Source organism: Neobacillus rhizophilus, from assembly GCF_018343535.1.
In the GTDB taxonomy this organism is placed as follows: Bacteria; Bacillota; Bacilli; order Bacillales; family Cytobacillaceae; genus Neobacillus; species Neobacillus rhizophilus.
The window spans coordinates 1,038,086-1,268,771 of sequence record NZ_JAGYPF010000001.1 but is presented as its reverse complement, the minus strand read 5'-3'; the positions used below and the strand labels follow the sequence as shown (position 1 = coordinate 1,268,771).

Annotated in this window: 221 protein-coding genes, 3 pseudogenes and 1 other annotated feature (1 of these 225 only partly in view); of the genes and pseudogenes, 207 read left to right on the top strand and 17 right to left on the bottom strand. The window is 41.3% G+C overall.

Annotation, left to right across the window (positions count from 1 at the left end; translation table 11 throughout):
* The 3 genes in view from typA to KHA99_RS05905 are tightly spaced (at most 19 nt apart) and all read left to right on the top strand, a layout consistent with a single transcriptional unit that may run on beyond the window.
* A protein-coding gene (typA, locus tag KHA99_RS05915) for a translational GTPase TypA (protein ID WP_213116470.1) crosses the window boundary here: on the top strand, nucleotides 1–1,738 show its 3' portion. The gene continues 101 nt to the left of window position 1, outside the view; the window shows 1,738 of its 1,839 coding nt (coding positions 102–1,839); its start codon lies off the left edge, out of view; it ends in the stop codon at nucleotides 1,736–1,738.
* A 19-nt stretch (nucleotides 1,739–1,757) separates the two neighbouring features.
* A complete protein-coding gene (locus KHA99_RS05910) occupies nucleotides 1,758–2,063 on the top strand; it encodes a YlaH-like family protein (protein ID WP_213116469.1) in 306 nt (101 codons plus the stop codon).
* A 12-nt stretch (nucleotides 2,064–2,075) separates the two neighbouring features.
* Complete coding sequence (locus KHA99_RS05905; RefSeq protein ID WP_213116468.1) at nucleotides 2,076–2,369, top strand: hypothetical protein; 294 nt, start codon at nucleotides 2,076–2,078, stop codon at nucleotides 2,367–2,369.
* 31 nt (nucleotides 2,370–2,400) lie between these two features.
* Here KHA99_RS05905 and KHA99_RS05900 read toward each other — a convergent pair whose 3' ends face one another.
* Entirely contained in the window at nucleotides 2,401–2,601 is a 201-nt protein-coding gene (locus KHA99_RS05900) for a YlaI family protein (protein ID WP_213116467.1), read from the bottom strand.
* A 158-nt stretch (nucleotides 2,602–2,759) separates the two neighbouring features.
* Between KHA99_RS05900 and KHA99_RS05895 the strand changes: the two genes are divergently transcribed.
* Nucleotides 2,760–3,215 (top strand): pyridoxamine 5'-phosphate oxidase family protein, encoded by a 456-nt coding sequence (locus tag KHA99_RS05895; protein ID WP_213116466.1) that lies wholly within the window; start codon nucleotides 2,760–2,762, stop codon nucleotides 3,213–3,215.
* 20 nt (nucleotides 3,216–3,235) lie between these two features.
* Here KHA99_RS05895 and KHA99_RS05890 read toward each other — a convergent pair whose 3' ends face one another.
* The gene (locus KHA99_RS05890) at nucleotides 3,236–3,826 is read right to left on the bottom strand and encodes a YhcN/YlaJ family sporulation lipoprotein (RefSeq protein WP_213116465.1); all 591 of its coding nucleotides are present in this window, start codon (nucleotides 3,824–3,826) and stop codon (nucleotides 3,236–3,238) included.
* Between the two features lie 208 nt (nucleotides 3,827–4,034).
* Here KHA99_RS05890 and KHA99_RS05885 point away from each other — a divergent pair, with 208 nt between their 5' ends.
* Entirely contained in the window at nucleotides 4,035–5,363 is a 1,329-nt protein-coding gene (locus KHA99_RS05885) for a PhoH family protein (RefSeq protein ID WP_213116464.1), read from the top strand.
* A 25-nt stretch (nucleotides 5,364–5,388) separates the two neighbouring features.
* Here KHA99_RS05885 and KHA99_RS05880 read toward each other — a convergent pair whose 3' ends face one another.
* Entirely contained in the window at nucleotides 5,389–5,886 is a 498-nt protein-coding gene (locus KHA99_RS05880) for a peptidyl-prolyl cis-trans isomerase (RefSeq protein WP_213116463.1), read from the bottom strand.
* A gap of 277 nt (nucleotides 5,887–6,163) precedes the next feature.
* On the opposite strand from KHA99_RS05880, the gene KHA99_RS05875 reads away from it, so the two are divergent.
* The 3 genes from KHA99_RS05875 to pyc all read left to right on the top strand — a co-directional run bounded on the left by KHA99_RS05875 (nucleotide 6,164) and on the right by pyc (nucleotide 11,347).
* Nucleotides 6,164–6,445, top strand: coding sequence for an Fpa/YlaN family protein (locus KHA99_RS05875; RefSeq protein WP_213116462.1), 282 nt, complete (start codon nucleotides 6,164–6,166; stop codon nucleotides 6,443–6,445).
* A gap of 192 nt (nucleotides 6,446–6,637) precedes the next feature.
* Nucleotides 6,638–7,840, top strand: a complete 1,203-nt coding sequence (ftsW, locus tag KHA99_RS05870) for a putative lipid II flippase FtsW (RefSeq protein WP_213116461.1) — start codon at nucleotides 6,638–6,640, stop codon at nucleotides 7,838–7,840.
* Nucleotides 7,841–7,903: 63 nt separating this feature from the next.
* Nucleotides 7,904–11,347, top strand: a complete 3,444-nt coding sequence (pyc, locus tag KHA99_RS05865) for a pyruvate carboxylase (RefSeq protein ID WP_213116460.1) — start codon at nucleotides 7,904–7,906, stop codon at nucleotides 11,345–11,347.
* Between the two features lie 34 nt (nucleotides 11,348–11,381).
* Here the strand turns inward: pyc and KHA99_RS05860 are convergent, their stop codons facing one another.
* The gene (locus KHA99_RS05860) at nucleotides 11,382–12,290 is read right to left on the bottom strand and encodes a COX15/CtaA family protein (protein WP_213116459.1); all 909 of its coding nucleotides are present in this window, start codon (nucleotides 12,288–12,290) and stop codon (nucleotides 11,382–11,384) included.
* A gap of 678 nt (nucleotides 12,291–12,968) precedes the next feature.
* On the opposite strand from KHA99_RS05860, the gene cyoE reads away from it, so the two are divergent.
* From cyoE to KHA99_RS05825, 7 genes are all read left to right on the top strand, one after another.
* Nucleotides 12,969–13,895 carry a heme o synthase gene (cyoE, locus tag KHA99_RS05855; protein WP_213116458.1) on the top strand — a complete coding sequence of 309 codons (927 nt, stop codon included), beginning with the start codon at nucleotides 12,969–12,971 and terminating at the stop codon, nucleotides 13,893–13,895.
* A gap of 113 nt (nucleotides 13,896–14,008) precedes the next feature.
* On the top strand, nucleotides 14,009–15,067 hold the full coding sequence (coxB, locus tag KHA99_RS05850; protein WP_213116457.1) for a cytochrome c oxidase subunit II: 1,059 nt from the start codon (nucleotides 14,009–14,011) through the stop codon (nucleotides 15,065–15,067).
* A gap of 31 nt (nucleotides 15,068–15,098) precedes the next feature.
* Nucleotides 15,099–16,973, top strand: coding sequence for a cytochrome c oxidase subunit I (ctaD, locus tag KHA99_RS05845; protein ID WP_213116456.1), 1,875 nt, complete (start codon nucleotides 15,099–15,101; stop codon nucleotides 16,971–16,973).
* On the top strand, nucleotides 16,973–17,599 hold the full coding sequence (locus KHA99_RS05840) for a cytochrome (ubi)quinol oxidase subunit III (RefSeq protein ID WP_213116455.1): 627 nt from the start codon (nucleotides 16,973–16,975) through the stop codon (nucleotides 17,597–17,599). The genes ctaD and KHA99_RS05840 overlap by 1 nt, the downstream gene beginning before the upstream one ends.
* 4 nt (nucleotides 17,600–17,603) lie before the next feature.
* A complete protein-coding gene (gene ctaF, locus KHA99_RS05835; RefSeq protein WP_213116454.1) occupies nucleotides 17,604–17,939 on the top strand; it encodes a cytochrome c oxidase subunit IVB in 336 nt (111 codons plus the stop codon).
* A gap of 144 nt (nucleotides 17,940–18,083) precedes the next feature.
* Complete coding sequence (gene ctaG, locus KHA99_RS05830) at nucleotides 18,084–18,989, top strand: cytochrome c oxidase assembly factor CtaG (RefSeq protein WP_213116453.1); 906 nt, start codon at nucleotides 18,084–18,086, stop codon at nucleotides 18,987–18,989.
* A gap of 97 nt (nucleotides 18,990–19,086) precedes the next feature.
* Nucleotides 19,087–19,551 (top strand): DUF420 domain-containing protein, encoded by a 465-nt coding sequence (locus KHA99_RS05825; protein WP_213116452.1) that lies wholly within the window; start codon nucleotides 19,087–19,089, stop codon nucleotides 19,549–19,551.
* Nucleotides 19,552–19,596: 45 nt separating this feature from the next.
* On the opposite strand, the gene KHA99_RS05820 is transcribed toward KHA99_RS05825, so the two are convergent.
* Nucleotides 19,597–19,956, bottom strand: coding sequence for a YugN family protein (locus tag KHA99_RS05820; RefSeq protein WP_213116451.1), 360 nt, complete (start codon nucleotides 19,954–19,956; stop codon nucleotides 19,597–19,599).
* Between the two features lie 179 nt (nucleotides 19,957–20,135).
* Here KHA99_RS05820 and KHA99_RS05815 point away from each other — a divergent pair, with 179 nt between their 5' ends.
* From KHA99_RS05815 to ltrA, 3 genes are all read left to right on the top strand, one after another.
* On the top strand, nucleotides 20,136–20,570 hold the full coding sequence (locus tag KHA99_RS05815; protein WP_213116450.1) for a CBS domain-containing protein: 435 nt from the start codon (nucleotides 20,136–20,138) through the stop codon (nucleotides 20,568–20,570).
* 200 nt (nucleotides 20,571–20,770) lie between these two features.
* A complete protein-coding gene (locus KHA99_RS05810; protein WP_307851988.1) occupies nucleotides 20,771–21,817 on the top strand; it encodes a CAP domain-containing protein in 1,047 nt (348 codons plus the stop codon).
* 577 nt (nucleotides 21,818–22,394) lie between these two features.
* A complete protein-coding gene (gene ltrA, locus KHA99_RS05805) occupies nucleotides 22,395–23,696 on the top strand; it encodes a group II intron reverse transcriptase/maturase (protein WP_213116059.1) in 1,302 nt (433 codons plus the stop codon).
* Between the two features lie 138 nt (nucleotides 23,697–23,834).
* Here the strand turns inward: ltrA and KHA99_RS05800 are convergent, their stop codons facing one another.
* Nucleotides 23,835–24,209 (bottom strand): hypothetical protein, encoded by a 375-nt coding sequence (locus tag KHA99_RS05800; protein WP_249366433.1) that lies wholly within the window; start codon nucleotides 24,207–24,209, stop codon nucleotides 23,835–23,837.
* Nucleotides 24,210–24,220: 11 nt separating this feature from the next.
* Nucleotides 24,221–24,703, bottom strand: coding sequence for a PaaI family thioesterase (locus tag KHA99_RS05795; protein WP_213116449.1), 483 nt, complete (start codon nucleotides 24,701–24,703; stop codon nucleotides 24,221–24,223).
* A 257-nt stretch (nucleotides 24,704–24,960) separates the two neighbouring features.
* Between KHA99_RS05795 and KHA99_RS05790 the strand changes: the two genes are divergently transcribed.
* From KHA99_RS05790 to coaD, 7 genes are all read left to right on the top strand, one after another.
* Complete coding sequence (locus tag KHA99_RS05790; protein WP_213116448.1) at nucleotides 24,961–25,368, top strand: YlbD family protein; 408 nt, start codon at nucleotides 24,961–24,963, stop codon at nucleotides 25,366–25,368.
* 16 nt (nucleotides 25,369–25,384) lie between these two features.
* Nucleotides 25,385–25,624, top strand: coding sequence for a YlbE-like family protein (locus KHA99_RS05785; RefSeq protein WP_213116447.1), 240 nt, complete (start codon nucleotides 25,385–25,387; stop codon nucleotides 25,622–25,624).
* Between the two features lie 94 nt (nucleotides 25,625–25,718).
* Nucleotides 25,719–26,081 (top strand): hypothetical protein, encoded by a 363-nt coding sequence (locus KHA99_RS05780; protein ID WP_213116446.1) that lies wholly within the window; start codon nucleotides 25,719–25,721, stop codon nucleotides 26,079–26,081.
* Nucleotides 26,082–26,144: 63 nt separating this feature from the next.
* Nucleotides 26,145–26,582: a YlbF/YmcA family competence regulator gene (locus KHA99_RS05775; protein WP_213116445.1), complete on the top strand. Its 438-nt coding sequence runs from the start codon at nucleotides 26,145–26,147 to the stop codon at nucleotides 26,580–26,582.
* Between the two features lie 99 nt (nucleotides 26,583–26,681).
* Nucleotides 26,682–26,957 carry a YlbG family protein gene (locus tag KHA99_RS05770; RefSeq protein ID WP_213116444.1) on the top strand — a complete coding sequence of 92 codons (276 nt, stop codon included), beginning with the start codon at nucleotides 26,682–26,684 and terminating at the stop codon, nucleotides 26,955–26,957.
* 367 nt (nucleotides 26,958–27,324) lie between these two features.
* A complete protein-coding gene (gene rsmD / locus KHA99_RS05765) occupies nucleotides 27,325–27,885 on the top strand; it encodes a 16S rRNA (guanine(966)-N(2))-methyltransferase RsmD (RefSeq protein ID WP_213116443.1) in 561 nt (186 codons plus the stop codon).
* 12 nt (nucleotides 27,886–27,897) lie between these two features.
* Nucleotides 27,898–28,377 (top strand): pantetheine-phosphate adenylyltransferase, encoded by a 480-nt coding sequence (coaD, locus tag KHA99_RS05760; RefSeq protein ID WP_213116442.1) that lies wholly within the window; start codon nucleotides 27,898–27,900, stop codon nucleotides 28,375–28,377.
* A 15-nt stretch (nucleotides 28,378–28,392) separates the two neighbouring features.
* On the opposite strand, the gene spoVV is transcribed toward coaD, so the two are convergent.
* Nucleotides 28,393–29,613 carry a dipicolinic acid transporter SpoVV gene (gene spoVV, locus KHA99_RS05755; protein ID WP_213116918.1) on the bottom strand — a complete coding sequence of 407 codons (1,221 nt, stop codon included), beginning with the start codon at nucleotides 29,611–29,613 and terminating at the stop codon, nucleotides 28,393–28,395.
* Nucleotides 29,614–29,947: 334 nt separating this feature from the next.
* On the opposite strand from spoVV, the gene KHA99_RS05750 reads away from it, so the two are divergent.
* Both KHA99_RS05750 and KHA99_RS05745 read left to right on the top strand, forming a co-directional pair.
* Nucleotides 29,948–30,727, top strand: a complete 780-nt coding sequence (locus tag KHA99_RS05750; RefSeq protein ID WP_213116441.1) for a patatin-like phospholipase family protein — start codon at nucleotides 29,948–29,950, stop codon at nucleotides 30,725–30,727.
* Between the two features lie 7 nt (nucleotides 30,728–30,734).
* On the top strand, nucleotides 30,735–31,757 hold the full coding sequence (locus KHA99_RS05745; protein WP_284037526.1) for a SepM family pheromone-processing serine protease: 1,023 nt from the start codon (nucleotides 30,735–30,737) through the stop codon (nucleotides 31,755–31,757).
* 23 nt (nucleotides 31,758–31,780) lie between these two features.
* Here the strand turns inward: KHA99_RS05745 and KHA99_RS05740 are convergent, their stop codons facing one another.
* Nucleotides 31,781–32,995, bottom strand: a complete 1,215-nt coding sequence (locus KHA99_RS05740; protein WP_213116440.1) for a nucleotidyltransferase — start codon at nucleotides 32,993–32,995, stop codon at nucleotides 31,781–31,783.
* A gap of 225 nt (nucleotides 32,996–33,220) precedes the next feature.
* Between KHA99_RS05740 and KHA99_RS05735 the strand changes: the two genes are divergently transcribed.
* The 4 genes from KHA99_RS05735 (at nucleotide 33,221) to KHA99_RS05720 (ending at nucleotide 35,531) form a co-directional block, all read left to right on the top strand.
* On the top strand, nucleotides 33,221–33,745 hold the full coding sequence (locus KHA99_RS05735) for a YceD family protein (protein ID WP_213116439.1): 525 nt from the start codon (nucleotides 33,221–33,223) through the stop codon (nucleotides 33,743–33,745).
* Between the two features lie 56 nt (nucleotides 33,746–33,801).
* Nucleotides 33,802–33,975: a 50S ribosomal protein L32 gene (gene rpmF, locus KHA99_RS05730; protein WP_213116438.1), complete on the top strand. Its 174-nt coding sequence runs from the start codon at nucleotides 33,802–33,804 to the stop codon at nucleotides 33,973–33,975.
* Nucleotides 33,976–34,070: 95 nt separating this feature from the next.
* Nucleotides 34,071–34,832, top strand: coding sequence for an enoyl-CoA hydratase/isomerase family protein (locus KHA99_RS05725; protein ID WP_213116437.1), 762 nt, complete (start codon nucleotides 34,071–34,073; stop codon nucleotides 34,830–34,832).
* An 81-nt stretch (nucleotides 34,833–34,913) separates the two neighbouring features.
* Nucleotides 34,914–35,531, top strand: a complete 618-nt coding sequence (locus KHA99_RS05720; RefSeq protein WP_213116436.1) for an RsfA family transcriptional regulator — start codon at nucleotides 34,914–34,916, stop codon at nucleotides 35,529–35,531.
* 151 nt (nucleotides 35,532–35,682) lie between these two features.
* Here the strand turns inward: KHA99_RS05720 and KHA99_RS05715 are convergent, their stop codons facing one another.
* Entirely contained in the window at nucleotides 35,683–36,150 is a 468-nt protein-coding gene (locus tag KHA99_RS05715) for an N-acetyltransferase (RefSeq protein ID WP_213116435.1), read from the bottom strand.
* A gap of 233 nt (nucleotides 36,151–36,383) precedes the next feature.
* On the opposite strand from KHA99_RS05715, the gene KHA99_RS05710 reads away from it, so the two are divergent.
* The 48 genes from KHA99_RS05710 to pyrE all read left to right on the top strand — a co-directional run bounded on the left by KHA99_RS05710 (nucleotide 36,384) and on the right by pyrE (nucleotide 86,678).
* Nucleotides 36,384–37,721: an acetyl-CoA carboxylase biotin carboxylase subunit gene (locus KHA99_RS05710; RefSeq protein WP_213116434.1), complete on the top strand. Its 1,338-nt coding sequence runs from the start codon at nucleotides 36,384–36,386 to the stop codon at nucleotides 37,719–37,721.
* A 14-nt stretch (nucleotides 37,722–37,735) separates the two neighbouring features.
* Nucleotides 37,736–37,948 (top strand): biotin/lipoyl-containing protein, encoded by a 213-nt coding sequence (locus KHA99_RS05705; protein ID WP_213116433.1) that lies wholly within the window; start codon nucleotides 37,736–37,738, stop codon nucleotides 37,946–37,948.
* Nucleotides 37,949–37,958: 10 nt separating this feature from the next.
* Nucleotides 37,959–39,500 (top strand): acyl-CoA carboxylase subunit beta, encoded by a 1,542-nt coding sequence (locus KHA99_RS05700; protein WP_213116432.1) that lies wholly within the window; start codon nucleotides 37,959–37,961, stop codon nucleotides 39,498–39,500.
* Between the two features lie 106 nt (nucleotides 39,501–39,606).
* A complete protein-coding gene (locus KHA99_RS05695) occupies nucleotides 39,607–40,506 on the top strand; it encodes a 2-dehydropantoate 2-reductase (RefSeq protein WP_213116431.1) in 900 nt (299 codons plus the stop codon).
* The gene (locus KHA99_RS05690; protein WP_213116429.1) at nucleotides 40,503–40,898 is read left to right on the top strand and encodes a DUF3397 domain-containing protein; all 396 of its coding nucleotides are present in this window, start codon (nucleotides 40,503–40,505) and stop codon (nucleotides 40,896–40,898) included. The genes KHA99_RS05695 and KHA99_RS05690 overlap by 4 nt, the downstream gene beginning before the upstream one ends.
* Nucleotides 40,899–40,988: 90 nt before the next feature.
* Nucleotides 40,989–42,623 (top strand): bacillithiol biosynthesis cysteine-adding enzyme BshC, encoded by a 1,635-nt coding sequence (gene bshC / locus KHA99_RS05685; protein WP_213116428.1) that lies wholly within the window; start codon nucleotides 40,989–40,991, stop codon nucleotides 42,621–42,623.
* A gap of 383 nt (nucleotides 42,624–43,006) precedes the next feature.
* The gene (gene mraZ, locus KHA99_RS05680) at nucleotides 43,007–43,438 is read left to right on the top strand and encodes a division/cell wall cluster transcriptional repressor MraZ (RefSeq protein ID WP_213116427.1); all 432 of its coding nucleotides are present in this window, start codon (nucleotides 43,007–43,009) and stop codon (nucleotides 43,436–43,438) included.
* 70 nt (nucleotides 43,439–43,508) lie between these two features.
* Entirely contained in the window at nucleotides 43,509–44,441 is a 933-nt protein-coding gene (gene rsmH / locus KHA99_RS05675; RefSeq protein WP_213116425.1) for a 16S rRNA (cytosine(1402)-N(4))-methyltransferase RsmH, read from the top strand.
* Between the two features lie 32 nt (nucleotides 44,442–44,473).
* Nucleotides 44,474–44,833 (top strand): cell division protein FtsL, encoded by a 360-nt coding sequence (ftsL, locus tag KHA99_RS05670; protein WP_213116424.1) that lies wholly within the window; start codon nucleotides 44,474–44,476, stop codon nucleotides 44,831–44,833.
* Entirely contained in the window at nucleotides 44,830–47,067 is a 2,238-nt protein-coding gene (locus KHA99_RS05665; RefSeq protein WP_213116423.1) for a penicillin-binding protein, read from the top strand. Before ftsL ends, KHA99_RS05665 begins: the two co-directional genes overlap by 4 nt.
* A 128-nt stretch (nucleotides 47,068–47,195) precedes the next feature.
* Nucleotides 47,196–49,115 (top strand): stage V sporulation protein D, encoded by a 1,920-nt coding sequence (locus KHA99_RS05660; RefSeq protein WP_213116422.1) that lies wholly within the window; start codon nucleotides 47,196–47,198, stop codon nucleotides 49,113–49,115.
* 169 nt (nucleotides 49,116–49,284) lie between these two features.
* Nucleotides 49,285–50,754, top strand: coding sequence for a UDP-N-acetylmuramoyl-L-alanyl-D-glutamate--2,6-diaminopimelate ligase (locus KHA99_RS05655; RefSeq protein WP_213116916.1), 1,470 nt, complete (start codon nucleotides 49,285–49,287; stop codon nucleotides 50,752–50,754).
* A complete protein-coding gene (locus tag KHA99_RS05650) occupies nucleotides 50,754–51,203 on the top strand; it encodes a hypothetical protein (protein WP_213116421.1) in 450 nt (149 codons plus the stop codon). Before KHA99_RS05655 ends, KHA99_RS05650 begins: the two co-directional genes overlap by 1 nt.
* 1 nt (nucleotide 51,204) lies before the next feature.
* On the top strand, nucleotides 51,205–52,179 hold the full coding sequence (gene mraY / locus KHA99_RS05645) for a phospho-N-acetylmuramoyl-pentapeptide-transferase (protein WP_213116420.1): 975 nt from the start codon (nucleotides 51,205–51,207) through the stop codon (nucleotides 52,177–52,179).
* Nucleotides 52,180–53,532, top strand: a complete 1,353-nt coding sequence (gene murD, locus KHA99_RS05640; protein ID WP_213116419.1) for a UDP-N-acetylmuramoyl-L-alanine--D-glutamate ligase — start codon at nucleotides 52,180–52,182, stop codon at nucleotides 53,530–53,532.
* A gap of 108 nt (nucleotides 53,533–53,640) precedes the next feature.
* Complete coding sequence (spoVE, locus tag KHA99_RS05635; protein WP_249366536.1) at nucleotides 53,641–54,705, top strand: stage V sporulation protein E; 1,065 nt, start codon at nucleotides 53,641–53,643, stop codon at nucleotides 54,703–54,705.
* A gap of 146 nt (nucleotides 54,706–54,851) precedes the next feature.
* Nucleotides 54,852–55,943, top strand: coding sequence for an undecaprenyldiphospho-muramoylpentapeptide beta-N-acetylglucosaminyltransferase (gene murG, locus KHA99_RS05630; protein ID WP_213116417.1), 1,092 nt, complete (start codon nucleotides 54,852–54,854; stop codon nucleotides 55,941–55,943).
* A gap of 80 nt (nucleotides 55,944–56,023) precedes the next feature.
* Nucleotides 56,024–56,932, top strand: coding sequence for a UDP-N-acetylmuramate dehydrogenase (gene murB / locus KHA99_RS05625; RefSeq protein WP_213116416.1), 909 nt, complete (start codon nucleotides 56,024–56,026; stop codon nucleotides 56,930–56,932).
* A gap of 251 nt (nucleotides 56,933–57,183) precedes the next feature.
* A complete protein-coding gene (locus tag KHA99_RS05620) occupies nucleotides 57,184–57,975 on the top strand; it encodes a cell division protein FtsQ/DivIB (protein ID WP_213116415.1) in 792 nt (263 codons plus the stop codon).
* Nucleotides 57,959–58,660 (top strand): DUF881 domain-containing protein, encoded by a 702-nt coding sequence (locus tag KHA99_RS05615; RefSeq protein WP_213116915.1) that lies wholly within the window; start codon nucleotides 57,959–57,961, stop codon nucleotides 58,658–58,660. Before KHA99_RS05620 ends, KHA99_RS05615 begins: the two co-directional genes overlap by 17 nt.
* Before the next feature lie 42 nt (nucleotides 58,661–58,702).
* Nucleotides 58,703–59,434 (top strand): DUF881 domain-containing protein, encoded by a 732-nt coding sequence (locus KHA99_RS05610; protein ID WP_213116414.1) that lies wholly within the window; start codon nucleotides 58,703–58,705, stop codon nucleotides 59,432–59,434.
* Nucleotides 59,434–59,796, top strand: a complete 363-nt coding sequence (locus KHA99_RS05605) for a small basic family protein (protein ID WP_213116413.1) — start codon at nucleotides 59,434–59,436, stop codon at nucleotides 59,794–59,796. The genes KHA99_RS05610 and KHA99_RS05605 overlap by 1 nt, the downstream gene beginning before the upstream one ends.
* 121 nt (nucleotides 59,797–59,917) lie before the next feature.
* The gene (ftsA, locus tag KHA99_RS05600; protein WP_213116411.1) at nucleotides 59,918–61,213 is read left to right on the top strand and encodes a cell division protein FtsA; all 1,296 of its coding nucleotides are present in this window, start codon (nucleotides 59,918–59,920) and stop codon (nucleotides 61,211–61,213) included.
* Between the two features lie 41 nt (nucleotides 61,214–61,254).
* Nucleotides 61,255–62,409, top strand: a complete 1,155-nt coding sequence (gene ftsZ / locus KHA99_RS05595) for a cell division protein FtsZ (protein ID WP_213116410.1) — start codon at nucleotides 61,255–61,257, stop codon at nucleotides 62,407–62,409.
* Between the two features lie 436 nt (nucleotides 62,410–62,845).
* Complete coding sequence (spoIIGA, locus tag KHA99_RS05590) at nucleotides 62,846–63,784, top strand: sigma-E processing peptidase SpoIIGA (protein ID WP_213116409.1); 939 nt, start codon at nucleotides 62,846–62,848, stop codon at nucleotides 63,782–63,784.
* Between the two features lie 45 nt (nucleotides 63,785–63,829).
* Nucleotides 63,830–64,549 (top strand): RNA polymerase sporulation sigma factor SigE, encoded by a 720-nt coding sequence (gene sigE, locus KHA99_RS05585; RefSeq protein ID WP_213116408.1) that lies wholly within the window; start codon nucleotides 63,830–63,832, stop codon nucleotides 64,547–64,549.
* 169 nt (nucleotides 64,550–64,718) lie between these two features.
* On the top strand, nucleotides 64,719–65,498 hold the full coding sequence (gene sigG / locus KHA99_RS05580) for an RNA polymerase sporulation sigma factor SigG (RefSeq protein ID WP_149869517.1): 780 nt from the start codon (nucleotides 64,719–64,721) through the stop codon (nucleotides 65,496–65,498).
* 243 nt (nucleotides 65,499–65,741) lie between these two features.
* The gene (locus KHA99_RS05575) at nucleotides 65,742–66,005 is read left to right on the top strand and encodes a YlmC/YmxH family sporulation protein (RefSeq protein WP_213116407.1); all 264 of its coding nucleotides are present in this window, start codon (nucleotides 65,742–65,744) and stop codon (nucleotides 66,003–66,005) included.
* An 81-nt stretch (nucleotides 66,006–66,086) separates the two neighbouring features.
* Nucleotides 66,087–66,905: a peptidoglycan editing factor PgeF gene (pgeF, locus tag KHA99_RS05570; protein ID WP_213116406.1), complete on the top strand. Its 819-nt coding sequence runs from the start codon at nucleotides 66,087–66,089 to the stop codon at nucleotides 66,903–66,905.
* Nucleotides 66,906–66,913: 8 nt separating this feature from the next.
* Nucleotides 66,914–67,591 (top strand): YggS family pyridoxal phosphate-dependent enzyme, encoded by a 678-nt coding sequence (locus KHA99_RS05565; protein ID WP_213116405.1) that lies wholly within the window; start codon nucleotides 66,914–66,916, stop codon nucleotides 67,589–67,591.
* Between the two features lie 10 nt (nucleotides 67,592–67,601).
* On the top strand, nucleotides 67,602–68,054 hold the full coding sequence (locus KHA99_RS05560; protein ID WP_213116402.1) for a cell division protein SepF: 453 nt from the start codon (nucleotides 67,602–67,604) through the stop codon (nucleotides 68,052–68,054).
* Between the two features lie 4 nt (nucleotides 68,055–68,058).
* On the top strand, nucleotides 68,059–68,322 hold the full coding sequence (locus KHA99_RS05555; RefSeq protein WP_213116401.1) for a YggT family protein: 264 nt from the start codon (nucleotides 68,059–68,061) through the stop codon (nucleotides 68,320–68,322).
* A 27-nt stretch (nucleotides 68,323–68,349) separates the two neighbouring features.
* Complete coding sequence (locus tag KHA99_RS05550; protein ID WP_213116400.1) at nucleotides 68,350–69,123, top strand: YlmH family RNA-binding protein; 774 nt, start codon at nucleotides 68,350–68,352, stop codon at nucleotides 69,121–69,123.
* Nucleotides 69,124–69,204: 81 nt separating this feature from the next.
* On the top strand, nucleotides 69,205–69,720 hold the full coding sequence (locus tag KHA99_RS05545; protein ID WP_213116399.1) for a DivIVA domain-containing protein: 516 nt from the start codon (nucleotides 69,205–69,207) through the stop codon (nucleotides 69,718–69,720).
* Nucleotides 69,721–69,768: 48 nt separating this feature from the next.
* Nucleotides 69,769–70,007: a binding site (T-box leader), on the top strand.
* 72 nt (nucleotides 70,008–70,079) lie between these two features.
* A complete protein-coding gene (ileS, locus tag KHA99_RS05540) occupies nucleotides 70,080–72,851 on the top strand; it encodes an isoleucine--tRNA ligase (RefSeq protein ID WP_213116398.1) in 2,772 nt (923 codons plus the stop codon).
* Between the two features lie 219 nt (nucleotides 72,852–73,070).
* Nucleotides 73,071–73,364, top strand: a complete 294-nt coding sequence (locus tag KHA99_RS05535; protein WP_213116397.1) for a hypothetical protein — start codon at nucleotides 73,071–73,073, stop codon at nucleotides 73,362–73,364.
* A 79-nt stretch (nucleotides 73,365–73,443) separates the two neighbouring features.
* Nucleotides 73,444–73,935: a signal peptidase II gene (gene lspA / locus KHA99_RS05530; protein ID WP_213116396.1), complete on the top strand. Its 492-nt coding sequence runs from the start codon at nucleotides 73,444–73,446 to the stop codon at nucleotides 73,933–73,935.
* The gene (locus KHA99_RS05525; RefSeq protein ID WP_213116395.1) at nucleotides 73,907–74,818 is read left to right on the top strand and encodes an RluA family pseudouridine synthase; all 912 of its coding nucleotides are present in this window, start codon (nucleotides 73,907–73,909) and stop codon (nucleotides 74,816–74,818) included. Before lspA ends, KHA99_RS05525 begins: the two co-directional genes overlap by 29 nt.
* Nucleotides 74,819–74,987: 169 nt before the next feature.
* Nucleotides 74,988–75,530 carry a bifunctional pyr operon transcriptional regulator/uracil phosphoribosyltransferase PyrR gene (gene pyrR / locus KHA99_RS05520; RefSeq protein WP_213116394.1) on the top strand — a complete coding sequence of 181 codons (543 nt, stop codon included), beginning with the start codon at nucleotides 74,988–74,990 and terminating at the stop codon, nucleotides 75,528–75,530.
* A 177-nt stretch (nucleotides 75,531–75,707) separates the two neighbouring features.
* The gene (locus KHA99_RS05515) at nucleotides 75,708–77,015 is read left to right on the top strand and encodes a solute carrier family 23 protein (RefSeq protein ID WP_213116393.1); all 1,308 of its coding nucleotides are present in this window, start codon (nucleotides 75,708–75,710) and stop codon (nucleotides 77,013–77,015) included.
* Between the two features lie 160 nt (nucleotides 77,016–77,175).
* Nucleotides 77,176–78,120, top strand: a complete 945-nt coding sequence (locus tag KHA99_RS05510) for an aspartate carbamoyltransferase catalytic subunit (RefSeq protein WP_213116392.1) — start codon at nucleotides 77,176–77,178, stop codon at nucleotides 78,118–78,120.
* Entirely contained in the window at nucleotides 78,080–79,366 is a 1,287-nt protein-coding gene (gene pyrC / locus KHA99_RS05505) for a dihydroorotase (RefSeq protein WP_213116391.1), read from the top strand. The genes KHA99_RS05510 and pyrC overlap by 41 nt, the downstream gene beginning before the upstream one ends.
* Nucleotides 79,363–80,454, top strand: a complete 1,092-nt coding sequence (locus KHA99_RS05500) for a carbamoyl phosphate synthase small subunit (RefSeq protein WP_213116390.1) — start codon at nucleotides 79,363–79,365, stop codon at nucleotides 80,452–80,454. Before pyrC ends, KHA99_RS05500 begins: the two co-directional genes overlap by 4 nt.
* Nucleotides 80,447–83,653, top strand: a complete 3,207-nt coding sequence (carB, locus tag KHA99_RS05495; protein ID WP_213116389.1) for a carbamoyl-phosphate synthase large subunit — start codon at nucleotides 80,447–80,449, stop codon at nucleotides 83,651–83,653. The genes KHA99_RS05500 and carB overlap by 8 nt, the downstream gene beginning before the upstream one ends.
* Nucleotides 83,650–84,423: a dihydroorotate dehydrogenase electron transfer subunit gene (locus KHA99_RS05490; RefSeq protein WP_213116388.1), complete on the top strand. Its 774-nt coding sequence runs from the start codon at nucleotides 83,650–83,652 to the stop codon at nucleotides 84,421–84,423. The genes carB and KHA99_RS05490 overlap by 4 nt, the downstream gene beginning before the upstream one ends.
* Complete coding sequence (locus KHA99_RS05485) at nucleotides 84,420–85,331, top strand: dihydroorotate dehydrogenase (protein WP_213116387.1); 912 nt, start codon at nucleotides 84,420–84,422, stop codon at nucleotides 85,329–85,331. Before KHA99_RS05490 ends, KHA99_RS05485 begins: the two co-directional genes overlap by 4 nt.
* Before the next feature lies 1 nt (nucleotide 85,332).
* Entirely contained in the window at nucleotides 85,333–86,049 is a 717-nt protein-coding gene (gene pyrF, locus KHA99_RS05480; protein WP_213116386.1) for an orotidine-5'-phosphate decarboxylase, read from the top strand.
* Nucleotides 86,046–86,678: an orotate phosphoribosyltransferase gene (gene pyrE, locus KHA99_RS05475; RefSeq protein ID WP_213116385.1), complete on the top strand. Its 633-nt coding sequence runs from the start codon at nucleotides 86,046–86,048 to the stop codon at nucleotides 86,676–86,678. The genes pyrF and pyrE overlap by 4 nt, the downstream gene beginning before the upstream one ends.
* A gap of 205 nt (nucleotides 86,679–86,883) precedes the next feature.
* On the opposite strand, the gene KHA99_RS05470 is transcribed toward pyrE, so the two are convergent.
* Nucleotides 86,884–88,593: an Rqc2 family fibronectin-binding protein gene (locus KHA99_RS05470; RefSeq protein ID WP_213116384.1), complete on the bottom strand. Its 1,710-nt coding sequence runs from the start codon at nucleotides 88,591–88,593 to the stop codon at nucleotides 86,884–86,886.
* A gap of 217 nt (nucleotides 88,594–88,810) precedes the next feature.
* Between KHA99_RS05470 and KHA99_RS05465 the strand changes: the two genes are divergently transcribed.
* The 17 genes from KHA99_RS05465 to spoVM all read left to right on the top strand — a co-directional run bounded on the left by KHA99_RS05465 (nucleotide 88,811) and on the right by spoVM (nucleotide 106,828).
* A complete protein-coding gene (locus KHA99_RS05465) occupies nucleotides 88,811–91,489 on the top strand; it encodes a calcium-translocating P-type ATPase, SERCA-type (RefSeq protein ID WP_213116383.1) in 2,679 nt (892 codons plus the stop codon).
* 95 nt (nucleotides 91,490–91,584) lie between these two features.
* Complete coding sequence (locus tag KHA99_RS05460) at nucleotides 91,585–92,460, top strand: YicC/YloC family endoribonuclease (RefSeq protein ID WP_213116382.1); 876 nt, start codon at nucleotides 91,585–91,587, stop codon at nucleotides 92,458–92,460.
* 60 nt (nucleotides 92,461–92,520) lie between these two features.
* Entirely contained in the window at nucleotides 92,521–92,784 is a 264-nt protein-coding gene (gene remA / locus KHA99_RS05455; protein ID WP_213116381.1) for an extracellular matrix/biofilm regulator RemA, read from the top strand.
* A 12-nt stretch (nucleotides 92,785–92,796) separates the two neighbouring features.
* Nucleotides 92,797–93,411: a guanylate kinase gene (gene gmk, locus KHA99_RS05450; protein ID WP_213116380.1), complete on the top strand. Its 615-nt coding sequence runs from the start codon at nucleotides 92,797–92,799 to the stop codon at nucleotides 93,409–93,411.
* Between the two features lies 1 nt (nucleotide 93,412).
* On the top strand, nucleotides 93,413–93,631 hold the full coding sequence (gene rpoZ / locus KHA99_RS05445; RefSeq protein WP_213116379.1) for a DNA-directed RNA polymerase subunit omega: 219 nt from the start codon (nucleotides 93,413–93,415) through the stop codon (nucleotides 93,629–93,631).
* A 376-nt stretch (nucleotides 93,632–94,007) separates the two neighbouring features.
* Nucleotides 94,008–95,222 carry a bifunctional phosphopantothenoylcysteine decarboxylase/phosphopantothenate--cysteine ligase CoaBC gene (coaBC, locus tag KHA99_RS05440; RefSeq protein ID WP_213116378.1) on the top strand — a complete coding sequence of 405 codons (1,215 nt, stop codon included), beginning with the start codon at nucleotides 94,008–94,010 and terminating at the stop codon, nucleotides 95,220–95,222.
* Complete coding sequence (gene priA / locus KHA99_RS05435; protein ID WP_213116377.1) at nucleotides 95,219–97,630, top strand: primosomal protein N'; 2,412 nt, start codon at nucleotides 95,219–95,221, stop codon at nucleotides 97,628–97,630. The genes coaBC and priA overlap by 4 nt, the downstream gene beginning before the upstream one ends.
* 51 nt (nucleotides 97,631–97,681) lie before the next feature.
* Nucleotides 97,682–98,167: a peptide deformylase gene (def, locus tag KHA99_RS05430; RefSeq protein WP_213116376.1), complete on the top strand. Its 486-nt coding sequence runs from the start codon at nucleotides 97,682–97,684 to the stop codon at nucleotides 98,165–98,167.
* Nucleotides 98,164–99,108 (top strand): methionyl-tRNA formyltransferase, encoded by a 945-nt coding sequence (gene fmt / locus KHA99_RS05425; protein WP_213116375.1) that lies wholly within the window; start codon nucleotides 98,164–98,166, stop codon nucleotides 99,106–99,108. The genes def and fmt overlap by 4 nt, the downstream gene beginning before the upstream one ends.
* Nucleotide 99,109: 1 nt before the next feature.
* Nucleotides 99,110–100,462 (top strand): 16S rRNA (cytosine(967)-C(5))-methyltransferase RsmB, encoded by a 1,353-nt coding sequence (gene rsmB, locus KHA99_RS05420; RefSeq protein WP_213116374.1) that lies wholly within the window; start codon nucleotides 99,110–99,112, stop codon nucleotides 100,460–100,462.
* Between the two features lie 3 nt (nucleotides 100,463–100,465).
* Nucleotides 100,466–101,554, top strand: a complete 1,089-nt coding sequence (gene rlmN / locus KHA99_RS05415) for a dual-specificity RNA methyltransferase RlmN (protein ID WP_213116373.1) — start codon at nucleotides 100,466–100,468, stop codon at nucleotides 101,552–101,554.
* A gap of 4 nt (nucleotides 101,555–101,558) precedes the next feature.
* A complete protein-coding gene (locus tag KHA99_RS05410; protein WP_213116372.1) occupies nucleotides 101,559–102,311 on the top strand; it encodes a Stp1/IreP family PP2C-type Ser/Thr phosphatase in 753 nt (250 codons plus the stop codon).
* A complete protein-coding gene (pknB, locus tag KHA99_RS05405; RefSeq protein WP_213116371.1) occupies nucleotides 102,311–104,293 on the top strand; it encodes a Stk1 family PASTA domain-containing Ser/Thr kinase in 1,983 nt (660 codons plus the stop codon). Before KHA99_RS05410 ends, pknB begins: the two co-directional genes overlap by 1 nt.
* A gap of 37 nt (nucleotides 104,294–104,330) precedes the next feature.
* Entirely contained in the window at nucleotides 104,331–105,212 is an 882-nt protein-coding gene (rsgA, locus tag KHA99_RS05400) for a ribosome small subunit-dependent GTPase A (RefSeq protein ID WP_213116370.1), read from the top strand.
* 2 nt (nucleotides 105,213–105,214) lie between these two features.
* The gene (gene rpe, locus KHA99_RS05395; protein WP_213116369.1) at nucleotides 105,215–105,859 is read left to right on the top strand and encodes a ribulose-phosphate 3-epimerase; all 645 of its coding nucleotides are present in this window, start codon (nucleotides 105,215–105,217) and stop codon (nucleotides 105,857–105,859) included.
* Between the two features lie 123 nt (nucleotides 105,860–105,982).
* Nucleotides 105,983–106,633, top strand: coding sequence for a thiamine diphosphokinase (locus tag KHA99_RS05390; protein ID WP_213116368.1), 651 nt, complete (start codon nucleotides 105,983–105,985; stop codon nucleotides 106,631–106,633).
* Nucleotides 106,634–106,744: 111 nt separating this feature from the next.
* Nucleotides 106,745–106,828 (top strand): stage V sporulation protein SpoVM, encoded by an 84-nt coding sequence (spoVM, locus tag KHA99_RS05385; protein WP_042356285.1) that lies wholly within the window; start codon nucleotides 106,745–106,747, stop codon nucleotides 106,826–106,828.
* Between the two features lie 145 nt (nucleotides 106,829–106,973).
* Here spoVM and rpmB read toward each other — a convergent pair whose 3' ends face one another.
* On the bottom strand, nucleotides 106,974–107,162 hold the full coding sequence (gene rpmB, locus KHA99_RS05380; protein ID WP_007087786.1) for a 50S ribosomal protein L28: 189 nt from the start codon (nucleotides 107,160–107,162) through the stop codon (nucleotides 106,974–106,976).
* Nucleotides 107,163–107,448: 286 nt separating this feature from the next.
* Between rpmB and KHA99_RS05375 the strand changes: the two genes are divergently transcribed.
* The 40 genes from KHA99_RS05375 to rseP all read left to right on the top strand — a co-directional run bounded on the left by KHA99_RS05375 (nucleotide 107,449) and on the right by rseP (nucleotide 147,957).
* Complete coding sequence (locus tag KHA99_RS05375) at nucleotides 107,449–107,811, top strand: Asp23/Gls24 family envelope stress response protein (protein ID WP_213116367.1); 363 nt, start codon at nucleotides 107,449–107,451, stop codon at nucleotides 107,809–107,811.
* A gap of 15 nt (nucleotides 107,812–107,826) precedes the next feature.
* Nucleotides 107,827–109,509: a DAK2 domain-containing protein gene (locus KHA99_RS05370; protein WP_213116366.1), complete on the top strand. Its 1,683-nt coding sequence runs from the start codon at nucleotides 107,827–107,829 to the stop codon at nucleotides 109,507–109,509.
* A 114-nt stretch (nucleotides 109,510–109,623) separates the two neighbouring features.
* Nucleotides 109,624–110,286 carry an L-serine ammonia-lyase, iron-sulfur-dependent subunit beta gene (sdaAB, locus tag KHA99_RS05365; protein ID WP_213116365.1) on the top strand — a complete coding sequence of 221 codons (663 nt, stop codon included), beginning with the start codon at nucleotides 109,624–109,626 and terminating at the stop codon, nucleotides 110,284–110,286.
* Between the two features lie 27 nt (nucleotides 110,287–110,313).
* Entirely contained in the window at nucleotides 110,314–111,198 is an 885-nt protein-coding gene (sdaAA, locus tag KHA99_RS05360; protein WP_213116364.1) for an L-serine ammonia-lyase, iron-sulfur-dependent, subunit alpha, read from the top strand.
* The gene (recG, locus tag KHA99_RS05355; protein WP_213116363.1) at nucleotides 111,195–113,243 is read left to right on the top strand and encodes an ATP-dependent DNA helicase RecG; all 2,049 of its coding nucleotides are present in this window, start codon (nucleotides 111,195–111,197) and stop codon (nucleotides 113,241–113,243) included. Before sdaAA ends, recG begins: the two co-directional genes overlap by 4 nt.
* Nucleotides 113,244–113,568: 325 nt before the next feature.
* Nucleotides 113,569–114,135: a transcription factor FapR gene (fapR, locus tag KHA99_RS05350; RefSeq protein WP_213116362.1), complete on the top strand. Its 567-nt coding sequence runs from the start codon at nucleotides 113,569–113,571 to the stop codon at nucleotides 114,133–114,135.
* Between the two features lie 12 nt (nucleotides 114,136–114,147).
* Entirely contained in the window at nucleotides 114,148–115,149 is a 1,002-nt protein-coding gene (plsX, locus tag KHA99_RS05345; protein WP_213116361.1) for a phosphate acyltransferase PlsX, read from the top strand.
* Nucleotides 115,150–115,162: 13 nt separating this feature from the next.
* Entirely contained in the window at nucleotides 115,163–116,110 is a 948-nt protein-coding gene (gene fabD, locus KHA99_RS05340) for an ACP S-malonyltransferase (protein ID WP_213116360.1), read from the top strand.
* Nucleotides 116,107–116,850 (top strand): 3-oxoacyl-[acyl-carrier-protein] reductase, encoded by a 744-nt coding sequence (gene fabG, locus KHA99_RS05335; protein WP_213116359.1) that lies wholly within the window; start codon nucleotides 116,107–116,109, stop codon nucleotides 116,848–116,850. The genes fabD and fabG overlap by 4 nt, the downstream gene beginning before the upstream one ends.
* A 97-nt stretch (nucleotides 116,851–116,947) precedes the next feature.
* The gene (gene acpP / locus KHA99_RS05330) at nucleotides 116,948–117,181 is read left to right on the top strand and encodes an acyl carrier protein (protein ID WP_213116358.1); all 234 of its coding nucleotides are present in this window, start codon (nucleotides 116,948–116,950) and stop codon (nucleotides 117,179–117,181) included.
* Between the two features lie 152 nt (nucleotides 117,182–117,333).
* Nucleotides 117,334–118,080 carry a ribonuclease III gene (rnc, locus tag KHA99_RS05325; protein WP_213116357.1) on the top strand — a complete coding sequence of 249 codons (747 nt, stop codon included), beginning with the start codon at nucleotides 117,334–117,336 and terminating at the stop codon, nucleotides 118,078–118,080.
* Between the two features lie 51 nt (nucleotides 118,081–118,131).
* Nucleotides 118,132–121,698: a chromosome segregation protein SMC gene (gene smc, locus KHA99_RS05320; protein ID WP_213116356.1), complete on the top strand. Its 3,567-nt coding sequence runs from the start codon at nucleotides 118,132–118,134 to the stop codon at nucleotides 121,696–121,698.
* Nucleotides 121,699–121,715: 17 nt separating this feature from the next.
* Nucleotides 121,716–122,702, top strand: coding sequence for a signal recognition particle-docking protein FtsY (ftsY, locus tag KHA99_RS05315; protein WP_213116355.1), 987 nt, complete (start codon nucleotides 121,716–121,718; stop codon nucleotides 122,700–122,702).
* Nucleotides 122,703–122,838: 136 nt separating this feature from the next.
* Nucleotides 122,839–123,171 (top strand): putative DNA-binding protein, encoded by a 333-nt coding sequence (locus KHA99_RS05310; protein WP_213116354.1) that lies wholly within the window; start codon nucleotides 122,839–122,841, stop codon nucleotides 123,169–123,171.
* Between the two features lie 12 nt (nucleotides 123,172–123,183).
* On the top strand, nucleotides 123,184–124,536 hold the full coding sequence (gene ffh, locus KHA99_RS05305) for a signal recognition particle protein (RefSeq protein WP_213116353.1): 1,353 nt from the start codon (nucleotides 123,184–123,186) through the stop codon (nucleotides 124,534–124,536).
* 244 nt (nucleotides 124,537–124,780) lie between these two features.
* On the top strand, nucleotides 124,781–125,053 hold the full coding sequence (rpsP, locus tag KHA99_RS05300) for a 30S ribosomal protein S16 (protein ID WP_213116352.1): 273 nt from the start codon (nucleotides 124,781–124,783) through the stop codon (nucleotides 125,051–125,053).
* 13 nt (nucleotides 125,054–125,066) lie between these two features.
* Nucleotides 125,067–125,297: a KH domain-containing protein gene (locus KHA99_RS05295; RefSeq protein ID WP_213116351.1), complete on the top strand. Its 231-nt coding sequence runs from the start codon at nucleotides 125,067–125,069 to the stop codon at nucleotides 125,295–125,297.
* Between the two features lie 82 nt (nucleotides 125,298–125,379).
* Complete coding sequence (locus KHA99_RS05290; protein WP_213116350.1) at nucleotides 125,380–125,769, top strand: YlqD family protein; 390 nt, start codon at nucleotides 125,380–125,382, stop codon at nucleotides 125,767–125,769.
* A 6-nt stretch (nucleotides 125,770–125,775) separates the two neighbouring features.
* Entirely contained in the window at nucleotides 125,776–126,294 is a 519-nt protein-coding gene (gene rimM, locus KHA99_RS05285) for a ribosome maturation factor RimM (protein WP_213116349.1), read from the top strand.
* Entirely contained in the window at nucleotides 126,294–127,034 is a 741-nt protein-coding gene (gene trmD / locus KHA99_RS05280) for a tRNA (guanosine(37)-N1)-methyltransferase TrmD (RefSeq protein WP_213116914.1), read from the top strand. Before rimM ends, trmD begins: the two co-directional genes overlap by 1 nt.
* A 142-nt stretch (nucleotides 127,035–127,176) precedes the next feature.
* Nucleotides 127,177–127,521 carry a 50S ribosomal protein L19 gene (gene rplS / locus KHA99_RS05275; protein WP_213116348.1) on the top strand — a complete coding sequence of 115 codons (345 nt, stop codon included), beginning with the start codon at nucleotides 127,177–127,179 and terminating at the stop codon, nucleotides 127,519–127,521.
* Nucleotides 127,522–127,677: 156 nt separating this feature from the next.
* Nucleotides 127,678–128,238: a signal peptidase I gene (lepB, locus tag KHA99_RS05270; protein WP_213116347.1), complete on the top strand. Its 561-nt coding sequence runs from the start codon at nucleotides 127,678–127,680 to the stop codon at nucleotides 128,236–128,238.
* A gap of 42 nt (nucleotides 128,239–128,280) precedes the next feature.
* Entirely contained in the window at nucleotides 128,281–129,150 is an 870-nt protein-coding gene (ylqF, locus tag KHA99_RS05265; protein ID WP_213116346.1) for a ribosome biogenesis GTPase YlqF, read from the top strand.
* Nucleotides 129,151–129,206: 56 nt separating this feature from the next.
* The gene (gene rnhB, locus KHA99_RS05260; protein WP_213116345.1) at nucleotides 129,207–130,004 is read left to right on the top strand and encodes a ribonuclease HII; all 798 of its coding nucleotides are present in this window, start codon (nucleotides 129,207–129,209) and stop codon (nucleotides 130,002–130,004) included.
* Between the two features lie 208 nt (nucleotides 130,005–130,212).
* Complete coding sequence (gene sucC / locus KHA99_RS05255) at nucleotides 130,213–131,373, top strand: ADP-forming succinate--CoA ligase subunit beta (RefSeq protein ID WP_213116344.1); 1,161 nt, start codon at nucleotides 130,213–130,215, stop codon at nucleotides 131,371–131,373.
* 23 nt (nucleotides 131,374–131,396) lie between these two features.
* Nucleotides 131,397–132,299: a succinate--CoA ligase subunit alpha gene (gene sucD / locus KHA99_RS05250; protein WP_213116343.1), complete on the top strand. Its 903-nt coding sequence runs from the start codon at nucleotides 131,397–131,399 to the stop codon at nucleotides 132,297–132,299.
* An 82-nt stretch (nucleotides 132,300–132,381) separates the two neighbouring features.
* Nucleotides 132,382–133,260: a DNA-processing protein DprA gene (gene dprA / locus KHA99_RS05245; protein ID WP_213116342.1), complete on the top strand. Its 879-nt coding sequence runs from the start codon at nucleotides 132,382–132,384 to the stop codon at nucleotides 133,258–133,260.
* A 317-nt stretch (nucleotides 133,261–133,577) separates the two neighbouring features.
* Nucleotides 133,578–135,656 carry a type I DNA topoisomerase gene (gene topA, locus KHA99_RS05240; RefSeq protein WP_213116341.1) on the top strand — a complete coding sequence of 693 codons (2,079 nt, stop codon included), beginning with the start codon at nucleotides 133,578–133,580 and terminating at the stop codon, nucleotides 135,654–135,656.
* Nucleotides 135,657–135,807: 151 nt separating this feature from the next.
* Nucleotides 135,808–137,112, top strand: coding sequence for an FADH(2)-oxidizing methylenetetrahydrofolate--tRNA-(uracil(54)-C(5))-methyltransferase TrmFO (gene trmFO, locus KHA99_RS05235; RefSeq protein WP_213116340.1), 1,305 nt, complete (start codon nucleotides 135,808–135,810; stop codon nucleotides 137,110–137,112).
* Nucleotides 137,113–137,438: 326 nt separating this feature from the next.
* Nucleotides 137,439–137,981 carry an ATP-dependent protease subunit HslV gene (hslV, locus tag KHA99_RS05230; protein ID WP_213116339.1) on the top strand — a complete coding sequence of 181 codons (543 nt, stop codon included), beginning with the start codon at nucleotides 137,439–137,441 and terminating at the stop codon, nucleotides 137,979–137,981.
* A 19-nt stretch (nucleotides 137,982–138,000) separates the two neighbouring features.
* The gene (gene hslU, locus KHA99_RS05225; RefSeq protein ID WP_213116338.1) at nucleotides 138,001–139,404 is read left to right on the top strand and encodes an ATP-dependent protease ATPase subunit HslU; all 1,404 of its coding nucleotides are present in this window, start codon (nucleotides 138,001–138,003) and stop codon (nucleotides 139,402–139,404) included.
* A gap of 89 nt (nucleotides 139,405–139,493) precedes the next feature.
* Nucleotides 139,494–140,273 (top strand): GTP-sensing pleiotropic transcriptional regulator CodY, encoded by a 780-nt coding sequence (codY, locus tag KHA99_RS05220; protein WP_213116337.1) that lies wholly within the window; start codon nucleotides 139,494–139,496, stop codon nucleotides 140,271–140,273.
* Nucleotides 140,274–140,465: 192 nt separating this feature from the next.
* Complete coding sequence (gene rpsB, locus KHA99_RS05215; RefSeq protein WP_213116336.1) at nucleotides 140,466–141,170, top strand: 30S ribosomal protein S2; 705 nt, start codon at nucleotides 140,466–140,468, stop codon at nucleotides 141,168–141,170.
* 132 nt (nucleotides 141,171–141,302) lie between these two features.
* A complete protein-coding gene (gene tsf, locus KHA99_RS05210; protein ID WP_213116335.1) occupies nucleotides 141,303–142,187 on the top strand; it encodes a translation elongation factor Ts in 885 nt (294 codons plus the stop codon).
* A 118-nt stretch (nucleotides 142,188–142,305) separates the two neighbouring features.
* Nucleotides 142,306–143,031: a UMP kinase gene (gene pyrH, locus KHA99_RS05205; protein ID WP_213116334.1), complete on the top strand. Its 726-nt coding sequence runs from the start codon at nucleotides 142,306–142,308 to the stop codon at nucleotides 143,029–143,031.
* Nucleotides 143,031–143,588 carry a ribosome recycling factor gene (gene frr / locus KHA99_RS05200; protein ID WP_213116333.1) on the top strand — a complete coding sequence of 186 codons (558 nt, stop codon included), beginning with the start codon at nucleotides 143,031–143,033 and terminating at the stop codon, nucleotides 143,586–143,588. The genes pyrH and frr overlap by 1 nt, the downstream gene beginning before the upstream one ends.
* Before the next feature lie 248 nt (nucleotides 143,589–143,836).
* Nucleotides 143,837–144,613, top strand: coding sequence for an undecaprenyl pyrophosphate synthase (uppS, locus tag KHA99_RS05195; protein ID WP_213116332.1), 777 nt, complete (start codon nucleotides 143,837–143,839; stop codon nucleotides 144,611–144,613).
* A gap of 32 nt (nucleotides 144,614–144,645) precedes the next feature.
* Nucleotides 144,646–145,434: a phosphatidate cytidylyltransferase gene (locus KHA99_RS05190; protein ID WP_213116331.1), complete on the top strand. Its 789-nt coding sequence runs from the start codon at nucleotides 144,646–144,648 to the stop codon at nucleotides 145,432–145,434.
* A 30-nt stretch (nucleotides 145,435–145,464) separates the two neighbouring features.
* Nucleotides 145,465–146,607 (top strand): 1-deoxy-D-xylulose-5-phosphate reductoisomerase, encoded by a 1,143-nt coding sequence (dxr, locus tag KHA99_RS05185; protein WP_213116330.1) that lies wholly within the window; start codon nucleotides 145,465–145,467, stop codon nucleotides 146,605–146,607.
* 87 nt (nucleotides 146,608–146,694) lie between these two features.
* A complete protein-coding gene (gene rseP, locus KHA99_RS05180; protein ID WP_213116329.1) occupies nucleotides 146,695–147,957 on the top strand; it encodes an RIP metalloprotease RseP in 1,263 nt (420 codons plus the stop codon).
* A 286-nt stretch (nucleotides 147,958–148,243) separates the two neighbouring features.
* Here rseP and KHA99_RS05175 read toward each other — a convergent pair.
* Nucleotides 148,244–148,453: pseudogene (locus KHA99_RS05175) on the bottom strand (transposase); the annotation flags it as partial.
* Between the two features lie 400 nt (nucleotides 148,454–148,853).
* Here KHA99_RS05175 and KHA99_RS05170 point away from each other — a divergent pair.
* From KHA99_RS05170 to KHA99_RS04925, 50 genes and pseudogenes are all read left to right on the top strand, one after another.
* Nucleotides 148,854–153,179: a PolC-type DNA polymerase III gene (locus KHA99_RS05170; RefSeq protein ID WP_213116328.1), complete on the top strand. Its 4,326-nt coding sequence runs from the start codon at nucleotides 148,854–148,856 to the stop codon at nucleotides 153,177–153,179.
* Between the two features lie 314 nt (nucleotides 153,180–153,493).
* A complete protein-coding gene (gene rimP / locus KHA99_RS05165) occupies nucleotides 153,494–153,964 on the top strand; it encodes a ribosome maturation factor RimP (RefSeq protein WP_213116327.1) in 471 nt (156 codons plus the stop codon).
* A gap of 38 nt (nucleotides 153,965–154,002) precedes the next feature.
* On the top strand, nucleotides 154,003–155,130 hold the full coding sequence (gene nusA / locus KHA99_RS05160; protein WP_213116326.1) for a transcription termination factor NusA: 1,128 nt from the start codon (nucleotides 154,003–154,005) through the stop codon (nucleotides 155,128–155,130).
* A 17-nt stretch (nucleotides 155,131–155,147) separates the two neighbouring features.
* Nucleotides 155,148–155,432, top strand: a complete 285-nt coding sequence (gene rnpM / locus KHA99_RS05155; protein ID WP_213116325.1) for an RNase P modulator RnpM — start codon at nucleotides 155,148–155,150, stop codon at nucleotides 155,430–155,432.
* The gene (locus KHA99_RS05150; protein ID WP_213116324.1) at nucleotides 155,429–155,731 is read left to right on the top strand and encodes a YlxQ family RNA-binding protein; all 303 of its coding nucleotides are present in this window, start codon (nucleotides 155,429–155,431) and stop codon (nucleotides 155,729–155,731) included. The genes rnpM and KHA99_RS05150 overlap by 4 nt, the downstream gene beginning before the upstream one ends.
* Nucleotides 155,732–155,751: 20 nt before the next feature.
* On the top strand, nucleotides 155,752–158,058 hold the full coding sequence (infB, locus tag KHA99_RS05145; RefSeq protein ID WP_213116323.1) for a translation initiation factor IF-2: 2,307 nt from the start codon (nucleotides 155,752–155,754) through the stop codon (nucleotides 158,056–158,058).
* The gene (locus KHA99_RS05140; protein WP_213116913.1) at nucleotides 158,058–158,336 is read left to right on the top strand and encodes a DUF503 domain-containing protein; all 279 of its coding nucleotides are present in this window, start codon (nucleotides 158,058–158,060) and stop codon (nucleotides 158,334–158,336) included. The genes infB and KHA99_RS05140 overlap by 1 nt, the downstream gene beginning before the upstream one ends.
* Nucleotides 158,337–158,353: 17 nt before the next feature.
* Nucleotides 158,354–158,725, top strand: a complete 372-nt coding sequence (rbfA, locus tag KHA99_RS05135; RefSeq protein ID WP_213116322.1) for a 30S ribosome-binding factor RbfA — start codon at nucleotides 158,354–158,356, stop codon at nucleotides 158,723–158,725.
* A 106-nt stretch (nucleotides 158,726–158,831) separates the two neighbouring features.
* Entirely contained in the window at nucleotides 158,832–159,752 is a 921-nt protein-coding gene (gene truB / locus KHA99_RS05130; RefSeq protein WP_213116321.1) for a tRNA pseudouridine(55) synthase TruB, read from the top strand.
* A gap of 30 nt (nucleotides 159,753–159,782) precedes the next feature.
* Nucleotides 159,783–160,745, top strand: coding sequence for a bifunctional riboflavin kinase/FAD synthetase (ribF, locus tag KHA99_RS05125; RefSeq protein WP_213116320.1), 963 nt, complete (start codon nucleotides 159,783–159,785; stop codon nucleotides 160,743–160,745).
* 159 nt (nucleotides 160,746–160,904) lie between these two features.
* Nucleotides 160,905–161,174: a 30S ribosomal protein S15 gene (gene rpsO / locus KHA99_RS05120; RefSeq protein WP_213116319.1), complete on the top strand. Its 270-nt coding sequence runs from the start codon at nucleotides 160,905–160,907 to the stop codon at nucleotides 161,172–161,174.
* A gap of 220 nt (nucleotides 161,175–161,394) precedes the next feature.
* Entirely contained in the window at nucleotides 161,395–163,512 is a 2,118-nt protein-coding gene (gene pnp / locus KHA99_RS05115) for a polyribonucleotide nucleotidyltransferase (protein ID WP_213116318.1), read from the top strand.
* 116 nt (nucleotides 163,513–163,628) lie between these two features.
* A complete protein-coding gene (locus KHA99_RS05110; RefSeq protein WP_213116317.1) occupies nucleotides 163,629–164,576 on the top strand; it encodes a polysaccharide deacetylase family protein in 948 nt (315 codons plus the stop codon).
* Between the two features lie 100 nt (nucleotides 164,577–164,676).
* Nucleotides 164,677–165,915, top strand: a complete 1,239-nt coding sequence (locus tag KHA99_RS05105) for a M16 family metallopeptidase (protein WP_213116316.1) — start codon at nucleotides 164,677–164,679, stop codon at nucleotides 165,913–165,915.
* A 105-nt stretch (nucleotides 165,916–166,020) separates the two neighbouring features.
* Nucleotides 166,021–166,263: a YlmC/YmxH family sporulation protein gene (locus tag KHA99_RS05100; RefSeq protein ID WP_213116315.1), complete on the top strand. Its 243-nt coding sequence runs from the start codon at nucleotides 166,021–166,023 to the stop codon at nucleotides 166,261–166,263.
* A gap of 726 nt (nucleotides 166,264–166,989) precedes the next feature.
* Nucleotides 166,990–167,892, top strand: a complete 903-nt coding sequence (gene dpaA, locus KHA99_RS05095; RefSeq protein WP_213116314.1) for a dipicolinic acid synthetase subunit A — start codon at nucleotides 166,990–166,992, stop codon at nucleotides 167,890–167,892.
* Nucleotides 167,889–168,488, top strand: coding sequence for a dipicolinate synthase subunit B (dpaB, locus tag KHA99_RS05090; protein WP_213116313.1), 600 nt, complete (start codon nucleotides 167,889–167,891; stop codon nucleotides 168,486–168,488). Before dpaA ends, dpaB begins: the two co-directional genes overlap by 4 nt.
* Before the next feature lie 186 nt (nucleotides 168,489–168,674).
* The gene (asd, locus tag KHA99_RS05085; protein ID WP_213116312.1) at nucleotides 168,675–169,724 is read left to right on the top strand and encodes an aspartate-semialdehyde dehydrogenase; all 1,050 of its coding nucleotides are present in this window, start codon (nucleotides 168,675–168,677) and stop codon (nucleotides 169,722–169,724) included.
* A gap of 24 nt (nucleotides 169,725–169,748) precedes the next feature.
* A complete protein-coding gene (dapG, locus tag KHA99_RS05080) occupies nucleotides 169,749–170,993 on the top strand; it encodes an aspartate kinase (RefSeq protein ID WP_213116912.1) in 1,245 nt (414 codons plus the stop codon).
* 69 nt (nucleotides 170,994–171,062) lie between these two features.
* Nucleotides 171,063–171,935: a 4-hydroxy-tetrahydrodipicolinate synthase gene (gene dapA / locus KHA99_RS05075; RefSeq protein WP_213116311.1), complete on the top strand. Its 873-nt coding sequence runs from the start codon at nucleotides 171,063–171,065 to the stop codon at nucleotides 171,933–171,935.
* A 132-nt stretch (nucleotides 171,936–172,067) separates the two neighbouring features.
* On the top strand, nucleotides 172,068–173,735 hold the full coding sequence (locus tag KHA99_RS05070; protein WP_249366430.1) for a ribonuclease J: 1,668 nt from the start codon (nucleotides 172,068–172,070) through the stop codon (nucleotides 173,733–173,735).
* 134 nt (nucleotides 173,736–173,869) lie between these two features.
* Nucleotides 173,870–174,625 (top strand): ClpP family protease, encoded by a 756-nt coding sequence (locus tag KHA99_RS05065; RefSeq protein WP_213116310.1) that lies wholly within the window; start codon nucleotides 173,870–173,872, stop codon nucleotides 174,623–174,625.
* Nucleotides 174,622–174,840 carry a YlzJ-like family protein gene (locus KHA99_RS05060; protein WP_213116309.1) on the top strand — a complete coding sequence of 73 codons (219 nt, stop codon included), beginning with the start codon at nucleotides 174,622–174,624 and terminating at the stop codon, nucleotides 174,838–174,840. The genes KHA99_RS05065 and KHA99_RS05060 overlap by 4 nt, the downstream gene beginning before the upstream one ends.
* 141 nt (nucleotides 174,841–174,981) lie before the next feature.
* Nucleotides 174,982–177,330, top strand: coding sequence for an FtsK/SpoIIIE family DNA translocase (locus KHA99_RS05055; protein ID WP_213116308.1), 2,349 nt, complete (start codon nucleotides 174,982–174,984; stop codon nucleotides 177,328–177,330).
* 212 nt (nucleotides 177,331–177,542) lie between these two features.
* Entirely contained in the window at nucleotides 177,543–178,268 is a 726-nt protein-coding gene (locus KHA99_RS05050; RefSeq protein ID WP_213116307.1) for a GntR family transcriptional regulator, read from the top strand.
* Nucleotides 178,269–178,352: 84 nt separating this feature from the next.
* The gene (locus tag KHA99_RS05045) at nucleotides 178,353–179,438 is read left to right on the top strand and encodes a BMP family lipoprotein (RefSeq protein WP_213116306.1); all 1,086 of its coding nucleotides are present in this window, start codon (nucleotides 178,353–178,355) and stop codon (nucleotides 179,436–179,438) included.
* 210 nt (nucleotides 179,439–179,648) lie between these two features.
* Nucleotides 179,649–181,178 carry an ABC transporter ATP-binding protein gene (locus KHA99_RS05040; protein WP_213116305.1) on the top strand — a complete coding sequence of 510 codons (1,530 nt, stop codon included), beginning with the start codon at nucleotides 179,649–179,651 and terminating at the stop codon, nucleotides 181,176–181,178.
* Nucleotides 181,171–182,220, top strand: coding sequence for an ABC transporter permease (locus KHA99_RS05035; protein WP_213116304.1), 1,050 nt, complete (start codon nucleotides 181,171–181,173; stop codon nucleotides 182,218–182,220). The genes KHA99_RS05040 and KHA99_RS05035 overlap by 8 nt, the downstream gene beginning before the upstream one ends.
* A complete protein-coding gene (locus KHA99_RS05030; protein ID WP_213116303.1) occupies nucleotides 182,221–183,180 on the top strand; it encodes an ABC transporter permease in 960 nt (319 codons plus the stop codon).
* A gap of 155 nt (nucleotides 183,181–183,335) precedes the next feature.
* The gene (yfmF, locus tag KHA99_RS05025) at nucleotides 183,336–184,616 is read left to right on the top strand and encodes an EF-P 5-aminopentanol modification-associated protein YfmF (protein ID WP_213116302.1); all 1,281 of its coding nucleotides are present in this window, start codon (nucleotides 183,336–183,338) and stop codon (nucleotides 184,614–184,616) included.
* The gene (gene yfmH / locus KHA99_RS05020; RefSeq protein ID WP_213116301.1) at nucleotides 184,616–185,911 is read left to right on the top strand and encodes an EF-P 5-aminopentanol modification-associated protein YfmH; all 1,296 of its coding nucleotides are present in this window, start codon (nucleotides 184,616–184,618) and stop codon (nucleotides 185,909–185,911) included. The genes yfmF and yfmH overlap by 1 nt, the downstream gene beginning before the upstream one ends.
* Before the next feature lie 60 nt (nucleotides 185,912–185,971).
* Entirely contained in the window at nucleotides 185,972–186,694 is a 723-nt protein-coding gene (gene ymfI, locus KHA99_RS05015) for an elongation factor P 5-aminopentanone reductase (protein ID WP_213116300.1), read from the top strand.
* Between the two features lie 80 nt (nucleotides 186,695–186,774).
* The gene (locus KHA99_RS05010; protein WP_213116299.1) at nucleotides 186,775–187,020 is read left to right on the top strand and encodes a DUF3243 domain-containing protein; all 246 of its coding nucleotides are present in this window, start codon (nucleotides 186,775–186,777) and stop codon (nucleotides 187,018–187,020) included.
* Nucleotides 187,021–187,175: 155 nt separating this feature from the next.
* Entirely contained in the window at nucleotides 187,176–187,964 is a 789-nt protein-coding gene (locus KHA99_RS05005) for a DUF3388 domain-containing protein (protein ID WP_213116298.1), read from the top strand.
* 20 nt (nucleotides 187,965–187,984) lie between these two features.
* Entirely contained in the window at nucleotides 187,985–188,896 is a 912-nt protein-coding gene (locus tag KHA99_RS05000) for a helix-turn-helix domain-containing protein (RefSeq protein ID WP_213116297.1), read from the top strand.
* Nucleotides 188,897–188,974: 78 nt separating this feature from the next.
* A complete protein-coding gene (gene pgsA / locus KHA99_RS04995; protein ID WP_213116296.1) occupies nucleotides 188,975–189,553 on the top strand; it encodes a CDP-diacylglycerol--glycerol-3-phosphate 3-phosphatidyltransferase in 579 nt (192 codons plus the stop codon).
* Nucleotides 189,554–189,579: 26 nt separating this feature from the next.
* A complete protein-coding gene (locus KHA99_RS04990) occupies nucleotides 189,580–190,836 on the top strand; it encodes a competence/damage-inducible protein A (RefSeq protein ID WP_213116295.1) in 1,257 nt (418 codons plus the stop codon).
* A gap of 829 nt (nucleotides 190,837–191,665) precedes the next feature.
* Nucleotides 191,666–191,857, top strand: a pseudogene (locus KHA99_RS04985) (recombinase RecA); the annotation flags it as partial.
* A gap of 59 nt (nucleotides 191,858–191,916) precedes the next feature.
* Nucleotides 191,917–193,005 carry a PDDEXK family nuclease gene (locus KHA99_RS04980; protein WP_213116294.1) on the top strand — a complete coding sequence of 363 codons (1,089 nt, stop codon included), beginning with the start codon at nucleotides 191,917–191,919 and terminating at the stop codon, nucleotides 193,003–193,005.
* 290 nt (nucleotides 193,006–193,295) lie between these two features.
* Nucleotides 193,296–193,712 (top strand): annotated as a pseudogene (locus KHA99_RS04975) (recombinase RecA family protein); the annotation flags it as partial.
* 331 nt (nucleotides 193,713–194,043) lie between these two features.
* Entirely contained in the window at nucleotides 194,044–194,478 is a 435-nt protein-coding gene (locus KHA99_RS04970; RefSeq protein ID WP_372447569.1) for a recombinase RecA family protein, read from the top strand.
* A gap of 327 nt (nucleotides 194,479–194,805) precedes the next feature.
* Nucleotides 194,806–196,365, top strand: a complete 1,560-nt coding sequence (gene rny / locus KHA99_RS04965) for a ribonuclease Y (protein ID WP_213116293.1) — start codon at nucleotides 194,806–194,808, stop codon at nucleotides 196,363–196,365.
* An 89-nt stretch (nucleotides 196,366–196,454) separates the two neighbouring features.
* A complete protein-coding gene (locus tag KHA99_RS04960) occupies nucleotides 196,455–197,252 on the top strand; it encodes a TIGR00282 family metallophosphoesterase (protein ID WP_213116292.1) in 798 nt (265 codons plus the stop codon).
* Nucleotides 197,253–197,412: 160 nt separating this feature from the next.
* Entirely contained in the window at nucleotides 197,413–197,673 is a 261-nt protein-coding gene (gene spoVS / locus KHA99_RS04955; RefSeq protein WP_038541258.1) for a stage V sporulation protein SpoVS, read from the top strand.
* 486 nt (nucleotides 197,674–198,159) lie between these two features.
* Nucleotides 198,160–199,896, top strand: coding sequence for a 2-oxoacid:acceptor oxidoreductase subunit alpha (locus KHA99_RS04950; RefSeq protein ID WP_213116291.1), 1,737 nt, complete (start codon nucleotides 198,160–198,162; stop codon nucleotides 199,894–199,896).
* Nucleotides 199,897–200,763 (top strand): 2-oxoacid:ferredoxin oxidoreductase subunit beta, encoded by an 867-nt coding sequence (locus KHA99_RS04945; RefSeq protein WP_213116290.1) that lies wholly within the window; start codon nucleotides 199,897–199,899, stop codon nucleotides 200,761–200,763.
* A gap of 207 nt (nucleotides 200,764–200,970) precedes the next feature.
* Complete coding sequence (miaB, locus tag KHA99_RS04940) at nucleotides 200,971–202,515, top strand: tRNA (N6-isopentenyl adenosine(37)-C2)-methylthiotransferase MiaB (RefSeq protein WP_213116289.1); 1,545 nt, start codon at nucleotides 200,971–200,973, stop codon at nucleotides 202,513–202,515.
* A gap of 1 nt (nucleotide 202,516) precedes the next feature.
* A complete protein-coding gene (locus tag KHA99_RS04935; protein ID WP_213116288.1) occupies nucleotides 202,517–202,972 on the top strand; it encodes a YlbF/YmcA family competence regulator in 456 nt (151 codons plus the stop codon).
* A 212-nt stretch (nucleotides 202,973–203,184) separates the two neighbouring features.
* Nucleotides 203,185–203,730, top strand: a complete 546-nt coding sequence (locus KHA99_RS04930) for an outer spore coat protein CotE (RefSeq protein ID WP_213116287.1) — start codon at nucleotides 203,185–203,187, stop codon at nucleotides 203,728–203,730.
* 109 nt (nucleotides 203,731–203,839) lie between these two features.
* Nucleotides 203,840–204,040: a hypothetical protein gene (locus KHA99_RS04925; RefSeq protein WP_213116940.1), complete on the top strand. Its 201-nt coding sequence runs from the start codon at nucleotides 203,840–203,842 to the stop codon at nucleotides 204,038–204,040.
* A gap of 11 nt (nucleotides 204,041–204,051) precedes the next feature.
* On the opposite strand, the gene KHA99_RS04920 is transcribed toward KHA99_RS04925, so the two are convergent.
* A complete protein-coding gene (locus KHA99_RS04920; protein ID WP_213116286.1) occupies nucleotides 204,052–204,609 on the bottom strand; it encodes a GNAT family N-acetyltransferase in 558 nt (185 codons plus the stop codon).
* A gap of 186 nt (nucleotides 204,610–204,795) precedes the next feature.
* Here KHA99_RS04920 and KHA99_RS04915 point away from each other — a divergent pair, with 186 nt between their 5' ends.
* The 5 genes from KHA99_RS04915 (at nucleotide 204,796) to KHA99_RS04895 (ending at nucleotide 208,529) form a co-directional block, all read left to right on the top strand.
* Nucleotides 204,796–205,539 carry a prolipoprotein diacylglyceryl transferase gene (locus KHA99_RS04915; protein ID WP_213116285.1) on the top strand — a complete coding sequence of 248 codons (744 nt, stop codon included), beginning with the start codon at nucleotides 204,796–204,798 and terminating at the stop codon, nucleotides 205,537–205,539.
* Nucleotides 205,532–206,947, top strand: coding sequence for a radical SAM protein (locus tag KHA99_RS04910; protein WP_213116284.1), 1,416 nt, complete (start codon nucleotides 205,532–205,534; stop codon nucleotides 206,945–206,947). The genes KHA99_RS04915 and KHA99_RS04910 overlap by 8 nt, the downstream gene beginning before the upstream one ends.
* Nucleotides 206,948–206,976: 29 nt before the next feature.
* Nucleotides 206,977–207,270, top strand: a complete 294-nt coding sequence (locus KHA99_RS04905; protein WP_213116283.1) for a hypothetical protein — start codon at nucleotides 206,977–206,979, stop codon at nucleotides 207,268–207,270.
* Nucleotides 207,271–207,374: 104 nt separating this feature from the next.
* On the top strand, nucleotides 207,375–207,842 hold the full coding sequence (locus tag KHA99_RS04900) for a flavin reductase family protein (RefSeq protein ID WP_213116282.1): 468 nt from the start codon (nucleotides 207,375–207,377) through the stop codon (nucleotides 207,840–207,842).
* Nucleotides 207,843–207,998: 156 nt separating this feature from the next.
* Complete coding sequence (locus tag KHA99_RS04895; protein ID WP_213116281.1) at nucleotides 207,999–208,529, top strand: HXXEE domain-containing protein; 531 nt, start codon at nucleotides 207,999–208,001, stop codon at nucleotides 208,527–208,529.
* Nucleotides 208,530–208,705: 176 nt separating this feature from the next.
* Here the strand turns inward: KHA99_RS04895 and adhE are convergent, their stop codons facing one another.
* Nucleotides 208,706–211,306 carry a bifunctional acetaldehyde-CoA/alcohol dehydrogenase gene (gene adhE, locus KHA99_RS04890; RefSeq protein WP_213116280.1) on the bottom strand — a complete coding sequence of 867 codons (2,601 nt, stop codon included), beginning with the start codon at nucleotides 211,304–211,306 and terminating at the stop codon, nucleotides 208,706–208,708.
* A 277-nt stretch (nucleotides 211,307–211,583) separates the two neighbouring features.
* Here adhE and KHA99_RS04885 point away from each other — a divergent pair, with 277 nt between their 5' ends.
* Nucleotides 211,584–212,381 carry an ABC transporter ATP-binding protein gene (locus tag KHA99_RS04885; RefSeq protein WP_213116279.1) on the top strand — a complete coding sequence of 266 codons (798 nt, stop codon included), beginning with the start codon at nucleotides 211,584–211,586 and terminating at the stop codon, nucleotides 212,379–212,381.
* A 31-nt stretch (nucleotides 212,382–212,412) separates the two neighbouring features.
* Here KHA99_RS04885 and hpaB read toward each other — a convergent pair whose 3' ends face one another.
* Entirely contained in the window at nucleotides 212,413–213,855 is a 1,443-nt protein-coding gene (gene hpaB, locus KHA99_RS04880) for a 4-hydroxyphenylacetate 3-monooxygenase, oxygenase component (RefSeq protein ID WP_213116278.1), read from the bottom strand.
* 254 nt (nucleotides 213,856–214,109) lie between these two features.
* Here hpaB and KHA99_RS04875 point away from each other — a divergent pair, with 254 nt between their 5' ends.
* The 11 genes from KHA99_RS04875 to KHA99_RS04825 all read left to right on the top strand — a co-directional run bounded on the left by KHA99_RS04875 (nucleotide 214,110) and on the right by KHA99_RS04825 (nucleotide 226,128).
* On the top strand, nucleotides 214,110–215,453 hold the full coding sequence (locus tag KHA99_RS04875) for a S8 family peptidase (RefSeq protein WP_213116277.1): 1,344 nt from the start codon (nucleotides 214,110–214,112) through the stop codon (nucleotides 215,451–215,453).
* 218 nt (nucleotides 215,454–215,671) lie between these two features.
* The gene (locus KHA99_RS04870) at nucleotides 215,672–215,806 is read left to right on the top strand and encodes a BA3454 family stress response protein (protein WP_213116276.1); all 135 of its coding nucleotides are present in this window, start codon (nucleotides 215,672–215,674) and stop codon (nucleotides 215,804–215,806) included.
* Between the two features lie 183 nt (nucleotides 215,807–215,989).
* On the top strand, nucleotides 215,990–217,492 hold the full coding sequence (gene zwf, locus KHA99_RS04865) for a glucose-6-phosphate dehydrogenase (protein ID WP_213116275.1): 1,503 nt from the start codon (nucleotides 215,990–215,992) through the stop codon (nucleotides 217,490–217,492).
* A 25-nt stretch (nucleotides 217,493–217,517) separates the two neighbouring features.
* Complete coding sequence (tkt, locus tag KHA99_RS04860) at nucleotides 217,518–219,515, top strand: transketolase (RefSeq protein WP_213116910.1); 1,998 nt, start codon at nucleotides 217,518–217,520, stop codon at nucleotides 219,513–219,515.
* A 53-nt stretch (nucleotides 219,516–219,568) separates the two neighbouring features.
* Entirely contained in the window at nucleotides 219,569–220,462 is an 894-nt protein-coding gene (gene gnd, locus KHA99_RS04855) for a phosphogluconate dehydrogenase (NAD(+)-dependent, decarboxylating) (RefSeq protein ID WP_213116274.1), read from the top strand.
* Between the two features lie 35 nt (nucleotides 220,463–220,497).
* Nucleotides 220,498–221,157 (top strand): fructose-6-phosphate aldolase, encoded by a 660-nt coding sequence (fsa, locus tag KHA99_RS04850; protein ID WP_213116273.1) that lies wholly within the window; start codon nucleotides 220,498–220,500, stop codon nucleotides 221,155–221,157.
* A 77-nt stretch (nucleotides 221,158–221,234) separates the two neighbouring features.
* Nucleotides 221,235–222,572, top strand: coding sequence for a glucose-6-phosphate isomerase (locus KHA99_RS04845; protein WP_213116272.1), 1,338 nt, complete (start codon nucleotides 221,235–221,237; stop codon nucleotides 222,570–222,572).
* A 243-nt stretch (nucleotides 222,573–222,815) separates the two neighbouring features.
* Nucleotides 222,816–223,451, top strand: coding sequence for a sporulation-specific diadenylate cyclase CdaS (gene cdaS, locus KHA99_RS04840; RefSeq protein ID WP_213116271.1), 636 nt, complete (start codon nucleotides 222,816–222,818; stop codon nucleotides 223,449–223,451).
* A gap of 29 nt (nucleotides 223,452–223,480) precedes the next feature.
* Nucleotides 223,481–224,806, top strand: a complete 1,326-nt coding sequence (locus KHA99_RS04835) for a glycoside hydrolase family 18 protein (protein WP_307851980.1) — start codon at nucleotides 223,481–223,483, stop codon at nucleotides 224,804–224,806.
* 34 nt (nucleotides 224,807–224,840) lie between these two features.
* On the top strand, nucleotides 224,841–225,164 hold the full coding sequence (locus KHA99_RS04830; protein ID WP_213116270.1) for a 2Fe-2S iron-sulfur cluster-binding protein: 324 nt from the start codon (nucleotides 224,841–224,843) through the stop codon (nucleotides 225,162–225,164).
* 556 nt (nucleotides 225,165–225,720) lie between these two features.
* Nucleotides 225,721–226,128: a CBO0543 family protein gene (locus KHA99_RS04825; RefSeq protein WP_302053479.1), complete on the top strand. Its 408-nt coding sequence runs from the start codon at nucleotides 225,721–225,723 to the stop codon at nucleotides 226,126–226,128.
* A 114-nt stretch (nucleotides 226,129–226,242) separates the two neighbouring features.
* On the opposite strand, the gene KHA99_RS04820 is transcribed toward KHA99_RS04825, so the two are convergent.
* Nucleotides 226,243–226,737 carry a hypothetical protein gene (locus KHA99_RS04820; RefSeq protein WP_213116268.1) on the bottom strand — a complete coding sequence of 165 codons (495 nt, stop codon included), beginning with the start codon at nucleotides 226,735–226,737 and terminating at the stop codon, nucleotides 226,243–226,245.
* Between the two features lie 286 nt (nucleotides 226,738–227,023).
* Here KHA99_RS04820 and spxA point away from each other — a divergent pair, with 286 nt between their 5' ends.
* The 4 genes from spxA to KHA99_RS04800 all read left to right on the top strand — a co-directional run bounded on the left by spxA (nucleotide 227,024) and on the right by KHA99_RS04800 (nucleotide 230,620).
* The gene (spxA, locus tag KHA99_RS04815) at nucleotides 227,024–227,452 is read left to right on the top strand and encodes a transcriptional regulator SpxA (protein ID WP_213116267.1); all 429 of its coding nucleotides are present in this window, start codon (nucleotides 227,024–227,026) and stop codon (nucleotides 227,450–227,452) included.
* Between the two features lie 95 nt (nucleotides 227,453–227,547).
* On the top strand, nucleotides 227,548–228,504 hold the full coding sequence (locus KHA99_RS04810; protein ID WP_213116266.1) for a ring-cleaving dioxygenase: 957 nt from the start codon (nucleotides 227,548–227,550) through the stop codon (nucleotides 228,502–228,504).
* Nucleotides 228,505–228,563: 59 nt separating this feature from the next.
* Nucleotides 228,564–229,229: an NAD(P)H:quinone oxidoreductase gene (gene wrbA, locus KHA99_RS04805; protein WP_213116265.1), complete on the top strand. Its 666-nt coding sequence runs from the start codon at nucleotides 228,564–228,566 to the stop codon at nucleotides 229,227–229,229.
* A gap of 116 nt (nucleotides 229,230–229,345) precedes the next feature.
* Nucleotides 229,346–230,620 (top strand): diguanylate cyclase domain-containing protein, encoded by a 1,275-nt coding sequence (locus KHA99_RS04800; protein ID WP_213116264.1) that lies wholly within the window; start codon nucleotides 229,346–229,348, stop codon nucleotides 230,618–230,620.
* The last annotated feature ends 66 nt before the right edge of the window (nucleotides 230,621–230,686 follow it).

Sequence of the window (230,686 nt, the reverse complement as noted above, 5' to 3'; positions counted from 1 at the left end):
CCGTTCAAATGAGCATGTTGAGGAACGAGCTATGGATTCCAATGATTTGGAAAGAGAGCGCGGCATTACAATCCTTGCCAAAAATACTGCTATTCAATATAAAGATACGAGAATTAACATCCTGGATACTCCCGGACACGCTGACTTCGGCGGGGAAGTAGAGCGGATTATGAGAATGGTCGATGGTGTTCTGCTCGTGGTGGACGCCTATGAAGGCACTATGCCGCAAACAAGATTTGTGTTAAAAAAGGCGTTGGAACAAAATCTGACTCCAATCGTTGTCGTGAATAAAATCGACCGTGACTTTGCTCGACCAGCCGAGGTTGTAGATGAAGTTATTGACTTGTTCATCGAATTGGATGCCAATGAGGAGCAATTAGAATTCCCTGTCATTTATGCATCAGGCATCAATGGAACAGCAAGTTTGACTCCAGACAAACAGGATGAAAACATGCAGTCATTATATGAAGCCATTATTGAACACATTCCTGCTCCAATCGATAACAAGGATGAACCCCTGCAATTTCAGGTAGCCCTTCTAGATTACAGTGACTATGTTGGAAGAATTGGGATTGGCCGGGTCTTCCGCGGAACGATGAAGGTTGGACAACAGGTTGCTTTAATGAAGCTTGATGGCTCAGTCAAACAGTTCAGAGTAACGAAAATTTTTGGTTTCTTTGGATTAAAGCGCGAGGAAGTTCAAGAAGCGGTTGCCGGTGACTTAGTGGCTGTTTCTGGTATGGAAGATATTAATGTCGGGGAAACCGTCTGTCCAGTAGAAAATCAAGAAGCCCTGCCGGTGCTAAGGATTGATGAACCGACCCTGCAGATGACCTTTGCAGTCAATAACAGCCCATTTGCCGGCCGTGAAGGCAAATATTTAACATCCAGAAAGATTGAGGAAAGACTTCAAGCTCAATTGCAAACAGACGTCAGCTTACGTGTTGAAAATACGGATTCACCGGATGCCTGGATTGTTTCCGGACGCGGAGAACTGCATTTGTCCATCTTAATTGAAAACATGCGCCGTGAAGGATATGAGCTTCAAGTATCCAAACCAGAAGTTATTGTTAAGGAAATTGATGGAGTACGCTGTGAGCCAATCGAGAGGGTACAAATTGATGTTCCTGAGGAGCATACAGGTTCTGTCATGGAATCTCTTGGAGCTCGCAAAGGTGAAATGCTTGATATGATTAATAATGGAACAGGTCAGGTTCGGCTAATATTTAATGTTCCTGCCCGCGGCTTAATTGGCTACACAACAGAATTTTTGACGCTGACTAGAGGGTACGGAATCATCAATCATACATTTGACAGCTACCAGCCAATGGCTACGGGTCAGGTTGGCGGAAGAAGACAAGGTGTTCTTGTCTCAATGGAGTCTGGTAAAGCATCGACTTATGGTATAATGCAAGTGGAAGACCGCGGAACCATTTTTGTTGAGCCGGGAACGGAAATTTACGAAGGAATGATCGTAGGGGAACATACCCGAGAAAATGACCTTACAGTTAATATTACGAAGGTTAAGCAGGCAACAAACGTTCGTTCTGCTAATAAAGATCAGACTTCTGTTATTAAAAAACCTCGTCTCTTGACCTTGGAGGAATCATTGGAGTATTTAAACGATGATGAATTTTGTGAAGTCACTCCACAATCAATCCGCTTGCGGAAGAAAATTTTAGATAAAAACGAACGGGAACGTTTGGCTAAAAAGAAAAAATATGCTGAAATGAGTTAATAAAAGGAGTGCAATTTAAATGGAAGGATTCTCCCCCACTCTAAGATTTTTCATGCAGCTTACAGATGTTAAAACGGCTGTTTGGCTACAGTTTATATATATCGTGATTTTAGCTGTCGTTGTTTATAAATTAGGATATGCGAAGAAGCTGCCTCTTTTAAAAAACGTGGTCATTTATACCTGTCTCGTAATTGGATGCTTAGTTTTGCTGATCCTTTCTTATGCATTGCCAGTAGCCGAAGCGTTAGCTGTATCTGCGCTAATCTTAATAATATATAAAATCCGCCTGCATCAATCGAAAAAGCAGCAGTCAGAAGCAAAGTAATGGGGGGATACGATGAATTCCGTTCAGGATGTTTTATATAATTGGCTTACCATAAAAGTAGTTAGTGATGCCCGTCCGGAAGATACGGCTGCGATAGATACCCTAAAGCATTTCGAACGAATGCTTAAGGATGAATACCTTATTAGCAATGTTGAAATTACGCACGATGAAATGATGTATTATGTTGCCTATCAGCAGGGTGAAGATAGTAAGAAAACACGCTTCCCACGGGAATTAATTGAAGTTATGCTGGATCAAATCAGTAGAGAACCAGAGAAATACGAAAACTTTCCTATTGCAGATTAAAAAAAGAGGCTGACCCGAAAAGTCAGCCTCTTTACCATTCATCCCTATCTGATTTTGGCCTGAGAAAACGGAAATTTCCGGTTTCCAGCCGGTCGTTCGTTTTTTTCGCTATACGTTCCTGACATGGATCGCACATATATGTATGGATTGGACGATTTCTTAAGCGTTTTGCCTCTGGAGATTCGTCATCAATCGTTTCAATTTTATCACAAAGCACGCATTTAACTCTCATTTTGCACCTCTTTATATTTCTTGGTTACTACTTATTATACTATAGTATCAAGGCTGTCTGTAGGGGAACTGTGTATTAGTTGAAGAAAAAAAGAGATAGTAGTAATATGGGAATATCTGTTTTAAGACAGCATGAAGAAAAGGGAGTTGAAAATAGAAATGGTCAATCAAGTCGAACCAAAATTAATTAAACCATTATATGAGGAATTGCAAAAAGAAAGATTTGTTACGCTGGCTACCGTTGATTATGAAACAGGTGGACCAAATGTCAGTGCAATATCCTGGGTACTTGCAAAAGATGAAAATATCATCTATTTTGCGGTTGATAACCGTTCCAGAATCATCGAAAATATAAATAAAAATAATCATGTCGTGATTAATATAATTGCTAATGAGTCTACATACTCCATCCAGGGAGAAGCTAATTTAAAAGAAGAAAGACTGAAAGATGTTCCGTTAAAACTGGCCCTTATTGAAGTGAAAATTAAGGAAGTAAGGGATGTCATGTTTTATGGCTCTAAAATTGTTCAGGAAGTCCAATATGACAAAACCTATGATAAAAATGCCGCTGAAAGATTGGACAGGCAGGTCATGGATGCAATAAGAAAAGCTTAGCCTACAGCTAAGCTTTTTTCTCATTTATGATAATTAGACTGTTTTTCCTGCTCTTTTTCAAGCTGGTTTTCTTGTTTTGCAGGGAGCTTTTTATCGGGTTCTTCCGTTGCATTTTTCGGATTAGGGGTTATTAAATCTCCAGGTATTTCCGGCATTAACCTCCCGGCAACGTCAGCCAGCTCCTCCATAATCCCTTGGATTGGACGCCCATTGTTTATATCTGCCTGAATTTCTTTGAGCCGCTCAGTGGTATCGGCATCTGCTACAACGATGGCATTGGCACCATAGCGGTCCTTTTTGAGGCTTTCTGCCACGGAATATTTTATAGTCCCCACCTGAGAACGGTCAATTTTGGCATTTACATCGATTCCAACGATTGCGTAACGCCCTATTACCACGGCAGTTGCATCATTTACATTCGGTACACTTGTCGCCAGCTCCACCAACCGCTTTGATATTTCCTGACCCGTTTTTCGGTCTACACTTTCTATGTAGCTATTTTTTACATTTACTAATTTATTTTGTTGATTTTTTGCTGTCTCGTTTTTTTGATTCGTATTACATCCCGTTAATAATAAGAAAATGGCAGCTGTCACTAAAATCTTCTTCATAAAAAACCCTCCCAAAAAGCTAATTAAAAGACTGGGAAAATTCACATGAGATTCTCTTTGATATGAAGGTCCCAACTAACAATTATTGTGCGGAACACCTTCTATCTTTATTCCAATAAACATATATTTTACCAAAGTCCAACCGGCAAAATGGCATGTATAGTAACGTTACACTTTCCTTACACCAAGTAAAGCAGGAGGCGTCGCTTTGAGTAAAATATACGTGTTAGATACAAACGTCTTATTACAAGACCCGTATTCCATTTTTTCCTTTCAAGATAATGAAGTAGTTATTCCTGCAGTCGTACTCGAAGAAGTGGACTCAAAGAAAAGGTACATGGATGAAATTGGTAGAAACGCTAGGCATGTATCAAGATTAATTGATGGTCTCAGAGCCTCGGGAAAGCTCCATGAAAGAATCCCGCTCGAAAATGGGGGAACCATCAGAATTGAGCTAAATCACCGATCATTTCATGAGCTTCAAGATATTTTTGTTGAAAAAACGAATGATAATAGAATTCTTGCGGTTGCAAAGAATTTGTTTTTAGAGGAACAAACAAAGGAGAATGGGAAACCTGTTATTCTAGTCAGCAAGGATGCATTAGTAAGAGTAAAAGCGGATGCCATCGGTCTATCTGCAGAGGATTTTCTAAATGACAGGGTGGTGGAAGTTGATTCTTTATATACGGGATTTCTTGAGGTCTATATCCCAAAAGACCTGTTAAACCGTTATTATGAGAAAGGAGAACTTCTACTATCAGAAATTACGAATTATACCTTTTATCCAAACCAATTTCTGATATTAAAGGATGCCCTCGGCAGCTCGGCCTCGGCGATTGGGATGGTTAATATAACGGCCAAGAAGGTCAAGAAGCTAGCGCTGAACCAAGAACATGTTTGGGGAATTCATTCGCGGAATGTACAGCAAACAATGGCAATCGAATTGTTGCTGCGAAAAGATATCCCGCTAGTAACTTTAATCGGCAAAGCAGGAACAGGAAAAACCTTGCTGGCATTAGCCGCTGGACTTATGCAGACAGAAGATTTTCACGAATATAAAAAACTGCTCGTAGCCCGGCCGATTGTTCCTGTCGGCAAGGATTTAGGCTTTTTGCCAGGTGAAAAACAGGAAAAGCTGCGGCCGTGGATGCAGCCAATTTATGATAATTTGGAATTTCTGTTTAATACAAAAAAACCTGGGGAACTGGATGCAATCTTAGCTGGTATGGGATCCATTGAGGTGGAGGCACTAACTTATATTCGGGGAAGGAGTCTTCCTAAGCAATTTATTATTATCGATGAGGCGCAGAATCTGACCAAACATGAAGTGAAAACGATTATAACCAGGGTTGGAGAGGACAGTAAGATAGTTTTAATGGGGGATCCGGAGCAGATTGATCATCCATATCTTGATGCTTATAATAACGGTTTAACCTATGTCGTGGAGAAATTTAAAAATCAAGTCATTTCCGGTCATGTGAAACTATTAAAAGGGGAAAGGTCGGGATTGGCACGACTGGCCGCGGATTTATTGTAAGTAAAAACGGGCAAGATTGCCCGTCCTATTTTACGATAAAACTTGTTACTTTTTTAATAGGGTTTTGCTGGTTTGAGCCGTCCCCAAAATAAACGTGAACAGGACCATCAGCGGATAGCTGCTTGCCTTTATCTGAGAAGCCCAAAATCAGTTCATAGGCCTCATTTAAAGGCAGCTCATAATTATCATCTTCTGTTTCAATTACAAGCGCTCTGGCAGTGCTTTCCGGCTCGGAATTTTTCAGAAATGGTTTAAACAGAATTCCAAAGGTTCCGGTTAGCATCTTTTGTTTTTCATATATGCGCTCTGTTTTTAATGTCGGAGGGAAGACGGCTCCTTCCATAATTTCACGGTCCCAGTGCTTTGACACGGCTTTTGTATATGCTTCCGTAGAATCGGTATTATCTTTTTCAGTTGAAAAATGAGTAGTTAAATCAAGCCGGCGATCATCGAAAATCCAAACACTTGGGTCAAGTGTGATTGGATATTTTACTTTACCTGTAATATTGATAATGCGTTCCATTGTCAATCCTCCTTTTTAGCTAATAAGAAAGCATAAAATTTCCCTAAATTTTATGCCTTCTTAACGCATAAATTCAACTACGCCTCTGTCTTCGTCCTAACGGACTCGCCAATCGGCGAGTTTCCATTTACATTACTAAGTATAGCCTTTTTCTGCTCGAAAGTCATAATTATTCAATCGAGCGGCAGCTAAGCCTCATTGTTCTTGCAATTTTCCGCTGCAAAAGGTAAAATTTATAGATAAGTTGAATATTCGCTCTGAAATGGGGGGATCAATGTTGGCGTCTGAAATGATCGTGAATCACCAGGAAAAAGCTTTTGCCTTATTGCAGGCAGACGCTGAAAAAATATTAAAGCTTATCAAAGTGCAAATGGACAATCTCACGATGCCTCAATGCCCTCTTTATGAAGAGGTGTTGGATACTCAAATGTTTGGCCTATCTAGAGAAATAGACTTTGCGGTAAGATTGGGCTTAATAGATAGCAAGGATGGGAAAGCGATTTTAGATCAATTGGAACGAGAACTATCTGTGCTTCACGATGCATCCATAAAAAAATAACGCAAAAGGACTCAAACAATGCTTGCGATTGTTTGAGTTTTTTGTTATATATAGAGTTAATATTTTTTACCTCACTTTTCTGAATTTTCTCTATTAAAATCTTGTAACAAATAATTGTTTCATCAAGTCATAACATGAAATTTCGATTATAATAGAATGATATAAACCTAAATTGAAAATGAGGATGTAAGCATGGTAAAGAAAATATTGAAATCATATGATTATTCCCTAATCATTACCATTATACTTTTATGTACTTTTGGATTAATCATGATCTATAGCTCCAGCATGGCTTGGGCCGTCCAAAGGTATGATGTGCCAAGTGATTATTTTTATCAAAAGCAAAAAATGTGGCTGCTATTGTTTGCTTGCATCTTCCTTTTTACAGCTATCATTCCGTATAAAATTATGAAGTTTACGCAAGTAATGGTATTTATTGTTCTGACCTCCCTTATCACTTTATTGGGACTTTTCGTATTTGGTACTGTCGCAGGTGGTGCACAAAGCTGGTATCAGATTGGTGGTTTTAAATTTCAGCCTTCTGAATTTGTGAAACTGGCTATTATCATTTATTTGGCAGCTGTTTATTCGAAGAAGCAGGATTATATAAACCAATTTAACAAAGGGGTACTTCCTCCAATTTTCTTTCTTTTTATTGTTTGTGTATTAATTGCTCTTCAGCCTGATTACGGCACAGCGAGCATCATTGCGCTCATTGCCGGCATGGTCATTTTTAGTTCTGGAATGAATTATAAAACGATCGGGAAACTGCTTGTGATGGCTTTAATCATTATCCTGCCTCTTTTTATTGCGGCTAAGGGTTTTATCTTTTCTGAAAAACGGCTTGAACGATTCTCATCTTGGGGTGATCCGTTTGCTGATGCCCAAAACGCTGGATTTCACCTTGCAAATTCCTTTATTGCAATAGGACAGGGCGGAATAAATGGTTTGGGGCTAGGTAAAAGCATTCAAAAGCTAGGCTATTTGCCGGAATCTCATACTGACTTTATTATGGCGGTAATTGCCGAAGAATTAGGAATCTGGGGTGTAGGCTTTGTCATTCTGTTACTAGCTTATATTGTTTTGCGTGGGATTTATATCGGCTTACAATGTAAGGACCCCTTCGGTAGTCTCCTTGCGATTGGGATTTCAAGTATGATTGGGATTCAAACCTTTATTAATCTTGGCGGGATATCTGGGGTTATTCCGTTAACAGGTGTTCCGCTGCCGTTCATCAGCTATGGAGGTTCCTCCTTGTTAATGCTGGCTGCGGCAATGGGAATCCTTGTGAACGTTTCTATGTTTGTTAAATATGAGAAAAAATATAAAACAAAAAAACAAACAGCTGATACTAAAGTGCAAAGCGGTAATGGAAAAGTTATTTATATGAAATAAAAATGAGGGGGCTGATTATCAGCCTCCCGCATTTTTAAAAATACATAGATTGAGGTGTTTTATGTGGCAAGACAAATAAATAAAATATTGGTTGCAAACCGTGGGGAAATTGCAATTAGGGTTTTTCGCGCCTGTACTGAACTGAATATTCGAACTGTTGCGATTTATTCTAAGGAGGATTCCGGCTCTTATCATCGCTATAAAGCAGATGAGGCATATTTAGTGGGCGAAGGGAAGAAACCAATTGATGCCTATCTAGATATTGAAGGAATCATTGGGATTGCTAAAAGAAGTGGTGCAGACGCCATTCATCCGGGCTATGGGTTTTTGTCGGAGAATATCCACTTTGCCAGACGCTGCGAGGAAGAAGGGATCGTGTTTATCGGTCCTGCTTCTAAACATTTAGATATGTTTGGCGATAAGGTAAAAGCCCGTTACCAGGCTGAACTGGCGGGAATACCAGTTATACCAGGGAGCGGTGGACCTGTTAACAGTGTTGAGGAAGTGCTGGAATTTGCCGAAGAACATAGCTTCCCAATCATCATCAAAGCAGCGCTTGGCGGCGGTGGACGAGGAATGAGAATTGTCAGAAGCCGCGAAGAAGTTCGTGAAGCATTTGAACGGGCTAAATCAGAAGCAAAGGCAGCCTTCGGAAACGATGATGTTTATCTGGAAAAATTAATTGAAAAACCAAAACATATTGAGGTTCAGATTATTGGAGATAAAGAAGGAAATATCGTTCATCTTTTTGACAGGGATTGCTCTGTCCAGCGGCGCCACCAAAAGGTGGTCGAGATTGCTCCAAGCGTCTCCCTTACTGCTGAGTTAAGAAAGCGGATTTGTGATGCGGCTGTAAAATTAATGAAAAATGTCAATTACATCAATGCAGGAACAGTGGAATTTCTAGTTTCGGAGAATGATTTTTATTTTATTGAGGTAAACCCCCGTGTTCAAGTGGAGCATACCATTACGGAAATGGTAACAGGTATCGATATTGTCCAGACACAGATTTTAGTTGCAGAAGGACATGAACTGCATGGGCCTTTAATTGGGATACCAGAACAAGAAAAGATTCTTTTATATGGATATGCTATTCAATCCAGGGTTACAACAGAAGACCCGTTAAATAACTTTATGCCTGATACCGGTAAAATTATGGCGTACCGCTCTGGCGGTGGTTTTGGCGTACGACTGGATGCCGGGAATGGATTTCAAGGCGCAGTCATTACTCCTTACTATGATTCTTTATTAGTGAAGCTTTCCACATGGGCATTGACGTTTGAACAGGCCGCTGCAAAAATGGTTCGTAATTTGCAGGAATTCAGGATAAGAGGAATCAAAACGAATATTCCATTTTTAGAAAACGTTGTGAAACACGAATTGTTCCTAAACGGCAAGTATGATACCTCCTTTATTGATACAACACCAGAGCTGTTTATTTTCCCAGTCCGTAAAGACAGGGGAACAAAAATGCTGTCCTATATCGGCACTGTCACAGTAAATGGTTTTCCGGGCGTGGAAAAAAAGAAAAGACCCGTTTTTTCTAAGCCGCGAATTCCTTCTCTGCCATATGATTTAGCATATAAAGAAGGGACTAAACAAATTTTAGAAAAGCAAGGAGCAGATGGCCTCGTCCAGTGGGTAAAAGACCAAAAGCAGGTGCTTTTAACTGACACAACTTTCCGAGATGCCCATCAATCATTGCTGGCAACACGGATGCGCACAACTGATATCGCTCATATCGCCGAACCGACAGCAAAGCTATTGCCGGAGCTATTTTCTTTTGAAATGTGGGGAGGAGCTACGTTTGACGTGGCCTACCGGTTCCTTAAGGAAGACCCTTGGGACCGACTCTTGAATCTTCGCGAAAAGATTCCGAATGTTCTGTTCCAAATGTTAATTCGCGGAGCAAATGCTGTTGGGTATAAAAACTATCCTGACAATTTGATCAGGGAATTTGTTACGCAATCGGCGTCGGCTGGGATAGATGTGTTTCGAATTTTTGACAGCTTAAACTGGATCAAGGGAATGGAAGTGGCTATCGACGCTGTAAGGCAGACCGGAAAGATCGCCGAAGCCTCCATTTGTTATACTGGGGATATATTGGACCCAACGAGAACGAAATACAATCTTGAATATTATAAAAACCTCGCCAAAGAGCTTGAAAATCAAGGTGCCCATATTCTTGGCATAAAGGATATGGCAGGCCTATTGAAGCCAGAAGCTGCTTACCGGCTGGTGTCAGAATTAAAAGCGACAATCGATATACCAATCCACCTTCATACTCATGATACTAGTGGTAATGGGATTTATACTTATGCCCGTGCAATCGATGGAGGTGTAGATATTGTCGATGTTGCCATGAGTACAATGGCAGGGTTAACATCCCAGCCGAGTGGTAACTCCCTTTATTACGCTTTAGAAGGCAATCAGCGAAAGCCTGATGTAAACATCGATGCTCTAGAAAAGCTATCCCATTATTGGGAGGATGTCCGCAAATATTATCAAGATTTTGAGTCCGGAATGATGTCGCCGCATTCGGAAATTTATCAGCATGAAATGCCAGGAGGACAATACAGCAACCTTCAGCAGCAGGCAAAGGCAGTCGGGCTTGGCGAGCGCTGGGATGAAGTTAAGGAAATGTACTCCCGTGTTAACCAAATGTTTGGCGATATTGTCAAGGTAACCCCATCCTCAAAGGTTGTTGGCGATATGGCGTTATTCATGGTGCAAAATGACTTAAATGAGGAAGACGTCATATTAAAAGGAAATTCGCTCGATTTCCCTGATTCAGTTGTTGAATTGTTTGAAGGTTATTTAGGTCAACCGCATGGCGGATTCCCTGAGGAGCTGCAGAAGGTGATTTTAAAGGGCAAGAAGCCTTTGGAAGTGCGACCTGGAGAACTGCTTGAACCAATTGATTTTAATTCGTTACAAGAAGAGCTTTATGAGGAATTGGGAAGACAGGTAACTGATTTTGAAATTATTTCGTATGCCCTTTATCCAAAGGTGTTTATGGAATATGCTAAAACAACAGAGCTGTATGGGGATATTTCCGTTCTTGATACTCCAACCTTCTTGTATGGAATGCGCTTGGGCGAAGAAATTGAAGTAGAAATCGAAACAGGAAAAACGCTCATTGTGAAACTAGTTTCGATTGGTCAGCCGCAGGCAGACGGGACAAGAGTCATATATTTTGAATTAAATGGCCAGCCTCGTGAAGTGGTTATAAAAGATGAGAGTATTAAAGCAAAGGTTGTCTCTAGACTTAAAGGGGATCCGAAAAATGAAAACCATATTTCCGCCTCGATGCCTGGAACAGTTATAAAAGTATTGGTAGAGAAGGGCGAAAAGGTCGAACGTGGTGATCATTTGATGATTACAGAAGCAATGAAGATGGAAACGACCGTTCAAGCACCATTTTCCGGAGTCGTAAAAGACATTTATGCATTAAACGGTGACTCTATCCAAACCAGTGACCTCTTGATTGAACTAGTTAAAGCGTAAGAAAAAGGCTGTCTCAACTCGAGACAGCCTTTTTTTATTGAAAGTTCCTTTTTGACCTTGAATATAAAAGGACAAAATAGCTTAAGAGACCAAATAAACAGGTAATAAAAAATGCATGCAGCAAGGCAATGTAAAGGTTTAGGCGGCTGAAAATGATAAATGCGCCTGCGGTTACTTGCAATGATACCAATATAAACGAAATAATCCAGCCCCAATACAGGACTCTCTGGTGCTTATAATGACGGACAGCGAGCACAGTAATGTAAAGGATCCAGAGAAAAATCAAGCCCGCGGCCGTTCGGTGGCCCATTTGCACCCACTCGTATAGATTGGTTGGAAGTCCGGGAGAATCGTTTAGACAAAATGGCCAATCCCTGCAGACTAGGCTTGATTTTGTATGACGGACAAGGGCGCCGGTGTAAATGACGATATAACTATAAATGGTAACGCCAATAATATGGAAACCCATCCGTTTATCAATGTAGAGTTTCTCAGCGGCGAACTTTTTATCGATTTCAAAAATGAGCAGCGTTAATAAGAAAACAGCCGCAAATGAAATAAGAGAAATACCGAAATGTAAAGCCAGGACGAAATCGGATTGTCCCCATTTTACTGCCGCAGCCCCAATTAACCCCTGGAGCAGCAGAAAGAAAAAAGACAGAAAGGAAAGAAATTTTGTTTCCCTTATATGTCCGATTGCCTTCCAAGACCAAACGGACAATATTAATACCATCATGCCGACAGCACCTGAAACAAGCCGGTGGGCAAGTTCAATAATAAGTTCCGGTGTAATGTCCGAAGGCAGAATTTTGCCGTGGCATAATGGCCAAGATCTGCCGCAGCCCATTCCTGAACCCGTTTTGGTAACGAGTGCCCCGCCGAGTAAAATAAGTATCATTCCAATGGTGGTGGCAACAGCCAACCACTTCAAAGAGCGTCGCAAAAAATTTCACCTCTAACTAAAGTTCAATAATTTGTCAAAAAAAAATCTTGACAGTATAATGGATAAAAAAAGAAGCAAGATTAAAAGTACTTATACATCATAACGAATTATCCAAAAAAAGAACAGAATTTCAGCCTAGTTTCTTAAAGGATTTTTTTTGGCTAATAAGAAAGTATAAACTTTCTTTCGAAAGCTTTATACTTTCTTAACGCATAAGTGCAACTACGCCTCTGTCTTCGCCCTTAGGGGCTCGCCAATCGGCGAGTTTTCTTTAAAAATGGATAATGTTAATTTATCACTATTATTATAGTGAAAAACGTTGAAACTTAAGGTGTAGTCTGTTAGAACTATAGAGGGATGAAATTTTCAAGAGGATCGACAGGGTTTGCATACGCAGTCTTAATTCAACAATCCTATGTTCTGCCTGTTGAAATAAATACATAAAAGACTTCTTTTTTATTTTTTTACAAAACTTTAATGGTCTGAACAATGGGAATATAAGAAGAAATTTTTTTTGGTCACAAATTAGTCAAAAATTATTCAAAAAAAGTTCACAAAAATTCTTGAAAGTGTGATTTAATATACAGAGAAAGTGTTATTAAAATCACGGTATACATAAAGAGGGTATGCTTCATCAAGTGATAAAGGTCAGTATTAAGAATCAGGAGGAGAAATTAAATGTCCAACTCAAAGGCTGCCATTGGAAATGGTGCAACAAGCCTGGATTCTGTTTCAGAAAAAACATCCGTTTGGAAAGACTTTATGGCCCTTATCAAAATTGGAATCGTTAATTCCAATCTGATCACTGTCTTTACAGGTCTTTGGCTTGCATTGCATTTTTCCGGCCTTAGCTTTTTGAATAATTTAGATATTGTCTTCTTTACAGTGGCGGGTTCAGCTTTAATCGTTGCTGGTTCCTGTGCAATAAACAATTACGTTGACCGGGATATCGATCACTTAATGGAAAGAACAAAATCTAGACCTACAGTTACCGGGAAAGTGGTGCCGGTAAAAGTTTTGGGGTTAGGTATTTTACTTATAGGACTGGGAACACTGTTTTTATTGTTTACAACGATAACTGCAACAGTAATAGGACTGCTTGGAGTTTTTAGTTATGTTTTCTTATATACACTATGGTCAAAAAGACAGCTTGTCTCTAATACCATCATTGGCAGTATTTCCGGGGCTGTACCACCGTTGATTGGCTGGGCTGCAGTAGATGCAAATCTTGATGTCATGGCATGGGCATTATTTGTTTTAATGTTTGTTTGGCAGCCGCCTCATTTCTATGCTTTGGCGATGAGAAGGGTGAAGGAGTATAAAGCTGCGAACATCCCAATGCTTCCGGTAGTAAAAGGGTTTAAAACCACAAAAATTCACATTGTACTCTGGGTTACAGCACTTTTGCCAATCCCATTTTTTCTTACTAAATTAGGAATCCCATTTCTAATTCTTGCCACCGTCTTAAATCTCGGCTGGCTGGCATTAGGGATTTATGGATATAAGATCAAAGATGACATAAAGTGGGCAAAACTAATGTTTGTTTACTCATTGCAATATTTGACTATTATTTTTGTGGCGATGGTTATAGTTACATTAATCTAGTTTTGCTGACGTATCTTTCCTGAAGTAATTTCTTTCGGGAAAGGGGTCGTACATACTTCTTTGATCAATCAAAAAAATAATAAACTAAGAGTGAAAGAGGGGTTTGATTAAGCATGAAAAGGCTTGCAAATTGGCGTTTATTCTCGCTGTTTGCGATAGTAGCGCTTGTACTTTCCGGTTGTGGTAAACCATATTTATCCACATTAACTCCAGCCGGTGAAGTTGCTGACATCCAGTACGATTTGATGGGGCTAAGTACGATAATTATGGTTGGCGTTATTATTGTAGTTATGTTAGTTTTTGTTATCGTCTTTTTCCGTTTTAGAAGGAAGGATGACAGGATACCTAAACAGGTGGAAGGAAGTCATAAATTAGAAATTATTTGGACCGTTATTCCGATTCTTTTGCTTTTGGTTCTAGCTGTTCCAACTGTTTCCGCAACATTTAAGCTTGCGGATGTTAAAACAATGGATGACAAAAACTCTAAAGCAGTTGTAGTTAATGTTCGTTCCCATTTATATTGGTGGGATTTCGAATATCCTAAACAAAAGATTGTAACCAGCCAAGAACTAGTAGTACCAACTGATGAAAAAGTATATTTCAGTTTGAAATCCATGGACGTTAAACACTCCTTCTGGATTCCGGCTGTAGGCGGAAAACTTGATACGAATACAGACAATATTAATAAATTTTGGTTAGAGTTTGATGCAGAAAAATCTAATGAAGCAGGAAATCTTTTCTATGGAAAATGTGCTGAACTTTGCGGACCATCCCATGCTTTAATGGACTTTAAAGTAAAAGCAATGAGCAAAGACGATTTCAATGCTTGGGTGAAAGATATGCAGAGCGTCAAAGCGCCTGAAAAAGCCCAAACTGCTTTAGCACAGCAAGGCCAGGATATTTTCAATAAAAGCTGTATTGGCTGTCATGCTGTAACACCTGAAAACAAAATGCCGGAAACAGCCCGTATCGCGCCGAACCTTTCAAACTTTGGCGAAAGATCACGTGTTGCTGGTATTTTGGACCATAATAAGGAAGAAGTAAAAAATTGGATTCGTAATCCAGAAACCTATAAGCCAGGCAACACTATGACTGGTAAGTATCCGCAAATGACGGAAGATCAGCTAAATGCTTTAGCAGAATATCTGATGGGCTTAAAGGTTCAGGACTAATAGGGGATTTGGTTGAAAGGGAGGTAAAAACGTGAGTACCTATGCTCAAAAAAAGGGATTCGGTGCAACTTTATGGGACTTTTTAACAACAGTTGACCATAAAAAAATCGCCATCCTATATCTGATTGCAGGTGGATTTTTCTTCTTAATTGGCGGTATTGAAGCTGTCTTTATCCGTATCCAGCTTGCAGTTCCTAACAATGATTTTGTAAGCGCCGGTGCATTTAATGAAATCATTACAATGCACGGAACAACAATGATTTTCTTAGCTGCCATGCCGCTTGTGTTCGCGTTCATGAATGCCGTTATGCCACTCCAGATAGGAGCTCGTGACGTAGCTTTTCCTTATGTGAACGCATTAGGGTTTTGGTTGTTCTTCTTTGGTGGTATTTTTCTAAACCTTTCATGGTTCTTAGGAGGAGCGCCAGATGCTGGTTGGACTTCTTATGCATCTCTCGCTATACACTCCAAAGGACATGGTGTTGATTTCTATGTTCTAGGTTTACAGATTTCTGGTTTAGGTACGTTGATTGGTGGTATTAACTTCCTTGTAACGATCATTAACATGCGTGCGCCTGGAATGACCTATATGCGGATGCCGTTGTTTACTTGGACAACATTTGTAACGTCAGCACTTATTCTTTTTGCATTCCCTCCATTAACAGTGGGATTAGTATTAATGATGTTTGACCGTTTATTTGGAGCTAATTTCTTTGAAGTTGCACAAGGTGGTAATACCGTAATTTGGGAACACTTATTCTGGATTTTTGGTCACCCGGAAGTATATATCTTGATCTTGCCAGCTTTCGGTATTTTCTCGGAAATCTTTGCAATGTTCTCAAGAAAACGTTTATTTGGTTATTCGTCTATGGTGTTTGCAACAGTCCTAATCGGTTTCTTAGGATTCATGGTTTGGGCGCACCATATGTTTACAACAGGACTTGGTCCGGTAGCAAATGCTATCTTCGCTGTAGCTACGATGGCAATTGGGGTGCCGACAGGTATTAAGATTTTTAACTGGCTGTTCACCATGTGGGGCGGAAGTGTTAAATTTACAACTCCAATGCACTATGCGTTTGCTTTTATACCTACATTTGTTATGGGTGGAGTAACAGGGATAATGCTTGCTTCTGCTGCTGCTGACTATCAATACCATGACACATATTTCGTTGTTGCCCACTTCCACTATGTTATTGTTGGTGGGGTAGTCTTAGCGCTTTTAGCTGGTACACATCTGTATTGGCCAAAAATGTTTGGAACAATGTTAAATGAAACAATGGGTAAGATTACGTTCTGGACTTTCTTTATCGGATTCCATATGACATTCTTTATCCAGCACTTCCTTGGTCTATGGGGTATGCCTCGCCGCGTATTTACCTATCTGCCAGGTCAGGGCTTTGAAACCTCAAACATGATCAGTTCCATAGGAGCTGCCTTCATGTCTGTCGGTGTTATTGTCCTATTAATCAACATTATTGTGACATCTGTTAAAAATGTTAGAGTTGGAAATGACCCTTGGGGTGACGGACGTACATTAGAGTGGTCTATTCCATCTCCACCGCCGTTCTATAACTTTAAGCAGCTTCCACTTGTTCGCGGTTTGGATGCTTATTGGATAGAAAAAATGGAAGGAAAGAAAGAAATGACTCCTGCTGAGCCGCTTGGTGATATTCATATGCCAAACTCTTCTTTCTTGCCATTTACAACATCGCTTGGTCTTTTCATCGCCGCTTTTGGTGCTATGTACCATGTAGATGATAAGGGATGGGCATTGCCAGTCTTGTTTATTGGTCTGCTCGTAACATTTGGTTCCATGTTATTACGGTCTGTTAAAGACGACCATGGTTTCCATATTCATAAAGAAGAATTAATGAACGAAGATGATAATAAGGGGGTTAAGGCATAATGCACGCTGAAGAAAAATTAACTTATGAAACTTGGCCTGCAGAGCCGGAGAAATCAACCCTTGAAGCGAAAAATAAATTTTTAGGTTTTTGGTTATTCTTAGGGGGAGAGACTGTGCTTTTCGCCTCTCTCTTCGCCACTTACCTTTCATTAAAGGATAAGGTGCCAAATACTTCTCAGCCGCTGGCCAAGGATTTATTTGAACTTCCGTTGACATTCGTGGCAACGATGCTGTTATTGACAAGCTCTTTAACAAGTGTTTACGCAATTTACCACATGAAAAATTTTGCTTTCAAAAAAATGATGGTGTGGTTAGGGCTTACTGCTTTATTAGGATTCGGGTTCTTAGGACTAGAAGTTTATGAGTTTAACCATTATGTCCATTTAGGCCATAAATTTACCAGCAGCGCCTTTGGATCTGCCTTCTATACCTTGGTTGGCTTCCACGGAGCACACGTTGCTTTTGGATTAGCTTGGTGCTTATCGTTAATGTTCCGTAATGCAAAACGTGGCTTAAACTTGTACAATGCGCCAAAATTCTATGTATTTAGTTTATATTGGCACTTTATTGACGTTGTATGGGTATTCATCTTTACTGTTGTATATTTAATGGGAATGGTGGGATAAACTGATGGCAAATCAACAATTAAATTCAGGGAACCCAAGAGTTGACCTTGAATATCGCCGCCGTAAAAGTGCGGAAGAGATGAGATATCAAGTCATTTCATTTGCTTTGATGATTTTCTTAACATTGGTTGCTTTTGCTGCTGTAGCTGCTAAAGGATTTACAGCGTGGTTTACAATACCATTTATCGTTCTTTTGGCTGCGGTGCAAGTAGTCTTCCAATTGTTTTATTTTATGCATATGAGTCATAAAGGCCATGAGGCCCCAACATTATTCCTTTTTTCAGGATTATTTGTTGGCTTGGTTATGATTTGGGCATTTTCGACCATTATCTGGTGGTAGGAGTTAAAAGGAAAATCGGCTTTTAAGCCGATTTTCTTTTTTAGTAATTGGAAAACATATGCAGCATCATTTCTTTGCCTATCCCAAAGGCCAAGGGTATAATAAAGTTGATGATTCTTTAATTAATTTTGAGGTGATATTGCAGTGCTTACCTTGGATATATTTGGTTTTCAAGCGCTATGGAGCCCGTACTTTTTATTGATTATGATTGTTTTGACAGGAGGATTTTTTCTTCTAACCACAAGATTTAGACACCGTTTCCAGGACAGTTTGCGCTTAACAAAGCAGCAAGGGGCTTTATTTCTTACCTCAATGATTCTTTTGTATGCTATTAAAGGATCTCCATTGGACTTAATGGCCCATTTAATGTTTTATATTCATATGATACAGATGGCTGCACTTGTCTTAATTGTTCCGCCTTTATTCATTTTGGGTGTACCTGCATGGCTGTGGAGAGCGGTTTTGCGCATCGAAGTATTTAAGTCTCTCTTTAAGTTTTTCACTAGACCACTTATGGCTCTATTAATCTTTAACGGGTTATTTTCGTTTTACCATGTTCCAATAATTTTTGATCATGTCATGCAAAATATATGGCTGCATGCAGGCTATTCGATTCTATTGTTTGTAGTTGCCATTTTTATGTGGTGGCCATTAATTAATCAGCTTCCTGAGCATCAAACCCTAAGTGGTCTAAAAAAGGTTGGTTATATTTTTGCTGATGGGATTCTCTTAACACCTGCCTGCGCTTTGATTATCTTTGCTGAAACACCTATTTATGCCACCTATTCTGATCCGCATGTATGGGGCAAAGTGATGAGCCTGTGTGTGGGTACTGCCAATTTTGAAAGTTTAAATTTGAGCGGTCCAGAGCTGTTTAGTTCGATGTCCTTAATCCATGACCAACAGCTTGGCGGCGTATTGATGAAGATTATGCAGGAAATCATTTATGGGGTAATCCTTTTCCGCGTCTTTTTTGAATGGTATCGTAAGGACCAAGCAGAAACAGAGCGCGATTTAAATCAAAAATTAAATCCATCGCTCATTAAATAGAGGCTGTCCGAACGACAACCTCTTTTTCTTTTGGTTGAAGTTTAGGAAGGTTTACTCTACTATAAGAGGAGAATATACAAAAAGAGAGGATTTATGCATGGATTCGATACCAATTTTACCCACGATTAGTACCACTTTTATTGTTTTAAGCGGGATTACAGTTGCCATCGGTTGGTGGCAGATTAAGCAAAGAAAATTGGAAGCTCACAAACGGACTATGTTTTTTGCAGCTATTTTTGCTCTTATTTTCTTTATTATTTATGCATCTAGAACTATTTTCATTGGGAACACATCGTTTGGAGGACCAGATAATATCAAAATATACTATACTGTATTTTTGATTTTTCATATTACCTTGGCCACGGTAGGAGCAGTTTTGGGGATATTGTCTCTTAATTCAGGTTATAAAAATAAACTCTCTTTCCATCGCCGCCTTGGCCCCATTACCAGCATCGTCTGGTTTTTTACAGCCGCTACCGGAGTAGTTGTCTACCTGCTTTTATATGTATTTTACCGAGGCGGGGAAACGACTTCCATGATAAAAGCGATTTTAGGTTTATAAGATCAAAAAAGCCGCATGATTAACATTCATGCGGCTTTTTCAGCATTATACAGCAAATTTGCTGATTTCGTTTTTGATATCTTCGATAATTTTTTTACATTGATTCACAAGTGATGCAGGGAAGGTTTCGCCTTCACCGTATTCAACACCGTGCGGGTAATAATGTTTTCCTAACAAAGGAGTCATCAATTGTATTACAGCTTTGAAGGTATCTACATCTCCTTCAACCGAATAGCCTTGAATCCGAAGGTAAAATACTCCCTCTCTTAGTTCAAACTTTTTGTCGTATGTAACGCGTTCATAATCCCATTGTCCTGCGCGCACTAAACCATGCTGTTGCATTACGTCATCAAGCCGGTTTATGTCTGCTTTTAACTCCTCAATTCCAGTGTTTTCGAATTTCATAAATAAATCCCTCCTAGAAACGCTTGCCTGTATTCATTATTTGGTAATAAAGCAAGATTAATTCAATTTAATAATAGATGAAATTTCTGTAACTTGCAACGAAATCATATAACGAATAAATCCATTATGGCTGGATATTCTAATTTACGAAAAGAGCTATAATTTTTGGAGGCGATTTTATGGAAAAAATCCGTGATATTATGACTGATGATGTAGACTGCTGTACTCTATTAGATAATATCTATGAAGTAGCTGTAAAAATGAAAGAATTAAATGTCGGGGCTATTCCTATTGTCGATAAAGAAAAAATTGTTGGAATGATTACTGATCGTGATATTGTCATTAGAGGCGTGGCAGAAAAGCATCCTGGCTCATCCAAAGTGGAGGAAATCATGAGCAATGACCTGATTACTATTTCTCCAGAGGCTTCTACTAGAGAGGCGGCAAAATTGATGGCACAACATCAAATTCGTCGTTTGCCTGTTGTAGAGGATGAGAAGTTGATTGGTATTGTATCACTTGGCGATTTTGCAATCCGTGAACTAACGGATGATCAAGCGAAGCAGGCCTTGACACAAATTTCCGAACAAAATTATAATAGTGCGCAGCATTAAAATAGTAATTTATTATAGGACAAATATTTCTAAACAGGCGCCCCGGTGCCTGTTTTCTTTTTTAATTAAGCATTTTCAGACATTTTAGGAAAACGGGTATTACTTAAAAAGATATAAATGCTATAATTATTCTAACAGTACATACAATGGTAGAAATAGTAATAGAGAGGGTGTAGCCTCTGAAGACGCTTTTAAGAATTTTGGTACTTTCTGCGGTAATCGTCACAATTGGCTTTTATGTTGGCATAAATGAAAAAAATCAGGATAAGGTTTTAATAAAGAAAGACAGCACATCAGAAATGGAACAAACTTATCAGCAAAATTCTAATTCACAATCAAACAATAAATTGAAAAAACCTGAAGAAGGTTTGTCTTTATTGATAGGCAAAAATGCTGCGGACATTGTCAAAGAACTAGGGGAACCACAGCGAATTGATGAGACTCCATATGGCTATCAATGGTATATTTATAACTTGGACTTTAAACGTTATGTTCAAGTTGGGATTGAAAATAGTCAGGTAGCAACGATTTTCGTCCTTGGTGAAAATTTGAATATATCGCCTTTTGAGATCGGGCAGCCGGTGGAAGAAATATTTAATACTCAATTTTTCGAAACGAATATCAATATCGATTTGAATGGGAATAACTATCGGTTTGAATTAAATGACACAGATTTAAACCTTCGACCAATCATTCAGCTGGGGGATGTTTTTTTTCAGCTTTATATTGATAAATTCACTGGTACTCTTTCAAGCGTACGCATTTTAAATGCAGAGACGTTTATCAAGCAGCGCCCATATGAGCTCGTGTACCGCGGTGAATTAATCGATCAGCCTCTGCCTGACGAAGAAATGTGGGAAAAGATCGAAACAGGGGCAGAACAAGAAATTTTTGATATTTCAAATGTGTTAAGGCAAAGGTACAAATTGGATCCATTAAAATGGGACGACAGTACGGCTGAAGTAGCATTTGGCCATAGTAAGGATATGGCATTGAATAATGATTTTTCACATACATCTAAAAAATTTGGCAGTCTTGCCGATCGATTAAATAAAGCTGAGGTTGCCTATAAAACGGCTGGTGAGAATATCGCCGCGAATTATACGGACGGGCCTGCTGCGGTTGAAGGGTGGCTGAACAGCAAGGGCCACAGGGATTCGTTATTAAATAAGGAATTCACCCATCTTGGTGTTGGTGTATATCAAAAATATTATACGCAAAACTTTATCCAAAAAACAGAACAATAAAAAGGAGAAAAAGCAGTATATCCTGCATTTTTCTCCTTTTTTATTGCGTGCCCAGCAAGCCGTTAATTGCTAATTGGTGAAAGTCCAATCTGAGTAAGTACCAAGACGCTCAGTAGCTGACAGGCAACTGGTGAAGAAACTCTAAGGTTGAAGCCCTGTGACAAAGTAACTCTCTAGCAGAGTGCGAGCAAACTAACAGGTTGTAACATTAAGTGAATCCTGCCGTCTCGTCAAAGGAACCCACCGTCGGTGGCTAAAGAGAAGTCGAGCCTTGAGTATATGGGCGAAGACCATGGAAGGTGTGAAGAACTTGGGAAAGCAGCACCAAGGAATCTCTCGGGGTAAGGGGAGCGACATGTTAGGAAAGTAATTAACGGAACTGGGGATACCCTCCTCGTCACTTTCATACGAAAGTAAAGCAGAAACCTATAAGTGTAAACGAAGTGGTGAATGGATGAGAGGGAGTCGGAGGGGGTCATAGTACCAATGATGACAATGACAACATAACATTGTCTAGGGAAGGACGGCAAAAGCCAATACCCTACTTCGTTCATATGTTGGAAGGAGGTAAGAGTCAGTGAATGCCAAGAAAATGGCTAACTACACCAATAAAGTAAAAGCTCAAGAACTCTGGAAGACGTTATATCTTTGTGCCAAGGAAAACACTAGCCGTAGATTTCATGCTTTATATGACAAAATTTATCGTCCTGATATCCTATGGGAAGCCTGGCAACGTGTGAAACGAAAGAAAGGCAGTGGGGGCGTAGATGGACAATCGATTGTAAATATCGTCGAGGAATACGGAGAGAAGAAGTTCTTGAACGAACTCTACCTAGAGTTGAAAGAGAACAGATATCATCCCAATCCAGTCCTAAGAACCTACATACCAAAGGATGACGGGAAGAAACGTCCATTAGGAATCCCAACCATTAAAGATAGAGTTGCACAAATGGCTACTAAGATGGTTATTGAACCTATTTTTGAGGCTGACTTTCATGATTGCTCATTTGGTTTTCGTCCTAAACGTAATGCTCATCAAGCCATGGCAAAGATACGAAAAGCGAGTAAGAAATGTTTTTGGGTAGTAGACGTCGATATCCAAGGATATTTTGATAACATCAACCAAGATAAATTGATGAAATTGGTCGAACAACGTATCAGTGACCGCAGAGTTCTAAAGCTAATTCGTAAGTGGCTGAAGGCGGGCATCATGGAAGAAGGTAAGATTAGAAATCCGATTTCTGGAACACCGCAAGGTGGTGTTATCTCCCCGCTGTTAGCGAATATCTATTTAAACACAATGGATAAAATTTGGGAGAAGCGATTTAATCATTTAGGTGAACTGGTCAGGTATGCGGATGACTTCGTCATCATGTGCAACACTAAACAACATGCACTTAAAAGCATTAAAGTTATTCAAGCAATAATGGGAAAACTGGACCTTTCAATTAATCGAGATAAATCAAGATTGGTTCATCTTTGGGATGATATAGAGGGTTTTGACTTCTTAGGATTTCATAATAGGAAGTTTCCAATCCGTCGGAAAGGCGGTTACACATTATTTGTGATGTCACACATCCCGAAAAAGAACGCAATGAAGAAAATGCGTGCAAAAATTAAGGCATACACTGAGCCAAGGGCAAAATTGTACATGGATATTCATGACTTGGTGATCGGATTAAACAAGAAACTACAAGGTTTCAAAAATTACTATCTCATATCACTTAATGCAAAGAAATGGCTTAATCGGATTGATTGGTATGTGTTAGAACGCCTAACATTATTCTATAACAAGAAAAGAAATAGTCGTATGAAACATGGGAATTTAATAGACGTACGAAAAGAAATTGGTCATTTATTAGTGAAATTGGCTAGTTAGTCTCCGTAAAGCCAAAGAAAGAAGAACGTCGGAAAGCCGTATGAGGGAAAACTTCACGTACGGTTTGATAAGGAGGAACTGAAAGTAAAAGAGATAGCCGAAAGGCTATCCCTCTGAAATCAGTTTCTTACTCTACCATTATTTGACATTTGAAGTTTTCGATTCAAATCGGTTAAATAAAAACGTATTTCCTTCCCAGCTCCCATATAGACGAATGAAATGGCCTGGTGTAAATAAGCATTTTTCCATGTTTTTCGTAACAGGAGTCATTCTTTTGGCAGTGATTATTTTAGCATCAGTTTGAAGTTTAATTGTCTGAACCAAAAGATAACGGTGATAATAATAACGTTCCTTGCTTTCGTCGATGCTTTTAATTTCACCTGTTAATATCGCTTCTTCCCTTACATTCCCTGCAGCAAGCCATTTTTCATCGTGCTCTTTCATCTCTTTTTTAGTCAGCAGGTAGAAATAAAAACAAATAATCGGGATAAGAATGGCAGTAACCATTATCATTAAACCCCTTCTTATTTATTTATGATAAAAAATGTGCCAGTGGCATAGGCTATTTTTTTGCCGTCATTTCGGTAGGCAGTGCCTGAGACGACGATTGTTTTCGTGCCATGATGAATGATGTCAGCCTTGCAGCTTAATGTGTCCCCAATTCCAGGAGCAATATAGTGGATATTAAGCTGATTGGTTACAGCCCCCAAACCTTCTGGCAAAACATAGTTTGCTAATGAACCCATTGCCGTATCCAAAACTGTGGCTGTTATTCCGCCATGAACAATGTCTAAATTATTATGAATGATTGGATTAATGGGGATGGTAATTTCACACGTGTTTTTGTCCATTTTTCTGTCCATATGGAGAAGATGGCCAATATAAGTATCACTGTTCATATCAATCTTTTGTTGAACTCCCCGTAATAGGGAAGCGAGACTTTCCAAGTCTGATTCCGAGCCATTCTCGATACAATCTTCTAAAAGCTGCCGTAACTCTTGTTTCATTTTTTTACCTCTTTCTTTTTGGCTAATAGGAAAGTATAAATTTTCACAAATTTATACTTCCTAACGCATAAATTCAACTATGCCTCATGAACCGTCCTATCGGCCTCGCCAATCGGCGAGTTTTCATTTGCGTTTCTTTGACCATCTTACCACTTGTGTGCCTAATAATAAATGTTTTGAACCTAATTCGCCGTTTCACATTTCTTATGATTTATCATACTTTATTATTGGAATGAATAGGGGCAGAGGTGAGGATAATGACGCAAAAGAAATTGCACCCATCCGTTGAAAAATTTAAAGAATTTGTTAGAAACAATCCAAAAATTATTAAGGAGGTCCGCAAGGGAAACGCCACCTGGCAGGAATTATACGAGGACTGGTACTTATTAGGCGAAGAAGACCAGCGTTGGGAGAAAATTGGTTCAGATGGTGAAGCTGCGGAGGTAAAAGATGAGAAAGAAGCCAAAGGGGACTTAATGTCCAATGTGATGGGGATTTTCAAAAAAATGGATCCCAATCAAATGCAGTCCCATCTACAGAATATCAGCCAGGCGATTGGCGCCATCCAAGGCCTAGTTTCCCAATTTCAAGGCGGTAATGCACCTAATAATCCTGTAAAACCTCCTGAAGGGCCAAAACATCCATTTTCATTTAGACAAGACTAATTAAAGGGTGGGGGATATGCGCAAGGAAATTTTAGAATATGTAGAAGGACAAAAGGATTTAAAACGGTTTATTCGGGAGCAGCCACTTTGGTATCGGAAACTGTCAAGAAATCCTTATGATATTCAATCATTAGAAATTGCAGCATTACATCATTACAAAAAAACCATTCCCGATCAAGTGGAGAAATTCACAAATGGAGTGCAAATGGCTTCAATGATGTACTCCATGTTCCAAGCCATGAAAAACCAAAATTAACAAAGGGCACCCAAATTTGGATGTGGCCTTTTTTTGTTTGGATTAAAAAATATTGAGAAGGCGAACAATACAAACATGAGAAGGAGTGATATTGGTGAAAAAACATATCCTCATTGGTTTTATTTTGTGCTGGGTTTTAGGAGCCTCAATGCTTCACGAGGCAAAGGCAATCTCAAACGAAATACCTGAGCTGATTGTTCAACACGAAACAAAAGGAAATCAAGTGCTGGTAGAATGCATTTTAACGGGAATTAGTTTTAGGGAGACAGAGGATTCAAAACAAAAAACGGGTAAAATTGTCATTTGGGTAGACGGACAGAAAAAATCCGAAGCCTCCTCGGCAGTATTCATTATCAAGGATCTTTCTCCAGGGAACCACAAGGTAAAGCTGGATGTGGTTGATTTAAAATATAATTCCTACGGTTTGAAAAAGGAGTTTGTAATAAATATCCCCTAATTAAATGGATTTTTTCGCTTTCAGGAGGTTTTCGTGATAAAATGTCAGTGGAGGTGAGCGTACATGCTTGCTACATCAGAAAGAGTTGAATTACTGGACTACGCTGAACAGCTGGCAAAAATGGTTCTCGAATCTGACATTGTTGAACATTATCGGATTTGTTTATATAAAATGCAAAGCAGCCGTGAAACGCAGCAAAAGATACAGCGTTTTGCGAAGCTTAAAGACCTTTATGAAGAGGTGCAAAGGTTTGGTAAGTACCATCCTGATTATAAAAATGTGATGACTCAAATTCGTCAATATAAACGGGAAATGGACTTGGACGCAAACGTAGCCGAATTTAAATTGGCGGAAAATGATTTGCAAAGCCTTTTGGATGAAATCAGTCTCCATGTTGGTCGATCCGTCTCCGAGCATATAAAAGTCCCGACCGGCAACCCGTTTTTTGATAACGGTCATTCAAGCGGCTGCGGTGGCGGAGGAAGCTGTGGCTGCAGTTAAAAAAATGAGCATGTGGGATAAAGGGGTAAGGATTGAAATAAAACCTTTTCATGTGCTAGACTTATTTAAAAAGAAGCCTGCAATGAAGGGGAAAAAATTATGTTTGTTCAAAGACAAGGATTAGTTGTTTGGCTGTATTCATTAAAACAGGCCAAAATGCTCAGACGTTTTGGAAATGTCCATTATGTGTCAAAAAAGCTAAAATATGTTGTGGTGTACTGTAACCAAGACGATGCAGAGGAAATTATAGAAAAGCTCCAATCCTTTTCGTTCGTGAAAAAAGTAGAGCCTTCATACAAGCCCTTTTTAAAAATGGAATACGAAAATTCAGCACCTGACAAGGCAAAAGAATATGACTATAAAATGGGGATATAAAAAGGTGAGAATCATCTCATCTTTTTTTTGCCCTAAAAAGAAAAAAACCCTGCAAAAATTTTGCAGGGTCCTTCTAAATCCTGATATAGGACAGAAGGCAAAGGGAGAGGAGAAACCGGAGGAAGAACTTATGGGGAAACGTAAGTCTTCTCCGCGGTTGGCAACAACATCCTCGAATTGATGTTGTTACTTACATTATTTCCACAACCCAAAACCTTATACGTCGAAATTTAAAATTTCCTTTTTTCGCAAATTTTTTATAAAATGTAAGAAAAGAAAAAACTAATGTGACAAATTTGTTTATATTTTGCAGCCTATGGTAGGATGTAAAAAAACGTAATTTTGGATAAAATGTGGTGGTGAACACGTGAGAGTAGTTTCTGGCATCTGTAAAGGCCGTCCTCTTAAAGCTGTCCCTGGTAATACAACAAGACCTACAACAGATAAGGTGAAGGGAGCCCTATTTAATATGATTGGCCCTTATTTTGACGGGGGTACCGGGCTTGACCTCTTTGCTGGGAGCGGAGGATTAGGTTTGGAAGCACTGAGCAGAGGCTTGGATAAAGTGATATTTATCGACAGGGACGCCAAAGCAATTCAGACAATCCAAGACAATATCAGCGCATGCAGGTTTGAAGACAAAACTGAGGTATACAGGAATGATGCAGACAGGGCACTTAAGGCTTTAATTAAACGAGAAATTATGTTTGACTATATTTTCTTGGACCCGCCGTACAAGCTTCAAGAGCTGATCAGGTTAATGGAAAAAATGGATAAAGAGAATGTGGTTAAGGACCAAGGAATTATTGTCTGTGAACATAGTTTTGATGTCGATTTACCTTCCTCTGTCGGGCGGTTCTCGCAGATAAAACATGAGAAATATGGGATTATTGCTATAACAATATATTTAAAATCTAATGGGGAATAAGGGGGAGTCAAGTTGGCAAGTATAGCCGTTTGTCCGGGGAGTTTTGATCCAATTACATATGGCCATTTAGATATCATCCGCAGAGGGGCTAAGGTTTTCGATAAGGTTTATGTTGTGGTATTAAATAATGTCTCAAAAAATCCACTCTTTACTGTTGAGGAAAGGCTTGACCTGATAAAGGAAGTTACAAAGGACATCCCTAACGTGGCTGTCGATCAATTTTCCGGGCTGCTTGTCGATTATGCCAAGAGTGTGAACGCAAATGCAATCCTTCGGGGCCTTAGGGCTGTTTCCGATTTTGAATATGAAATGCAGATTACCTCGATGAATAGGTTTTTAAACGATCATGTGGAAACCTTTTTTATGATGACCAATAATCAATATTCCTTTTTGAGCTCAAGCATCGTGAAAGAAGCAGCAAAGTACAAAGGGGATATTTCAGGGCTTGTTCCGCCTCCAGTCCAAAAAGAATTGCAAAAAAAATACAGATAAAAAAAGAGCTAATTTTTAGCTCTTTTTTATATTACTTTCTTTTAGCTTGATAAATAAGATTAGTATATATATTGATAGGGAGCAAATCGTGATGAGTGGGCCAGTTTCCAGCATTTTATGATAAAAATCCTTTGTCCATATTCCATCTCCAAATACTGGCAGGGCGCCTGCAGGCTGATTATGGCCTTGGAAGCGCACATAAATGGGATTCCATAAGAGGAGCGTTAAGAGCCCGGCAAAAATGCCTTGGAAGATTCGCGCAATAAAGAATGGCCGAAAGCGGATGTCAGTCTGGGCTAAGATACTGGCAACCTGCGCTTGGACACTAAAACCGCCAAAGGCTAAAATAAAGCTTGTTATGATTGCTTTCTGTAACAATAACGCCTCATCCACCCTGCTGGTCAGATCGCTCCCAAGTGTGATTTCAAACAATCCGGAGATAAACGGTATGCTTAACATTTCTGGAAAATTAAACACGGAAAAAATCATTTCCACGAATTTTGCCAGCGCAGCCGTGATATGTAGATGGTAAAGAAGTTTATTTATGACAGAGAACAGGATGATAAAACCGCCGACCATCAATAATGTTTGAATCGAAGAGGTAACAGCATCGCCAAGAAGCTTTCCAATCGGGCGGTTATCCTTTAGCCTTGTTTGGTGCAAAGCCGATAAGGCTGCTCGAATCTTAAGTTTTTTGGCGTTTTTCGCTTTATCAGGTGATTCCTTTCCATAAAACCGCATCATAATTCCAACACATACGTTGCCCAAATAGTGAGCAGCCGCTAAGAGTATCCCTAATTGGGTATTATGAAAAAATCCCACAGCTACTGCGCCAAAGATAAATAGGGGATTAGAGGAGTTGGTAAAGGAGACGAGTCTCTCGGCTTCAATCCGTGTTATGTGGCCTTCTTGCCGCATTCTTGCAGTAAATTTTGCGCCTGCTGGATTCCCTGATGCCATTCCCATGGCCCAGACGAATCCTCCTACACCAGGAACTTTGAAAAGCGGTCTCATAAAAGGTTCGAGAAGAACCCCAATGAACTTGACTACTCCAAATCCAATCAACATTTCTGATACAATAAAAAAAGGCAGGAGGGAAGGGAATACGATTTCCCACCACAAATTAAGGCCACGGATAGAGCCTTCAAATGATTCTTTTGGATAGAAAATAAGTGACGCCGCTAAAACGATGCCGGAGATGGCTAAAGCAAGCGTTTTGAGCTTTGACCGAAACATCGAAGAGTTCTCCTTCCTTGTGAAGCTGTCCAGCTTCAGGCGCCATCGGCTCGTGGTCACAAGCGGGTCCTCCAAAAGGTTAAAGAACTCCCTTTCGGCCGACTCGTCTTGTGCTTGGCTATAGAAAGCTTTCGCTTTCTGTACGCATTAAGGGCGACTAATCCCTGTCTTCTCTACGCTTGTCAGTGATAAGTCGCCCTATATCGCCGATAAACGGGCGCCTTCTGCTTTTCTTTCTACTTGTCCTCATATAAAATAAATATACTCATAGAATGTTGTTTTAGACCATAAGATTGAACGTGATTTATTAGATGTATAATAGGAGGGTTCTGCTATGGAGCACCCTAAGATTGGCTTGGCGCTCGGCTCTGGAGGAGCTCGCGGGTTTGCTCATTTGGGTGTTATAAAGGTGTTAAAGGATGCCGGTATTCCGATTGATTTAATTGCAGGCAGCAGCATGGGAGCCCTGGTCGCTTGTTTTTATGGAGCTGGGATTGATTTAGACCTTCTATATAAATATTCAACCGCTTTTAGGAGAAAGTATTTTCTTGATTTTACTGTCCCGAAAATGGGATTTATTACAGGCAAGAAAGTAAAGGAATTTATTCGTATCTTTACCCATGGGAAAAATATCGAAGACTTGTCAATACCACTTGGGATTGTGGCAACGGATTTATTAACCGGAGAAAAAGTTGTCTTTAAAGAGGGGCCGGTGGCAGAGGCTGTCAGGGCAAGCATTTCCATACCAGGAATTTTTGTGCCTGAGAAGTATAAGGGAAGAATCCTCGTGGATGGCGGAGTTGCTGACCGTGTTCCCATTTCTGTTGTGCAAGAGATGGGGGCGGATATTGTGATTGCCGTGGATGTCTCACGGGTTAAGCGAAACGCGGAAATTACCTCCATTTACGATGTCATCATGCAAAGTATTGATATTATGCAGACTGAGATTATCAATTTCCATGAAACATCTGCAAATGTGATGATTCGTCCCCCTGTCGAGGGCTATAGTTCGCGGGCATTTACTAACATTGAAGAAATCATTAAAATTGGCGAAGACGAGGCAAAAAAGTATCTTGAGCAAATTAAGAAGGAAATTGATAATTGGAAGGGGTGATGGCAGCTTGCGTAAAAAACTATCAATTGGCATTTTCTTTATCCTTGCAGTATTTCTGATAGGCGGAATGTATTATTCATTACCTTACTATGTTTCAAAACCAGGGATGGCAAAAGAACTTGCTCCAATCATTACAGTTGAAGGCGGTTATCAGGAAAAAGGAAATTTTATGCTGACAACTGTCCGGATGGGAAGGGCTAATATCTATTCCTATATAGAGGCCAAAATGAGAAAATATGAGGAAATCTATCCGCTCGATATGGTATTAAATGAACAGGAAACGGAAGAAGAATATAATGTCAGGCAGCTGCATTTGATGGCAGCATCAAAACTTAATGCGATTGAGGTGGCATACCATAAAGCAGGGCTGCCTGTACATTATAAATATAAGGGAATATATGTGATGCAGGTCCTGCCGGGAATGCCTGCAGAAGGGAAGCTCCAGGCAGGTGACCGCGTTTTTAAAATGGATGGACACACATTTCCCTCATCAAAAGATTTCATTGAATATTTAGGGAAAAAAAGTGCCGGAGATCATGTGAAATTAACCTATTCCAGAAATAACGAGGAAAAAAGTGTGAATCTTATTCTGCAGCCCTTTAAGGATCAGCCTGGGAAGGCAGGCATAGGCATTTCACTTGTGGACGATAAAGAAATCACCGTCGATCCCGAGGTTAAAGTCAGAACAGATGAAATCGGCGGGCCTTCTGCGGGTTTTATGTTTACCTTGGAGATATATAACCAGTTAACAAAGAATGACCTAACGAAAGGCTACCAAATTGCCGGAACGGGAACGATTGACCCAGATGGCACCGTTGGGCCGATTGGCGGTATCGAACAAAAAATTGTTGCCGCTGATAATGCCGGCGCAGAAATCTTTTTTGCACCGAACGAAAAGGGTGCTAAGGACTCCAATTATCGGGCAGCCTTAAAGGCAGCACGAGATATCAAAACAAAGATGAAAATTGTTCCGGTCGATACCTTTGACGATGCGGTAAAATATTTAGAAAAATTGCCTAAAAAGAAATAGGATGGTGCCAAAGAGGCGCCGTCCTATTTCTTTATAATGATTGGAGGCTGTTTGAATTCCTGTTCCATCAAAATTTTTTTTGCCGGGCCCGGGACCCCCATTGCATATACCCTAGCAGCCTTTAGGTCGAGGTTAACCTCTTCGTCCTTAAATGAAGACAATTTCGCAACCAGAGGCAAAGCAAATTCCTTTTTCATTTTATTTAGGTATTCTTGTCCTCTCTCTGACATCCCAAGGAGCCTTAAATAGCCCGCTCTTTTGCTTCCTTCCATGTCTATTTTTTTGCTATTGGTCAATATGTGAACACATAATCGCTGCAGCCTCGTCCATGTATAGCGTTTTGTTTTTATTCTTTCCATAAACTCCTGAAAGCTTCCTGCTTCGGTTGCTGCATGTTGTAACCTGTTCTCAAGTCCCTCTTCAGCCTCATATATTTCTTTTAACTCTTCTGGGGAGGAATGGAGGAGACGAAGCTGAAGAAACGGCCAATAATTTTCCCAGCGGTGGTAAAGACCATGTTGATTTAGATATTCATGTAATAATTGCCTAGTAGCCTCCGGCACATACTGATTAATTTCAGATGGGCGGTTTATATCTGAGAATAGTGCTTTCCTGATGCTGGTTGCACTGGCAATTGTTTCGGAGGCAAAATGTTCATCATGATAGTCGGCGATTTTGCGTGCTACAGTTAAGGGAGTAATCTGACTTCTTTGCTCATGGATCGCTTTTATGTAGTGAAAGCCTAGTATGTTGTTTGGCCTGGACAAATCTAAATAATTTTCCGAATTTGACAGCTGTTTGTATGACAATGCTAAAGCCTTCGGATAGCTGACACCTGAACCCATAAAATGCTTTATATTTTTTTCATGGGAATCCTGCTGACTTTCCAAAAAATGAATCGTTTGTTGAAAGGCTTCAATCTCCCCGCTTTCGCTGCCAAAACAAAGGTACTGACAGCCTGCAGCAGCAAGAATGGACACTGCCCCATTTGCAAAGGTTTCGGCATTTTGTGTGGCATAGCGGTAGGGAAGTTCAAAAACGATGTCCACGCCATTTAATATGGCCATTTTCGTTCTCTGCCATTTCGAAACAAGTGCAGGCTCCCCCCTTTGCAGAAAATTTCCGCTCATTACCGCAATAACCACATCTGCTTGGGCTGCCTCGCGGGATGCCTGCAAATGAAAGGCATGTCCATTATGAAATGGGTTGTATTCAACAATAACACCAACTGCTCTCATAACTCTCTCCTTGAAATTTAATTACTATCATTATAGCAATTTATTCCGTTTTCCAATCGAATAATATGATATGATGATACATATGTTTGCAAAAGGTATTTATGGATACACTATAATGGAAAAAATTTATTTATTTATGCAACATAAGGTGAAGTGTAAAGAAAAAATATTGACAAAAATTTTATCGAAAGCTATAATTACCTTTGTTGCCTTGGGGTGATTCAATTGAAATGGACATTAAATCAATTGCAAAAATATCGAAATAAGGAATTTTCGATTGACGATACCATTCGGGTTGACGAGCTTAAACTGGATGACCCAACTATTCGTGAAGTGTCTCCAATGCAAATTACCGGACGTGGAGATATAGATTCTTCAAAAGTTACCTTTCATTTAAAAATTGAGGGGTATCTGATTCTTCCATGTTCGCGAACCTTAGTGGATGTCAAATTTCCAATTAATGTCGAAACGACGGAAACCTTCCTCCTGCAAAATTCAGTTTACCAAACTGAAGAGGAGGCCCATCAGGTAAAAGGAGATATGATTGATTTAAAACCAATCATAAGAGAAATTCTGATACTTGAGGTTCCAATGCAAGTATTCTGCGATGATGTCCAATCTGAAGATGCAGCACCGCAATCCGGTAAGGATTGGGAGGTTATTCAGGAGGAGGAACAATCTAAAAAGATTGATCCACGCCTTGCAGGGCTTGCAAAGTTTTTTGACAAAAACAATTCTTCGGAAAGCTAATCGAAATGATCTGACTTCAAGCGCTCCTGCGCATTTTTTATAAGGAGGTGGGAAGAATGGCTGTACCTTTTAGAAGGACTTCTAAAACTGCGAAGAGAAAGCGTCGTACTCATTTTAAATTAAACGTTCCTGGTATGGTAGCATGCCCAAACTGTGGTGAAATGAAACTTGCTCACCGCGTATGCAAATCTTGCGGAACATACAAAGGAAAAGAAGTAGTAAACGACTAATTTCTACTTAGATAAAGCACAAGGAGCAAACGCCCTTGTGCTTTTGTCATTTCAAAACAAATACATACTTTTTTAATTGAGAGGGTGAGCAAAAAATGGCTTTTTCGATTGAAAGGCGGGACCCGGGATATTTATTATTTACCATCGAAAGAAGCGAAAAGCGAAACGCCATAAACTACGATGTTATGGAAGGGCTATCGCAAGCGTTAGAAAAAGCTAGTGAACCTGAAATAAAAGCTCTTGTCATTACGGGGAGTGGTGAGAGTGCGTTTTGCTCCGGCGGAGACTTATCCGTTTTTCATCTCCTGCACACCAAAGAGGATGCGTATCCAATGCTTTCAAAAATGTCCAATATTCTGTATTCCTTATTAACCTTGCCCATTCCTACTATTGCACTAATGAACGGTCCAGCGGTTGGCGGAGGCTGTGAGCTTGCAGTTGCCTGTGATTTCCGGCTCGCTAGAAAAGGCGTTAAAGCAGGGTTTGTTCAAGGAAAACAAGCCATTACGACCGGTTGGGGTGGAGGCTCTATTCTAGTCGAAAAGTTCCCATCCCCATTTGCCATGAAGCTTTTGATGGAAGCAGACCTCGAAACCGCAGAATATTTATTTAAAACCGGTTTTATTAATCACCTATTCGACGGAGACTCCCTTCAACAATGTGGAGATTACCTTGAGAAAATGCTGTCCAATGATTTAGAGGTTCTCAAATCCTATAAAAGAATATGGATTAACAAGTGGAAGCAGGCAGGCCTTCGTGAAAGAATAGAGGAAGAGGTTAAAAACTGTGCCATCCTTTGGGAAAGTGATGCCCATCATCAATATGTAAAAAATTTTATTAAGAAAAACACCAGATAAGATGAATTCACGGCTCCAGATTAAGTCTATCTTTTCTAGTAGATGCATATGTTTATAAAAACACTACTAGGAGGGGATTTGATGTCACCAACTCGACAAGATGCTTGGAGCCAAGATGAGGATTTACTGCTAGCTGAAGTTGTATTAAGGCATATTCGAGAAGGCGGGACACAGCTTCAAGCATTTGAGGAGGTAGGGAAACAGCTATCGCGGACACCTGCGGCCTGTGGATTCCGTTGGAACTCATATGTAAGAAAGCAATACAAGTCTGGAATAGAGCTTGCCAAGAAGCAGCGTAAAGAATTGAAAAAACATATTACTCCTGCTGAAGCTGATCCAGCCCCTGAAATAATCAAAAAGGAAGCTGTCTCGACCGAGCCGGGGGGTACTTTGACATTTCCGGCTGTCATTCAGTTTTTAGAGGGCATTTTTAAACAAGTGGAGAATTTTGCTGAGCTTGAAGAGGGAAGCAGGAAGTCTTCCGAAAAAATAAAAGAATTAGAGAAGAAAACTTATTATTTAGCAGCAGAGAATGAAAGACTCACGGAGAACCTAAAGGCCATCGAAGAGGACTACCGTTCATTACTGGAAATTATGGAAAGAGCTCGCAAAATGGTTGTCCTTCAGGATGAAGACCGACAATCTAAAGTTAGATTCCAGATGGATAAAAACGGCAACCTGGAAAGAGTAGAGAAATAGAAAAAAGCGGACATCCGGTCCGCTTTTTCGCTTAGCTAATAAGAAAGTATAAACTTTCTGTCGAAAGCATTATACTTTCTTAACGCATAAATTCAACTACGCCTCTGTCTTCGTCCTATCGGACTCGCCAATCGGCGAGTTTTCATTTATATTATTGTGCTTCCACACCTTCTGGATACCAGACAAGCGGATTTTCCCCGCGGTCTCGTTCCATATCGTAATCAACACTTGTAAAGCCCATTTTTTCCCAAAAGCCGCGAGATTGCATTCTTGCATTTGTCTTAATTGGAAGTCCAAAGCTTTTGGCGAAATCTACAAGTTGTCTACCAAAGTCTTTTCCCTGATAGTCTTGTAATACTTCCAGTTTCCATAATTCCAAATAACTTTGTGGCGGATAAAAATATCGATCGAATTTAGCTTCAATTTGGTATAAGCTCATCCGGGCAACAAGCTTATCTCCATAGTAAATACCATAAAACGGTGAATCGATATCATTGTCTATCATATTGGCTTCAAGATCTTCGAACATTGAAAGCTCTTGAAGACCATATTCTTTAAACTTTTTAAATTCTTCTAGAGTTTTGAAATTAACTTTTAATTTTTCCACTTTAGTCCCCATGTTCTTCCTCCTAGAAATTATATTCTGTAATCTTGTATATATTTTTTTTAACTGAATAACATGATATGAATAATTTTTTCATTATTCAAATGAATTACTATCATTATAATACAAAAAAACTAAAATTTCCTCATTGAATAATCGAAAGCGGTTTCAAAGGTGGCAGGAAATTCGAAGAATGATGTAGAAACTTAATAGTGAAAGTGACATTGGGTCAGGAAAGGGGAAGAAATGTGCAAAAAATTTTAATTGCCAATCGGGGAGAAATTGCCCTTCGTATTATTAGAACGTGCCAAGCGATGGGAATTGAGACAATTGCTGTTTATTCCGAAGCAGATAGGGAGATGCCTTATGTAAAGGCTGCGACGAGGGCGGTATGTATTGGGGAAGCGCAAGTTAACAAGTCTTATTTGCAGGCAGAGAAAATTTTAGAGGTAGCAAGAGCAGAAAAAGTGGATGCCATCCATCCAGGCTATGGCTTTTTATCGGAGAATGCAGCCTTTGCACAGCAAGCCAGAAACGAAGGCATGATCTTTATTGGACCGAAGCCCGAAACAATTGATTTAATGGGAGATAAAATTGTTTCCCGACAAACAATGGAAAAAGCGGGAGTTCCGGTCGTCCCAGGCAGCGGCACCGGTTTAAAAACGGTTGAAGCGGCCCTTGCCTTAGCAGAAAATATAGGCTATCCGATAATGCTGAAGGCGAGCGGCGGCGGCGGGGGAATCGGCATGGTGTTATGTGAAAATGAGCAAGCGCTCGCTAAGTCATACGCATCCACCAAGGCAAGGGCGCTTGCCTATTTTGGGTCGGATGAGGTATTTATCGAAAAATATATCGCGGATGCCAGACATATTGAGGTACAAGTTTTCGGTGATGAATTTGGCAATCTCATTCACTTATTTGAAAGGGACTGTTCCGTCCAAAGAAGGCACCAGAAGGTTATCGAGGAATCGCCATCGCCGTTTCTTTCCGATTCAGTCCGGCAGCAAATGTATGAAACGGCCGTTAAAGCGGCTCGTGCCGTCAATTATACAAATGCGGGAACGATTGAATTTATTGTTGATGAGAACGAGAATTTTTATTTTCTTGAAATGAATACGAGACTTCAAGTTGAACATCCAGTAACTGAATCTATTACAGGTCTTGATTTAGTAAAATGGCAGATTCTCGTTGCACGGGGAGAAAGGCTGCCGCTGCTGCAATCAGAAGTCCATTCTTCCGGCCATGCTGTAGAATTTCGTCTTTATGCGGAAGATCCTGTACGGTTTTTGCCTTCTCCTGGCAAAATCACCACCTTGAAGTGGGAAGAAAAAGAAGGTGTACGGATCGATTCGGGTTATGAAGAAGGTGGAACGGTCACCCCATTTTATGATCCGATGATAGCTAAATGCATTTTTTATGGTGCAGACCGACAAAAAGCATTGGAAGCGGCTGAGACTTTCTTCCAGGAAATTAAAATTGAGGGGATTAAAACAAATGCCCCATTATTCTTAAATATTCTTGCTAATAGAGATTTTCAAAATGGAAATTATACCACAAGCTTTTTAACAAAAACATTAGTGAACTAAGGAGTGTTTTAAAGATGAAAGAAATAACAGCATCAATGGCAGGAACCGTACTTAATATTTTCACAGCAGCAGGCGAATCCATCAACATGGGTCAAGAGGTATTAATGCTTGAATCCATGAAAATGGAAATTCCGATTGAAAGCAGTATCGAAGGTGTTGTCAAGGAAGTAAAGGTTAACATCGGAGACTTCGTAAATGAAGGCGATGTGCTGATTGTTCTAGTTTAGGAGGGGCATTATGGCACAGACAAATACATTAAATGATCAATTAAACGAATACCAGAAACAAATCGAAGCGGGCGGGCATCCAAAATATCATGAAAAGGCCAAAGAGCAGAATAAGCTGTTCGTCCGTGACCGCTTAAGGTTATTGTTTGATGATGGGCAATATGAAGAAGACGGCAAATTTGCCAACTTTACGGCAGGTGATTTGCCTGCTGATGGCGTGGTAACAGCAATTGGCAAAATAAATGGCCAGACTGTATGTGTAATGGCAAATGACTCCACTATAAAGGCAGGCTCCTGGGGAGCACGGACCGTTGAAAAAATCATCCGTATTCAAGAAACAGCTGAGAAATTGCAGGTGCCTTTATTGTATTTGGTGGATTCGGCAGGTGCGAGAATCACCGACCAATTAGAGATGTTTCCAAACCGCCGCGGGGCCGGAAAAATTTTTTATAATCAGGTAAAGCTGTCCGGCATGATTCCGCAGATTTGTATCCTGTTTGGGCCATCCGCAGCAGGCGGGGCCTATATCCCAGCTTTTTGCGATATTGTCATCATGGTCGACCAAAATGCCTCCATGTACTTAGGGTCGCCGCGAATGGCGGAAAAGGTCATCGGCGAAAAGGTGACGCTAGAGGAAATGGGCGGGGCTCGAATGCATTGTACAATTTCGGGCTGTGGTGATGTTCTGGTTATCAACGAGGAGGAGGCAATTGAGTCTGCCAAAAGATATATCAGCTTTTTTCCAGCCAATTTTAAAGAGAAGACAAAAAAGATTGCTGGTGCGGCGGCTAAGGAAGGAAGGGAATTAGAGGCGATTATTCCGGAAAACCAAAATGCCCCGTTTGATATGTATGAGTGTATTGATCGACTGGTTGATGCCGGCAGCTTCTATGAAATTAAAAAATTATTTGCACCTGAGTTAATAACTGGACTTGCTAGAATAGATGGAAGAGCGGTTGGAATCATTGCCAATCAGCCAAAGGTAAAGGGCGGCGTCCTGTTTGTCGATTCCGCGGATAAAGCCGCAAAATTCATTCAGCTTTGTGATGCCTTTCATATTCCGTTATTGTTCTTGGCAGATGTGCCGGGCTTTATGATTGGAACAAAGGTCGAGCGTGCGGGCATCATCCGTCATGGGGCTAAATTAATTGCTGCTATGAGTTCTGCCACAGTGCCAAAAATCTCAGTCATTGTTCGCAAGGCTTACGGTGCCGGGCTTTATGCGATGGCAGGCCCTGCCTTTGAACCGGATTGCTGTATCGCTCTGCCTACCGCACAAATCGCCGTAATGGGTCCTGAAGCTGCGGTAAATGCTGTCTACTCCAATAAAATAAATGAAATTAACGATCCAAAGGAAAGAATCGCTTATGTTCAGGCGAAACAAAAGGAATATAAAGAAGCTATTGACATTTATAAGCTGGCTTCTGAGCTTATTGTTGATGAAATTGTTGCCCCATCCGAATTAAGAAGCGTACTCATTCAGCGCTTTGATTACTATGAAACAAAAGAATTGAACTTCGGTGTCAGGAAACATCCTGTCTACCCAGTCTAAAAAAATATCCCTTTTCGAACTTTCTGTCGAAAAGGGTTTATTTTTTTACAAACAATTAATTGCTTTTGGTAAAATACGGGTAAGACGATTTAAAGAAGGGATAGCGATGAAGGTTGGAATTATTGGAGCGGGTTCATTAGGTTTATTATTTGCTGCCTATTTGAGCCGGGCTTTTGAAACCATTATTTACACAAGAACCCCGGCACAAGCAGAGCAAATTAACCAAAATGGAATCGTGCTTAAAAAAGGAGATACTGAGACGAGCACCAACGTACAAGCCTTCCCAATCAGCGATTGGAAAGGAACGGAAACTGTTACGGTTGTTGCTGTAAAACAATATCATCTGCAAACGATTATTGAAAAAGTGAACAGCTCGGCGGCACCTAACTTACTTTTTATCCAAAATGGTATGGGGCATTTAAAGCTGCTCGAAGCAATTAAGGAAAAAAATATTGCGGTAGGCTCTGTGGAACACGGTGCCTTAAGAGAAAATGCCTACACGGTTTATCATAATGGCGAAGGAATCACGAATGCTGCCAGGTTTCAAGGAACGGCCGATTGGCTGCATTTTCTCGCAGCTAAAGTACCGAATGATTTTCCGATTGTGATAAGAGAAAATTATTTTGATATGCTGCTAAAGAAATTGATTGTCAATGCAGCAATTAATCCTCTGACGGCTATTCTTCGCGTCAAAAACGGAGACTTAATCGAAAATCCATATTACCTGCAGGCACTGAACAACTTATTCGAGGAAATTTCGGACGTGCTGCGTTTAGATGATAAGGAAGCCTATTTGCAGCATATTCATTATGTTTGTCAATCAACAGCCGAAAATCGTTCGTCCATGCTGAAGGATTTGGAAGCGGGCAGAATGACCGAGGTGGACGCCATTTTAGGCTTTCTCTTGGATGAGGCAGAGACGCTGCATAAAAAGGCCGCACAAATACAGGGGCTATATTTTCTAATTAAGGGAAAAGAACAAGAAGAAAGGAGTGAGCAGTTTTGAGCTCCATCCTATCGACTTTGTTAACGCTGTTGTTCATTATGCCGTTCCTAGGCTTTTTACTCGTTTTTCTCGTCTTTAAACTCATCACGAATGACACTCGAAAATCAGTGCATCATGCCCTTGATTATTCAACCATTTTATTTATTATTTCTGTTCATTTTTTAGTAAAAACAATTTGGGGGAATTCATTTTTTTGGATAATACTACTAGTAATGATTTTCATCGCGATCATTTTTGTTGTTGTCCATTGGAAGGTGAAAGATGAGATCATTTTAACAAAGGTGATGAAAGGTTTTTGGCGGTTTAATTTTCTTCTATTTTTTCTTGCCTATATATCCCTGACGCTATTTGGTGTAATTCATCGGGCCATTATCTTTTCGTTAGCATCTTAAAAAAATTGAAGCATATGTTTTTTTTATATAGGCCGGGGAGTGGTATACTCTTAAAAGAATAATTTGGGTTTACAGAAAGGGAGTTCATGAATGGAGATTTTAAATCTCTCTTTACCAGCGGCCAACCGGTTCGCTTCAAATTACTTGGCGCAATCAAAGGATGTTATGCCTTTTTTTCATTATCACTTCAATGATTTAAACGAAGATTTAAAGAGGACGGCTGAATTAAGGGAGAGAAGCTTTCCGCGCAGTGAGACTGCTAGACATATTGAAAGCTTTATGGAGCGATTTGGCAACTCGGAAGCGGTGGAAAACTCCCTTGAGAAGCTGAAGCGTGAGGACAGTGCAGTCGTAATCGGGGGACAGCAGGCAGGAATCCTCACAGGTCCGCTTTATTCGATACATAAGGTTATTTCGATCATTAAATTGGCAGAACAAAAAGAGAAACTTCTTGGGATTCCGGTTGTCCCTGTGTTTTGGATTGCGGGTGAAGACCATGATTATCAAGAAGTGAATCATGTCTATGTTCCGATGGAAGAAAAGCTTGATAAATGGACCTATCCGAAAAAGGTTCATAGCAAGCCAATGGTTACTGATATTCCGTTGGACCAGGAAATCTGCCGGGAATGGGTTCGGAATATTATTGAGAATTTCGGTGAATCGGAGCATACGAAGCAGCTATTAGACTTTGCTGAAAGGCAGATTGAAAAATCAGCCACCTTTGTTGACTTTTTCGCTTATATAATTATGGAGCTTTTTAAGGATTATGGTTTATTACTTGTCGACTCCGGCGACAAAAGCTTCCGGCAGCTTCAAAAGGATTTTCTAACGGAGCAAATTGGCAATCATGAGGTAATCACCTTTTCACTATTGGAACAGCAAAAGCAAATAGGCGAGAAAGGATTCCCAATCACCATTGAAGCGGGGGAAAATGCGGCTAATTTGTTTTATTATGATCAAAAATTAAAAGAACGCATTTTGCTGGAATATGACAGGGCCGCCAATCTCTTTGTGGGGAAAAGTGGAAGAGTTACCTTTACCCAACAGGAATTAGTGGAGATGGCAGCACAATATCCTGAAAAATTTAGCAATAATGTGGTGACCAGGCCGCTCATGCAGGAATGGCTCTTTCCTACCCTTGCCTTTATAGCAGGTCCAGGCGAGATATCGTATTGGGCGGAACTAAAGCTTGTCTTTGAACATTTTAACATGAAAATGCCGCCAATTGTTCCTCGTTTAAATATTACGTTTTTGGACCGCTCCGTGGAAGCGGAAGTGACACAATTAAATTTAAAGCTAGAGGAAGTTTTACAAAGGGGAACGAATCAAGAAAAAGAGCAATTTCTTGAAACGGTAAAGGATAAGGAAGTTGAAGCGTTATTTTCTACTGTTAAGGAAGAACTGCTTAAACAATATCAGTTTATTGAAACAAAAACAGCTGTAATCGACCGGGGTCTCCTGCCGCTGCTCAAGAAAAATGAAAGCTATCTTCTTAAGGAGATAGGGTTCATGGAAACAAAGCTCGAAGATGCAGTAAAGCAGAGACACGATATCCAATTAAAAAAATTCAGCCGGATCAATCTCGCCTTAAGACCAGACGGCTCCCCGCAGGAAAGGGTCTGGAATATTTTCTATTACCTAAATCAATATGGATTAACCTTTATCAAAGACCTCATGATATTACCATTCGAATTTGACGGTCTGCATAAGGTTATCAAAATCTAGGGGCTGTCCAAAAAGTCAGGTAACTGACTTTTGGAAGCCCCTCTTTATTTTATTTGACTGTGTAATAAGTCTGGAATAAGTCTGTTGATTTCCGCTTCAGGGGCTCGCTTTCCGCGGGCGTTACGTGGACCTCCCCGCGGAAAGCGAGTGCCCGGAGCGGAAATCAACAGGCCCATTAGCAGGGGCAATCGATCAATAAAAAATTGCCGATAAAATAAATTTTTTACAATCCGAGAAAACTTCGCCTATGTGGGGTTTTCTTTTTTTTGTAAAAATAACCAATTTGAAAAGGATTTTTGGATTTAAAGAAGAATAGTTAAAAAATAGGTGGTGGAAAGTGGGGGAATGTGGTACATTTTTAATAGAAAGTGGGGGTAGTGGGTATGTTCATGGGTGAATACCATCATAGCATTGATAACAAAGGCCGACTGATTGTGCCCTCCAAATTCCGCGATGAACTCGGCGAGATGTTCATCATCACTAGGGGTTTGGATCAATGTTTGTTTGGTTACCCATTATCAGAATGGAAGCTGATTGAAGAAAAATTAAAAGGCTTGCCGCTGACAAAAAAAGACGCCCGTGCCTTTACACGATTCTTCTTTTCCGGCGCAACAGAGAGTGAACTGGATAAACAAGGAAGAATTAACATCCCCGCACCATTATTGCAGTATGCAAAATTAGATAAAGAATGTGTGATTTTGGGTGTTTCCAATCGAATCGAAATTTGGAGCAAGCAGATTTGGGAAGACTATTTTTCACAGTCTGAAGAATCTTTTGCGGAAATTGCAGAAAATATGATTGGCTTTGATATATAATGGATAAGTTATCTTAATATATTTTCTGCATACAAATGTTTAGCGATAGATTGGAAAAGGTGGTACGTAAATGTTTAAACATACAACTGTGTTATTGGATGAAGCGGTAGAAGGCTTGAATATTAAGCCTGATGGTATTTATGTGGATTGTACATTGGGTGGTGCAGGGCATAGCTCTTTAATCCTCTCGAAACTCGGGACAGAAGGCAAATTGTTTGCATTTGACCAGGATGATACAGCCATCAGAAATGCAGAGCAGAAATTAGCCGAATATGGCGACCGCTTAACCATTATTAAAAGCAATTTTTTACATTTAAAAGAAGAACTTGAAAAACAAGGAATTGAAAAAGTTGATGGAGTTCTGTATGACTTGGGTGTATCCTCCCCACAGCTTGATACTCCTGAGAGAGGCTTTAGTTATCATCATGATGCCCCTCTCGATATGAGGATGGATACGGGTGCACCAATCTCTGCCTATGATGTAATTAACCATTGGTCTTATGAGGATTTAGTCCGAATCTTTTTTCACTATGGTGAGGAAAAATTCTCGAAACAAATCACCCGTAAGATTGAAGCGGCGAGAGCGGTCAAACCAATTGAAACGACATTTGAATTGGTTGATTTGATTAAGGAAGCCATTCCGGCCCCTGCAAGGAGAAAAGGCGGGCACCCTGCCAAACGAATTTTTCAAGCGGTCAGAATTGCAGTTAACGATGAACTGGGTGTGTTTGAGAAGTCTTTAAACCAGGCGATTTCTTTACTGAATAAAGGCGGGCGTATCAGCTGCATCACGTTCCATTCGCTTGAAGATAGAATTTGTAAAGCAACATTTAAAAAGGCAAGTGAAACACCACCGCTGCCGCCAGGTTTGCCGGTCATTCCGGATGAGTACAAGCCTATTTTAAAATTAATCACAAGGAAACCGATTATTCCATCCGAAGAAGAGGTGGAACACAACAATCGTGCACGATCGGCAAAGCTACGTATTGCCGAAAAAATATAGAATATAAATAATCAAACCGGAGGGGAAAAAGATTGAGTAATCTTGCCAGGAAAGTTCAAGAGCAGCAGCGAACAGAACAAACAGTACGCGACGAAAGACAGGTAAAAATAAAAAAATCCTGGCTTACTCCAGGGGAAAAAATAATCGGAGTTGTTTTTGCAGGTGTCGTTTGCTTTGGGGCTGCCCATCTCCTAAACAATCAGGCAAAAATCTATGACGTGAATAAAGAAATTCAAACGGTTGATGCCAAGTTGAAGGAACAGCAGAAAGTTAATAGCGACCTGCAGGTACAAGTTAGCGAATTAAGTACGTACGAGCGGATTTATGAAAAAGCCAAACAAATGGGATTAATTTTAAACGAAAATAACGTCAAGGTTGTGCAGCAGAAATGATTAAGAAACAGCCATATATAAATTCTGGAGCAGCGATATTGTTTATAATATTCAGCCTGCTCTTTTTTGTCTTATTGTGCAGATTTCTTTACATTCAAGTTACTGGTGAAGCAGCAGGCCAGAAGTTATCAGCACTTGCTCAGGAAAAATATAACCGAAATGGAACCATCCCTGCTGTACGGGGAGTCATTTACGATCGGAATGGTGAGGTGGTTGCGGAGGATACTGCATCTTATTCCTTAGTAGCAATTCTTGATAAGAAAATGACGACTGACCCGAAGAAACCGATGCATGTAAAGGACCCGGAGAAAACGGCAAAAGAGCTGGCCAAATATATTAAAATGGATGAATCAGAGATTTACCGCAGACTAACGATAAAAGGCAGGTTTCAGGTGGAGTTTGGAAAGGCAGGAAAAGATATTACCCATGAAACAAAAACAAAGATAGAGGCACTGAAACTGCCAGGAATTACATTTATCCGTGATTCGAAAAGGTTTTATCCAAATGGTACCTTTGCCTCGCATTTAGTAGGTTATACAGACAGCGTTAAACAAAAGGATAATACCTTCAAATATGAAGGGATAATGGGAGTTGAAAAATCGTATAACGATGCCTTGACTGGCAAAGACGGAAAAATACAATATGAAAGTGATAAATGGGGATATATTCTTCCTACCGGAAAAGAAAAAGTCACCCCCGCAAAAGATGGAAATGATGTCTATTTAACGATTGATAAGAAAATCCAGACATTTTTAGAGGATGCCATGGACAAAGTGGTTAAGGACTACAAGCCGAAGAAAATTATTGCGATTGTGGCCGATCCGAAAACAGGTGAGATATTAGCAATGGGCCAGCGGCCGTCCTTTGATCCAAAGACAAAAGACGGGATTGATAAAAGCTGGCATAACGAAGCGATTGAAACTTCGTTTGAGCCAGGTTCGACGATGAAAATCTTTACACTTGCTGCAGCCGTTCAAGAAAATGAGTTCGATCCAAATGAACTGTATCAGTCCGGGTCCTACCGGGTGACGGATAAGGATAAAGCCATCCATGACCACAACGGGTCTGGCTGGGGCAGCATTACTTATCTTGAAGGTGTACAGCGCTCCTCGAATGTGGCGTTTGCGAAAATTGCTAAGGAAAAATTGGGCTTTGAAAGATTCAGAGAGTATTTAACGAAATTTGGTTTTGATAAGCCGACAGGCATTGAACTGCCAAATGAAACATCCGGGAAAATTCAATACACTTATCCAATTGAAAAAATCACCACCGCCTATGGTCAAGGAACAGCGATAACACCAATTCAGCAAATCCAGGCGGCTACGGCCGTTGCCAATGGCGGGAAAATGGTAAAGCCGCATGTGGTCAAGAAAATTGTCAATCATGATACCGGTGAAACGATCAAAGAAGAAACTGCTGAGGTTGTTTCTAGCCCGATTTCCGCCGAAACTGCCAGCAAGGTTCTCGATTACCTAGAAACGGTGGTCACCTCTCCAAAAGGCACCGGCGGGCGTTATAAAATTGACGGCTACAGTGTGGCAGGGAAAACAGGAACAGCTAATATTCCCGGTCCGGATGGAAAATATCTAAGCGGGGTTAACAATTATATGTTCTCCTTTTTAGGGATGGCTCCAAAGGATGACCCGAAACTGATTGTTTATGTGGCCGTTCAGCAGCCTGATTTGAAAGGACTTGATGCAGGCCAAGGCGCCATTCCTGTGTCGGCCATTTTTAACCCTGTCATGCAGAACAGCTTACACTACTTAAATATTCAGCCGTCTGCTGCGGAAAAAACGAATGTCAGCGAATTGCCTGATTTACAGGGGATGGACGTAAATGAGGCGGTAAAAAGTCTAAAGGACAAGGGAATTGAAGCAGTGGTTCTCGGAACCGGAACCAAGGTGGACAAGCAGCTGCCTAAAGCCGGAACGGAGATTCTCGAGGGTGAAAAGGTGGTTATACGAACAAATGGTGAATTGACTGCTCCGGATCTAACAGGCTGGTCACTAAGGGATGTCATGAAGGTTGCCAATTTGGCCGGATTAAATTTGAATCCAAAAGGAAAAGGATATGTTGTTAGTCAAAATATTCAACCACAAGCGTTATTGCGTAAGGATGATTTCTTGATTGTCGAACTTAAAACGCCCGAAGAACAATGGACAGAGGAAATAAATGGGCAGCAGCAAGAGGGAACAAATCAAGAGGACAATCAGGAAGAAAAAGTGCAGGATTAACTAAGAGAAGAGGCTGTAATCGGACAGCCTCTTTTCCGCGGTTTGAACCGTTTGGACCCGTTCTAATCAAGGAAGTACAAGCATATAAATGAACGATAACGTAAAGGAGTAGGAGGCATTGTTCAAATATGCGCGTTTCAAATGTAACGGTCCGTAAACGGTTATTACTTGCACTAATCATCGGAATTCTGATCTTTTTGATTATTGATGTCAGGCTAGGTTATGTACAATTTTATCTCGGAGACATGTTGACTGGACGTGCAAAGGATTCTTGGAGCCGGAATATTCCATTTGAGCCCCAGCGAGGCGAAATTGTTGACCGCAATGGTGTTCCATTAGCGACTAATATGAGTGCCCCAACTGTCTGGGTTGTCCCAAGGCAGGTTAAAGACCCGGCGACAACAGCTGAAAAACTGGCCACAGTATTAAATATGCCTAAAGAAACAGCCTATCGCGAGATCACACAAAAAGAGAGAATTGTTCGGATAAAGGAAGGGCGAAAGATCTCCCATGAAAAAGCAAAAGAGATCCGGGCATTAGGTCTTGATGGTGTCTATATAGGGGAAGATTCTAAACGACATTATCCTTACGGCAGCTATTTAGCCCATGTTCTAGGCTTTGCAGGAGTGGACAACCAGGGATTGATGGGCCTTGAAAAATATTATGATAAAGAGCTGAGCGGGGAAAGAGGCTCTGTTAAATTTTATGCAAATGCCAAAGGCGAACGAATGAATGATATGGCTGATGATTATGAGAAGCCCGTCAACGGTCTTGACCTAAAATTAACGATTGACACAAAGGTCCAGACGATTGTCGAAAGAGAGCTGGATATTGCCGAAGCGAAATATAATCCAGATGGAATTATTGCCATCGCGATGAACCCGAACAGTGGGGAGATTTTAGCGATGTCAAGCAGGCCATCCTTTGACCCGGCAAATTTCCGCAACGTTCCGCAGGAGGTTTACAACCGGAATTTACCTGTCTGGATGACGTATGAGCCGGGGTCGACTTTTAAAATCATTACGCTGGCAGCGGCATTGAATGAGGGAAAGGTAGACTTAGAGAAAGAACATTTTCATGATTCCGGCTCAGTTCAGGTAGCCGGTGCCAGGTTGAAATGCTGGAAACGAGGCGGACATGGAGATCAAACCTTTTTAGAAGTTGTGCAAAATTCCTGCAACCCCGGATTCGTGGAGCTTGGTCAAAGGCTGGGCAAGGAAAAGCTTTTCCAATATGTAAAGGATTTTGGCTTTGGCCAAAAGACAGGGATTGATTTACAGGGGGAAGCAACCGGGATTCTATTTAATATGAACCGCGTCGGCCCGGTTGAATTGGCAACAACTGCTTTCGGACAAGGGGTATCTGTTACACCAATCCAGCAGGTTGCTGCAGTGTCTGCTGCCGTAAACGGCGGGATCTTATATAAACCTTTTATTGCAAAGGAATTAATCGATCCAGTAACAAAAGAAATCGTAATGAGAAATACTCCGGTTGAAAAGCGCAGGGTTATTTCTGAGGACACATCTAAAGAAATTCGCCATGCCCTTGAAAGTGTTGTTGCCCAAGGAACTGGAGGTAAAGCATTTGTTGATTCATATCGGATTGGCGGCAAAACTGGAACAGCCCAAAAAGCTCAGGGTGGCCGATACTTAGAAAATAACTATATCGTCTCGTTTGTTGGCTTTGCTCCCGCGGATGACCCGCAAATTGTTGTTTATGTTGCTGTTGATAACCCGAAAGGCGTAACTGCATTTGGAGGTACTGTTAGTGCTCCGATTGTAGGGAATATAATGAAGGACAGTTTAAGTGCGATGGGAGTAGAACCAAGAAAAGAGCAAATTGAAAAAGAAATCAAATGGCCTGATACTGCACCAATCGAACTACCTGATTTTGTCGGCATGACAAAAGTTGAACTTATGGAACAAATCTTGAACCTTCGAGTTGATGTAAGCGGCGAGGGCGATGTTGTTGTGAGACAATCTCCTGCACCTGGAACGAAAGTTAAGGAAGGTTCAAAAATTAGACTATACTTCGGCAGTGGTGATTAATTAATAAGTCTTAAATCAATTCTCACCTCTAGCTTTTGCCAATACAAAAAACAAAATGGCAAAAAAATTTATTTTCATGTAAAATAAAGTGAAACTTTCGCCCACTAGTCTCTTCTAAAGGGGCATTGGCAAAAGCAGAGGTAAGGTAATGAGAGGATTTGAGATGAACATGAAGCTGAAAAAGCTGCTTGAGAGTTTGCATCTGATAATTCCCTATGAAGGAGAAGACCGGGAAATCACTTCAATAGAAAATGACAACCGCAAGGTGCAAAATGGGAGCTTATTTATTTGCATTAAAGGCTACACCGTGGACGGGCACGATTTTGCTGAATCGGCTGCAGCAAGCGGTGCTGCTGCTATTCTCGCGGAACGTCCGCTTATGCTCGATGTTCCTGTTATCGTTGTGAATGATACAACAAGAGCAATGGCGGTTCTGGCTGATACCTTTTTCGAACAGCCTTCAAAGAAACTGCACTTGATTGGAATTACAGGTACAAACGGAAAAACAACAACCAGCCATATGATTGAAAAGATTGTTGCTGATTATGGGCGGACTACCGGATTAATTGGCACGATGTATACAAAAATTGCTGATAAGCTGATTGAAACTAAAAATACCACACCTGAAAGCTTAACGCTGCAAAAAACCTTTAAACAAATGGTGGATGATGGGGTGGAAACAGCCGTCATGGAGGTCTCTTCACATGCTTTGGATTTAGGAAGGGTCCATGGCTGCGACTTTGACGTGGCCGTATTTACCAACCTTACTCAAGACCATCTCGATTATCATAAGACAATGGATGAATACCAACGGGCAAAGAGTCTATTATTTGCTCAGCTCGGTAACACCTTTAACCAGAAAAATCCAAAATTTGCCGTGTTAAATGCTGATGACCCTGCGTCAATCATGTTTAAACGGTCGACGGCTGCCTATGTTGTGACTTATGGGATCGACTCAAAAGCGGACATTCAAGCGGAAAATATCCAGATGAACGCATCAGGCACCGAATTTGAGGTCGTGATTGGCAATCATAGATATCCCGTAAACATTCAGTTTATCGGCAAATTCAGCGTTTATAATGTTTTGGCCAGTATCTCGGCCGCACTGGTATCAGGGCTTCCAATAGAGACGATTATTGGCTCTCTTGAAAGTATTAAGGGAGTGGCAGGAAGGTTTGAGCTTGTCCAAGCAGGTCAAGATTTTACCGTGATTGTCGATTATGCCCATACACCGGACAGCTTGGAAAATGTTTTGAAGACAATTCAGCATTTTGCCAAGCAAAAAATCTTCGTTGTGGTCGGGTGCGGCGGTGACAGGGACAGGACGAAACGTCCTCTGATGGCGCAAATTGCCTGCCAATATGCAACTGATCCGATCTTCACGTCGGATAATCCACGCAGTGAGAATCCGCTTGAAATTTTAAAGGAAATGGAATCTGGGGTTCAAGGCAGGAACTATATTTATCGGGTGATTCCTGACCGTAAAGAAGCCATTGGCGAAGCGGTAAAGCAGGCAACAGCAGGTGATGTCATTTTGATTGCCGGCAAGGGACACGAAACCTATCAGATTATCGGCAGTGAAGTTTATGATTTCGATGACCGGCTTGTCGCTAGGGAAGCAATTGAGGAGAGAAAATAATGGTTTTGACCTATCGGGACTTGGCTGAAATTTTTTCGGAAAAACAAGGAGTCCAAGGTGATTTTGCTTTTTATACGGTGACTGATATGGCGGGGGATATACAGCCAAAGGGACTGTTTATCCATATAAGCGAAGATAGCGGCAGTCTATCTGAAGCCATTGCTCAAGGTGCTATCGCGGTTCTTTGGGACAAACGAAAAAAACTGCCGAATTACACTCCAAATCATTTTCCGGTATTTTTTACAGATGATTTAGGGGATGCAATTGTACAGATTTTAACACGATATATTGAAAAATTGGATGGAGAAACAACTGCAAAAATGGAGACAACTAACTTTAAATTTTCAAATAAAAAACTTCTTAATAAAAATAACGAATCATATGATATTGCTGTAATGCTAAAAAAAATAATCGAAAAACAAGAAAAGATACACGGGGGGAGGGGATAATATGCTGGAGCAAGTTATATTTTTCACAATCATCATGGCGTTTCTAATATCGGTGCTGCTATCACCAGTTTTTATTCCCTTCTTAAGAAGGTTGAAATTTGGACAAAGCATCCGGGAGGAAGGACCTAAATCACACCAGAAAAAATCAGGAACACCGACGATGGGCGGCATCATGATTTTATTTGCAATTGTCATAACAACGCTGGTGATGACGGGCAAATTTTCCGAACCGACGGTTAAAACGTATTTGCTGCTTTTGGTCACGCTTGGGTTTGGTTTATTGGGATTTTTAGATGATTTTATAAAAGTAGTCCTGAAGAGAAACCTGGGATTAACCTCCAAGCAAAAGTTTTTAGGACAAATTATTATTTCCGTTATATTTTACTTGGTGTACAAACAAAACGGTTTTTCAACCGAAATCATCCTTCCATTTACCGACAAGTCGCTTGATTTGGGATGGTTTTTTGTCATTTTTATTGTTTTTTGGCTAGTAGGTTTTTCCAATGCTGTCAATTTAACGGACGGATTAGATGGCTTGGTGTCCGGTACTGCCGCTATTGCGTTCGGCGCGTTCGCCGTCCTTGCCTGGAATCAGTCGCAAATGGAAGTTGCGATTTTTTCTGTTGCCATTGTCGGTGCTGTACTTGGCTTTTTGGTATTTAATGCCCATCCGGCCAAGGTTTTCATGGGGGATACAGGCTCGCTTGCGCTGGGAGGAGCCATTGCCGCCATTTCCATCCTTACGAAGCTAGAAGTATTGCTTCTGATCATTGGCGGGATCTTTGTGATTGAAACTTTATCAGTCATTCTTCAGGTTGCTTCCTTTAAAACAACTGGAAAGCGCATCTTCCGAATGAGTCCCCTGCATCATCATTATGAGCTTGTCGGCTGGTCTGAATGGAGAGTAGTTGTTACTTTTTGGAGTGTCGGCCTAATTTTTGCGATTCTTGGAATCTATATCGAGGTGTGGTTGTAATTGAAGCAGATTGAATCTTATCGCCATAAAAAAATTCTTGTCTTAGGGTTAGCCAAAAGCGGAGTTACGGCCGCCGCTCTTTTACATAAGCTTGGAGCCTTTGTAACAGTTAATGACAAAAAGCCATTGTCGGAAAATCCCGAGGCTCAAGGGCTGTTAGAACAAGGGATTAAAGTAATTTGCGGGGAGCATCCGGTTGAGCTGCTGGATGAGGGATTTGAGTTGATTGTCAAAAATCCCGGAATTCCATATACCAATCCAATGATTGAAGGCGCATTTGAAAAAGGTATTCCTGTCATAACTGAAGTGGAGCTTGCCTATGAAATCTCCGAAGCTCCACTTATCGGGATTACCGGAACGAATGGGAAAACCACTACGACAACACTCGTGTATGAAATGCTGAATGAGGGTGAAAAGCAGCCGTTAATTGCAGGGAATATCGGGACAGTTGCATCTGGTGTAGCTGAGATAGCGGGGAAAGACAATACAATTGTTATTGAATTATCATCCTTCCAGTTAATGGGGATTAATACTTTTAAACCGAAAATTGCTATTATTACAAACATCTATGATGCCCATCTGGATTATCATGGGACTAGAGAGGAATATAAAAGGGCAAAAGCAAACATTACGAAAAACCAAACAGAGGATGATTATTTAATCATAAATGCCGACCAGGAAGAAACTTTCGAAATGGCCCGCCATTCCAAAGCGAAAATCATTCCCTTCTCTACCAAAAAAGTGCTGATGGAAGGGGCCTGCATCAAGGACGGCTGGATTTGTTTTAATCAAGAAAAAGTAATGGAAATTGAGAAAATTGTTCTGCCGGGCCGCCATAATTTGGAAAACATCTTATCGGCCATGGCTGCAGCCAAGCTTTCAGGTGTTGAAAATCATGCCATTCAACAGGTTCTTCTTACATTTACAGGAGTCAGACATCGCTTGCAATACGTTGCTGAAGTGAATGGGAGAAAATTCTATAATGATTCAAAGGCAACGAATACGTTAGCAACAATCAAAGCACTTTCGGCATTTGACGGTCCGATTGTCCTGCTTGCAGGCGGGCTGGATCGGGGTAATGAGTTTGATGAGTTAATTCCTTACTTTGAAAATGTAAAAGCAATGGTTACGTTCGGCCAGACAGCGCCAAAGCTTGAACGCGTGGGGCAAGTTGCGGGAATAAAATGCATAAAGCGTGTCGATAATGTTGACAAGGCTGTACCTGCTGCATTCGGATTTTCGGAACCGGGTGACGTAATTTTGTTATCTCCTGCCTGCGCCAGCTGGGATCAATATAAAAGTTTTGAAATCAGGGGAGACATTTTTATCGAAGCGGTGCATAAGCTTAAGTAAGGGCATGTCCAACTTAGAGTTCTAAGGCGGTGATGTTTCAAGCCCTAAAACTTGTAGTTGAGGTGTTTAGCTGTGCCGACAAAGAGAACAACTCCCGATTTTATTTTAATGATCGTTACCTTTACCTTGCTCGCCGTAGGGTTGATTATGGTGTACAGCGCGAGTGCAATCTGGGCTGAATATAAATTCGAAGATTCCTTTTTCTTTGCAAAACGGCAAACCTTATTCGCGGGTGTTGGCATACTGGCAATGTTTTTTATTATGAATATTAACTACTGGACATGGCGGACGTGGTCTAAAACTATTTTAATTGTTTGCTTTGTCTTATTAATTCTCGTCTTAATCCCGGGTATCGGAAATGTTCGGAATGGGTCACGAAGCTGGATTGGGGTAGGGGCGTTCTCGATTCAGCCGTCAGAATTTATGAAGCTTGCGATGATTGCCTTTTTGGCAAAGTATCTTTCGGAACGGCAAAAATTGATTACTTCCTTTAAAAAAGGACTTGTCCCTTCATTGGGCCTCGCTTTCGTTGCGTTTGCAATGATTATGCTCCAGCCTGATTTAGGGACAGGTACTGTCATGATGGGCACGTGCGTGGTGATGATCTTTATCGCGGGTGCACGCATCAGTCATTTTGCCTTTCTGGGACTCATTGGAGTAGCCGGATTTATCGGCTTAATTGCCTCTGCTCCCTATCGTATTAAAAGGATCACGTCATTTTTAGATCCATGGTCTGACCCTTTGGGAAGCGGATTTCAAATCATTCAATCGCTTTATGCCATAGGCCCTGGCGGTTTGTTCGGACTTGGTCTTGGTGAAAGCCGGCAAAAGTTTTTCTACCTGCCTGAACCGCAAACAGATTTTATTTTCGCGATTCTCTCGGAGGAACTGGGCTTTATTGGCGGATCATTCGTTATTCTTTTATTTGCGCTTTTATTATGGCGCGGGATCCGTATTGCCTTAGGTGCACCTGACTTATATGGAAGTTTTCTAGCCGTCGGAATAATCGCAATGGTTGCGATTCAGGTTATGATTAATATAGGTGTTGTTACAGGATTGATGCCGGTTACGGGGATTACCCTGCCATTCTTAAGCTATGGAGGATCTTCCTTGACACTTATGCTAATGGCAATTGGTGTGCTCCTGAATATAAGCCGCTATTCGAGATATTAAAGAGTACCCTGTTGGTTGACAGGGTCTTTTTGTTTGTTTCTAATTTTCTTTTTCATTACAAATAGATAACATTCTTTTTTCGATAGCTTTTTTCATATAATTTTTATAGTAGAATGTGTTTAGCTGACTTTTACGAGGTGAGAAATTTGAAAATAGCGGTAAGCGGCGGCGGTACAGGAGGTCATATATACCCTGCACTTGCACTTATTCGAGAAATCCAAAAGGAAAATAATCAAGCCGAATTTCTATACATAGGTACAAATAATGGTTTGGAAAGTAAACTTGTTCCTAGGGAAAATATCTCTTTTAAGTCCATCCACATTACAGGCTTTAAGAGAAAGCTATCCTTTGAAAATGTGAAAACGATTTGGCGGTTTCTTAAAGGAGTAAGAGACAGCAAAAAAATATTAAAAGAATTTAAACCGGACATAGTGATTGGGACAGGAGGATATGTTTGCGGGCCGGTTGTCTATGCTGCTGCCAAACTGCATATCCCTACGATTATCCATGAGCAAAATAGTGTTCCCGGCTTAACGAACAAGTTTTTGAGCCGTTACGTCAGCAAAATTGCCATCTGTTTTGATGAAGCGAAAGAGTTTTTCCCTAAAGACAAAGTAGTCTTTACAGGTAACCCCCGCGCATCTGAGGTCATTGGTACGGATGGCATTAAGGGGCGGCTTTCTGCGGGTTTGAGCACGACAGAGCCTTGTGTCTTAATAGTTGGCGGGTCGAGAGGGGCGAGGCCTATAAACGAGGCGGTTATTAAGGCAATCTCTGAGTTTGCAGGTAAACCATATCAGGTGCTTTATGTAACCGGTGAAGTGCATTATGAAGATGTTAAAAAAGAAGCTGAATTGATTGGAAGCCCCAAAAATGTCGTCATCAAACCTTTTATTCATAATATGCCCGAAGTTTTGGCGGGGACTGATTTAGTTGTAGCGAGAGCAGGGGCTACCACATTGGCAGAGCTCACTTCGCTTGGAATACCTAGTATTTTAATCCCAAGTCCGTACGTAACGAATAATCATCAAGAAAAAAATGCCAGGTCACTTAGCAGCCATGGAGCTGCACAAGTTTTACTGGAAAAGGATTTAACGAGCGTGGCCCTTGTTAAGGAAATAGATCGGATTTTGCTAAATAAAGACATACTCAAGGAAATGAAGCAAAAATCCAGGGAAATGGGTGTTCCGGATTCAGCTGTTAGACTTTACAAAGTTATGAGGAATCTGATGAAATAATGGTAATCATTAGTAGCCCAAATTATTTTTTTGGCATAAACTAAAACGATATGTAAGTTAGGAAAGCTAGGTGGTATAAATTGGTTGAAGCTGTAAAAGAATTGCAAGAATTAAATATCGGAAAAGTGAAGATAAATGAACCTCTTGCCCATCACACCACAATTAAAATCGGCGGTCCCGCTGATATACTTATTGAACCTTCTTCAGTTGAAAATTTGCAAAAGGTAATGGAAGTCATTAGAAACCATCACTTAAATTGGCGGGCCATCGGCAGAGGCTCCAACCTTTTAGTGTCAGATAAAGGAATTGAGGGAGTTGTCCTGAAACTGGGCAATGGTATCGATTCGCTTGAGATTAATGGAACTGAAATAACTGTTGGCGGCGGACATTCGCTTGTTAGTCTATCTACCCTAATTAGCAAAAAAGGTCTATCCGGTCTGGAATTTGCTAGCGGAATTCCCGGTTCTGTCGGCGGGGCCGTGTACATGAACGCTGGAGCGCACGGGTCTGACATCAGCAGGGTTCTTACAAAAGCACATATCCTATTTTTGGATGGTTCAATGGAGTGGCTTTCTAATGATGAGTTAGAGTTTTCTTATCGGACCTCCATTCTGCAGAATAAACGTCCGGGTATCGTCGTCGAAGCTGTATTTCAACTCGAGGCAGGAGAAAGGAACTCGATAGTAGCCCAGATGCAAAAAAACAAAGATTACAGAAAGGAAACTCAGCCTTGGAATTTTCCGTGTGCAGGCAGTATTTTTCGGAATCCACTACCTAATTACGCCGGAAAATTAATTGAAGTAGCAGGCCTTAAGGGCTTTAGTATTGGCGGTGCAAAGATTTCCGAAATGCATGGGAATTTTATTGTCAATGCCGGCAATGCCACGGCAGGGGATGTGCTTGCCTTAATTCAGCATGTTAAAGATACGATTTACAATTTATATCAAATAAAAATGGAAACGGAAGTTGAAATCATCGGGAGAAAATAAGCAAGGCCGCCTGTGGAATTTTCCTGACATTAGTTCCAAAATTTTACCCTTATTTTGAGCAAGAAATGTCTTACGAATGACAAATATTGTGATATAATTACTGGTAATATTATAGGAAAAATGCGGTAGAAAATGAATGACGGCATGACTTTTCGTGCCGTTGTTTCTCTTTCTTAGAAGCGTCTTCCAATCTTTTGGACAAGCACGACAAAAATCAAGGGAAACCACTTTTTATGGTGGAGGAATTATAAATGGAAAATGGAAAAATAGTTGCTCTAGAGGATCGAATTCCTAAATTAAAAGAACAAAGGCGGAAAAAGGCAAACAAAAGGCTTGTGCTTTTATTGTTTTTGTTTTTTACAATGATAGCAGCTGTTGCTTATACACAATCACCGTTAGCCCATATAAAAAAGATTACCATAAAAGGAAATGAGGTATATTCCCAAGCCGAAATCATCAAAACAAGCGGCCTAACGAACAGCACGAACATTTGGGAAGTCAGAAAGGATAAAGTAGCCGCCAGCCTGAAACGGCTATCTGAAATTAATAGTGCAGAAGTTAAGGTTATTTGGCCGAATTCAATCTTGATCCAAGTAAAAGAACATAAAAGGATGGCTTATCTATATCAAGACAATGCCTACCTTCCGGTGATGGAAAACGGAAAAATCCTAACCGATAAAAAAACTGATATGATTCCCAGCAATTCTCCGATTCTAGTTAAATTCAAAGAAGGGCCAGTCCTCGATGAAATGGTTGAAGGGTTAAAAAATCTTCCGGTTGGAATTGTGAACTCCATTTCTGAAATTCATTACACTCCGAAAAAAACCGACAAATATCATATTACTCTTTTTATGAATGATGGTTTTGAGGTAAGTGCCACACTTAGAAGCTTCGCTGAAAAGATGGTCCACTATCCTTCCATAATCAGCCAGTTAGACCCAAATAAAAAGGGCATTATTGATTTAGAGGTAGGTTCATATTTTAAGGCTTTTGATACGGAAGTGGAGGAAAATAAAGTTGAAAATCATGAAGGTGAAGGGTAATCATCTCGTTTTATCCCTTGTCTGTTTAGTTTTGGGGTTCATCATGGCATTCTCGTATCATTTAACCCAATTGGAACATGAATCGGAAAGGACAAGCCTTTCTGATAACCAATATAAAACAACCCTTGCCTTACGAAACCAGTTAATTTCGCAGGAAGAGGCGAATCGAAAACTGCAAAAGGAACTGCGGCAAAAACAGGCCAGTGTGACAGAAAATGAAAAAAGCCTAGCAAAGGAAGCACAGGTGTTTACCAACCTTGCCGAGGATGCAGAAAAATACAGGATGTTTTTAGGTAAGGTAAAGGTTACGGGAAAGGGAGTAAAAATTACTCTGACTGATGGGGCTTACAATCCGAAAGAACAGAATATAAACAGTTATTTGGTTCATGAACATCATGTTTTCAAGGTGATCAATGAGCTTTACATATCAGGAGCGGCTGCGGTTGCGATAAATGGCCAAAGGTTAACGAGCCATTCTTATATTAACTGTGAGGGCCCTGTCATAACAGTTGATGGAGTGCAGTATCCAGCCCCTTTTGTCATCACAGCTATCGGAGACCCTGAGGTCCTTGCATCATCTATTAACTTAGTCGGCGGGGTGAAGGATCAGCTGGTTAACGATAATATCATTTTCACACTAGAAAAAGAAAGTGAAATTGTTTTAAACCCTATTCTTGGCGGTTAATAATGTGTCCACAAGTATATATGAGAAGGCTGGGTGGAAAAAGTGGACAAACGGAAAATGAAAATAAACTTTACGCTGATTGCGGCGATAATTGGTTTTATGATAGCAGTCCAATTTCAAACGGTAAAAAAGCCTGAGGACAGGGATACAAGGGATATTTGGCAGCTTAGAGAAGCCTTGCTAAAGGAAAAGGAGCTGCAATCTAATTTATTGAATGAAATTCGATCAAATGAGGAAAAACTATCAGCCTATAAATCTAAAAGAGAGCAAAGCAAAGAAAAGGCTCTGCGGGACACCCTAAATGAATTAAAGACAGACGCGGGCTTAACAGAAGTAACTGGCCCGGGAATTACTTTAATGATTGAACCCGTCATGGAAAATATTCAACTTGGGGAAACGACGAAGAATGTTGTTTCACCGGAACTCTTGAAAAGACTGTTAAATGAGCTAAACATGTATGAAGCCAAATATGTTTCGATTGATGGACAAAGGGTTATTAATACGACTGTTATCCGGGATATCAATACCGAAACGAAAATTGATGGCCATACCGTAAAGGAACTGCCACTCGAGGTAAAAGTAGTCGTCAATGATCTTAGTACGGCTGAAAAGTTATATAACCGAATGAAAGTTTCCAAAGCGAGAGACGAATTTTTCACGGAGAACTTAAGGCTCGATGTGAATGCGCCAAATCCGGAAATAACAGTCCCTGCTAATCAGAATCCAATTCGCATCCGGTATATGGAGCCGGTTAAAGAGGGGAGCGGTTCCTAATGTGGCTTCCGGTCATGGGATTAATAATTGGCATTATTCTGGGCTTGCTGACAGAAATTCGGATTCCTGAAGAATATTCCAATTATTTGTCGATTGCTGTCTTAGCAGCACTCGACACATTATTCGGAGGAATCCGTGCTTATTTGCAAAATATTTATGATGAAAAGGTCTTTGTTTCTGGATTCTTTTTTAATATAATACTTGCTGCAAGTTTAGCTTTTCTCGGTGTTCATCTTGGTGTAGACTTGTATTTAGCAGCGGTTTTTGCATTTGGCGTAAGGCTTTTTCAAAATATTGCTGTAATTCGTCGAATTTTGTTAACGAAATGGTCAACAAAGAAAGAAAAATTAGAAAAAAGTTGAAAATTTTTAAAGGGAATCATTTAGTTTTGACGAATATTTTTATAAGATATTACTATGAATAATTCATTTGAACAAATAAATTGTTGTTCAATAAAAGGGAAATTAAAGGAGGTGCCAGAGAATGAACAGCAATGAAATATACGTAAGTCTTGACATCGGTACATCCAGTGTAAAAGTAATCATTGGTGAAATGGTCAATGACTCAGGAAAAGGCTCGTTAAATATAATTGGAGTTGGCAACGTAAATTCTGAAGGCTTGCGCAAAGGCTCAATCGTCGACATGGACGACACCGTTCATTCTATAAAAAGGGCGATTGAACAAGCGGAAAGAATGATCGGAATGGAAATTCATGAGGTTGTTGTCGGAATACCGGGACACAATATCATGATGCAGCCCTGCCATGGAATAGTAGCTGTCTCTGGTCAAAACCGTGAAATTACGAACGATGACGTTGCACGTGTTATTGAAGCGTCCTATGCTGGTTCTATTCCACCTGAAAGAGTGAATATGGGGGTTATCCAAAGGCAATTTATTTTGGATGGAAAAGATGAAATCAATGATCCTCGCGGGATGATAGGTGTCCGCCTTGAGATGGATGGAACACTTGTGACCGGATCAAATTCAGTTCTGGCAAATATCATTCGTTGCGTTGAGCGCGCCGGACTTCAATTTTCAGATATTATTCTTCAACCTTTGGCAGCGGGAGATTACGCTTTATCAAAGGATGAAAAAAATCTTGGCGTCGCCTTGATTGATATGGGCGGCGGCTCGACTACAATTGCAGTTTATGAGGAAGGCTATTTAAAAGCTACAAGTGTCATTCCTGTAGGTGGTGATTTGCTCACGAATGATCTATCTAAAGTGCTGCACACATCCACAGAGGATGCAGAAAATATAAAATTAAAATATGGACATGCATTCTATGATCATGCATCTGAAGACCAATTTTTCAGTGTACCGATTATCGGAAGCGATCAGCATCAACAATTTAATCAGCTTTATGTATCAGAGATTATTGAAGCCAGAATGGAAGAGATTTTTGAGCTTATAGCAAAGGAATTAAAACGTATGGGCGTGTCCGACCTGCCAGGCGGTTTCGTATTAACGGGCGGAACAGCCAATATGCAGGGGCTGCTAGAACTTGCTCAGGATATGTTTAAAAATCCCGTCCGCATTGCCCGTCCCGATTATATAGGTGTAAGAGAGCCTCAATATACAACAGCGGTTGGCTTGATAAAGTATGCTTACAAGAATGCTAGATTACCAGGGAGCGTGGCGAGCCCGCAATCCGCAGTTTCAGAGCCAGTCGAAAAGAGGGCCCCGAAGCAGCAACAGCCAAAAACAAAAGTAGAAAAGCATCCGGAAGAAAAAATGACTTCAAGAGTAAAAAAATTCCTTGGATACTTTTTCGAATAAGCTAAATTGAAAAGGATATCGAAGAATTAGGAGGATTTTTCATGTTAGAGTTTGATACAAATTTAGATTCTCTTGCCACAATAAAGGTAATCGGGGTTGGCGGCGGCGGTAATAATGCAGTAAACCGAATGATTGAGCATGGTGTGCAAGGTGTGGAATTTATTGCAGTGAATACAGACGCACAAGCGTTAAATCTTTCAAAAGCAGAAGTAAGAATGCAGATCGGCGCTAAGCTAACCCGCGGTCTTGGGGCAGGGGCAAACCCTGAAGTGGGCAAAAAGGCCGCGGAAGAAAGCAAAGAGCAACTTGAGGAAGCATTGCGCGGTGCGGATATGGTGTTCGTTACAGCCGGCATGGGTGGTGGTACTGGAACTGGTGCTGCACCTGTAATTGCTCAAATTGCCCGTGATTTAGGAGCTTTGACAGTAGGAGTAGTTACCCGTCCGTTTACGTTTGAAGGTAAAAAGCGGGCTACACAAGCCTCCGGCGGAATCGGCTCAATGAAAGAGGCAGTGGATACACTGATTGTGATTCCCAATGACCGCCTGCTTGAAATTGTGGACAAGAGCACTCCGATGCTTGAAGCATTCCGTGAAGCGGATAATGTTCTTCGCCAAGGTGTTCAAGGTATTTCCGATTTGATTGCCGTGCCTGGTCTTATTAACCTGGACTTTGCCGATGTAAAAACGATTATGTCGAATAAAGGTTCTGCTTTAATGGGTATCGGTGTATCTGCAGGTGAAAACCGTGCTGCAGAGGCGGCGAAAAAAGCAATCAGTTCTCCTTTATTGGAAACTTCTATTGACGGTGCTCAAGGTGTCCTAATGAACATTACCGGCGGAACAAACTTAAGCCTTTATGAAGTTCAAGAAGCTGCAGATATCGTTGCTTCTGCTTCTGACCAAGAAGTTAACATGATCTTCGGTTCTGTCATCAACGAGAACCTTAAAGATGAGATCATCGTAACTGTGATTGCTACAGGCTTTAAGGAAGAGGTAATCCAGCCAAAGGTAACACGTCCAACTTTTGGACAAGTTAAACCTCCAGTCGGCGGCGTCAAGAGAGAGCCAAAACGCGAAGAAGCACCACCACAGCAGCAGGCTCCACAACAAGAGCCAGTACGTAATAACAATTCATACCAGGAAGACACACTAGACATCCCAACCTTCCTGCGCAACCGCAACAGAAGACGATAGAATTATCTAAAAGATAAAAGGTATGGCCTGAAGGCTGTACCTTTTTTATTTTGGGGTTTTACCATATTTTAATCGCTTAGTTGATTGGAGCGGAAGGGGCGAGACTCCTGCGGGAGTACGGGGCAGGGGAGACCCCGCAGGAGCGATAGCTCCGAGGAGGCTCCCCGGCACGCCCGCGGAAAGCGAGCCCATCCTCCTAAAAGCTACCGCTTTTAGTCGTGCGATGCTTATGCTGCCGAAGCATTCCTTGTGGAGCGCAAATCAACGAACTTGTTAATAGCCTTTATATAAAATTTATCTGACAAAATCCGAACAGAATAGGGAAAATTTCTGTTTTTTTGATTACAGAAAGTGACACACTTCAGACATACATCTAAGGTATACTTTTCCATAATCAGAATAATAGAAAGGGCCATGAAGAAGGAGGAAGCGTTTTTTGATTGTCTATTTGGATGTGATTTGGGCTCTTAACCTGCTATTTGATAGTCTTCTCCTTTTTTTAACAGCTATTATTCTAAAAAGAAGGATTCGGCTGTGGAGAATCTTTGCCGGGGGATTCATTGGTTCACTGATCATTCTATTATCTTTTACGCCAGTAAATGCCATTTCCGGCCACCCGCTTTCAAAACTGTTATTTTCGATTGTGATGGTCTTAATAGCCTTTGGGTATAAGCGTTTGTCCTTTTTTATAAAGGCATTGATGACGTTATATGTGTCAACTTTTTTAATTGGCGGCGCATTAATGGGCGTTCATTTTTTTATCCAATATGACCCGAAACTTACCGTCGGTGTTCTAAAGTCGAGCGTGTTGGGATTTGGCGATCCGATTAGCTGGTTGTTTGTCCTTATCGGATTTCCTGTTGCGTGGCACTTTTCAAGAAAAAATATTGAAAGCATGGAAATGACAAAAATTCAATACGATCAAATTGTAACTGTAACGGTAGTGATTGAGGAACAAACTTTATATTTGAAGGGCTTAGTCGATAGCGGCAATCAGCTCTATGACCCTCTGTCAAAGCTACCTGTCATGTTTGTTTCTATTAAGAATCAATTTGATAATATGTCGGACCTAATCAAGAAAATGGCGGCGGACCCTGAAGCACTTGTATTAGGCAATTCTGAGTTCCCCGAAGAATGGCAGAGCAGAATGAGAATTATCCCTTACCAGGTAGTAGGCCAAACCTCTCAGCTCATTATTGCGGTTAAACCCGATAGGATATTGATTGAACATAATGGTTACGAATACTTGTGTGATAAGGGGCTGGTAACATTTACACTTCAGCAGCTTTCATCTGATGATGCCTTTCAGTGCATTGTTCATCCAAAAATGCTAACCGGGTCAAGGCAGAATGGGGAAACAGTGAAGGTAAGTTAATATTACTATACTCAGAAAAACAAAATTTTAGAAGGAGGAATACACATGAAAAAATGGAGACTTCGCTTATCCTATTATTGGTATAAACTATTAATGAAATTAGGTCTGAAAACAGATGAAATATATTATATTGGCGGAAGCGAAGCACTGCCGCCTCCTTTAACAAAAGACGAAGAAGAAATGTTATTAAAGAAACTACCTGGCGGCGATAAGGCGGCAAGATCGATATTAATCGAGCGAAATCTCAGACTCGTAGTCTATATCGCCAGGAAGTTTGAAAATACCGGCATCAACATTGAAGACTTAATCAGCATTGGGACAATTGGCTTAATTAAGGCCGTTAATACATTTAACCCGGAAAAGAAAATAAAACTGGCTACATACGCTTCAAGATGTATCGAAAATGAAATTCTCATGTACCTTAGACGCAATAATAAAATCAGGTCAGAGGTTTCCTTCGACGAGCCGCTTAATATTGATTGGGACGGCAATGAACTGCTTTTGTCAGATGTTTTGGGAACGGATGACGACATCATTACAAAGGATCTTGAAGCAAATGTGGACCGAAAACTGTTAACCAAAGCATTGCATCAGCTTAGCGACCGGGAAAAGCAAATCATGGAGTTAAGGTTCGGCCTGACAAATGGGGAAGAAAAGACACAGAAGGATGTTGCCGATATGCTTGGCATCTCCCAATCCTATATATCAAGACTTGAAAAAAGAATCATTAAAAGGCTCCGCAAGGAATTTAATAAAATGGTCTAAAAGACAAGGTCTAGAAAAAATTTTTTCCGTAAAAAAGCTTTGAAAAATATTGCCTCTAATGCATTTTTCGACAATAGCTGACTTTTCCTTCCATTCATCAAGTGCATATTTTTCCTCCTCAAGGAGATACTGTTTTTTGTACAGCAGCTCTCTCGAGGAGGGAAAAGAATTGACTCGAAATAAAGTTGAAATTTGCGGTGTAGACACATCAAAACTTCCTGTATTGAAGAACGAAGAAATGAGAATACTCTTCAAGCAAATGCAAGAGGGCGATATAACCGCCAGAGAAAAGCTAGTAAACGGCAATCTACGCCTAGTATTAAGTGTTATCCAAAGGTTCAATAACCGGGGCGAGTTTGTTGATGACCTGTTTCAGGTTGGCTGTATTGGACTGATGAAATCCATTGATAATTTTGATTTAGGCCAAAACGTCAAGTTTTCCACTTATGCCGTCCCGATGATTATTGGCGAAATCCGGCGCTATCTGCGTGACAATAATCCGATCCGAGTATCCCGCTCTCTAAGGGATATTGCTTACAAAGCCCTCCAGGTCAGGGAGAGGCTGATGAGTGAAACCTCTCGGGAACCGACTGCTGAAGAAATTGCGAAGGTCCTAGAAGTACCGCATGAAGAAATTGTCTTTGCGCTTGATGCAATACAAGACCCGGTATCTCTATTTGAGCCGATTTATAATGATGGCGGGGATCCTATTTATGTTATGGACCAGCTGAGCGATGAAAAAAATAAAGATATCCATTGGATCGAAGAAATCGCCCTTAAAGAGGGAATGAGAAGATTAAACGAACGTGAAAAGTTGATTTTGAGAAAGCGTTTCTTTCAGGGGAAAACACAAATGGAGGTTGCAGACGAAATTGGCATCTCCCAAGCGCAAGTATCCCGCTTAGAAAAAGCAGCAATCAGACAAATGAATAAAAATATCCAAAGCTAAGCTGCCTTGTAAAGGCAGCTTATTATATTGCCGGGAAATGGTATTTTCTCGGCAATCTTTTTGTTTAAATTAATGATTGTCTCTGCTATTGGGCCTGTTGAAAGCTTTAAATTTTTTAAAATAGGAAAATTACTCGGTGAGTTAAATAAGTGAAATAAAAGACTAGCTTAATTTTTCCTTTCTAATTTCCAAAATACAAACATATATTTTATATAGTATCGTAAGATTGGGAGTGGTTGTTTAATGGTTAAAATTTCCGATTTTCAGATAAAAGATGTTGTGAATGTTTCAGATGGCAAAAGACTAGGGAATGTTGGAGATATAGAAATTAATTTAACGACGGGAAAAATAGAAGCGGTTGTAATTTCCGGAAACGGGCGCGTGCTTGGCTTTTTTGGGAAGGACGAAGATATAGTGATCCCGTGGAAAAACATTATTAAAATTGGTCAGGATGTCATCTTGGTCCGCTATAAAATCAGCGATGAAAAAATAACGGAAGAAGAGTAGGCATTAAAGGAAATAAAACTGCTTCGATGACCAAAGCCCGGTTTCATGGTAAACTATAGAAAAAAGTTCAGAGGTAATGGAATGGAACCATTTATTATAAAGAATGAATCCTTATTAACCATCGACGGTTGGATGAATAGTAATCCCGGCCTTGTTGCAGGAATAACAACCAAGCTGGGGGGACAAAGTAAAGGCAGCTTTGAAGCCCTGAATCTCGGCTTTCATGTTGGTGATATTTTCAATGATGTTTGCGCAAATAGAATGAAAGTTTCCGAACTGCTTGATTTTCCATTAGCTACATGGGTTAGCGCTGAGCAAACACATGATATTTTTCTGCAAAAAATAACAAAAGCAGATCGCGGGCGAGGGTCTATTTCCTACGAACAGTCGTTTAAGAGCACAGACGGCTTCTATACAAGTGAAGAGGGAATATTGTTAACGCTCTGTTTTGCCGACTGTGTCCCTCTTTTTTTTATTGCTCCCGAATATCGGATGATTGGGGCGGCACATGCTGGATGGAAGGGGACGGTAGGACAAATTGGCCGTGAGATGATAAAAAGATGGCAAGAGGAAGGCATCAAGGCTGAGAAGGTTTTTGTCGCCATCGGTCCATCGATTTGCGAAAAATGTTATATTGTGGATGAACGTGTCGTTAACTTGGTTGAAAATATACTAGAAGATGTCGATAGAAAACCCTATAATTTAATTAGTGAAGGTCAATATTCATTAAACCTAAGGGAATTGAACAAGCAGACTCTTGTCAAGGCAGGAGTTCCAAAGGAAAATATAATCGTCACCAATTATTGCTCAAGCTGTAACAACCATTTGTTTTTTTCCCACCGGAAGAGCCATGGCAAAGCCGGAAGAATGTTAAGCTTTATTGGCTGGAAGGAGAATTAGAACCGCTTATGAGAGTAGCAGCAAAGTATGAACTTATTAGACAGCAAATACATGAAGCATGCGAAAAGACAGGCAGGAAACCAGATGAGGTAACAGTAATTGCCGTTACAAAATACGTCAGTACCCAAAGAGCGCAGGAAGCGCTTGATGCAGGCATTCAGCATCTTGGTGAAAACCGGGACGAAGGAATGCTTGAAAAATGGGAAGTTCTTCAGGACAAGCCAATTTGGCATTTTATTGGAACTCTGCAAACACGAAAGGTAAAGAATATTATCGATAAAGTGGAGTACATTCATTCCCTTGACCGTCTTTCTTTGGCACAAGAAATAAATAAACGTGCCAATTCAAAAGTAAAGTGTTTGGTACAAGTTAATGTAGCAGAAGAGGACTCAAAGCACGGTTTAGCGGTTGAAGAAGTGATCGACTTTATTAAATCACTTGGCTCCCTAGAAAATATTATTGTTGCTGGTTTAATGACAATGGCCCCATTCACGGACGATGAAGAAGTCTTGCGTGATTGTTTTCAAAAACTTAGAGAACTTCGTACTCAAGTTCAATCCTTTCACTTAGACTATGCTCCTTGTTCAGAGCTGTCGATGGGTATGTCTAATGATTTTGCCATCGCCATCGAAGAAGGGGCTACGATGGTAAGAATAGGTACAGCGCTTGTTGGTGAAGCTGGTTAGGAGAGTTGATATGACAATTAAATCTAAACTAAAAACATTTTTCTTTTTAGACGATGACAACGATGAGCAAAATGAAGATTATAGTGAGCCGAAGGAACCGATAAAGCAGAAAAAACAGCCGTTAAAAAGTCATAATGTAGTCAGCCTGCAAAGTGTGCAAAAGCCCCCTGTCCAAGTAAAGCCTTCAAAGCTTATATTGGCGGAACCGCATTCCGAATCTGAGGCAACCGAGATTGCCGACCATCTAAAAAACCGCCGTGCGGTGGTGGTGAATTTGCAGCGGATTGATCCAGAGGAAGGCCGGCAGATTGTTCATTTCTTAGGAGGAGTAGTATATACTCTTGGCGGGGAAATCCAGAAAATTGGCGCCAATATATTCTTGTGCACCCCGGATAATATGGAAGTATCGGGGAATATTTCGGAATTGCTCCCTGACCACGAAAATATGAATACGAGGTGGTAAAGAGATGTTTTTTGTTATCGGTTTAATACAAAAACTCATTTGGGCTTACTCGTGGGCATTAATTATTTACATATTGATGTCTTGGTTTCCGGGTGCCAAAGAATCCGCAATCGGTCAATTCTTAGCAAGAATTTGTGAGCCATATTTAGAACCATTCAGAAGGATTATTCCCGCAATCGGCATGATTGACATTTCTCCGATTGTCGCATTTCTTGTGCTCAACTTTGCAACACGGGGCTTAAGCTATGTAGCTGTCTGGCTCTCATAATAATTAAAATAGGTTGGTTTTTAGAGCATGAATATATATCAGCATTTTCGTCCAGAAGAACGGGATTATATTGACCAGGTCATGCAGTGGAAAAACACTGTCGAACTTCAGTATGCCCCGAAATTAACGGACTTTCTTGACCCAAGAGAACAGCATATCTTAAAGACGATCATCGGTGAAAATGGTGATGTAAAATATCAACTCTTTGGCGGCTGGCCAGGGGCAGAACGAAAAAGGGCTCTTCTATTCCCTGAATATCTAGTGCCAGTTCAAGAGGATTTTCAAATCAGCTTGTTTGAAATTGACTATCCAAAGAAGTTTATCAAAATTGAACATCCCAACGTCCTAGGCACATTGATGTCGTTGGGACTAAAACGTGGGAAATTTGGCGATATTCTTGTCGATGATGAACAAATCCAATTCTTGGCAGCCAAGGAAATCGGCGGCTATATCAGCACTAATCTTGAATCAATCGGTAAAGCAACGGTTCATTTATTTGAGAAGCCGCCCGAAAATATAATTTCTCCTAAAGAATTATGGGAGGAACATGAATTAACAGTATCTTCTTTAAGGCTGGATACTGTTATTTCTGGTGTTTATAATCTTTCTCGGCAAAAATCGCAAAACTATATTGCGGCAGGCCTAGTTAAGGTCAATTGGACTCAGATTGAAAGCCCGGCCTTTGTTTGTGAAATTGGCGATATGCTGTCGGTCCGGGGCCATGGAAGGGTAAGATTGTCCGGTATTGAGGGGAAAACAAAGAAAGAAAAATGGCGAATTTCTGTCGGAAGACAAAAATAATTTATTTTCTTGCAGGATTTTCAAAAACCTTGTCGAATATTCACATTTACATAGATTGCACAGATTGTTGGAGGTGGCATCATGCCGTTAACGCCGTTAGATATTCATAATAAAGAATTTAATAAAGGATTTAGAGGGTATGACGAGGATGAAGTAAACGAATTTCTTGATCAGGTAATCAAGGATTACGAGCTTGTCCTAAGAGAGAAAAAAGAATTGGAAGAGCGTTTAACTGACCTGCAGGAGCGTTTAGGGCATTTTACAAGTATTGAAGAAACACTTAATAAATCGATTGTGATTGCCCAGGAGGCAGGGGAAGAAGTAAAACGCAATGCCCAAAAGGAAGCGAAGCTAATCGTCAAGGAAGCGGAAAAGAATGCGGACCGTATCGTTAACGAATCCCTATCTAAAGCGAGAAAGATTGCTCTGGAGATAGAAGATTTAAAGAAGCAGTCGAAAATTTTCCGCACCCGTTTCAAAATGCTGATTGAGGCACAGCTCGATATGCTGAATACTGACGATTGGGATCACCTTTTAGAGTACGAACTTGATGCCACCGAGCTGAAAATCCACGAAGAAGAGGATTCATTAGCTTGACGAACAGCTATTTAGTAGCATATAATTTCTTAACAGATTAATTGAATGAAAATGACGAAGACAGGGACAGTACAATTTTTCAAAAAGCTTATTAGCGAGTCGGGGATGGTGGAAGCCCGATGAAGCCGAAAGATTGGAAAATCACCCTCGAGTTCCGAGGTCGAACCTCTATATTTAGAACAGTAGACTAAGGCGTGTATTCACGTTACGAATTCGCAAGAGGATAGAATAAGACAGTTCTATCAATCAGGGTGGTACCGCGGGAATAAAACCTTCTCGTCCCTTTTTTGGGATGAGGGGGTTTTTTTATTTGCAAGAATGTCAATTCTGTTCAATAGAAAGGTATTGGAGGAAATAAAATGGAATACAAAGACACGTTATTAATGCCGCAAACGGATTTCCCAATGCGTGGTAATCTTCCGCAAAGAGAACCGGAGATGCAGGCAAAATGGGAAGAAATGAATATTTACCAAAAAGTACAGGAGCGCACTAAAGGGCGTCCGATGTTTGTTTTGCATGATGGCCCTCCATATGCAAATGGTGATATCCATATGGGCCATGCATTAAATAAAATTTTAAAGGATTTTATTGTCCGCTATAAGTCAATGAGCGGCTATCATGCCCCATATGTGCCGGGCTGGGATACTCACGGTCTGCCGATTGAGCAGGCTTTAACTAATAAAGGGGTTAAACGGAAGGAAATGTCCGTTGCAGAATTCCGCCAGCTTTGTACAGATTATGCGCTTGAACAGATTGACAATCAACGGACCCAGTTTAAACGCCTTGGTGTCCGCGGTGATTGGGAGAATCCATATATCACTTTAAAGCCTGAATACGAAGCCCAGCAAATCAAGGTTTTCGGAGAAATGGCAAAAAAGGGTTATATCTATAAAGGGTTGAAGCCAGTATATTGGTCTCCGTCAAGTGAATCCGCTTTGGCTGAGGCAGAAATTGAATATAAAGATAAACGTTCACCGTCCATTTATGTTGGTTTTCCGGTGAAGGATGGCAAGGGAGTACTTGATACGGATACGGAAATCGTCATCTGGACAACAACCCCATGGACCATTCCTGCCAACTTGGGAATTTCGGTTCATCCTGAGCTAACTTACGTGGTTGTAGCTGTAAATGATAAAAAATATGTTGTGGCTGAAAGCTTATTGGAAAGTGTAACGAATGAAATTGGATGGGAAGAAGCGGCCGTTCTTAAAAAGGTCAAAGGGGCTGAGCTTGAATATGTTGTAGCCCGTCATCCGCTTTATGACCGTGATTCTCTTGTCATGTTAGGCGAGCATGTGACAACTGATGCTGGTACTGGCTGCGTTCATACTGCTCCTGGTCACGGGGAAGATGACTTCCATGTTGGTCAAAAATACGGCTTGGATGTCCTTTGTCCGGTTGATGATAAAGGAAATATGACAAATGAAGCACCGGGATTTGAAGGATTATTTTACGACGAGGCCAACAAACCGATTTCCCAAGCCCTAGAGGAAAAAGGAGCTTTGTTAAAGCTTACATTTATTACTCACTCCTATCCACATGACTGGAGAACAAAGAAGCCGGTTATTTTCCGGGCAACTGCTCAGTGGTTTGCGTCCATTAAAGATTTCCGCGACCAATTGCTCGAAGCTGTGAAAGCAACCAAATGGGTGCCGGCATGGGGCGAAACAAGGCTTTTCAATATGGTCCGTGACCGCGGTGATTGGTGTATTTCCCGCCAGCGCGTCTGGGGTGTGCCAATTCCGGTATTCTACGCCGAAAATGGAGAAGAAATCATTACCGACGAGACGATTGAACACGTTTCTAATTTATTCCGCGAGAATGGATCAAACATTTGGTTTGAGCGGGAGACAAAGGATCTGCTTCCGGAAGGATTTTCGCATCCTGGAAGTCCGAATGGCAAGTTTACGAAGGAAACAGATATTATGGACGTTTGGTTTGATTCTGGTTCTTCCCATCAGGCTGTGCTTTTAGAAAGAGAGGATTTGGTCCGTCCGGCAGACCTTTATCTTGAAGGTTCTGACCAATACCGCGGCTGGTTTAACTCGTCTTTATCTACTGCAGTAGCTGTCACAGGCAAGGCTCCATATAAGGGAGTATTAAGCCATGGATTTGCTCTTGATGGTGAAGGTAGAAAAATGAGTAAATCATTAGGTAATGTCGTCGTCCCTGCGAAGGTTATGAATCAATTGGGAGCAGATATTTTACGCCTATGGGTGGCTTCTGTAGATTATCAATCCGATGTCCGCGTATCCGATGCAATTTTAAAGCAGGTTGCTGAAGTATATCGGAAAATCCGCAATACATTCCGCTTCTTGTTGGGGAATTTAGCGGACTTTGACCCGGCTGTTAATAAGGTTGCTTACGAAAACCTTCGTGAAGTAGATCAATTTATGCTGGTTAAGTTAAATAAGCTGATTAAGAGTGTTCGCAATTCTTATGAAAATTACGATTATGCAGGCATTTACCATTCTGTTAATAATTTCTGTACGCTTGATTTAAGCGCGTTCTACCTAGATTTTGCAAAAGATGTTCTGTACATTGAAGCAGTTGATCATCCAGAACGCAGGGCGATTCAAACTGTTTTATATGAATCATTGCTTGCTCTGACCAAATTGGTTTCGCCAATCCTTTCTCACACTGCAGACGAGGTGTGGAAATATATTCCGAAGGTTCAGGAGGAAAGTGTTCAGTTGACAGATCTTCCTGAATATCAGGAACTTCCAGGTGCTACAGAGTTGGAGGAGAAATGGTCTGCATTCATGAAGCTGCGCGATGATGTCTTAAAGGCACTTGAAGAAGCCCGGAATGCAAAGGTGATCGGTAAGTCATTAACAGCGAAAGTAACCTTATACGTAAATGATAATACAAAAGCGCTGCTCGATTCTGTTTCAGAGAACTTGAAACAATTGTTTATCGTATCTGGTTTTGAAGTGGCTGGTGCTTATGATGAGGCGCCAGAAGATGCCTTGAAATTAGATACAGCGGCAATTGTGGTCACAAAAGCAGAAGGTGAAACCTGTGAACGCTGCTGGGTAGTGACGCCTGATGTTGGCCAAGATGCGGAGCATCCAACTCTTTGCCCTCGATGTGCCCAAGTTGTAAAAGAAAATTATTCACACTTAGCGTAAAATAGAAAGGGGCTGACTTGTCAGCCTCTTTCATTTTGCTAAAAGAAAAGTATAAATTCAACTACGCCTCATGAACCGTCCTATCGGAATCGCCTAACGGTGAGTTTTCATTTATTTCCACCTCCGTTAATTGTTGTTGCTGATGTCAAATTATTATCCGGGTCAATGGAAAACGATCGGTAATAATAAGACAAATAACATAACGGAGGTATTAACACTATGAATGCAATGCAGGAAAAGCTGTTTCAAGAACTCCGTCAAACAAAAACAGAAATCGAAAGGTCATTAAAGAAAAAACAAACAGAGAATTGGTTTACAACCATTTTAGAGGAAGAAATGGCGGACATTGATTTAGCACTGAAAAAAATCAAAGAAGGAAATTTTGGCCAATGTGAACTTTCCGGTGAATTATTACCCCTCGACTTGTTAAATTTGATTCCAACCATTAGAACAGTCAATGATCCCAGCTTGCTTGGCGGCTTTTGCAAGAAACCGATCTTCCCCACACCGTAATTTTTGTTTCATTGTGATATAGCGATTAAGTATGCTAAACTAGGGGAGCAAGTCTAGCTTAAGTTGGAGGTATTTCTTTGTGTATTATTACTTAATCGCCCTATTCGTTATTGTGCTCGACCAAATTACTAAATGGCTTATTGAAAAAAATATGTATATCGGTGAGAGTATACCCATCATTGATAAATTTTTATATATTACTTCTCACCGGAATCGCGGGGCTGCATGGGGAATCCTTCAAGGGCAGATGTGGCTTTTTTATGTCATTACGGTTATTGTAATTATTGCGATTATGTATTATCTTTACAAAGCGGCCAAAGGAAAATGGCTGTTAGGTGTATCTCTTGCTTTCATGCTTGGAGGTGCAATTGGGAATTTTATCGACCGAGTGGTTCGGAAAGAGGTTGTTGATTTTATTCATACCTTTATTTTCGGCTATAATTTCCCTGTATTTAATATTGCTGATTCAGCATTAGTTATTGGTGTTGGATTATTAATGATTCAAATGCTGCTTGAAGAGAAGTCGTCAAAGGAGAAGTCTTATGGAGAAAATGGAACACACCATTCTTGAGGAACAAAAAGGAGACCGGATTGATAAGGTAATCTCCGGCCTGAATGAAGAATGGTCTAGAACACAGGTGCAGGATTGGATAAAAGAAGGCAATGTACTTGTGAATGGGAAAAATGTAAAAACAAATTACAAATGCAGTGTAAGTGATTTTATCGTTATTACCATTCCAGAACCGGAAGAATTGGACGTGGTTCCGGAGGAAATGGATTTAGATATTTATTATGAAGATAAGGATGTATTGGTCGTAAATAAGCCAAAAGGGATGGTGGTCCATCCTGCACCTGGGCACCTTACTGGAACACTTGTTAATGGGTTAATGGCCCATTGTAAGGATTTATCCGGTATCAATGGTGTATTAAGACCCGGTATTGTACATCGGATTGACAAGGATACATCAGGGCTGTTAATGGTTGCGAAAAATGATTTGGCCCACGAAAGTCTAGTTAACCAACTGGTGGAAAAGTCTGTGACACGGAAATATAAGGCGATTGTCCATGGAGTGATCCCTCATGAATATGGAACCATCGATGCTCCGCTTGGGAGGGATCCAAAAGATCGGCAAAGCATGACGGTTGTTGATAACGGGAAGCATGCTGTTACACATTTTCGTGTCCTTGAGCGATTTAATGAATTCACCTTCGTGGAATGTCAATTGGAGACAGGCCGGACCCATCAGATTCGTGTCCATATGAAATATATCGGTTATCCGCTTGCCGGTGATCCAAAATATGGACCAAGAAAAACACTTGATTTAAATGGACAGGCATTGCATGCCGGTCTGCTCGGTTTCATACATCCAAGAACAAATGAGTATCTAGAATTTGAAGCCCCGCTTCCAGAGGATTTTGAAGAGCTTCTTGACCGGTTGAGAAATAATCGTTGACAGGATAAATAAATTAAAGTATGCTTACTATAGTTTAATAAGCCTTTAAGTCGGTCCCGTGAGGCCGAGAAGGAACGGTTAATAGGTTATTTCCCTAAGGAAGAACTGTCTCCCTCTCGCCACCACAGGCGAGAGGTTTTTTATTTCAGTATAATAAGAAGGTGAGACTATGAGCCAAAAAGCAATTGTTCTGGATGAACAGGCAATCGGGCGGGCGTTGACAAGGATTGCCCATCAAATCATCGAAAAAAACAAAGGAATCGAAGACTGCGTGCTTGTAGGAATTCGGACCAGGGGAATTTACATAGCAAAACGACTCGCTTTAAAAATAGCCCAAATTGAGGGAAGCCCGATTCAAGTCGGTGAATTAGACATCACTCTTTATCGGGATGATTTAACAAAGAAAACGGAGAGTCAGGAACCGCTAGTAAAAGGATCGGACATTCCGTTCGACATAAGTGACAAAAAAGTAGTCCTTGTGGACGATGTTCTTTATACAGGAAGAACAGTTAGGGCTGGACTTGATGCCCTTATGGACCTTGGACGTCCTGCTTCCATCCAGCTTGCGGTACTAGTCGACCGCGGTCACAGGGAGCTGCCAATCAGAGCAGACTATGTTGGGAAAAATATCCCTACTTCAAGCAATGAAAAAATTGTCGTTGAGCTGCTGGAAGTAGATAAAGTTGATCAAGTAAGTATTTATGACAAATAAATAGCAGCCCTTTTAATTTCAGTCCCGTGAGGCTGACAAAGGGAAAAGCGCAAACCTTGGACCATGTTCCGGTGCGCCTTTCACCCCTCTTTGTCAACCACAAGGCAAAGAGGGTTTTTTATATGAACAATTGAAGAAAATAAAGAAAACAATATAGAAATTAGGAGAGAACAGAAAATGAGTAATAAACCAATCCTAGATGTTAAAGATAGACCAAAACCAGCCCAATGGCTGACCTTAAGCTTGCAGCATTTATTTGCGATGTTCGGGGCAACAATCCTTGTACCATACCTGGTTGGTTTAGACCCAGCGATAGCACTAATATCCAGCGGACTCGGAACGTTGGCATTCCTATTGATTACGAAATTTCAGGTTCCTGCCTATCTCGGTTCATCTTTCGCTTATATTGCACCGGTAATTGCCGCAAAAGCCTCTGGCGGACCTGCAGCCGCGATGGTCGGTACATTTTTGGCTGGTCTTGTTTATGGAATTGTCGCTTTAATTATAAGCAGAGCGGGGCATCGCTGGATTATGAACTTACTCCCGCCAATTGTTGTTGGACCGGTCATAATTGTAATTGGCCTCGCCATTTCCGGAACTGCGGTTGGAATGGCAATGAACAACCCAGCCGGAAAGTATAGCATGCTGCACTTCTCAGTGGCGCTTGTGACGCTGGCAGCGACAATTATTTTTTCAATATATGCTAAAAAAATGCTCAGCATTATCCCTATCTTGGCCGGGATTATTGTCGGCTATGTGTATGCTGTGATTGTAGGAATTGTTGATTTCAAACCTGTACTAGAGGCAAAGTGGTTTGCCGCTCCTGATTTCTTAATTCCGTTTGTCAGCTATGATGTCAAGTTTACGTGGAATATTTTCTGGTTAATGGTGCCTGTTGCTATTGTTACACTATCTGAGCATATTGGACACCAGCTTGTTCTTAGCAAGGTTGTCGGCCGTGATTACATAAAAGAGCCGGGCCTGCACCGTTCAATCCTTGGTGATGGAACAGCAACAATAATCTCGGCACTAGTAGGTGGACCTCCCAAAACCACCTATGGTGAAAATATTGGCGTATTGGCAATTACAAGAGTCTACAGTGTATATGTCTTAGCAGGTGCTGCGGTTCTAGCCATCATCTTCGGGTTTATTGGAAAAATAACAGCTTTAATCCAAACGATACCAACACCTGTAATGGGGGGAGTTTCCATTCTCCTGTTCGGAATTATCGCTTCCTCAGGATTAAGAATGTTGGTTGACAGTAAAATTGATTTTGGAGACAAACGTAACCTCGTGATTTCATCGGTAATCCTTGTCATTGGTATCGGTGGTGCGATTGTCAAATTGCCTTTTAATATCGAAATCCAAGGTATGGCCCTGGCGGCAATTTCCGGAGTGTTATTAAACCTGATCCTTCCTGGAAGACCGAAAGTCAGTGAAAACATGTTTGAAACAGAAGAAACAACTAACAAAAAAACAGCATAAAAAAATGCCTTTTAAATTAAGTACAGAGAGACTTGGAAGGGTGTGTTACTTAACTTGGATATGGACTGCAGTTGTGTCCATATCTTAAGTTAAACTTTTGGCACCCTGACCACTTAGTCAGGGTGTTTTTTTTAGCAATCAGAGAAGGTGGGGAAAAAGGATGTTACAGCACCTATTAACAACAAACGAGTTAAAAGTTGAGGAGATTTATCAAATCCTTGAGGATGCTGAAAGGTTTTCACAAGGACTGTTTTGGAAACCGGAAAGACAAATGTATACAGCAAACCTCTTTTTTGAAGCTAGTACCCGAACGAAAAGCAGCTTTGAAATGGCTCAAAGAAGATTAGGATTAAGCGTCATTCCTTTTGAAGTCCAAACCTCTAGCGTTCAAAAAGGTGAGACATTATATGATACTGTAAAAACGCTGGAATCAATCGGTGTTGATACTGTTGTCATCCGCCACAGCCAGGATCGCTATTTTGATGAATTGGTTGAAAATATCAATATTCCAATTTTAAATGGAGGCGATGGCTGCGGACACCACCCGACACAATCCCTTCTTGATTTGTTAACGATAAAGCAGGAGTTTGGCAGTTTTTCAGGCTTGAAAATTGCAATAATTGGGGACATCAGTCATAGCCGCGTAGCGCGTTCCAACGCGGATGCATTGACCAGGCTGGGGGCGGAGGTCATTTATTCAGGGCCGGAAGAATGGTTTGACTATCATAGTTTAAGTACTTCCCGTTTTAAGCCAATTGATGTGGCTATCAGCGAATCCGATGTTGTCATGTTTCTGCGTGTGCAGCATGAACGCCATCAGAAAAAGGGAAGCTTTACTGCCTCTGAGTACCATAAAAAATATGGCCTAACCATAGAGAGGGAAAAGCAAATGCAGCCGCACAGCATTATCATGCATCCGGCCCCGGTAAACCGAAACGTTGAAATTGCAGACAGCTTAGTTGAATGTGAACGGTCAAGAATTTTTAAACAAATGCAAAATGGTGTTTATGTAAGAATGGCTGCCCTGAAGCGGTCACTTGAAAGCTTAGGAGGAGGAAATCAATATGAAACTGCTTATTCAGAACGCAAAATATATAGCATCTAATGGTGAAATGAAACAATCTGATATTTTAATAGAAAATGGGATTATTAGCAAACTGGCACCTAGTTTAACAGAATCGGCTGAAAGAACTGTAGATGCACAAGGAATGCTTGTATCACCAGGGTTTGTTGATCTTCACGTCCACCTAAGGGAACCTGGCGGCGAGAAAAAGGAAACCATCGCAACTGGTACGATGGCAGCAGCCCGGGGTGGTTTTACGACAGTAGCGGCCATGCCAAATACGAGACCGGTGCCTGACACCAAGGAGCAGATGGATTGGGTGATGGACAGGATTAAGGAAACAGCAAGCGTACGTGTTTTGCCATATGCCTCCATTACAACAAGACAGCTTGGTCAGGAATTAACTGATTTTGCGGCGCTGAAAGAGGCTGGAGCATTTGCCTTTACTGATGACGGTGTAGGTGTCCAATCAGCAGATATGATGCTTCAGGCAATGCAAAAAGCAAAAGAAGTAAATATGGCAATCGTAGCCCATTGTGAGGAAAATACGTTGATTCATAAAGGTTGTGTCCATGAAGGTACATTCTCCATGCAGCACGGGTTAAACGGGATCCCTTCTATTTGCGAATCCGTTCAAATTTCCAGAGATGTCCTGCTTGCTGAAGCTTCCGGCTGCCATTATCACGTCTGCCATATCAGCACAAAGGAATCGGTGAGGACCGTCCGTGACGCCAAGCGGGCCGGCATTAAAGTTACCGCGGAAGTAACTCCGCATCATCTATTATTATCAGAAAATGATATTCCAGGACTGGATGCTAACTTTAAGATGAATCCTCCGCTACGGGGGGAAGACGATAAAAAGGCGTTAATCGAAGGGCTGCTGGATGGTACGATTGATTTTATCGCCACTGACCATGCACCGCATACTGCCGAAGAAAAAGCTGAGGGAATGCAGCTGGCGCCATTTGGAATTGTCGGTCTGGAAACTGCCTTTCCACTTCTTTATACCCATTTTGTCTTGAAAAACATCATCACACTTGAACAGTTAATTGCTTATATGACGACAAAGCCTGCTGATTGCTTTGAACTTCCTTTCGGAAGAATTGAAGAGGGTGCGGCAGCGGATATCGTGTTATTAGACTTGAACGAAGAAAAAGAAATCAATCCTGATGAGTTTTTATCAAAAGGGAAAAACACCCCATTTGCCGGATGGAAGTGCAAAGGGTGGCCGGTATTGACAATCGCATCTGGCCAAATAGTTTGGGAAAAAGGGCGTGTTACAGCATGAAGGCGCAGCTTATATTAGAAGATGGAACTGTTTTTATCGGTGATGGCTTTGGAAGCCATGTAGATACAATTGGTGAAGTTGTTTTTAATACAGGAATGACAGGCTATCAGGAGATTCTATCCGACCCATCCTATTGCGGACAAATCGTTATGCTCACATACCCGTTAATCGGGAACTATGGGATTAACCGCGATGATTTTGAATCCATTACTCCTGCCGTAAAAGGTTTTATTGTTAAAGAAGTCAGCGACTTTCCGTCTAACTGGAGAAGTGAGTTTACTGTTGATGAATATTTTAAAATGAAAAAAATCCCTGGAATTGCCGGGATCGACACCCGTAAACTGGCAAGGATTATCCGCCAGCACGGCACGTTAAAGGGAGCGATTTGCAGTATTGAAAACGATGCAACGGAAGTGTTAAGACAGTTAAGACAGACTCGTCTTCCAATTGACCAAGTAAGAAGGGTTTCCACAAAGAATCCTTATCCAAGTCCGGGACGCGGAAAAAGAATCGTGCTTGTCGATTTCGGGATGAAGCACGGAATTTTGCGGGAATTAAATGAACGCGGCTGTGATGTAGTTGTCGTTCCATACCATACAACAGCCGATGAGATCTTAAGATTGCGTCCTGATGGAGTCATGCTTTCCAACGGACCTGGGGATCCAAAGGATGTTCCGGAAGGAATCCAAATGATAAAGGACATCTTGGGAAAAGTGCCTCTTTTCGGAATTTGCCTTGGCCATCAATTGTTTGCCCTGGCATGCGGCGCTGATACCATTAAAATGAAGTTCGGACATCGCGGTGCGAATCATCCAGTTAAGGACTTGGCAACTGGTAAAGTTTCGATTACTTCTCAGAATCATGGTTATACAGTCGATGAAAAATCAGTTAAAAATACTAGATTAGAAGTAACACATATCGCTTTAAATGATGGAACCGTCGAGGGCCTTAAGCATCTGGATGTCCCGGCCTTTACCGTGCAGTATCACCCAGAGGCCTCACCAGGTCCTGAGGATGCAAACGGACTATTTGAACAATTTCTTGCGATGATTGAAGCTGAAAAACAGGAGGTAGCAGCAAATGCCTAAACGCACAGATATCAACTCCATTCTAGTGATTGGCTCGGGGCCAATCGTCATCGGTCAAGCGGCAGAATTTGATTACGCAGGTACTCAAGCTTGTCTGGCCCTTAAGGAGGAAGGATACCGGGTGATCCTCGTCAACTCCAATCCTGCTACCATTATGACAGACGCAGAGATTGCCGATGCCGTTTATATTGAGCCTCTGACACTGGATTTTGTCTCAAGAATTATCCGTAAGGAGCGTCCTGACGCCGTTTTAGGAACTTTAGGCGGTCAGACTGGGCTAAATTTGACTGTTGAACTGGCAAAATCAGGCGTTCTTGAAGAGTGCAGCGTTGAGATTCTGGGAACGAAGCTTACTGCCATTAATCAAGCAGAAGACCGTGAATTGTTCCGTGCACTTATGAATGAATTGAATCAACCGGTACCTGACAGCGAAATTATCCATGGGCTTAATGAAGCCAAAGTTTTTGTGGAAAGGGTAGGTTTTCCGGTCATTGTCCGTCCGGCCTTTACACTGGGTGGAACTGGCGGCGGCATCTGCCATAATGACGCCGAGCTTGAGGAAATCGTAACAAGCGGACTTAAGAACAGCCCTGTTCACCAATGTTTATTGGAAAAAAGCATCGCTGGTTACAAAGAAATTGAATATGAAGTGATGCGCGATGCAAATGACAATGCCATCGTGGTCTGCAACATGGAAAACATCGATCCGGTCGGTGTTCATACGGGTGATTCCATTGTTGTTGCGCCAAGTCAGACATTAAGTGATAGAGAATACCAATTATTAAGAAATGTGTCTTTAAAAATTATCCGTGCGCTGGGTATTGAAGGAGGCTGTAATGTTCAGCTTGCCCTAGACCCATGCAGCTTTAACTACTATGTCATTGAAGTAAACCCAAGGGTAAGCCGTTCTTCGGCCTTAGCATCAAAGGCAACAGGATATCCAATTGCCAAGCTTGCAGCAAAGATCGCAGTTGGATTGACACTTGATGAAATGCTGAACCCTGTTACCGGAAAAACATATGCGAGCTTCGAGCCGGCCCTTGATTATGTGGTAACGAAAATCCCTAGATGGCCGTTTGACAAGTTTGAGTCCGGAAACCGTTCGCTTGGAACACAAATGAAGGCAACTGGTGAGGTCATGGCAATTGGCCGAACTTTTGAAGAATCATTGTTAAAAGCAATTCGTTCCCTCGAAGCGGGTGTTTATCATTTCCAACTTAACGGTGCCGCCGAAATTGATAACGACCTAATTGAAAAACGAATCAGAAAAGCTGGTGATGAGCGTCTCTTTTACATTGCTGAAGCGTTAAAACGCGGCATTACGATCGATACGATTCATGAGTGGAGCAAGATTGACTTATTTTTCTTGAAGAAAATGGAGGGCATTATCAAGCTTGAGGCAAAATTGGCTGACAATCAGCTTGATATTGAACTTCTTAAAGAAGCAAAGCAAAAAGGCTTTACCGATAAGAAAATTGCTGAGCTTTGGAATAAAACAGAAGGCGAGATTTACAAGCTTCGGAAAGACTCATGTCTCATCCCGGTTTATAAAATGGTAGATACATGCGCTGCGGAGTTTGAGTCAGAAACTCCATATTTCTATGGAACATACGAAGAGGAAAACGAATCTCTTGTGTCAGATAGAAAAAGTGTCATCGTTCTCGGATCAGGCCCAATTCGGATTGGCCAGGGGATTGAGTTTGATTATGCGACTGTCCATTCTGTAAAAGCCATTAAGGAAGCTGGATATGAGGCAATTATCATTAACAACAATCCGGAAACAGTCTCGACGGATTTCAGTATCTCCGACAAGCTGTACTTTGAACCGCTGACAATTGAAGATGTAATGAGCATCATTGATTTGGAACAACCGATTGGAGTAGTCGTTCAATTTGGCGGGCAGACAGCGATTAACCTTGCTGCGAAGCTAGAGGAAAATGGTGTTAACATTTTAGGAACAAGCTTAGAGGACTTAGACCGTGCAGAGAACAGGGATAAATTTGAGCAGGCGCTTGAATTGTTGAACATTCCGCAGCCGCTTGGAAAGACCGCCCTTTCAGTAGCAGAAGCAGTCATAATTGCTGAGGAAATCGGCTATCCGGTCCTTGTCCGTCCATCCTATGTGCTTGGCGGCCGGGCGATGGAAATTGTGTATCGTAAGGAAGAACTGCTCCATTATATGGAGAATGCCGTCAAAATCAATCCTGATCATCCAGTCTTAATTGACCGTTATCTAACCGGTAAAGAAATTGAAGTAGATGCCATTTGCGACGGACAAAATGTCTTGATTCCAGGTATTATGGAGCATATTGAGCGGGCAGGGGTGCACTCCGGTGACTCAATCGCCGTATATCCGCCGCAAACATTATCTGAGGATGTTAAGAAGACACTTGTTGAATATACAGAAAGATTAGCAAGGGGCTTGAACATTGTGGGTCTCCTAAACATTCAATATGTGTTATCGGGCGGTCAGGTTTACGTGCTTGAAGTTAATCCACGTTCGAGCAGGACGGTGCCATTCTTAAGTAAAATCACCCATGTTCCGATGGCCAAGATTGCAACAAAGGCTATTCTTGGAGTCTCAATCGTTGAGCAGGGCTATCAATCCGGACTGGTGCATGAACAATCAGGTGTATATGTGAAAGTTCCGGTATTCTCTTTTGCCAAATTAAAAGATGTTGATATCACGCTTGGACCAGAAATGAAATCAACTGGCGAGGTAATGGGCAAGGATATCACACTTGAGAAGGCTCTTTACAAGGGTTTAGTTGCATCAGGAATGAATATTCAGCCGTTTGGGACAGTCTTGTTTACAGTCGCAGATAAGGATAAACAAGAAGCACTTAAGCTTGCGAAACGGTTTGCCAGCATTGGCTATCGACTGGTGGCCACAAGCGGAACAGCAGCTATAATAAAATCTGCCGGTCTTCCGGTTGAAGTAGTCGGCAAAATTGGTGCAGAAGGCCGAACATTATTGGATATTATCCAAAACGGTGAAGCGCAGTTAATCATTAATACATTGACAAAAGGCAAGCAGCCTGAGCGTGACGGTTTTAGAATCCGCCGTGATGCTGTTGAAAATGGTGTTCCTTGCTTGACTTCATTAGATACTGCTGATGCTATCTTAAAAGTGGTGGAGTCCATGAACTTTTCCGCTGAAGCGATGAGTGTACCAAGCAGGGAGGCAGTTTTTGCATGATACGGAAGGAAATTTGCAAAATCATCAGTCAAAAGTTAATTGCTGAAAACATTTATGAGCTTACCGTAAAAGCTGAGATGGTTCATGACATCACCGAGCCTGGACAATTTGTTCATATTCGGGTAGGAAATGGATTGGATCCACTATTGAGAAGACCAATCAGCATTTCCTCGTATGATGTAACGGAAGAGCAGTTTACGATGATCTATAGAAAAGATGGAAAAGGAACTTCGCAATTGGCCTCTAGGGTGCCGGGGATGGAACTCGATATCCTTGGCCCTCTTGGCAATGGCTTCCCTATTAATGAAGCTAGTATTGGTGAGACTGCATTGCTCGTGGGTGGAGGAATTGGTGTTCCTCCCCTCTATGAGCTTGCGAAACAGTTGACAGCAAAAGGCGTTAAAGTCATCAATGTCCTAGGCTTCCAAGCTGAATCCGCCGTCTTCTACGAACAGGAATTTTCGGAACTGGGCGAAACATATGTTGCTACTGCGGATGGTTCTTACGGAGTTAAAGGGTTTGTAACAGATGTCATAAAGGATTTACAATTTGATTGTGTATATTCCTGTGGTCCGACCCCGATGTTAAGAGCACTTGAACAGCAGTACTCTCATAAAAAAATGTTTTTATCTTTAGAGGAACGGATGGGCTGCGGCGTAGGGGCTTGCTTTGCCTGCGTATGCAAAAAGGTGGATGACCCGTCAGGAGCTTCCTATAAAAAAGTATGCAGTGACGGACCTGTATTCCGTGCCGGAGAGGTGATAATATGAGCCGATTACATGTTGAATTACCAGGATTAAGCTTGAAAAACCCAATCATACCGGCCTCAGGCTGCTTCGGATTTGGCCGCGAGTACAGCCAATTTTACGATTTAAGCATTCTTGGTGCAATCATGATCAAAGCAACAACGGCAGAGCCCCGGTTTGGAAACCCGACACCAAGGGTTGCTGAAACTTCAGCAGGGATGCTAAATGCAATCGGGCTGCAAAACCCAGGATTAGAAAAGGTTGTTTCCGAAGAGCTGCCATGGCTGTCCCAATATGATGTACCGATTATTGCCAATGTGGCTGGGTCGCTTGAAGAGGATTATGTGAAGGTTGCACGGGAAATCTCAAAAGCGCCAAACGTCCATGCACTGGAATTAAATATTTCCTGCCCTAACGTTAAAACGGGTGGAATTGCCTTTGGAACTATCCCAGAAGTGGCTATGCAATTAACACGAAGAGTAAAGGAAGTTTCCGAGGTTCCGGTTTATGTAAAGTTGTCTCCAAACGTCACCAATATTGTCGAGATGGCAAAGGCAGTAGAGGATGGCGGTGCTGATGGCATTACAATGATTAACACGCTTGTAGGAATGCGGCTGAATTTAAAAACAGGCAAGCCAATTTTGGCGAACCGAACGGGCGGCCTTTCTGGCCCTGCTGTAAAACCTGTTGCGATTCGAATGGTGTATGAAGTAAGCCAAGCGGTAAATATACCGATTATCGGAATGGGCGGGATTGAATCTGCGGAGGATGTCATTGAATTTTTCTATGCGGGAGCAAGTGCCGTCGCTGTAGGTACAGCAAACTTTGTAAATCCGTTTGTCTGCCCGGAGATTATTGAACAGCTGCCGGAGCTGCTAAATCAACTAGGATTTGAACATATTAGTGAATGTACGGGAAGGAGCTGGAAATAGGATGGACAACTCGCTTATCATCGCGCTTGATTATGCTAATGCTGCTGAAGTAGATCAATTTTTACAACCATTTGCCGGCAAAGAGCTTTTTGTTAAAGTGGGAATGGAGCTTTTTTACCAAGAAGGGCCTTCGATCATTCACCGCTTAAAGGAATCAGGACACCGCATTTTCTTGGATTTGAAGCTTCATGATATACCAAATACTGTTTACAGTGCGATGAAGGGGCTTGCCCGCATGAACTGTGACCTTGTCAATGTTCATGCTGCAGGCGGAAAAGAAATGATGGCAGCGGCGTTAGAGGGACTGGAGGCTGGTACTGCTTCCGGAAAGAAAAGGCCGTATTGCATTGCCGTTACCCAGCTGACAAGTACATCAGAGGAGCAAATGAAAAGAGAGCAGCTGATTGGGGTTTCGCTTGAGGAATCGGTCCTGCGCTATGCTTCTCTGACAAAGGAAGCAGGGCTCGACGGAGTCGTTTGTTCAGCATGGGAAGCAGCGTCCATCCGTGAAAAGATTGGCGCTGACTTTTTGTCTGTATGTCCGGGAATCCGGCTTTCTTCGGATTCTGTTGGGGATCAAAAACGGGTAGCAACACCTGAATTTGCGAGAAAAGCAGGTGTCAGTGCGATTGTTGTCGGGCGTTCGATCACAAGGTCGGCTGATCCTCTGAAAAGCTATGAACACTGGATGGAAGTATGGAAGGGAGTACATCAATGAAACACACTATTGCTGAAAAATTACTAGACATTAACGCGGTGGGATTAAGCCCGCAAAATCCATTTACTTGGACTTCGGGACTTCGTTCCCCCATTTATTGTGACAATCGGCTCACCTTATCCTATCCGGCCGTCCGCAGGGCTATTGCTAGTGGGCTGCAAAAACTAATTGATGAGAATTTTCCCGCTACTGAAGTGGTGGCAGGAACAGCAACTGCCGGTATTCCTCACGCTGCCTGGGTCAGCGAGCTGATGGATTTGCCGATGTGCTATGTCCGCTCTAAAGCAAAGGGCCATGGCAAAGGTAATCAGATTGAAGGAAAAGTCGAGCAGGGACAAAAAGTGGTTGTGGTTGAAGATTTAATCTCCACCGGCGGAAGTGTCATCACAGCTGTAGAGGCTCTTAGAGAAGCTGGCTGTGAAGTACTTGGGGTCGTATCCATTTTTACATACGGTCTTGAAAAAGGTAAAGAAGCATTTGCTGCGGAAGGAATTACAAGTTACTCCTTGACTGATTTTCCTTCACTTGTTGAGACGGCCATTGAAAAAGGCAATATCAGCCAGGATGATCAGGCAAGCCTGCTTTCCTGGAGCAAGGACCCTGGTGAGTGGAGCAAGCGGTTCGAGTAATATATTTATAGAAATTGTAGATAAATTTGAAGAATTGTCGATATATTAATGAAATTTGTAGATATAATCTTAAAAATTGTAGATATAATATAAATTTGTGTCGATATATCACAGAAACGTGTCGATAACTATTATCAACAAGCTGTTTCGTTGATCTAATCATAAAAAAGCCCCGGGCCGCCCCGGGGCTTTACATATTATTAGCTCATTTCTTTAATTTCAGTACCATTTCCTCATCCGGCGTCACGTAAACCGTCTGCTGGTGATCATAAATGACAAATCCTGGCTTAGCACCGCTAGGCTTTTTGACGTGTCGCACTTTTGTAAAATCAACCGGAACTGAACTGGAATTTTTCGCCTTGCTAAAATAGGCTGCCAGCATTGCCGCCTCGTGAATTGTTTGCTCCGATGGCTCCTTACTGCGAATAACGACATGCGAACCGGGAATGTCCTTCGTATGCAGCCAAATTTCATCCCTTGCCGCAAGCTTATTAGTTAGATAGTCATTTTGTTTATTATTTTTTCCAACGATAATTTCAGTTCCAACTGAGGACTGATAGAAATCAAGAACCGGCTTGGCGTTTTGCACTTTTTTGCCGTTCCGCTTTTTACGGTCGCGAATATATCCGCCCTCCACAAGCTCATCGCGTATCTCCTGCAAATCTCTTGGGGAAGCAGACTGGACCTGCTGCAGAAGGCTGTCAAAATAAGCAGCTTCAACGCGCGCCTTGTCAATCTGTTCGATGACTATCGAAACCGCGTTTTTCGCTTTCTGATACTTGGAAAAATATTTTTGCGCGTTATCAGAAGGAGATTTCCGAGGGTCAAGTGGAATAACAATTGTTCCGCCGTTTTCATCATAATAATCAAGAACCTCGATTTCTCTCATACCCTTTTTGGCTGCATAAAGATTGGCTGTTAATAATTCCCCGTAACGCTGATATTCATCGGCTTTTTCCGCTTCCTTTAGGGTCGCTTCCAGTTTATCTATTTTCTTTTCATTTTTTTCTTTTTCATTCGTAATAAGCTTCTCAATATCATTCCCTTGCTGTTTGACCCTGTCCCGTTCCGCCTTGCCAAAATAATAACGCTCCAACATTTCGCTGAGGCTGGAAAAACTCTTTACTTCACCTTTCAGGTGCTCAAGCGGAAACAAATAAAAGGCTTCCTTTTCGGGAGCAGCGATGATTGACGGTGCAATCGTCCCTGATTCGATTTTTTTAATTAGGCTTAAAAATGTTTTGGGAACGGTCGTCCGATTGGCAAGTCCGCTTTGAAAAATGACCTCTTTCGCAAACAGCGGCGAGATGCCAGCGAACTGCTCGACGAGTTGGCGGTCAAGCCGTCCAGCATTAAAATCAATGCTCCTTACAACATCATCTTCATTTGCCAGAAATGGATTTTGCTTGTTTTGCTCGGGCGGGAACACAAACGGCTGCCCAGGCAGGATGGCCCTGTGACTGTTAACAGCAAACGAAACATGTTTGATACTGTCCAAAATAATATTCCGGGTTTTATCAACTAAGATGATATTACTGTGCCTGCCCATAATTTCGATAATTAATTGCTTATAACTGATATCGCCAATTTCATTCCGGCCTTTGATTTCAAAAATAATCATTCGGTCGGTTTCAACTTGATATAAATCCTCCAAAATATGACCCTCAATATGCTTTCTTAGCAGCATACAAAACATTGGCGGCTCACTCGGGTTTTCGTGGGTTTCGGTGGTAAGCTGTGCCCTTGCATAGCTCGGATGGGCAGATAAAAGCAGTCTGTGATTAACCCCTCCAGCGCGAATCGTTAAAATAATTTCATTTTTATAAGGCTGATGAACTTTATTAATCCGGCCGCCTTTTAGGGCACGGGAAAGTTCATGACTAATCGCTTTTGTAAATAAACCATCAAATGACATGGTGAACATCCTTTTCTATTAACAATAGTTTTCTATATAAGTATAACCTTTCAATTGAGAATCTGTCTTTTATCATAGCATTTTTTTGGACGACCCTGAATAAGCTGTCTATAGAGTTCTTGCTTGTGGGTACTTTGCATTGGCTTCAACTATTTTTATGCAGAGATTCACAGGCTTGTCATTAGAATTAGAGCTAAGGGGGAAGTGAGATGGTCGGATGAAATTCCATGAGATGGAGATAAAACAAGTTGAAAGGGCTCTAGAAACCGACTTTTCATCTGGATTATCAGCAGAGGAAGTGAAAAAAAGGGTAAAGCAATTTGGTTTAAATGAGCTAGAAGAAGGGGAGAAGCAATCGGCTTTACTCTTATTTTTTAGCCAATTTAAAGATTTCATGGTGTTGGTACTCCTTGCAGCAACGTTAATATCGGGGCTGCTTGGTGAATATATCGATGCAATTGCAATCATTGCCATTGTCATTATCAATGGATTTCTTGGCTTCTTCCAAGAACGGAGAGCGGAAAAGTCACTTCAGGCATTAAAGGAGTTATCTGCTCCGCAGGTTTCAGTGTTAAGAGATGGAAAATGGATGAAGATTCCCTCAAAGGAAATCGTCGTTGGCGATATTTTGAAATTTACGAGCGGCGACCGGATTGGTGCGGATGTTCGTCTGATTGAATCGAAAAGTTTGGAAATTGAAGAATCAGCGCTGACCGGTGAATCGGTACCCGTTTCGAAAATTACGGAAAAGCTGACGAATGAAAATCCAGGCATTGGCGATATGGAAAATACAGCCTTTATGGGAACGATGGTGACGAGAGGCAACGGTGTGGGTGTGGTCATTGCTATCGGTATGAAAACAGCAATGGGTCAGATTGCCGGACTTCTGCAAACGGCAGAATCCCAAGAAACACCGCTGCAGCGGAGGCTCGAACAGTTAGGCAAAATTCTAATTACAGTGGCACTTCTTCTGACCTTTCTTGTAGTAGCGGTTGGTGTGATTCAGGGACATGATATTTATACAATGTTTTTGGCAGGCGTTTCCTTAGCAGTAGCGGCAATACCTGAAGGTCTGCCGGCGATCGTGACGGTAGCTTTATCCCTGGGTGTCCAAAAAATGATCAAGCAAAAGGCGATTGTCCGCAAACTGCCAGCAGTTGAAACCCTCGGCTGTGCATCGGTCATTTGTTCCGATAAAACGGGAACCATGACGCAAAACAAAATGACGGTAACCCATCTTTGGAGCGGCGGCCAAACATGGACAGTTGACGGTGGCGGCTATCAGCCAAAGGGTGATTTTTACCGGAATGAAAAGAAGGTTCATCCTAAGGATGAAAAAGCCTTGCAACAAATGCTGATTTTTGGGATGCTATGCAACCATTCTGAGATAAACCTTAAAGGTGAGGACTATATTCTTGACGGTGATCCAACGGAAGGCGCACTTTTGGTAAGTGCCATGAAGGCAGGTTTTAATCGTCCGAAGCTACTTGAGGAATTTACCATTATGAATGAATTTCCTTTCGATTCCTCAAGAAAAATGATGAGCATCCATGTAAAAGACAAACAAGGCAGACATTTTATCATCACAAAAGGGGCCCCGGATGTTATTTTGGGAATCAGTGAATCGATTCTTTGGGACGGGCGAACCCAATATTTAAACAAGGAAACAAACCAAAAGGTTCAATCCGCGATTGACAATCTGGCATCACAGGCATTAAGGACGATTGCGATTGCCTTTAAGCCAATTCCCGCGAACACGTACATTTTCAGCGAAAAAGAAGCTGAAAGCAAATTGACCTTTATTGGTGTCCAAGGGATGATTGACCCGCCAAGACCTGAAGTGAAATTAGCCGTTAAAGAGTGTAAAGAGGCAGGCATAAAAACTGTCATGATTACCGGCGACCACGCCATCACCGCTAAAGCAATTGCAGCTCAGCTTGGGATCTTAACGAGTAAAAGCAAGGTGCTTGACGGTAAGCAATTATCTGAAATGTCGGTTGAGGATTTAGAAAATGTGGTGGAAGATGTTTCGGTTTTTGCCAGGGTATCACCAGAACATAAACTGAAAATTGTTAAAGCCCTTCAGAACAGAGGTCATATTGTAGCGATGACAGGGGATGGCGTCAATGATGCTCCTGCCATCAAAGCCGCAGACATTGGGGTAGCCATGGGTATCACCGGAACGGATGTAGCTAAAGAGGCATCGGCACTCGTTTTACTAGACGATAATTTTGCAACCATTAAAGCAGCCATCAAAGAGGGCAGAAATATTTATGAAAATATCCGCAAGTTCGTTCGTTACTTGTTAGCTTCAAACGTCGGTGAAATTTTGGTGATGTTGTTTGCCATGCTTCTTGGTCTTCCTTTGCCGCTCGTGCCAATCCAGATTCTTTGGGTGAACCTGGTGACAGATGGACTGCCGGCGATGGCACTTGGACTTGATCGCCCGGAGGAAAACGTTATGAAACGTGGGCCTAGAAGTCCTAATGAAGGAGTATTCTCACGTGGACTTGGCTGGAAGGTAGTCTCCCGCGGATTTTTAATCGGACTGGTGACGCTTTTTGCCTTCATGATTGTCTATCATAATGACCCATCACAGCTGCAATATGCTCAGACTGTTGCTTTTGCCACCCTTGTTATGGCTCAGCTGATCCATGTCTTCGATTGCCGCAGTGAGAAATCTGTCCTGTCAAGAAACCCTTTTGGTAACCAATACCTTGTATGGGCAGTTATATCATCATTGCTAATGGTGTTGGTAGTTATCTACTATCCGCCGCTGCAGCCGATCTTCCACACCCTTCCAATCGCTGCAAAGGATTGGCTGTTGATTATCGGATTATCCTCCATCCCAACTTTTTTACTAGCAGGCTCATTTTTATTAAGAAAAACGAAATAAAGTGTGTTATAATCCAAAAGGTAATAGAATCCATTCTATTACCTTTTGGATTTTTTGGCTTATAGCATAAATTCAAAGAATGGATGTGCGCCTAGATGGTTGTAAGTATGACAGGCTTTGGAAGAGGCCGGGCAGAATCGGATTTCTTTATCGTGAATGCCGAAGTGAAATCGGTTAATCATCGCTTTACTGAAATAAATATTCGAATGCCAAGACAGCTATTAAAAATAGAAGATAAAATTAAGAAGAAGCTGAATCAGTATATCCGCCGTGGCCGGTCGGAGGTATATATCAACATTGAAGGTGCAGGTCTAATTACTCGAAAACTTCAAGTTGATTGGAAATTGATTGATGAATATTATCAGTTTATCGAACAGGCAAAGAGCAGATATGGATTTGAAGGAAAAGTAACCCTTCAGGATTTGCTCCTTCGTGCAGACCTATTACATATTGAAGAAAATGAAGCCGGTAATGAAGAGCTTGAAAATTTAGTGCTATCCGCTACTGAGGAAGCGGTCATCCTGTTGAAACAAATGAGGCTCGCAGAAGGCGCGGTTTTAAAGAAAGACTTGCTTGCCATTATTGCCCAGTTGGAAACCCATGTAAAGGAGCTGCAAAATTATGCGCCTGAAGTGGTTCAGCTATACAAGGAGCGTGTCTTAAAGAGAATGCAGGAGTTTACCGGCGGTCAGGTGGACGAGACAAGGCTTTTGACAGAAGTGGCTGTTTTTGCAGAAAAAGCCGATATAAATGAAGAGATTACCAGATTGACAAGCCATCTGGAGCAGTTTGTGCAAACATTAAATGAAGCTGAACCGATTGGAAGAAAACTTGATTTTATCGTTCAGGAGATGAATCGAGAGGTCAATACCATAGGGTCAAAAGCAAATGATGCAAAAATTGCCAAGAAGGCAGTTGAGATGAAAAGCTTGCTTGAGAAACTGAAGGAGCAGGTTCAAAATATCGAATAGGATTTGTTTAGAAATGCATTGACACGGTCAAAATATATTATTAATGATTGGATGATTTTCATGGCAATTAAATTAATTAATATTGGTTTTGGTAATATTGTATCGGCAAATCGAATTATTTCTATCGTAAGTCCCGAATCAGCTCCTATAAAAAGAATTATCCAAGATGCCCGGGACCGCGGGTCATTAATCGATGCTACATACGGAAGACGGACTCGTGCTGTTATTGTAATGGATAGTGACCATGTTATTCTTTCCGCCGTTCAGCCTGAGACAGTAGCGCACCGCTTAACGGACCGTGAGGATACTATTGAAGAAGGGTAGGATTTTAGTAATATGCCAGAAAAAGGATTGTTAATTGTACTTTCCGGTCCATCAGGGGTTGGTAAAGGAACTGTAAGAAAAGAGATTTTTTCACAGCCTGATACGGCTTTTGAATATTCTATTTCAGTTACAACCCGAAAGCCTCGTGCTGGAGAAGTGGATGGAGTGGATTATTTTTTCCGAACCCGCGAAGAGTTTGAGGAAATGATCAGGCACGGCAAGCTGCTTGAGTATGCTGAATTTGTTGATAACTATTATGGCACTCCAGTGGATTACGTCCGGCAAACCCTAGATGAAGGCAAGGATGTTTTCCTCGAGATAGAGGTCAAGGGTGCCCGCCAAGTTCGTGAAAAATTCCCTGAAGGTTTATTTATTTTTCTGATGCCGCCAAGTCTATCGGAATTAAAAAACCGAATTGTGACAAGAGGAACGGAAACAGAAGATATTATTCATAACCGGATGCTGACAGCCCGTGAAGAAATTGAAATGATGGAATTATATGATTATGTTGTTGAGAATGACCAAGTGGAACTCGCCTGCGAACGCATTAAAGCGATTGTAGTTGCAGAGCATTGCCGCAGGGAACGAGTAGAAAAACGATATAAAAAATTGCTGGAGGTTGATTAGAATGTTATACCCTTCTATCGATTCATTGCTGGAAAAAATTGATTCAAAATATTCCTTGGTATCCGTGGCAGCTAAGCGTGCCCGCGCCATGTCGCAGGCAAAAGACGAGAGACTGCCAAAATATGTTTCCTACAAATATGTTGGAAAAGCACTTGAAGAAATTTACAGTGGCGAGCTAACCTACCGCATTGCCAAAAAAGCAGATACTCCTGCTGAATAAATGTAGAAAACCATTTAATGAAGGCTTGACATAACAGTCAGCCTTTTTATTTTTGTTAAAGTTATGATAAGTATTTTTCTCTCTGTTGATTGGAGCGAAAGGCGCTCGACTCCTGCGGGAGTACGGGGCAGGGGAGACCCCACAGGGCTTAAGCGCCGAGGAGGCTCCCCGTACCGCCCGCGGAAAGCGAGCGCCTCCTCCTAAAAGCTATCGCTTTCAGTCGTGCGATGCCTATGCTGCCGAAGCTTTCCTTGTGGAGCGGAAATCAACAGACCCATTAATAGAAATTTGTCGAATTCGAATAGTAAAAGGTGAAAAATAAGTAAAATTCAATCATAATAAAGAAAAAGGTGTTTACATAAAGCGGGGGAAAAGTATGTTAACCAATAAAAGAATATTATTATGTGTAACAGGTGGAATTGCTGTTTACAAAGCAGCGGCCTTGACAAGTAAACTCGTTCAAGCCGGTGCCCAAGTTAAGGTTATAATTACCGAATCAGCCAGCCAATTCGTAACCCCATTAACCTTCCAAGCACTTTCACGCCATGAAGTTTATACAGATACATTTGATGAAAAAAATCCGCAGGTCATTGCCCATATCGACTTAGCCGACTGGGCCGATCTGATCCTCGTGGCACCAGCCACAGCCAATACGATCGCCAAACTGGCGGGCGGGATTGCTGATAATATGGTCACGACTACGTTGCTTGCAACAACGGCACCCGTCTGGATTGCACCAGCCATGAACGTCCATATGTATGACCACCCAGCGGTTAAAAAGAATCTTGACACTTTAGCGGACTACGGATATCGGTTCATCGAACCAAGCGAAGGCTATCTTGCCTGCGGCTATGTTGGCAAAGGACGCTTAGAAGAACCAGAGAAGATTGTTGAATTAATTCAAGGTTTTTTTGCCAAAAAGGAATTTAAACTGCTTAAAGGGAAAACAGTGGTGATTACGGCTGGACCGACAAGGGAAAAAATTGACCCTGTCCGTTTTATATCGAATCATTCAAGCGGAAAAATGGGTTATTCCATTGCAGAAGAAGCTAGGAAGCAAGGGGCCCGTGTAGTGTTGATTTCCGGTCCGGTGCAAATACCCGCTCCCACTGGTATTGACCTAGTCAAGGTTGAGAGCGCGGAAGATATGTACAACGCTTGTATAGAAGTTTTTGATAAGGCGGATATTGTGATAAAAACAGCGGCTGTTGCTGATTACCGTCCGAAATTTGCTTATAATGAAAAGGTGAAAAAACAGCCTGGCGGCACTACACTAGAGCTTGAACGAACAAAGGATATTTTATTTGAACTTGGCCAAAGAAAGAAAAATCAGTTGCTGATTGGTTTTGCGGCGGAAACAAATAATGTCGATGAATATGCTCGGAAAAAACTGTTAACAAAAAATGCTAATATGATTGTTGCAAACAATGTGAAGGCCGAGGGAGCAGGATTTGGCACAGATACAAACATCGTCACCCTATACAAACGTGACGGCTCAATTGTTGAATTGCCTTTGATGTCTAAAGCGGACGTCGCCGGAAAAATTATTGAAGAAATTGCCGCCCTTCTAAAGGATTTGGAGAAAAAATGAAAATTGCCAGTGTCATTGTAGACGTGCCGGCGAAACAAACAGATAAAGCATTCGATTATCTTATTCCATCCCAATGGGAGGAGACGATTCAACCGGGAATGAGAGTCGTTGTTCCGTTTGGCCCGCGTCATATTCAAGGGTTTGTTATTGAGGTGAAGCGTGAGTCCGAATTCAAACAGTTAAGGGAAATTATTGAACCGATGGACCTTGAGCCGGTTTTGAATCATGAATTATTAAAGCTTGGAACTTGGCTCACAGACCATACCCTATGCTTTAAGATTTTTGCCTTTCAGGTCATGCTTCCCGCGGCTTTAAAAGCTAAGTACGAAAAAAAGGTAAAACTTGCTCCTGGAGCGGACGTCGCGGATTTGCAATTGCCGCTCCAGTCGTACTTTTCTAACAGCAGCACGCTCAATTGGGAGATAGCATTAAAAAATGGCCTTGTTCCATATCTTCAGCGGGCTTCGGCCGAAGGGCTTCTGGAGGTGTTATATGAAGTCAAGGAAAAGGTTAGGAAAAAACATGTTCATGTGATAGGCCCTGCTTTAGGTGCGCAGGACATGAAGCTAGAGCTGGAGAGGCTGCCTGGAAACGCGGAAAAGCAGAAGCAAGTGCTGGCGTATTTTATAGAACACCACAGCGAAATTGAATTGCGGCAATTAACCGAAAAAATTAAAGTCTCCTCGACCACAGTCAAAGCCCTTGTTGAAAAGAAACTGCTATGGGAAGCGGAAAAAGAAGTATACCGGGACCCATATGAAAACCGCATCTTTGAACGAACCAGCCCGCTGCCCTTAACAGAGGCCCAAACCACCGCCATTAAACCGATTCTTGATTCGATTGAAGGAAATCAACATGAGGTATTTCTGCTTTATGGTGTTACTGGCAGCGGTAAAACAGAAATTTACCTGCAATCCATTCAGGAGGTCATTGAAAAAGGCAAGGAAGCGATAGTCCTTGTTCCGGAAATTGCTCTTACACCGCAGATGGTCAATCGGTTTAAAGGAAGATTCGGTGACCAGGTTGCGGTGCTCCACAGCGGTTTATCGGCCGGTGAAAAGTACGATGAATGGCGGAAAATCCAACGGAAACAGGTTAAGGTAGCGGTCGGAGCAAGATCCGCTATCTTTGCCCCGTTTGAAAATATCGGCATTATCATTATTGATGAAGAGCATGAGACAAGTTATAAACAGGAGGAAATGCCGCGCTATCATGCTAAAGATGTGGCGATTGAAAGAGCGAAAACCTATTCTTGTCCGGTTGTGTTAGGCAGTGCCACTCCATCTTTAGAATCGTTTGCGAGAGCGCAAAAGAAGGTATATCATCTCTTGTCCTTGCCGACGCGAATGAATAATCAAGCATTGCCGTCTGTGGAAATTATTGATATGCGTGAAGAGCTTCGCGCCGGGAACCGTTCAATGTTTTCCACGAAACTTTTTGAAATGCTTAAGGACAGGCTCGAAAAAAACCAGCAGTCCGTTTTATTTTTAAATAAACGCGGACATTCTTCGTTTGTCATGTGCAGGGATTGCGGCTATGTTGTAAGCTGTCCTAACTGTGACATCTCCCTTACCTACCATCGGGCCGGAGTTCAAATGAAATGTCACTATTGCGGTTTTGAAAGCCCGGTTCCAAAGATATGCCCTGAGTGTTCAAGCGAATATATCCGCTACTTTGGAACAGGGACACAAAAGGTTGAGGACGAGCTTGGAAAAATTTTACCCGAGGCCAGGGTCATTCGGATGGATGTGGACACAACAGGCCGTAAGGGTTCACATGAAAGATTGCTGAAGGAGTTTCAGGACGGCAAAGCAGATATTTTATTGGGAACGCAAATGATTGCAAAAGGGCTGGACTTCCCTAATATTACTCTTGTCGGTGTGCTTTCCGCTGATACGATGCTTCATTTGCCTGACTTCCGGTCATCAGAAAAAACCTTTCAATTATTAACACAGGTAAGCGGCCGGGCCGGGCGTCATCAGCTGCCCGGAGAGGTGATTATTCAAACCTATACTCCGGAACACTACAGCATCGAGCTGGCAGGAACACAGAACTATGACCTTTTTTATCAGCGGGAAATGTTTGTCAGGAAAATGCACCATTATCCGCCTTTTTATTTTCTTGCTCTTATTACGGTCAGTCATGAGCAGTTGATGACAGTAATGTCCGCGACAGAGAAAATTGCCCGATTCTTGAGATCACAGGTTTCTAACCAGGCTGTTGTTCTTGGCCCCTCAGTCTCGCCAATCGCAAGGATTAATAATAGATATCGCTATCAATGTCTGATAAAATACAAGCGGGAACCGAATCTGACAAAAACATTGAAAACAATCATTGATCAACATCAAAATGAAGCGAAAAATGGACTTCTTGTGTCCGTTGACGTAAATCCGTTTATCTTAATGTAAACTGGGTGAAAATGAAATAATAATTAGTAGAAAAATACTGGAGGAACAGTTTTGGCGATACGTAAAATTGTAAACTACCCTGCGGAGATACTGGAAACAAAATGCCAAGAGGTAGTAAAGTTTGATAAAAAACTGGCAAAAATGCTAGATGATATGTATGACACCATGATTGAATTTGATGGAGTGGGGCTTGCCGCTCCGCAAATTGGTATAGACGCCCGTGTGGCGATCGTCGACATTGATGATGAATCAGGGACGATCGAAATGATAAATCCGCGTATTCTCGAAACAGCCGGAGAACAAACAGGACCGGAGGGCTGTTTAAGCTTTCCTGATTTGTTTGGGGAAGTATCAAGACCAAATTTTGTGAAAATTGAAGCCTTGGACCGAAAAGGGAGAAAATATGTAGTGGAGGCTGAAGGGTTCCTGGCACGGGCTATTCAGCATGAAATCGACCATTTAGACGGGATTTTGTTTACAGCAAAGGTATTGCGATATCTCGAGGAAGATGAGTTAAAAGGAGTAGAGGCTGAATGACGAAAATTGTTTTTATGGGTACACCTGATTTTTCAGTGCCTATTTTAGGACAAATCATTAAAGATGGCTACGAGGTAATTGGCGTGGTAACCCAGCCGGACAGGCCCGTCGGTAGAAAAAAGGTTTTAACACCGCCTCCCGTTAAGGTAGAAGCGGTAAAGCAGGGCATCCCTGTCTTGCAGCCGGAAAAAATTCGTCATTCAGAAGAGCTCAGTAAAATCCTCGCTTTGAAGCCGGACTTAATCGTAACGGCAGCCTTTGGCCAAATTTTACCAAAGGAGCTGCTGGATGCCCCGAAATTTGGCTGTATCAATGTCCATGCTTCCTTGCTTCCGGAATTACGCGGCGGAGCTCCAATCCATTATGCTATTATGCAGGGGAAAAAGAAAACAGGCGTTACCATTATGTATATGGTCGAGAAATTAGATGCCGGTGATATGTTATCAAAAGTGGAAGTTCCAATTGCCGAAGATGATAACGTTGGTACACTACATGAAAAACTTAGTGCGGCAGGTGCCAAACTGCTTTCAGAAACGTTGACTAGGCTCCTCGAGGGCAAATTAAACCCAGTGCCGCAGAATGACAGCGAGGCGACCTTTGCTCCCAATATTAAGCGAGAACAGGAAAAAATTAATTGGGCCAAAACAGGCGCTGAAATATATAATCAAATTCGCGGCTTAAATCCATGGCCTGTTGCTTTTACGATATTAGATGGCCAGGTGCTAAAAATTTGGCAAGCGGAGAAAATTAAAAATGCCAAGCAGGACGTACCCGGGACAATCATCAACATTGAGCCGGACGGCTTAACGGTCAGCACCGGAGATGATACGGCGATTAAAATTATCGAACTGCAGCCATCTGGAAAAACAAAAATGGCCAGTGAGCAATTTTTACGGGGAGCGGGTTCGAAAATTTCAGCAGGCAGTAAATTAGGAGAATAAAATGACAACCAAAGCGAGAACGAATGTACGGGAAGCGGCAATGGATCTTCTTGTTACGATAGAAAAAAATCAATCCTACAGCAATCTTCTGCTTAATCATGCAATCAATAATAATCAAATTTCGCAAAAGGATATCGGCTTATTAACGGAATTAACCTATGGGACGTTACAAAGAAGAATGGCCTTAGATTTCTTTCTCAAGCCTTATATAAAAGACCATAAAAAATTGGCGGATTGGATTATTCATTTACTTAGACTTACTGTTTATCAAATGGTTTATCTTGACCGAATTCCTGATCGTGCTGCTATATATGAGGCAGTAGAAATAGCCAAAAAACGTGGACATAAAGGAATTGCAGGTTTGGTTAATGGTGTGCTTAGAAGCATTCAAAGAGAAGGACTTCCATCTTTAAATGAAGTTTCTGACCCAATTGAAAGATTATCACTGGAAACGAGTCACCCATTATGGCTTGTGGGCCGCTGGGTCAGCCAATTTGGCTATGATAAAACAAAAGAAATGTGTGAGATCAATCTGACGGCACCGATGCAAATTGCCAGAGTCAATCTCACCAAGATTTCTCGAGATGAATGTGCCCAGGTGCTGGAAGAAGAGGGGTTTGAAATTGAAAAAAGCCCGATTATTCCAGAGGCGATTAGGTCGTTAAAGGGAAATCTGGCTACTAGCATTGCTTTTAAATATGGAATGTTCACAATTCAAGATGAAAGTTCAATGCTTGCAGCCTATGCATTAGGAGCCGAAAAAAATGAATTTGTCCTTGATGCTTGTGCAGCCCCTGGAGGTAAAAGCACGCATATTGCTGAAAAGATGCAAAATACTGGCGAAGTGATTTCCGTTGACCTTCACCAGCACAAAGTAAGACTAATCAATGAAAATGCCCGCCGATTAGGGTTATCAAATATAAAGACAAATGTCTCTGATTCAAGATTGCTGCAGGAAAAGTTCAAGCAGGAAACATTTCATCGCATTCTGCTTGATGCACCATGTTCCGGGCTTGGGGTAATGAGAAGAAAGCCTGATATGAAGTATACCAAGACCGAAAAGGACTTAGAGCGTTTAAGCAGTATTCAACAAAGTCTATTAACATCTGTTGCGCCTCTACTGAAAAAAGGCGGTACCCTTGTATATAGTACCTGTACAGTAGATAAAGAGGAAAATGAACATACAGTAAAGACATTTTTAGAAAACAATCCGGAGTTTGAGGGAGATTTATCATTCAAAAACAGGATGCCAGAAGCGATTCAACCGCTCATTACCGGATTTGATTTACAAATATTCCCACAGGATTTTGGGTCAGACGGCTTTTATATAGCCGCTTTAAAAAGGAAGGTGTAACGATTGGAACAACTAAATACAGCAGAGAAGAATACAGCATTGGACAAAAAGAAATCGATTTACTCACTGGAGCTTCAAGATTTAAAGGAATGGCTGAAAGAGAATGGCGAAAAACCATTCAGAGCTGAGCAAATTTTTGACTGGCTTTATAAAAAACGGGTCACTACCATTGAGGATATGAGCAATTTGTCCAAAGGATTAAGAGAGAAACTGGACGCCGCGTTTCAAATTACTACCTTAAATACGGTTATTCAGCAAACATCCTCGGATGGAACGATCAAATTTCTGTTTGAACTTCATGATGGATATTCCATTGAGACAGTTTTAATGCGTCACGATTATGGAAACTCAGTTTGTGTAACGACTCAGGTTGGCTGCAGAATTGGCTGTACCTTTTGTGCTTCCACTCTTGGCGGCTTAAAAAGACATTTAGAAGCTGGTGAAATCGTTGCCCAGGTTGTCAAGGTCCAGCAAGCTCTTGATGAATCAGATGAACGCGTCAGTTCCGTTGTCATTATGGGTATTGGCGAGCCATTTGATAATTACGATAATATGCTGTCTTTTCTAAAAATTATCAATCACGAAAAGGCGTTAAATATCGGGGCTCGTCATATCACTGTTTCAACAAGCGGTATTATCCCGAAAATCTATCAATTTGCCGATGAAAATATGCAAATTAATTTTGCCATCTCCCTGCATGCTCCTAATACGGAATTAAGGTCAAGGTTAATGCCGATTAATAAAGCTTTTAAACTTGATGACTTAATGAAAGCAGTGCGGTATTATATCGATAAGACAGGCAGAAGAATAAGTTTTGAGTATGGCCTTTTTGGCGGTGTTAACGATTCTGTAGAGCATGCCGAGGAATTGGCAGAACTGATAAAAGGGCTTAAATGCCATGTTAATCTGATACCTGTTAACTACGTTCCGGAAAGGGATTACGTCCGCACGCCTAGAGAAAAGATTTTTGCTTTTGAGAAAACGCTAAAAACGCGTGGTATAAATGTAACCATTCGCCGGGAGCACGGCCATGATATTGATGCAGCATGCGGGCAGCTTCGTGCAAAGGAGCGAAAAGAGGAGACGATGTAAAGGTATGAAAGAAGTATTTCAAACAGACCGAGGGAAAGTGCGTCTTCACAATGAGGATGCCGGGGGAGTTTTTATTAACCTTGACGGGGACCGCCTTGCCATCGTAGCCGATGGGATGGGCGGCCACCGTGCGGGTGATGTAGCAAGTGAAATGAGCGTATCGCATTTAAAACAAGAATGGGAAAAAACCAAAGGAATTAAAGATGCCGAGACGGCCGAAACGTGGCTCGAGGAGCATATTAAAAAGGTAAATGAAATTCTTTTTGACCATGCCTTAAGTCATACGGAATGTGACGGAATGGGGACGACGATTGTCGCTGCCATCGCTACGAGTTTGTTTGCGACAATGGCAAATATAGGCGACAGCCGCGGTTATATTCTTAATGAATCTGGTTTTAAGCAAATTACCGAAGACCATTCCCTTGTTAATGAATTAGTCAGAACCGGGCAAATTTCCAAAGAGGATGCAGAGCATCATCCTCGTAAAAATGTATTGCTAAGGGCATTGGGGACTGAAAAAACAGTCGAAATGGATATTAAAACAATCACTTTCGAAGAAGGCGATTTACTCCTTTTATGTTCTGACGGTCTTTCCAATAAAGTCAGTGAAACAAGGATGAAAGATACGCTGTTAAGCAGCGGCCATCTTGAGGAAAAAGCGAAAACCCTTATCTCACTTGCAAATGAAAATGGCGGAGAAGACAACATTACATTGGCTATAGTAGAGTTTTTGGAAGCCAGTGAGGGTGGTATGTAATGTTGATTGGTAAAAGACTAAGCGGCCGCTATAAAATCATTGATATGATTGGCGGAGGCGGCATGGCCAACGTTTACCTTGCTCATGATATGATCCTTGACCGGGACGTTGCGGTTAAAATGCTCCGGCTTGATTTTGCAAATGATGAAGAGTTTATTCGGCGGTTTCATCGAGAAGCACAATCTGCTACAAGCCTTGCACACCCAAACATTGTCAATATATTTGATGTTGGCGAAGAAGATGATTTATATTATATCGTTATGGAATTTGTAGATGGGAATACATTGAAACAATACATACAGCAAAATTCTCCTCTTAAAGTGGAAGAGGCAATTGAAATTATGAAACAGTTGACCTCGGCAATTTCTCATGCTCATCATAACCATATTATTCACCGTGATATTAAACCGCATAATATTTTGGTAGACCATGATGGGAATGTGAAAATCACGGATTTTGGTATTGCCATGGCTTTAAGTGCCACAAGCATTACGCAGACTAATTCAGTTCTTGGGTCTGTCCATTATTTATCGCCAGAGCAGGCCCGAGGCGGTATGGCCAATCGAAAGTCAGATATATATTCGCTGGGGATTGTTATGTTCGAATTATTGACCGGCAGACTTCCTTTTTCCGGAGAATCTGCTGTATCAATTGCTCTTAAGCATTTGCAATCCGAAACTCCGTCTGTCAGAAGATGGAATCCAAACATTCCGCAGAGTGTAGAAAATATCGTCTTAAAAGCGACGGCGAAAGATCCATTTCATCGCTATAATAGCGTCGATGAAATGGAGGAGGATTTACGGACAGCGCTTGATCCGGATCGACTGTTTGAACCCAAATTTATCATACCGATTGATGATGAAGCGACAAAGGCCATCCCGATTATTACAAATGATAAGCCATTAAAAAACTTAGATGAAACAATTGTTCACACCAGTGAAAAAAATACTAGCGGTTCGGGTGGCACTTCAGATTCGAAACAAGGAAAAGGGGCAAATAAAAAGCGAAGAAAATGGCCAATCGTTTTAACATCACTTTTAGTTTTGCTGGTTTTGCTTGGACTATCCGCCTATTTTGTTCCGGGATTAATCTCAGCAAAGGATGTCAAGATTCCTGATGTCAGCGGAATGAAGGAAGACGATGCAATTTCAAAGTTAAGAACTCAGGGGCTGACTATTGATAAGAGAATTAAACTAACTGACGAAGAAATCGAAAAGGGCAGTGTTATTAAAACGAATCCCGAAGCGGATACAATCGTTAAAGAAAAATCAAAGGTAACACTTTATATTAGTACCGGAAAAGAAAAATATGAATTATCCGATTATGTGGGCCGGCAATACGATGATGTAATTCGTTTGTTAGATAATCAGAATTTTAAAGATATAAAGAAGACTGAGAAAAACGATGACAGCGAACCGGGAACGATTCTCAGCCAAAATCCTTCCGGCGGGAAAAAGGTAGTTCCAGAGGATACTGTTTTGGAATTTGAAGTTAGTAAGGGCCCGGAAAAAATCGTTTTATTGGATCTAACACAATATAGTGTAAAAGCTGCACAGGATTATGCGGCATCGTTCGGTTTAACGTTAGATGCTTCTCAGGAACAATATAATGAAACCATTCCAAAGGGTATGATCATTTCGCAAGAACCTAAACAAGGGACTCAGCTTCAAAAAGGTGATAAAGTCACCGTGATTGTCTCAAAAGGAAAAGAAGAAAAACCCCCTAAGGAAAAAACGAAAGAAGTTACCATTGATTACGAACCTCCTATACCAGGTCAGCCTGGACAAAAACAAGAGGTAAGGATTTATATTGATGATATGAATCACAATATGAGTGTTCCTGCGGATGTCTTCTATATTACAGAAACAACAACAAGGCAAATTAAATTGATTATTGTGGAAGGTAAAAAAGCCAGCTATCAGGTGTTTCGTGATTCAAAAGTTATTGCAGAAGAAACGATTAATTACAACGACGTAGAATAACTTTTTTAAATTAAATCTTTTTACAAGGAGGGCTGCTATGCCTGAAGGGAAAATTGTAAAAGCATTGAGCGGTTTTTATTATGTTCTTTACAACGATGATTTAATTCAGTGCCGGGGAAGAGGAGTGTTTCGGAAAAATAAAATCACTCCCCTTGTGGGGGATGAAGTTGTTTTTCAAGCGGAAAATGACCAAGAAGGGTACATTTTGGAAGTGAAGGAACGAAAAAATGAATTGGTTCGCCCGCCAATTGCAAATGTCGACTTGGCGATTTTGGTTTTTTCCGCCGTCGAACCTGAATTTAGTACCGTACTCCTGGATCGTTTCCTTGTCCTAGTCGAGTTTAATCAAATTGAGCCGATTATATGTATTACCAAAATGGACTTAACAAATGATGAGGAGCAGCAGAAGATTTCAGAATATGCCGCACACTATCAGGCCGCCGGTTATGAAGTGATTATGACATCATCCGAGACCGAAACAGGCATTGAATTATTGCATCCACATCTTGAGGATAAAATATCGGTTTTTGCCGGCCAATCAGGGGTTGGCAAATCATCTTTGTTGAATGTACTAAGACCCGATTTGGAATTAAAAACAAATGATATCTCTACCCATTTGGGAAGGGGAAAGCATACAACAAGACACGTTGAACTGATAAAAGTCGGCAATGGGCTATTAGCGGATACACCGGGATTTAGCTCTTTGGATTTCACGGATATCGAAGCAGAGGATTTAACCTCCTGTTTTCCGGAAATCTTAAGGGCAAGTGAAAATTGTAAATTCCGCGGCTGCTTTCATCTGAGCGAACCGAAATGCGGTGTTAAACAGGCAGTAGAATCTGGTGAGATTCCAACGTATCGTTACGACCATTATGTCGATTTCCTCCAGGAAATTAAAGATAGAAAGCCGAGGTACTAGTTATGGTAAAAATCGCCCCATCTATTCTTTCAGCTGATTTTGCAAAATTAGGGGAAGAAATCTTAGCAGTTGAAAAAGGGGGAGCAGATTACATTCATGTAGATGTGATGGATGGTCATTTTGTCCCGAATATCACAATCGGTCCGCTTATCGTCGAAGCCATTCGTCCGGTAACCAAACTGCCGCTTGATGTTCATTTAATGATTGAAAATCCGGACCAATATATTGAAGCCTTTGCGAAGGCAGGTGCGGATTATATAACGGTCCATGTCGAAGCATGCCGTCACCTGCACCGCACGATTCAAAACATTAAATCCTTTGGTGTAAAGGCCGGGGTTGTCTTAAATCCTGCCACACCTGTAGAGTCAATCCAGCATATTATCGGGGATATCGATATGGTACTGTTAATGTCAGTCAATCCAGGATTTGGCGGGCAAAAGTTTATTCCTGAGGTGCTGCCGAAAATCAAGAAAGTAAAACAAATGGCAGTGGAAAAAGGATTAGAAATTGAAATTGAAATCGATGGCGGTGTCAATCCGGAAACAGCAAAGCTATGTATTGAGGCCGGCGCAAATGTCCTTGTCGCAGGGTCGGCCATCTATAATCAAGAGGATTATGCGAAGGCCATTTCGCATATAAGAGGATAAAGAAAACTCGCCGATTGGCAAGCCCCAAAGGGCGCAGACAGAGGCGTAGTTGCACTTATACTTCACTATTAGCTAACAAAGTCGGCTTAACGCCGGCTTTTTGTTTATATAAAAGGAGTTAAGATGATGATTATTCATATACTCGCCGGAGGTCCGGAGGATCTTCTGCCCGATTTAACGGAATATATCGAAGAAGATGCAATATGGGTGGGTGTTGACCGCGGTGTATTTCATTTGATATCGAGAAACATTACACCAGCAATTGCCTTTGGTGATTTTGATTCCGTGACAAAAGCGGAATTAGCGGTTATCGAAGATAAGGTAATTAAATTAAAAAAATTTATTCCTGAAAAAGATGAAACGGATATGGAGTTAGCTTTAAACTGGGCATTAAAGCAACAGCCGGAGAAAATCCTTCTTTTTGGCGCCACAGGGGGAAGGCTTGACCATTTACTGGCGAATGTCCAGCTGTTAATTCATCCGCTAAATGCCAAAACTGAAACGGAAATTTTTCTGATTGACCGTTACAATATTGCTTTTTTAAAAGGGCCAGGCACACATACACTTAGAAAAATGAAGGATAAAAAATATATTTCTTTTGTGCCATTAACCCTAGATGTTTTCGGGATTACCCTGGATGGGTTCAAATATCCTTTGAAGAACCGTCATATTTCCCTCGGATCCACACTATGTATAAGTAATGAACTTATTAGCGATTATGGTACTTTTTCATTTTCGGAAGGCATATTATTAGTGATAAGAAGCCATGATTAAAAGCCTCGAAAAATCGGTACTGATTTTGTTCGTTTGAATAAAATGGTAAGGGCGTACGGATTTAGGGTAAAGAATAAAATGTTAGACGTGAGATTTGTGAGGAGGGACAGTATGAAATTTTATACAATTAAACTGCCGAGATTTTTAGGTGGAATTGTCCGAGCGATGATTGGCGTGTTTAATAAAAAAGAATAGGAAAAGGCCTCATTCCCCCAAAAAGGGCTTATTACCTTTCATAAACCTAAAGCACCCATTCGAATAAACTGGGTGCTTTTTATTTTTATTAATTAGGACAAAATAAAAGAAAATGAGGCTGTCAGATGACAGCCTCACTAAAAAATTATACGCGTTCTACTTTACCGGATCTTAACGCTCTTGCAGAAACCCAAACACGCTTTGGTTTTCCATCAACAAGGATACGTACTTTTTGTAGGTTAGCACCCCATGTACGCTTGTTAGCGTTCATAGCGTGAGAACGGGCGTTACCAGTAGTGGTTTTCTTTCCAGTTACTACACATTTGCGCGGCATTAAATTTCCCTCCTTAACACGAAAAGCTTAACCAGTATTCTTTAAGATACTAATCATATAGAAAAATGGCATAGCCAAATTTTCTATCTTAAGATACCTTAATAATTTATCACACAACCATTATGAATGCAATAGCTTAGTTAAATGGTTTCAAGAAAAAAACCTTGACATTACCCTGAAATAAATGCTGTTATAGTAAACGTACCAGGAATGACTTTCAATATTTAAGCTACTATAGTAAAATGACTGTAGTTAAGGAGCAATTTTTCAGGAGGGGGAACGATTCATGTCCATTGAATTAAAAACGAAGTACGGACAAATTGATATTTCAAATGAAGTAATCGCAACCATTGCCGGAGGAGCAGCGGTAGAATGCTATGGAATTGTCGGCATGGCCTCTAAAAATCAGATCAAAGATGGCATAACTGAAATTCTTAGAAGAGAAAATTTCACCCGCGGTGTCATTGTCCGCCAGGAAAATGAAGCGTTACATATTGATATGTATATTATTGTCAGCTATGGAACCAAGATTTCTGAAATTGCTCACAACGTGCAATCGAAGGTTAAGTACACCCTTGATAAGACAGTTGGACTTGCCGTTGATTCGGTTAATATTTTCGTTCAGGGAGTTCGTGTGACGAACCCGTAGTAAGGAGTGAAGTTTGTGTCAATTACAGCATTAGATGGAAAACGTTTTGCCGAGATGATTATTCAAGGCGCCAATCATCTGTCAGCAAATGCTAAAATGGTAGATGCTCTAAACGTTTTTCCAGTTCCGGATGGCGATACAGGGACTAATATGAATTTATCCATGACCTCAGGTGCAAAAGAGGTTAAAAATAATGTTCAAGAACATATTGGTAAAGTAGGGGTTTCTCTCTCAAAAGGACTGCTCATGGGAGCACGAGGAAACTCTGGTGTTATTCTTTCGCAATTGTTCCGCGGTTTTTCTAAAGCAATCGAAGCAAAAGCAATCATTAATGGAAATGAATTTGCAGGAGCGCTTGAGGCCGGAGTTGAAACGGCTTATAAGGCTGTTATGAAGCCGGTCGAAGGAACAATTCTGACTGTTGCCAAAGATGCTGCCAAAAAAGCTGTGCAGACTGCGCAAAAATCAAATGATATTGTTGTTATTATGGAAGATGTTCTAAAGGAGGCTAAAGCTTCCCTAAAGCGTACACCTGACCTATTGCCTGTTTTAAAGGAAGTCGGAGTTGTGGATTCCGGCGGGCAGGGGCTTGTCTGTGTATATGAAGGCTTTCTTGCTGAATTAAAGGGAGAAAAACTGCCGGACTCACCAGAAGCCATGCCATCAATGGATGAATTAGTCAATGCCGAGCATCATAAAAGCGTTCAGGGCCATATTAACACTGAAGATATTGTATATGGCTACTGTACAGAGTTTATGGTCCGTTTTGAAACAGAAAAGATAGCAAAGCATCCATTTAATGAGACTGCTTTCCGCAATGATCTAAGCAATTATGGAGATTCATTATTGGTGATCTCTGATGATGATATTGTGAAAGTTCATATTCATTCCGAGCAGCCTGGTGAAGTATTAACATACGGTCAGCGCTACGGCAACCTTATTAATATGAAAATTGAAAATATGCGCCAGCAGCATTCCAATATTGTTGGAGAAACACATACTCCGCTTGCCACTGCGGTGAAAGAAACACCAAAAGAAAAGCAGGGATACGGAATTGTCGCTGTTTCGATGGGCTCGGGCGTTGCCGACCTTTTTAAGAGCATCGGGGCCCATGCAGTCATTGAAGGCGGCCAGACGATGAATCCAAGTACAGAGGATATTGTCAAGGCTGTTAAAGAAGTAAACGCCAAAAAAGTATTTATTTTGCCGAATAATAAAAACATCATTATGGCTGCTGAGCAGGCTCGCGATGTATCGGATGAAGAAATTTATGTGATTCCATCCAAAACCGTTCCGCAAGGGCTTTCCGCTCTGCTTGTCTTTAATCCTTCCGCAGATGCAGAGGCAAACACTACTGCTATGACGGAGGCGCTAAGCCATGTGAAAACCGGACAAATCACCTTTGCCGTCCGCGATACACAAATCGATGGACTGGATATTGAAACTGGGGATTTCATGGGGATTGCCGAAGGGAAAATTGTTGTTAAAAATAAAGATAAAGAAAAAGCAGCGGAAGACCTGTTATCAAACATGCTTGATGAAGATTCTGAAATTCTTACCATCATTTATGGTGAAGATGTGACAGAGGAAGAACTCAGCCAGCTTACCGAATTCGTTGAAGAAAAATTCAGCGATGTGGAAATAGAGGTTCATAATGGCAAACAGCCATTATATTCTTATATCTTTTCAATTGAATAAATAACGGCTAAAATAGAAGGGGGTCCATAGGGACCACCCTTCTTTTTTTGGATAATATATACTAACCATTTTTTAATAAAGATAGAAAGACATAGGGCAAGGGGGAATAGATTCATGAAGTATAGAAGCGTGTTTGATATCATTGGCCCGGTCATGATTGGTCCGTCAAGCTCTCACACTGCCGGTGCTGCGAGAATCGGCCGCGTCGCTAGAAGTTTATTTGGCAGGGAGCCGAAATGGGCAAATATTTCGTTATACGGATCCTTCGCGCAAACGTACAAGGGTCACGGTACGGATGTTGCGATTGTGGGCGGATTATTGGATTTCGATACGGACGATAAAAGAATTATCAAAGCTATTGAGATTGCTGAAGAACGCGGAATGAAAATTCGCTTCATTGAAGAGGATGCTGTTACAGACCACCCCAATACCGCTAGAATCATAATTGGCGATCACAATGGGGAGCTTGAATTAGTAGGCATTTCCATTGGCGGCGGAAAGATTGAAATCATCGAGTTGAACGGTTTTGAGTTGAAGCTTTCTGGCAATCACCCTGCCATCTTAGTTGTTCATAATGACCGGTTCGGTGCCATTGCAAGTGTAGCCAATACTCTGGCGAAATATGAAATCAATATCGGCCATATGGAGGTTTCCCGTAAGGAAGTTGGAAAAATGGCCCTGATGACAATTGAGGTTGACCAAAATATTGATGATACCCTGATCGAGGAACTCGAACAGCTGCCAAACATCTTGAAGGTAACAAAAATTGTTGATTAAACATACACAGCGAAAGGGGGTCATTTTATGTTTCGTAATGTAGCAGAATTAGTAGAACTGGCCAACAGTCAGAATAAAAAAATTTCCGAAATCATGATTGAACAGGAAGTCACCGTAACGGGACGGTCCAAGGAAGAAGTAATCGGCTTTATGGACCGTAACCTCAAAGTGATGGAAGAAGCAGTTGAGCGCGGATTGAAAGGAGTTACTTCCGTTACCGGCTTAACAGGCGGAGATGCAGTACTATTGCAAAAATATATTGAAAAAGGCAATTTCTTATCCGGTGAAACGATTCTCGATGCCGTCAGCCGGGCTGTCGCAACAAATGAAGTAAATGCGGCGATGGGAACGATTTGTGCCACACCGACTGCCGGATCAGCGGGTGTCGTTCCAGGGACGTTGTTTGCTGTAAAGAAAAAGCTGCACCCAACAAGAGAGCAAATGATTTCGTTTTTATTTACCGCCGGAGCGTTCGGCTTTGTTGTTGCAAACAATGCCTCCATATCCGGTGCTGCCGGGGGCTGCCAAGCCGAGGTGGGATCGGCAGCAGGAATGGCCGCAGCGGCGATCGTCGAAATGGCCGGAGGAACTCCGGAACAATGTGCAGAAGCGATGGCCATCACATTAAAAAATATGCTTGGCTTAGTTTGTGATCCGGTTGCCGGTCTTGTGGAAGTGCCTTGTGTAAAGCGAAATGCCATGGGTGCAGCCAATGCCATGGTAGCCGCAGATATGGCACTTGCCGGAATCAAAAGCCGAATTCCATGCGATGAAGTGATTGACGCAATGTATAGAATCGGCCAATCAATGCCAACAGCCTTAAAAGAAACAGCGCAGGGAGGGTTAGCGGCAACACCAACTGGCCGGGCGCTGCAGGCCAAAATTTTCGGAATGCCGCTTACAGAAAAGTGAATCCATATCTAAACCAGCCAATAACAGTTATAAAGGGCATTGGTGACGAAACGGCGGAAATTTTTTCAGAAATGAACATTTTCAACATTCATGATTTACTGGAGTATTTTCCCTATCGTTATGAGGATTACCGCCTTCGCGATTTGATGGAAGTACAACATGACGAGAAAGTGACGATCGAAGGGAAGGTTCAAAGTGAGCCTTCTCTTGTCTATTATGGCAGGAAGAAGTCAAAGCTCTCCTTCCGCTTTTTTGCAGGACAATACTTAATCAAAGTCGTTTTCTTTAACCAGCCCTATTTAAAAAATAAAATCACCATCAATGAAACGTTAACAATTACGGGAAAGTGGGATGCCCATCGGCAGACGATTACTGCCAGTGAACTCCAGATAGGGGAAAATGTGAAAGGTAAAGATTTTGAACCTGTATATTCTCTTAAAGGAAGACTGACAACAAAGGGCATGCGCAAATTTATTAACTTAGCTTTTCAACAATTTGGAGCGTATATTGATGAAACGCTGCCGGATTACTTCATAACAAAATATCGGCTTTTAAACAGGAGAGATGCCATAAAAGCGATGCATTTTCCTGGCGGCGGGGAGGATCTCAAGCAGGCAAGACGACGCTTTGTGTACGAGGAATTTCTAATCTTTCAGCTAAAAATGCAGGCACTTCGGAAGTTTGAGCGTGAACATTCACCCGGAATCAGCCAAAACTATGACCTTGGGAAATTGAAGGAATTCATCGCCCGCCTGCCGTTCCCATTAACAAATGCCCAGAAACGAGTTGTAAATGAAATACTATCCGACCTTAAGTCGCCTTATCGAATGAACCGCCTTCTGCAGGGAGATGTTGGATCAGGAAAAACGGTGGTGGCAGCGGTTGGTCTGTACGCAAGTGTAACGTCAGGCTATCAGGGGGCGCTGATGGTACCGACGGAAATATTGGCCGAGCAGCATGCAGAATCATTGAAAACCTTATTGGAACCCTTTGGAATAAAATGTGAATTGCTGACAAGTTCCATAAAAGGAAAGCGCCGCCGGGAAATCCTTGAGCAGCTTACGGAGGGAAATATTGATATCTTAATAGGGACACATGCGCTAATTCAGGATGAGGTAACATTTAAGAAATTAGGTTTTGTTATTACCGATGAGCAGCATCGTTTCGGTGTGGAGCAGCGCCGTATCCTAAGGGAAAAGGGAGAAAATCCTGATGTGCTGTTCATGACTGCCACCCCGATACCCCGGACGCTTGCCATTACCGTTTTTGGCGAGATGGATGTATCCATCATTGACGAAATGCCTGCTGGCAGGAAAACAATTGAAACCTATTGGGCCAAGCCAGAAATGCTTGAACGGGTATTGGCATTCGTAGAAAAAGAATTACGGAAGGGCCATCAGGCATACGTCATTTGTCCATTAATTGAGGAATCGGAAAAGCTTGATGTGCAAAATGCTATTGATGTGCATGCAACATTAAGCAGCTATTTTCAAAATCGCTTTACAACAGGGCTGATGCATGGGCGATTAAGCTCTGAAGAAAAGGATTCCGTTATGAAGGCGTTCAGTGCAAACGAGGTTCAAGTGCTCGTCTCGACAACTGTAGTTGAGGTTGGCGTGAATGTGCCCAATGCAACAGTAATGGTTATTTATGATGCAGAAAGATTTGGTCTCTCCCAGCTTCACCAGCTTCGTGGCCGTGTCGGCCGGGGAAGTGATCAATCCTATTGCATTTTGCTGGCCAGTCCAAAATCAGAGACAGGCCAGGAAAGAATGCGGATCATGACGGAAACCAATGATGGTTTTGTATTAAGTGAAAAAGATTTGGAGCTAAGGGGACCGGGAGACTTTTTTGGCAAAAAACAAAGCGGCATGCCAGAATTTAAAGTGGCTGATATGGTTCATGACTACCGCGCCCTCGAAACCGCCAGAAGCGACGCCGCCACCCTAATCCAATCAGAAACCTTCTGGAAATCGGAAGAATATCAATTGTTAAGAAGCCAGCTAGAAGACTCTGGGGTCCTTGAAGGAGAAAAGCTGGATTAATTTTTTGCTGAGTACAAATTGCAACCGGTTGATTGGAGCGGAAGGGGCTCGACTCCTGCGGGAGTACGGGACAGGGGAGACCCCGCAGGAGCGCAGCGACGAGGAGGCTCCCCGAACCGCCCGCGGAAAGCGAGCCCCTCGGGACAGGCAAAGAGCAGCCTGTCCCTGCGATGATTATTCTAAAGGAGCTTTCCTTAGTGGAGCGTAAATCAACATCTCATAAGTAAAAAGCAGACTGCAGGAGAAAACTAATCCTTGCAATCTGCTTTTTTAAATTTTATACTACTCTTAGTACCTAGTCATAAGTTTTCGGACGGTGTGAAAAATGAGAAGAAGCAAAAAAGAACGACAGCAGCTGCTTAGCTCAACCATTCAAGAGAATCCATTTATAACAGATGAAGAGCTTGCTGAAAAGTTTCAGGTAAGTGTCCAAACGATTCGCTTAGACCGCCTGGAATTATCGATACCCGAACTTCGCGAAAGAATTAAAACAGTCGCAGAAAAACGCTTCGATGATGAGGTTCGTTCCCTGCCGCTTGAAGAGGTAATCGGGGAAATTATTGATATGGAACTAGACCAGAGCGCCATCTCCATTTTTGATGTAAAAGAGGAGCATGTTTTTAAACGAAACCAAATTGCCCGGGGCCATCACTTATTTGCCCAGGCAAATTCGCTTGCTGTTGCGGTCATTAACGATGAATTAGCATTAACAGCAAAAGCCAACATCCAATTTAAGCGCTCCGTAAGATTAAATGAACGGGTCATTGCCAAAGCAAGGGTCATGAATATTGATGATGTGACTGGTCGGACGTTGGTCCAGGTATCAAGCTTCGTAAATAATGAACTTGTTTTTACGGGTGATTTTCAAATGTACCGTTCGAAAAACAACTAAAGGATGAGACATATGAAACTTGCGATTGATGCAATGGGCGGAGACAATGCCCCAAAGGAAATCGTTTTGGGAGCCATGAAGGCGGTAGAAACCTTTCCAGACTTACATATTACCCTTGTTGGGGATGAAAATAAAATTAACGAAACATTAAAGAAACATGACCGGATTACGGTTTTACATACGACAGAAGTTATTCTCGGTACAGATGAACCGGTAAGAGCAGTCCGCCGCAAAAAAACGGCCTCTATGGTTCTAGCAGCCCAACAAGTTGCCGATGGTGCAGCAGATGCCTGTTTGTCCGCGGGGAATACAGGTGCGCTTATGGCTGCCGGACTTTTTGTGGTCGGAAGAATTGATGGAATTGACCGGCCGGCCTTAGCTCCAACTCTGCCAACCATAGGTGGGGAAGGATTTTTATTGCTTGATGTGGGTGCTAATGCCGATGCCAAACCGGAGCATCTGGTGCAGTATGCCATCATGGGCTCCATTTATAGTAAAAAAGTAAGAGGGATTGAGAGTCCGCGTGTCGGACTTTTAAATATCGGAACAGAAGAGAAGAAGGGCAATGAACTAACAAGACATGCCTTTGATCTTTTAAAACAGACCGATTTGAATTTTGTTGGCAATGTCGAGGCCCGTGATCTGCTTGATGGCGTTGCTGATGTCGTCATAACGGATGGTTTTACAGGTAACATGGTGTTGAAAACCATTGAGGGAACGGCCCTTTCCATGTTTAAGATGTTGAAAACAGCGCTAATGAGCAGCTTTACAAGCAAGCTGGCAGCAGCCGTTTTAAAACCAAATTTAATGCAGTTGAAAGGTAAGCTGGACTATTCAGAATATGGCGGGGCAGGGTTATTTGGTTTAAAGGCACCGGTTATTAAAGCACACGGTTCATCAAATTCCCAGGCTGTCTTTAGTGCCATCCGCCAGACAAGAGAAATGGTTACCAACGATGTAGTCGGCTTAATTAAACAAACCGTCGAAGCAAATAACGAAACTATAGTACGATAGGGGGATTCTTATTTTGAGTAAAATAGCTTTTGTGTTTCCTGGGCAAGGTTCCCAAACAGTTGGAATGGGTAAAGATCTGGCAGAAAAATATCCTGAAGTGATGTCCTATTTTAAAAAGGCGGATGAATCTCTTAAAGTCCCTTTGAGCCAGCTGATTTTTGAAGGGCCAAAAGAAGATTTGACACTGACAATTAATACACAGCCAGCCCTTTTAACAACCAGTTTGGCGGTTTTATCGTTCTTCCAAAATTCAGGGGTTAAACCAGACTTTGTCGCCGGTCACAGCTTAGGGGAGTATACAGCCCTTGTAGCGGCAGGCGTGATGAGTTTTGAAGAAGGCGTATATGCCGTTAGAAAAAGAGGCGAGTTCATGGAGAATGCCGTGCCTAATGGGGAAGGTTCCATGGCGGCAGTTCTTGGTCTTGACCGGGTTAAGTTAGCTGCGGTAACCGAAGAAGTGACAAATGGGGGCAATCCGGTGGCCCTAGCTAATTTAAATTGCCCAGGGCAGATTGTCATTTCCGGATCCAAAAAAGGCATTGAAGATGCAGGAGCGAAAGCAAAAGAAGCAGGTGCCAAGAGGGTCCTGCCATTGGAAGTGAGTGGTCCGTTCCATTCACCGCTGATGAAACCTGCATCCGGACAATTGCGTGAAGTTTTAGATGGAATCGATATGAAAGATGCCGAGGTACCTGTAGTTGCCAATGTATCGGCTGAGCCGGTTACCTCCGCTGCTGAAATAAAGGATAAATTAATTGAACAGCTGTATTCACCTGTTTTATGGGAAGACTCTGTTCAAAAAATGATTGAATTAGGTGTCGATACCTTTATTGAAATTGGTCCGGGCAAGGTTCTTTCCGGCTTGATCAAAAAAATCGATAAAACGGTGAAAATCTTTTCTGTATCAGATGAGGAAAGTTCACTCGCTGTAATCGACGCATTGAAGGAGGAAAAGCTATGAGTTTAGCAGGAAAAGCTGCTCTCGTTACCGGTGCATCAAGGGGAATCGGCAGGGAAATTGCTCTTGAATTGGCAAGGCAGGGGGCAAATGTAGCGGTTAATTTTTCCGGAAGTGAAGCTAAGGCAAATGAAGTTGTCGATGAGATTAAGGCGCTCGGCCAAGAAGCTTTCGCGATTAAATGTAATGTTTCAAATACTGAAGAAGTAAGTGAAATGGTCAAGGCGGTTATTGAGCAATTTGGCAGGCTCGACATCCTAGTTAATAATGCTGGAATAACAAGGGATAATTTATTAATGAGAATGAAGGAAGAAGAATGGGATGATGTCCTCAATATTAATCTCAAGGGAGTCTTCCTAGTCACAAAGGCTGTTACAAGACAGATGATGAAACAGCGGGTTGGCAGAATCATTAATATTTCCTCTGTTGTCGGCGAAAGCGGAAATCCTGGTCAGGCCAATTATGTGGCAGCGAAAGCCGGTGTGATTGGTTTAACGAAAACAACCGCAAAGGAACTGGCGTCCCGCAATATTACGGTTAATGCGATCGCCCCAGGGTTTATTACAACAGATATGACCGATAAACTGCCTGAGGATGTAAAAGCGGAAATGTTAAAACAAATTCCGTTAGCTAGACTTGGCGAACCGAAGGATATCGCCAAAGCCGCGGCATTTCTTGCTTCCGATGATTCTGCATACATTACTGGACAAACGCTGCATATCAACGGCGGCATGGTAATGTAAATAGAAAAGCGGAAGCGCCGTGGCGCTGAAGCTGGACAAAAAATAATTTGTATTCATCCAGTAAAATAACTATAATACTTGAGGGGAGGTGAAAGTGATGGCAGAAGTATTAGAGCGTGTAACAAAGATCATCGTTGACCGTTTAGGAGTAGACGAATCTCAAGTTAAACTTGAAGCGTCTTTCAAAGACGACCTTGGAGCAGATTCCCTTGACGTTGTTGAACTAGTGATGGAATTAGAAGATGAATTCGATATGGAAATTTCCGATGAAGATGCCGAAAAAATCAGCACTGTTGGTGATGCTGTGACCTACATAGAAAGCCAAAAGTAATCTTCTTGGAATAATTTCTAAAGCTCCGTTTTCAAACGGAGCTTTATTCTGTAATATAGAACTTGGCACAACAATTGCCAAGTTTCTTTGCGTTTTAAACGTAAATTACTTAAACTTAGGCTATGCAAATTGGAAACAAGGTGGAGAATTTAATGCGCAAGAACTGGAAGGAAAAGGAAATTAACAATCGCGCAAACGAAAAACAATTTAAAGAACTACAAAATTCAATCGGTGTCATATTTGAAAACGAAAAATTACTAAAACAGGCTTTCACCCATTCATCATATGTGAATGAGCATCGCAGAAAACCTTTTGAAGATAATGAGAGGCTCGAATTTTTAGGAGACGCTGTGCTAGAACTGACGATCTCCCAATTCCTTTTTAAAAAATATCCGACTATGACCGAAGGAGAATTGACCAAGCTTAGAGCAGCCATAGTATGTGAACCATCCCTGGTAGCATTTGCGAATGAACTTCATTTTGGCAAACTAATCTTGCTTGGCAAGGGTGAAGAAATGACCGGCGGCAGGGAGCGCCCTGCTCTTTTGGCCGATGTGTTTGAAGCGTTCATCGGCGCTCTCTATTTGGATAAAGGAATCGAAGTGGTTATTCAGTTTCTTGAAAAGGTAGTTTTTCCTAAAATTGATGCTGGTGCTTTTTCTCATGTGATGGATTTTAAAAGCCAATTGCAGGAGCTAATCCAAAGAGATGGATCGGGCATGATTGAATATTGTGTCCTTCAGGAAAAAGGCCCTGCCCATAATAAGGAGTTTGTCTCTAAAGTGACCTTAAACGGCGATGAGCTGGGAGTGGGTACAGGAAGGTCGAAAAAGGAAGCAGAACAGCATGCTGCTCAAATGGCACTACAAATGTTAAAAAATGAGTCAGCCCAGAATTAACAAAAAAAGTTTTTGAGGAGAAATCCCCGGGCATTTTAGGAGGATTAATGAATGTTTTTAAAACGGTTGGACATTATTGGCTTTAAATCCTTTGCGGAGCGAGTTGGCGTGGAGTTTGTCCCTGGCATTACCGCAGTGGTTGGTCCAAATGGGAGCGGCAAAAGTAATATTACTGATGCCATCCGCTGGGTGTTGGGGGAGCAATCGGCCAAATCACTAAGGGGAAGCAAGATGGAGGACATCATCTTTGCCGGCAGCGATACGAGAAAAGCGCTCAATTTTGCCGAAGTAACCTTGACATTAGATAATCAGGATCAGGGGCTCTCGATTGATTATAACGAAGTAAGTGTCACGAGAAGGGTGACTCGCTCAGGGGATAGCGATTTTTATATTAATAAACAGCACTGCAGGCTTAAGGATATTATTGATTTATTCATGGATTCCGGCCTTGGCAGAGAAGCCTTCTCAATCATAAGCCAAGGAAAGGTAGAAGAAATTTTAAACAGCAAGGCTGAAGACCGAAGGACTATTTTTGAGGAAGCGGCCGGGGTATTAAAATATAAAAACCGCAAAAAAAAGGCAGAATTTAAGCTTTCAGAAACCCAGGAGAACCTCAATCGGGTTCATGACATTTTATTTGAGCTGGAAAGCCAGGTAGAACCTTTAAAAATTCAGGCATCCATGGCCAAAGACTATTTGGAGAAAAAGGAAGAGCTTGAAAAATTCGAGGTTTCGTTGACGGTGTATGAAATCGAAGACCTCCATCAAAAGTGGGAAAGTCTTTCGAAACAGCTTGATGTGCATCAACACGAAGAACTTGGGATTTCTTCGGATTTGCAGCTAAAAGAAGCAAAGATTGTTGAAATAAGGGATCAAATTGCTGCGTTGGATGAGTCGATAACCGACCTTCAGAATGTCCTCCTTCATGCTAGCGAAGAGCTTGAAAAGCTTGAAGGGCGTAAAGAGGTTCTGAAAGAACGGAAGAAAAACGCATCACAAAATAAAGATCAGCTCAAGCAAAATATTACTGATTTAACGAATCGTATCGCCGAGCTGTCAGGTGCCCGGGACTTGCAAATTGAGACTTTCAACACATTGGAGAAACAGGTTAAGGAATTGCAGGCCCAACTGAAGGAAAAGCAAGAGAAGCTTCATTTGTTTGCGGAAAATCTTGATGAGAAAATTGATAGCTTAAAGAGTGAGTATATCGACCTGTTAAATGAGCAGGCCGGTGCAAAAAATGAGTGGAAATACATCAACGAACAGCTTGAGCAGCAGGATCATAAAAGTACGAGGCTTGATGCGGAAAATGAAAAATTCCTGTTAGAACGGGAGGCGGCCCTTACTAAAAAGCAGCAGGTTCAGTCTTCTTTAGTTGATGTTCAGGCTAAGCTGGAAGCACAGGTCGTAACGTTCCGCGAGCAGCAGCGAAAGCTGGAGTCACTCAGGGCCAATTACCAAAAACAGGAGAAAACATTATACCAAGCATATCAGCTGCTTCAGCAGGCAAAATCAAAAAAAGAAATGCTGGAAGAAATGGAAGAGGACTTTGCAGGCTTTTTTCAAGGGGTTAAGGAAATCCTTAAGGAGCGTGGAAAAAAGCTTGCCGGCATTGAAGGTGCCGTTGCTGAACTCGTCACTGTTCCGAAGGAATATGAAACAGCCCTTGAAACAGCCTTCGGCGGGGCTCTACAGCATATCGTCGTAGATACTGAGGAAAACGCCCGCAAGGCAATTGGATACCTAAAACAAAATTCCTTTGGCCGCGCCACTTTCCTGCCGTTAACGGTCATTAAAGGACGGCCATTGTCAGTAGCACAATTGAATTTAATACAAAACCATCCATCTTTAATTGGAACAGCCGTAAGCCTCGTTCATTTTGACGGGAAATATGCAGAGGTCATGAATAATCTTCTTGGTAATGTGGTCATCGCAAAGGACCTAAAAGGAGCTAATGAACTGGCTAAGATGCTGCAATACCGGGTACGCCTGGTAACCCTAGACGGGGACGTCGTAAATCCTGGCGGTTCGATGACAGGTGGTGCCATCAAACAAAAAAGTTCATCTTTATTATCACGAAAAACAGAGCTAGAGGGTTTAAAAGAAAAACTGGTCATCATGGAAGATAAAACGGCCGGTTTAGAGAAGACCGTTAAATCCCTGAAAGAGGAAGTGCAGACCTCAGAAGCTGCGCTTGAGGAAATACGCAAATCCGGGGAAGATTTAAGACTATCAGAACAGTCGATTAAAGGGGATTTACGAGAAGCGGAGCTTGAAGAAAAGAATATTAATGACCGACTTGCCATTTATGATTTGGAAAAGAATCAAATAGCCAAAGACCGTTCGGAACTTTTCATAAGAAAAACGAAGGTGTCCGACTCGCTCGAAACATTTAAAAAGACCATTGCTGACCTGGATCAGAAAATCCTGATCCTGACAAATCAAAAGACAAAGGATTTAACATCCAAAGAATCGCTCACCACTGAGATAAATGAACTTAAGATTGAATTTGCCTCAAAAAATGAACAGTTTTTACATGCAAAAGAACGGCTCGAGCAAATGAAGCGGGATATCGTTGAAAACGAACAAAAGCTGACTATTTTCACCGAGGACTTGAATTTCCTGACAGCGGAAATGACCAACAGTTCAACCGGTGAGGAGCAGCTAGAGGAAGCCGCTAAACGAAAGCAGCTGGACAAAGAAAATACGCTTAAGCTGATTGCGGCCAGGAGACAGGAACGCTTAGAGCTGCAAGGCGACCTGGAGAATTTGGAGCTTGAAACAAAGGAATTAAAACGAGTTCATAAAGGATTAACCATCGCCATCAAGGACGAGGAAGTAAAAATGAACCGTTTCGATGTAGAGCTTGAAAACAGGCTGACGCACCTTAGAGAGGAGTATTTATTATCCTTTGAGGGAGCCAAGGAGCAATTCCCACTAACTGTATCGGTCGAGGAAGCACGCAAAAAGGTGAAATTGATTAAGCTTGCCATTGAAGAGCTAGGCCATGTTAATCTTGGTGCGATTGAGGAATATGAACGGGTATCGGAACGCTATGAATTTCTAAATGAACAAAAGGCTGATCTTCAAGAAGCAAAGGATACACTATTCCAGGTCATTGGAGAAATGGATGAAGAGATGAAGAAACGGTTCAGCCAAACCTTTGAGGGAATCAGGGAACATTTTGAACCGGTTTTCCGGGCTTTATTTGGCGGTGGGCGCGCAGACCTAATCTTAACAGAGCCAGAAGATCTCTTGAATACCGGTGTTGAAATCGTTGCCCAGCCGCCTGGTAAAAAACTGCAAAATCTAGGTTTATTGTCTGGGGGTGAGCGGGCCTTAACGGCAATTGCTCTGTTATTTTCGATTTTAAAGGTACGGCCTGTTCCATTCTGTATCCTTGATGAGGTTGAAGCCGCTTTAGATGAGGCCAATGTCCATCGTTTCAGTCAATATTTAAAACGCTATAGTAAGGAAACCCAGTTTATTGTTATCACTCATCGAAAAGGGACAATGGAGGGCGCCGATGTCCTTTACGGGGTGACAATGCAGGAATCCGGCGTATCAAAGCTTGTATCCGTCCGCTTGGAGGATACAAAAGAACTAGTAGAATCATAAGGTCAGGAAGTGAGAAAATGAGTTTTTTTAAAAAATTAAAAGAAAAGATTACAAAGTCGACGGATAATGTAACAGAAAAATTTAAGGAAGGACTCACCAAAACAAGGGACAGCTTTTCCGGCAAGGTCACCGACCTGATTGCAAGATACCGGAAAGTCGACGAGGAATTCTTTGAAGAGCTTGAAGAAATCTTAATCCAGGCGGATGTCGGTTTTGATACAGTTATGGAGCTGATTGATGAGCTGAAAATGGAGGTAAAGCGTCGCAATATTCAGGACCCTGTTGAAGTCCAAAGTGTCATCTCTGAAAAGCTGGTCGATATTTATAATTCCGGGGAAGAACAATCATCGCAATTAAATATACAGAAGGATGGACTGACGGTAATTCTATTCGTCGGAGTAAATGGTGTCGGTAAAACTACAACCATCGGCAAGCTTGCCTATAAGTTTAACTCCGAGGGAAAAAAAGTGATATTAGCGGCTGGAGACACCTTCCGTGCTGGTGCGATTGATCAGCTTGAGGTTTGGGGAGACCGGGTGGGAGTCGAAACCATTAAGCAGGCTGAGGGCTCAGATCCGGCAGCTGTCATGTATGATGCTATCCAGGCCGCAAAATCAAGAAACGCTGATATTCTCCTCTGCGATACAGCCGGCAGATTGCAAAACAAAGTAAACCTGATGAAAGAGCTTGAAAAGGTGAAGCGGGTAATTGAAAGGGAAATCCCGGGTGCGCCGCACGAAGTTCTCTTGGTGCTTGATGCCACAACCGGCCAAAACGCACTCATTCAGGCAAAAACCTTTAAAGAAGCCACCAATGTAAGCGGAATTGTCCTGTCCAAACTCGACGGAACCGCTAAAGGCGGAATCGTCCTAGCAATCCGCAACGAATTGAAAATCCCCGTTAAATTCGTAGGACTAGGAGAAAAAATGGACGACCTGCAAGAATTCGACGCCGAAAAATACGTCTATGGACTATTCGCGGAGCAGATTGAAAAGTCTGAATAGAATAATGTCCAGCTTCAGCGCCTTTTCGAGGCGCTTCCGCTTTTCTTTTTGTAAAGATGTTTTGCTTGACACTAACTGTTCGCCCATGTAAACTACTTCGTAAAGGCTTTTCGCTTTACAAAAAGGGGGATGCAGCATGCTTGAAAAGACGACACGAATGAACTACCTGTACGACTTCTATCATTCGCTGTTAACGCCAAAGCAGCAAAGCTATATGTCTCTCTATTATTTGGACGACTACTCACTCGGTGAAATCGCCGAAGAATACGAAGTCAGCCGTCAGGCCGTTTATGATAATATCAAACGGACAGAGGCAATGCTCGAGGAGTACGAAGAAAAGCTATTATTATTTCAAAAATTTCAGGAACGCAACCGGCTCGTCAAGCTTCTGAAAGAACTGCTCGATGAAGAGCAGCCAAGCAAGCAGGCGATGCAAGCCACAATCGCTGAGCTGGAGAATTTAGATTAGGAGTTGGGATAAATGGCGTTTGAAGGATTAGCCGACCGACTGCAAAATACAATCCAAAAAATCCGCGGCAAAGGGAAAGTCTCTGAAGCGGATGTAAAAGAAATGATGCGTGAAGTGCGTCTCGCCTTGCTTGAGGCGGACGTTAACTTCAAGGTCGTCAAAGATTTTGTTAAAAAGGTAAGCGAACGCGCCGTTGGACAAGAGGTACTAAAGAGCTTAACTCCCGGACAGCAAATCATTAAAATCGTTAATGAAGAATTAACGGAATTAATGGGCGGAGAGCAAAGCAAAATTGCTGTGTCAAATCGCCCGCCAACCGTTATCATGATGGTCGGTCTGCAGGGGGCTGGTAAAACAACGACCTCAGGGAAGCTGGCTAATTTGCTGCGGAAGAAGTATAACAAACAGCCGATGCTCGTTGCTGCCGATATTTATCGCCCAGCCGCAATCAAACAGCTTGAAACACTAGGCAAGCAATTAAACATGCCTGTTTTCTCCCTTGGTGACAAGGTAAGTCCGGTTGAGATTGCCAGACAAGCTATCGTCAAAGCCAAAGAGGAGCATCATGATTATGTTCTGATCGATACTGCCGGCCGGCTCCATGTTGATGAGACCTTAATGAACGAACTAAAGGACATTAAGGAACTGACCAAGCCGGATGAAATCTTTCTAGTTGTCGATGCGATGACAGGTCAAGATGCTGTCAACGTGGCACAAAGCTTTAATGAACAGCTTGGCCTGACTGGGGTCGTGCTGACAAAGCTTGACGGTGATACAAGGGGCGGTGCTGCTCTGTCTATCCGGTCCGTCACTCAGACACCAATTAAATTTATTGGTATGGGTGAAAAGATGGATGCCTTGGAACCGTTCCATCCGGAGCGAATGGCATCACGAATTTTGGGCATGGGTGATGTGCTGACCTTAATTGAAAAAGCACAGGCCAATATCGACGAAGAAAAAGCCAAAGAGCTTGAGCAGAAAATGCGGACAGCGTCGTTTACACTTGATGATTTTCTCGACCAGTTAGGGCAGGTCCGCCAACTTGGTCCGCTTGACGAACTGTTAAAGATGATGCCTGGCGCTAATAAAATCAAAGGTTTGAACAATCTGCAAATCGATGAAAAGCAAATAGCCCATGTTGAGGCCATTATCAGGTCGATGACTAAACAAGAAAAGCTTCACCCCGAAATCATGAACTCAAGCCGCAAACGCCGGATTGCCGCAGGAAGCGGACGTACCGTTGCCGAGGTAAACCGTCTGTTAAAACAGTTTGAGGACATGAAGAAAATGATGAAGCAAATGACTGGCATGCAGCAAAAAGCCAAGAAAAAAGGCGGATTTAAATTTCCTTTTAAGCCGTTTTAATTCGAAATGCGGAAGCGCCTTGTTCAGGGGCGACAGGCATAAGACGAGCCTTCTTGACGGATTGGCTTATGACCCCGAGCCCCTAGGCGCTGGAGCTGGACACCAGTCTAAGTTCATGTTTGCATTCTGTTTTAATTCTGTAATATTTGGAAATAATAACTGTAAAGAAAAAACACTTTACAAATAAAAAAACAATTGGTATTATACTATCTTGTGTGAAACTATTCGGAGGTGCTTATTTAAAATGGCAGTAAAAATTCGTTTAAAGCGTATGGGAGCTAAGAAAACTCCTTTCTATCGTATTGTAGTAGCAGATTCTCGTTCACCACGTGATGGACGTTTCATCGAAACAGTTGGAACTTACAACCCAGTTGCTGAACCAGCTTTAGTTCAAATCAACGAAGAACTAGCTCTTAAGTGGTTGCAAAACGGCGCGAAGCCATCTGATACAGTACGTAACTTGTTCTCAAAACAAGGCATTATGGAAAAATTCCACAATGCAAAATTAAGCAAGTAATCGTGGAGAAGCGATGAAAGAACTGATCGAAACGATTGTTAAGCCCCTTGTTGATTTTCCTGAGGAAGTTCGGGTTGAAACCATTGAAGATGATACTCGAATCACCTATCACTTAACCGTCAATAAAACGGACATCGGTAAGGTAATTGGCAAGCAGGGGCGTGTTGCAAAGGCCATTAGGACTGTTGTCTACGCAGCAGGATCATCACAACAAAAGAAGATTTTCTTGGAAATTGGTGAATAGCTTTTTGCATCAAGAAAGAAAGGGAGGGATTAAAGTCCTCCCTTTTTTGTTAGTTGTTCAAATTTTTAAGGGGGCAATAAACATGCAAATTATTCAACACGTTGTGGTGAAGCAAGTCTTAACCGAAAAAAGCAAACAACAGCTTTTTGACAAGTATCATGCAAGGAAACGGCAGTTTGAAAAAGAATGCGACCAGCTTCAATTCGAATTAAAACGCTTGGAAAAATCGAAAAACTACCCTCAGGGCACACTAAAAAAGCACTTTGAAAAAGAAATTGAAATGAGACGGGAAAAAATAAAATTACTTGATTTTCAAATAGAACAATTACATATCCTACCAATAGGCAGTGAATTAAAGGAAAAGGAAGTCCAGGCTCTCATTGAGGTTAAAGCAGGGGACCTTTGGATTGACCAAGATTTACAGCCTGAGATTATTATTAAAGATGGTATCATTGAGGAAATTAGAAGGTGAGTACATATGGAAAGATGGTTCAATGTTGGTAAAATAGTCAATACCCATGGTATAAAAGGAGAAGTCCGCGTCATTTCGAAAACCGATTTTCCGGGAGAGCGCTATAAACCGGGGAATACATTATATTTATTTCAAAAGGCATCAAGCACACCGCTTGAATTAACCGTTAAAAGCCACCGCAGCCATAAAAACTTTGATTTGCTTGTTTTTGAAGGGTATGAAAATATTAACCTGGTGGAGAAGTTTCGTGAAGGAATTTTGAAGGTTCCGGAGTCACAGCTAAGTGAACTAGAGGAAGATGAATTCTATTATCATGAAATTATCGGCTGTCTCGTAGCCACTATAGATGGGGAAGAGATTGGAAAAATTACTGAAATCCTTACTCCGGGTGCGAACGATGTTTGGGTGGTCAAAGGAAAAGACGGAAAAGAGGTTTTAATCCCGTATATCCATGATGTTGTCAAGAAAGTGGATGTAAAGGAAAAGGTTGTCCTTATTGAACCAATGGAAGGACTTTTGTCATGATGCAAATCGACATTCTTACCCTTTTTCCTGAGATGTTTACCGGGGTACTTGGGAGTTCGATTTTAAGCAAAGCAGCGGAAAAGTCAGCTGTCCAATACAATGTCGTTAACTTCCGTGAATTCTCCGATAACAAGCATTCCACAGTGGATGATTATCCATACGGAGGCGGTGCTGGCATGGTTTTAAAACCGCAGCCGATTTTTGATGCGGTTGCCTCTCTTACAGAACAGGCTAACACCAGCCGCCCAAGAATCATTTTGCTTTGCCCTCAAGGGGAGCGCTACAGCCAAAGGAAAGCGGAAGAATTGGCCGGTGAGGAACATCTGATATTTATTTGCGGTCATTATGAAGGCTATGATGAAAGGATCAGGGAGCATTTGGTCACCGATGAAATATCAATAGGCGACTATGTTTTAACAGGTGGTGAGCTTGGTGCCATGGTTGTGATTGATAGTGTTGTCCGTCTGCTCCCCGAGGTGCTTGGCAATCAAGAATCCCATATTAAGGATTCGTTTAGTACAGGTCTGCTTGAACACCCTCACTATACAAGGCCTGCTGATTTCCGCGGCATGAAGGTGCCGGATGTACTATTATCCGGCAATCACAAGTTAATTGAAGAATGGCGCAATAAAGAAACCCTAAGAAGAACTCTATTAAGAAGACCTGACCTATTTGAAAAAATAGAACTAACACCAGACCAACAAAAGTGGCTGGAAGAAGTAAAAAAAGAATACGAGTAGTATTGCAGGGTCTTTAAGATTATGTTATGATATTTCTTGTGACTTGAGCTGAGTCTCTCAGTTTAATGTCTTATAACGATGTTCCGCTGCAATTGATAAATTCTTGGTATGCATGAGCGTCTGTTGGAAGGAGTTGAAAACGATGCATAAATTAATAGAAGAAATCACGAAGGAACAACTTCGTTCTGACCTTCCTGCGTTCCGTCCTGGTGACACTGTACGTGTTCACGTTAAGGTTGTCGAGGGTACTCGTGAGCGTATTCAGTTATTTGAAGGTGTTGTGATTAAGCGTCGTGGTGGTGGTATCAGCGAAACTTTCACAGTTCGTAAAATTTCTTACGGTGTAGGCGTTGAGCGTACATTCCCTGTACACACACCAAAAATCGCGAAACTTGAAGTGATTCGCCGCGGTAAAGTTCGCCGTGCTAAGCTTTACTACTTGCGTGAACTACGCGGTAAAAAAGCTCGTATTAAAGAAATTCGCTAATAAGAAAAAGAGAGCTTGCTCTGCAAGCTCTTTTTTTATCTATTAACAAATTATTAAATTTGATAAAAAACTTTAATCCCCTCGTGTTAATTAGTTGCAAGTTATGTAAAATAGGCTTTATAAGACATTTTTTACTGGATTGGTGGGGACAAAAGAATGGCAAAAAAGAAAAATGAATTTTGGGAATGGACAAAAGCGCTTTTAATTGCTGTCATCCTAGCAGCAGTAATTCGCTATTTTCTCTTTGCACCGATAGTAGTGGACGGCTTATCAATGATGCCTACTTTAAAAAATCAGGATCGTATGATTGTTAATAAGTTGAGTTATAAAATAGGTGAACCGCATCGATTCGACATCATTGTTTTTCATGCACCTGAGCATAAAGATTACATAAAACGGGTCATTGGTCTTCCAGGAGATAGAATTGAATATAAGAATGATACTTTATATGTGAATGGCAAAGCGTATAAAGAGCCATATTTGGATGAATATAAAAAACAAGTGGAGGACGGTCCATTAACAGACTCCTTCACATTGGAAGAAACACCGGTCGGTCAAATTACAGTTCCAAAAGGGGAATTATTTGTAATGGGTGATAACCGCCGCTTCAGCAAAGATTCCCGTCATATCGGATCCGTTCCAATGAGCAAAGTCATTGGCAAGACAAGCATCGTCTACTGGCCGCTAAACGATGCCCATATAGTTTCTGTGAAATAAATAATATTTTTGCAGAGTGTATAGTAAAAGGAGGTGACTGCTTTGACGATTCAATGGTTTCCCGGTCACATGGCTAAGGCTCGCAGAGAGGTCACGGAAAAATTAAAATTAGTTGATATCATTTTTGAATTAGTAGATGCCAGAATTCCATACTCATCAAGAAATCCGATGATAGATGAAATCATTCAACATAAACCGCGTTTGGTGTTATTGAATAAAGCGGATATGGCTGATAAGAATGTTACCAAGGAATGGATTGCCTTTTTTGCCAAAAAAGGTGTGAAGGCACTGGCGATTAATTCCCAGGCAGGAGAAGGAATGAAGGAAATTGCCAATGCTGCCCAGGAAATTTTGAAAGAAAAATTTGACCGCATGCGGGCAAAAGGAGTAAAGCCGAGAGCGATCCGGGCCATGATTGTCGGCATTCCCAATGCCGGTAAATCAACACTCATTAACCGCCTGGCGAAAAAAAATATCGCCAAAACTGGCAATACCCCGGGTGTGACGAAATCCCAGCAGTGGATAAAAGTAGGCAAAGAAATGGAGCTTCTAGATACTCCGGGAATATTATGGCCAAAGTTTGAGGATCAAGAGGTCGGCATGAAATTGGCGATCACTGGGGCAATAAAGGATACGCTCTTAAATCTGCAGGACTTGACCGTTTACACACTGGATTTTTTAGAGCGAGAATATCCCGAACGCTTGACGGAGCGCTATAAGTTTACCGAAATTCCGGATGACGTTGTCCTTAAGTTCGACCACATCGGCAAGCTTCGCGGCTGCCTGATGGGCGGAGGAATGGTAGACTACGATAAAGTGGCGGAATTGGTGATCAGAGAAACCCGTTCCGAGAAGTTTGGTCCTCTATCATTCGAAAGGCCCAAGGATTTTCAAACAGAAAATGAAGAATAACGAAAAGCTCTCCTAATGGGGAGCTTTATTAACGCTAACCTAAAAGGTGAATAAGAATGAAACGTTTGTCGATTACAGAAATTGAAGAACAGCTGAATAACATTAAAGCAGATAACGACCCTTTCCTAATTAGTCTAGAAGGAGATGAGCGAAAAGGGGTGCAAACCTGCCTAGCGAGATGGAAGAAGCAGCGGGCCCAAGAAAACGGCCTTGCGGAGAAATTTTTTGAAATGACGACTTTTGAGCGTAAATACCGCGGTCAAGGCTTTCAGTATATCGCTGGTGTGGACGAAGTAGGCAGGGGGCCGCTGGCTGGTCCGGTTGTGTCCGCAGCGGTCATTTTGCCGACGGATTTTTTCCTGCCAGGGATTGATGATTCGAAAAAGCTGTCTGAAAAAAAACGGCTTGAATTTGATGAAATCATTAGGAGAGAGGCGCTTGCATTCAGCGTGGCCATGGTTCATGCTCCAGTAATAGACGAAATCAATATCTATCAGGCAACTAAAAAAGCAATGAAATCGGCTATTGCAGGTCTAGGAACAAACCCGGATGTAGTGCTCATCGATGCCATGAAACTTGACACTCCTTACCTGACAGAATCGATCATTAAAGGGGACGCCAAAAGTATTTCGATTGCAGCCGCATCTATTGTGGCTAAAACAGCAAGAGATTCCCTTATGAAAGAAATTTCCCAACTGTTTCCGCAATATGGTTTTCAAGAAAACGCAGGCTATGGAACGAAGGAACACCTGCTTGCGATTAACAAGTATGGAATCACTCCTTATCATCGTAAGAGCTTCTCACCTATCAAGGATACTTTGACAAATCAATTATCGTTTTCGTTGGGTACATAAATCTAGCTTAGGTGATTTATAATAAAACAGGCTGAATAAAGCCTGTTTTTATTTTTGGAAAATAATAGTTTTGCATTATATTACTAATTATTTTCCTTGATTTTTATATAAATATTATTTATAGCATAATGGTGGACAAGGTTTGTTTCATTATATAAAATGTAAACGGAGTCAAATTTTTTGAACAGTTTGATTAGGAGGATGGGAAATGAATATCCATGAGTATCAGGGGAAAGAAATCCTCAGAAAATATGGGGTAGCGGTTCCGAATGGAAAAGTGGCTTTCACTGTTGAAGAAGCAGTTGAAGCAGCGAAAGAATTAGGCACACAAGTATGTGTGGTAAAAGCGCAAATCCACGCAGGCGGACGGGGAAAAGCCGGCGGTGTTAAGGTTGCCAAAAACCTTGATGAGGTTCGTACATATGCCAGCGAAATTCTTGGTAAAACATTGGTTACACACCAAACAGGACCTGAAGGTAAAGAAGTTAAGCGTCTCCTAATTGAAGAGGGCTGCGACATTAAAAAAGAATACTACATTGGATTAGTATTAGATCGTGCTACTTCCCGCGTGGTATTAATGGGTTCTGAAGAGGGCGGAACAGAAATCGAAGAAGTTGCCGCTAATACACCTGAGAAAATTTTCAAAGAGGAAATTGATCCAGTTCTTGGATTAATGCCATTCCAAGCACGTCGTTTGGCATTTAATATCAATATTCCAAAGGAATTAGTCAATAAAGCTGTTAAGTTTATGACAGGCCTTTACAACGCTTATATTGACAAAGATTGCTCAATTGCCGAAATCAACCCGTTAGTTGTAACTGGCGATGGTAACGTTATGGCATTAGATGCAAAATTAAACTTCGATTCCAATGCACTGTACCGTCAAAATGAGGTTTTAGAGTATCGTGACCTTGAAGAAGAAGATCCAAAAGAAATCGAAGCTTCCAAGTATGACTTAAGCTATATCGCATTAGACGGCAATATCGGCTGTATGGTTAACGGTGCCGGACTGGCAATGGCTACAATGGATATCGTTAAGCACTATGGCGGCGAACCGGCAAACTTCCTTGATGTTGGCGGCGGTGCAACAGCTGAGAAGGTTACGGAAGCATTTAAAATTATCCTTTCCGATCCAAACGTAAAAGGTATTTTTGTTAATATCTTCGGCGGTATCATGAAGTGTGATGTCATTGCTGATGGAGTAGTAGAAGCAGCAAAACAAGTTGGCCTATCTATTCCGCTTGTCGTTCGTTTAGAGGGAACAAATGTTGACTTAGGTAAGAAAATCCTATCTGAGTCAGGTCTTAATATCACAGCTGCTGAATCCATGGCAGACGGCGCACAAAAAATCGTTTCATTAGTGAAATAGGATCAAGAGAAAGGGGAATTAACGTGAGCGTTTTTATTAATAAAGACACAAAAGTAATTGTTCAAGGTATTACAGGCGGAACTGCCCGTTTCCATACAAAGCAGATGCTTGAATACGGTACACAAATCGTCGGCGGAACTTCACCAGGCAAAGGCGGCCAAGAGGTGGAAGGTGTTCCTGTTTTCAATACTGTGAAAGAGGCAGTTGAAGCAACAGGCGCAAATGCATCCGTTATTTATGTTCCAGCACCATTTGCTGCAGATTCCATTATCGAAGCGGTTGATGCTGAACTAGATCTTGCTATTTGTATTACAGAGCATATTCCTGTATTGGATATGGTGAAAGTTAAGCGTTACATGGAAGGCAAGAAGACTCGCTTAGTGGGTCCAAACTGCCCTGGAGTTATTACAGCTGATGAGTGTAAAATCGGTATTATGCCTGGCTACATTCACACTAAAGGACATGTTGGCGTTGTTTCCCGCTCTGGTACTTTAACATATGAAGCTGTTCATCAATTAACTCAAGCAGGTATTGGCCAGACAACTGCAGTTGGTATTGGCGGAGACCCTGTTAACGGAACAAACTTCATCGATGTATTAAAAGCATTTAATGAAGATCCTGAAACATATGCGGTTATCATGATTGGTGAAATCGGTGGAACAGCAGAAGAGGAAGCGGCTGAGTGGGTTAAAGCAAACATGACTAAGCCTGTTGTCGGCTTCATCGGCGGACGTACTGCACCTCCTGGAAAGCGCATGGGCCATGCTGGTGCGATTATTTCCGGCGGAAAAGGTACTGCTGATGAAAAAATCCGCGTTATGAACGAATGCGGCATGAAAGTAGCTGCTACACCTTCCGTAATGGGTGAAACTTTAATTGAAGTACTTAAAGAACAAGGCTTATACGAAAAGTGTAAGACTCACTAAAATACACCATGATCAACAGATAGTCCCTCATACTTTGAGGGGCTATTTCTGTTTAAAAAATTTAAAATGGAGGAAATTAACAGTGAATGAGTTTACTGAAAAACTAATATCCTTGCTTCATTATCCTGATATATCGTGGCATACGATCTATCAAATATTAAAAAGAGACCCGGGACTTGAATCTCTAAAATCCTATCAACAAACAGATCAATTGAGCATGTTCCCTCCTCCGGCCTCCGCCATTGCTGCATACCCTGCAACCGAACCCTTTTATCCCGAAATCATTTATGATCAAATCCGCCAATACAAAACAAATGATATCTCCGTCATCACTGTATTTGACCCGCTGTATCCCCGTTATTTAAAAGAAATTTATCAGCCTCCTTGGGCAATCTTCGCCAAAGGTGACTTATCTCTGCTTGAGAAAGAGCCGAAATTAGCTGTGGTTGGTTCTAGGCAAGCGACCCAGTACGGAAAAAATGCCATCCGTTTAATTTTCCCGGAATTAATTGATAATGGATTGCTAATTGTCAGCGGTTTAGCGAAAGGTATTGATACACTCGCCCATGAATACGCTATTAAAAATGGAGGAAAGACGATTGCTGTGATTGCCGGAGGCCTGTACCATATTTATCCAAAGGAAAATATGAATCTGGCATTGGAAATGATGAAAACACAGCTTGTACTGTCCGAATACCCCCCGGATACACAGCCGCAGAGATGGCATTTTCCAGCGCGAAACCGAATCATTAGTGGAATGTCCCGGGGAACATTTATTATAGAAGCAAAAAGGAAAAGCGGCTCATTAATAACGGCCAACTATGCCGTTAATGAGGGCAGAGACGTTTTTTCGCTTCCTGGAAGCATTTTTAATCCCTATTCAATCGGGGCAAATGAACTTATTCAGCAGGGAGCAAAACTTGTCACAAAAGCCGGGGATATATTAGAGGAAATAAGATAAAACTGTATTTTATTGAATAAATTTTTAATTTTTGCAGGGTTTTTTGTATAAATGAAGAAAAGTTAGGATAAAAAGGTTGAAATAATTTCTAATATGTATTACATTTTCCAACATAAGTTCAAAAACTAGAATGAGACAATACTATTGAAAGTATTATATAAATAATTTGGGATATGGGAGTTTTGGAAAGTATTTCTTGAAGCAAAGTTGTCATAACTAGAATTTAGAAAACTTCTCAAAAAAATCGAGCATCTTAGAAGCAGGCTTTTGCCAGATTCGAGGCGCTTTCACACTTTCCCTCTTAAGGAGGAACATACATGTCGGAGTTTCTTGTCATCGTTGAATCGCCTGCAAAAGCGAAAACGATTGAGCGATATTTAGGAAAAAAATATAAAGTAAAAGCATCAATGGGACACGTTAGAGATTTGCCGCGCAGTCAAACGGGGGTTGATGTTAACAACGGTTTTGAACCGAAATATATTACGATACGCGGGAAAGGCCCTGTTTTAAAGGAATTAAAGACAGCAGCCAAAAAAGCCAAAAAGATTTATCTGGCGGCCGACCCCGATCGCGAAGGAGAAGCAATTGCTTGGCATTTGGCGCATAGCCTTGATGTGGATATTAACTCGGACTGCCGGGTAGTATTTAATGAAATCACCAAGGATGCCATCCAGGAATCCTTTAAACATCCACGGCCAATCAATAAAGACTTGGTGGATGCACAGCAGGCCCGCAGAATTCTTGACCGCCTGGTGGGCTATAATATCAGTCCGCTGTTATGGAAAAAAGTCAAAAAAGGGTTAAGTGCGGGAAGAGTCCAATCGGTTTCTGTCAGATTGATTATTGACCGGGAAAATGAAATTAAAGCCTTCATTCCAGAAGAATATTGGACGATTGACGGCGAATTTTTAAAGGGGAAAGATCAATTCAGTGCTTCGTTTCATAGTCTTGTAGGACAGAATAAAACAGAAGTAAGCTCTGAAGAAGATGTGCAAAAGATTCTGCAGCAAATGGAGGGAAACAAGTTCACGGTCATTGCCGTAACAAAAAAAGAGCGGCGCAGAAATCCTGCCCCGCCATTTATAACCTCCTCCCTGCAGCAAGAAGCAGCCAGAAAATTAAACTTTAGGGCCAAAAAGACCATGATGCTGGCCCAGCAGCTGTACGAAGGAATCGAACTTGGCAAAGAAGGGACAGTCGGTTTGATTACCTATATGAGAACAGATTCCACCAGGATTTCTGAAATAGCTCAGGAAGAAGCGGCTAATTATATCAAGGCTGAATATGGGGAGCAATTTCTAAAAACAGAGCAAAGGAAAGAGAAGAAACAGACAAATGCTCAGGATGCGCATGAAGCGATTCGGCCGACCAGCACATTCAGAGATCCGAGCAGTTTGAAGGAGTTCCTTTCAAGAGATCAACTGCGTTTATATAAATTAATTTGGGAACGATTCTTAGCCAGTCAAATGGCCCAAGCTGTAATGGATACAATGAGTGTTGATTTACAAAATGGCAATGCGGTGTTTCGGGCTACTGGTTCGAAAATAAAGTTCCCCGGATTTATGAAGCTATATGTTGAAGGTACGGATGATCAAGTGGAGGAATCCAACAAAATGCTTCCTGACCTCAATGAAGGGGATGAAGTTTTCCAGAAGGATGTTGAGCCGAAACAGCATTTCACACAGCCGCCGCCTCGGTATACGGAGGCAAGGCTTGTAAAGACGCTTGAGGAACTTGGAATCGGCAGGCCTTCTACCTATGCCCCAACGCTCGATACCATTCAAAAACGGGGCTATGTAGCACTCGACAATAAGCGTTTTGTTCCGACGGAGCTTGGAGAAATTGTCCACGAATTAATGGTCGAGTTTTTTCCGGAGATTGTGAATGTGGAGTTTACCGCCAAAATGGAACAAGATTTGGATAATGTCGAAGAAGGAAAAACACCCTGGGTAAAGATCATCGATGAATTCTATCAGGATTTTGAAGTTCACCTAAAAAAAGCGGAAAAGGAAATGCAGGAAGTTGAAATCAAAGACGAACCTGCCGGTGAAGACTGTGAAAATTGCGGCAGTCCGATGGTGTTTAAAATGGGCCGCTACGGCAAATTCATGGCTTGCAGTAATTTCCCGGACTGCCGGAACACAAAACCGATTGTTAAAGAAATCGGCGTTACCTGTCCTACTTGTAAAGAGGGAACAATCGTTGAAAGAAAAAGTAAGAAAAAGAGATTGTTCTATGGCTGCAGCCGCTTCCCAGAGTGCGATTTCCTATCATGGGATAAGCCGCTTCCTAGAAACTGTCCAAAATGTGAGGGACTCCTTGTCGAGAAAAAACTCAAAAAGGGTGTCCAAGTCCAATGTGTATCCTGTGACTATAAAGAAGAACCGCAAAGCTAAGGAGTGGGAAATATTCCACTCTTTTTAATTTTTTTGAACATAAAACTTTTTTGTTTGTCATTCGTATAGTAAAATGCAAGATGGACTGAATTCGAGGGAATGGTAAAAAGTAAGGACATATTTAATATTTGAATGTTTAAGGAGGATTAACATGGATATAACAGTAAACGTTGTAGGTGCCGGTTTGGCAGGCAGCGAAGCAGCGTGGCAGCTCGCCAAGCGCGGTGTAAAGGTACGTCTTTACGAAATGAGACCAGTCAAACAAACTCCAGCCCATCATACAGATAAATTTGCCGAACTGGTCTGCAGTAACTCGCTTAGAGCTAATACATTAACAAATGCAGTCGGTGTATTAAAAGAAGAAATGAGAAGGCTTGATTCCGTAATTATCGCTGCTGCTGATGCCTGCAGTGTTCCGGCCGGAGGGGCATTGGCTGTTGACCGTCATGAATTTGCGGCAAAAGTTACCGAAATGGTGAAAAACCATGAAAATGTGACAGTCATCCATGAAGAAGTCACAGATATTCCGGAGGGACTAACGGTCATCGCAACTGGCCCATTAACAAGTCCGGATTTATCGGCCAAACTGAAAAGTTTAACAAATGAAGACTATTTATATTTTTATGATGCAGCGGCACCGATTATCGAAAAAGACAGCATTGACATGGATAAAGTTTATTTAAAATCCCGCTATGATAAAGGGGAGGCAGCATATTTAAATTGTCCGATGACGGAAGAGGAATTCGATCGTTTTTATGAAGCTTTGGTCTCAGCTGAAACCGTCCCTTTAAAGGAATTTGAAAAGGAAATCTTTTTCGAAGGCTGCATGCCGATTGAAGTAATGGCAGCAAGAGGGAAGAAAACCATGCTGTTCGGTCCATTAAAGCCAGTCGGGCTAGAGGATCCAAAGACAGGTAAAAGACCCTTCGCAGTTGTTCAGTTAAGGCAGGACGATGCAGCAGGTACACTGTATAATATTGTTGGTTTTCAAACCCATTTAAAGTGGGGCCCGCAGAAGGAAGTGCTCCAATTAATACCGGGTCTTGAAAATGCTGAAATTGTTCGCTATGGAGTAATGCATCGCAATACCTTTATCAACTCACCAAAAGTGCTAAAAGCAACTTACCAATTTAGAAACCAGGAAAATTTATTTTTCGCTGGACAAATGACGGGTGTTGAAGGGTATGTGGAATCTGCTGCAAGCGGTTTAATCGCGGGAATTAATGCTGCAAGGCTCGCGACGGGAATGGAAACTGTAGAATTCCCTGCTGAAACGGCAATCGGCAGTATGGCACGTTATATTACTTCTGCAAACCCGAAAAATTTTCAGCCGATGAATGCCAATTTTGGATTATTTCCAGAACTGCCTGTGAAAATAAAAGGAAAGCAAGAACGGAATTTACAGCATGCAAAAAGAGCGTTAGAAACAATTCAGAACTTTGTGAAGGTTTTGTAAAATTTATTGCAAGGGCTATCGAATTGTGATACTATTTAGAAGCCCTTGTGATAGAAAATGTTGATAATTGTGAATGTTTTGTTAACATTTTTGATTCGTTATTTACAACTGGACAGGAATTGCGCAAAATACTAAGGGACTTATTCAGCTTTTTTATAGTGATTTTGTTATGTTCATAGCTGAGCAAAAGGTGAAGAAAAATGTATAGAAAAAAACATCCCGGGGTATAAATGAATACAGTTTTCATAATTATCTTGTAAGGGTTTTTTTACATACTTTGCTTTGAACTAAAAGAAAAAACTCCAAAAATGAGGGAGGATATCTTAATGGAACAATTTCATGCCACCACGATATTTGCCATCCATCATAATGGCGAGTGCTCAATGTCAGGTGATGGCCAAGTTACCATGGGCAACGCTGTTGTGATGAAACATACAGCTCGTAAGGTTAGAAAGATATTTAATGGGAAGGTATTGGCAGGCTTTGCTGGTTCTGTAGCAGATGCTTTTACTCTTTTTGAATTGTTTGAAGGAAAGTTAGAGGAATTTAACGGGAATCTTCAAAGAGCAGCAGTTGAGCTTGCAAAAGAGTGGCGAAGTGATAAAGTCCTAAGAAAACTGGAAGCTATGCTGATTGTGATGAATCGTGAAAGTTTGCTGCTTGTGTCCGGCACAGGTGAAGTTATTGAGCCCGATGATGGAATTCTTGCAATTGGATCAGGCGGGAACTATGCATTATCAGCAGGTCGCTCATTAAAGAAATATGCCGGAGATCATTTATCGGCTAGGGAAATTGCGAAAGCATCGTTAGAAATCGCTGCTGAAATCTGCGTCTATACAAACCATAATATTATCGTGGAAGAGCTATAGCGGGAAGGAGCTAAAAATAATGGTCAGAACAACCAATTTAACCCCCCGGCAAATTGTTGAAAAGCTGGATCAATATATTATCGGCCAAAAGGATGCGAAGAAAGCCGTTGCGGTAGCCCTAAGAAACCGATACAGAAGGGGCCTTCTGGACGATAAGCTTCGAGATGAAATTATCCCTAAAAATATCTTAATGATTGGCCCGACTGGAGTTGGGAAAACGGAAATTGCCCGGAGAATTGCCAAGCTTGTCGGTGCACCATTTATTAAGGTGGAAGCAACGAAGTTTACCGAAGTCGGTTACGTCGGTCGTGATGTAGAATCCATGGTTCGTGATTTGGCAGAAACATCTGTCCGTCTTGTAAAGGAAGAACGGATGCTAAGCGTGAAAGAACGTGCTGAAGAAAATGCAAACAGCAGACTTGTTGACCTATTGGTTCCATCAGCAAAAAAATCATCTAACTATAAAAACCCGCTCGAAATGTTATTTGGCGGCGGGAACACTGCAAACGAGCAGGAAACACACCAAGAGGATTTTTCTGTCCAGGAAAAAAGAAAGATTGTCAAAGAAAGATTGGCTCTTGGTCAAATGGAGGATGAAATTGTCACGGTTGAAGTGGAAGAGCAGGCGCCTTCCATGTTTGACATGCTCCAAGGCTCAGGTATAGAACAAATGGGGATGAATATGCAGGATGCCCTAAGCAGCTTCATGCCGAAAAAGCGCAAAAAAAGAAAACTTACTGTTCGAGAAGCAAGAAAAGTATTAACGAGTGAAGAAGCTGCGAAGCTGATTGATATGGATGAAGTAACATCAGAAGCCATTTATCGCGCTGAGCAAAACGGAATCATTTTTATTGATGAAATTGATAAAATAGCCAGCAAAAATCATGGCGGCTCATCGGCTGATGTTTCCAGAGAAGGTGTGCAAAGGGACATTCTGCCAGTGGTTGAAGGTTCCACGGTGGTAACAAAATTTGGCCCGATTAAAACCGACCATGTCTTATTCATTGCGGCGGGTGCCTTTCATATGGCGAAGCCTTCCGATTTGATCCCGGAATTGCAAGGGCGTTTTCCAATCCGGGTGGAATTGACAAAGCTTACAGTCGAGGACTTCTTTAGGATTTTAATCGAACCAGACAATGCCTTAATTAAGCAATATCAGGCATTATTGGAAACAGAGGGTATACAAATTGAATTTTCTGACGAAGCTATTCGTAGAATAGCTGAAGTAGCATTTGAAGTGAATCAAAATACCGACAATATCGGTGCCAGACGGCTTCACACGATCCTCGAAAAACTATTAGAGGATCTATCCTTCGAAGCGCCGGATATTACGATGGATAAAATCACCATAACACCTCAATATGTTGACGAGAAGCTAGGCGCTATATCGAAAAACAAAGATTTGAGTCAATTTATTCTTTAAGTTCTTATCTTGTTACCTAATACGTTGCAAAAATCGTATTACCAATAAAAATTTAATAATGGTTGTAGTTATTTAGGAGGAAGAAACAGATGGATTTACTTACAAAAACAAGAAGAATTAATATTTTGTTGCAAAAGGCAGCAGGCAAACCGGTAAACTTTAAAGAAATGGCAGCAACATTAAGTGAAACCATTGAAGCAAATGTTTACATCGTCAGCCGCCGTGGGAAATTGCTTGGTATTACTATTTATCAGCAAATCGAAAACGAACGTATGAAAAAAATGTTCGAGGATCGTCAATTTCCGGAAGAATACACAAACAATTTGTTCTCAATTACCGAAACATCCCCGAATTTAGATGTGGATAGTCAATATACAGCTTTCCCTGTGGAAAATAAGGATTTATTCCAGGAAGGTTTAACAACAATTGTTCCGATTATTGGCGGCGGTGAACGTCTTGGTACTTTGATCCTGGCAAGATTGCATGATAAGTTCAATGATGACGATTTAATCTTAGCTGAATATGGTGCAACTGTTGTTGGAATGGAAATCCTTCGTGAAAAATCTGAGGAAATTGAAGAGGAAGCACGAAGCAAAGCTGTTGTGCAAATGGCCATCAGCTCCTTATCTTACAGTGAGCTAGAAGCCATTGAACATATTTTTGAAGAGCTAAACGGTAATGAAGGGTTATTAGTCGCTTCAAAAATTGCAGACCGTGTAGGAATTACCCGCTCCGTTATTGTTAACGCTTTAAGAAAGCTCGAAAGCGCTGGAGTTATTGAATCCCGCTCCCTTGGTATGAAAGGAACTTACATTAAAGTTCTTAATGACAAGTTCTTGGTCGAGCTTGAAAAATTAAAATCACATTAATGTTTTAATGGATTCCCGGCAGGAGCCGGGAATTTTTTTTGAAACAAAACCTTGATTGTTTAATGGCCATGTGCTATATTATTTCATGGTGTTATTACACACGCTTGTTGATTTAGGCAGATGGTGCTTAACTTTAAGTCCTGCTTAAAGATGAGATAAGCGGAGGAAAACAAACCATTAGGAGGAAAAAACATGTCAGTCATTTCTATGAAGCAATTGCTTGAAGCTGGTGTACATTTCGGACACCAAACTCGCCGTTGGAACCCAAAGATGAAGAAATATATCTTCACAGAGCGTAACGGCATCTACATCATCGACCTTCAAAAGACAGTTAAGAAGGTAGAAGAAGCTTATAACTGGGTTAAGGAACTTGCTGCAGAAGGCGGTACAGTCCTTTTCGTTGGTACAAAGAAACAAGCTCAAGATTCTGTTAAAGAAGAAGCAGCTCGTTCTGGTATGTACTATGTTAACCAACGTTGGTTAGGTGGTACATTAACAAACTTTGAAACAATTCAAAAGCGTATCGGCCGCTTAAAAGATATTGAAAGAATGTCAGAAGACGGTACTTTTGAAGTATTACCTAAGAAAGAAGTTGTTCAACTTAAGAAAGAACAAGAACGCCTTGAGAAATTCTTAGGCGGAATCAAAGATATGAAACAGCTTCCAGATGCATTGTTCATCATCGACCCTCGTAAAGAGCGCATTGCAGTAGCAGAAGCTAAGAAATTGAACATTCCTATCGTAGGTATCGTTGATACAAACTGCGATCCGGATGAAATCGATGTTGTTATCCCAGCAAACGACGACGCAATCCGTGCTGTTAAATTATTAACTGGCAAAATGGCGGATGCTATCTTAGAAGCAAAACAAGGCGAAGAAGTAGCTGTAGAAGCGTAAATTTATAGCCTTATCTAAAAAAGGTGATAAGAGGGAGACCCTTTATCACCTTTTTTTAGAGAATGAAAGTTTAACCCGGGTCTCATTGGTAAAGATATGAATACATAGTTAATTGAAGGAGGATATTAAATTATGGCAATTACTGCTCAAATGGTTAAAGAATTACGTGAAAAAACTGGCGCAGGTATGCTTGATTGCAAAAAAGCGTTGACAGAATCAGACGGTGACATGGACAAAGCCATTGACTACCTACGCGAAAAAGGTATCGCAAAAGCTGCGAAGAAAGCAGACCGTATTGCGGCAGAAGGCTTAACTTCCATTTCAACAAATGGCAACGATGCTGTTATCCTAGAAGTAAACTCCGAAACTGACTTCGTTGCGAAAAACGAGGGCTTCCAAACACTTGTAAAGGAGCTTGCTGAACATTTACTTAAGAACAAGCCTGCTACAGTGGAAGAAGCATTAACTCAAACAATGGAAAACGGCGCAACAGTTGATGCCCATATCAATGCGGCAATCGCAAAGATCGGCGAAAAACTATCTCTTCGCCGCTTTACAGTAGTTTCTAAGACTGACAATGATGCATTTGGTGCTTACCTTCATATGGGCGGACGCATTTCTGTATTAACTGTGCTTGAAGGTACTACAGAAGCAGATGCTGCAAAAGATGTTTCTATGCACATCGCTGCGTTAAATCCTAAATATGTTTCTCGTGACCAAGTGTCTCAAGAAGAAGTTGAGCATGAGCGTCAAGTATTAACTCAGCAAGCCCTTAACGAAGGCAAGCCTGAAAATATCGTGACTAAAATGGTTGAAGGCCGCCTCGGCAAATACTTTGAAGATGTTTGTGTTCTTGACCAGGCATTCGTTAAAAATCCTGATCAAAAGGTTCGCCAATTTGTTGAATCTAAGGGCGCTACAATCCGTGAATTCATTCGCTACGAAGTAGGCGAAGGTATCGAAAAGCGTGAAGATAACTTTGCTGAAGAAGTAATGAACCAAGTGAATAAAAAATAGTCAATTATTCTCGGGCTAACAGGTTTGAAGTTTTTGTAATTGATGTTTGAATAGGGGACACGCTGTGTTCCCTATTTTTTAAGACGAAAAAAAGTTAGAATTTTTTATGGAGGTTTATATGAGCGGTCCTAAGTACAAACGCGTTGTGTTAAAATTAAGCGGAGAGGCTCTTGCTGGTGATTCGGGCTTTGGAATTAAACCATCTATCATCAAATCAATTGCCACTCAAGTAAAGGAAATTGCTGAGCTTGATGTAGAAGTGGCCGTAGTTGTCGGAGGCGGCAACATCTGGCGTGGTAAAATTGGCAGTGAAATGGGGATGGACCGGGCAACTGCCGATTATATGGGGATGTTGGCAACGGTAATGAACTCTCTTGCCTTACAAGACAGTTTAGAGCACTTAGGGATTGAATCACGGGTACAAACCTCAATTGAAATGCGCCAAGTTGCAGAACCATACATAAGACGCCGTGCAATCAGACACTTGGAGAAGAAACGGGTAGTCATTTTTGCAGCAGGAACTGGAAATCCGTACTTTTCGACAGATACAACAGCTGCTTTAAGAGCCGCGGAAATTGATGCGGAAGTTATCTTGATGGCGAAGAATAATGTCGATGGTGTTTATTCTGCTGACCCACGTGTTGATTCCAACGCTGTAAAATATGATGACCTTTCATTCCTGGATGTTTTAAAGGAAGGCTTGGCAGTTATGGATTCAACAGCATCATCCCTATGTATGGATAATGATATTCCACTAATTGTTTTTTCTATCATGGAGCAGGGCAATATCAAAAGGGCCGTTATGGGTGAAAAAATCGGAACGATTGTTAGGGGGAAAAACTAATGGCAAAAGAAGTCATCAATTCCGCAAAAGAAAGAATGACAAAAGGAATTCAAGCTTATACTCGCGAGCTTGCCAGCATTCGTGCCGGCAGAGCGAGTGCTTCGCTTTTAGATCGAATTACGGTCGATTATTACGGTGCGCCAACGCCTGTTAATCAGCTGGCGGGAATCTCGACTCCTGAAGCCCGGCTATTGGTCATCCAGCCATATGATAAAACGATCCTTGGCGATATTGAAAAAGCGATTCTGAAATCTGATTTAGGCTTAAATCCTTCCAATGATGGTTCCATCATTCGGCTTGCAATTCCTCAATTAACAGAGGAGCGCCGTAAAGAATTGGTAAAAGTGGTGAAAAAGGAATCAGAAGAAGCGAAAATCGCGATCCGCAACGTTCGCCGCGATGCCAACGATGAGTTGAAAAAGCTTGAAAAAAATGGTGAAATCACAGAAGACGCCCTGCGCGGTTACTCTGATGATATTCAAAAACTTACCGATGACCACATCCATAAAATTGATCAAATCACAAAAGATAAAGAAAAAGAAATTATGGAAGTGTAACTTAAATAGTTAAGAATGACCCTCTTTTTAGGGGGTTTTTTCACTATTAATAGAAAAAATTTAAAATACATAAGTTAGGATTGTTTGACATTATTCTTAATTCTTTCTATTTTACATAGTATGAAATGAGATATCTTTTTTCTTTTTTGGTATGATATAGGCATGCTGGATTCCAATCTATTACATACTATAACAAGTTCGATGAAGTTTATTATCGGAGGAAAGCTAATAATGGAGGAGCGCTTGCCATGTTAAATAAAATAAAAATCTGGAAGAACCAAAATAACTCTTCCACACTCCGAGATAAAATTGAAGGAATTAAAAAATTGCCGGTACCGGAACATGTGGCCATTATTATGGATGGAAATGGCCGATGGGCTAAAAAACGGGCACTGCCGCGCATTGCCGGTCATCATGAAGGAATGAAGGTTGTCCGAAAAACAACTATGCTGGCCAATGACCTTGGGCTAAAAGTGCTGACATTGTATGCTTTTTCAACAGAGAATTGGAAAAGGCCAAAAAATGAAGTGGATTATATTATGAAGCTTCCAGAGGAATTCCTAGGGACCTTCCTTCCAGAATTGGTGGCCAATAATGTTCAAGTGAAAATGATGGGCTATAAGCATCAACTGCCAAAACATACTTTAAATGCCATTGAAAAGGCGATGGAACAAACAAAGAATAATACAGGACTTGTATTAAACTTTGCTTTGAATTATGGAAGCAGGGCTGAGATTCTTGATGCGGTCAAGCAAGTCTTAAATGATTATAATAGTGGCATACTGAAGGAAACCGATTTAAATGAGGAGGCATTTTCCTCCTATCTAATGACTTCCAATTTCAAAGATCCTGACCTATTAATCCGGACAAGCGGCGAAATTCGCTTAAGCAATTTTATGTTATGGCAGTTAGCCTATTCGGAGTTTTGGTTTACTGATGTGTTGTGGCCTGATTTCAGTGAGGATCATTTGTTAGAGGCGATCGAGGTGTTTCAAAAGCGCCAGCGTCGATTTGGAGGTATATAAATTTGCAGTCAAAAAAGGTGTTGAAACAGTAAATGAAACAAAGAATTATTACAGGAGTCGTAGCAGCGGCACTTTTTTTGCCAATTGTATTTTACGGCGGGCTTCCGTTCGTATTATTGACTTATTTGCTCGCAACCATTGGACTATATGAACTATTAAGGATGAAGGGCTTGAGCATCTTTTCTCCATACGGGTTCCTTTCTCTGCTTTTCCTTTGGGTTATTTTATTCCCTGCACAATATAATGAAATAATGGCGGACTTTTACTATTCAAAAACGGAGCTAGGCATTGCGTTTATCCTATTGTTATTGACCTATACAGTCATTACAAAAAATAGTTTTACTTTTGAGGATGCCGCTTTTACAGTGCTTTCGGCAATTTATACAGGTATTGGTTTTTATTATTTCATGGAAACGCGAGAAGCTGGTCTTGTGTATATTTTTTATTCCTTATTCATCATTTGGGCAACGGACTCAGGGGCTTACTTTATTGGTAAGGCAATGGGCAAGAAGAAATTATGGCCGGAAATCAGTCCTAACAAAACGGTTGAAGGCTCGATTGGCGGTATTATTTGTGCCGCTGTAGTGGCTATTTTGTTTGGTGTTTTTGGCGAAATGAATGCAGGGATTGTAACACTAATAGGCATGACCATCGTTCTATCTGTTTTTGGACAAATCGGGGACCTTGTCCAATCTGCCTATAAACGCCATTTTAATGTAAAGGATTCAGGGACCATTTTACCGGGACATGGAGGCATTCTAGACCGGTTTGACAGTTTATTATTTGTGTTGCCATTATTGCATTTTTTCCACCTTTGGTAAAAAGGCTTTTCTTTTTAGGAGTTGACTAGTTTGAAGACAATTAGCTTACTGGGGGCGACCGGGTCCATCGGTACCCAAACCATGGATATTATCCGGGAGCACTCTGAAGAGTTTAAATTAGCTGCCATTTCCGTTGGCAAAAACATCGATTTAACGCGAAAAATAATTGCGGAATTTCAGCCTGAGCTTGTTTCTGTACAAACGATGGCTGATTATAATACATTAAAAGCAGAATTCCCGAAAAACAAGTTTACGTTTGGCGAGGAAGGGCTAATTGAGGCAGCGGTTTATGACAAGTCCGATATTCTTGTCAATGCCGTTCTCGGCAGCGTAGGGTTAAACCCGACTCTGCAGGCGATTGAATGCGGGAAAACAATAGCCATTGCCAATAAAGAAACGCTGGTGACGGCCGGACATTTAGTGATTGAAGCAGCGAAGAAAAATAATGTGGCACTTCTCCCGGTAGACAGCGAGCATTCGGCCATTTTTCAAGCGCTGCAAGGAGAGAAAGAGAAAAACATTGAACGCTTAATTCTAACTGCCTCCGGCGGCAGCTTCCGTGACCGCGCCCGCAGTGAACTAGAGAAAGTGACAGTTGAGGAAGCATTAAATCATCCTAACTGGTCGATGGGTGCGAAAATCACGATTGATTCGGCAACCATGATGAATAAGGGACTCGAAGTAATAGAAGCGCATTGGCTGTTTTCACTCAGTTATGAAAAAATTGATGTATTGCTTCACAAGGAAAGTATTATTCATTCCATGGTCGAATTCCATGATACAAGCGTGATTGCACAGCTGGGAACACCGGATATGAGAGTACCTATCCAATTTGCGCTCACCTATCCGGATCGTTTGCCTCTTACCACAGGGAACCGCTTAAATTTGGCGCAAATTGGCACCCTTCATTTCCAGGAAATGGACATGGAAAGGTTCCGCTGTTTGAAGTTTGCCTATGAAGCTGGGAAAATCGGTGGAACGATGCCAACTGTTTTGAATGCAGCAAATGAAGCGGCAGTCGCAGCATTCCTAGAAGGAAAGATTCGCTTCCTGCAAATAGAAGACTTGATTGAGCAGGCATTAAGCGCTCATCAAACAACCAAAAATCCGAGTCTAAGTGTAATCCAAGAGGTTGACAAGGAAACGCGACAGTTTGTAAATTCATTGCTATAAAGTTAATAAGCGCCTTGACCAAGGGCGACAGACAGATATTGAGGTCTAAAGGTACTTTCTAAACCAAATAAAAAGGTGGTTTTATTATTGAGTACAGTCATTGCCTTTATTGTGATATTTGGCGCACTCGTTTTTTTTCATGAATTAGGACATTTTATATTTGCAAAACGGGCAGGCATCCTTTGCCGCGAATTTGCGATTGGGATGGGTCCGAAGGTTTTTTCCCACCAAAAAGGGGAAACCACATACACTATTCGTCTATTGCCAATCGGCGGATTTGTTCGAATGGCTGGCGAAGATCCGGAAATGGTTGAAATAAAACCTGGCTATAGAATTGGACTATTATTTGATAAGAACGGCCAAGCAACCAAGCTTATCTTGAATAATAAAGAAAAGTATCCAAATTGCCGTATTGTTGAGGTTGAATATGCAGATATTGAAAAGGACCTAATCATCAAAGGGTACCCAGAGGATGACGATGAAAATTTGCAAACCTTTACGATTCATCCAAAGGCAGTCATTGTTGAAAATGGCGTGGCATCACAAATCGCACCATTGGATCGGCAATTTGCTTCTAAAACGTTAGGACAAAGATTTATGGCCATCTTTGCGGGCCCGATGATGAATTTTGTATTGGCATTTGTAGTATTTATTATCATTGCTTTATTGCAGGGAGTACCGACTAACGATCCGAAACTGGGTGAGATTACCTCGGATGGTGCCGCGAAGGCAGCAGGACTACAAAAAGGGGATATTGTCCAAAGTATCGATGGCTCTGAAATTAGCAGCTGGTCTGATGTTGTTGAAATTATCCGCAAAAATCCAAACGAAAAGCTTGATTTTTCAATTGTACGTAACGGAAAGGAAATGGATATATCAGTTACGCCTAATGAGAAAACGGTGGAAGGCAAAAAAATGGGGATTATCGGTGTTTACAGCCCAGTTGAAAAGTCGCCAGTCCAAGCCGTTACAGCAGGCGCCAAAGAAACCTATTTCTGGACAACGCAGATTTTTGTTATGCTTGGCAAATTAGTAACCGGACAATTTTCCATTGATGCCTTATCAGGCCCGGTCGGAATTTATGTTTCCACGGATGAAGTGGCCAAATCGGGGATCTTCTACCTCATGAAGTGGGCCGGAATTTTAAGTATCAACCTTGGGATTATGAACTTACTGCCAATCCCGGCATTGGACGGGGGAAGGCTGATGTTCTTCGCAGTAGAGGCAGTTAGAGGCAAACCGATTGACCGTCAAAAGGAAGGAATGGTCCACTTTATCGGCTTCGCTCTGCTAATGCTGCTGATGCTGGTTGTGACCTGGAACGATATCCAAAGATTTTTCTTAAAATAATAAAGAAGGGACCTTTATAAGGCCCCTTCAGATTGTCGAGAAAGGGTATTTTTCTCGGCATTTTTTTTGTCAAAACCTTAATTACTAAACTTTTATTGTTTATTCCTGCTAACTGGCCTGTTGATTTCCGCTCCAGGCACTCGCTTTCCGCGGGGAGGTCCTGAAGCCTCCTCGGCGATGAAAGCGCCTGCGGGGTCTCCAGTGACCTCTATATCCCGCAGGAGTCGAGTGCCCTCCGCTCCAATCAACAGGGGGGAAAATCAACCTAAGTATTGCAACACACATTAAACTTATGTTTATTGGGGTTTGCCTTTAAATGAGTTGAATCTGTAAATAATGCACGTCCCCCAACCATTTTGTGTTTCATTGCTAGAAGATTAATTTCAGCAAAAACATCCTGAAAGATATTAGTACCTTTAAAGAGGTGTTGACGATTCCAACTAATCGTAGAATGATGTGGAACTGCATCATGGAAGTTTAAGCCTAAAAACCAACGACATTTGGCTTAAAAAATAAATTCACTACTTATGTTATTGGAGTTGAAGGACTAATGGAAAACACCTGTTGATTTGCGCGGAAGGCACGAAGACTCCTGCGGGAGTACGGGGCAGGGGAGACCCCGCAGGAGCTTTAGCGACGAGGAGGCTCCCCGGCACGCCCTAAGGTGCGCGAAGTGCCTGGAGCGCCAATCAACAGACTTGTTGAAAAGCCTTATATTAATAACATTAAAACAAATTAACGCGATGAATTGTTAAAGAAATTGAGTGAAATTTTTTTGCTAAAAATGGATAAAGGTTTCTGTCGAATTAACCCGAATCTTTTCGGATGATATGGTATAATTACTTTCTGAAATAGACTAGATAAAAAGAATTTTGATAGAGGGGAGAGATGAGAGGATGAGCGAAAATGCCTTAGGCAAAAAAGAGCGATTCCAACTCTTGCTCCAGCAGCTGCAATTAACTGAAGATGCAGTCGTTATGCATTTCCAAAATGCGCAAATCGAAAGGCTACTGGTAGAAAAGAAAGCGAGAAAATGGCATTTTCAATTTTTATTGGATAAAGTCCTGCCATTCAATGTATTCACGCGGTTTACTGCCCAAATCGAGCGAACTTTTTCAAACATTGCAGCAGTATCATATGATATTAATGTTACCAATCAAGAAAACGCCTCAGAATTAATCAGCGAATACTGGAGCTATTGCATCCAGCAAATTGATGGAATCTCCCCGCCGCTCATTAAACTTTTACATGAACAGTTGCCTGTAGTAAGTGGCAATAAGCTTACCGTTTCGGTTAGAAACGAGGCAGAGGGATTAACCCTAAAACGTAAATATGGGCCATTAATCGGTGAGATTTATCAGTCCTTCGGATTCCCGCTGTTTTCCTTTGAGATTGATATAAAAAGTGAAGAACATAATGAGGAATATCAACAATTTTTACTTGCTAAACAAAAGGAAGACCAAGAACGTGCCTTAATGGCAATGATCGAAATGCAGAAACAGGATGCCGAGAAAGAACAGGGCGGCGGTGATATGCCGCAAGGTCCGCTTTCAATCGGTTTGACAATTAAGGATAACAGCGAGCACCGCAGCTTAATTGATATTGTCGATGAAGAAAGACGAGTTGTCGTCGAAGGTTATATATTTGATGCGGATATTCGCGAGCTGCGCAGCGGCCGCTCCTTGTTAACCTTTAAAATTACCGACTACACCAGTTCCATAATGGTTAAAATGTTCTCCCGTGATAAAGAGGACGCAAATGCTTTCCAACTTGTTAAAAAGGGAATGTGGGTAAAGGTCCGCGGCAGCATTCAAAATGATACTTTCGTTCGTGACCTTGTCATGATCGGTAATGATATTAATGAGATTAAGCCTGCTGGCCGGAAAGATACTGCTCCAGATGATGAAAAACGGGTCGAACTGCATTTGCATACCCCGATGAGCCAGATGGATGCCGTCACTCCTGTCGGCACTTTAATTGCCCAAGCCAAAAAATGGGGCCATAAAGCGATTGCCGTTACAGACCACGCCGTCGCTCAATCCTTCCCGGAAGCCTACAGTGCCGGGAAGAAGAATGATATAAAGATTCTTTATGGTGTTGAAGTGAATCTGGTCGATGATGGTGTACCGATTACCTTTAACGATGCCCACAGGCTTCTTGCTGAAGATACTTATGTCGTGTTTGACGTTGAAACAACCGGTCTTTCAGCCGTATACGATACGATAATCGAGCTTGCTGCTGTAAAGATAAGGAACGGCGAAATCATCGATCGGTTTGAATCGTTTGCCAATCCGCACCATCGCTTGTCAGCGACCACCATCAACCTGACGGGCATTACCGATGATATGGTGCAAAACGCTCCGGAAGTAGCTGAGGTTTTACAGAAATTCTTTGACTGGACTGGGGATGCGGTCTTAGTTGCACACAATGCTTCCTTTGACATGGGATTCTTGAATGTCGGTTATAAAAAAATTGGTATTGGAAAAGCCAAAAACCCTGTCATCGATACGCTGGAATTGGGCCGTTTCCTGTATCCAGAATTAAAAAACCATCGTTTAAATACCTTGGCCAAAAAATTTGATATCGAGCTGACACAGCACCATAGAGCGATTTATGATGCGGAAGCGACCGGATATTTGTTAATGAAGATGCTGAAGGATGCACAGGCAAAAGAGATAAATTACCATGATGAATTTAATGATCACATGGGAAAAGGAAATGCTTATCAAAGGGCCCGTCCGTACCACTGCACACTGATGGCGCAGACAGAGCACGGCTTAAAAAATTTATTTAAGCTCATTTCCATTGCCCATATTGAATATTTCTACCGTGTGCCGCGAATTCCACGGTCGGTGCTGCAAAAATACCGCGAAGGCATCCTTGTTGGTTCCGCCTGTGATAAGGGAGAAGTATTCGAGGGAATGATGCAAAAGTCTCCAGACGAAGTGGAGTCTGCAGCAGTCTTTTATGATTATATCGAGGTCATGCCAAAACAGGTCTATGCTCCGCTCCTAGAAATGGAACTGGTCCGTGATGAACGGGCGCTTGAGGAAATTATCGGCAACATCGTTGCGCTTGGAGACAAGCTTGGAATACCGGTTGTGGCTACGGGCAATGTTCACTACTTGAACGAAAACGATAAGATTTACAGAAAAATATTAATCAACTCACAGGGCGGTGCTAACCCGCTGAACCGTCATGAACTTCCGGATGTTCATTTTAGAACGACAAATGAAATGCTCGATGCCTTTTCATTCTTAGGCAAAGAAAAGGCAAAGGAAATCGTCGTCACAAATACAAATAAAATTGCGGATATGATTGACGTCATTAAGCCAATTAAGGATGATTTGTATACACCGAGAATTGAAGGTGCCGATGAGGAAATGCGGGAAATGAGTTATGCCATGGCCCGGAAAATATACGGCGAAGAGCTTCCAGAAATTGTTGAAGCCCGTTTGGAAAAGGAATTGAAAAGTATCATCGGGCACGGATTTGCCGTTATTTATTTGATTTCCCATAAGCTTGTTAAAAAGTCCTTGGATGATGGGTACTTGGTCGGATCGCGTGGATCGGTCGGTTCCTCACTTGTCGCAACGATGACGGAAATTACCGAGGTTAACCCATTGCCGCCGCATTATATTTGTCCATCCTGTAAGCATTCAGAGTTTTTTAATGATGGATCGGTCGGTTCAGGCTTCGATTTGCCTGATAAGGATTGCCCACATTGCGGCACAAAATATCGAAAAGATGGCCATGACATCCCGTTCGAAACCTTCCTTGGCTTTAAAGGAGATAAGGTTCCCGATATTGATTTGAACTTCAGCGGTGAATATCAGCCCCGTGCCCATAACTATACAAAGGTCCTTTTTGGAGAGGAATATGTTTACCGTGCTGGGACAATAGGTACGGTTGCCGATAAAACAGCTTTCGGATATGTAAAGGCCTATCAGCAGGATAACAATCTACAAATGCGCGGCGCCGAAGTGGAACGGCTTGCTTCTGGCTGTACGGGTGTAAAAAGAACAACTGGTCAGCATCCCGGCGGTATCATCGTTATTCCTGATTATATGGACGTTTACGATTTTACGCCAATCCAATTTCCGGCTGACGATCGAAATTCGGAATGGAAAACGACCCATTTTGATTTCCATTCCATTCACGATAACGTTCTAAAGCTTGATATTCTCGGACACGATGACCCGACAGTGATCAGGATGCTACAGGATTTGAGCGGTATCGATCCAAAAACAATCCCTACGGATGACCCTGAAGTTATGAAAATATTTAGCGGAACGGAATCCCTAGGTGTAACAGAAGAACAAATCATGTGTAAAACGGGAACGCTAGGCATTCCCGAATTTGGTACCCGGTTTGTTCGACAAATGCTTGAAGATACAAAGCCAACAACCTTCTCAGAACTTGTTCAGATTTCAGGTTTGTCACATGGTACGGATGTTTGGCTCGGAAATGCGCAGGAATTGATTCAGAATAAGACTTGTACCCTTAGTGAAGTAATCGGCTGCCGGGACGATATCATGGTTTACCTAATTTATCAGGGACTTGAGCCATCCTTCGCTTTCAAAATAATGGAATCCGTCCGTAAAGGAAAAGGATTATCGGAAGAAATGGAAGCGGAAATGAGAAGGAACGAGGTACCGGAATGGTACATTGACTCTTGTAAAAAAATTAAGTACATGTTCCCGAAAGCCCACGCGGCTGCATATGTCTTGATGGCTGTAAGGATTGCCTATTTTAAAGTTCATCTTCCCCTTCTTTATTATGCTGCTTATTTCACTGTCAGGGCAGAGGACTTTGATTTAGAAACAATGACGCGCGGCTCTGAGGCCATCCGTGCGAAAATTGGCGAAATAAATGCGAAGGGTTTGGAAGCATCGAACAAGGAGAAAAACCTGCTGACGGTGTTGGAGCTTGCGCTTGAAATGACTGAACGCGGCTATTCCTTCCAGAATTATGATTTGTACAAATCGGATGCATCGGAATTTATTATTGAAGGAAATACGTTAATTCCGCCGTTCAACTCCATTCCTGGGCTGGGAACAAATGCTGCCGTAAATATTGTTAATGCCCGCGGAGATGGAGAATTTCTATCGAAAGAAGACCTCCAGCAAAGAGGGAAGGTTTCCAAAACAATCCTTGAGTATCTGGACAAGCAAGGCTGCCTAGGCGCATTGCCTGAGCAAAACCAGCTTTCGCTCTTTTAACCTTCCGCTTTTCTGACTCTAGCTTCAGCGCCTAGGGGCTCGGGGTCATAAGCCAATCCGTCAAGAAGGCTAAAGAACAGCCTTCTCGCCGGCTCGTCTTATGCCTGTCGCCCCTGTGCAAGGCGCTTCAGCTTTTGATAATATTTGCAACTAATTCATGGTTATGTTATAGTTTTATTGGAAATACTAAGACATACTCTCGTGTACAAGAGTGGGGATTCTCCCACTCTTTCGTGTTGTTTAGGATAGTTTTTCATCAGTATTTTAAACTTGCATAGCTACATAGAAGATATTGCTGGAAAAGGAGGTAGGGCATGAGTAAAGTCACCGAGGTTGTTGAAGAACTGGCTGCACCTATTTTTCAAGAGCTTGGCTTAGAATTAGTAGAAATTGAATACGTTAAAGAAGGAAAAAGCTGGTTCCTTCGCGTATATATCGATAAAGACACAGGCGTTGATATTGAAGACTGCGGAATTGTCAGTGAACGACTTAGTGAAAAACTTGATGAAGTGGATCCAATTCCTCATAACTATTTTCTTGAAGTATCATCGCCAGGTGCAGAACGCCCTTTAAAGAAGGATAAAGATTTTGAAAAAGCAATCGGGAAAAATATTTTTATCAAAACTTATGAGCCCCTTGATGGTGAAAAAGGTTTTGAAGGGACTCTCTTAGCTTTCGATGGTCAAACTGTTACAATCGAAGTGAAAATAAAAACCCGTAAAAAAACGATTGAAATTCCATACGAAAAAGTGGCAAATGCAAGGCTTGCTGTAACGTTTTCTTAAACTTAGAAAAATACAATAGAATAGGGGGAAATACTCAAATGAGCAGCGAATTAATAGATGCTCTTATTGTCCTGGAAAGAGAAAAAGGTATTTCCAGGGATGTTTTAATTGAAGCCATTGAAGCAGCACTTATCTCGGCCTACCGCCGCAATTTTAATCAAGCGCAAAACGTCAGAATTGATTTAAACCTGGAAACTGGTTCAATGCGTGTTTTTGCACGTAAAGAAGTAGTGGACGAAGTGTTTGATCCACGTCTTGAAATTTCCTTAGAAGATGCGACAAGAATCAATCCAAACTATCAAGTTGAGGATATCGTCGAAATGGAAGTTACACCGAAGGATTTCGGCCGAATTGCTGCCCAAACTGCTAAACAGGTTGTGACACAAAGAGTCAGAGAAGCGGAAAGAGGAATTATTTATTCTGAATTTATTGACCGTGAAGAAGATATCATGACTGGTATCGTCCAAAGGCTCGATTCAAAATTTATTTATGTCAGCCTTGGTAAAATAGAAGCTCTGCTCCCAATCAATGAGCAGATGCCAAATGAACGTTATAAGCCGCATGATCGAATTAAAGTATTTATTACTAAGGTAGAAAAAACAACAAAAGGGCCTCAAATATTTGTTTCAAGGACTCATCCGGGATTATTAAAACGTTTATTTGAAATCGAAGTGCCGGAAATCTATGATGGGACGGTAGAAATTAAATCCGTTGCCCGTGAAGCAGGCGACCGTTCGAAGATTTCAGTTCATTCCGATAACCCTGAGGTAGATCCAGTTGGATCCTGTGTTGGTCCGAAGGGTGCCCGTGTTCAAGCAGTTGTTAACGAATTAAAGGGCGAAAAAATCGATATTGTAAAATGGTCTGATGACCCTGTTGTTTTTGTCGCCAATGCGCTCAGCCCATCGAAAGTGCTGGATGTTTCAGTAAATGAAGAAGAAAAAGCGACGACGGTTGTCGTGCCAGATTATCAGCTTTCCTTAGCAATCGGGAAACGCGGCCAAAATGCCCGTTTAGCGGCTAAATTAACAGGCTGGAAAATTGATATTAAATCAGAATCTGAGGCTCGTGAAATGGGGATTTATCCTCGTGAAGAAACAATTCGTCTATTCGATGATGGGGCCGATACCGATTTTGACGATTTTAACGATGAAGAATTAGATTAGAGCAGAGGTGAATGATGGTGAACACAAGAAAAAAAGTTCCTATGCGGAAATGTGTGGCCACTGGTGAAATGAAGCCGAAAAAAGAACTCGTTCGCATCGTTCGCTCAAAAGAAGGAGATGTATCCGTCGATTTAACTGGAAAAAAATCGGGCAGGGGTGCATATCTTTCAAAGGAAAAAGATGCCGTCCTCTTGGCAAAGAAAAAGAATATTTTGGCAAACCATTTAGAGGTTACGATTTCCGAATCGTTATATGATGAGCTTTTAGAGTTGATAGAGAAGGAGAACGGGTCGTCTAAATGAACGAAAACCAATGGATGTCATTACTTGGACTGGCCAATCGAGCACGAAAAGTAATATCAGGTGAGGAGCTGACCGTTAAGCAAATCCGCAGTGGAAATGCGAAGCTCGTTTTATTATCCGCAGATGCATCTCAAAATACGACAAAAAAAATTACCGACAAATGTAATTCGTATGAGGTTCCAATTAAAATGGTTGAAAATCGTTACCTTCTTGGCCAGGCGATTGGCAAAGAGGCCCGCGTTGTGGCAGCCGTTTTGGATGATGGATTTGCCAAAAAACTTAAACAAGTGCTCGATTAAATCTTGCGGGGGTGAAAATAATGAGTAAAATGCGTGTTTATGAGTATGCAAAAAAACATAACCTATCTAGTAAAGAAATCATTACAAAATTAAAAGAAATGAACATAGAGGTTTCAAATCATATGGCAACTCTAGAATCATCAGATATTAAAAAGCTTGATGCTGCCTACAATAAAAAGGAAACTAAAGAGCAGCAGAAAAAGACTGGAAATACAGCCGAACAAAACCGAAACAATAACAATAACAATGGTCGACAAACTCAGCAAAAGGTTCAGACAAAGCCTCAGGTGCAGACTAAAACGACGCCAAAGGCTTATGAGGAAGATGATGAAAAACTTGTCGTGCCTTCCAAAGTAAAGGTTGCTCCGGGAGCACCAAAAGCCAAAGAAGGCAAAAAACATGAACAGGAATTTCAATCCAAAGAAAATAAAGCATTTCAAGCTGGGAAAAACAAAAATCGTCCCCATAATAATCAACAACAAAATCGTAATCATCAACAAAATAAGAAGCGGAATCATCAACAAAACCATACGCAGCAATCCCAAGCGCCGCAAAAGAAGAAAGAGAAGGAGCTTCCAGCTAAAATTACCTTCAGTGAATCTTTAACGGTTGCAGAACTGGCCAAGAAGCTGCACAGAGAGCCTTCTGAAATAATCAAAAAGCTGTTCCTGCTTGGCATCATGGCAACAATCAATCAGGATTTAGACAAAGATGCGATTGAATTAATTGCCGGTGAGTATGGTGTCGAGGTCGAAGAAGAAATTAAAGTTGATACGACCGATTTAGAAATTTACTTCACAGAGGATACAGCGGAAAACCAAGTGGAACGCCCTGCTGTTGTGACAATCATGGGACACGTTGACCATGGTAAAACAACCTTGCTTGACTCCATCCGAAATACAAAAGTTACCGAGGGAGAGGCAGGCGGAATCACTCAGCATATTGGTGCCTACCAGGTAATCGAAAACGGTAAGAAAATTACATTCCTTGACACACCTGGACACGCTGCGTTTACAACAATGCGGGCCCGTGGTGCGCAAATTACAGATATTACAATCCTAGTGGTTGCTGCTGATGACGGAGTTATGCCGCAGACAGTAGAAGCAATTAACCATGCTAAGGCAGCTGAAGTTCCGATTATTGTTGCTGTTAATAAAATGGATAAACCAGCAGCAAATGCCGACCGGGTTATGCAAGAGCTTACTGAGCACGGTTTAGTAGCCGAGGCCTGGGGCGGGGATACTATTTTTGTTCCGCTTTCCGCTAAAACAGGTGAGGGAATCGACAGTCTTCTTGAAATGATCCTGTTAGTAAGTGAAGTAGAAGAATATAAAGCAAATCCGAAACGGAATGCAGTAGGAACTGTCATTGAGGCTAGATTGGATAAAGGACGCGGATCCGTTGCAACCTTGCTTGTTCAGAATGGAACGCTAAAAATTGGCGATCCAATTGTCGTCGGTAATACATTCGGACGTGTACGGGCAATGGTGAACGATTTAGGACGCCGGGTTAAGGATGCAGGTCCATCTACACCGGTTGAAATTACCGGACTAAGTGATGTACCTCAGGCTGGAGACCGCTTCGTTGTATTTGACGATGAGAAAACAGCCCGTCAAGTTGGAGAATCACGTGCTCAAATCGCATTGGTTGCCCAGCGCGGTGAAAAAACCCGTGTCAGCCTAGACAATCTCTTTGAACAATTAAAGCAGGGAGAAATGAAGGATCTGAATGTCATTTTGAAATCAGACGTTCAAGGTTCTGCAGAGGCGTTAGCTGCTTCCTTGCAAAAAATTGATGTCGAAGGTGTAAACATCAAAATTATCCATAATGGAACAGGTGCCATTAACGAATCTGATATCACGCTCGCGGCTGCTTCAAACGCCATAGTCATCGGCTTTAATGTTCGTCCTGACGTGAATGCCAAACGTGCAGCAGATGCGGAAAAAGTAGATGTCCGTTTGCACCGCATTATTTATAAAGTCATTGAAGAGATGGAAGCGGCCATGAAGGGTATGCTTGATCCGGAATTTGTTGAGAAAGTTATCGGTCAGGCTGAGGTCCGCCAGACATTTAAAGTTTCAAAGGTCGGAACGATTGCCGGTTCATATGTAATCGACGGAAAAATTACCCGTGATAGCGGTATTCGTGTCATTCGTGATGGGGTTGTTATTTTTGAAGGTGAGATTGATGCCTTAAAACGCTTCAAGGATGATGCCAAGGAAGTATCCCAAGGCTACGAATGCGGTATCACCATTAAGAACTTTAACGATGTTAAAGAGGGAGATATTATTGAAGCGTTTGTAATGGAGGAAATCGAGCGGAAATGATAATCGGCGCCGCCGTTTGTGAATGCATCATTTACGAAGCACATTCCTTAAAAGAGAAGCGAGCTGTTTTACAGCGAATTCTAACTCGTTTAAAACAAAAATTTAATGTGTCAGCAGCAGAGGTTGATTATCACGATGTCTGGCAGCGAACAAAAATAGCCATTGTCGCTGTTACAGCAGCGCGGGTCTCAACAGAGCATGAGCTGCAGAATGCATTAAAACTAATTGACTCATTTCCAGAGATAGAAAGAACAGTCACCGAAATGGAATGGCTTTAAATGAAGAGGTGAATTGAATGAGCCACAGACCAAATCGTGTTGGAGAGCAAATGAAAAAAGAACTGAGTGACATTATCGGACGCAAGATAAAAGATCCTCGGATTGGTTTTGTGACCGTTACAGACGTTCAGGTAACAGGCGATTTGCAGCAAGCTAAAGTTTTTATTTCGGTATTGGGTGATGATGAACAGAAGGAGAATACGCTTAAAGGCCTTGCAAAAGCAAAAGGATTTATTCGAAGCGAAATCGGCCATCGTATTCGCCTTCGCAAAACTCCGGAAATTATCTTTGAATTCGACGAATCCATTGATTATGGGAATCGCATCGAAACACTTCTTCATGATTTACATTCCGACGGAAGCCCGATGGAAAAAAATGAAGAAGAATAACTCATCTTATACCAAATAGTTTGCATATCCTCACAAATGAGGAAAATGGATAGACGAAAAAGTCTATCCATTTTTTTCGGGGATAACAGGAAAGAGGTTGTGAAAATTGGAAGGCATTTTACCATTATTGAAGCCGGCGGGGCTTACCTCTCATGATTGTGTTTTTAAATTACGGAAAATCTTAAAAACAAAGAAAATCGGTCATACTGGAACACTTGACCCTGATGTAACCGGAGTTCTCCCAATCTGTATCGGGAAAGCGACAAAAATAGCCGAGTATATTACAGATGCAGGCAAGGCGTATGAAGGGGAAGTAACCATTGGTTTTTCCACGACAACGGAAGATGCTTCTGGTGAAGTGGTAGAAAAGAAAATGGTTAACCGGACCATCAGCCGCGAAGAAATTCTAAAGGTACTGCAGTCGTTAACCGGCGAAATTGAGCAAACACCGCCAATGTATTCCGCCGTTAAAGTGAATGGGGTCCGTCTTTATGAATATGCCCGAAAAGGGATTGTGGTGGAACGCCCATCGAGGAAAGTAATGATTTATTCGATTAACCTTATGGATGAGAGGACTGAATTTGCTGGCGAAACCATCAGCTTCCGCTTTCGGGTTAGTTGCAGTAAAGGCACTTATATTCGAACCTTGGCTGTCATGATTGGTGAGGCCTTGGGGTTTCCAGCGCATATGTCGAAATTGGTAAGGACGCAATCGGCTTCGTTCACGCTTACTGATTGCCTAACGCTTGAAGAAGTGGAAAGGTTTATGGCTGAAGGGAGCATTTCACAGGTTTTACGACCATTGGAATCGGCACTTTCTCATTTGCCGAAAATGCGGATTAATGATAAAGTAGCAGAGAAAGTGAAAAACGGTGCACTTTTAGAAATTCCAGAGAATTTAAAAACTTGTGACGGACCTATTATTGCCGAAACGGCTGAAGGGCTGGCGCTTGCTATCTATGCAAAGCATCCCAATAAGCAAGGCCTCTTAAAGCCGATGAAGGTTCTAAGAAATGAACTCGAATAAAGGTTCCTGTATAGAAAAGGTGAGTTTCAGTTGGAAGTAAAAAGATTAAGTTTTCCACTAAATGTGTCAGATCTGCGGGCGCTGCCTCCCTTATCAATGGCCCTTGGCTATTTCGATGGCGTGCATCGCGGACATAGGCAGGTAATACTTGAAGCAAAGAAGCAAGCTGATGAACAAGGACTGTCAAGCGCAGTCATGACTTTTGACCCTCATCCTTCAGTGGTTTTAGGGAAAAATGAAAAGCATGTAAAATCCATTACCCCATTAGCAGAAAAAATCAAAATTATCGAGGGAATGGGTATTGATTATCTTTTTGTCGTTCACTTTACCGTTGAATTTGCCAATCTTCTGCCTCAAGAATTTATTGATCAATACGTCATCGGGCTGAATGTGCAGCACGCGACCGCAGGCTTTGATTTTACCTACGGCCGGATGGGCAAAGGGACGATGGAGACCATTCCATTTCACTCAAGAGAGAAATTTACCTTTTCTGTTATACCGGAATTTACCGAGGGGAACGAAAAGGTGAGCTCGACCAGAATTCGCCGACTTCTTAAAGAAGGGACTGTTGAGGAACTTTCGCACCTTTTGGGAAGGTATTACACAACTTCAGGGCATGTCGTCCATGGCGATAAACGCGGACGGACCATTGGTTTTCCGACGGCAAATATTGAATTAAATGATGAATACATTATTCCCCCTACAGGTGTTTATGCGGTAAGGATGATGGTTAGCGGCATTATGCATAATGGTGTTTGCAATGTTGGCTATAAGCCTACCTTTAATAAGGAGGCAGTCAAGCTGTCGATTGAAGTTCATTTATTTGATTTTCATAAGGATATCTATGGGGAGGATGCCGTAATTGAGTGGCATCTATTCCTACGAAATGAACAAAAGTTTTCTGGAATAGAAGAGCTTGTAAAGCAAATTGAAAAAGATAAAAATAAGGCTTTGGAATATTTTGCGGCAAAACACAAGCTACTTGATGTATAGAAGAAGAGAAGTTTTCCTATAATATATGATGGATTGAACTTGCATTTTGCGACAAAACATTGTATTCTTAAATACGTACTAAATGAACCTTTGCTTGGCAAGTCGAATCACCGACGCTTGCTCGGCATGAGGGGATTGAGAAATAGGAGGTGAACCTGGATGGCAATCACACAAGAACGTAAAAACGAAATCATCAATGAGTATAAAACTCATGAGAACGACACAGGATCTGCTGAAGTTCAAATCGCTGTCCTTACAGAATCAATCAACAATTTGAACGAGCACTTACGTACTCACAAGAAAGATCATCACTCACGCCGTGGTCTTTTGAAAATGGTTGGTAAACGTCGTAATCTTTTGACTTACCTGCGTAACAAAGATGTTCAACGTTACCGCGTGTTAATCAATAAGCTTGGTCTACGTCGTTAGTTTACAGAAGCGGGATTTTTCCCGCTTTTTTGTTAGCTTTTAAAAGTTATTGAATATTTCATACATAATTTTTAAGTCATGATTTTTTGTGCATACTAATACTAATTTGGTTTGACATCACAAGCGTTTTCGCTTTTTTATAGTTACATTAGAAAGATGATACCAGCGAATAGGTTTCGCGTCATCCTCCTAAGTGATTTAGATAGAGAGGGGTAAAAATATGGATCAGCAAAAACATGAGTATTCCATGGAATGGGCCGGCCGTAAACTGACGGTTGAAATTGGCCAGCTTGCCAAGCAGGCAAATGGTGCAGCCTTGGTCCGTTATGGAGACACAGCCGTTCTAAGTACGGCTACAGCGTCTAAAGAACCTAAAAACTTGGACTTTTTTCCATTAACAGTGAATTATGAGGAAAGATTATATGCAGTCGGAAAAATTCCTGGTGGCTTTATCAAGCGGGAAGGACGTCCAAGTGAAAAAGCCATCTTGGCAAGCCGTTTGATTGACCGGCCAATCCGCCCGCTTTTCGCCGATGGTTTCCGAAATGAAGTTCAAGTCATCAGCATTGTCATGAGTGTGGATCAGGATTGTTCTTCAGAAATGGCCGCTATGTTCGGGTCATCACTTGCTTTATCGGTATCGGATATCCCGTTTGAGGGCCCGATTGCCGGCGTCGTAGTCGGCCGCGTAAATAATGAATTCGTGATCAATCCAACGGTGGAGCAGGCTGAAAAGAGTGACATCCATCTAACGGTTGCCGGTACAAAGGATGCTATTAACATGGTTGAAGCAGGGGCCGATGAGGTACCTGAAGAAATCATGCTCGAGGCAATCATGTTTGGTCATGAAGAAATCAAGCGGTTAATTGAATTCCAAGAGAAAATCGTTGCTGAAATCGGCAAAGAAAAAAGGCAGATAAACCTGTATGAGCTCGACAAGGAGCTTGAAGCAAAGGTACGAGAAATGTGTGAAACAGACATGATCAGTGCCATTCAGGTTCAAGAGAAGCATGCTAGAGAAGCTGCCATCACTGATGTGAAAAATCGAGTATTGGCTCATTTCGATGAGCAGGAAGTTGCCGATGATGAGCGAAAACAGGTTAAACAAATTTTGGACAAGATGGTCAAAGGTGAAGTCCGCCGCTTAATCACGGTTGAAAAAGTCCGTCCAGACGGCCGAAAGATTGATGAGATTCGTCCTTTATCATCCCAAGTAGGGATCCTGCCGCGTACCCATGGTTCGGGGTTATTTACAAGAGGACAAACCCAAGCGTTAAGCATTTGTACCCTTGGTGCAATGGGGGATGTGCAAATTCTTGATGGTCTTGGGATTGAAGAAGAAAAACGCTTTATGCACCATTACAATTTCCCTTCCTTCAGCGTTGGGGAAACGGGACCAATCCGCGGGCCAGGCCGCCGCGAAATCGGTCACGGTGCTTTAGGGGAACGTGCCCTCGAACCGGTAGTTCCAAATGAAAAGGATTTTCCATATACAATCCGCTTAGTATCCGAGGTTCTTGAATCAAATGGTTCTACCTCACAGGCAAGTATTTGTGCCAGTACATTAGCCATGATGGATGCCGGTGTACCGATTAAAGCACCTGTTGCCGGTATCGCTATGGGTCTTGTGAAATCTGGTGAACATTATACCGTTTTAACGGACATTCAAGGGATGGAAGACCATCTTGGTGATATGGACTTTAAAGTAGCCGGTACAGCAAAAGGTGTTACCGCTCTGCAAATGGACATTAAAATTGAGGGTCTTTCCCGTGAGATTTTAGAGGAAGCATTGCAGCAGGCCAAGGTCGGAAGAATGCAAATCCTTGATTCCATGCTTGCTACGCTTGCTGAACCAAGACTTGAACTTTCACGTTTTGCGCCAAAAATTCTGACGATGGCGATTAATCCGGATAAGATCCGCGATGTTATTGGACCTAGTGGGAAGCAAATTAACAAAATTATTGAAGAAACTGGGGTTAAGATTGACATCGAGCAGGATGGAACCATTTTCATTGCTTCAGCTGACTCAGAAATGAATCAAAAAGCAAAGCAAATTATCGAAGATATTGTCCGTGAAGTTGTGGTCGGGCAATTGTATCTTGGTAAAGTAAAACGGATTGAAAAATTCGGTGCTTTCGTCGAAATCTTTGCTGGTAAAGACGGCTTAGTCCATATTTCTGAACTGGCCGAAGAGCGGGTAGGAAAAGTGGAAGATGTCGTGAAAATCGGCGACGAAATTTTAGTGAAAGTGACCGAAATTGATAAACAAGGCCGCGTTAATTTATCACGTAAAGCTGTCCTTAAGGAACAGAAGGAAAAAGCTGAACAAAATCAATAATCGTTCAAAAAGTCAGGAGGCCGCTCCTGACTTTTTCTTTTTCTATTGGCCTGCTTTATCATCGTTCTACCTTGTCCCTGCTCGTCATAATCTGTATAGAAGGGGGAAGAGGAAGAATGAAAAAAAAGATAATTATCGCGGTAATTGTGCTTGCTGCTTTCCTGATTGTAAATAGTCCAATTGTACATAATTATGTTTCCGCCTTAAAGGGATCAGCACTTCCAGCAGTAAAGGAGACGGATTCCTTATACCAAAGCATTGTAAAAAATGCGCCTGAATATGAGAAACCACCTTCAGATGCGAAAATCGATCCGGTTTGGAAGGCGATACCGGGATACAATGGCCTTGTAGTTGACCTAGCTGCTTCTTATCAAAATATGAAAAAGAAAGGCACTTTTGATGAGAAGAAGCTTGTCTTTAAACAAGTGAAGCCTAAAGTGCAGCTTAAGGATCTGCCGCCCTCACCTATTTATAAGGGGCATCCCGATAAACCGATGGTCAGCTTTATCATTAATGTTGCATGGGGAAATGAATATTTATCAGATATGCTGGCAACGTTAAAAAATCATAACGTATCGGCAAGTTTTTTTCTAGAAGGCAACTGGGCAAAAAAGAATCCTGAGTTGGCCAAAATGATTATCAGTGCCGGGCATGAGGTAGGAAACCATTCATATTCCCACCCGGATATGGCAAAGCTTACAGCTGCCCAGACCAGAGAACAAATGGTGAAAACCAATGAAATTATCGAAGCGGTAACTGATAAAAAGACAGAATGGTTTGCTCCTCCGAGCGGCAGTTATCGCGACGAAACAGTCAAAATCGCTGACGAATTAAACATGAAAACAGTCATGTGGACGGTAGATACAGTGGACTGGAGAAAGCCATCTCCAGACGCCTTGATTAATAGGGTTATGGGCAAGGTTAGCAATGGTTCGTTAATCCTTATGCATCCAACTGAATCGACGGCGAAATCTTTAGATCGATTAATTACCTTAATCGAACAAAAGAATTTACAGATTGGGACGGTTTCTGAATTAATGAGCGAGGAAAGGGTCATAAAATAAATTGAGGGAAGAAATACCTAAAAGTTGGAGAATATAGTGATTATAGGTATAATTAACAATTGGGAAGTAGCATCTGCTGTTTATAGACAGGAGGAAGTCGATGATTAACAAATACACGTGCCAAAATGGAGTAAGAATTGTATTAGAACAAATCCCTACCGTAAGGTCCGTTGCCATTGGTATCTGGATTGGAACGGGATCAAGAGATGAAAATCCTGAGACAAACGGGATTTCCCATTTCCTCGAACATATGTTTTTTAAAGGAACCACTACCAAAACTGCCAAAGAAATTGCGGAATCCTTTGACAGCATTGGCGGTCAGGTAAATGCGTTTACCTCAAAGGAATACACATGCTATTACGCTAAGGTACTTGATACCCATTCAAAGTTTGCTTTAGACGTATTGGCAGATATGTTCTTTAACTCTACCTTTGTGGAAGAGGAATTAAAGAAAGAAAAAAATGTGGTTTTAGAAGAAATAAAGATGTATGAAGATACACCTGATGATATTGTCCATGATTTGCTGAGCAGGGCTGTTTATGAAGACCATCCGCTTGGCTATCCAATTCTTGGTACAGAAGAAACATTGAACGCTTTTACAGGCAATTCGTTAAAGGAATATATCCATGAAAGATACACACCTGAGAATGTTGTGATTTCGATTGCAGGTAATGTTCCAGAAAGCTTCATTCAAGAAGTGGAAGCCTACTTTGGCTCCTACCAAGGCGGAAGCAGAACAGTACAAGAAAATGTTCCTGTTTTCCATGCCAACCGGATCTCACGGAAAAAGGAAACTGAACAGGCGCACCTTTGTATCGGGTTTAAAGGATTAAAGGTTGGTCATGAAGATATTTATAGCTTAATTACCTTGAATAATATTTTGGGTGGAAGCATGAGCTCCAGATTATTTCAAGAGGTACGTGAGCAAAGAGGATTAGCTTATTCCGTTTTTTCCTATCATTCTGCTTATCAAGACAGCGGCATTGTGACTATTTACGGCGGTACCGGGGCAAAGCAATTAAATGTATTGTTTGATACTGTTCAGGAAACGCTTGATAAATTAAAACAAACAGGTATAACGGAAAAGGAATTAACGAACAGCAAGGAACAGCTGAAGGGCAGTCTTATGTTGAGTCTGGAAAGCACGAACAGCCGGATGAGCCGGAACGGAAAAAATGAACTTCTTTTAAAACGCCACCGCTCGCTTGATGAAATCATTGAACAAATTGATGCAGTGACAAAAGAAAGCGTAGACAAAATGGCAAGGGATGTATTTACCGATAAGTATTCCGTATCGTTAATCAGCCCTGACGGAGAATTCCCAACCAATTTAGTATAATTAAAGAAATAAACAGTTTGCCTCGGTGAACTGTTTTTTTCTTTATTCTAAATAAGGACTTCCCTCTATAAATATATAGTAAGTGAGGAATAGGGGGCGGCTTATATGAGGTTGAGTGAATTAAGCGGAAAAGAAATTGTCGATGTAAAAAAAGCAGAGCGACTTGGTGTCTTGGGCCAAACTGATCTAGAAATAAATGAAAACACAGGTCAGATCCAGGCGCTCTTAATCCCTTCCGTCAAATGGTTTGGATTGAGAAAGCAAGGGGATGAAATAAGAGTACCCTGGCAGCACATTAAAAAGATTGGATCAGATATGATCATCATCGATGTTCCGGAAGAAGATTAATATTGATGGTCCCTGCTAATGGGCCTGATGATTTCCGCTCCGGGCACTCGCTTTCCGCGGGGAGGTCCTGAAGCCTCCTCGGCGCTTTTTGCGCCTGCGAGGTCTCCAGTGACCTCTATTTCCCGCAGGAGTCGAGTGCCCTCCGCTCCAATCATCAGGGTATCCAAATCAACCTAAAGGATTGCAACACACATTTTGCATCGTTTCTAAGTGTGTTGCAATCTTTTTCATATTTTGGCAGTCTGCAGTCGAGTAGCGATTTTTCGCGTGGTACTAATTCATCTATAAAAAGGAAATTATTCACTTTAGCTATACTTTTTTTGCTGAAACATTTATTTCACCACTTATTTATATTATTTATTGTGAGTTAAATGTCCTAATTGAAAACCTGTTGATTGGAGAGAAGGAGCGAAGACTCCTGCGGGAGTACGGGGCTGGGGAGACCCCGCAGGCGCTTTAGCGCCGAGGAGGCTCCCCGGCACGCCCGCGGAAAGCGAAGCTCCTGGAGCGGAAATCAACAGACCTATTTAAAGCCTCTATATTAATAACATTTAATAAGTAGAAAAAAGACAGCCTGAAGCCCAAGCAATTTAATTTGCTTGGGCTTTTTTGCATATTCCCGCGTGGAAAACTCACCGATTGAAACTTTCTTACATAAGATGGGGAAGTGATAAAGAACAAAGGAAAATTGAATGGATTCTTTAAAAAAAGAAGGTGAATGTTTTCATGCTGACAGGGATGCAGATAGCCGTTATTGGTGGAGATGCCAGGCAGCTGGAAATTATCCGAAAGTTAACGGAATTAGATGCTAAACTAGCATTGATTGGATTTGAACAGCTTGACCACGCCTTTACCGGTGCAGTCAAGGAGAAAATTTCCGAGGTTGACTTTTCGAATATCGATGCCATTATTCTGCCAGTTGCTGGCACAAATTTAGAAGGTCAAGTAGAGACGATTTTCTCCAACGAGAAAGTGGTCTTAACAGAGGATATTCTTTCGAAAACTCCTGAGCATTGTACCATTTATTCAGGAATCAGCAATTCCTATTTAAACGGGATTGTTGAGCAAACAAGCAAAAAACTAGTCCAGTTGTTTTCAAGAGACGATGTAGCCATTTATAATTCGATTCCTACTGTTGAAGGAACGCTTATGATGGCCATCCAGCATACTGACTTTACGATTCATGGTTCTAATGTAACTGTCTTAGGATTGGGACGGTGCGGTATGAGTATTGCAAGGGCGTTCCATGCATTAGGGGCAAAAGTAAAAGTCGGGGCAAGAAAAAGTGAGCATCTTGCTAGAATTACGGAAATGGCACTGACACCGTTTCAATTAAGCAATATCGAAAAGGAAGTGTCGGGTACAGACATTTTAATCAATACAATTCCGCTGCCAATTGTTAATGCAGCAGTAATTGCCAAACTACCCGCACATACCATAGTAATCGACATTGCCTCAAAACCGGGAGGAACCGATTTTCGTTACGCAGAAAAGAGAGGAATCAAAGCCCTCCTTGCACCCAGCCTGCCTGGAATTGTCGCTCCCAAAACAGCGGGGCAAATTTTAGCAGATGTCCTATCCCAGCTGCTTTCAGAGACAGAACCAGATCGAAAGGGGAATGGAAAATGAGTTTAAAAGGTAAAAGAATTGGTTTTGGATTAACGGGTTCACATTGTACGTATGACGCTGTTTTTCCGGAAATTGAAAAACTGGTGCAGGCTGGCGCAGAGGTGGTTCCGATTGTAACCTTTACGGTTAAAAATACCGATACCCGCTTTGGAAAAGGCGAAGATTGGGTCCAGCGAATTGTCGATTTAACTGGCAATAACCTAATTGATTCCATTGTAAAGGCAGAACCGTTAGGACCGAAAATGCCGCTCGATTGTATGGTAATTGCTCCTTTAACTGGAGTATCGATGAGCAAGTTTGCAAATGCCTTGAATGACAGCCCTGTTTTAATGGCGGCAAAAGCAACGCTTCGAAATCTAAAGCCGGTTGTCTTAGGTATTTCCACGAATGACGCTTTAGGGTTAAATGGGGTAAACTTGATGAGACTGATGGCCACTAAAAACATTTTCTTTATTCCTTACGGACAGGATGACCCTATTAATAAACCAAATTCGATGGTCGCGAGAATGACAATGCTTCCGGAAACAGTGGAAGCAGCAATGGAAGGTAGACAGATTCAGCCGGTATTGGTTGAAAGATACAAAGATGAGGACTAAATTCCTTTCCCTTCATTAAAAAAGGTTATTTCTTTCAAATAATATGATAAAATAAATTAATCTTTCATCAGTGGGTTAATAAGTTAATCCGCTGATGAAAACAATTCATAAAAATATTACTATACTGGCAGCAAAATAACTTAAACTTAAGGAATAACCGGCCAGTGAATAGGAAGGGGAACTAGAATGAGTCATCAAAATGGATTTCACGTCGCAGTTGTCGGAGCAACAGGCGCTGTTGGCCAACAAATGATCCAAACTTTAATGAAAGAAAATTTTCCAATTAGAGAGTTAACCCTGCTTTCCTCCGCTCGTTCGGCAGGAAAAAAGGTCGATATAAATGGCAGTGAATATACAGTGCAAGAAGCAAAGCCAGAGAGCTTTGAGGGTGTAGATATCGCATTGTTCAGTGCGGGTGGAAGCGTCTCCAAAAAATTAGCTCCTGAGGCAGCAAAACGCGGTGCAGTTTGCGTTGATAACACCAGTGCATTCCGTATGGACACCGATATTCCTTTAGTTGTTCCAGAAGTTAATGAAAAAGACTTATTTGAACATAATGGAATCATTGCTAATCCAAACTGTTCTACCATCCAGATGGTGGTTGCTTTAGAACCAATCCGTCAAAAGTTTGGCTTGAAAAAAATTATTGTTTCCACCTACCAAGCTGTTTCTGGCTCAGGTGCTGCAGCGGTGGAAGAACTTCTTCAACAGACAAAGGCAATTTTAAATGAAGAATCGTATGAACCACAAATTTTACCTGTGAAATCTGATAAAAAACACTATCAGATTGCTTTTAATGCGATTCCGCAAATTGATAAATTCCAGGAAAATGGCTATACCTATGAAGAAATGAAAATGATTAATGAAACCAAAAAGATCATGCATCTTCCGGAGCTTCAGGTTTCTGCAACTTGTGTCCGCCTGCCTGTAGCTGTGGGACATTCAGAATCTGTTTATTTTGAAATCGAAGAAGATAATGTAAGCGCCGCTGACATCAAAGCGCTTCTTAAGGATGCACCTGGAGTAATTTTGCAGGACGACCCGGAAAACCAAGTTTATCCAATGCCGGCTGACTGTGTTGGAAAGAATGATGTCTTTGTAGGAAGAATTAGAAACGACCTTGATGAACCAAAAGGATTCCACATGTGGGTTGTTTCCGACAATCTTCTTAAAGGAGCAGCATGGAACTCCGTACAAATTGCGCAAAGATTAGTGGAATTAGGGCTTGTAAAATAGAGAAGGCAGGTTTTGGTGTTTACCATGAAAATCATTGTTCAAAAATTTGGCGGAACCTCCGTCAAAGATGAAACTAGCAGGAAATATGCACAGGGACATATCGAAAAAGCATTGGCTGAAGGCTATAAAGTAGTCGTTGTCGTATCCGCGATGGGAAGAAAGGGCGATCCTTATGCAACTGACACGTTACTGTCCCTGATTGGCGGCAATACAAGTAACATTTCTAAACGTGAGCATGATTTATTGCTATCCTGTGGAGAAGTAATCTCTAGCATTGTGTTTACGAATATGCTGCTTGAGAGCGGTATTAATGCAACGGGATTAACTGGGGCTCAAGCAGGGTTTAGAACCAATAACGACCATACCAATGCCAAAATTGTCGAGATGAAGTGCGACCGCTTGCTTAGGGAACTGGAAAGCCATGATGTCGTCGTGGTTGCCGGATTCCAAGGAGCAGCAAAAAATGGCGATGTGACGACGATTGGCCGCGGCGGCAGCGATACATCCGCTGCTGCCTTGGGAGCAGCACTTAATGCTGAATGGATTGATATTTTTACCGATGTAGAAGGAATTATGACTGCTGACCCGCGCATTGCCGAAAATGCCCGGCCATTATCGGTTGTTACCTATACAGAGGTTTGTAATATGGCCTATCAGGGAGCAAAGGTCATTCACCCTAGGGCAGTTGAAATCGCAATGCAAGCAAAGGTTCCGATTCGGATTCGTTCCACTTATTCAGAATCCGAGGGAACATTAGTGACTACTTTAAATAAAAATAATCGCGGCAGTGACATCAAGGAACGGTTGGTAACGGGAATTGCCCATGTTTCGAACGTTTCGCAAATAAAGGTTTTTGCCAAAAAGGAACAGTACTACCTGCAGGCAGAAGTATTTAAAGCGATGGCAAATGAGAAGATTAGTGTGGATTTTATCAACATTTCTCCAAGTGGAGTTGTATATACGGTTACAGAAGAAATGACAGATAAAGCAATCCGGGTACTAAATGAATTGGGACACGAGCCAGAGGTTGAACGTCATTGTGCCAAGGTTTCCGTAGTGGGTGCCGGGATCGCAGGAGTGCCGGGGGTTACTTCAAAAATTGTAACTGCCCTTTCAAATCAAGGAATCCGGATTCTGCAATCGGCAGACAGCCATACGACGATCTGGGTCCTTGTCAAGCAGGAGGATTTAGTAAAATCAGTAAACGCCTTGCATAGTGCCTTTCACCTTGAAGATGAATCACTAGAATTAAATAGCTTGGATTTTTAAGAAAACCTTTTGAATAGGAAGTTGGAAGCACCAGATTTGGGGAGCGAAAGTTTCGAAAGGAGTAATAAAATGGTTCATTTCGGGCGAGTATCCACTGCAATGGTAACGCCTTTTGATAAGAAAGGGCATATTGACTTTGGCAAAACCACGAAGCTAATTAATTATTTAATTGATAATGGTACAGATTCACTTGTTGTGGCAGGTACAACAGGTGAATCACCAACCTTATCGAAAGAAGAAAAACTGGCATTATTCAGCCATGTTGTGAAAGCCGTAAATAAGCGAATCCCTGTTATTGCCGGAACAGGCAGCAATAATACGTACGCATCAATCGAGATGACAAAAAAAGCGGAGCAGGTCGGTGTGGACGCTATTATGCTGGTCGCACCGTATTACAATAAACCGAATCAAGAGGGTCTATACCAGCATTTTAAAGCAATTGCCGAATCAACTACCCTTCCGGTAATGGTCTACAATATCCCGAGCAGGTCGGTCGTGACAATTCACCCAGATACGATTATCCGCTTGTCAAAAATACCAAATATTGTGGCTGTGAAAGAAGCGAGTGGAGATTTAAATGCCATGACGCACATAATTGCTAATACCGATGATGACTTTGCATTATACAGCGGCGATGACGCAGTCACGCTGCCTGTGCTGTCCATCGGGGGCGCAGGGGTTGTTTCAGTTGCCTCTCATGTCATTGGCAATGAATTACAAGAGATGGTAAAAGCATTTTTTGACGGAGAAAATCAACTGGCAGCCAAATTACATCAGCGTCTGCTCCCGATGATGCAGGGATTATTTGCTGCACCAAGTCCAGCACCTGTGAAAACAGCCCTGCAAATCAAAGGCTTGGATGTTGGATCCGTCAGATTGCCGCTAGTGGGATTAACAGAGCAGGAACGTGCTAATTTGATTGAAATTTTAAATGAGAAATAAATGCGAAGAAACCAACCGCCAAAAGCTCGGTTGGTTTTTTCCTTTTTTACCATTGTAAAGGTTTTCCGATTTCAAGTATAATAAACCTAACTGATTTCGATCGGAGCAACTTAGGTTTAGGAGGAAAAGGATTTGATAAAGAAAAAAAATCAATCCATCAAGATTATTGGACTTGGTGGAATAGGGGAAATCGGAAAGAATATGTATTTGGTGGAAGTGGACAAGGACATATTCGTCATTGATGCTGGGCTAATGTTCCCCGAGGAAGAAATGCTGGGCATTGACATGGTTATACCTGATATTACCTACTTAAAGGAGAATAAGGACCGGGTTAAAGCAATATTTTTAACGCATGGCCACGAGGATCATATTGGAGCGCTTTCCTATATACTTCGGCAGATCAATGTGCCTGTCTACGGAATGAAACTGACACTTGCACTGGCAGGAGCCAAATTAAAGGAGCAGGACTTTAATGGAAAAGCTAACTTTATCGAAATAGATTCCAATATGGTTCTCGATTTAGATACTGTCCAAGTAAGCTTCTTCAGAACAAATCATAGTATTCCAGATTCAGTTGGGGTTTGTATCCACACTTCAGAAGGAATCATTGTTTACACGGGCGACTTTAAATTTGATCAGGCAGCCACCAGGCTTTATAGGCCGGAGATTGGAAAAATGGCAGCCATCGGTGAACAAGGTGTATTATGCTTGCTGTCAGACAGTACCGAAGCTGAAAAGCCGGGTTATACAACGTCTGAAGCGATTGTCGAGCGCGAATTGTCGAACGCGTTTTACAATGCACCGGGGCGGATTATTGCTGCCTGCTTTGCATCTGATATTAATAGAATTCAGCATATTTTTAATGCTGCCAAGGAGAACAACCGTAAAGTCGCAGTAGTTGGAAAAAGTCTTGAACGAATTTACCACATCGCCATGGATTTAGGTTATTTAGAGGTGGCGGATGATTTAATCATATCTATTGATGAGATTAAGAATTATCAAGACAAGGAAATTGCCGTCTTGATGACTGGGAGCCAGGGTGAACCTATTGAGGCTCTGCAAAAAATGGCCAAGCAGACACACAAGCTAATCAATATCCAGCCCGGTGATACTGTCTTGATAGCAGCCTCGCCGCTAAAGGGCAGCGAAGTATTTTTATTTAAAACAATTGATATGCTGTTTAGAGCGGGCGCTAATGTTGTTTCCGGAAAACGACCCATCCATGTTTCAAGCCATGGCAGCCAAGAAGAATTAAAATTTATGATTAACCTAATGAAGCCTAAATTCTTTATTCCTGTTCACGGCGAATACCGGATGTTGAAAGCCCATCGGAAAATTGCAATGGAATGCGGTCTTCGCGATGAGCAGATTTCCATTCCTGATCGCGGTGACGTGGTGGAGTGGAAGGATGGGAAGATTGCCATTACAGGTAAAGTGCCATCCGGAAATGTTCTGATTGATGGAATTGGCGTAGGCGATGTAGGGAACATTGTGTTGCGGGACCGTAAATTATTGTCTCAGGATGGCATATTAATAGTTGTCGTCACCCTGACAAAGCAGGAAAAGAAAATTGCCGCCGGACCAGAAATTATCTCAAGGGGATTTGTTTATGTCCGGGAGTCTGAAAAGTTAATGGATGACTCCACTAAATTAGTCCGTGATATCGTTGAAAGAAATATTGCCAAGGAAAGCTTTGAATGGTCCAGCTTAAAGCAGGAAATTAGAGATGAACTAAATCGCTACCTCTTTGAAAAGACAAAAAGACGGCCGATGATTCTGCCTATTATAATGGAAGTATAAACTTATAGGGGCCTGCCCCCGCTGCTTAAGATCCACGCAGCGGGGGAAAGGCCCTTTTTGATGTTTATTTTTCAAGCATGAATTTATTTCATAGGCAAATACTAAAAGATATCATGCTTGAAGGGAGTATTGGGATGAATAACAATTTTATTAGAAATGATGCGGAGAATCCAGGAGGCGCTGAGCCGCAAAAAGAGGAAAAATCTGCTTCTCCGTTAATAGAAAAAATACAGCAACTAGGTCAAACGAATGTCCCGCAATTATCCGCCGATTCAAAAATTCACTGTTTGACAATCGTGGGACAAATTGAGGGGCATATGGCGCTTCCACCGCAAAACAAAACGACGAAATATGAACATATTATTCCTCAGCTTGTAGCGATTGAACAAAACCCGAATATTGAAGGATTATTGATTATCTTAAATACGGTAGGCGGTGATGTTGAGGCGGGACTCGCCATTTCGGAAATGCTGGCCACTTTATCGAAACCAACCGTTTCGATTGTTCTTGGCGGCGGCCATTCAATTGGAGTTCCGATCGCTGTTTCCTGCACGTACAGCTTTATTGCAGAAACAGCAACGATGACAATCCATCCAATCCGCTTGACAGGACTGGTCATCGGTGTCCCTGCAACCTTTGAATATCTGGACAAAATGCAGGAGCGGGTTGTTAGTTTCGTAACCAAGCATTCAAAAATACCGGAAGAAACCTTTAAAGAATTAATGTTTGCTAAAGGGAATTTAACGAGAGATATTGGAACAAACGTGATTGGTGAAGAAGCTGTGAAATATGGGTTGATAGACGAAGTAGGGGGCCTCGGCCATGCGATGAAGAAACTGAATGAATTGATTGAGTTAAAAAAGGATGAAAATAAGGGACTGATTCAATGATTTTATATACGATGATGCCGCAGGAGCTAATATTCCCTTATGATGCAGATGCCTTCAAAAATCAGCAAACGATTTCCTACCAGGGCATCCCTTTATTGGTCGAGCAAACAGACCAGCAAAATTATCAAGTCATTCGAGTATTAAGTAGTGATCCGCAGCATTTTTTGAATGATCAGATTTGCCCTGGTGCAAAAATTTCTTTTTCTAATCTATAAGGATAAAGGAAAACTATTAACGCATTATGGTATAATAAGGGTAAAGAGACAAGAGCAGCCAAAATAAGGCTGCTTTTCTGCCTTTATCACAAAAAAGTCGAGGCATCATTAGAATAAAATCAATAATATAAAGGTGATTGAATGGCCAAAAAAAAGAAACGACAACCGAAAAGACGAGATACCCAGTTAAAACGGACGGTCCAATATGAATTATCGGCACTGGCAATCCTAGCATTAGCGATTATTTCAATTGCAAAGCTTGGGGCAGTCGGCAGAGCAACCGTCCTGTTCTTCCGTTTTTGGATGGGTGAATGGTATATGCTTAGTTTACTGGGGCTGGTTATACTGAGTATTTATTTAATGTGGAAAAGGGAGATTCCATTTTTCTTTCATATTAAACTTGTAGGCAGTTATTTTATTGTTTCAGCTATTCTTCTATTGAGTCACGTTACATTGTTTGATTTGCTGAGCAATAATGGGAAATTTAAGAACCCCAGTGTCATCAACAATACATGGGAGTTATTCATGATGGAGGTCCGGGGGGAAACCAGTACACATGATCTCGGTGGAGGAATCCTTGGGGCCATATTGTTTGCTCTGTTTCATTATTTATTTGCAGAAACCGGTACAAAAATCATTGCCTTTATTTTTATTTTAGTAGGGTTTATTTTATTAACCGGCAAATCATTTGGCGATTTCGTAGCAAAAATTTTGATGGGGGTTTTTGGCTTTTCAAAAACCCAGTGGCAAGCCTTTAAAACGGATGTAGCCGAATGGAAAGAGAAACAGCAGGAAAGGCGGACCGAGCGTAGCAATCAAAGAAGGCAGGCCCAAGAAAACAGGCGGACTCAGGAGACTGCCGTAAATGTTCCCGGACCACGGGCGGCTACGGACGAAGCTGTCATCCCGGAACCGTTAATCTCCAATTTTGCGGACCGGGCATATCAGGAGGAGCTGCCTAGGGAAAGACCGCAGCGAGAGCCGGCAAAGAGCAGAAGGAGCAAGCAAGAGGAACCGGAGGAAGATATTACTCCACCTATCTCATTTGCTGAAGTGGAAAATGCCGCCTATGAATTGCCGCCGCTCAGGCTTCTGAAACTTCCAAAGAAAACCGATCAAAGCGGTGAATATGAGCTAATCAACAAGAATGCAGCTAAACTGGAAAGAACCTTTCAAAGCTTCGGGGTCAAAGCACGCGTCACTCAGGTTCACCTAGGGCCTGCGGTCACAAAATATGAGGTTCATCCTGATGTCGGTGTAAAAGTCAGCAAAATCGTCAGTCTCAGCGATGATTTGGCATTAGCACTGGCAGCGAAGGATATTCGAATGGAAGCCCCTATTCCCGGAAAATCAGCGATTGGAATAGAGGTGCCAAATTCGGAAATTGCCATGGTTTCACTGAGAGAGGTATTGGAGGCAACCCAAAATGACAAGCCGGATGCCAAGTTGATGATAGGTCTCGGCAGGGATATTACCGGCGAAGCAGTAATGGCTGAACTTAATAAAATGCCCCATCTGCTTGTAGCTGGAGCGACAGGAAGCGGTAAAAGTGTCTGCATCAATGGTATTATTACCAGCATTCTGATGAGGGCCAAGCCTCATGAAGTGAAATTAATGATGATAGATCCAAAAATGGTCGAGCTTAATGTATATAACGGGATACCCCATCTGCTTGCGCCAGTTGTGACAGAACCCAAAAAGGCCTCCCAGGCCTTGAAAAAAGTGGTCAGCGAGATGGAAAGAAGATATGAATTATTTTCTCACACCGGAACAAGGAATATTGAAGGCTATAACGACCATGTTAGAAAACATAATCTTGAAGAAGATGATAAGCAGCCGTTATTACCGTATATTGTCGTTATAGTGGACGAGCTAGCCGATTTAATGATGGTTGCCTCTTCAGATGTAGAGGATTCCATCACTCGTCTAGCGCAGATGGCCCGTGCGGCCGGGATTCATCTTATTATTGCGACCCAGCGCCCTTCGGTCGATGTCATCACCGGGGTCATCAAGGCAAATATTCCTTCACGGATCGCATTCGCAGTATCAAGCGGAACAGACTCACGCACGATCCTCGATATGGGCGGGGCGGAAAAGCTTCTTGGCAGAGGGGACATGCTTTTTATGCCGGTCGGTGCCACAAAACCCGTCCGCGTCCAAGGCGCCTTCCTCTCCGATCAAGAAGTAGAGGACACGGTTGAATTTGTTATCTCCCAGCAAAAGGCCCAATATCAGGAGGAAATGATCCCTGATGATATTCCAGAGGCTACTGGCGAGGTTGAAGACGAATTATATGACGAGGCAGTTGAATTGATTGTTGATATGCAAACAGCATCTGTATCAATGCTGCAGCGCCGCTTCCGGATTGGCTATACAAGAGCAGCAAGACTGATTGACGAAATGGAGCTCCGCGGAGTGGTAGGGCCATATGAAGGAAGCAAACCTAGGGCGGTCTTAATTACTAAGCCAAACGAAGAAAAAAGCTCATAAAAAAGAGTCTTAGGACTCTTTTTTTATTCTATTTTTATCGGGAATTGATAAGATAGTAATAGTGGTGAATAATGATTTTTATGATTTCGTCTTTTTTCGACAAAATTATGAATTTCTATTTATTTCTCACAGAAAACATGATAAGATTATTGCGATTAGTAGGAATGATATCAGAGGTCTGATGTCTAAGGAAAAGGCTGGAGGAAAGCAGCATGTCCATCAAGTCAGATAACCGGCATTTATATTTACAAGTAATCGATCGGCTTAAGCAGGATATTGATGACGGGATATACAAAGAAAAAGAAAAACTGCCATCGGAATTCGATCTTGCCAAGCAGCTTGGTATTAGCAGGGCTACACTTCGAGAAGCTCTAAGGATTCTTGAAGAGGAAAATGTGATTATCAGGCGCCATGGGGTTGGTACGTTTGTTAACGCAAAGCCATTGTTCACATCAGGGATTGAACAGCTTAGCAGTGTTACTGACATGATTAAACAGGCTGGCATGAAACCAGGAACCATTTTCTTAAAGTCATCAACTCAAAGCCCAACGGAAGAGGATATACGTCGTTTCTCATGTTCCGCTGATGAGGAAATGGTCGTGATTGAGAGAGTAAGAACCGCAAATGGGGAACCGGTCGTTTATTGCATTGACAAGGTCCCATCACATATACTGCCGGAAACCTTTTTACATGGTGAAGAATCAATCTTCAACATTTTGGTAGAAGAGGCCAACAGAAGGATTACATATGCGGTTGCCCAAATCGAGCCAATTGGCTATCATGAGAAAATTTCCCCAATATTGGAATGTGATCCCGAAACTGCATTGTTGGTTTTAAAACAGATGCATTTCGATGAAATGGATGAACCTGTCCTTTTTTCAGTAAACTATTTTAAAGCGGACAAATTTAGTTTTCATGTTCTAAGAAAACGTGTTTAATTTTTTTTAATTGGCAATGAAAACGTAATCAGTCCATGCTTTAACATTTCTACTAACAAACAACATTCTTAGGGGGAAAATACCTTGAAAAAGCGTAAAGTTGGAATGGCGCTATCACTTGTTCTTGCTGCTGGAACACTATTAGGTGCTTGTGGAAAAAGTGATGACAACAAAGGAACTGAAACATCAAAAGGCGGAGAAAAAGGAAAAGCATTCTCTGTAGCAATGGTTACTGACGTCGGCGGTGTAGATGACAAATCCTTTAACCAATCAGCGTGGGAAGGTCTTCAAAAGTTCGGTAAAGATAACGGCATGAAAGAAGGAAAAGGCGGTTATTCTTACCTTCAGTCTAAATCAGATGCTGACTATGCAACAAACTTAAATACTCTTGCTCGCCAAGATTTTGACTTAGTATATGGAATCGGCTTCTTAATGCAGGCAGCCGTTGAAGAAATTGCAAAACAACAAAAAGACCATCATTTTGCAATCGTTGACGCTGAAGTAAAACAGCCAAACGTAGCAAGTATCCTTTTTAAAGAGCAGGAAGCAGCATTCCTTGCGGGTGTAGCGGCTGCTTTAACAACAAAAACAAACCATATCGGTTTTATCGGTGGTATGGAAATTCCAGTTATCGAACGCTTTGAATCAGGCTTCCTTGCTGGTGTAAAAGCTGCTAAACCAGAAGTACAGGTTGACGTTCAATATTCTGGTGCATTTGACAAGGCAGAATTAGGGCAATCTATTGCATCCAAAATGTACTCTTCTGGTGCAGACGTTGTCTTCCACGCAGCTGGTGCTACTGGTAACGGTCTGTTCAAAGAAGCAGTTGACCGTAAAGCGAAAGAACCAAGCAAAGACTTCTGGGCGATCGGGGTTGACCGTGACCAAGCTGACATGGGACCAGACGTTGTCTTAACATCTGCATTAAAGCGTGTTGACGTAGCAGTTCAAGACTTGTCCAAAAAGTCAATGGATGGCAACTTCCCTGGCGGCGAAGTGGTATTATACGGTTTACATGAAGATGGCGTAGGTTTGGCACCAATTAACGCAAAGGCTCCAAACAAAGATGCGATTGATAAAGCGGTTAAAGAATATATTGAAAAAATCAAATCCGGTGACTTAAAAGTTCCTCAAACTCGTGATGAATTGAAAAACTTTAGTGCAAAATAAAACTACTAACAGGGAATAAGCGGATATTATCGAGATAATCCGCTTATTCCTTCTTAATGAAATCTTAATTGAAGTGCAGAAATGATTTTCTGCCTTTCAATTAAGGTTTTAATGGGGAGATATCCCTGTTTTTTAAATCTTGGAAAGGTCTGACCTCTTACTTTTATTGGTCGAAATTTCCATCACCTTTATTACAGGGAGTGAGAATAAATGGAATATGTAATTGAGATGCTTAATATTCGAAAAGAATTCGGCAGCTTTGTTGCTAATGATAACATTACTCTCCAATTGAAAAAGGGAGAAATTCATGCCTTGCTTGGCGAAAACGGAGCAGGTAAATCAACTTTGATGAACGTGCTTTTTGGTTTGTATCAACCGGAAGCAGGAGAAATTAGAGTAAAAGGAAAGTCTGTTAAAATTACCGATCCTAACGTCGCTAATGACCTTGGAATCGGAATGGTCCATCAGCACTTTATGTTAGTGGACACATTTACAGTAACTGAAAACATTATCCTTGGCAGAGAGATTACATCTGCTGGCCGGATTGACATTAAAAAGGCAGAACAGGAAGTCCGGCAAATTTCCGAACAGTACGGATTAGCTGTTGATCCACAGGCTAAAATATCCGATATCTCTGTAGGTATGCAGCAAAGGGTAGAAATATTAAAAACGTTATACCGAGGAGCGGAGATTTTAATTTTCGACGAACCGACTGCCGTGTTGACTCCACAAGAAATTAAAGAGTTAATTCAAATTATGAAAACTCTTATTAAAGAGGGTAAATCTATTATTCTGATTACCCATAAGTTAAAAGAGATAATGGAGGTCGCCGACCGCTGTACTGTTATCCGTAAAGGTAAGGGAATTGGTACGGTCAATGTCAGTGAAACCAATCCAAATGAACTGGCTAGCTTGATGGTTGGACGGGAGGTTGTCTTTAAAACAGAAAAGAAGCCTGCCGAACCAAAGCAAGAAGTGTTAGTGGTTAAAGATTTAACGGTGAAGGATTCACGTGGTGTCACGGTTGTTAATAGTTTGGATTTAACAGTTCGGGCCGGTGAAATTGTTGGAATTGCTGGTGTAGATGGAAACGGACAGTCAGAACTAATTGAAGCGCTTACAGGACTACGCAAATCAGATAACGGCAGCATTCAACTGAATGGAAAAGAATTAATTAACCATGCCCCTAGAAAAATTACAGAATCAGGGGTAGGCCATATTCCACAGGACCGTCATAAACATGGACTTGTGTTAAATTATCCAATTGCCGAAAATATGGTTTTGCAAACCTATTATCAGAAGCCTTTTTCTAAAAGCGGAGTATTGAATTTTAAGGAAATTTATAATAAGGCAAGAAAATTAATCAGTGAATTTGACGTACGTACACCAAGTGAATATACGTTGGCGCGCGCTCTTTCTGGAGGTAACCAGCAAAAGGCAATCATCGGCCGTGAAGTGGACAGGAATCCTGATTTGTTGATTGCCGCTCAGCCGACACGTGGCTTGGATGTGGGTGCCATTGAATTTATCCACAAACGCCTCATTGAGCAGCGCGATCATGGCAAGGCCGTCTTGCTTGTTTCTTTTGAATTAGATGAGATTATGAATGTCAGCGACCGAATTGCTGTTATTTATGAGGGGAAGATCGTTGCTGTTGTCAATCCAAAAGAGACAGACGAACAAGAACTTGGATTGTTAATGGCAGGATCGAATAGAAAGGAAGCGGGTGCAAATGTCTAAGCGCTTAACAGGTATCTTAACACCAATCATTTCGGTGTTATTAGGAATTATCGTAGGAACCATTATTATGTTAATCAGCGGATATGACCCGGTTGCCGCTTATACAGCACTTTGGAACGGTGCTTTTGGGGAAGTTTACTATGTTGGGGAAGTTATTCGCCAGTTTACACCGTATATTTTGGCGGGGTTGGCGGTAGCGTTTGCTTTCCGTGTGGGTCTATTTAACATCGGGGTAGAGGGACAATTTATTGTCGGTTGGCTGGCATCGGTCTGGGTAGGGGTTGCTTTTGACCTTCCAAAAGTCATTCATCTGCCGCTTGCCATCTTGGCAGCTATTGTTGCAGGTGCCCTGTGGGCCTTTATCCCTGGCTTTTTGAAGGCGCGTTTTCGCGTCCATGAAGTTATTGTCACCATTATGTTGAACTATGTTGCTTTGCATGTGACTAACTATATTATAAGAAATGTTTTAGCTGCTAAGAGCGGTGATAAGACAGAAATGATTCATGAATCTGCAAGCCTGCGTTCAGAATGGCTCCAAAGCCTGACAGATTATTCCCGTCTTCACTGGGGGATTATCCTTGCAATTGCCTGCTGTTTTATCATGTGGTTCTTATTAGAAAAAACAACAAGAGGATTCGAACTGCGGGCAGTGGGTTTTAACCAGCATGCAGCGCACTACGCTGGGATGAATGTAAATAGAAATATCATTCTTTCCATGGTAATTTCCGGTGCTTTTGCTGGTTTGGCAGGTGCAATGGAGGGACTCGGAACCTTCGGATATGCGGCCGTTAAAGGCGGATTTACCGGTGTAGGGTTTGACGGTATCGCGATTGCCTTGCTTGGTTCTAACACGGCATTAGGGGTATTCTTCTCAGCGATTTTATTCGGCGCCTTAAAAGTAGGGGCTTTAAACATGCCGCTTGAAGCGGGTGTGCCAAATGAACTCGTTGATATTATTATCGCACTTATTGTTTTCTTTGTTGCATCCAGCTATATAATCAGAGCATTTCTTGATCGAATCGGTAAGAAGGGGGTGAAGTAAGTGAGCTTAATGGACATTTTAACAATTGTTGTTCCATCTACACTTTTATGGGCTGCTCCACTTATCTTCACTGCGTTAGGCGGTATTTTCTCAGAGCGTTCCGGTGTCGTAAACATCGGTCTCGAAGGATTAATGGTTATTGGGGCATTTACTTCCATCGTGTTTAACTTAACATTTTTTGATACATTCGGAAATGCAACCCCTTGGATTGCCATCTTAGTAGCGATGGTCGCCGGTGCCATTTTCTCGCTATTGCATGCAGTAGCGTCCATCACTTTTCGAGCCGATCACACCGTTTCCGGTGTAGCTATTAACTTACTTGCAGTTGGTTTAACAATGTTCCTTGTTAAACAAATTTATGGCAAAGGTGAAACAGGGATTATTTCCAAGGGCTTCAGCAAAATTGATGTGCCTGTTTTAAAAGACATTCCAGTTATTGGGGAAATCTTTTTCCAAAATACCTATTGGACATCCTTTGTAGCGATTATCGTTGCCATTATTGCTTGGTATATTGTTTATAAAACACCGTTCGGCCTTCGTCTTCGTTCCGTCGGAGAGCATCCAATGGCGGCAGATACAATGGGAATCAATGTAACTAAAATGCGTTATTTAGGTGTAATGCTTTCTGGAGCACTTGGCGGAATCGGCGGAGCTGTCTATGCACAGTCCATAACTTCTAATTTCAGTCATGCTACCATCAGCGGACAGGGCTTCATGGCGCTGGCGGCCATGATTTTCGGAAAATGGCATCCGCTTGGAGCACTTGGAGCAGCTATTTTCTTTGGATTCGCACAAAGTATTAGTATCATCGGTTCAAGCTTGCCATTCTTAAAAGAAATACCAAACGTGTATTTGTTAATTGCTCCATACGTTTTAACTATTCTAGCCTTAACTGGATTCATCGGCCGCGCCGATGCCCCAAAGGCAGTTGGAACACATTATATAAAAGGAAGCAGGTAGATACTTGCTTGGACCCCCAGATTTTCTGGGGGTTCTTTTTTTAAGCTTGAATTGTACAGGTTTTATAGTATAGGTTTTATATGAAAGGAAAAAATATAAAGAAAAATGTTTTCATATCATATGTTAAGACCCTTTAACAGACAGGAGGAAGATAAATGGAAGCAGTCGTTGAAAAAATAACGCAAATGCAAGGCTATAAACTCCATGTTGTTGAAACTGATAAATATAAAACGAATACTCTGGTCTGGAGAATGAAAGCGCCATTGTCAAATGAGGATGTCACGAAAAGAGCGCTTTTGCCCTATGTGCTGCAGTCTAGTTCTGCCAAATATCCAACGACGACACAGCTCCGTTCCTATTTGGATGATCTATACGGAGCTACTCTTTATGTCGATTTAGGAAAAAAGGGCGAGTATCATATTGTCAGCTTTCTGATAGAAATTGCAAATGAAAAATTCTTGACCGACCCTAGTCCTTTATTGAAAAAGGGCTTTGAATTATTGGCAGAAATTTTGACGAAGCCCAATGTCTCCGGTCAGGCGTTTGATAAGGAAACAGTTGAAAAAGAAAAACGCACACAAAAGCAAAGAATTCAATCAGTGTATGATGATAAAATGCGCTACTCCAATGTCCGCCTCATTCAGGAAATGTGCAAAGGGGAGCAGTATGCTCTAGAGGTTAATGGCGAGGCTGAAGCAGTCGATGCAATTTCTCCTGAAAACTTATTCGAATATTTCCAGAGAGCCTTTAATGAGGATGAAATGGATCTTTACGTGATTGGCGATGTAAAAGAAGAAGAAGTGAAGACTATTGCAGAAGGGCTTCTGCAATTTGAAAATCGCACTCCACAAAAGGCTTCCGCTACTGAGGTTCAAAACAGAAGAGAAGTAAATGAGGTTAAGGAAGTTCAAGATGTCAAACAAGGAAAATTAAATATGGGTTACCGAACAAATATCGTCTTTGGCAATCCCGATTATTTTGCATTGCAGGTTTTTAACGGCATTTTTGGCGGCTTTGCCCATTCGAAACTGTTTATCAATGTCCGGGAAAAGGCAAGTCTCGCCTATTATGCAGCCAGCCGGCTTGAAAGCCATAAGGGTTTAATGATGGTCATGTCGGGTATCGATAATAAAAATTATGATCAGGCTGTTAAAATCATTCGCGAGCAAATGGAAGCAATGCAAAAGGGGGACTTCACGGACGCCGAGCTAGTTCAAACTAAAGCCGTCATTCGCAACCAAATTCTTGAAACCATTGATACATCGCGGGGGTTACTCGAGCTTCTATATCATAACGTCGTTGCAAACCAAGATATTAAGCTCGAATCATGGATTACTGATATGCAGAAAATAACCAAAGAAGAAATTATCGCAGTGGCTAATAAGATCAACCTTGATACCATTTATTTCTTAACAGGAACGGAGGCGGGCAAGTAATGGAGAAAATCAGCTTTGACCAGCTTCAAGAAGAGCTTTATCACGAGAAAATGTCAAACGGCTTACATGTCTACATCTTACCGAAAAAAGGCTTTAATAAAACCTATGCAACCTTTACAACTAAGTACGGTTCGGTTGATAATACGTTTGTGCCTTTGGGAAAAGACGAATTTGTCAAGGTTCCTGATGGGATTGCCCATTTTTTGGAGCATAAGCTGTTTGAAAAAGAAGATGGCGATGTCTTTCAGCAATTCAGCAAACAGGGAGCATCGGCCAACGCCTTTACATCATTTACACGGACTGCCTATTTGTTTTCGAGCACCTCAGATGTTGAAAAAAACTTAGAAACATTGGTGGATTTTGTTCAGGACCCATATTTCTCTGACAAAACAGTGGAAAAAGAGAAAGGCATCATTGGGCAAGAAATCACGATGTATGACGATAACCCAGATTGGCGCTTATATTTCGGGATCATCGAAAATCTATTCCAAAACCATCCCGTCAAAATTGACATTGCGGGAACAATTGAGTCCATTTCCGAAATCACAAAAGAATGGCTGTATGAGTGCTATAATACTTTTTATCACCCAAGCAACATGCTTTTGTTTATTGTTGGAGCGGTTGACCCGGACAAAATCATGAAACAGGTAAAAGACAATCAGGCTAAGAAGGACTATAAGGAAATGCCTGAAATTAAGCGGAAGTTCGAAGAGGAACCCCTAAAGGCAGCGGAGAAAAAACAGGTTTTGCAAATGAATGTGCAAACATCAAAATGCTTGGTTGGTATTAAGGCGCTGCACGTGGATCAGCAAGGCCCGGAAATGTTAAAAAATGAGTTAACCATGAATGTGCTCCTTGATTTACTATTTGGGAAGAGCTCTGAAAACTATTACAAGCTATATAATGACGGATTGGTCGATGAATCATTCTCCTTCGATTATACGCAGGAGCAGGGCTTTGGCTTTGCGATGATCGGCGGCGATACGAATAATCCGGACCAACTAGCAGACAGAATCCAAAAAATCCTGTTGGATGCAAAGGGTGTCCAAACATTTACCGAAGAACAGCTAGAAAGGGCTAAGAAAAAGAAAATTGGTGCATTCCTGAGGGCGGTCAACTCTCCTGAATATATCGCAAACCAATTTACCCGCTACGCCTTTAACGACATGAACCTATTTGATGTCGTGCCAACACTTGAAAAAATCACTCTGACAGACGTTCAGTCACTGGCTTCGGAAGTAATTGCCGACGAGCGGATTTCAGTCTGCCAGGTCGTGCCCAAAAATAAACAATAGAAATCCAGAGGCCTGCCCCCTAGGGATCTGGCCTCCTTATTTAAAGAGAGAGTGAACAATATGCATAAATATGTTCTTATTACGGGAGCGAGCGGAGGAATTGGCCAGGCGGTTGCTTACCAATTGGCAGAAAAAGGCTATCATCTTTACTTGCATTACAATCAAAATGAAGAATCGATTAAAGAGTTGCTGAACAAGCTTTCCCCCTTTAAGGGGGAGTACATACCGATTCATGCCGATTTGGCTGTGCCGGAAGGTTATTTAAAGGTTAGCTCGCAAATCTATTCGCTGGATGCGATTGTACATTGCGGAGGAATGGGGCAATATGGATTGTTAATGGATTTAAAGCTGGACGAAGCGATGGCACTCATGAATGTCCATGTATTAAGTCCCTTAATGCTGACAAAAGAACTTCTGCCAAAACTAATCAGTAAAAAATCAGGAAATATTGTGGTAATCACATCAATTTGGGGACAGACTGGTGCTGCCTGTGAAGTTGCCTATTCTGCCGCAAAAGGAGCGCAGATTTCCTTTGTGAAGGCCTTAAGCAAGGAAGTTGCATTAAATGGAATTCGTGTGAATGCCATCGCTCCTGGGGCGATAGATACGCCGATGATGGCCGGTTTTTCGGAGGAAGAAACCGAAAGAATTGCCTTTGAAATTCCGATGGGCAGGCTGGGGCAGGCCGAAGAAATTGCTAAGGGCACAGCCTTCCTTTTATCTGATGATTCCAGTTATATGACAGGCCAGGTGCTTGCCATCAATGGCGGCTGGTATACCTAAAAATTCATATTTTCAGGATGTATAGAAATTGCCTCCGCTTTGCAAAATATACTTGTACCATCTTAAAAGGAGGCAAAATTATGTCTGTTTTAGATAACTGGAAACAATGGCAGGACTTCCTTGGGGATCGCCTAAACAACGCACAATCTCAAGGAATGAGTGAAGGAGCAATCAACACCATTGCTTACCAAATTGGTGACTATCTGGCAAGGAACGTTGATCCAAAGAATGAGCAAGAAAGAGTTCTTTCCGATATGTGGTCAGTTGCTGATCCACAGGAGCAGCAAGCCATTGCCAACGTAATGGTTAAGCTTGTAAAACAATAGTGTGTAAAGAGAGGAGAAATCTCCTCTCTTTTTTGATAGATATTAATTACTATTTGGACATGTTTTTTCTTTCATCTTCTATCAAAATCATTTATGATAAGGTTTAGGGCGTTATGAAACAGAAAATGATTGATATCCTAAATGGGGGTTAAAGCATGAAGAAAGAATGGTATCTAGAATATGAAATTACAAAAAACCGTCCGGGTTTGTTAGGTGATATTTCATCCCTCTTAGGAATGCTTGCTATTAATATTGTAACTATTAATGGTGTCGATGAAGGAAGACGCGGCTTGCTTATACTGGCAAAAGATGATGATCAAATTAAACGTCTTGAGTCAATTTTAAATACAATGGACACAATAAAACTAATAAAATTAAGAGAACCAAAACTGCGGGACCGTCTTGCTGTCAGACATGGCCGCTATATACAACGGGATGCAGATGATAAAAAAACGTTCCGATTCATCAGAAGCGAGCTTGGGGTTTTAGTGGATTTTATGGCAGAAATATTTAAGGAGGAAGGCCACAAGCTGATTGGCATTCGCGGCATGCCACGTGTCGGTAAAACGGAATCACTGGTTGCCGCAAGCGTTTGTGCCAATAAGCGCTGGCTGTTCGTCTCATCAACCCTGCTTAAGCAAACGATCCGTAATCAGCTAATCGAAGACGAATACAATGCAAATAATCTGTTTATTCTTGATGGCATTGTTTCGACCCGCAGGGCAAATGAGCGGCATTGGCAGCTAGTCCGTGAAATTATGCGTCTCCCTTCTGTAAAGGTGATTGAGCATCCGGATATTTTCGTCCAAAACTCCGAGTATACGCTTGATGATTTTGATTATATTATTGAGTTAAGGAATCACGCTGACGAAGAAATTACATATGAGGTAGTTGATCAACACAATATGTTCTCCGGATCGGATTTTGGAGATTTTGATTTTTAAAAAATTGGAAGGTGTTAACGGTGACTGAATTAGGGAATCGATTAAAAGAAGCCCGTTTAGCCAAAGGTTTGAGTCTTGATGATTTGCAGTCTATGACAAAAATCCAAAAGCGTTATTTAGTTGGAATTGAGGAAGGCAACTATTCAGCCATGCCCGGAAATTTCTATGTGCGGGCATTTATTAAGCAATATGCAGAAGCCTTAAATCTAAATCCCGAAGAGCTTTTTGAAACGTATAAAAGTGAAATCCCGGCTTCTTATAGCGATGAACTGCCGCAGCAATTATCAAGAGTAACTACGCACAAGAAAATTTCACAAGGAAATTCGAAAATTTTTGATGTGCTGCCAAAGGTGTTAATTGGTGTTTTCGTCATTGGTATTGCTAGTCTTTTATATTATTTTTTCGCTACGAATGCGGGTACAGATTCAAATCAATCAACGAACAAGGATAATGAACAGGTAAAATTAGTCAAGAACGCACAGCTTGAAAAAGCTCAAGCCGAGGAAAAGGCGAAGGAAGAAAAAAAGAAAAAAGAGATTGCTAAGGAAGAACCAAAAAAGGAAGAAGCTAAAACACCTGTGGAGGAACCCCCGAAGCAAGTTTTATCAGTGGTACAAACCAGTGGAAGAAATTCGACTTATTCAGTGAATAATGCGGATAAATTCGTCGTCAAGATTGTATCGCGTGGCGTGTCCTGGGTTAGTGTAAGGAATGGCAAAGGAAAATCTTTCTATTCCGGAACACTGCAAGCAGGCGGAGTTGAATCCCAGACTATTGATTTATCAGCGGAAACAGAAGCTGTCATCACGATTGGAAGAACGTTGGATGCCGATATTTATGTAAATGATCAAAAGATCGAGTATGCAGTCGCACCAACTGAGAAGGTTCGTCAGGACATTACGATCCAATATGTTCCGAAGACCCAACAATAGTCATCCTTTCGATGGCTATTTTTGGCGTGTATTTTATAGTGCACTTAAAGCACGCTGGTTTTTTAGGAGGAAATTTTGATGAATATACCAAATAGAATTACCGTTTCAAGAATATTTTTAATCCCGATATTTATGATTATTATGTTGGTTCCTTTTGATTGGGGACAAATGTCCTTGCTTGGGGCGGACATGCCTGTTACACATTTTGTCGGGGCGCTGATTTTTATTTTAGCCTCCACGACTGACTGGGTAGATGGCCATTATGCCCGTAAGTATAACCTTGTAACCAACATGGGCAAATTTCTCGATCCGCTTGCCGATAAGTTGCTTGTTTCAGCTGCTTTGATTGTTCTTGTGGAACTTGGATATGCCCCGTCCTGGATTGTCATCATCATCATCAGCCGGGAATTTGCTGTCACAGGTCTCCGCCTCCTGCTTGCAGGAGAAGGAGAGGTTGTCGCAGCCAATATGCTTGGAAAAATTAAAACCTGGACACAAATTATTGCGATTTCCGCTTTACTATTACATAACATTATTTTTGCGCTGTTTCCTTTCCGCTTTGATATTCTGGCATTGTGGGTCGCGATGTTTTTCACGATTTGGTCAGGATGGGATTATTTTGCGAAAAATAGCCATGTGCTGAAGAATTCGAAGTAAACTTTGATTTGGAAGGGGCGATAGATGTGAATGCTGAGATTATTGCAGTTGGCTCAGAGCTTTTACTCGGGCAGATTGTGAATACGAATGCACGATTTCTATCTCAGCAATTAGCTGAGCTCGGAGTGGATGTATATTTTCATACGGTGGTTGGCGATAACCCTGACAGGCTGAAGGCAGCGATTGACATAGCCGAGAAGCGTTCGGAAATCATTATTTTTACTGGCGGACTGGGACCGACCAAGGATGATTTAACGAAGGAAACAATTGCCCGCCATATTGGTACAGAACTTGCGCATGATGAAACGGCATTAGAATCGATTGAGGATTATTTCAAACGAACTAACCGGGTAATGACGGAGAATAACAGGAAACAGGCATTGGTTTTGAAGGGATCTGAAGTTTTGCCGAATGACTTTGGCATGGCTCCGGGTATGGTGATGAAAACGGGCGGTCATATTTATATGCTCCTGCCAGGACCTCCAAAGGAAATGGAGCCGATGTTTTCCCGCTATGGCAGACAGGCGCTTGCTTCGGCAACCGGCTCGACGGAACAAATTGTTTCCCGAGTGCTGCGCTTTTTTGGGATTGGCGAGGCGGCCCTGGAAACAGAAATTATCGATTTGATTGATGCTCAAAGCAACCCGACGATTGCGCCGCTTGCAGGTGATGGGGAAGTGACGTTGCGCTTGACTGCAAAGCACTTGGATACTGCGGCTGCTGAGGCAATGCTGGATGAAGTTGAGGCTGAGATTCGCGGGAGGGTCGGACAATTTATTTATGGATATGGTGGCTCCTCGTTGTTAGAAGAACTGACTAAGGTATTAAAGGCTCGGCAATTAACCATTACAGCAGCTGAGAGTTTAACAGGCGGGCTGTTCCAGCAGGAGATTACCTCGATTTCTGGAGCAAGCTCTGTATTCAAAGGCGGCGTTGTATGTTATGCCAATGAAATTAAGCGGGATGTTGTCGGAGTTAGGCAGGAAACGCTTGATCAGCATGGGGCTGTAAGTGAAGAATGTGCCCGTGAGCTGGCGGAAAATTCGGCTCGGATTTTTGGGACTGATATCGGAATTAGCTTTACCGGTGTGGCCGGACCGGATGAACTGGAAGGGAAACCGGTTGGGACGGTTTATATTGGGATGGCTGTTGCTGGTAAGCCGACGGTCGTAGAAAAATTAACTCTTGCCGGTGGAAGGGCCGCAAACAGGGTGAGGGCTGTTAAATTTGGGTGTTATTATCTATTAAAGTTATTAAAAGCTAAACCACAGGATACCGTTTAGGTGTTTTGTGGTTTTTTTGTTTTTCGAAGGTTTGTGAAGGGCGGAGAATGTTTTCATGAAGGGTTTATTTCCCTGAGAGGCGCTTGATAGGCAAAAATGGTAAAAATTAGTGATGTATTTTTCCCGTAAAGGTGCTGTTGAGGAACTAGTGGTAAAAATAGAGCGATTATTTTACCCGTTTGACGTGAGGGAGATGGGCAATGGTAAAAATAGAGGGGTTATTTTACCCGTTGAACGTGAAGGAGATGGGCAACGGTAAAAATAGAGCGATTATTTTACCTGTTTGACGTGAAGGAGATGGACAACGGTAAAAATGAAGCGATTATTTTACCCGTTTGACGTGAAGGAGAAAGGCAACGGTAAAAATAGAGGGGTTATTTTACCCGTTGAACGTGAAGGAGATGGGCAACGGTAAAAATAGAGCGATTATTTTACCCGTTTGACCTGAAGGAGATGGGCAACGGTAAAAATAGAGGGGTTATTTTACCCGTTTGGTCTGAGTGAGGGGGCAGTGGTAAAAATAGAAAGGCAATATTACCTAGTAAGCTGGTTGAAGGCTTGCATTGGTAAAAATACGAGTGAACTCTAGTCATTTTATAGTTTTCTGACAATTAGTGAATTTCCTTTGTTTATTCATAAACCATTATGAAAAATAAATTTTCTCAAGTGTAATTGTATTTTTCCTTACATAAATTACTTAGAAATAGGTCGAATAGATGTTCGTGTTTTTCCTCGACAAATTGCCCAAAAGAGGTTATATTATTAATAGGTTTCAATTAATAGATTCCAGCAATAATTTAAATTTATAAATAAAAAGGAGGAACTATTTGTGAGTGACCGAAAGGCCGCCTTAGAAATGGCGCTAAAGCAAATAGAGAAACAATTCGGTAAAGGTTCCATCATGAAAATGGGAGAGCAGCAGGAAACAAGGATTTCCACAGTACCAAGCGGCTCCCTAGCACTTGACGTAGCACTTGGTGTAGGTGGATATCCACGGGGAAGAATAATTGAAATTTATGGTGAATGATATCGTTAGCTGATGGAATGCTTTCTCCTATTAATTAATAAAGGAGAATAATCATGACACATATTTCAAGAAAATGGACAGATGATGAGATTGATTTCCTGATTAATAACTTCTTAACTATGACTGACCAAGAGATTGGGAACTATTTATCAAGAACGAAGGATGCAATTGAAAGAAAAAGAGCCAAATTAAAGTTAAATAAGAATGAGAAGCTTTGCCTTGACCAATCGACAATTAAAGAGATTCTTTCATCAAAATTAACTTATCAGGAAATTGCTGAAAGGTATCATATTACAAGAGAACAAGCTAGGAATATATATCGTAAATATGATCCAAAAGGTTATGTTGCAAAAACTAAACTCTGGTCAAATGAGGAAGAGGTATTTTTAATTAAAAATTATTTGACTATGGGTGATGAGAGCATCGCTTGTATTTTAGAAAGAAGCCCTTCATCAATTCTAAAAAAAAGATTAAAGTTGGGGCTACACAGGAATGATTTTCACATCGTTGAGAATCCTCCTGATAAGTATTGGACTGAAGAAGAAATAGAGTTTTTAGTGTCCAATATCGATATGTTAACTTATGAGGAAATTTCTCAAAAATTAAAGCGGTCGGTTAAAGCAGTAATGATTAAAGCTTCTAAATTAGGTTTAGTAACTAATGGATCGAAATGGTCCGAAAAAGAAGATTCTCTTCTCATGCAATATTCAAGAAAAACGATTGAGGAAATTGCATTTATTTTGGATAGAAGTCCGAAAGCCATTAAACATCGTTTGAATAAACTTGGAATTGCCCGCAAAAGTGGTCAAGATACTAGCCTTGAACAAAAAGTAGAGAAGATTATAAAGGATCTTGGTGTAAAGTATTTAAAACAAGTATTTTTAGGCTCTGATTTTAATTTTAAAGCAGACTTTGTAATTGGTACCATAGTTATAGAGGCTAATGGGGATTATTGGCATGGAAATCCGATTCTTTATCCAATTCCTAATGAAATGCAGAAACTTGCAATTGAAAAAGATCTGATAAAAAAACGGTATTTCGAGGAATTAGGATATAAAGTCTATGAAATCTGGGAATATGATGTTAATACTGATTTTCCAAAAGTGAAACGAAAAATCGCCCGCTTATTGGGAAACCAATAGGTTGAAAGGGGCAAAATCGGAAAACATCTCAGGTCATGAGAAAATTCCGAGGTAACTGGATGAATTAAAAAGCATTCAGCACCGTAACGCGTACCGAGTGAACCTACATAAATATGTAGAATATAATCTCGGCAAGAGTGTCCCTTCCCTAACAGAGTGAGCTGAGGGAGAATATGTACGCTGAGCTGAGCTGGAATGGACCAGCTGTAGTTACATGTCTAACCAGAGCGTGTAATGATGAGGGTGACCTCCAGAAGCAAGGATAAAAAGCCTTGTGTATAACAATACTGCCCGAATCATCTGGTAAAACAACCGTAGCCCTTCACGCAATCGCAGAAGTGCAGGCAAAAGGCGGACAAGCGGCGTTTATTGACGCTGAGCATGCCTTGGACCCTACTTATGCCCAAAAATTAGGCGTAAACATTGATGAACTATTATTATCCCAGCCAGACACTGGTGAACAAGCACTTGAAATCGCTGAAGCACTGGTACGAAGCGGTGCAGTTGATATCATCGTAATCGACTCAGTAGCTGCCCTAGTTCCAAAAGCAGAAATCGAAGGTGAAATGGGAGACGCCCACGTAGGTTTACAAGCCCGTTTGATGTCTCAAGCTCTCCGTAAACTATCAGGTGCAATCAACAAATCAAAAACAATTGCAGTATTTATCAACCAAATCCGTGAAAAAGTCGGAGTTATGTTCGGAAATCAACTCGTAGTTGCTTAATCTATTAAAAGATTAAGGAGTTTACACTGGGTTTCCCTTGCTAGTGATAGCATGCAAAATACCTTGTGAACCCAATTGCCTAGGGGTGTGATGGAAACATCGCTAACGGTGAAGCCCGCCACTAAATGGGTAATACCGTGCCGAGCCTTACATATGTGTGAGGAAGGTGTAGAGACTACCAAAAGGGGCTATTAAGATAGCTAACTGAGTAGGGTACGGCAGAGGATAGGCTGCTGCCGGAAGTGCAAGGCTCTCTAATTTAAGTAGAGATGAAGAGATAGTCCGTGCTATAGAAATGGTAAATCTATAGAATATGCCAGAAACAACTCCTGGTGGTAGGGCTTTGAAGTTCTACTCGACAATCCGTCTTGAAGTCCGCCGTGCTGAAACCCTTAAGCAAGGCGCTGAAATGGTTGGTAACAAGACAAAAATTAAGGTTGTTAAGAACAAAGTTGCGCCTCCATTCCGTACAGCTGAAGTCGATATTATGTATGGAGAAGGCATCTCAAAAGAAGGCGAAATCGTCGATATGGGTTCGGAACTAGAAATTGTCCAAAAAAGTGGTTCCTGGTATTCTTATAGCGATCAAAGAATCGGACAGGGCCGGGAAAATGCAAAACTGTTCCTAAAGGAAAACCCTGATATCCGCCTTGATATCCAAACAAAAATCCGTGAACACTACGGGTTGGATGGTGAAAAAACTGTCACCGAAGCGGATGACGATGATCAAATTGAGCTACTAGATTAATTTTAAAGAGCAAAGCCTTTCTCAAAGGTTTTGCTCTTTTTGAAACAAATTGCATTTTTATTCAGTAATATACATAAAAGTACTTCTGTAAAAACAGCCCATTTCCCAGTCACGTCATACTAAATTCGAAATATTTCAAAATGCCAATTGGACTAAACCTTGACAATGATTGGCACCACATTTACAATTAACATGTATATTTTACATTTTTGGAAATATTACATTGCGAAAAAGCCTTAGTGCTTGCTGTATGTTGAGTCTAAACAATGTACATGCCGACACTTAAAAAAATGTAAGAAAAGTTCATAGCAAGAGGAGGTGTAACGATTGGATTTAATTACTATCATCTCCATTTTGCTTGGCCTTATCGTCGGTGCCGTTGTTGGCTATTTTATTCGTAGATCCATTGCTGAAGCAAAAATAGCAGGAGCTAATAATGCTGCAGAGCAAATCTTAGAGGATGCAAAACGCGATGCTGAATCCTTAAAGAAAGAAGCCCTGTTAGAGGCAAAGGATGAAATTCACAAGCTTCGTACTGAAGCAGAACGTGAGGTTCGTGAACGAAGAAATGAACTGCAAAAACAAGAAAACCGTTTACTGCAAAGAGAAGAGAATTTAGACAGGAAGGATGAAACGTTAAACAAGCGTGAAGTTCTTCTAGAAAAGAAGGATGATTCTCTAAATCAAAGACAACAGCATATTGAAGAGATGGAAAGCAAAGTGGACGAGTTGGTACGTACACAACAATTAGAACTCGAACGAATTTCGGGCTTAACTCGTGAGGAAGCGAAGTCGATCATTATAGATCGGACTGAGAATGAACTCGCTTATGAAACCGCGATGATGATTAAGGAAAGCGAAAATCGTGCAAAAGAGGAAGCTGATAAGAAAGCGAAAGAAATACTTTCCTTGGCTATCCAGCGTTGCGCAGCTGACCATGTAGCAGAAACAACTGTCTCAGTCGTAAACCTTCCAAACGACGAAATGAAGGGCCGTATCATTGGACGTGAAGGACGAAACATTCGTACGCTTGAAACGTTAACAGGTATTGATTTAATCATTGATGATACTCCTGAAGCTGTCATTCTATCAGGCTTTGATCCTATTCGTCGGGAAACCGCTCGCTTGGCGCTTGAAAAGCTTGTTCAAGACGGACGCATCCATCCAGCCCGGATTGAGGAAATGGTTGAGAAATCACGCCGCGAAGTGGATGAGTATATCCGTGAAGTTGGCGAACAGACCACCTTTGAAGTCGGCGTTCATGGACTCCATCCAGACCTGATCAAAATCCTTGGCCGCCTGAAGTTCCGTACAAGCTACGGTCAAAACGTGTTAAAACACTCAATGGAAGTAGCACAGCTTTCGGGATTATTAGCCGCAGAGCTTGGACAGGATGAAACACTGGCAAGACGTGCCGGACTTCTCCACGATATCGGGAAAGCAATTGACCATGAAGTGGAAGGAAGCCATGTCGAAATAGGTGTTGAGCTTGCGACCAAATACAAGGAACATCCGGTAGTCATCAACAGTATCGCTTCACACCACGGAGATACCGCACCAACATCGATTATTGCGGTCCTTGTTGCAGCAGCTGATGCCTTGTCAGCAGCAAGACCAGGTGCACGAAGTGAAACTCTTGAAAACTACATCCGCCGCCTTGAAAAGCTAGAGGAGATTTCTGAATCCTATGAGGGTGTTGAGAAATCCTTCGCTATCCAAGCAGGCCGTGAGGTTCGGATTATGGTCAGACCGGAAGCAATTGATGATTTGGCTGCACACCGCCTGGCACGGGATATCCGGAAGCGAATTGAGGAAGAGCTTGACTATCCAGGTCATATTAAAGTAACAGTTATCCGTGAAACTCGGGCTGTTGAATACGCGAAATAAAGCGGTGCTTTTGCATCGCTTTATTTTTTTGCATAAAAAAATATGCTAAACTTCTAATTAACACATTTTATTTACGAAAGGGCAAAAACATGAACATACTTTTTATCGGCGATGTCGTCGGTTCTCCAGGCAGGGATATGGTAAAAGAATATCTGCCAAGATTAAAAGAAAAATATCGTCCGCAAATAACGATTATTAATGGTGAAAATGCCGCAGGCGGTAAGGGAATTACGGAAAAAATATACCGGCAATTTTTAGAGCAGGGTGCACAGGCTGTAACATTAGGCAATCATGCCTGGGATAATCGCGAAATATTTGAATTTATCGATCAGGCCAAATATTTAGTCCGACCGGCCAATTTTCCGAAGAACACGCCTGGTAAAGGAATTATTTTTCTAAAAATAAACAGCTTTGAAGTGGCAGTCATTAATTTACAGGGAAGGACATTCATGAATCCTATTGATTGCCCGTTTCAAAAGGCCGATGAGCTCGTTGCATTGGCGCGGACACGCACGCCATTCATCTTCGTTGACTTCCACGCTGAAGTGACGAGTGAAAAGCAGGCCATGGGCTGGTATTTAGACGGAAGGGTATCGGCTGTTGTAGGGACCCACACACATGTCCAAACAGCCGATAACCGCATTCTTCCAGGGGGAACGGCTTATTTAACTGATGTGGGCATGACGGGCCCGTATGACGGTATTCTTGGCGTGGAAAGGGAAGCGGTCTTGAAACGGTTTCTTACAAGCCTGCCTGTACGATTTGAAGTCACAACAGGCGGAAGAAATCAATTAAGCGCAGTGCATATGGTCCTGGATCAAAAAACAGGCCTTGCAAAAAAAATTGAACCAATCTTAATCAATGATGACCATCCATGGTATTCATAGGAGCAAACACTCTCGTTTGCTCTTTTTATATGCCTTATTTTTGTCCAAGCTGGAATATGTTATTTGATTCGTGAATATAGTAGCAGTGGAATGTTTTATACCTGATTGATTCATGAAACTGCTCATGCGGGATCGGGATTATTACAAGGGGGAGCTAGGAATGGAAATATTAAAAGTTTCAGCAAAATCTAATCCTAATTCTGTAGCTGGTGCACTTGCCGGAGTTCTGCGTGAAAGAGGTGCAGCAGAAATACAGGCAATAGGTGCGGGTGCATTAAATCAAGCCGTTAAGGCAGTAGCCATTGCAAGAGGATTTGTAGCGCCTAGCGGAGTTGACTTGATTTGTGTCCCTGCGTTTACCGATATTTTAATCGATGGGGAAGAACGCACAGCTATAAAATTAATTGTAGAACCGCGGTAGAAAAAAGCCGTGGGTATAAAAAATTCAAAATTTTTATCTGCCTGGTTGTTTTATACAAGCAGGTATTTTTGTGTTCTTGTTGAGAGAATTCATTGTTTGCTTACCATAATTAAAGAATACTATTCTGATATAGGAGAGAATGTTTTGGAAATGGAAAACTGGGGGCATAACCGTAAAGGCTGAAGAATTGGCAAAACTGTTTAAAAATACTGTAATTGCCCATTTATTCTTGATATTTTTAGAAGGTAAATCAAGTAATTTAAAATAATAAAAAAATATTCATATTTTAGACATTATTTCGAGCCAAAGGGTTGCATTTTTTACTTTATAGGTCTAGAATTGTAAGCGTTTAGTACATCTCCGTGACGCTAGTTTTTAGGCTTTAAAGCATTAAAAATCACAATTTCTAGTGGTTTACTCGGAAATGTGCTATAATCTACATGATTTTATTTAATTATCTTTTACATATCCAAAGGGGTGTAAGTCATGATTAAGCAACTTTCATGGAAAGTTGGCGGACAACAAGGTGAAGGTATTGAGAGTACCGGTGAAATCTTTGCAATCGCACTGAATCGCTTAGGTTATTACTTGTATGGTTATCGACACTTTTCATCACGTATTAAGGGCGGCCATACGAATAATAAAATCAGAGTAAGCACGACAGAAGTTCGTTCTATTTCTGATGATCTTGATATCCTAGTCGCTTTTGACCAAGAAACAATTGATGTAAACTACAAAGAACTTCACAGCAAAGGACTAATCCTTGCTGATGCTAAATTTGGTCCAACTAAACCTGAAGATACAGAAGCTTCTTTATTTGTAGTTCCATTTACGGAAATTGCAACAGAGCTTGGTACTTCATTAATGAAGAACATGGTTGCAATCGGCGCTACCGCGGCCGTTTTAGATTTGGATATCCAAGTCTTTGAGGAAGTTGTACGTGAAATTTTTGGCAAAAAAGGCGACCAGGTAGTTGCAAAGAATATGGATGCCATTAAAGCTGGCTTTGACAATATGAAAGATAAGCTTGGACAAGGCGTCGAGCCAATGCATCTTGAAAAAGCTGACGGCAAACACCGTATGTTTATGATCGGTAACGATGCGATTGCCCTAGGTGCTATTGCAGGCGGATGCCGTTTTATGGCTGCTTACCCTATTACACCTGCTTCTGAGATTATGGAATACTTAATTAAGAAGCTTCCTGCACTTGGCGGAACAGTTATTCAAACAGAAGACGAAATTGCTGCAGCTACAATGGCTATTGGTGCTAACTATGCTGGTGTTCGTACAATTACTGCCTCTGCAGGCCCTGGCCTTTCTTTGAAAATGGAAGCAATCGGCCTTGCGGGTATGACTGAAGTCCCGTTAGTTATCGTTGATACACAGCGCGGTGGTCCTTCAACAGGATTACCAACAAAACAAGAACAATCAGACCTTATGGCCATGATTTATGGAACACATGGAGAGATTCCAAAAATCGTTATGGCTCCAAGTACAGTAGAAGAAGCTTTCTATGATACAGCAGAAGCTTTCAACCTTGCTGAAGAATATCAAGTTCCGGTAATTATATTATCTGACCTGCAATTATCCTTAGGAAAACAAACTGTAGAACCATTAAACGTTGATAACGTTGAAATTCGTCGTGGTAAGCTGTTATCTGGCGATCTTCCAGAGATCGAAGCAAAAGGCTACTTCAAACGTTATGAAGTAACGGAAGATGGTGTTTCACCACGTGTCATCCCTGGTATGAAAAATGGTATTCACCATGTAACAGGTGTTGAACACGCTGAAACTGGTAAACCATCTGAATCAGCTGCAAACCGCTTGGCACAAATGGATAAGCGTATGCGTAAATTAGAAAATATTCGCTTTAATACACCTGTATATAAAAATGCGAAGCATGAAGAAGCTGACGTTTTATTCGTTGGTTTTAACTCTACTCGCGGTGTTATTGAAGAAGCAATGGGACGTCTTGAAAATGACGGTTTAAAAGTGAACCATGCCCATATTCGCTTAATTCACCCATTCCCAACTGATGAGGTTCTTCCGCTTATTCAATCAGCGAAGAAGGTTGTCGTGTTAGAAAATAATGCGACTGGTCAATTGGCTAATATTATAAAAATGAACGTTGGACATGCAGACAAGATTGTAAAGCATGTGAAATATGATGGTAATCCATTCTTACCTCACGAAGTTTATACAAAAGCAAAGGAGTTGTTCTAAATGGCCACTTTTAAAGATTTTAGAAATGATGTAAAACCGAACTGGTGCCCTGGCTGTGGCGACTTCTCTGTACAAGCGGCAATTCAACGTGCTGCTGCAAACGTTGGTTTACAACCTGAAAATTTAGCGGTTGTTTCCGGTATCGGCTGTTCCGGTCGTATTTCCGGTTATATTAATTCATACGGATTCCATGGAATCCATGGCCGTTCACTGCCAATCGCACAAGGCGTTAAAATGGCTAACCGCGATTTAACGGTTATCGCTTCCGGCGGTGACGGTGACGGCTTTGCGATTGGTATGGGTCATACTATCCATGCAATCCGTCGTAACATTGACGTTACGTATATCGTTATGGACAACCAAATTTACGGTTTAACAAAAGGTCAAACTTCTCCGCGCTCAGCTGCTGGCTTTAAAACAAAGTCAACACCAGCAGGTTCCATCGAACAAGCGATTTCCCCAATGGAAATGGCACTGACTGTGGGTGCAACATTTGTTGCTCAAAGCTTCTCAACAGATTTGAAAGATTTAACTGCGTTAATTGAAGCTGGTATTAATCACAAGGGCTTCTCTTTAATCAACGTATTCAGCCCATGTGTAACTTATAATAAAGTAAACACTTATGACTGGTTCAAAGAAAATCTTACTAAGCTTAGCGATATCGAGGGCTATGATCCACATAACCGCGAAGCGGCGATGCAAACATTAATGAAGCATAAAGGCTTAGTAACTGGTCTTATTTATCAAAATACGGAGCAAAAATCCTACCAAGAATTAGTTCATGGCTACAAAGAAACTCCATTAACTCAAGCAGACCTTGAGCTTGATCAAAATTATTTTGATAAATTAGTTGCGGAATTCATGTAATGGTGAAGAAAATCCCGAGGCACTCCCTCGGGATTTTTTTTATAGAGTGTGATTGTCGAAAGGAGTCTAGATTTTCTATTGTTTTCAGGTTCGTAAACCTTTATACTATTATAATGTGCAGATGTATGGTTAATTCTATGCACAGTAAAAAATTAACATTCTTTATAATAATAGAAGTAATTTTTTTAAGAAAGGGGTTTAAACCACATGAACGAAAAGCAACGATTAGAAGGTCAGCAAGTAAACGCTGCTAATTCTTCGGACAAAAAATCCGCCAAGGATTACAGCAAATACTTCGAACAAGTAATTACTGGACCTTCTTTAAAAGATGCAAAAAAGCGTGGTAAAGAAGAAGTAAAGTACCAAAATGATTTTGCTATTCCAGAAGAATTTCGCGGAATGGGTAAAGGCCGTAAGTTTTATATTCGCACTTACGGATGCCAGATGAACGAACACGATACAGAAGTAATGTCAGGGATCTTTTTAGCTTTAGGTTATGAGCCGACTGACCGTACTGAGGATGCCAATGTTATTCTGTTAAATACTTGTGCGATTCGCGAAAATGCGGAGAATAAAGTATTCGGTGAGCTTGGCCACCTGAAAGCATTAAAAATGGAAAAGCCGGACCTGCTTCTCGGTGTCTGCGGCTGTATGTCACAGGAAGAGTCAGTCGTTAATAAAATTTTAAAAACATATCAGCAAGTAGATATGATTTTTGGTACTCATAATATTCACAGACTGCCTAATATCCTTCATGAAGCGTACATGTCTAAGGAAATGGTAGTAGAAGTATGGTCCAAGGAAGGCGACGTAATTGAAAACCTTCCAAAAGAACGCCGCGGCAATATCAAGGCATGGGTCAACATTATGTACGGCTGTGATAAATTCTGTACGTATTGTATCGTTCCATTTACACGAGGTAAAGAACGCAGTCGTCGTCCTGAAGAAATCATCCAGGAAGTGCGCCAGTTAGCAGCACAGGGCTATAAGGAAATCACCTTACTTGGTCAAAACGTGAATGCCTATGGAAAAGACTTTGAGGATATGAAATATGGACTTGGAGACCTGATGGATGAAATCCGTAAAATTGATATTCCAAGAGTTCGTTTCACAACAAGCCACCCGCGCGACTTTGATGACCATTTAATTGAAGTCCTAGCACAGGGCGGCAATTTGATGAATCATATTCACTTGCCAGTACAATCGGGCTCAACTGATGTATTGAAAATTATGGCTCGTAAGTACACTAGAGAACAATATTTAGAGCTAGTTAGAAAAATCAAAACCGCAATTCCGGATGTCGCATTGTCAACAGATATTATTGTCGGATATCCAAACGAGACCGACGAACAATTTGAAGAAACAATGTCACTTTACCGTGAAGTAGGTTTTGAAATTGCTTATACGTTTATTTACTCTCCACGTGAAGGCACTCCAGCGGCCAAGATGGAGGATAACGTCCCAATGGAAGTAAAGAAAGAACGTTTACAGCGTTTAAACAACCTTGTAAACGAGCTTTCTGCTGAGGCTATGAAAAAATATCAAGGCCAAATTGTCGAGGTACTTGTGGATGGGGAAAGTAAAAACAATCCGGATGTCCTTGCCGGCTATACAAGCAAGAACAAATTAGTCAATTTTATTGGTCCTAAGTCAGCGATTGGCAAAATTGTAAAAGTAAAAATTAATGAAGCAAAAACATGGTCATTAAACGGAGAAATGGTGGAAGAACTAGAACCAGCAGAGGTGAACTAAAGTGGCGAAGTATACAAAAGACGATATCGTCGCTCGTGCAAAAGAATTGGCTCGTATGATTGCAGATACCCAGGAAGTGGATTTCTTTAAACGGGCAGAAGCGCAAATTCATGATAATCAAAAGGTGAAAACATTAATTGCTGATATTAAGGGATTGCAAAAGCAAGCCGTTAACCTGCAGCATTATGGAAAACCGGAAGCCTTAAAAAAGGTTGAAGATAAAATCGCTTCAATCGAACAAGAGCTGGATGACATTCCAGTTGTTCAAGATTTTAAGGAATCGCAAATCGAAGTAAATGAATTGCTTCAGTTAATTGCAACAACAATTTCAAATACTGTCACAGATGAAGTCATTATTTCAACAGGCGGAGATGTTCTGCTTGGGGAAACGGGCGCCAGCATGAAAAATGGCGGCGGGTCTTGCGCGGGACATGATGATTGCGATCACGAGCATTAAAAATGTAAGCCGGACTTTCTGAAGTCTGGCTTATTTTTTTCCTAATATGGATTCCTCCGCAAAAGACTACCCCCTTAAGGCACACACCTAGACATCCCGCATAAGATGAATCATGACTAAACTTTTATCCAGTATTCGCAGATTTAGATATCACACTAGTATAGACATTCGCATAGGATGAAATGAAACTGAATGAGGAGGGTTCGCGCAAAATGGGAGAATATAGAGAGATATTTGCGAAGGCCGTAGTAGCGAAGGGACGGAAGTTTACAAAGTCCAATCATACGATTAGCCCGGCACACAATCCATCCAGCGTTCTCGGCTGTTGGGTTATCAACCATAAATATAACGCGAAAAAAGTTGGTAAAACAGTTGAGATACACGGACATTATGACATCAATACTTGGTACTCCTTTAACGATAACACAAGAACAGAAGTGGTTACGGAACGGGTCCAATACACAGATGTCATTAAGTTAAAATACCGTGACCATGACTGCATGGACGACAGTGAAATTGTAGCAAAAGTACTGCAGCAGCCAAACACCTGTGAAGCCGTCATTTCCCCAAATGGCAACAAAATCATCGTTCATGTCGAAAGGGAGTTCTTGGTTGAAGTCATTGGCGAAACCAAGGTTTGTGTCCGCGTAAATCCTGAAGGATGCAAAGACAATGATGATGAATGGGGCATGGATGTTGACGACGAGGAATTCGAGGAATTAAGTCCCGATTTCTTAGTAGGTGGCGAAGAAGAATAACTTTAACTAGGAGGTTTTTGCTTCCTAGTTTTTCTTTTTTTCGAGAAATGTTTAAATGTATGTTTACCAGTTAAAATCAGCATGCTAATTTCTAGGAGGTGGTAATCACTTGGAACCGAAACAACCGGGAAATAGCAATATGACTGATTTTGATAAGTTAAATGACCGAATCATTGCGGAAAGTCCAACCGGACCCATGTTAGTAATTAAAACAAATTTGGACCCAAAGAACGTTACCGAAAATAATCCTTATTATCATAATGAAAAGGCAAAGGATCCGAAGGAATTTAAAGACTACTTTGAAGAATGAAAAGAGCCAGGTTACTTATTTTCCTGGCTCTTTTCCCATTCTGGCTTTAGTATCGATAATACATATGTATCATGAATATGATTGCTTTGATGCATATAGCCCCGTAGAATGCCCTCTTTCGTAAAGCCCATTTTTTGAAGCAGGTTGACCGAGGCTACGTTTTCGGGATAGACGATGGCCCCGATCCGATACAGATCCATTTGCGTAAAACTAAACTGTAATACTTCTCTAATGGCTTCAGTCGCATATCCTTTTCTCCAATAGGCAGGATTAAGTTCATAGCCAATTTCGGCCCGTTTGTTTTTCAATTGCAAGTTATTAAGACCAATGGTTCCAATAATCTTTTGATTTTCCTTCAGCTTAATTCCCCAGCGGATTCCCCGTTTATCTTGATAATTCTTTTGAAACAAATCAATTAATTTCATGGCCTCGGCCGGCAGGGTAAACCGGTCGGTTCCGTAGAACCTCGTTACTTCATCTCGCGAAAATATTTCAAACAAACTGTCGACATGGCGATGGGTGAGTTTGATTAATTGTAATCTTTTTGTTTCAAGGATTGGAAAGTTCACAGATTCACCTCGGATAAAACTTGTTCAAAAACTTGTTCATCTATCAGTTTATATCGAGGATCGAAAAAAAGAAAGAAATACAACAACGTTTAGAAAATTTTAAAAAATATGATAAATTTTCCCTATGGTTCTGTTAAGATAAAGAAGAAAACATGGAATATTCTTTGAAAGGAGCATAACGTATTAGTGAACTTCCCTTTCTATATTTTTGGCATTCACCCCCATCTATTATTAGAATCATTAGCCTATTTTATCGGCTTCCGCGTTTATTTATATACACGAAATAAAGAAAGAATCCCAATGGATAAAGCCCTTTGGGTAATTGTTGGGGCAATCTTAGGCGCTGCTTTAGGCTCCAAATTCCTCTATTGGCTTGAAGATCCAAAGAAAACGTTGGAAAATTGGCATAATCTTATTTATTTAATGGAAGGAAAAACAATCGTCGGCGGATTACTAGGTGGGCTGATTGGAGTTGAAACAGCCAAAAAATGCATTGGCTGGACGCGCTCGACCGGCGATGACTTTGTTTTGCCATTGGCTGTTGGTATGATGATTGGCCGAATTGGCTGTTTTTTAACCGGCTTAGATGACCACACTTATGGGACGGCTACAACTTGGATCACCGGGGTGGACTTTGGTGACGGAATAAAGCGGCACCCCACACAGCTTTATGAAATAGCTTTTTTGGGTGCTCTTGCCTTCGCACTTCTTCAGCTAAAGAGAAATAGTATCGGCTGGGAAGGCCTGCTATTTCAGCTGTACATGCTTGGTTATTTAACGTTTCGGTTCATGATTGATTTTATTAAACCAACCCCGCACCCATATTGGCTTTTAAACAATATTCAAGTGGCAAGCTTGCTGGGGATCTTGTATTACATATGGCTCATTAATAAAAAACAAACAGAGAAGAGGAGTGAAATTCATGCCTAACCGGCCGTATTTATTTTATGAATTAACAAACAGCATCTGCTCGACCTGTCATCGTAAAGTGGAAGCCAAGGTCATCATTGAAAATGAAAAGGTTTATTTGGTTAAGCATTGTATGCAGCACGGCAGGGAAAAGGTTTTGATTTCAACAGACGTCGATTATTATAAGTGGTGCCGTGAATTTATTAAGCCCTCGGAAATGCCATATCGCTGGAATACGCCAATTAAATATGGCTGCCCGTATGATTGTGGCCTATGTCCGGACCATGAACAGCATAGCTGTTTGACATTATTAGAGATTACCGAGCGATGCAACCTGAAATGCCCAATTTGCTATGCGGATTCCTCGCCGAATAAAGGGACCTTCCGCAGCATAGAAAAAATAGAATTTATGCTAGATAGCATTATTAAAAATGAGCGTGAGCCTGATATCGTCCAAATTAGCGGCGGCGAACCAACGATTCATCCGCAGTTCTTTGACATCCTGGACATGGCAAAATCACGGCCGATCCGTCATATAATGGTTAATACAAATGGGCTCCGAATTGCCAATGACAAGGAATTCGTCAAGCGCCTAGCCTCGTATTCTCCTGGCTTTGAAATCTATCTTCAATTTGACAGCTTTGAAAAAGAAGCATTGGAGGAATTAAGGGGAGTAGATTTACGAGATATTCGTCAAAAGGCGATTGACCATTTAAATGAATTTAATATATCTACTACACTTGTTGTCACATTGAAAAAGGGATTAAACGACCATGAAGTAGGCAAAATCATTCAATATGGGCTGCAGCAGCAATGTGTCCGCGGGGTGACCTTCCAGCCGATTCAAGCTGCAGGTAGATTGGAAGAATATGACCCTTCTGTTAACCGCTTAACGCTGAGTGAAGTGCGGCAAATGATTATCGACCAATCGAATGTGTTTGGTTCAAAGGACATTATCCCTGTCCCATGCCATCCTGATTGCCTGGCAATGGGCTATGCCTTAAAGCTTAATGGGGATGTGACGCCGCTAACAGGCTTAATCGATCCGAATATTTTGCTGGAAGGCGAGCGCAACACCATCGTTTTTGAACAGGATGATAACATTAAAAATATGATTTTTAAATTGTTCTCATTGAACCATTCTCCGGATTCCTCTGCCTTGTCCTTGAAGGACTTACTATGCTGTCTGCCAAAGGTGGCAATGCCGGGAGAAATCGGATATGACAACGTCTTTCGGGTGATTATTATGCAGTTCTTGGATGCACATAACTTTGATGTCCGTTCCGTTAAAAAATCCTGTGTCCATATCGCCCATCCGGATGGCCGGATTATTCCGTTTGATACGTACAATTTATTTTATCGGGATAATAAGGAAGAAGAATTGAAGAAAATTCAGCAGGAACTGGAAGAACGTACATTTAATAAATAGCACCTTCATAATTAAAGGGGGAGACTGGCATGGTCCAAAATCAAGGAAACACTTCGAAGGATGGAAGTTTAAAAGACCTTTGGCTTGGGATAGGCATCACCATCGGGATCTATCTTATGGGCTTATTGATTTTGTTTGTCTTTTCCCCGATGTTTTTTGCATATTTATGTATAGCCGCCGTTGCCTTGATTTTGATTCCGATCATTTGTTTTTCGAAGGGACGGAAGCGGATGGGCCAGGGGGCTTTGATTGGCCTCGGAATTAATATTCTATTATTTACAGCTTGTTTTGGGATCCTGATTTCCGGGCTGGGTGGTTTATAGAATAGGAGAAGCAGGTGCTTTTATGAGGTGCCTGCTTTAACATTCATTTATATTGGTTTTGCAACATAGTTATAAATTAATGTGGAAAACTGGGAGGGACACTAATGGATGATCGTTTATTTCGAAATGCGATGGGGAAGTTTGCAACAGGGGTAACAGTGGTGGCAACAGAGGTGGATGGCAAGGCTCACGGAATGACGGCAAATGCGTTTATGTCTGTATCGCTAAACCCAAAACTTGTTGTCATATCAATCGCGGAAAAAGCATCTATGCTTGAAAAAATCAAAAAAAGCAACACATTCTCTGTGAATATCCTGTCGGCTGACCAGCAGGAGTTGTCGATGATTTTCGCAGGGCAGTTGAAGGAGCATCGAGAAGTTGTATTTGATCGGCTTGGCGGGGTGCCAGTTATTGCCGGGGCACTGGCGCAGGCTGCATGTGAAGTAACAGCTACACATGTGGAAGGGGACCATACACTATTTATAGGCAGGGTAATTGAAATTTCCGTTGAAGAATCTAACGCAGACCCGCTTATTTATTTTAGCGGGAAATACAGGTCTCTATCAGAATAGGATATAAGAATCAAAAAATGGATTAAGCCAGCCTAATTCAAACCGCTTGTTTGAAGGGGTGGCTTTTTTTGTTTTGGATAATTATCTCAATTTGATATAGAAATTTGATATCATAGTTTTTGAGAAATAAGTCATTTAGTTAGAGGGAGGAGGAAGATGACATTAACAATTCTTATCTGGGCGGTCGCAAGTGTCTTCATCATCCATGATTTTGAAGAAATAATCGTCATGGAAGGCTGGCTGAAACGGAACGAGAAGGATATTTTAAAGGTCTTGCCAAAAAGGTTCCATAACTACTTTATCCGTGTCTTTCCACGGCACACAGCCGGTTTTGCTTTGGCTGTATTAGTTGAGTATATAGGTATTTTGCTGACTATTATTCTGGCAATGGGCGGGGCAGCAAAGCATTGGACTTTAATCGGAATTCTTTCAGTCGTTTCCATTTTGTTTATCCATTCATTTACCCACATTTGCCAGGCTATCATTCTTAGAAGATATACTCCTGGTGTAGCCACGGCCGTTATTTTATTGATCCCGTTTTGTCTATATTTCTATCAATTTGCTTTAGTGATTGAGGCCATTGATTGGCCAATGATTTGGATTAGCATCCCGGTTGGCGTCATCTTAGTGGTTTTCTTTAATCAAGTAGGGCTAATATGGGGGAAGAGACTGGAAACATATCTTTAAATCTATAAGAAAATTTGAGATTTTTATTAGAAATAGGTATATTTCCAATACTCGGACTCGACTTCGGAAATATATCTGCGATTTCCCAAACTTATCTGCGAATCGTTATTATTGGATAAAACAATCCAAAGAAAGTGCCTCAAATCCCCACTTGAGGCACCTCCCATATATAAAAATTATACCCCTTTATAAGCTTGACGCAGGATTTCCATCAGTTCTCTAGTTAATGGACGCTTCGGATTGACGTTTGTATCAGGATCATGGACGGCATGTAGGGCCATCTCAGTAATCTTGCTTTCATATACAGGTTGGCTAACGCGGCATTCCTCAACGCTTAACGGCATATCGAGCTCTCTCGCTAGGTTGATAACAGCTTCAATCAAGCTTTCAATACCTTCTTCCGTTGTCCGTGCCGGAAGCTCCAGCATTTTTGCCAGCTCAGCATAACGTTTATCGGCCTTATAATACTCATAGCCGGCAAATGGAGTGAATTTTGTCGGCTTAACAGCATTAAAGCGAATAACAAGCGGCAGGAAAATCGCGTTTGCGCGACCGTGAGCGATATTGAACTCGGCTCCAACGGCATGGGCAAGACTGTGATTAATTCCTAAATAGGCGTTATTAAATGCAAGACCCGCAATCGTTGAAGCGTAATGCATTTTCTCGCGGGCCAGCTCATCAGAACCGTCACGGTACGCCCTTGGCAAATACTTAAATACTAGCTGAATGGCCTTAATAATCTGTCCATCTGTAAAATCATTGGCAACGACTGAAACAAAAGCTTCAAGAGCATGTGTTAAGACATCCATTCCAGTGTCTGCCGTGATTTCCTTCGGAACAGTCATCGAGAACTGTGGATCGATGATCGCTACATCCGGTAAAAGTTCAGGATCGGAAAGCGGATATTTAATATTCGCTTTTTTATCCGTGATGACGGCAAAGGAGGTAACCTCCGAACCGGTTCCGGAAGTAGTCGGAATCGCGATAAACTTTGCCTTCTCGCGAAGCTTCGGATACGTCACAACTCGTTTTCTAGGATTAAGAGTTTTCAGTTTCAGAGTGTTAAAGTTTGCTTCAGAATCCTCGTAAAATAACCACATCGCTTTTGCTGCATCAAGGACAGAACCGCCTCCTAAGGCAATGATCATATTCGGCTTAGCGTGTCTCATCAGTTCAGCACCCGCCATGACCGTTTCGATGCTAGGGTCCGGTTCCACCTCTGAAAACACCTCATAGTGGACAAAATCAGGTCGTTTTGTTAGAAAATGGAGTACCTTATCGACATAACCGTTTTTCACCGAACTTGGGCTCGTGACAATAAATGCCTTTTTAATATCCGGGATGATTTCCAATGCCTGAACAGAATTCTTACGATAATAAATTTGCGGCGGTGTCCTTAGGATTTGGGCGTTATTATTGCGTTTGGCGACCTTTTTAATGTTTAGTAAATGCATGGCGCCGACATTGACTGAAACGGAGTTGCCTCCATAAGTCCCTGTACCGAGAGTTAGTGTCGGCAGTAAATCGTTATAAACGTTTCCAGTTGCCCCTTGGGCGGAAGGAGTATTGATAAGGATTCGTCCTGCTCTCATTCTCATTGCGTACTGTTCAACAATCTGGTCATTAGCCGTATGAATGGAAGCGGTGTGGCCGAGTCCGCCGTATTCTAATATTGCTTCTGCAAGGTTAAGAGCTTCTTCCGTACTATTTGCTTTATAGCAGGCAAGAACAGGGCTTAGCTTTTCACAGGAAAGCGGATATTTTGGTCCAACACCTTCTAATTCGACCACTAAAACCTTGGTATCAAATGGGACTTCGATTCCGGCCATTTGGGCAATTTTAAAGGCTGGAAGACCGACAATCATCGGATTGAGGAATCTGGTTTCTTCTTTTATCGCTACTTTTTCTAACTGTTTCCTTTCCTCCTCATTTAAAAAGTAACAGTGATTGGCGATCATTTCCGTAATGACTTCGGTATAGATTTCTTTATCGATGATTAAGGCTTGCTCAGAGGCACATATCATTCCATTATCATAGGTTTTCGACATAATCAGGTCTTGGACGGAGCTCTTGATATTGGCAGTTTTTTCGAAATAACAAGGTACATTTCCTGGGCCGACACCAATTGCCGGTTTGCCGGAACTATATGCGGCTTTCACCATGCCAGAACCGCCAGTCGCAAGAATTAGCGATACCTTTGGATGCTTCATTAACATATTGATACCATCTAGAGTGGTAGTTTCCAGCCATTGAATACAATTTTCAGGAGCGCCTGCACGGACAGCGGCTTCTCTTAGAAGTGCAGCTGTGAACCTTCCCGATTTCTGTGAAACAGGATGAAAGGAAAAAATAATCGGATTTCTTGTTTTCATAGAAATAAGAGATTTATAAATGACAGTGGATGTTGGATTTGTTACAGGCACCAGCGCGGCGATGACCCCGACTGGTTCGGCAATTTCATAGCTGCCCTCATGATTGTTTTCACTGATAATGCCGACCGTTTTCAGAGTTCGAAGGGTGTGATAAATCATCTCTGTTGCAAACATATTTTTTGTGATTTTATCTTCGTAAAGGCCTCGATTCGTTTCCTCAACAGCCATTCTGGCAAATTTATCGTGGTTCTCGAGTGCAACAATTGCCATCTGCTTGACAATTTCATCGACCATTTCCTGCGTAAAGCTGCGAAACTCCGTAGCTGCCTGAGCCGCATTAGCTGCTAATCGGTCAATCATCGAAACTGTCTGCTGTTGCTGTAACATTTTTTCTTCCACTGCCATTGATTGTTCCTCCCCATAAATATTTTATTGTGAATGATTGAACAAGGGAGAATTATTATTTTCCTCCCGTTCAATCTGTTATCAAATATAGCAATTGGGAACCGAGAATTTTGTAGAATTATGCTGCGAAAGTTGGGGAAACCCTTATAAATAGAATAGTTTCAAAGAATGTTCATAATTGCTATTTTTGAAGTGGAAAACACTCTAAAATTTTTATTTTCTAAAAATTTTGATACTATATAATGTATCAAGGCAATCATAAGAAGGGAGTAAAATAATGATTCTACAACTAGAGGACGTTTCGCTCAAACGGAGCGACAAGTGGATTTTAAAAAATGTCAATTGGCAAATAGAAAGAGGGGAGCATTGGGTTTTATTCGGTTTAAACGGTTCTGGTAAAACAGCCATCCTCAATTTGCTGAACGCCTATAATTTCCCGACAAAGGGAAGAATTAATGTTTTAGGAATGGAGTTTGGGAAAACCTATCTTGCTGAAAAGCTGCGCAAGCAAATTGGCTTTGTTTCATCCTCACTTCAGGAAAAATTTCATCCGGGAGATAATGCCTTTGAAGTGGTACTAAGCGGAGCATTCGCTTCCATTGGTCTCTATGAAAATCCAACAAACGAAATACGAATAAAGGCCATTTCCCTACTTGAGGAGCTTGGCTGCATCAATTATGCCAACCGAAATTATGAAACTTTATCACAAGGGGAAAAGCAGCGGGTGTTGATTGCCCGCGCGTTAATGGCTGACCCGTCTTTGCTGATTCTAGATGAGCCAACGAACGGTCTGGACTTTATTGCCCGTGAAAAACTATTGGAATCAATCGAAACGATTGCCAAAAATCCAAATGCACCAGCCATCATTTATGTTACTCATCATGTGGAAGAAATTCTGCCTGTATTTAATAAAACCTTATTGCTGAAGGATGGGCAGGTTTTTGCAGCAGGAAACACCGGTGAAATGTTATCGAGCGAGAGCCTTACCCAATTTTTCAATCTCCCGGTTCGGGTTTCTTGGGAAAATGAAAGACCATTTCTGTCAAAGTTGCAGGTGACACATCAAAATAGTTAGAAGAATAGGATATCCCGTATGGAGGGATATCCTATTCTTTTAAATCAAGCATATCTTTAATTCGCTTGCAATACTCCTCTTTTGGATAGGTTTGATACAAACCGCTAGACAAGCGGACAGGGTCGCCGAAGAAGTACCGTTCATACTGGGTTTGCCTTGTGCCAAATGAGCTCATCGTCAGGTCCCAGGCCAATCGAAAAAGCTTCACACGGTCCTCAGCATGTTTGCTTGAGCCTTTCAGGTAAATGTCCAAATCTTTTTTTAGAGGTGAAGCAAAATCCTTTTCCGTTGGTAAGGTAATCATTCCGCTCGCACCAATTAATTGAATGATTTCACTGAATCTAGGATAAATTTTTGGAAAGACATTACTAGCAACTTTAAGGGGGATGAGACTTGGCCTCATATAGCCACACTCATCTAGTGCCGCTTCTTCCTCTGACTTAAGTAAAAGTGCCTTCATCGTTTCAAGACCGATGATGATTTCAGAAAGCTTTTCCTGTATATGCTGATATCCGTAAACATTTATGGTATCCGCCAAGGTTTCAGCAAGTCCCAGAAGAAATTCAGTTTTCACAGTCTGCCTTGTAATGGCCTGATGGTAGGCATGATTATGAAATGAGCTTTTGAGCATGAAGTCATTAGCCGCACCCACATTTTCGTAAAAAAAGACTCTCTCCCATGGCACCAGAACATGATCAAAAACCAAAATAGTATCCATTTCTTCATAGCGCGAGCTTAGCGGATAATCAAAGGAAGACTTGCCACCCACGAACGATTCCCGACAAATAAATTTTAAGCCTTCCGTATCGGAGGGGATGGAAAAGGCATAGGCATCCGTCTCATTCATAACACCGCCAGCTGAATAAACAAGGACCTCGTCGGTTAAACCTCCTTGTGTCGCTAACAGGCGGGCACCCTTAATAATAATTCCATTTTCATTTTTTTCGACAATCTTGGCGGCAATAGGTTCTTTTGATGTTTCAAAGTAGATTTGCGACCGGTTAACCTGAGGGGTTATAAAAGTATGGGTAAACGATAGGTCTTGATTCTTTGCTCTTTCATAGAGGGAAATAATATTTTCCGGAAAGCAATTCTCACTCCCTTTTAAAAATAAGGCGGAGGAGGCAAAGGCCATAACGACTGAATTCATATAATCCGGACTTCTACCCATCAGCCCATTGGTATGCCTGGCCCAAATTTCAATCATTTCCCGCCTTCTTTTTAAATCCTCTTTCGTCAATGGCTGTAAATAGGATAGCCCAATCCCTTCTCCCGTTTCTGGAGATAGAAAGGTTAGCTTTTCTTTCAGGGTCGAATCAAACTGCAAATCATATAATGATGCTTTACTTTGAATTAGACCTCTAAATGCAGGATGTTCAGATATATCCCCTTCCAATCGTTCTCCATCCAGCCAAATTTCTTTGTTTAACCGATTCATTCTCTCGATAAATTCTTTTCCGTTAATTGCTCCCATTTGACCACTCCCTAATACATGGAGCATTAAAAGTTTTGTAATTTATTTTATTGGGAAAGTGTTTGTCCTGCATGGGTTATCCAAACAATTGGACGAATTTGGGTATCGGTGGAAATTTTGGTGGGGGATTATTCAAAAATAGGAAAAAAGTGGTGTATGAAAAGATTGTAATGAGGACTTTAGTAGAATGTCTACAGTCCTTTAAAAATAATATAATGAAAATTGAGAAAAAGAGAAAGGGAGAGGTTGAAACGATGAAGAAGAAGATTGTTGGAAGCGCTTTATCTGTTGCTTTAGGAGCTTCGGTTATTTTTAGCGGAGGGATTTCAAAAAGCAGTGCTGCACCTGTGGACAAGGAATACATAGTTGTTTTTAAGGATCTATCCCAGCTGCCAGCCGGATATGAAAAATTAATTAAGGATGCCGGCGGGAAAGTGACAGGTAAACTGGATAAACTGGGGGCTGTTGAAGTAAGTTCAACGAATACTGCGTTTTTGGACAAGGTGAAAAAATCGAACCTAGTTCTGGATGCTGGGGTTGAACATACCATTTACCCTGAAAAACCAGTTTATCAGGAAGCAGTTACACTTGACGATATAACTGACGGAGCAGATGTCTATAAAAATTATCAGTGGGATATCAAACAGGTAACGAATAATGGGGCGTCGTGGAATCTGGCTGGAGGAACCGGCAAGACAGTTTCCGGGGATGACATTGTTGTGGGTGTTATTGATACGGGTATTGACTATAACCATCCAGATATTAAACCCAATTATGCCTATGGAAAATCATTTGTTCCGGGATATCCAGATGCTATGGATGAAGATGGCCATGGAACTCATGTTGCTGGTTCAATTGCCGGTAAAGGGAGAATTTTAGGAATTGGACCGGATCTGAAAGTAGCAGCCTACCGTGTCTTTGGACCAACAGGCGGTGCTGAAACTGCTCATATTGCAGATGCTTTGATGAAAGCAGCTGATGACAATGTTGATGTAGTGAATATGTCCCTAGGCGGGTACGATTGGTTCCAAGACCCTGAGTATGCTACAAAAGATGTTGTAGCAGATGTTCGCTTATTTAACCGTGCCATTCAATACGCCATCCAAAAAGGGGTAACAGTTGTTGGATCTGCCGGTAATAATGGCGTAGATATTAGCAGTCCGGGAAAATTAGCTGGTGATGACAAAGGTGCTGTTCACAGAAGCCCAAGCAGTCAAACCATGATTCGGGTTTCAGCGGGTGGAGCTCTAAAAAATCTAGCATTCTATTCTAATTACGGCGTAGGAAAAATTGATGTAATGGCACCAGGCGGTGATCTAGGGCCAAATTATGATCCTGCTACAAAAACAGGAAGAGACAATTCTTATCTTTGCTATAGTTCTGTACCGGGAGGGTATTCTGGTTATGCCGGCACCTCAATGGCTTCACCAAAAACAGCTGCCTTAGCGGGAGTAATCATTGCGAAGTACGGAAAAGACGTTCTTAAACCTGCGCAAGTAAAACAAATCATCCAGTCTTCAGCGGAAGATGTGTTCAAACCAGGCTATGATGAAAAGGCTGGGTTTGGATTAATCAATGCGGTTAGTGCCTTAAAATAATAATAATGAACCAAAAAAAGCGATCGGTTTTGATCGCTTTTTTTTATTATTTCCAAATCACACGCCGACAAAAAAATATCTCAAATTCGAGATACTTCACTTGACGATAATTTATGTAAGAGATATTATGGTTACGTAAAGTAACCAAGGATATTTTAAGTTCCTTTTAAATAAAAGTTATCAAAGTGTGGAATTTAAAAAGGTTAGGGGTGAAACAAATGATAGAAGTGACAGTGAAATTAAATTATAAAGGAAAAAATTATTTAACCAATGTAATTGTCAACAAGGACACACCTGAAAAACAAATTTTGCATATCGCACAAGAGCAAATTAAGAAACAATGGCTAAATTAAAAAATGAATCTCCAGATCTTTAAATGAAAAAGGGACAGAAGGCCTTGAATGAAAAAAGAAGTTGGAGAAAAAGCTGTAGTTTATATTTGTTGGAATGGCAGAAGCTGTCATTTCAATCAATCGTCATAAAAAGATTATCACGAAAGTCCACAGGTAGAAAAGACGAACATGGGGGAAAGAAGCATGGAATCAATGACCTTTGTCTTATTTGGAGCAACAGGGGATTTAGCAAAGAGGAAAATTTTCCCTGCACTATACAATTTGTATGTTGATCAAAAATTACCAAAGTCCATTTCCATTATCGGACTCGGTAGAGGAGATCTATCCCACCGAGAATTCCAAGAAAAAGTAAAAGAATCTGTCTTGGATTTTTCACGCCGCTTAGAACATGATGCAGCGAGTATGGGAGAATTTTTAGATGACTTCCGCTACAGTAAGTTGGATGTTAACCGCAAAGAAGATTTTCAAGCTTTACTTCAGTTAGTGAAGCAGCGTGAAGAGGAGCTAAATTTAGAAGAAAATCGGATGTTTTATCTTTCAGTAGCACCAGAGTTTTTTGACACCATTGCCTTAAATATAAAAAATAGCGGGCTTGGTCAGACAAAAGGCTGGAAAAGATTAATCATTGAAAAGCCATTTGGCCATGATCTCCAATCTGCACGTGAACTGAATGAAAAACTAAGCCGTGCCTTTGCGGAAGAGGAAATCTATCGAATCGACCATTACTTAGGTAAGCCAATGGTTCAAAATCTCGAAGCTTTGTCATATGCAAACCCGATTCTACAGTCCCTTTGGAGTAAAAAACATATTGCCAATGTCCAAATTACAGCAAGTGAGACGGTTGGGGTAGAAAAGAGAGCAGGCTATTACGATCATGCAGGAGCAATACGCGATATGGTTCAAAACCATTTGCTGCAAATTCTGATGATGACAGCGATGGATACACCCGAAAAAATCAATGCTGCAGAAATAAGAAAGATGAAGCAGAAGGTCATGGAGTCACTGCGTCCTTTAAAAGAAGAAGATGTTCAAAATGATATTGTCCGCGGGCAATACATTTCTGGAGAGGTAAATGGTCAGTATGTACCTGGGTATTTAGGAGAGCCAGGAGTCAATCCTTCTTCCACCACAGATACATTTGTTGCTGCTCGTTTGTGGATTGATAATCCATCTTGGGCTGGGGTTCCTTTTTACATCCGCACAGGAAAGAGAATGAAGGAAAAATCAACGCGGATTGTCATCGAATTCAAAAATAATGCGAACCACCAATATAAAAATTCTCAAATGGATCCTAACTTATTGGTTATTGAAATCAATCCTAATGAAAATATTTCTTTCCAATTAAACAGTAAAAACCCATTGAACAATGGAAAAGTAGAACCTGTTAAGATTGATTTTTCGAAGGAACAAACAGAATTTGGAGTACCTGAAGCGTATGAAAGACTTATTTATGATGCTTTTAATGGAGATTCTACTTTCTTTGCTCATTGGACGGAAGTTGAATTGTCATGGGAATGGGTTCAGCCGATTCTGAATGCATTCGAGGACAATCGAGTACCGCTCTATGAATACAATTCAGGTTCTTATGGTCCTGTTGCAGCTGATTTATTGCTTTTGGAAAATGGCTTTAAATGGTGGCTCAATGAAACAATTCAAGAAAGCAAGGAAAAGGTACTACACACCTAAGAATATCCAGGAGGAAAAATAAATGATGTCACAAAACATTGAAAATCTATCCGTTACTACCATTCGTACTTTATCAATTGATGCAATTAATGCAGCAAATTCAGGTCATCCTGGTCTCCCGATGGGGGCAGCGCCAATGACGTATGCATTATGGGCAAATCATCTTCAACACAACCCTGAAAACCCAAAATGGTTTAACCGGGACCGCTTTGTTTTATCGGCGGGCCATGGATCAAGTTTGCTGTATAGCATGCTTCATTTAGCCGGCTATAATGTCACCATTGATGATTTGAAAAACTTTAGGAAGTTAAACAGCAGAACGCCAGGTCATCCTGAATTCGGTCATACACAGGGAGTAGAAGCAACCACAGGTCCATTAGGCCAAGGAATTGCAAACGCAGTTGGAATGGCAATGGCAGAAGCACATTTAGCAGCAAAGTTTAATAAAGAGGGACATCCGGTTATTGATCATTATACTTATGCGTTAGTTGGTGATGGCGATTTAATGGAAGGAATCTCCTATGAAGCGATGTCGATGGCTGGTCACATGAAACTTGGGAAATTGATTGTACTATATGATTCAAATGATATTTCTCTGGATGGGGAGTTAAACGTTTCGTTCTCTGAAAATATTGAGAAAAGAGTAGAATCAGCACACTGGCACTATTTAAGAGTAGAAGATGGAAATGACATCGAAGCCATTTCTGAAGCCATTGAAGCAGCCAAACAAAATACAGATCAGCCAAGCTTGATTGAAATCAGAACGATTATTGGATATGGAAGTCCAAAGGTGGCGGGAACAAATAAAGCACATGGAGCACCACTGGGGGCAGAAGAAGGAAAAGCAACCAAACAAGCCTATAACTGGCTTTATGAAGAAGATTTCTATGTTCCAGAAGAAGTAAAAGAGCATTTTGCACAATTAAAGCGTAAAGGGATTGATGCTGAACAAAGCTGGATGAGCTTGTTCGAATCCTATAAGCAAGCCTACCCAGAATTAGCCAATCAATTAACAAATGCTATAGAAGGAAAAGTTTTGATTGATGCAAAAGATATTTTAACCTTTGATACAGGAAAAGCTGTTTCAACACGTGTGGCCAGCGGAGAAGCCATCAACCATTATGTGATATCTGTTCCAGCGATATTTGGTGGAAGTGCAGACTTATCCCATTCAACGATGACGGAAATAAAAGGGGAACAAATTTACGCCGTTGAATCATACGGTGCGCGCAATGTTTACTTTGGAGTTCGTGAACATGCAATGGGCGCTGCAGCCAATGGTATGGCCTATCATGGCGGTATAAAACCTTTTGTAAGTACATTCTTTGTCTTTAATGATTATCTTCGTCCGTCTATCCGCCTGGCGGCATTATCAAAGCTGCCAGTGACCTATGTATTTACACATGATTCCATTGCAGTTGGAGAGGATGGGCCTACACATGAACCGGTTGAACATCTGGCAGCACTTCGTTCCATTCCGGGCTTAACGGTTATTAGACCAACAGATGCAAATGAAACAGCAAGTGCTTGGGCATATGCACTCCAGCAAACAGAGGGACCTGTTGCATTGATTCTTAGCCGCCAAAACTTGCCAGTGTTTAATGAAACAAAAGCAAATCTAGAGAACCTATCTAGAGGAGCTTATGTATTAGCAGAAACAACTTCATCACCAGATGTCATTTTAATTGCTACTGGTTCAGAGGTGACCTTAGCAGTGAACGCAAAAGCAGAACTTGAAAAGGAAAATATTTCTGTTCGCGTTGTTTCAATGCCAAGTTGGGAATTGTTTAGCCAGCAAGCTAAAGAATATAAAGAAGCGGTACTCCCTTCATCGAATTCAAAACGTGTTGCCATTGAAATGGGTATTTCACTTGGCTGGGAACGGTTTGTTGGATTTGAAGGAAAAATCCTTTCAATTGAGACATTTGGTGCCTCAGGCGATGGAACTGCAGTCATGAAAGAGTTTGGTTTTACGACAGATAATGTAGTCCGTATCTCAAAAAGCGTCCTAAATCCTTCCTAAGAAGGGTAAATAAAATATAGCAAAATATTCATATTCAATTGGAGGAAAACATAATGAAGGTTGGACTTATTGGTTTAGGAAAAATGGGCTTAAACTTGGGACAAAATTTAATCGACCACCATCATGAAGTGGCAGCATATGATGTAAATCCAAGTGCAGTAGAAAATATGAAAGAATATGGAGCTGTCGGTGTATCAAGTTATAAAGAACTCGTTCAGTCCTTAGAACATCCAAGAATTTTGTGGATTATGGTCCCTCATGCGGTTGTAGATTCCGTAATTGGTGAAATCACACCATTTTTGGAAAAGGGGGATATTGTGATCGAAGCAGGTAATTCCCATTATAAAGAATCAATCCGCCGGTATAATGAACTGGCTGCACATGGTGTAAGGTTTATGGATGCAGGGACATCAGGCGGTATGGAAGGTGCTCGCAATGGAGCTTGTTATATGATCGGCGGAGACCCTGATGCCTGGGAGGTGGTGGAGCCTATTTTTAAAGATACTGCTGTTAAGAATGGCTTCTTATATGCGGGTAAAGTTGGCAGCGGGCATTTCTTGAAAATGGTTCATAATGGCATCGAGTATGCCATGATGGCTGCGATAGGCGAAGGCTTTGAAGTGCTGGAGAAAAGCGAATTTGATTTTGATTACGAAAAGGTCGCAAGAGTTTGGAATAATGGATCTGTTATACGTTCATGGCTGATGGAATTAACCGAAAATGCATTTTCTAAATATCCAAACTTGGAAGAAATTAAAGGGATTATGCATTCCTCAGGTGAAGGAAAATGGACTGTAGAAGCAGCATTAGATCTTAAGACTGCTACGCCAGTTATTGCCATGTCATTATTAATGCGTTATCGCTCCCTAGAGGATGACACCTTTACAGGAAAAGTGGTAGCGGCGTTAAGAAATGAATTTGGCGGACATGTTGTCGAAAAGAATTAAAAAAAATACTAAATTAAATCTGGAGGAAAAATACCATGAAATTTTTTATTGATACTGCAAACTTAGATGAAATCAAAAAAGCCTATAAGATTGGCGTATTATCAGGTGTAACCACCAACCCTTCTTTAGTAGCGAAAGAAGGCGTCAAATTTGAAGATCGGATTGCTGAGATTCTTAATGCCGTACCAGAGGTAGAGTCTGTCTCCGCTGAAGTAACACCTAATGCTCTGACAGCTGAACAAATGATTGCGGAAGCAAACGAGCTCATCAAAATTAATGGCGGCGATAAAAATATAACGATTAAGCTTCCAATGACCCTCGATGGCTTAGAGGCTTGCCGTTATCTAACTAAAAAAGGTGTTAAAACGAATGTTACCCTTATTTTTAGTGTGAACCAAGCATTATTGGCTGCACGCGCAGGCGCAACCTATGTTTCACCATTCTTAGGCCGATTAGATGATATCAATGAAGATGGTGTCCAACTTGTTGCGAAAATTGCTGAGTTGTTCCGAGTTCAAAACTTGGATGCACAAATTATTGCTGCATCTGTCCGCCATCCAGACCATGTGACTCGTGTGGCAATGGCTGGAGCTCATATTGCAACCATACCATTTAAGGTTATTGAACAATTATCAAAACATCCTTTAACAGACCAAGGACTAGAAAAGTTTGCAGCTGACTGGAAAACTGTATAAAAACGATTAAAAGCCTAAGGGCGTTATTTTTCGACTTAACGCCCTTACATAAATAAACTGAAGAGGAGAACAAACGTATGTCTATTACTTTTGATTATTCTAATACATTATCTTTCATGCAGCAGCATGAGGTAGATTATTTAAGTAATTTTGTAAAAGCTGCCCATGAAATGCTTCATGAGAAAAAAGGACCGGGATCTGACTACCTTGGTTGGGTAGATTTACCGCATAACTACGATAAAGCAGAATTTGCGCGTATCAAAGCGGCAGCTGAAAGAATACGCAGTAATTCAGATGCTTTAATCGTCATCGGAATCGGTGGCTCCTATCTTGGTGCTAGAGCTGCTATTGAAGCGCTATCTCATACGTTTCATAACCAAATGGATGACAAAACAGAAATTTATTTTGCTGGACAAAATATTAGTCCTACATATCTGACCCATTTATTTGATGTGATTAAGGACAAAGATATTTCGGTCAATGTCATCTCAAAATCAGGTACAACTACAGAGCCTGCTATTGCGTTCCGTATTTTCAGGGATTATTTGGAGAAAAAGTACGGGAAAGAAGAAGCGAAAAAACGTATTTATGCGACTACTGATCGAGCTAAAGGTGCCTTAAAAACACTTGCTGATGAAGAAGGATATGAAACCTTTGTCATTCCTGATGATGTCGGCGGCAGATATTCTGTTTTAACCGCAGTAGGATTATTACCAATTGCAACTGCAGGATTAGATATTGATAAAATGATGGCAGGCGCCGCAGCTGCTGCGGATAAATATAATAACCCGAACTTGGCAGAAAATCAAAGTTATCAGTATGCTTCAGTCAGAAATGCTCTTTATCGAAAAGGAAAATCGATAGAACTGCTAGTGAATTTTGAACCATCTCTTCATTATGTTTCAGAATGGTGGAAACAATTATTTGGCGAAAGTGAAGGAAAGGACCAAAAAGGACTTTATCCAGCTTCTGTCGATTTCTCCACTGATCTTCACTCCATGGGACAATATGTTCAAGAAGGACGCCGTGACCTTATTGAAACTGTTATATCCGTAAAAGCACCTAAACTAGATATTACCCTTAAGGAAGAGGCCGCTGATCTGGATGGCTTAAACTATCTTGCTGGTAAAACAATGGACTATGTCAATAAGAATGCTGCACAAGGTACGGTTTTAGCCCATGTTGATGGAGGAGTTCCTAACCTATCCGTAGAGCTGGATCAATTAAATGAGTATACCTTCGGTGAAATGGTTTATTTCTTCGAAAAGGCATGTGGAATAAGCGGTTTGCTAATGGGAGTTAATCCTTTTGACCAGCCAGGAGTTGAAGCATATAAAAAGAATATGTTTGCACTTCTGGGCAAGCCAGGATTTGAAGCGGAAAAAGCAGAATTACTAAAACGCATTTCTAAATAATTGGAACATAAGAAACATCCTTGTCTTAATTGAAGATAAGGGTGTTTTTAATTATTGGTTTGGTTTTAAATTTCCGATTTATATAAACAAAGTAACTAACAAATACTATTTCTAAATTAAAATGGAGATTTTGTTATTTCAAAACAATCTTATTTGTTTTTTTTAATATATGCTTTTGTTTTGGGCATTTTCCACTATACATATGTAAGTCCTGAAGTAAAAACGGATATGGAGTGATTGTAAATGGACAGCAATAATTGTGACTTTTCACCTATGAAACAAAATTTAGAAGATGGCATTCAACAACTGATTCTTATGCTCCAATCCAATTTAGAAATTCTGGGCAACGAAAATTTTTGTGTATTGGGAAGTCTTGAGGATGTTAAAGAACATCTAATGGAAATTGAATCAATGGCTGCTTCTTTTTATTTGAATTGCTATTTATCATCTTTTACAGACACTTATGAACATTTATCCACTGCTGCTCAACACCTATCGAAACACAGGCATGGCGCCTTAATTGTTGTTGAACGTTGTGATTTGGTCGAGCCTATTATTCAAAAAGGTACAACAATAGGAGCAATAGTAACACCTAAATTATTGGAATCGATTTTTTACCCGGGCAATCCACTGCATGATGGGGCTGTTTTAATTCGGGGAAACCACGTTGTATCGGCAGGAAATGTCCTTCCATTAACAACAATTATAATTGAAGAAAAAAAACTTGGAACACGGCATCGAGCAGCTCTTGGTATTTCAGAGCGAAGTGATGCGCTAGCATTGGTTGTATCCGAAGAAACGGGAAAAATTTCATTTGCATTAAAAGGGAAGCTATATCCAATTAACACAACTCAACCCATTAAATTTGAACTTCATTAAAGATCTATTAAATATTAAGGAGGTTCCTTGTGATTAAAAAACTATTTTTTATCTTTATTTTAGTTTTTATGATTTTAATGATTCCCATTTCAACTTATGCCCAAGTAATCCATGAAGTGAAATATGGCGACAGCCTGTCCAAAATTTCGAAACAGTACCAAATTAACAAAGACAATCTGGCTGAGCTAAATGGTTTAGCTAAAAATGCCCAACTAGTCCTAGGTCAAGCATTGTTAATACCCGAGGCGAACTATATAGTTCAACCTGGTGAAAGTGTTTGGGAAATAGCTAATCGTCACGCCATTAGTGAGGAAACATTGATGCGGCAAAATGGTTTAAAAAGTCGTGTGATTTTTCCAAGACAGAAATTGAGTATTCCTCGACCGCCGAAAATGAACATTTGGACAGGTACCTACTTTGTTCCAAAAGATAAGAATTCTAATGCTTGGATGCTGAAAAATTATAAAAGTACTCTTAGTAGTATTTTCGTGTTTGAGTATCGCTCTGACGAACAAGGAAACATCATCGAAACGCCTGAAAACCAGTCACATAAGATTGCGTGGAAAGAGAACCTCCCGCCATTCGCAACTCTTACAAATCTAAGCGAAAAGGGATTTGATCCGAATCTTACTCATAAATTAATAAGCACTCCTTGGTTAAGGCAGAAATTTGTTAAAAATATTTATGCTCTTTTAGATAGTCATGACTATAAAGGAATAGTCATTGACTTTGAACAAGTAAAGACAAAAGATCGGGCGAACCTTAACCAGTTTATTGAGGAATTAGCTGCAAAGCTGCATCCAGCAGGAATGGAAGTTATGATGGCGGTGCCTCCAAAAGAAGGAGATCAAATTCCAGCTTATTCTACAGCCTATGATTACCGAACGCTTGGGAAATACCTAGATAAAATGTTTTTAATGACTTATGATTGGCATTGGCCAGGGGGGCCCTCAGGTCCGATTGCTCCAATAGACAAAGTAAAAGCAACCCTTGATTATGCCGTTTCAGTTGTAGATAAATCAAAGTTGATGCTTGGAATTCCTCAATATGCCTATGACTGGGTTATCGGAACTAATAAGCGATCAGGCTCTGCTTATTCCACCCAACATGCCATTGACTTGTATACTGGTTATCAAAGTCAAGTTCACTATGATGAAAATGCTGCTGCGCCTTGGTTCCGTTATATTGACAAAAAAGGAAATCACCATGAAGTATGGTTTGAGGACCCACGAAGCCTGCTTGTTAAGTTCCGTCTTGTTCGTCAATATGGATTAGCTGGAATGGGCTGCTGGCATCTGGGTCTAACTATGCCCCAAACAGAAAAAATGCTGCTTGAGGAATTTAATGTGCACTAATCATTAATTTGAAAACCGCCAAGGAGGTACAAAAATGCCCAAAATCACTGTTTTGGGACATGGGACTTTTGATGTTGAACGTGGGAAAAAGTTGGTACTAGCATTAGAAGATAACGGTGTAAAAATCCTGCACCAATGTGGTGGGAAGGCAAAATGTACAACCTGCAGAGTAGAAATATTGGGGGGGAAATATTGCGATTTAACAAATGTTGAAAAAAATGCATTTTATGAGAAGGGAATTTTTGATGATCATTTACGTCTGTCCTGTCAAATCCGCGTTGATGGAGATTTAGAGGTACGGCCAATAATGACGGTGGAAAATTCCGGGATGAATGAAGGTCCAAGGCCTGAAGGTTGAAAAATTTAAGTTACAAGCATAGGTAGAGTCAAAATGAGAAGAATTAGAAAAAACCCTTAAATAAGATTCAATTGAGTTAAAAAGAGCTGCTTTATTATGTATAAAGATTTACAAAGATAGTTTAAAAGTGAGTTAAAAAGGCAAATTTAAAAACAGTAAAAAGCTAATCGATACTTCGGTTAGCTTTTACCATTATGAAACTAAGGGATATTGAGTATATTCCTCTTCAATTGAATTTAAAGTTTTGAAAGTTTCTACTACCTGTATGTCACCACTATAAATGCTCCTAAAAACAAGAAATTTTGTGGCGAAATATGCCCTTGTAATCACTAGATGACTGTTAACGTGTTTCTAGATATGTATTCCTTAATTAGGATATCAAATAAGAGTGAAGGAAATAATCTAATAACGAATAATATTTATGGTGTGTTATGGAAAATGTATTAGTATAACTATTACCTATTTGAAAGGAAGAACATATGTGGAAAAAAAGTTGTTAAACTTACTTACATCATTATGCCTCGTTTCTCTTCCCTTTTTATTCAGAGGATCAAAAATGAGAGAAAATCTAGTTATTTTTTTCTCAAAAGGAGTTATTGCAACATTAATTGATGCCTATGTTGTAGGGACAAAGAGAATTGAATACCCTGTTCGTCCTTTTCCTAAAATTTTTAAAACAAACATTATTTATGACATATTATTTTTTCCGATTTTAAGTGTAATCTGGGTTAAAATGTCATATAATGACAACTTTTTGAAAATCCTTTTAAAAAGTTTAATTTTTAGTGTGCCTATGAGTATCGGTCAATGGTACTTTGAAAAGAATTCCCGACTATTTAAATGGAAAAAATGGTCACCGTTTCATACTTTCGGAAGTGTAAGCTTTACTTTGTTTACTATAAGAGGATTGGTTGGATTAATAAAGAAATTGGATAAATTAAAACATCCAAATATAGCCGAATGATAAAGGTTGATTTTATGAAAACCTATGTTTTATCCTTGTGTTTACAGGAACAGAGCCATTACCCTACAGTAATTGCTCTGCTCTTTAAGGATTAAGGATTTTCTTTTTTGTTCTTCAAGCTATATTTTCCCTTAGAACCTTGAAGTGAATTTCTTCATCACTTACATTTAATAATCTTTCCAGTACAGCTAATTTTACCTTTAACTCTTTCATTTCCAATCCAGTAAATACATTTTCCTTTTTTAAGTTATTGATCATGTCTGTTACCATGTGTTTAAAAGATTGCGATTCGACTAATAAATAACGAATTAATTCAATTGCAGCTTCTTTTTCTTGTTTATTTTTGACGGCAAAAATACTTTGGATCTCAGGCTCTATAATGAAAAGAGACTGTAAATCTTCCGAAATTCTGATACTAACGTAACTTTTTTTAGTACCATAATATTCGTCTTCTCTAATCCGAATAAGATCTAGGCCAATCTTAAATTCATAATAGGAAGTACTCTTATCAAGAGAGCGGAAGCCGTTAATTACAATGTTTGATTTTTTATCAATAAAAATTTCTTTTTCAAATCTAGTTTGAATTACTTTGGATTCTAACATATTCATTTTCTTTCCCTCTTTCCAAAAATAGTTTTATATTAAAAGTAACATGTATACTAAAAGTAACCTAACTACATTATAGTAAACTTGGTTAAATAAATCAACAAGGTTGTCTGAGATTTTGTTAGGAAAGCTTCCTTCTATTTAAATTATTATTTATCATCCTTTCCTTAGTTCAATAGTTGTTGACAAGTGGGGAAGATGATATATAATAAAAATATCCTTAATTCAAGATATTTTAATTCAAGAAGTTTAAAATTTTGATTAAAAAGGTAAAGAGGAAGTGTTTAAAATGGTAACTTTATATCTTTCACCAAGTTGTACCTCATGCCGAAAAGCGAGAGCTTGGTTTGAGGATCATCAAATTCCTTTTAAAGAAAGAAATATTTTTTCTGAAAAACTTACAACAGATGAGATTAAGAATATCCTTCAATTTACAGAGGAAGGAACAGATGAAATTATCTCTACAAAGTCAAAAGCTTTCCAGAAGTTGAATGTAAATATGGATTCTTTATCACTTCAAGAATTATATAAAATTATTGAAGAAAATCCTGGATTATTAAGGAGACCATTAATCCTTGATGAAAAAAGATTTCAAGTAGGTTTTAATGAAGAAGAAATACGTAGTTTCCTGCCACGTAATAAGCGTGTATTCCAACTTGATGAAATTGATAGTTTTTTTGAAGAAAAAAAGATAGATGGTAGAAATATTTTTTTATAAATATCTCGAAATCAAGAATATAAATTGCAGAACAATTTAATAAATTTACAATGAATTGACATCATAGTAAAAAAGAAAGTAAATGGAGAGAAAAAATGCAAAGAACTGCAGGTATTCATCATATTTCAGCGATGGTAAACGATGCACAACGAAATATTGATTTTTATGCTGGCGTACTGGGGCTAAGGCTTGTTAAGAAAACAATAAACTTTGATCGACCTGAAGTGTACCATCTATATTTTGGCAATGAATCAGGGCACCCAGGTACTGTCATTACTTTTTTTCCATGGGCTAAACAATTAAAAGGTCGAATTGGTATGGGGCAAGTTGGTGTAACCAGTTATAGCATACCGAAGGGTTCGGTTCCATTTTGGGAGAGTCGATTAGGTAAATTCGGAGTTAAATTTATTTCATCCACTCGATTTGGTGAAAAATATTTAAAATTTAACGATCCAGATGGGCTGCAACTTGAACTGACTGAACGAGATGAAGGACCCATGAATACATGGAACTTTGGAGGAGTTCAAGCAGAACATGCCATTAAAGGTTTTAGTGGTGCTATTCTGATTTCGGCACAGCCTCATAAAACGACGGACGTGCTAGAAAATACTTTAGGATTGGAATGCATTGGCCAGGAGGATGAATTCCTTAGATTTAAATCTGAAGGACATCTAGGGAATACGATTGATATTCAGTTAAATCCTTCAGTCAGAGGGCTGATGGGAGCTGGAACGATTCATCACATAGCATGGAGAGCAAAGGATGAAGAAGAACTTCTCCGGTGGAGATTACTTCTCCAAGACAAAGGATACAATCCAACAGAAATTCGTGATCGAAACTATTTTAAAGCAGTGTATTTTCATGAAGAAGGGGGGGTCCTCTTCGAAATAGCGACAGACCCGCCAGGTTTTGCGGTTGATGAACCAGCAGATGAACTGGGAAGAAAGCTGATGCTTCCATCGTGGTTAGAGTCAAAAAGAGAAGAATTAGAAGAAACCTTACCACCTGTGAATGTTCGTGTTCTGGAGGGAGATAATAAAAAAGGATTCTGATGAGTTAAAAAAATCGGGAATAATAATTAAAAAAAAAGACAAAATAGGTGGTGTGACAAATGGGGTTCTTATCTAAATTATTTGGAAGTACATCAGAAAAGGAGACAGAAAAAATGACAAATGTAAAATTAGCAGTAATTTATTACAGCATGGGTGGAACAAATTATCAACTAGCAAGATGGGCCGAAGATGGTGCAAAAGAAGTTGGTGCAGAAGTAAAGGTATTAAAAGTACCAGAATTAGCTCCACAATCAGCTATCGAAGGAAATCCGGTTTGGAAAGCTACAGTTGAAAAAACAAAGGATGTACCAGAAGTGAAATTAGAAGACCTAGAATGGGCAGATGCGATTATTTTCAGTGTGCCTACTCGATTTGGTAACATGCCATCTCAAATGAAACAATTCCTAGATACAACTGGTGGTCTTTGGTTTAATGGGAAGCTTGTGAATAAAGTTGTGAGTGCAATGTCTTCAGCACAAAACCCTCACGGTGGTCAAGAGGCTACCATTTTATCACTTTATACAACCATGTATCATTGGGGTGCAATTGTTGCTGCTCCTGGTTATACTGACCCTGTTACATTTGGTGCAGGTGGTAACCCATATGGAACAAGTGTTACAGTCGGTCAAGATGGAAAAATGATTGAAGATGTTCAAGCCGCTGTAAAACATCAAGCTAAGCGTACAGTGACAGTTGCAGAATGGGTTAAAAAAGCAAATCAATAAACGGAATAAATAGAATAAATAGAATAAAAAGAGCTAATCAAAGGGTAATGATTGGCTCTTTTTCTAATCTTGTCACACTGTACGGTTTATAGGAATAAAAGAAATGGGGAAATAAAATGACTAGTCTATTATTAGATAATCCGAAAATTGGAGAAGAAGCACTTGAACTAATTTGGGAGAATACTAATGATGCGATTTTTTTAATTGGCCAAGATGGAGAGATCCTATATGCAAATCCGACTTTTACTGACCTACTTGGCTGGACAATTGAGGAAATGAAAGGGCTGATTCCACCCCCAGCCTTGCATACCATGACGAAAGAACAACATGAAGCACTGTTAAATACATTAAGGGAAGGAGAAAATATTAATTATAGTTTTACAAAAAGAATGTGTAAAGATGGGGAAATACTAGATATTTTAGCAACCTACCGACAAATCAACAAGGGTGAGGTTCTTGCTGTAGGAATGTATAAAGACTTTACCGAACAGATGGAAATACAACGGCAGCTGGAGGAAAGTGAAGTCTGTTATCGAAAACTAGTTGAATTTTTACCAGAGGCAATAATTGTTCAAAATAACCATCATATTGTTTTTGCAAATCCAGCTGGAGTAAAGTTTTTAGGACAGGACAGTTTAAAGTACATAATCGGTAGATCAATTTGGGAGTTTATTGATGCTGAAAATAAAGAAAGTATCCAGCACCAGTTAACAGACATGGTGGTAAAAAGTGATGGCGCGAAACCAACTCCAATTATAGAGAGATTGGTAGGATTTGAGAATAAGGATTTTTTTGCAGAAATTACAGCCATCCCGATGGTTTATAATGCAGAATCAGTCATGCAAATTCTCTTTAAAGATATCACGGCTCGAAAATTATACGAGGAAGAGTTGGAGAATTTGGCTTACCACGATTCGCTTACTGGCATAAGAAATAGGCTAAGCTTCAACGAATTAATGGGACGATCGATTCTGTCTGCAAGTGAAAAGGGAGAAAAGTTGGCCTTATTGTACATGGATTTGGACAAATTCAAAGAAGTAAATGATACATTAGGGCATGATGTAGGAGATGAGCTCCTTATCCAATTTGCTAATAGGTTAAAAAATAATGTAAGAGGAAATAGTATCATTGGCCGTATAGGAAGCGATGAATTTTTAATCCTATTAAAAGATATTAAGGATTCACAAAGTGTTAAACAGGTTGCGTTAAGGCTGCAAAAAACGCTTCAGCAGACGTATCAAATTAAGGGGCATTTCATTAATACAACTGCAAGTATAGGTATTTCTATTTTTCCAAAGGATGGAATGAGCAGTGAAATACTTATAAATCATGCTGACCAAGTTTTGTATTTAGCTAAGGAAACGAGAAACCAATTCAAATTTTATAATTAAATTAGGAAATATCTACTAGGGAAATTTCATTGACAACAATACTACATCAATATATTATCAATTCGA

What these genes read in the sequence shown, in the direction of transcription:
- KHA99_RS05910 (WP_213116469.1), top strand. Translation starts at nt 1,758, where the DNA reads ATGGAAGGATTCTCCCCCACTCTAAGATTTTTCATGCAGCTTACAGAT.
- KHA99_RS05905 (WP_213116468.1), top strand. Translation starts at nt 2,076, where the DNA reads ATGAATTCCGTTCAGGATGTTTTATATAATTGGCTTACCATAAAAGTA.
- KHA99_RS05900 (WP_213116467.1), bottom strand. Translation starts at nt 2,601, where the DNA reads ATGAGAGTTAAATGCGTGCTTTGTGATAAAATTGAAACGATTGATGAC.
- KHA99_RS05895 (WP_213116466.1), top strand. Translation starts at nt 2,760, where the DNA reads ATGGTCAATCAAGTCGAACCAAAATTAATTAAACCATTATATGAGGAA.
- KHA99_RS05890 (WP_213116465.1), bottom strand. Translation starts at nt 3,826, where the DNA reads ATGAAGAAGATTTTAGTGACAGCTGCCATTTTCTTATTATTAACGGGA.
- KHA99_RS05880 (WP_213116463.1), bottom strand. Translation starts at nt 5,886, where the DNA reads ATGGAACGCATTATCAATATTACAGGTAAAGTAAAATATCCAATCACA.
- ftsW (WP_213116461.1), top strand. Translation starts at nt 6,638, where the DNA reads ATGGTAAAGAAAATATTGAAATCATATGATTATTCCCTAATCATTACC.
- cyoE (WP_213116458.1), top strand. Translation starts at nt 12,969, where the DNA reads ATGTCCAACTCAAAGGCTGCCATTGGAAATGGTGCAACAAGCCTGGAT.
- coxB (WP_213116457.1), top strand. Translation starts at nt 14,009, where the DNA reads ATGAAAAGGCTTGCAAATTGGCGTTTATTCTCGCTGTTTGCGATAGTA.
- KHA99_RS05840 (WP_213116455.1), top strand. Translation starts at nt 16,973, where the DNA reads ATGCACGCTGAAGAAAAATTAACTTATGAAACTTGGCCTGCAGAGCCG.
- ctaF (WP_213116454.1), top strand. Translation starts at nt 17,604, where the DNA reads ATGGCAAATCAACAATTAAATTCAGGGAACCCAAGAGTTGACCTTGAA.
- KHA99_RS05825 (WP_213116452.1), top strand. Translation starts at nt 19,087, where the DNA reads ATGGATTCGATACCAATTTTACCCACGATTAGTACCACTTTTATTGTT.
- KHA99_RS05820 (WP_213116451.1), bottom strand. Translation starts at nt 19,956, where the DNA reads ATGAAATTCGAAAACACTGGAATTGAGGAGTTAAAAGCAGACATAAAC.
- KHA99_RS05815 (WP_213116450.1), top strand. Translation starts at nt 20,136, where the DNA reads ATGGAAAAAATCCGTGATATTATGACTGATGATGTAGACTGCTGTACT.
- KHA99_RS05800 (WP_249366433.1), bottom strand. Translation starts at nt 24,209, where the DNA reads ATGATAATGGTTACTGCCATTCTTATCCCGATTATTTGTTTTTATTTC.
- KHA99_RS05795 (WP_213116449.1), bottom strand. Translation starts at nt 24,703, where the DNA reads ATGAAACAAGAGTTACGGCAGCTTTTAGAAGATTGTATCGAGAATGGC.
- KHA99_RS05790 (WP_213116448.1), top strand. Translation starts at nt 24,961, where the DNA reads ATGACGCAAAAGAAATTGCACCCATCCGTTGAAAAATTTAAAGAATTT.
- KHA99_RS05785 (WP_213116447.1), top strand. Translation starts at nt 25,385, where the DNA reads ATGCGCAAGGAAATTTTAGAATATGTAGAAGGACAAAAGGATTTAAAA.
- KHA99_RS05775 (WP_213116445.1), top strand. Translation starts at nt 26,145, where the DNA reads ATGCTTGCTACATCAGAAAGAGTTGAATTACTGGACTACGCTGAACAG.
- KHA99_RS05770 (WP_213116444.1), top strand. Translation starts at nt 26,682, where the DNA reads ATGTTTGTTCAAAGACAAGGATTAGTTGTTTGGCTGTATTCATTAAAA.
- spoVV (WP_213116918.1), bottom strand. Translation starts at nt 29,613, where the DNA reads ATGTTTCGGTCAAAGCTCAAAACGCTTGCTTTAGCCATCTCCGGCATC.
- KHA99_RS05750 (WP_213116441.1), top strand. Translation starts at nt 29,948, where the DNA reads ATGGAGCACCCTAAGATTGGCTTGGCGCTCGGCTCTGGAGGAGCTCGC.
- KHA99_RS05740 (WP_213116440.1), bottom strand. Translation starts at nt 32,995, where the DNA reads ATGAGAGCAGTTGGTGTTATTGTTGAATACAACCCATTTCATAATGGA.
- rpmF (WP_213116438.1), top strand. Translation starts at nt 33,802, where the DNA reads ATGGCTGTACCTTTTAGAAGGACTTCTAAAACTGCGAAGAGAAAGCGT.
- KHA99_RS05725 (WP_213116437.1), top strand. Translation starts at nt 34,071, where the DNA reads ATGGCTTTTTCGATTGAAAGGCGGGACCCGGGATATTTATTATTTACC.
- KHA99_RS05720 (WP_213116436.1), top strand. Translation starts at nt 34,914, where the DNA reads ATGTCACCAACTCGACAAGATGCTTGGAGCCAAGATGAGGATTTACTG.
- KHA99_RS05715 (WP_213116435.1), bottom strand. Translation starts at nt 36,150, where the DNA reads ATGGGGACTAAAGTGGAAAAATTAAAAGTTAATTTCAAAACTCTAGAA.
- KHA99_RS05705 (WP_213116433.1), top strand. Translation starts at nt 37,736, where the DNA reads ATGAAAGAAATAACAGCATCAATGGCAGGAACCGTACTTAATATTTTC.
- KHA99_RS05700 (WP_213116432.1), top strand. Translation starts at nt 37,959, where the DNA reads ATGGCACAGACAAATACATTAAATGATCAATTAAACGAATACCAGAAA.
- KHA99_RS05695 (WP_213116431.1), top strand. Translation starts at nt 39,607, where the DNA reads ATGAAGGTTGGAATTATTGGAGCGGGTTCATTAGGTTTATTATTTGCT.
- bshC (WP_213116428.1), top strand. Translation starts at nt 40,989, where the DNA reads ATGGAGATTTTAAATCTCTCTTTACCAGCGGCCAACCGGTTCGCTTCA.
- mraZ (WP_213116427.1), top strand. Translation starts at nt 43,007, where the DNA reads ATGTTCATGGGTGAATACCATCATAGCATTGATAACAAAGGCCGACTG.
- rsmH (WP_213116425.1), top strand. Translation starts at nt 43,509, where the DNA reads ATGTTTAAACATACAACTGTGTTATTGGATGAAGCGGTAGAAGGCTTG.
- KHA99_RS05665 (WP_213116423.1), top strand. Translation starts at nt 44,830, where the DNA reads ATGATTAAGAAACAGCCATATATAAATTCTGGAGCAGCGATATTGTTT.
- KHA99_RS05660 (WP_213116422.1), top strand. Translation starts at nt 47,196, where the DNA reads ATGCGCGTTTCAAATGTAACGGTCCGTAAACGGTTATTACTTGCACTA.
- KHA99_RS05655 (WP_213116916.1), top strand. Translation starts at nt 49,285, where the DNA reads ATGAAGCTGAAAAAGCTGCTTGAGAGTTTGCATCTGATAATTCCCTAT.
- KHA99_RS05650 (WP_213116421.1), top strand. Translation starts at nt 50,754, where the DNA reads ATGGTTTTGACCTATCGGGACTTGGCTGAAATTTTTTCGGAAAAACAA.
- mraY (WP_213116420.1), top strand. Translation starts at nt 51,205, where the DNA reads ATGCTGGAGCAAGTTATATTTTTCACAATCATCATGGCGTTTCTAATA.
- spoVE (WP_249366536.1), top strand. Translation starts at nt 53,641, where the DNA reads ATGATCGTTACCTTTACCTTGCTCGCCGTAGGGTTGATTATGGTGTAC.
- KHA99_RS05620 (WP_213116415.1), top strand. Translation starts at nt 57,184, where the DNA reads ATGGAAAATGGAAAAATAGTTGCTCTAGAGGATCGAATTCCTAAATTA.
- KHA99_RS05615 (WP_213116915.1), top strand. Translation starts at nt 57,959, where the DNA reads ATGAAGGTGAAGGGTAATCATCTCGTTTTATCCCTTGTCTGTTTAGTT.
- KHA99_RS05605 (WP_213116413.1), top strand. Translation starts at nt 59,434, where the DNA reads ATGTGGCTTCCGGTCATGGGATTAATAATTGGCATTATTCTGGGCTTG.
- ftsA (WP_213116411.1), top strand. Translation starts at nt 59,918, where the DNA reads ATGAACAGCAATGAAATATACGTAAGTCTTGACATCGGTACATCCAGT.
- ftsZ (WP_213116410.1), top strand. Translation starts at nt 61,255, where the DNA reads ATGTTAGAGTTTGATACAAATTTAGATTCTCTTGCCACAATAAAGGTA.
- sigE (WP_213116408.1), top strand. Translation starts at nt 63,830, where the DNA reads ATGAAAAAATGGAGACTTCGCTTATCCTATTATTGGTATAAACTATTA.
- KHA99_RS05575 (WP_213116407.1), top strand. Translation starts at nt 65,742, where the DNA reads ATGGTTAAAATTTCCGATTTTCAGATAAAAGATGTTGTGAATGTTTCA.
- pgeF (WP_213116406.1), top strand. Translation starts at nt 66,087, where the DNA reads ATGGAACCATTTATTATAAAGAATGAATCCTTATTAACCATCGACGGT.
- KHA99_RS05565 (WP_213116405.1), top strand. Translation starts at nt 66,914, where the DNA reads ATGAGAGTAGCAGCAAAGTATGAACTTATTAGACAGCAAATACATGAA.
- KHA99_RS05560 (WP_213116402.1), top strand. Translation starts at nt 67,602, where the DNA reads ATGACAATTAAATCTAAACTAAAAACATTTTTCTTTTTAGACGATGAC.
- KHA99_RS05555 (WP_213116401.1), top strand. Translation starts at nt 68,059, where the DNA reads ATGTTTTTTGTTATCGGTTTAATACAAAAACTCATTTGGGCTTACTCG.
- KHA99_RS05550 (WP_213116400.1), top strand. Translation starts at nt 68,350, where the DNA reads ATGAATATATATCAGCATTTTCGTCCAGAAGAACGGGATTATATTGAC.
- KHA99_RS05545 (WP_213116399.1), top strand. Translation starts at nt 69,205, where the DNA reads ATGCCGTTAACGCCGTTAGATATTCATAATAAAGAATTTAATAAAGGA.
- ileS (WP_213116398.1), top strand. Translation starts at nt 70,080, where the DNA reads ATGGAATACAAAGACACGTTATTAATGCCGCAAACGGATTTCCCAATG.
- KHA99_RS05535 (WP_213116397.1), top strand. Translation starts at nt 73,071, where the DNA reads ATGAATGCAATGCAGGAAAAGCTGTTTCAAGAACTCCGTCAAACAAAA.
- KHA99_RS05525 (WP_213116395.1), top strand. Translation starts at nt 73,907, where the DNA reads ATGGAGAAAATGGAACACACCATTCTTGAGGAACAAAAAGGAGACCGG.
- pyrR (WP_213116394.1), top strand. Translation starts at nt 74,988, where the DNA reads ATGAGCCAAAAAGCAATTGTTCTGGATGAACAGGCAATCGGGCGGGCG.
- KHA99_RS05515 (WP_213116393.1), top strand. Translation starts at nt 75,708, where the DNA reads ATGAGTAATAAACCAATCCTAGATGTTAAAGATAGACCAAAACCAGCC.
- KHA99_RS05510 (WP_213116392.1), top strand. Translation starts at nt 77,176, where the DNA reads ATGTTACAGCACCTATTAACAACAAACGAGTTAAAAGTTGAGGAGATT.
- pyrC (WP_213116391.1), top strand. Translation starts at nt 78,080, where the DNA reads ATGAAACTGCTTATTCAGAACGCAAAATATATAGCATCTAATGGTGAA.
- KHA99_RS05500 (WP_213116390.1), top strand. Translation starts at nt 79,363, where the DNA reads ATGAAGGCGCAGCTTATATTAGAAGATGGAACTGTTTTTATCGGTGAT.
- carB (WP_213116389.1), top strand. Translation starts at nt 80,447, where the DNA reads ATGCCTAAACGCACAGATATCAACTCCATTCTAGTGATTGGCTCGGGG.
- KHA99_RS05490 (WP_213116388.1), top strand. Translation starts at nt 83,650, where the DNA reads ATGATACGGAAGGAAATTTGCAAAATCATCAGTCAAAAGTTAATTGCT.
- KHA99_RS05485 (WP_213116387.1), top strand. Translation starts at nt 84,420, where the DNA reads ATGAGCCGATTACATGTTGAATTACCAGGATTAAGCTTGAAAAACCCA.
- pyrF (WP_213116386.1), top strand. Translation starts at nt 85,333, where the DNA reads ATGGACAACTCGCTTATCATCGCGCTTGATTATGCTAATGCTGCTGAA.
- pyrE (WP_213116385.1), top strand. Translation starts at nt 86,046, where the DNA reads ATGAAACACACTATTGCTGAAAAATTACTAGACATTAACGCGGTGGGA.
- KHA99_RS05470 (WP_213116384.1), bottom strand. Translation starts at nt 88,593, where the DNA reads ATGTCATTTGATGGTTTATTTACAAAAGCGATTAGTCATGAACTTTCC.
- KHA99_RS05465 (WP_213116383.1), top strand. Translation starts at nt 88,811, where the DNA reads ATGAAATTCCATGAGATGGAGATAAAACAAGTTGAAAGGGCTCTAGAA.
- KHA99_RS05460 (WP_213116382.1), top strand. Translation starts at nt 91,585, where the DNA reads ATGGTTGTAAGTATGACAGGCTTTGGAAGAGGCCGGGCAGAATCGGAT.
- remA (WP_213116381.1), top strand. Translation starts at nt 92,521, where the DNA reads ATGGCAATTAAATTAATTAATATTGGTTTTGGTAATATTGTATCGGCA.
- gmk (WP_213116380.1), top strand. Translation starts at nt 92,797, where the DNA reads ATGCCAGAAAAAGGATTGTTAATTGTACTTTCCGGTCCATCAGGGGTT.
- rpoZ (WP_213116379.1), top strand. Translation starts at nt 93,413, where the DNA reads ATGTTATACCCTTCTATCGATTCATTGCTGGAAAAAATTGATTCAAAA.
- coaBC (WP_213116378.1), top strand. Translation starts at nt 94,008, where the DNA reads ATGTTAACCAATAAAAGAATATTATTATGTGTAACAGGTGGAATTGCT.
- priA (WP_213116377.1), top strand. Translation starts at nt 95,219, where the DNA reads ATGAAAATTGCCAGTGTCATTGTAGACGTGCCGGCGAAACAAACAGAT.
- fmt (WP_213116375.1), top strand. Translation starts at nt 98,164, where the DNA reads ATGACGAAAATTGTTTTTATGGGTACACCTGATTTTTCAGTGCCTATT.
- rsmB (WP_213116374.1), top strand. Translation starts at nt 99,110, where the DNA reads ATGACAACCAAAGCGAGAACGAATGTACGGGAAGCGGCAATGGATCTT.
- KHA99_RS05410 (WP_213116372.1), top strand. Translation starts at nt 101,559, where the DNA reads ATGAAAGAAGTATTTCAAACAGACCGAGGGAAAGTGCGTCTTCACAAT.
- pknB (WP_213116371.1), top strand. Translation starts at nt 102,311, where the DNA reads ATGTTGATTGGTAAAAGACTAAGCGGCCGCTATAAAATCATTGATATG.
- rsgA (WP_213116370.1), top strand. Translation starts at nt 104,331, where the DNA reads ATGCCTGAAGGGAAAATTGTAAAAGCATTGAGCGGTTTTTATTATGTT.
- rpe (WP_213116369.1), top strand. Translation starts at nt 105,215, where the DNA reads ATGGTAAAAATCGCCCCATCTATTCTTTCAGCTGATTTTGCAAAATTA.
- KHA99_RS05390 (WP_213116368.1), top strand. Translation starts at nt 105,983, where the DNA reads ATGATGATTATTCATATACTCGCCGGAGGTCCGGAGGATCTTCTGCCC.
- spoVM (WP_042356285.1), top strand. Translation starts at nt 106,745, where the DNA reads ATGAAATTTTATACAATTAAACTGCCGAGATTTTTAGGTGGAATTGTC.
- rpmB (WP_007087786.1), bottom strand. Translation starts at nt 107,162, where the DNA reads ATGCCGCGCAAATGTGTAGTAACTGGAAAGAAAACCACTACTGGTAAC.
- KHA99_RS05375 (WP_213116367.1), top strand. Translation starts at nt 107,449, where the DNA reads ATGTCCATTGAATTAAAAACGAAGTACGGACAAATTGATATTTCAAAT.
- sdaAB (WP_213116365.1), top strand. Translation starts at nt 109,624, where the DNA reads ATGAAGTATAGAAGCGTGTTTGATATCATTGGCCCGGTCATGATTGGT.
- sdaAA (WP_213116364.1), top strand. Translation starts at nt 110,314, where the DNA reads ATGTTTCGTAATGTAGCAGAATTAGTAGAACTGGCCAACAGTCAGAAT.
- fapR (WP_213116362.1), top strand. Translation starts at nt 113,569, where the DNA reads ATGAGAAGAAGCAAAAAAGAACGACAGCAGCTGCTTAGCTCAACCATT.
- plsX (WP_213116361.1), top strand. Translation starts at nt 114,148, where the DNA reads ATGAAACTTGCGATTGATGCAATGGGCGGAGACAATGCCCCAAAGGAA.
- fabG (WP_213116359.1), top strand. Translation starts at nt 116,107, where the DNA reads ATGAGTTTAGCAGGAAAAGCTGCTCTCGTTACCGGTGCATCAAGGGGA.
- acpP (WP_213116358.1), top strand. Translation starts at nt 116,948, where the DNA reads ATGGCAGAAGTATTAGAGCGTGTAACAAAGATCATCGTTGACCGTTTA.
- rnc (WP_213116357.1), top strand. Translation starts at nt 117,334, where the DNA reads ATGCGCAAGAACTGGAAGGAAAAGGAAATTAACAATCGCGCAAACGAA.
- smc (WP_213116356.1), top strand. Translation starts at nt 118,132, where the DNA reads ATGTTTTTAAAACGGTTGGACATTATTGGCTTTAAATCCTTTGCGGAG.
- ftsY (WP_213116355.1), top strand. Translation starts at nt 121,716, where the DNA reads ATGAGTTTTTTTAAAAAATTAAAAGAAAAGATTACAAAGTCGACGGAT.
- KHA99_RS05310 (WP_213116354.1), top strand. Translation starts at nt 122,839, where the DNA reads ATGCTTGAAAAGACGACACGAATGAACTACCTGTACGACTTCTATCAT.
- ffh (WP_213116353.1), top strand. Translation starts at nt 123,184, where the DNA reads ATGGCGTTTGAAGGATTAGCCGACCGACTGCAAAATACAATCCAAAAA.
- rpsP (WP_213116352.1), top strand. Translation starts at nt 124,781, where the DNA reads ATGGCAGTAAAAATTCGTTTAAAGCGTATGGGAGCTAAGAAAACTCCT.
- KHA99_RS05295 (WP_213116351.1), top strand. Translation starts at nt 125,067, where the DNA reads ATGAAAGAACTGATCGAAACGATTGTTAAGCCCCTTGTTGATTTTCCT.
- KHA99_RS05290 (WP_213116350.1), top strand. Translation starts at nt 125,380, where the DNA reads ATGCAAATTATTCAACACGTTGTGGTGAAGCAAGTCTTAACCGAAAAA.
- rimM (WP_213116349.1), top strand. Translation starts at nt 125,776, where the DNA reads ATGGAAAGATGGTTCAATGTTGGTAAAATAGTCAATACCCATGGTATA.
- trmD (WP_213116914.1), top strand. Translation starts at nt 126,294, where the DNA reads ATGCAAATCGACATTCTTACCCTTTTTCCTGAGATGTTTACCGGGGTA.
- rplS (WP_213116348.1), top strand. Translation starts at nt 127,177, where the DNA reads ATGCATAAATTAATAGAAGAAATCACGAAGGAACAACTTCGTTCTGAC.
- lepB (WP_213116347.1), top strand. Translation starts at nt 127,678, where the DNA reads ATGGCAAAAAAGAAAAATGAATTTTGGGAATGGACAAAAGCGCTTTTA.
- rnhB (WP_213116345.1), top strand. Translation starts at nt 129,207, where the DNA reads ATGAAACGTTTGTCGATTACAGAAATTGAAGAACAGCTGAATAACATT.
- sucC (WP_213116344.1), top strand. Translation starts at nt 130,213, where the DNA reads ATGAATATCCATGAGTATCAGGGGAAAGAAATCCTCAGAAAATATGGG.
- topA (WP_213116341.1), top strand. Translation starts at nt 133,578, where the DNA reads ATGTCGGAGTTTCTTGTCATCGTTGAATCGCCTGCAAAAGCGAAAACG.
- trmFO (WP_213116340.1), top strand. Translation starts at nt 135,808, where the DNA reads ATGGATATAACAGTAAACGTTGTAGGTGCCGGTTTGGCAGGCAGCGAA.
- hslV (WP_213116339.1), top strand. Translation starts at nt 137,439, where the DNA reads ATGGAACAATTTCATGCCACCACGATATTTGCCATCCATCATAATGGC.
- hslU (WP_213116338.1), top strand. Translation starts at nt 138,001, where the DNA reads ATGGTCAGAACAACCAATTTAACCCCCCGGCAAATTGTTGAAAAGCTG.
- codY (WP_213116337.1), top strand. Translation starts at nt 139,494, where the DNA reads ATGGATTTACTTACAAAAACAAGAAGAATTAATATTTTGTTGCAAAAG.
- rpsB (WP_213116336.1), top strand. Translation starts at nt 140,466, where the DNA reads ATGTCAGTCATTTCTATGAAGCAATTGCTTGAAGCTGGTGTACATTTC.
- tsf (WP_213116335.1), top strand. Translation starts at nt 141,303, where the DNA reads ATGGCAATTACTGCTCAAATGGTTAAAGAATTACGTGAAAAAACTGGC.
- pyrH (WP_213116334.1), top strand. Translation starts at nt 142,306, where the DNA reads ATGAGCGGTCCTAAGTACAAACGCGTTGTGTTAAAATTAAGCGGAGAG.
- frr (WP_213116333.1), top strand. Translation starts at nt 143,031, where the DNA reads ATGGCAAAAGAAGTCATCAATTCCGCAAAAGAAAGAATGACAAAAGGA.
- uppS (WP_213116332.1), top strand. Translation starts at nt 143,837, where the DNA reads ATGTTAAATAAAATAAAAATCTGGAAGAACCAAAATAACTCTTCCACA.
- KHA99_RS05190 (WP_213116331.1), top strand. Translation starts at nt 144,646, where the DNA reads ATGAAACAAAGAATTATTACAGGAGTCGTAGCAGCGGCACTTTTTTTG.
- KHA99_RS05170 (WP_213116328.1), top strand. Translation starts at nt 148,854, where the DNA reads ATGAGCGAAAATGCCTTAGGCAAAAAAGAGCGATTCCAACTCTTGCTC.
- rimP (WP_213116327.1), top strand. Translation starts at nt 153,494, where the DNA reads ATGAGTAAAGTCACCGAGGTTGTTGAAGAACTGGCTGCACCTATTTTT.
- nusA (WP_213116326.1), top strand. Translation starts at nt 154,003, where the DNA reads ATGAGCAGCGAATTAATAGATGCTCTTATTGTCCTGGAAAGAGAAAAA.
- KHA99_RS05150 (WP_213116324.1), top strand. Translation starts at nt 155,429, where the DNA reads ATGAACGAAAACCAATGGATGTCATTACTTGGACTGGCCAATCGAGCA.
- infB (WP_213116323.1), top strand. Translation starts at nt 155,752, where the DNA reads ATGAGTAAAATGCGTGTTTATGAGTATGCAAAAAAACATAACCTATCT.
- rbfA (WP_213116322.1), top strand. Translation starts at nt 158,354, where the DNA reads ATGAGCCACAGACCAAATCGTGTTGGAGAGCAAATGAAAAAAGAACTG.
- rpsO (WP_213116319.1), top strand. Translation starts at nt 160,905, where the DNA reads ATGGCAATCACACAAGAACGTAAAAACGAAATCATCAATGAGTATAAA.
- pnp (WP_213116318.1), top strand. Translation starts at nt 161,395, where the DNA reads ATGGATCAGCAAAAACATGAGTATTCCATGGAATGGGCCGGCCGTAAA.
- KHA99_RS05110 (WP_213116317.1), top strand. Translation starts at nt 163,629, where the DNA reads ATGAAAAAAAAGATAATTATCGCGGTAATTGTGCTTGCTGCTTTCCTG.
- KHA99_RS05105 (WP_213116316.1), top strand. Translation starts at nt 164,677, where the DNA reads ATGATTAACAAATACACGTGCCAAAATGGAGTAAGAATTGTATTAGAA.
- KHA99_RS05100 (WP_213116315.1), top strand. Translation starts at nt 166,021, where the DNA reads ATGAGGTTGAGTGAATTAAGCGGAAAAGAAATTGTCGATGTAAAAAAA.
- dpaA (WP_213116314.1), top strand. Translation starts at nt 166,990, where the DNA reads ATGCTGACAGGGATGCAGATAGCCGTTATTGGTGGAGATGCCAGGCAG.
- dpaB (WP_213116313.1), top strand. Translation starts at nt 167,889, where the DNA reads ATGAGTTTAAAAGGTAAAAGAATTGGTTTTGGATTAACGGGTTCACAT.
- asd (WP_213116312.1), top strand. Translation starts at nt 168,675, where the DNA reads ATGAGTCATCAAAATGGATTTCACGTCGCAGTTGTCGGAGCAACAGGC.
- dapG (WP_213116912.1), top strand. Translation starts at nt 169,749, where the DNA reads ATGAAAATCATTGTTCAAAAATTTGGCGGAACCTCCGTCAAAGATGAA.
- dapA (WP_213116311.1), top strand. Translation starts at nt 171,063, where the DNA reads ATGGTTCATTTCGGGCGAGTATCCACTGCAATGGTAACGCCTTTTGAT.
- KHA99_RS05065 (WP_213116310.1), top strand. Translation starts at nt 173,870, where the DNA reads ATGAATAACAATTTTATTAGAAATGATGCGGAGAATCCAGGAGGCGCT.
- KHA99_RS05060 (WP_213116309.1), top strand. Translation starts at nt 174,622, where the DNA reads ATGATTTTATATACGATGATGCCGCAGGAGCTAATATTCCCTTATGAT.
- KHA99_RS05055 (WP_213116308.1), top strand. Translation starts at nt 174,982, where the DNA reads ATGGCCAAAAAAAAGAAACGACAACCGAAAAGACGAGATACCCAGTTA.
- KHA99_RS05050 (WP_213116307.1), top strand. Translation starts at nt 177,543, where the DNA reads ATGTCCATCAAGTCAGATAACCGGCATTTATATTTACAAGTAATCGAT.
- KHA99_RS05040 (WP_213116305.1), top strand. Translation starts at nt 179,649, where the DNA reads ATGGAATATGTAATTGAGATGCTTAATATTCGAAAAGAATTCGGCAGC.
- KHA99_RS05035 (WP_213116304.1), top strand. Translation starts at nt 181,171, where the DNA reads ATGTCTAAGCGCTTAACAGGTATCTTAACACCAATCATTTCGGTGTTA.
- yfmF (WP_213116302.1), top strand. Translation starts at nt 183,336, where the DNA reads ATGGAAGCAGTCGTTGAAAAAATAACGCAAATGCAAGGCTATAAACTC.
- yfmH (WP_213116301.1), top strand. Translation starts at nt 184,616, where the DNA reads ATGGAGAAAATCAGCTTTGACCAGCTTCAAGAAGAGCTTTATCACGAG.
- ymfI (WP_213116300.1), top strand. Translation starts at nt 185,972, where the DNA reads ATGCATAAATATGTTCTTATTACGGGAGCGAGCGGAGGAATTGGCCAG.
- KHA99_RS05010 (WP_213116299.1), top strand. Translation starts at nt 186,775, where the DNA reads ATGTCTGTTTTAGATAACTGGAAACAATGGCAGGACTTCCTTGGGGAT.
- KHA99_RS05005 (WP_213116298.1), top strand. Translation starts at nt 187,176, where the DNA reads ATGAAGAAAGAATGGTATCTAGAATATGAAATTACAAAAAACCGTCCG.
- pgsA (WP_213116296.1), top strand. Translation starts at nt 188,975, where the DNA reads ATGAATATACCAAATAGAATTACCGTTTCAAGAATATTTTTAATCCCG.
- KHA99_RS04980 (WP_213116294.1), top strand. Translation starts at nt 191,917, where the DNA reads ATGACACATATTTCAAGAAAATGGACAGATGATGAGATTGATTTCCTG.
- KHA99_RS04970 (WP_372447569.1), top strand. Translation starts at nt 194,044, where the DNA reads ATGCCAGAAACAACTCCTGGTGGTAGGGCTTTGAAGTTCTACTCGACA.
- KHA99_RS04960 (WP_213116292.1), top strand. Translation starts at nt 196,455, where the DNA reads ATGAACATACTTTTTATCGGCGATGTCGTCGGTTCTCCAGGCAGGGAT.
- spoVS (WP_038541258.1), top strand. Translation starts at nt 197,413, where the DNA reads ATGGAAATATTAAAAGTTTCAGCAAAATCTAATCCTAATTCTGTAGCT.
- KHA99_RS04950 (WP_213116291.1), top strand. Translation starts at nt 198,160, where the DNA reads ATGATTAAGCAACTTTCATGGAAAGTTGGCGGACAACAAGGTGAAGGT.
- KHA99_RS04945 (WP_213116290.1), top strand. Translation starts at nt 199,897, where the DNA reads ATGGCCACTTTTAAAGATTTTAGAAATGATGTAAAACCGAACTGGTGC.
- miaB (WP_213116289.1), top strand. Translation starts at nt 200,971, where the DNA reads ATGAACGAAAAGCAACGATTAGAAGGTCAGCAAGTAAACGCTGCTAAT.
- KHA99_RS04930 (WP_213116287.1), top strand. Translation starts at nt 203,185, where the DNA reads ATGGGAGAATATAGAGAGATATTTGCGAAGGCCGTAGTAGCGAAGGGA.
- KHA99_RS04910 (WP_213116284.1), top strand. Translation starts at nt 205,532, where the DNA reads ATGCCTAACCGGCCGTATTTATTTTATGAATTAACAAACAGCATCTGC.
- KHA99_RS04905 (WP_213116283.1), top strand. Translation starts at nt 206,977, where the DNA reads ATGGTCCAAAATCAAGGAAACACTTCGAAGGATGGAAGTTTAAAAGAC.
- KHA99_RS04900 (WP_213116282.1), top strand. Translation starts at nt 207,375, where the DNA reads ATGGATGATCGTTTATTTCGAAATGCGATGGGGAAGTTTGCAACAGGG.
- KHA99_RS04895 (WP_213116281.1), top strand. Translation starts at nt 207,999, where the DNA reads ATGACATTAACAATTCTTATCTGGGCGGTCGCAAGTGTCTTCATCATC.
- adhE (WP_213116280.1), bottom strand. Translation starts at nt 211,306, where the DNA reads ATGGCAGTGGAAGAAAAAATGTTACAGCAACAGCAGACAGTTTCGATG.
- KHA99_RS04885 (WP_213116279.1), top strand. Translation starts at nt 211,584, where the DNA reads ATGATTCTACAACTAGAGGACGTTTCGCTCAAACGGAGCGACAAGTGG.
- hpaB (WP_213116278.1), bottom strand. Translation starts at nt 213,855, where the DNA reads ATGGGAGCAATTAACGGAAAAGAATTTATCGAGAGAATGAATCGGTTA.
- KHA99_RS04875 (WP_213116277.1), top strand. Translation starts at nt 214,110, where the DNA reads ATGAAGAAGAAGATTGTTGGAAGCGCTTTATCTGTTGCTTTAGGAGCT.
- KHA99_RS04870 (WP_213116276.1), top strand. Translation starts at nt 215,672, where the DNA reads ATGATAGAAGTGACAGTGAAATTAAATTATAAAGGAAAAAATTATTTA.
- zwf (WP_213116275.1), top strand. Translation starts at nt 215,990, where the DNA reads ATGGAATCAATGACCTTTGTCTTATTTGGAGCAACAGGGGATTTAGCA.
- tkt (WP_213116910.1), top strand. Translation starts at nt 217,518, where the DNA reads ATGTCACAAAACATTGAAAATCTATCCGTTACTACCATTCGTACTTTA.
- gnd (WP_213116274.1), top strand. Translation starts at nt 219,569, where the DNA reads ATGAAGGTTGGACTTATTGGTTTAGGAAAAATGGGCTTAAACTTGGGA.
- fsa (WP_213116273.1), top strand. Translation starts at nt 220,498, where the DNA reads ATGAAATTTTTTATTGATACTGCAAACTTAGATGAAATCAAAAAAGCC.
- KHA99_RS04845 (WP_213116272.1), top strand. Translation starts at nt 221,235, where the DNA reads ATGTCTATTACTTTTGATTATTCTAATACATTATCTTTCATGCAGCAG.
- cdaS (WP_213116271.1), top strand. Translation starts at nt 222,816, where the DNA reads ATGGACAGCAATAATTGTGACTTTTCACCTATGAAACAAAATTTAGAA.
- KHA99_RS04830 (WP_213116270.1), top strand. Translation starts at nt 224,841, where the DNA reads ATGCCCAAAATCACTGTTTTGGGACATGGGACTTTTGATGTTGAACGT.
- KHA99_RS04825 (WP_302053479.1), top strand. Translation starts at nt 225,721, where the DNA reads ATGAGAGAAAATCTAGTTATTTTTTTCTCAAAAGGAGTTATTGCAACA.
- KHA99_RS04820 (WP_213116268.1), bottom strand. Translation starts at nt 226,737, where the DNA reads ATGAATATGTTAGAATCCAAAGTAATTCAAACTAGATTTGAAAAAGAA.
- spxA (WP_213116267.1), top strand. Translation starts at nt 227,024, where the DNA reads ATGGTAACTTTATATCTTTCACCAAGTTGTACCTCATGCCGAAAAGCG.
- KHA99_RS04810 (WP_213116266.1), top strand. Translation starts at nt 227,548, where the DNA reads ATGCAAAGAACTGCAGGTATTCATCATATTTCAGCGATGGTAAACGAT.
- wrbA (WP_213116265.1), top strand. Translation starts at nt 228,564, where the DNA reads ATGGGGTTCTTATCTAAATTATTTGGAAGTACATCAGAAAAGGAGACA.
- KHA99_RS04800 (WP_213116264.1), top strand. Translation starts at nt 229,346, where the DNA reads ATGACTAGTCTATTATTAGATAATCCGAAAATTGGAGAAGAAGCACTT.